Genomic DNA, 187,925 nt, shown 5'->3' on the forward strand with positions numbered 1-187,925 from the left:
CGGCCGGCAGCCGGTCGCGCAGCCCGTTCACCAGCTCGTCGACGTCGAATCCCGGGGGGATGCGGATGCTGAGGTCCGCCGTCGCCGTGGTCAGATCGCCGTTGAGCCGGCACAGGGTCGCGCCGGGCCGGTCGAACACCCCGTGGCCCGCGTCCGGCCCGAGCAGCTCGACCAGCGCGTCCCAGCAGGCGACGGCCAGTTCGGAGGCCTTGGGCACCGGGTTGCTCGGGTGGGTGGCGGGACACCTGACGGTGTAGCGCAGGTCCAGCTTGCCCTTGTAGCCGAGCACCACGCTCGACCAGCCGCTGGGCTCGCCGATGATCAGCGCGTCCGGCCGGGCGTGGGTGGCGCGGATCGCCATCGCGCCGCGCGAGCGCGGGGTCTCCTCCTCGACGACGCCGACCACCACGATCCGGCCGGGGAAGTCCACCGCGCCGGCCGCGGCGCAGATCATCGCCGCGAGCGGTCCCTTCGCGTCCACCGCGCCGCGGCCGTAGAGCCTGCCGTCCTCGGAGCGGACCGGGAACTGGCCCGAGACGGTGTCCATGTGCCCGAGGAGCATCACGGTCGGGCCGGCACCGCGCTCGATCACGCCGATCACATTGCCCACGCCGTCGATGTGCGCCCGGAAGCCCAGGTCCGTCATCGCCTCGGCCAGGTAGTCGGCCAGCTGGTGTTCCTGGTAGGAGGAGGAGGGGATCTCCAGCATCTCGCGCAGCAGTCCGGCGGCGTACGTCTCGGTGACTCTGCCGGAAGAAGTGAACGCCCAGTTCATCGTTGCGCTCGTTCCCGTAGGTGGTCGACGATGTGGTCCGCGACGTCGACCCGGTCGGCGAGCGCGGATTGGAAGCCGGAGAACTCGACCCGGTGGTTGACCTCCAGGACCAGCAGCCGGCCGTCGCGGTCCTCGATCAGATCGACACCGGCGATGTCGGCGCCGACGGCGGTGGCCGCGTCCAGGGAGAGCTTCTCGATCTCGGGTGTCACCTCGCAGGGCCGGGTCCGCCCGCCGAGGGCCACATTGGTGCGCAGGGTCCCGCCGGTCCGGTAGACGGCGCCCAGCACCTGGCCGCCGACCACGATCACCCTGATGTCCCGGTCGGGCTTCTCGATCAGCTCCTGCACGTACACGAGGTGCGACTGCGGGCCGGGCAGGGCGGCGGCGTACTCCAGCACGCCTTCCGCACCGGCGCGGTCGGGCAGCCGCACCACCAGCCGGCCCCACGAGCCGACCAGCGGTTTGATCACTGCCGGGTAGCCGATGGAGTCCAGGGCGGCCAGCGCGGTTTGCGGGGTGAGGGCGAGCGCGGTGCGGGGAGTCGGTATCCCGGCCGCCTCCAGGGCCATGGTGGTGAGCCATTTGTCGCCGCAGACCTCGGTCGCGTGCGCGCTGTTGACCACGTCGACGCCCGCCGCGGCGAGGCAGCGGGCCGCGTACGCGGCGCGGACCTGCCCGATCTCCCGGTTCAGCGCCAGGCTCCAGGGCCGGTCGCGCCGACCGGCCAGGAACCACTGCCGACGCGTGTCGACATGGTCGAAGGGGATTCCTCGCCGGTCGAACGCGTCGAACAGCCTCTTCTCGTCCGCGCCGACCCTGCTGGCGAGCACCGCCATCCTGCGGTCACCTGGGCGCTCCGGTGTCGCTGACACGTGACCTCCGTATGAGAACCAGTGGTTGGGAGGACGGCATGACCGGCCTTCCGTGCAGAAAGGAAACTATGGGTGAACCGGCATCTCGGACGTCCGCGGGAAGTTTATTCGCGGGTGCTCGCCGTGTGGGCCCCTCCTGCTGCGGCTGCGAATTCTGATTACCCGTCCGCGACGGTCGCCGTGCCACTCTTGAATGGATTCGAATACCTGCCGAAATGGTTCACGGCCGTCAGGCACGAGAGTGAAGAGGGGGAATTGTGGGACACGAATCGGAGCGGATCCCGGTGCTCGCCCTGTGGAGCGCGCCGCGCTGCCGCTCCACCGCGTTCGCACGGATGATGACGGAACGGGGCGACCGCGCCGTCGTGCACGAGCCGTTCTCCCGAGTGGTCGACTTCGGCGAGGTGGAGGTCGGCGACCGGACCGCCCGCGACGAGCGGGACGTGCTCGCGGCGCTGCGCGCCATCGCGGCCGGCGAGCCGGTGTTCTTCAAGGACACCACGGACTTCCACTACCCGGAGCTCCTCGCCGACGAGGACTTCCTCGCGGCCGCGACGCACACCTTCATCATCCGCGACCCGGCCGAGGCCATCGCGTCGCACCACGCGCTCAACCCGGACCTCGGCCGCGACGAGATCGGCTTCGCCCGGCTGTACGAGATCTTCACCGCCGTGCAGGCCGCCACCGGCAGCACACCCGTGGTGGTCGACTCCGACGACCTGCTGGACCGGCCGGCCGACACCGTACGGGCGTACTGCGCCGCGGTGGGCATCCCCTTCCTGCCGGACGCGCTGAGCTGGGAGCCGGGCATGCGCTCGGAGTGGCGGTCGACCGGCAGATGGCACAGGTCGACCAGCGAGACCGCCGGCTTCACCCGGAGCGGCGGCGGCGGAGCCGAGGCGGTCGAGGCGGACCCGGTGCTGCGCGCCCACCGCGACCACCACCAGCCGTACTACGAGAAACTGCGCGCCGTCGCGCTCCGGCCGTGACCACTCGGACCGGAATAGTCGCCCTGATTACCCGGCGAGCGCATCTGACCGCGATTCGGGTATTCAGGGTAGTCACGGTGCGGACGAAAAATGTGAACGACCGGGCTACGTTTGGAATGTGAGGCGGTGTTTCAGTGAGCGTCAGAACAGCGAATTATGAACCGGTCGACATTTCCGGCCATCGCAACAACACGGCGATCTCCGCGGCGACGGAGACCAGGACGGGCGCGTTCAACGTGTGGCGGAACTCGTTCGCGGCCGAATACCTGCCCGCGGGCGGGAGCCTCGTCCACGTGGACGGTGTCCCCTTCGAGTTCCCCCCGGTCTGCGACGGACCGGACAACGTCCGCTGCTCCGGACAGTTCATCCGGGTCCCCGAGGGCCGCTACGACTGGATCCATGTCCTGGCGGCGTCCGAACGGCGCTGCGAGGACACCGTCGAACTGAGCTTCGCCGACGGCTCGGTCGACACGGAACCGCTGCGGGTCTCCGACTTCTGGGCGGCACCCGCGTGGTTCGGCGAGGTCAAGGCGTTCGAGAGCCTCGTCATGCACTACCCGCACCACGTGCAACGAGGTGTGCCGGCGGTGATGTGGGCGCAGCGCGTACCGGTCACCCGGCGGGCCGGCCTCACCGGCATCCTGCTGCCGCGCAACGTCGCGGTGCATGTCTTCGCCGTCACCCTCCAGCGGACGGAGACCTGACATGACCGTCGACACGACGACACGGACCTACATGATCACCGGGCCGGAACCGGAGTGGTGGTACCGCGACCTCGTCAGCTGCCTCCAGTCCACGTTCGGTTCGGTCCTGATCCGGGAGGGCGCCGACCCGCTGGCCGTGCTCGGCGCGGGGTGGCGGTTCCTGCACCTGCCGGGCGACGTCAGGTCCGAGGAGTTCTACTACCCGTGCCCCGCCGACGACTCGGGCGGCACCGACCTCGGTGCCGCGCTGGCACCCCACCACGAACTGCACGCGCGCTGGTGGCAGCCCGCCGACGAGAACGACGTCTGGCGGGAGGTGCGCGAGGCGCTGGCCGACGACCGTCTGGTCATCGCGGCCGTGGACAACTACCACCTGCCGTTCCGGCCCGCGTACGGAGACGTCCACGCCGCACACCTGGTCGTGGTCCACGGCCTCGACGAGACCCGCGGGGTGGTCCACGTCTCCGACGCGATGCCGCCCGCGTTCCGCGGCGCCGTACCCATCGAGAAGTTCCTGCTGAGCTGGGGGTCGGCCAACCCGACCGACGTCCAGGACGCGTTCTTCAGCGACTCGAAGATCGGCCGGCGCTGCCTCGACGTCCGCCTCGACACCCCGCCGGCGCCCCTGACGCCCGAACTGCTCGGCGGCTACCTGCGCATCGACAACGACGGCTTCACCACGGTCGGCCCCGCCCGTACCGGACTCGCCGGATACGACGCGTTCGCCGCGGAACTGCTGGAGCGCTGCCGGGCCGGGGACGCCGACGCGCTGCGGGAGCTCTACCCGTTCGGCTGGGCCATGCAGGCGCAGGCCTCGCTCCACGGCGAGCTGCTGCGCCGCTGCGGCCGCGAATGGGACGACCCGGCGCTCGCCGGAGCGGGACGCGCGGTCGAGGCCGTCGCGCACGCGTGGACCGGACTGCGGTTCACCGGTGCGCACGGACTGGAGGACCCGCGCGCGGCCGCGTCCGACATCGCGCACCACGCGACGACGCTGCGCGGCGCGTACGTGCGCGCGGTCGCCGCCGTCGGAGCGGCGGCGGCGCGGCTGTGACCCCGCACATACCGACCACCGTGGCCCTGTGGAGTGGAGAGTGATGAGCAAGCTGGCAGCGTTCGGCGGCACGGCGGCCGTGCCGAGGGACCGGCGCCGAGTGCAGTGGCCGTTGGTCGAGGAGGAGGACCGCAAGGCCGTCCTCGACGCCCTCGACGGCGCACGGCTGGTGTCCGACACCGACGGTGGGAACCCGGTGTCCGACCTGGAGGAGAACTGGGCCCGCCGGTTCGGTTTCGAGCACTGCGTCGCGGTGTCCAACGGCACCGCGGCCCTCGCCCTGGCCCTGGCCGCGCTCGACGTCGGACCGGGGGACGAGGTGATCGTGCCCGCGCTCAGCTTCATCGCGACCGGCCTCGCGCCGGTGCACCAGATGGCCGTCCCGGTCTTCGCCGACATCGACCCGGTCACCTTCAACATCGACCCGGACGACGTGGAGCGCCGGATCACCCCCCGGACCAAGGCGATCATCCCCGTGCACCTGCACGGCGCGCCCGCCGACATGGACCGGATCACCGCGATCGCGCGCAAGTACGGCCTCGCCGTGGTCGAGGACGCCGCCCAGGCGCCCGGGGCCACCCACCGCGGGCGCCCGGTCGGCGGCATCGGCGACGCGGGCGCCTTCAGCCTCCAGGTCAGCAAGAACATACCGACCTGCGGCGAGGGCGGCCTGCTGGTGACCCGCGACGCCGAACTGGCCGAGGCGATGCGCTGCGGCAGGCAGTTCGGCGAGGTGATCGAGGCCGGCCGCGAGCGCGACTACGTGTCCTACGGCCTGGGCTGGAACTACAAGATGAACGCCCTCCAGGCCGCGTTCACCAACGCGCAGCTCGCCCGGTACGACGGCTACGAGCGCGCGCGGCAGCACAACGTCACCGAGTTCCTCGCGCGGCTCGCGCGGCTGCCCGGCCTCCAGGTGCCGACCGCGCTGCCGGACACCACCCACGCCTGGCACATCCTGCGGTTCCGGTTCGACCCGGCCGCGTTCGGCCTGGACGGGGTGCGGCCGGAGGCGCTGCGCTCGGCCCTGCGGCGGCTGCTGCGCGCCGAGGGCGTACCGGTGTCGCAGTACCAGCTCATGCCGCTGCCCGACCAGAAGGTGTTCGTGGACCGCGTCGGCTTCGGTTCGGGCTACCCGTGGTCCGTGACCGGGGCCCGAGGCACGGTCGCCGGCGCCGGCTACCCGGTGACCCGCGCGGTCATCGCCGACTCCCTGACCATCCAGAAGCGTCATCTCCACCCCGGCGCGGGCGAACTGCTCGGCATGTACGCGGACGCCTTCGAGAAGGTGTGGGCGGACAAGGACATGGTGGCCACGCTCGCGAAGGCCGCCTCATGACCGTCACCCCGGTCCTGGAACGGGACGCCCTGGACACGGTCGCCGCCCGGATCCGCGCGCATGTCGTCGACATGTGCGCGGGGCCCGAGGGCGGCCACCTCGGCGGCGCCTTCTCCTGTGCCGACGTGCTCGCCGCGCTGTACTTCTCGGTGATGGACGTGGACCCGCTGCGGCCGGACGACCCCGATCGCGACCGCTTCCTGCTCAGCAAGGGCCACGCCGCCGTCGGTCTCTACGCGACCCTGGCCGAACGGGGCTACTTCCCGGTCGAGGAACTCGCCGGATACGGCCGCCCCGGCAGCAGACTGATGGGCCACCCGGTGCGCGCGGTGCCCGGAGTGGAGCTGCCGACCGGATCGCTCGGCCACGGACTCGCGCTGGGCTGCGGGTTCGCGCTGGCCGCCCGGTACGCCGGGCGCGACGCGCGCACCTTCGTCCTGCTCGGCGACGGCGAACTCCAGGAGGGCTCGGTGTGGGAGGCGGCCATCGCGGCCGCGTCGCTGCGCCTCGACCGGCTGGTCGCCGTGGTGGACCGCAACGGACTCCAGCTCACCGGCTCCACCGACGGCATCGCGCCGATGGAACCGCTGGCCGACCGCTGGCGCAGTTTCGGCTGGGCGGTGCGCGAGGTGGACGGCCACGACCCGGACCGGCTCGCGGAGGAACTGGGCGCCGCGCCGTGGGAACCGGGCAGGCCGAGCGTGCTGATCGCCCGTACGGTCAAGGGCCACGGGCTGCCGTTCCTGGCCGGCCGCAGTGCCAGCCACTACGTCACCCTGTCGCCGCGCAACCACGCGCGGGCGGTCCGCGCCCTGCGGGACGGCGAGGCCGCCCGATGAGCCGCGCGACCCGGGAGGCGTACCGGGACAGACTGCTGCCGCTGCTGCGCCGGCATCCCGAGCTGATGTGTCTGGACTCCGACACCGGTCTCTTCGGCGCCGAGTACGCCGAGGCGGCCGGCGAGCAGTACCTCAACCTCGGCATCGCCGAGCACAACCTGATGGGCATCGCCGCCGGGATGGCGGCCTGCGGGCGGATCCCGTTCGTCAACACGATGGCCGCCTTCGCCACGTCCCGGGCCCTGGAACCGATCAAGATCGACATCGCCTACAACCGGTTGCCGGTCCGCATCATGGCCACCCACGGCGGACTCGCCGCGGGCCACCTCGGCCCCACGCACCAGGCGCTGGAGGACCTCGCCGTGATGCGGGCGCTGCCCGGGATGACCGTGGTGGTGCCCGCCGACGCCGCCGCCACGGAGGCGTTCGTCGAACAGAGCCTGGAGCTGCCCGGACCGCTCTACGTCCGGCTCGGCCGCAAGCCCACGCCGGACCTGCCCGCGGCACCGCCGCCGGTCATCGGGACGGCGCAGACGCTGCGGCAGGGCGGTGACGTGGTGCTCGCGAGCTGCGGCCCGTACCCCGTGCTCGCCTGCCTCGCCGCGGCGGACCTGCTGGCCGGACAGGGCGTCGAGGCGACCGTGCTGAACATGCACACCCTGCGCCCGTTCGACACGCGGACGCTGCTGGCCGCGGCCCGGCCGGCCTCGCTCGTGGTGACGCTGGAGGAGCACTGGCGCGGCGGCGGTCTCGGTGGCGCGGCGGCCGAGGCCCTGGCGGAGTCGCTGCCCAGGAGAGTGCTGAGACTCGGCATGCCGGACCGGTTCGTCGACACGGTCGGCAACCAGGAACACCTCGTCGACCACTACGGCCTCACCGCGGAGCGGGTGGTGCGGACGGTCCGTGCCGCCCTCGACCGCGACCGCACCGACCTGATCACCTCCCACTCGTGACACCTGGGACCCCTCGAAGGAGGCAAGTGCCGTGGACACCACGCGCAGCCATGTAGTCCATATCGGCTTCGCCGAGCAGCACATCGACTCGATCGAGTTCGGCGGACATCGGGCGTCCCTGCTGGTGCACCGGCATGTCGCCGAGCGCATGTCGCACTCCGCGCGACAGCGGTTCGCCCGCATCGGCGTCCTCGACGTGCCCCACACCCTGGAGTTCGACACCTACGACCAGGTCCTCGACCAGATGATCCGCCTGGTCGAGGAGTTCGCCGCGGAACTCGGCCCGCCGACCGCCGTCGTCGCCATGTACGAACACGTCACGCTGCCCGCGGCGCGACTGCGCGACCACTTCGGGGTGCCGGGGGTCGACACCGGGACGGCGCTGCTCTGCCGTGACAAGGTCCGGATGAAGGAGGCCGTGCGCGGCGGCGGCATCCGCGTCCCCGCGTTCTGGGCGGTCGACGCGAGCACCCCGTACGCCGACCTGGAGGAGATCGCGGACGCGGTGCCGGGCCCGCTCGTCCTCAAGCCGCAGCGGCAGGCCGGCAGTTTCGGCATCTCGGTCTTCCGTGACGGAGCGGAGTTCCTCGCCCATGCCCGGGCCCACGGCATCCCCGACGACCACGAGGTCGAGGAGTTCGTCGAGGGCGAGGTGTGCCATGTCGACGGAGTGGTACGGGACGGCGAGATCCGCTTCATCAGCGCCTCCCGGTACATCGGCGACTGCCTCGACTTCCAGAACGAGGGGCAGCATCTGTCGGGCGTCACCTTCGACGACGCCTCGACGCTGGCCCGGATCACCGACTTCACCGCACTCGTGCTGAAGTCGCTGCGGCTGCACACCAGCACCTTCCATCTGGAGCTGTTCCTCACCCCCGACGACGAGCTGGTCTTCCTGGAGGTCGGCAACCGCTTCGGCGGCGCCTACATCAGCGACTCCATCCGTGCGGTCTACGGCGTGGACCTGGTCCGCGAGTCCGTCCTCGCCTGCATGGGCCTGCCCTCCGAGATCGAGGCCGGCACCGGCATCCTCGACCACGAGGGCGTCGGCGCCTCCGGCTGGCTCTACTCCGCGCTGCCGGAGAGCGAGCCCTGCGTGGTCAGGCGGATCCGGGGCCTGGACACCTGCCCGGACTCGGTGGTGCTGTCCGACATCCCCGGCATCGGCCAGACGCTCAACGGCGACATCAGCGTCTTCCCCACCGCCGGCAAGTTCGCGTTCTCCGGCGCGAGCACGGCCGAGGTCGAGCGCGACATACGGCGGTTGGCCGCCTCGTACGCCCTGGAAACGGCTCCCCTGAGGACCTCGCACGTCTGACCCGCACCACACGGAAAGGTGAATCCATGATCACAGGCGACGCCGGTGGCGCAACGTTGCAACTGGAGGATCTGCACGGCTCCCTGTCCGACCCGGTGCTGAGCTCCATGACGCTCCTCAACGAGACCGCGGGGCGGTTCCCGGAGGCGGTGTCCTTCTCGGCCGGACGGCCCTACGAGGAGTTCTACGACCCGTTGCAGATCCACGACTACCTGGAGCGGTTCCGCAAGTACCTCGAAGTGGAGCGCGGCCTCGACCCCGACCAGGTACGGACGGCGCTCTTCCAGTACGGACACACCAAGGGGCTGCTCACGGACCTCCTGGTGCGCCACCTGGCCGTCGACGAAGGGGTGAGCGCCGTCCCCGAGTCCGTCGTGGTGACCACCGGCTGCCAGGAGGCGATGATCCTGCTGCTGCGCGCCCTGCGCACGGGCGGCGAGGACGTGATCCTGGCTCCGGCGCCGACCTACGTGGGCTTCCTCGGGGCGGCCCGCCTGATGGACATGCCGGTCCTGCCCGTCGCGGAGGGCACCGGCGGCATCGACGTCGACGACCTGGTGGTCCGGATAGGCCGGGCCCGGCAGCGCGGACTGAACCCGCGCGCCTGCTACGTGGTGCCCGACTTCGCCAACCCCAGCGGGCTCAGCATGAGCCTCGCCGATCGCCGGCGGCTCCTGGAGGTGGCGGAGCGGGAGAACATCCTCGTCATCGAGGACAACCCCTACTCCCTGTTCAACGCCGACGGCCGACGCCTGCCCTCGCTCAAGTCCCTGGACACCGCACGACGCGTCGTGTACGTGGGCTCCTTCGCCAAGACGGCCTTCCCGGGCGCCCGCGTGGGCTACGTGGTCGCCGACCAGGTGGTCGAGGGCGCCGGTCCCGGTGAGGGTCCGCTGCTGGCCGACCAGCTCGCCAAGCTCAAGAGCATGCTGACGCTGAACACGTCGACCGTCTCCCAGGCCGTGATCGGCGGGAAGCTGCTGGCGAACGAGTGCAGCATGACCAGGGCCACCCAGCGTGAGACGGAGATCTACCGGCGCAACCTGGCCGCGGTCCTGGCCGGCCTGGACAAGCACTTCCCCGCTCCGCAGGACGGCTCGCGTCCCCGGACGACCTGGAACATCCCGGGCGGGGGCATGTTCGCGGTGGTCACCCTGCCCTTCGAGGCCGACGCCGAGATGCTGGAGTACTCGGCGAGCCGGTTCGGGGTGCTGTGGACCCCGATGCGCTACTTCTATCCGGACGGCGGAGGTACGCACCAGATCCGGCTCTCCTTCAGCGTGCTCACCCCCGAACGGATCGAGGAGGGTCTCGCGCGGCTCGCCGCCCTCGTCCGCGACCGTACGGCCTGACCGTGCGAGGGCGGGCTCCGGCGCCCCACCCGGGACAGAAGCCCCGCAGGTCGTCGACCTGCGGGGCTTCTTCGTGCGTGGACCGCGAGCAGGAGCCCTAGCGCTTCGCCGCCTGCCCGGCGAGCTCGCGGGCCATGGCCGAGACGTCCGAGAGCAGGGCGTCGATGTCGTCCTCGGTCGTCGTCGGATTGAGGAAGACCAGCTTCAGCCGGACCCGCGGCGTGCCGTCCGCTCCCGCGACGTTCGTCCGGGCGAGCAGGGCGCGCCCGTCCGCCATCAGCCCGCGGCGCACCGCCGCGTTCAAGGCGCTCTCGTCCGCCGCCGGGGTCCCGTCCTCGGCGGCACAGCCGAAGACGACCGTGGTGAGCAGGGGGTCCGCCACCAGCTCCAGGCCGTCGACGGCCGCGATCCGGCTCGCGGCGTAGCGCGCCTGCCCGTGGCAGGCGTCCACCCAGTCGCCCATGCCGCACGGGGCCGCTGGACAGGCCGCAGACGACGAGGGTGCCGCGCCGGCGCAGCGCCTCGACGCTGGTCCCGAAGGTGGCCGCGCCGACCGAGTCGTAGACCACGTGCGCGCCCTCGCCGCCGGTGAGGTCGCGCACGGCCTCGGCGAACCCCTCGTAGGGGACGGCGTGGTGGGCGCCGGCCGCCAGGGCGGTCTCCCGCTTCTCCTTGCTGGACGCGACGGCGACGACGGTCGCGCCGCGGTGCGCGGCCAGCTGCACGAGGAGCCGGCCCAGACCGCCGGCGGCGGCCAGGACGACGACGGTCTCGCCGGGCGCCACCGGGTGGGTGGTGCGGCTGAGGTAGTGCGCGGCCAGGCCCTGGAGCAGCACGGCGGCCGCGTCGTCGAGGGTCACCGCCTCGGGGACGGGGACCAGCTTGGCCGCGGGGACGGCGGTGTACTCGGCGTAGGCGCCCAGTTGGGTCGCGTAGGCCACGCGGTCGCCCGGGGCGACGTCGTCGACGCCCTCGCCGACGGCGGTGACGACGCCGGCGGCCTCCTGGCCGGGACGAGCGGGTACGGGGCCGGGTAGGTGCCGTTGCGGTGGTGGACGTCGATGAAGTTGAGGCCGACGGCGGCGTTGCGGACGACGACCCGGCCGGGCAGGGCGGCCGGTTCGGGGAGTTCCGTGGGGGTGAGGGCGGCGGGGGCACCGGCCTCGGTGACGTGGACGGCTCGCATCAGATCGGTTCCTCGGTTCGGCGGGTGTGCGGGGCGAAGACGGGCGTGGGGGCGGAGCGGGGCGCGACGACGGGCGGCTCCTGCTCGCGGAACACATGGCGGAAGTGGTTGATGTCGTCGGTCAGGCCCCGCGTCAGCGCGTCCAGGCCGGGATCCGGGCCGTCGACCTCGTGCAGGAGCTCGGTGTTGCGGCGCACATGGGCCGGCGAGAACGGCAGCGCGCCCGTCGACAGATAGCGGATGGCGCCGGAGCGGTCGCGCCGCGGGATGAGGTCGGAGCGGGCGTACCGGCTGGCGCTGAAGGGGATGTCGAGGCGGCCCTGCGCGAACGCCTCGACGATCGCCCCGATCAGGTCGGCCTGCTCAAGGAGCGGCTCGACGAGGTCGGCGACCTCGGCGAGGATCCACTCCGTCTCCCGGCTCACCTGGTCCTCGTCGACGGTGACGAAGTCGAGGAGCGGCGAGTTGGCGCGGTCGGCGAGCCGCAGTCCCGCCACGTTCGCGGCCGTGTCGGGGATCCCGTACGCCTCCTGGTAGGTCTTCGTGATGAGCTTGGAGGCGCCGCCGAGCCGGGCGACCAGCGCACCGTAGAGGATCAGGTCCTCCGCGTTGCCGCGCTCCCGGGGGAAGACGCCCATGAACTCGTGCAGCACCGCGTGGACGGTGATCCCGGCGGGGAGGTAGCGCTCGGCCAGCACGCGGATGCTCCGCAGGGCCGCGACGTCCTGGGCGAGATGGCCGCCCTGCGGGTACGCGACGGAGATGCAGCGGACACCGGAGCGGGCGGCGAGCACCGCCTCCAGGACGCTGACGGCGAGGCTGACGGAGGGCGGCACCAGCACGGCGGTGAGCGTGCCGAACAGCTCACGGTCGATGACCACACCGTGCTCGGCGAGCTCCCCGCACCGCCGGTCCACGTCCCGCCAGGCGCCCAGGGACTCGGCGAGCGGCACCGCCTTCGAGTACGGCAGGTTGTACGAGATCCCGCCGCCCTCGAAGGAGGTGATGCCGGAGGCCACGGACACGTCGAACAGGACACGGGCGTCCGGGGAGCCGTGCCGGATCTCCAGCGGCGCCGCGACCGTCTCGTTGAGCTCGCGGCCGCGCCGCCAGCCGTGGGCCACCATCGGGTAGCCGTTGAGGTCGGCGGGACGGAGGTCGAGGGTGCGCAGCGCCTCCTCGAACCGCAGCAGCCGGGTGTGCGAGTCGATGGTGAGGGTCAGGACGTCGGGCGCGACCTCGGCCTCCAGGGTGGCGAGGAGGGCCTTCATCTCCTCGTGGCCGCCGACGCCGCAGCGCGGCTGGATCGCCACCCTGCCCTGCGCGCGGCACCGGCCGAGCACCTCGGCGGCGGTGGGCTTGCCGAGCGAGGCGATGTACGCGGCGGACTCGGCCGGCGTCGGCAGCGGCCCCGCCGTCGTGCCGGGGCGAGGTGCCGTGCCGCGCCCCGGGAGCGAGGTCGGGCTCATGACGCCGCCAGACCCAGGGTCACCGCCGCGCGCTCGCGCTCGACCCGCAACGCGTCGAGCAGGGCGGGCAGTTCGGACGGGTCGCCCAGGATGTGGTCGACGCCGGCGGCGTAGAGGCGGTCGTGCGCGGAGCCGTCCTTGTGACTGCCGACCGACAGGTTGCCGCCGACGATCACGGGACGGGTGATCAGACCGGACTGCTTGGCCCGGTCGAGCCCGCGCAGGTCCTCGTGGACATGGCCGTTGAGGCTGCCGATGATGACGGCCTCGGCCTCGGGGTGGCGGGCGCACGCCTCGGCGAACTCCTCGACCGGGGTGCAGGTGCCGAGGTTGACGACGTCGAAGCCGAGGCCGCGCAGGAAGAAGGCGATCAGGTGGTTGGCCACGGCGTGGCTGTCGCTGGCCGCCACGCCGAGGATGACCTTGCGGGTGGCCGGCGATTGGCTGAGCTGGTTCGGTACCGAAGGCATCAGGGGTTCCTCATCGTTCGGGTCGCACACGTCGGTCGTCAGTCGTCGAAGGCCGCGAACAGTTCGCGCTTGCTGACCGCCCTCAGCCGGTTCACGTCGAACTCCTCGGCGTCGGCGGCCGACAGCGAGTCGAGGACGTGGGAGATCGCCGGGACCAGCCCCCAGACCTCGTGGTAGGGCGGCCAGCCCTCGTGTCCGGCGTCGATGTCCTGCTGACGGGCGAAGAGGTGGTCCGCCCACTGGGGGCGGCCGGGTGGCGGTGGTGGAAGTCGTGCACGACGGTGTCGCCGGTCAGGACCAGATAGCGCGACGGGGCGTGCAGCAGGACGAGGCGGAGCGTCCAGCGGGTCCAGGCGACGGCGCGGCGGCCGAGGGGCAGTTCCGGGGAGGGCAGCGCGTCACCGATGAAGACGGCGTTGGTCAGGCTGGAGAAGTACGCGCGGCCGTGCCGGGTCTCGACGCCCGGGACGGGAAAGGTGTGCTTGACGCACAGCCGCAGGGTGTTGCTGATCTGGAACAGCGGGAACAGCGGCACGAACCAGACGACGAGCAGGGTCTGCCAGGTGCCGGTGAGGACGGTGGCGGTGACGGCCGTGCCGTACAGCACGAGCGCCGACGTCCGCTCGCTGCGGGCCGACTCGCTCCAGAAGGAGCGGACGCGGGACACCGCGAAGCTGAAGTGGAACCTCGGCGAGACGAGCTTCAGCAGCAGCCTGCGCCACATCTGACGGCGCGTCATGCCAGGGTGCAGCCGGAGACTGACCAGGAACGCCTGGACGGTGGGGTCCTTGAGCGTCATGTGCTGCGCCGCGTGGTGGTCGCGGACGTGCTCGCGGCTGTAGCGCTGGAAGTTCTGGATGACGAGCAGGCTGGATACGGCGTGGCCGACGGCCCGGTCCACTCGGCGTTTGCGGTACATGTTCCGGTGCGAGCACTGGTGGTAGACCATCCCGGCCTTCGTACGCGGCCGCGCAGGGCAGCCTGCGCGGGGTGACCTTGCCCAGACCGGCGGCGACGAGGACGGCCCCGGCGCGGATCTCGGCCCCGCGGTCGGTGCCGAGGATCCAGCGGGGGCCGTCCGCCACCAGGGTGGTGGCCGTCTGGCCGAGCAGGTAGCGGGGCTCGAAGGGCGCCGCCTGGCGCACCAGGTTGTCGACGAGCTCGCGGCCCGTGAGGGCGGGGTGCGCGGCGATGTCGTACAGCAGCTTCTCGGGATACATCGAGGCCACCTGACCGCCCGGTTCGGGCAGCGCGTCGACGACCGCGGTGCTCAACCCGCGGAAACCCGCGTAGTACGCGCCGTACAGGCCGGTGGGGCCGGCGCCGACGATGGCGAGGTCGACGTCGGTCGGGCCGGTTCCGGACGTCACCGGCGTCTCAGGTGCCACTGCTCTCGACTCCCCTTTCGGTCAGCCCCAACCGGCCGCGCAGGAAGCCGACGATCCCGTCCAGCGCCTCCCTGGCGGTGTCGAGCACCGCCGCCATGGACAGGAAGCCGTGCGGCAGATCCGCGTACGCGTGGTGCTCCACCGGCACCTGGGCGAGCGCGAGCGCCTGCGCGTAGGCCGTGCCCTCGTCGCGCAGGGGACAGAACTCGGCCGTGATCATGAGTGCGGGGGGCAGTCCGCTGTGGTCGCCCGCGTTGAGCGGTGAGGCGTAGGGCGAGGCGCCGTCGGCGGGATCGGCGAGGTAGAGGCCCCAGAACCACGGCACCGAGATGCCGTTGAAGAACATCGGATCCACGTTCTCGCGCATGGAGTCCGTCGCCGAGCCGTACTGCATCGCCGGGTAGACGAGCACCTGGGCGCTGATCCGCGGCCCGTCCTCGTCCCTGGCCATCAGGGAGACCGCCGCGGCCAGGGTGCCGCCGTTGCTGTCCCCCGCGACGGCGATGCGGGAACCGTCGACACCGATCCGGGAGCCGTTCTCCGCCACCCATTTCACGGCGGCGTAGCAGTCGTCGCCGGCCGCCGGGAACGGGTGCTCGGGCGCCAGCCGGTAGCTCACGGAGACGACCACGCAGGAGACCATGCTGCACAGCGCGCGGCAGAACGCCTCGGACGTCTCCAGGGAGCCGACGACGAAACCGCCGCCGAAGAAATAGACCAGTACGGGCAGCGGCTCCTCGCTCTCGGTCTGCGGGCGGTAGACCCTGAGCGTCATCGGACCGGCCGGTCCTGCGATATCCATGTCGAATATCTCTTTGGGCGGCTCGATCCAGTCCCAGACCGTGGCCTCCGTGGCGGCATCCGCTTTTCGGGCCTCTTCCACGGACATGGTGTAGAGCGGGGTGAAACCGGTTGCCAGGCGATAGTTCCTGATACCCTCAACGATGGGATGAAGCGGCATTGAAACGCCCCCATTTCTTCGCTGTCGAAGGTGCGCGATGTTGCCGAAAGCGCGCGACAAGGTGCGGGAGTCGCACCGGTGAGAACGCTATGATCGCGTCGGCGGCAGGCGCGTCCGCGACAAGTTCATTCACCGGGCGCATTGCGTTGATCTTTCTTTCCCGTGGCTAAGCGTCCTGCTTACTTCGGCATGACCCCCGGCCGTGCCACGCTTTTCCTCGGCATGCATCCGAAGTGTCGAAGTGTCATACGGAATCGAGGGGAAGTTCGCCGCTCATGACCATCAAAAACCTTGAGGAAAGCCCGGACGCGCACCCCGCACGGGTCTACGACTACTTCATAGGCGGCGCGAACGGTCTCGCGGCCGACCGGGCGGCCGGTGCCTGGATCGGTATGCAGGCCCCCGACCTGCTGACCACGATGCAGGCGAACCGCGCCTTCCTCTCCCGGGCGGTGCGCTGGCTGGTCGGGCAGGGCGTCGACCAGTTCATCGACATCGGCTCCGGCTTCCCCGTGTCGCCCAACACGCATGAGATCGCGCTGGGGGAGTGCCCTTCGGGTTCCGTCGTCTACTGCGACGTCGATCCCGAGGTCGGGCGGCGCACGCGCGAGCTCATCGCAGGCCGGAAGGGGGCGGACTTCGTACTGGGTGACATCCAGAACCCCGACGAGCTGCTGGACCGGCCGGCGATCCGGGCCCTGATCCGGTCCGGCCGTCCGGTGGCCTGTGTGCTGGGCGCGGTCCTGCACTTCGTGCCGGAGAGCGCGGATCCGGAACGGATCACCGCGGCGCTGCGCGAAGCCCTGCCCCGGGGCAGCTATCTCGTGGTCTCCCACATCGCGGGCGATATTCCCTGGAGGGACCGCAACGACGAGGAGACCCTGGAGCGCGCTTTCGAGGACATGCATCCCCGGAGCCGGGAACAGGTCGCTCGTTTCTTCGGTGATTTCGAACCGGTCGAGCCCGGTGTGGTGCCGGCCTCCGAATGGCACCCCACCGAGGAGGTCGCCGGATCCCGTTCCGAATCCGCCCTCTACGGCGGGGTCGCCCGCAAGATCTGAGCTCGGGGGGGACCTGAAGCAGGCACACGACCGCGGGCCGCAGGGAATTCTCCCTGCGGCCCGTGGCGCTTTCGTCCGGTGCTTTCGCCTGGTGCTTTCGTCTGGTGCTTTCGCTTTCGTGGAACCACGCGATGAATTCGCCGGCGGACGGTTATCCGTGGATCCGGCTGTTCGGGAGCGACGACGAGAACGACACCGCCGCGGCTTCGACGAGTTCCGCGCCGCTGCGGACGCGGGGAGCGGAATCGGGTCCGAGCACCGCGAGCGCCCCCACGTAGGGGGCGGGCAGCGGGAGGTCGTGGAGCGTGCAGTCCTGCGGGCGGCCGAGTTCCGCGGGCAGCGCACGCGGCGTGGAGCCGAGAACCTCGATGCGCCCCGGATGGATCTCGAGGCCCTTGCCGGCGGCCTTGAGCACGGCCTCCTTGCGCGTCCACAGCCGCGCGAAGTCGGCGTAGTCCGAGCAGACCGCGCGTTCCCGCTCCGTCAGCGCCGCGTCCAGGGGCCGCACCCCGGCCGTGGCGTCCTCGATGTCGAGGCCGACGGTACGGTCCGAGACGGCGACCACGGCGAGCCCCCCGGCGTGCGAGAGCGAGAAGTCCAGACCCGGGCCGGCGGACTCGACGACCGGTTTCCCGTGTCCCGGGTCACCGCAGTGGGCGCAGGTCCGGTCGAAGCGCAGGGCCGCCGGATCCCGGTCCAGCCGCTCGCCGAGCACGAGTCGCGCCAGCACCCAGGCGGCGAGCGCGCGATCGCGGTCCACCGCGCGCAGGATCCGCCGACGGCGGGCCCGGTCGCGCCCGTCCAGGAGCACGGCGAGCGACCGGGGCACCTGGCCGACGTCGATGTACCGGACGTCGGTCACGCCGAGGAGCGCACCGGCCGGCCCCTGCGGCACACCGTTCACGACGCTCCTCCGTTCCTCTCGTCCGGGCCGGTGGTTCAGGCCACCGGCGCGAAGAAGTTCTCGTTGATCCGGTCGATGGTGCGGAAGTCGGCCACGCTCAACGAGGTGACGTCGATCTGCCTGCCGGTGAGCTCCTCCAGAAGACCGATGAATTCCAGGAACGAGACCGACGCGATGAGCCGGGACTCGATGAGATCGGTGTCGCCGGTGATCTCCGCGTCCAGATCCGGGTTCTTGGACCGGATCCAGCTGATGATTTCCTCCATGTTCACACCTTCCTAGATGGCCGATTCGTTGACTGCGACGAGCGCCCGCCGGGCGTCGCCGTGCATCTGGAGGAGCGCATGGACCCAGCGCTCCACACCGAACGCCAGACACCCGCTGTAGGCGGGTCCGTCCCCGAAGGAGATGCCCAGGCGCTCGCCGAAGAAGTTGCGGTGGCGGTTGACCGACGCGATGGCGGTCCCGTCGTCGGACACGAACTCGAACTTCACCGGGTCCAGCTGGTTGAGGACCGACCGCGCGCCGTCACCGAGGTAGAACGGATCGGTCGCGGGCTCCTTGCGCAACTTGATCCCGAGCCGGTCGGCCAGGCCCAGGACGAGTTCGGTGGCCCGGCCCAGATGGTCCAGCACACCTTCCTGGCTGCCGATGTAGAGCGCCTCGCGCATATGGAAGGCGCGCAACCGGCGCAGACCGTCGTAGTGCTCCTCGTTCCTGAAGCAGCGGCCGATCGCCGTGATGACCTCAGGGGTCTCGATGTCCCGCCGCTGCCGCGACACCAGCAGGCCGTAGCAGGTCGCCGTGGGCAGACAGCAACCGGTCGGGACAGGGGGGTGCTCGGGGGACGGCGTCGTGGCCTCGCCGCGCGCCAGTTCCTCACGGGCCCGCTCCGTGAGCGTGGTCACGGGCAGCGCGAGGTGGGGGAAGTTGCGGAAGAAGTCGAGGCGTGCCAGGTCCTCCTCGGGGAGCAGCGCCGGGCCGGCCACCGGCCGGGCCCCCAGCGCGCGGGCGATGTCCTGGAAGCGGGCCTCGAGAGCGTCGAACAGGGCGGCCTCCTCGGATTCGAGGACCGCGATTCCAGGTGCGACAAACGTCGGCATGAGAACTCCCGTCAGTGGAACAGGCCGATGCGCCGGTAGAAGTTGTTGGTTCGCTCGATGATGCGAGCGTTGATCGGCGCCCTCGCCGGATCGGCCATGACGGCGGCGCGGAATTTCGTGGGATTCGCGATACCGGCGTCCTGGTAGGCGTCGCGGCTGTACAGCATCTGGATGATCAGGTCGATGTAGCCGCGCAGATAATGGCCGACCTCTTCGATCTCCTCGGCGGAGTGGGTCCGGCGGACCTCCTCGAAGAGCGCCTTCACGAGCTTGCCGCCGAAGGCGATGTGCCGGGACTCGTCGCGGTGGTGGATCCGGTTGACCGCCCGCACCGTGTCCGGGAGTTTCTCGTCGGCCGCCATGTGGGCGTTGAAGTAGTCGCCGATCTGCTCGAAGATGAGGATCTGGCTGAAGACGATGAAGTTGTTCATCTCCGGCGCGCGCTCATCCGTCGGGAACACCATCCGCCGGTCCGGATAGATACGGCCGGCATAACGGAGACAGAATTCGGCGAAGAACCACATGTGTTCGTTCTCTTCGCCGATGAAGTGGTGGAAGTAAGGCGTGGGGATCTCGTAACCGGGCGTGTGGATGCGGCGCATCACCTCGATGAGCAGCTCCCTGATCCCGTGGGCGATCAGGCTGTAGAGGTTGACGCTCTCCCAGCGCGAGAGCTCCACGAGCTGTTCGGGGCTGAGCTCCTGCTCCGCGGCGGTGCCGTGGACGGACAACAGCTCCCGGCTCATCCACAGGCCTTCCGGCGTGATGGATTCGGGCCACTCGAAGGTCCGGTACGGGTTGTAGTAGTCGTCGACGGAGACGTCGATGAGTCTGCGTACAGCCCGGGCGAATTCTTCCGTCCATTCGATCGTCGACACCGCTGACACGTGCCCTCCGTAACAGGACCATTGGTTGATGGGCCGACACGACCGGTCTGCCGCGCCGAGAAGGACCGTACGACCGTGTCGGCACCGTGTGCGTCCGCGACGATCTCAGTCGCGGGGACACGTCGGGCTGACTTCGCTCTCCTGCGGCTCAACACCTCGCTTACCGCGACCGGAAAGAGCTCGCTCCTGACACGGCCGGTCGTTCCGCCGGACACCGCGGAGTCGACGTGAGTAATCGGAGCGTGCAGTCGCGGTGCGTTTGTCGCGGACGCGTGCGTGGCGGGAGGGTTCGTAGTTTCCCTATGTGGCACAGATTTTCGACGAATACGGTCCCGTAAGGGAGCCGGCAAAAGGAGTATCGCCATGACTGTGGACGTTCTCTCCGCCCAGGACCACATGGACCTCGCCGCGCGCTGGGGCGCTCATGACTACGTGCCGTTCCCCGTGGTGCTCACCCACGGGGAGGGCGCCTGGGTGAACGATCTGGAAGGCCGGCGCTATCTCGATTTCCACGGGGGGTACTCCGCGGTCAACTTCGGCCACCAGCACCCCGACCTCATCGCCGCGGCGAAGGCGCAGCTCGACCGGCTGACGCTGAGCACCCGGGCGTTCCACCACGATCAGTACGGGCCGTTCTGCCGTGAACTGGCCGAGCTGACGGGCACCGAGATGGTCCTGCCCTCCAACTCCGGCGGTGAGGCCGTCGACACGGCGGTGAAGATCGCCAGGAAGTGGGCCTACCAGGTCAAGGGAGTGCCGGACGGAGCCGCCGAGATCATCGTCGCGGGCGCGAACTTCCACGGCCGGACCACGACCATCGTCTCGTTCTCCACGCACCCGAACCACCAGGCCGGTTTCGGCCCGTTCACGCCCGGCTTCAAGGTGGTGCCGTTCGGCGACATCGAGGCGCTGCGTTCGGCGATCACCGAGAACACGGCGGCGGTCCTGCTGGAGCCGATCCAGGGCGAGGCCGGCGTGGTCGTCCCGCCGAAGGGATATCTCGCCGAGGTCCGTGAACTCTGCGACGAGACCGACACGTTGTTCGTCGCCGACGAGGTCCAGTGCGGCCTGGCCCGGGCCGGCACGACCCTGGCGCTGGACCACGAGGGCGTCCGGGCGGACATGACCACCCTGGGCAAGAGCCTGAGCGGCGGCCTCCTGCCGCTGTCCGCCGTCATCGGCCGCGCCGACGTCCTCGGCGTGATCACGCCCGGGGACCACGGCTCGACCTTCGGCGGCAACCCGCTGGCGTGCGCGGTCGGCCGCGCCACCGTACGGCTGCTGGCCACCGGCGAGTTCCAGGAGCGCTCCCGCGAACTCGGCGCGCACCTGCACTCCCGCCTGCGCGAGCTGGACGGCGTGACCGAGGTCCGTGGGCGTGGTCTGTGGGCCGGTGTGCAGCTCAGCGAGGAGCGGGTGGCCGGACGCCGGGTGACCGAGGCGCTGGCCGAGCGCGGCCTGCTGTGCAAGGAGGCCAAGGGACACCTCCGGGTGGCGCCGCCGCTGGTCGTCACCCATGAGGAGATCGACCTCGGCGTCGACATGATCGCCGACGTGCTGGCCTGAACCGGACCGCCTCGGCGGGCCGACGTGACCTTCGAGTGGACTGGAGAGAATTCATGAGTGATTTCGCGGGACTGGTCGCGATCGTCACCGGCGGTGCGTCGGGAATCGGTCTGGCCACGGCGAATCTGCTCAGCGACAGGGGAGCCCGGGTCGCCGCGCTCGACCTGAAGCCCGAGGGGCTCCCGGACGGCATCATGGGCGTCCAGGTCGACGTCACCGACGACGTCCAGGTCAAGGCCGCCGTCGACGCCGTCGTCGAGCGGTTCGGCAGACTGGACGTCGTGGTGAACAACGCCGGGATCGGCGCCGTCGGGGACGTCACCGCGAACGGCGACGACGAGTGGTCGCGCGTACTGGACGTCAACGTGGTCGGGATGGTCAGGGTCGCCCGGCACGCGATACCGCACCTGCGCCGCTCACCCGCCGCGGCGATCGTCAACACCTGCTCGATCGTGGCGTGGGCCGGGGTGGAGCAGCGGGCGCTGTACTCGACCAGCAAGGGGGCGGTGTACGCGCTGACCCTGGCCATGGCGGCCGACCACGTCCGCGAGGGCATCCGGGTCAACTGCGTCGCGCCCGGCTCCGCGGACACCCCCTGGATCGGCAGGTCCCTGGAGCGGGCGGCGGACCCGGCGGCCGCCCGGGCCGCGCTCGACGCGTTCCAGCCCACGGGACGCCTGGTGACCGCCGACGAGGTGGCGGGCGCGATCGCCTACCTGGCGAGCCCGTCGTCGAGCGCCTCGGTGGGCACCGTGCTCGCCGTGGACAACGGCATGCACGGGCTGCGGCTGCGGCCCAGGGCTCAGGCGTAGGCGTAGGCCGGCGGGCCGGACCGGAACACGCCGCCGCGGGCCGCCGGGGTTCTCCCCGGCGGCCCGCGGCGTTCTCGTGGAACCACGAAACCACGAACCACGAACCACGAACCACGAACCACGGATCCACGGCGGCGGCCGGAAGGCGTGCGGCGCCTGTACCGCGCGCCCCGGTGTTCCGGGCAGGACGGAGCCGGGGTCGGCAGACCGACCCCGGCCGAGGGCGCGGATCCTCCGTCAGGCGATGACTCCGGGTGGTGCGCCGCCGGGCCCGGAAACCGGTTCGCCGGGCCCGGAAACCGGTTCTTTGGCCACGGCGTCCGGGCCGCGCAGCCCCAGACTGAGCTGGGCGCACACCACCCCCAGCACACCGACCACGGCCCACAGCATCCACGGGCCCATCGCGTACACGGCGGCCCCGACGACCGGCCCGGCGCCCGTGCCGAGCGCGTACGCGGCGCCGTACAGCCCCTGGTAACGCCCCACCATCCCCGGCGGGGTCAGACTCGCCAGGTGGGCCTGGACGACGGAGGAGTACGCCATCTCGCCGAACGTCCAGACCACCACCGTCGCCGCCAGCAGGGCCATCCCGGCGGTGAACCCGGACAGCGCGAGACCGCCGCACGTGAGCAGGTTGGCGACGGCTAGGACGTGCTCCGGCCGGTACCGCGAGATCACACTGGTGATGGGCAGCTCCAGCAGCACCACCAGCAGACCGTTGAGCCCCATGAGAAGACCGAAGTCACGCGCGCTCAGCCCCACGTCGGCGACATGCAGGGGCAGGCCGACGGCGGTCTGGATGTAGGCGAACATGGAGAACACGGTCATCAGCAGGAACCGCACCAGGACGCGGTCGGTGAGCACCTGCCGGTAGCCGACCGCCGGGTCCGCCCGTGTCTCCGCGGTACCGGAATCGGACCGCGGCTGCGGCGCGTCGCGCAGCAGCACGGCCACGATCACGCCGAACAGCAGGAGCGCGCCGGCCTCCACCAGGAAGAGCCCCGCATAGGAGATGCTCGCCAGCACGCCGCCGAGCACACCGCCCAGGGTGGAGCCGATGTTCTGGGCGAACCGGAGCACGCCGAAGGCGGCGAGCCGTTGCCGGGCGGACGATACGGAGTCGATCAGCACCGCCGCCATGGCCGGCCGGTAGATCTGCGACACCAGGCCGATGAGTCCGACCACGGTGATGATCGTCGGCAGCGGTCCGAGGAACGGCACGGACGCCGTCAGCCCGGCGGTGGCCACGACGGACAGCAGGATGGCCCAGCGCCGGCCGATGGTGTCGGTGAGATGGCCGCCGATGACGTTGCCGAGGACCCGGCCCAGACCGGACGCGCCCAGCACGAGCCCCGCGGCCCCGGCGGAATGACCGTGCTGGGTCACGTAGAGCACGATGAACACCGGCAGGAAACTGCCGGCCTGGAGGATCAGGTTGCCGAGACCGATGATCCAGACCCGGCGGGGCAGACCGCGCAGAGTGTCACGGAATCGTGGCTCGCCGCCGCGCGCCCGGTCCGCCGTCTGCGTACTCACGACGCCGAGTCGGCGTAGAGGTGGTCGCGTTCGATCTCCCGGAGCCTGCGGTAGTCCGCGTCGAGCTGCTCCGGATCCTCGGAGATGAGGATCACGTACCCCGGCTGGGTCGCGACGTCGACCGTGCGAGGCAGCGGCTCCCCGGCCGCACGCGTCGTGACGGCGTGGACGTAGGACGGGAGCGCGCGGATGGCGGCCATCGCCTCGTCGGACGGGGCCACACCGTGATCGTTGGGGTTGACGAGATGCACGTACCGCAGACGTTCCAGCAACTGGTAGGCGGTGGTGGGCAGTCGGTCGAACGCCTCGGGGTCCACGACGGACAGGCCCACGAGCTCGATCTGGTTGGTGCCCAGACAGCGACTGGCGATCTCCGGAACCTGCCCCCCGCCGAAGCGGGCGGCACACTCGACGAGCACCGGTCCCCGGGCGGTCATCATGACCTCGGTGTGACTGGCCCAGTTGCGCACCTCCAGGGCGTCGAGCACCTGGTGCGCGTAGGCCTCGACCTGCTCGGCCTGCGGATCGTCCGGCGACAGCGGCTCGTTGTAGTCGTAGATGATGTTGCCGCCGGGCAGTCGCGTCTTGTGGTAACGCCAGATCTCGACGGTGTGGTGCCCGCCGTCGCGGCTGACCGCGTTGACGAAGTACTCGTCCCCGTCCAGGAACTCCTGCGCGAGGACGGTCGTGTTGGGCAGGCCGGTCCGGTCCGGAGTGGTCATGATCTTTTCGTGGACGGCCCGGACCTGGTCCGCGGACGAGCACGCCACCACGTTGTCGGTGCCGCAGCTGGCGACCGGCTTCAGGACGACCGGATAACCCGCCGTCTCCTCGGCCCACTCGACGATCTCTTCGGCGTCGGCCGAGACGATCGTGGCCGCGGACTCGACACCCGCGTCGCGCAGGGCCAGGACCATGTCGTACTTGTTGCGGCGGGACGTCGGCCGGTTCATCCCGTTGCCGGGCATGCCGAGTTCGGCGGCGAGCCGGTCGGTCAGCTCGACGCCCGACTCCCCGGAGGAGATCACCCGTTCGACCCCGAGCTCGCGCAACGCGGCGGCGGTGGCCGCGACATCACCGTCGTGCCGCACCCTGGCCACGAAGCCCTCGGGGAAGGGCAGCCGGACCAGATGGACGTCGGGGTGCGGCGACTCGACGTGCACGCACTCTATGCCGAGCCGGTTCATGACCGGCAGAAGGAGGCGTCCCATCGCGTACGCGTCGACGAACGCGACCCGCTTGGTGGGCGCCGAGGAACTGCTAGGCATCGTCAACTACTTTCCCTGGGAGGTGGACACCACGGGCGGAAGGGTTCGGTCGAGCCGTCGACCGGTTCGCGGACTCATGGTCACGGCGGTGCCGGATCCGGCCAGGGCTCGGCCGACCGGGTCCGGCACCCGACCGTCCGCGATGCGGACCGACGGCACTCCGCCGGCCAGCGCCTCCCGCGCCGCGACGAGCTTGAGCGCCATGCCGCCGCCGATGCCCCGGCCGGGCGCGCCGGACGCGGGTACCTCGTAGCTGCTCAGCACGCTCGTCTCGTCGGAAGGGTCGGCGAGCACTCCCGGTGCGCCGGTCAGCAGCACCAGCCGCTCCGCGCCGAGTGCCGCCGCGAGCGCGGCGGCGACCCGGTCGGCGTCGACGTTCACCGGCTGACCGTGCTCGTCGATCGCGGGCGGTGAGACCACCGGCACGAAGCCGGAGCGCAGCAGGGACTCGGCGAGTTCGGTACGCACCTCGCCGAGCCGGCCGCTGAGATTGTCCCGGACCAGGGTCGTGCGGCCGTCCACGACGGAGCGCACGACGGCCTTGCGGCGGGCGCGCAGCATGCCGCCGTCCAGGCCGGTGAGACCGACCGCGGGCACTCCGAGCCCGGTCAGCTCCGCGACGATCTTCGGTTTGACCCCGCCGGCCAGCGCGAGGACGACCACCTCCAGTGTCGCCGGGTCGGTGTACCGGGTGGACACCTGGTCCGGGGCGACGAGGGTGCGCTGCGGGACACCCAGTCTCCCGGCCAGTCGTGCGATCTCCCCGGAGCCGCCGTGCACCAGGAGGATCGAGTTTCCTTCGCCGGCGAGCCTGGCGACGTCGGCGCAGATGCCCGCGGCGTCGACGGACGGATTGCCGCCGCACTTGATGACCATGAGCGGTCTGTCGGTCACAGTGTCTCCAGTTCACCGGGAGTCGGATGGGGCAAGGGGCGGGGCGGGCCGACCGTCGCTACGCGGGCCGTGGTCGGGCCCCGCCGACTCGCGCGTGGCTGCTCGCGACCGCTACTCTCCCCAGTCCTCCTCGACCTCGGGCGCGCGGGCGAGCACCGTCGGAGCGAGCGCCACGATCTCCAGTTCGCTGCGACAGCCCGCGCAGTCGATGATCTCGTTGAGCCGCGCCGACTGGCTGATCTGCACCTCGTCCTCGCATTCGGGACAGGCCTGCATGGTGGGCATACGGTGATTCCTTTCCATCGCTTTTCCGGGGCGGACCGCCGTTCTGTCACGTCGGAGAAGACGGTACGGTCGGGCCGGCGTCAGGTGCGTCCCCGGTGAACGCATTCGCGGGTACGCATCACGGTGACCCTGCCTCCTCGCGGCTGAGCGCATCGCTTACCCCGGCAAACGGGATTCGTAGCCGAAAGGGCGCCGAATCAACGCGGTGCGCCGCCGCCATTGAATTTGCCGCGGACGCGCGCGGGACCGGTCCGCGCGTAGCTTTTTTCCGTACGGCAGGACGGCCGGCGACGGCCGTCCGAGCCGATGACCCCGGCCCTCATCGATCGGAGAACCATGCGTACCGCACGCCTCTTCGGCTACCAGCAGCTCCACGAGGGAGCCGTCCTGATCACCCGCCAGTGCCGCACCGTCAAGGTCGTGCGCGGCCAGGAGCAGGTGTCCGAGCTGCTGTCGGCTCTCCGGGGCGAGGACGCCCAGGTCGTGCTGTCCCGCTACGCGGACGGAGCCCGGGCGGCCGCCTCGACGGCCCGGTGAGCGACGGCCGGCGCCCCGCTCCGCCTCCTGGCCGGTGACCAGGGCCGGGAGGCGGTCGGACGTCGGCCGGGTGCACCCGGCCCAGCGGGTCGTGCCCGTCAGCAGAACTCCAGGAAGAACATGTCGCGGTACCCCTGCGCGGCCGCCGGGGCCACCCGGACCGGGGACACGGAATGCATCCCCGTGCGGTCGTCCAGGAATATGTAGTCCCCGGGGTCGTTCAGGGTGTGGGTCAGTACCGGCGACCCGGCGTTGTCGTAGAGCGTGCTGACACCGCCGGCGACGTCCTCGCGCGCGATCAGCATCATGACGATGTGCTCGACACCGTCCCGGTGGATCCCCTCCGGGGTCGGATTGCCGGCTTCGTTCGCGGTGGCGACGATGCGGTGCTGATGGATGTTGATCCGGCGCACCGCGGGCACCGGTTCACCGGCGGGCGCGCTCTCCGCGATGCGGGCGGTGAAATGGGCCAGCAACCGCCGGAGCACGGAGGTGTCCAGCAGCGCCTGGTCGGTCGGTTCGAAGCGCCGGACGATGCCGCCGTTCAGACGGTTGATCTCCTTGCTCTGGAGGAAACCGTCCTGGTCGACCGAGGCGACGGTGCCGTCGGCCGCGGTGTACGAGATCACGGAGTGCTTACGGCGACGATAAGTGCCGCCGTCTCCCATGTACGGGTCCAGCGGCAGGTCCTCCCAGAACCGGCTGAACTTGTCCCAGTCGTCGGTGTCCCGCAGCAGGTCGTCACGCGCATTGCCGAGCGTGAACCTCAGCCCGTCCATTGTCTCGGTCTCCTCCGTTCGGTCGGGGGCGGAAATGCGAGCTGCCGATAAATTCATACGACGCGCCATTCGCCGACGGCGCTCAGGACGTCCGCCGCGCGAGCGCGCAGTTCGCTCAGGGAATCGGCGGTGAGCGCGAAACGGAGGAAGTAGTTCTCCTGTTCCAGGTCGGTCACCCGGTAGCCGTCGACGACCACCGCCTTGACGACGCCCGGGAGCGCGCACAGGTCGTCCTCCGTGGCGCCGATCTCCACCCGGCCGAGCTCGTCGGCTTCCACGTCGACCCAGCCGATGACCGTCCGGTCGCGAAGCGGGCCCAGCCGATCCAGGGTGAACTCGCCCAGCGCCATGGAGACGATCGCCTCCACCGGGTCGATCCCGCCGACCTCCTGTATCGCCGTCGGATACATGCCGCCACCGAAACGGGGGTTGATCTCCACCAGCTCCGTGCGGCCGTCCTCGTCGACCCGGCCCTCGACGTGCAGCCAGAGCTGGTCGAGGCGGAGGTCGGCGCAGAACGCGTCGATCATCTCGGTCAGGACGGGCACGCCGGCCCGCACGTGGTCCTGCTGCGGGGGATGGACCCGAAGCCCCGCGTCGTGATGTCTGACGTCGTCGTGGTCGGGCTTCTCGACCGCCAGGACCGGATGGAAGCGGCCGTCCACGACGGGTCCGTCCACGGAGAACTCCACACCGGGCAGATACTCCTCGATGATCATTTCCGTGTCGCCGAAGCCGCGCTCCGCCAGATGGCGCTCGTAGGCGAGGAGCTCGGCCGGGCCGTCCACCCGGCGCACCAGCCGCGAGGCCGTCGATTCACGCGAGGGTTTGACGATGGCGGGGAAGAAATCCACCTCCGCCGGGTCCTCGCAGAAGCCGATGGAGGACAGTCCCAGGTCTCGCATGCGCCGCCGGACCAGCGTCTTGCTGGCCAGCACGTCGAGGCCGACGCCGGCGCCCGGAAGGCCGTAGTGCACGGCCAGGCCGCCCTGCCAGGGGAGCAGTGGTTCGAGCAGGTTGACGACCGCCAGGGGGACGATGCCGCGTTCGTCGAGCCGGGCGACGAGCGCGGACAGGTCCTCGCTGTCCCAGTCCACCACGACATGGTCGTCGCAGGAGTCGCGGTGCCGGGTGTCCGGAATCTCGGATATCAGTACCGACCGGATTCCGCGGGATCTCAACTGATCGGCGGCGGGGACCACCGCGCCGGCATTCCATTTGGAGAGGATGAGCACGGATTTCACGTATGGGCCTCCAGATCTCACATCCAGGCCTGGCGGCAAGAAAGCGCGCCAGTAGCAGAAATGGTGGAACCAGGGAAGCTTTGTGGTGATCGAGGGACTCGACGGCGGGAGAGCCGGGTCAATACGCTCGTGAACGCGTCGGTCGCGAACTCACCCGGCGTCGGCGGAACTCACCCGGCGTCGGCGCGGTCGTACCGTTCCGCGGGTTCGTCGGCGGCCGGGGTGCCGGTGGCCGTGGTGGCGACGTCCGCGGGTTCGGCGGCGGTGGTGGCGACGTCCGCGGTGTCGGCCGTCGGGGCCGGCGGCGGAACGTCGCTCGTCCCCACGGTCCGGACGCCGGAGAACAGCGCGCCGAGGAAGGCCAGGGCGCCGACCGACGCCGACACCCACAGGGCCCGGTGCAGGCCGACGTTCGAGGCGAGCGCACCGGCGCACAGCGATCCGACGGGAAGCGTGCCCCACATGACGAACCGGATCGTGGCGGTCATACGGCCCCTGAGCGCGCGCGGGGTGATGCTCTGACGCAGGCTGACCTGGTTCACGTTGAAGAGCACCACGCCGAACGACTGGAGGAACAGGCCGCAGGCGATGACCACTTCGGGGGACGAGGCGGGCGCGGCGGGGGTGAGGAGCGGGCCGACGCCGTTGAGGAGCGCGCCCACCACGATGCTCGGTCCGGTGCCCAGGCGCTGTGACAGCCTGCGGACCACGACGGCCCCCACGACGACGCCCAGCGACCCGATCGCCATCAGGGTGCCCAGCTTGCCGGCGGAGAAGCCCAGTTCACGCACCGCGTAGGTGGTGAAGATGGCCGCGACCATGCCGTAGGAGAAGTTGAGGAGCCCCCCGACCCCGGCCAGCGGGGCCAGCAGGCGGTGGTGACGTACAAAGTCCAGTCCCTCGCCGACCTCCTTCCACAGCACCGTCCAGGTCGTCCGGTCGCCGTCCCTCACCACCGGCTTCTCCCGATCGGCGGGGATGCGCGACACCATGAACGCGGAGAACAGGAAGGACAGGGCGTCGGCGCCCAGCGCGACCGGGGCCTTCAACGCCGAGATCAGCCAGCCGCCCGCGCTGGGGCCGATCAACTGAGACGCCGACCGCGCCAGCTCCAACTGTGCGTTTCCCTCGGTCAGTTGACCGTCCTCGACGACGTCCGGCAGATACGACTGGTAGGCGACGTCGAAGAACACGGTGGCGACGCCCTGTCCGAACGCGACCACATAGAGCTGGCCGAGGGAGAGGACGTCCAGCGCGTAGGCCAGCGGGACGGTGAGCAGCAGCACGCCGCGGAACAGGTCGGTGCTGATCAGGACGGGCCTTCGGCGCATCCGGTCGACCCACACCCCGGCGGGCAGACCGATCAGCAGGAAGGGCACGATCTGCGCGGCCGTGAGCACACTGACCTCGAACACGCTGGCGTGCAGCACCTGGAGCGCGGCGAGCGGCAGGGCCAGGAAGCCGATCTGGCTGCCTATCTGACTGACGCCCTGCGCGGCCCGCAGCCGCCGGAAGTCCGGGTTCTGAGTGACCCTCATCTGGTCCCTCTCTCTCGGTGACGTGAAGGCGGCGCCGGGAACGCCGCGCTGAACTCCTCGACGCATATGGGCCGATCCCAAGATTGGCACGCACGGCGCTCACGTCGGGTAATCGAGATGCTTATTCGTGGGACCGGAATCTAATTCGGACGACTCCTGACGGCTGTGTTCGTCGCGGACGCGGCCGAGGCGCACGGGTTCGTAGTTTTCTTCGCATGGGTCGTCGGTCCCGACCGGAAGGAGTCGTGGTGACGCACAGGCGAATTGCAGCGAGGGGGATACGGTCGTGATAAGGGTGGCGGTGGCCGGCGCGGCCGGTTATATCGGCGGGGAGTTGCTGCGACTGCTGCTGGGCCATCCCGAGGTGGAGGTGGTGGGCGCGGTCTCGTCCCGTTTCCCGGGGAAACGGGTCGACGGTGTGCATCCGAATCTGCGGTCCGCCACCGATCTGACGTTCTGCTCGGCGGACCAGGTCGAGGAGTGCGACGCGGTGTTCCTGACACTGCCGCACCGGGTGGCGATGACCCAGATCGACCACTGGACGCGGCGGTCCAAGTTCGTCTTCGACCTGACCGGGGACTTCCGTCTCGACGACACCGAGGTCTTCAGGCGCTACTACGGCGAGGAGCACCTGGCCCCGCATCTGCTGGGCGACTTCGTGCCCGGCCTTCCCGAACTGCACCGCGACCGGCTGCGCACCGCGGACCTGGTCAGCGTCCCCGGGTGCATGGCCACGGCCGGCGTGCTCGCCCTGTACCCGCTGGTGGCCCGGGGGCTGATCGACCTGGAGCAAGGGGCTCAGTTCGACGCCCGTACCGGCTCCAGCGGCTCGGGGGCCATGGCGGGCCCGGCCAACCTGCACGCCGAACGCAGCGGTTCCATGCGCGTGTTCGCGCCCACCGGGCACCGCCACGAAGCCGAGATCTCGCGGCATCTGGGCCTGTCCGCCGCGATGACCGCCACCGGCGTCGAAGCCGTCCGTGGGGTCCAGACCATCTGCCACGCCACGCTGCGCCCCGGCGTGGACAAGCAGACCGTGCGCCGGGCCTTTCGCGAGCAGTACGCCGAGGAACCCTTCGTCCGGGTCGTCGCGCACCAGCGCGGCACCTTCCGCTACCCCGACCCGAAGATCCTCCTGGGCTCCAACTACTGCGACGTCGGCTACGCGGTCGACGAGGACAGCGGTCGGCTGACCACGATCGCGGCCCTGGACAACCTGGTCAAGGGCGGGGCCGGCAACGCCCTCCAGTGCCTCAACATCCGCATGGGCCGGCCCGAGAGCCTCGGCCTGGCCTTCCCCGGACTGCACCCCCTGTGAACCCCGGCCGACGCGAAAGGGAGATCCGCGCATGAGCGCACCGAACGACACACCAGCCGAGTGGCAGGGCGGCACGGTCTGGCTGACCGGCCTGCCGAGCGCGGGCAAGACCACCATCGCGGTGGGTCTCGCCGAGCGACTGCGCTCCGGTGGACACCGGGTCCAGGTGCTCGACGGCGACGAGGTCCGTGCCGCGCTCTCCGCGGAACTGGGATTCTCGAAGGAGGACAGGGACACCAACGTGCGCCGGATCGGCTACGTGGCCGGGCTGCTCGCCGAGCACGGCGTCACGGTGCTGGTGCCGGTCATCGCCCCCTACGCGCTGTCCCGCGCCGCGGTCCGCGACCTGCACGCGGCGCGCGGCGTCCCCTACGTCGAGGTGCATGTGGCGACCCCGGTGGAGGTCTGCGCCGACCGGGACGTCAAGAGCCTGTACGCCCGGCAGGCGGCGGGCGAACTCAGCGGTCTCACCGGTGCGGACGACCCCTACGAGGTCCCGGTCGACCCCGAGCTGCGGGTTCACACCCAGCACCAGACGGTCGACGAGTCGGTCCGCCGGGTGCGCGCGCTGCTCACGGCCCGAGGTCTGTCATGACCGCCCCGGCGCGACTCGCGCCCGCCGGCCGTCCCGGCCGCCTCGGCCCGCGACCGCGACCGGCGCCGGCGCTGACGCACCTGGAGACGCTGGAGGCCGAGGCGGCCCACATCTTCCGCGAGGTGGCGGGGGAGTTCGACCGGTCGACGCTGCTGTTCTCCGGCGGCAAGGACTCGATCGTCATGCTGCACGTGGCGCTCAAGGCGTTCGCGCCGGCGCCACTGCCGTTCTCCCTGCTGCACGTGGACACCGGCCACAACTTCCCCGAGGTGATCGCCTACCGCGACCGGATCGTCGAGCGGCACGCGCTCCGGCTCGACGTGGCGTCCGTGCAGTCGTACATCGACGAGGGAACGCTCCGGGAGCGGCCGGACGGCACCCGCAATCCGCTCCAGACCCTTCCCCTGCTGGACGCCATCCGCGACGGCCGCTTCGGCGCCGTGTTCGGCGGCGGCCGGCGCGACGAGGAGAAGGCACGCGCCAAGGAACGCGTGTTCAGCCTGCGCGACGAGTTCGGCGCCTGGGAACCGCGCAGGCAGCGGCCCGAACTGTGGCAGCTCTACAACGGCCACCACCGGCCCGGCGAGCACTTCCGCGTCTTCCCCCTGTCCAACTGGACCGAGCTCGACGTCTGGCAGTACATCGAGCACGAGGGCATCGAACTGCCGCAGATCTACTTCGCGCACTGGCGCAAGGTCTTCCGGCGCGACGGCATGTGGCTGGCGCCCGGCGACTGGGGCGGCCCCCGGGACGACGAGTCCCTGTGCGAGCGACGGGTCCGCTACCGCACGGTCGGCGACATGTCCTGCACCGGCGCGATCGACTCGTCCGCCTCGACGGTGGGCGAGGTCATCGCGGAGATCGCCGCGAGCCGGGTGACCGAGCGCGGCGCGAGCAGGGCCGACGACCGGATGTCCGAGGCAGCCATGGAGGACCGCAAGCGAGAAGGGTACTTCTAGACATGTCAACAGGTGTCGCGGCAGCGGCAGATCAGACGTGCGCAGATCGGACGGGCTCCACCGGCCGGCCCCCGGGGAGCCTGCTGCGGCTGGCCACCTGCGGGTCGGTCGACGACGGCAAGTCCACCTTGGTCGGACGGCTCCTCTACGACACCAGGTCCGTCCTCGCCGACCAGGCGACGGCCATCGAGGAGGTGTCCCGCAGACGGGGGCAGGACGGCCCCGACCTGGCTCTGCTCACCGACGGCCTGCGGGCCGAACGGGAACAGGGCATCACCATCGACGTGGCCTACCGCTACTTCGCGACGCCCGCGCGCCGGTTCATCCTCGCTGACACCCCCGGCCATGTGCAGTACACGCGCAACATGGTCACCGGCGCCTCCACCGCCGACCTGGCGGTGATCCTGGTCGACGCGCGCAACGGCGTGGTCGCGCAGACGATGCGGCACGGCGCGATCGCGGCACTGCTGCGGGTGCCGCACGTCGTGCTGGCCGTCAACAAGATGGACACCGTCGATTACCGGGAGTCCGCCTTCACCGCGATCGCCGACGAGTTCACCCGGCGGGCGGGCGAGTTGGGGATCGCGGACGTCACCGCCATCCCGATGTCCGCGCTGACCGGCGACAACGTGGTCGAGCCCTCGACCAGGATGGACTGGTACGACGGCGACACCCTGCTGACCCATCTGGAGAACGTGTCGGTCGGCACGGAACCGGTCCGCAAGCCGATGCGTCTGCCGGTGCAGTACGTGATCCGGCACCCCTCGGAGCACCGGCAGGTGGTGGAGCGCTGGCCGGCCGGACAGCTCGTCTCCGGCGTCCTCCAGGTCGGCGACCGTGTCGTCGTACAGCCGTCCGGACAGAGCAGTACGGTCGTCGGTCTCAGCGTGCTCGGCCAGGAGACCGACAGCGTGCGGGCACCGCAGTCGGTGGCCGTCCGGCTCGCCGACGAGATCGACATCTCCCGGGGCGACCTGCTGAGCGCGGGCCCCACCCCACAGCTGCTGCGGCACATCACCGCCAGCGTGTGCCATCTGCACGACCGCCCGCTGCGGGCGCGACAGCGGGTGCTGCTCAAGCACACCACCCGGACGGTCCAGGCGATGGTGGAGCGGATCGACTACCGCACGGACGTCACCGACGCCCGCCGGCTGCCCTGCGAGGACGGTCTCTCCGTCAACGAGATCGGCGGCGTCCTGATTCGCACCGCCGAGCCGCTCGCCGTCGACGACTACCGGCAGAACAGACGGACCGGATCGTTCCTGCTCGTCGACCCGCAGGACGGGGCGACGCTCGCCGCGGGGATGATCGACGCGGGACCCCGGACCGGACGGGCACCGGCCGGTCACTGAACCGGACGCCGGACGAGGCGAGTTCCCGCCACGGAGAAAAGAGGTGGCCTTTCGGCGAGACACACGGCTAGGGTTTCCTCGTTCCGAGGCGGCCGCCGGCCGTCGTGGTCGGCCGAGCGTGATCCAGGAGGTGTGACTGATGGCTGTCGTTGCGATGGGCGCTGCCCGCATCCACGAGTTCATCCACTCCACCTCCGTGGCCCTCGGCTGACATCTCCGGTTTCCGCGCCCGTGTGCGCGGTCCGGCTCCGGGGCCACCCTTGTGAAGGGTCACCCCTTGTCCTCCTCCGTTCAGCTTCCTTCCGCGCACCCGCTCGCCCGCTACGGCTGGGACGCGGGCCGGGAGACCGAGTTCGCCCCCTACGCCCGGCAGGGCCTGCTGCCCGGCCGGGTCGTACGGGTCGACCGCGGTCAGTGCGACGTCGTCACCCCTGACGGCACCGTGCGGGCCGACACCGAGTTCGTCGTTCCCCGCGATCCCATGAAGGTCGTGTGCACGGGCGACTGGGTCGCCGTCGACCCGGAGGGCGGTGATCCGCGCTATGTGCGGACGCTGCTGTCCCGTCGTACCGCCTTCGTACGCTCCACCTCCTCCAAGCGGTCCGAGGGGCAGATCCTCGCCGCCAACGTCGACCACGCCGTCGTCGCCGTCTCCCTGGGCGGCGAACTCGACCTCGGCCGCGTCGAACGGTTCCTCGCCCTGGCCTGGGAGTCCGGTGCGCAGCCCGTGGTGGTGCTCACCAAGGCCGACCTCGTGCCGGACCCGGTCGGCCTGTCGTACCTCGTCCAGGACGTGGAGACGACGGCGCCCGGCGTGCCGGTGCTGACCGTCAGCGCCCACGACGGAGCCGGTCTGGACGTCCTCGTCGCGCTCGTCGGCGGCGGTACGTCGGTGCTGCTCGGCCAGTCCGGCGCGGGCAAGTCGAGCCTCGCGAACGCGCTGCTCGGCGCCGACGTGATGGGAGTGCAGGCCACCCGTGACGTCGACGGCAAGGGCCGGCACACCACCACCACGCGCAACCTGCTCGTCCTGCCCGGCGGGGGCGTGCTGATCGACACCCCCGGCCTGCGCGGGGTCGGCCTGTGGGACGCAGAGAGCGGCGTCGGACAGGTCTTCGCCGAGATCGAGGAACTGGCGGGGCGGTGCCGCTTCCACGACTGCGCGCACGATTCCGAACCGGGCTGCGCGGTGCTGGCCGCCCTGGAGACGGGGGAGCTGTCCGTGCGACGGCTGGACAGCTACCGCAAGCTCGTCCGGGAGAACCAGTGGATCGTCGCCAAGACCGACGCCCGGCTGCGGGCGGAGATCCGCAAGGACTGGAAGCGCAAGGGCGCGGAAGGCCGGGCCGCCATGGAGGCCAAGCGGGGGCGGGGGCCGCGGTGATCCCCGCGGCCCCCGCCGGGTGACGCGCACCGGCGTCGGCACCGGGCGGGGACCGGCGGGCGGCGGGCCGGCAGCTGAGGGTGATGTCCGATACCCGCCAGCCCGGCCGCCCGCCGATCGCCCACACTGGACCTCGTGAGGGACGAGGACAGCAGGTACGAGGCCGTACGCAGCCGGGACGCCCGGTTCGACGGCGAGTTCTTCTTCGCCGTCGAGACGACCGGCATCTACTGCCGGCCCAGCTGCCCCGCCGTCACCCCACGGCGACGCAACGTGCGGTTCTTCGCGACGGCCGCCGCCGCGCAGGGCTCGGGGTTCCGGGCCTGCCGGCGGTGCCGCCCGGACGCCGTACCGGGGTCGGCCGCGTGGAACGTACGGGCCGACGTCGTGGGCCGGGCCATGCGGCTGATCGGCGACGGCGTGGTCGACCGCGAGGGCGTCGCGGGCCTCGCCGTCCGGCTGGGCTACAGCGCCCGGCAGGTACAGCGCCAGCTCACCTCGGAACTCGGCGCGGGACCGGTCGCCCTCGCCCGCGCCCAGCGGGCGCACACCGCGCGCGTGCTGCTCCAGACGACCGGACTGCCGGTCACGGAGATCGCCTTCGCGTCCGGCTTCGCCAGCGTCCGCCAGTTCAACGACACCATCCGGGCCGTCTACGCCACCACCCCCAGCGAACTGCGCGCCGCCGCACCCCGCGGCGGACCGCGCACCGCCGCCACGCCCATCGCCGGGATCCCGCTGCGGCTCGCCCACCGCGGTCCGTACCAGGCAGGTCCCGTCCTGGACCTGCTCGCCCGCGAGGCGCTGCCCGGCGTCGAGGAGGTCAGCGGCACCCCCGGCGACCGCACCTACCGGCGCACCCTGCGCCTGCCCCACGGCACCGGGATCGCCGCGGTCCACGAGCGGCCGGTCACCCAGCGGGGGACCACCGCCGCCCACGCCGGCGGCTGGCTCGACGCCCGGCTGCGGCTGACCGACCCACGGGACCTCACCACCGCCGTACAGCGACTGCGGCGGCTGTTCGACCTCGACGCCGACCCGTACGCCGTCGACGAGCGGCTCGGCGCCGACCCGCGGCTCGCCCCGCTGGTCGCCGCCCGGCCGGGACTGCGCTCACCGGGCGCCGCCGACCCGGACGAACTGGCGGTGCGGGCCCTGGTCGGCCGGACCGCGGCCGCGGAACTCGTGCGCGGCCGCGGCAAGGCACTCGACGCGCCCTGCGGCACGCTCACCCACCTCTTCCCGGAACCCGCCGCCCTGGCCGGTACCGGGAGCGACGGCCCGCTGGGCGCGCTCGCCACCGCCCTCGCCGACGGAGCCGTACGACTGGACGTGGGCGCCGACCGGGACGACGCCGAGCAGGCCCTGCTCGCCCTGCCCGGCATGGACGCCCGGACGGTGGCGGTGATCCGCACCCGCGCCCTCGGCGACCCGGACGTCGCGCCACCCGGCGCGGACGTCCCCGACACCTGGCGCCCCTGGCGCTCCTACGCACTGCACCACCTGCGCGCCGCCGGCGAGCGGGACGAGGAGGAGAACCGATGACCAGCCCGTCGTACTGGACCAGCCTCGACAGCCCCCTCGGGCCGCTGCTGCTCACCGCGGCCGCCGACGGCACGCTGACCTCGCTGTCCCTGCCCGGCCAGAAGGGCGGACGCACCCTCGCGGACCTGGGCGGCCTGCGCGAGGACCCCGGGCCGTTCCGCGAGTGCGCGCGGCAGCTCGCCGCCTACTTCGCCGGGGAGCTCGAGGAGTTCCGGCTGCCGCTGCGCGCCGAGGGCACGGACTTCCGTACCCGGGTGTGGGATGCCCTCGACGCCGTGCCCTACGGGGCGACCACCACGTACGGCGAGGTCGCCGCACGGATCGGGGCCCCACGGGCCGCCGTGCGGGCGGTCGGCGGCGCGATCGGCGCCAACCCGCTGCTCGTCGTCCGCCCCTGCCACCGGGTGATCGGCGCCGACGGCTCGCTGACGGGCTACGCGGCGGGTCTGGAACGCAAGGTACGGCTGCTGACGCTGGAAGGAGCGCTGACGGCGGCCCACGGGCTCTGACCGGTGCCGGGGGCTGCCGGGGGGTTGTCGTTCCCGCGCCGGGAGACCGCCGGGGGACCTGCCGCCCTCGCGCCGGGAGACCGCGGCCCTTCTCCGAACCCCGCCACCTCACCCCCACACCACCGCGCCCAGCCACGCCCCCGTGACCAGCAGACAGGCGAACAGCTCGGTCAGGACGCTCCAGCCGCCGGCCCGCATCACCGTGTGCACGGACGCCCGCGCCTCGGCCGACCCGCCCAGGCGGAGCCGCTCGCAGAGGTAGATGCCGCCCACGAAACCGGGGATCGCGCCGAGCACGGGCAGCAGGACGAAGCCGGCCAGCGCCCCGGCCCCGGCGTACACCGCCGTCCGGGGGCCGGCCCCGCTCTGCCGCAGCCGCCGGGGCGGCAGCGCCCAGCGCACCGCCTGGGCCAGGAACAGGGTGCAGGTCGCACCGACGAGGACGCCCCAGGCGACCGGCTGCGGATCGTTCAGCGCCCACCACAGGACCCCGGACCACACCAGCCACGCCCCCGGCACCCCGGGCACCAGCACTCCGCACAGGCCGAGCAGCACCACCAGGCCGACCGGCAGGAGTTCCCACACTCCCATCTGCCCAGGGTGCCCGAGCCCGGCAGGAACGGCAGGTCAGTCCCGCGCCGCTCGGTCCCGCCCGTACGCGCGCGCCCCGACCCGGCCGGCTCTTGCGTACCACCGGCCACAGATACGTACTGGTGTTCCTGATGTCACCCGATATGCCGTTCGACGGGGAGGGATCGCACAGGATTTTCCCGATGCCCCGTTTTCATCCGGCCCTCGCGGTGGACAATCAGGGGCATGAGCCAGCAGGGGGGAAGGCCCACCGGTCACGAGGACGACTGGTGGAGGCAGTTGTACGACGACTCCACCGAGGACACCGGCCCGGTGGCCGCGGCCGACTCGCTCGACGACCGGTTCGCCTCGGCCGCGGGGACGCTGGAGGACGGGACGGCGTTACCGGAGGACGGCGCGGCGCGCGGGGCACCGTCCCGGCAGCGCGCCCCCTGGGAACCACTGTCCACCGCGCCCGAACCACCTTTCGGTCCTGACCTCCCCTCCGCCGCGGACTTCCCTTCCGCCGCGGACCCGGCGCTCCTCCGCGGCCCGGCCGCCGGTCCCGACCCGGCGGCCCTCCCGGTCCCGGCGCCCCGTCCCGAACCGCCGTCCGCGGCGCCCGGCGGCGACCTCCCCGCCCGCCCCGCCCGCCCCGAACTCCCGCCGCCCGGCCTCGCCCCCGCCGAGGGCCCCACGGCCCTCCCGCCCGGACCGATGCCGCCGGGGTTCCAGGAGCGCACCCCCAAGGAGCGCACGAACTCGGTGACCGGCCCCGCCGTGACCGGTGCGGGCCCCGCCCGCCGGGACCCCGCGGAACAGCCGCCCGGCCCGCTCGGCCTCCCCGTCGTCGACCGGGCCGGCCGCCGCGACCACGTCGGCTCCGGGCCGCCCACCTACGACGCCGAACCCACCGCGCTCCCGCCCGCCGACCCCGACGCACTCGACGACCTGGTCGCCGACACCGTGCTCGACGGAGCCCACTACGGCGCCTGCACCCTGCGCGCCGTCTCCGCCCGTGGCGACTCGGCCCGCTTCCGCGGCGAACCGCGCCGCGACGCGCTGCTCACCGCACGCTTCGGACAGGGCGACGCGGCCCTGGTGCTGGTGGCCATGGCGACCGGCGCCCGCGCCACGACCGGGGCCCACCGGGCGGCCGCCGAGGCCTGCCAGTGGATGGCCCGGGCCGTGGGCCGCAGCCATGCCCGGCTCGCGGAGGACATCCGGGCCGGACGGCGCGGCGAGCTCAAGTCCGGCCTGCACCGCCTCACCGACCGCAGCCTCGGCAAACTGCGCGCCAGCGCCACGCTCCAGGGCATCGACCCCGACGAGTACACGGCCCACCTGCGCTGTCTGCTGCTGCCGGCCGACCCCGACTGCCGCACCCGGGTCTTCTTCGGAGTCGGCGAGGGCGGGCTGTTCCGGCTGCGGGGCGGCGAATGGCAGGACATCGAGCCGCGGGTCACCGAGAGCAGGGGCGGACCGGTGGTCGGCTTCGGCTCGCCGCCCGCCGAGACCCCCGAGGGCGACCGGCTCACCATGGACCTGGGCATCCCGACCCCGCCGAGCCCCTACGAACCCGCCCCGCAGGCACCCCGCGAACCCTTCCGCTTCCGGGCCTCGGTAGCCCGGCCGGGTGACACCCTGCTGGTGTGCACCGGCGGGCTCGCCGAGCCGCTGCGCGGCGAGCCCGAACTGTGCGGATACCTCGGCGGACGGTGGTCGACGGGGGCGGTGCCCGGCCTCGCCGGGTTCCTCGCCGACACCCTGGTCCGGGTCAAGGGATACGCGGACGACCGTACGGCGGCGGCCGTCTGGGAGGCGTGACGGCGGCTGCTGTGTCTCCATGGAAGCCGGAGGCATCCGCAGCCGACCGGGAGGACAACCGACAGCCATGGCCAAGCAGAACGTCGCCGAACAGTTCGTGGACATCCTCACCCGCGCCGGAGTCACCCGCCTGTACGGCGTCGTCGGCGACAGCCTCAACCCGGTGGTCGACGCGGTCCGCCGCAACTCCGCCATCGACTGGATCCACGTACGCCACGAGGAGACGGCGGCCTTCGCGGCCGGCGCCGAGGCCCAGCTCACCGGGAGACTGGCGGCCTGCGCGGGCTCCTGCGGTCCCGGCAACCTGCACCTGATCAACGGCCTCTACGACGCCCACCGCTCCATGGCCCCGGTCCTCGCCCTCGCCTCGCACATCCCCTCCAGCGAGATCGGCCTCGGCTACTTCCAGGAGACCCATCCCGACCGGCTGTTCGGCGAGTGCAGCCACTACAGCGAACTGATCTCCAGCCCGAAGCAGATGCCCCGCGTGCTCCAGACCGCCGTCCAGCACGCCGTCGGCCTCGGCGGGGTCAGCGTCGTCACGCTCCCCGGCGACATCGCCGACCGGCCCGCCCCCGAGAAGACCTTCGAGACCGCCCTCGTCACCACCCGCCCCACCGTCCGGCCGGGCGACACCGAGATCGACCGACTGGTCGAGATGATCGACCGGGCCGAGAAGGTCACCCTGTTCTGCGGCAGCGGCACGGCGGGCGCGCACGCCGAGGTCATGGAGTTCGCCGGGAAGGTCAAGTCCCCCGTGGGCCACGCCCTGCGCGGCAAGGAATGGATCCAGTACGACAACCCGTACGACGTCGGGATGAGCGGACTGCTCGGCTACGGCGCCGCCTACGAGGCCACCCACGAGTGCGACCTGCTGCTCCTGCTCGGCACCGACTTCCCGTACAACGCCTTCCTCCCCGACGACGTGCGGATCGCCCAGGTCGACGTCCGGCCCGAACACCTGGGCCGGCGTTCCAAGTTGGACCTCGCTGTGTGGGGCGACGTGCGGGAGACCCTGCGCTGTCTCACCCCGAGGGTGCGGGCCAAGGACGACCGGCGCTTCCTGGACCGGATGCTCACCAAGCACGCCGACGCGCTGGAGGGGGTGGTGAAGGCGTACACCCGGAAGGTGGAGAAGCACGTTCCGATCCATCCCGAGTACGTGGCGTCCGTGCTGGACGAACTCGCGGACGACGACGCGGTCTTCACCGTCGACACCGGCATGTGCAACGTCTGGGCCGCCCGCTACGTCTCGCCCAACGGCCGACGCCGCGTCATCGGTTCCTTCTCCCACGGATCGATGGCGAACGCGCTGCCGATGGCGATCGGCGCGCAGTTCACCGACCGCGGCCGGCAGGTCGTGTCGATGTCCGGCGACGGCGGGTTCACGATGCTGATGGGCGACTTCCTGACCCTGGTCCAGTACGACCTGCCGGTGAAGGTCGTGCTCTTCAACAACTCGTCCCTCAGCATGGTGGAGCTGGAGATGCTGGTGGCCGGTCTGCCCGCGTACGGCACCACCAACAAGAACCCCGACTTCGCCGCCGTCGCCCGGGCCTGCGGTGCCTACGGGATGCGGGTGGAGAAGCCCAAACAGCTCGTCGGTGCCCTGAAGGACGCCTTCGCGCACAAGGGGCCGGCCCTGGTGGACGTCGTCACCGACCCCAACGCCCTGTCCATCCCGCCGAAGATCAGAGCGGAGATGGTGACCGGCTTCGCGCTGTCCGCGTCGAAGATGGTCCTGGACGGCGGCGTCGGCCGGATGCTCCAGATGGCCCGCTCCAACCTGCGCAACGTGCCGCGCCCTTGACGCCCCGCCCCGGCGACACGGTGTCCACCGGGGTGAGGGTGCGGGATGCGCCGGGCGGCCCGTTTCAGGAGCGGCGCAGCCGCAGGGTGCGGATCTCGAACGGCCGCAGGGCCGCGGCGGGGTCCGGGCCGTCGGGCAACGGCTGTTCGAGCAGGTCGGTCACCTCCGTACGGGAGACCGGGAAGTCCGCCGACAGCTCGCAGCGGGCCCGGCCGCCCCGGGACTCGTACAGCCGGACCACCACGTCCCCGCTGCGGTCGTCCGCGAGCTTCACCGACTCGACCGTGACCGCCGGGTCCGCCACCCGCACCAGCGGCGCGAGCGACGGCGCGCCGGCCGGCCGCAGCGGCAGATTGAGCGCCAGCCCCTCGGCGACCGCGTCCCCGACCCCCGCGCCCGGCAGCAGCGCGTACGTGAAGCGGTGGGTGCCGAGGTCGGTCTCGGGGTCCGGGCTGTGCGGGGCCCGCAGCAGCGTCAGCCGTACGGTCGTGCCGAGGCCGCCCTCGTGCGGGGTGCGGGTCACGTCGTGGCCGTACGTCGAGTCGTTGAGGACCGCCACGCCGTAGCCCTCCTCCGCCACCCGCAGCCAGCGGTGGGCGCAGATCTCGAAACGGGCCGCGTCCCAGGACGTGTTGGTGTGGGTGGGCCGGTGCACATGCCCGAACTGGATCTCGGCGGCGGAGCGTTCGGCGTGCACGTCGAGCGGGAAGGCGGCCTTGAGAACCTTCTCGGACTCCTGCCAGTCGACGTCCGTGACGATGTCGACGCGACGGCTCGCGGCCGTCAGCCGGATCTCCTGGCTCAGACGCGAGGCGCCGAACGCGCGGGTGACCCGTACGGCCGCCCGCAGCGGACCGTCCGCCACCAGCTCCACCGAGTCGGCCCGCGTCAGATCCGTGTGCCGGCGCCGGTAGTGCCGGTCGATGTCCCAGGCGTCCCACGCGTTGGGGTGGTCGGGGTGGAGCTGAAGGAGGTTGCCGGGCCCGCACAGGACCTCCCGGCCGGCCACCAGATCCCGTACGGACGTCAGCAGTCCGTCGGTGTCGACGCGCACGCGCAGCCACGCGTTCTCCAGCACCAGCGTGTCGCCGTCGCGCCCCGCGCGGACGCCCTGCGCGGGTGCCTCCGTCGGCACCACGGCGCTCCCCAGCCCCGGCACCGTCGCCACCGCGTCCCCGACCACCTCGGTCCGCTCGTACGGCGAGGCGTTGAGCACCACCGGCCCGCCCGGGCCCAGTGCCCGCACCGCCCCGGCCGTGAGCTCCGCCAGCTCCGCCAGCACGCGCGCGTACGTCTCCCGGGCCTCCCGGTGCACCCACGCGATGGACGAGCCGGGCAGGATGTCGTGGAACTGGTGCAGCAGCACCGTCTTCCACAGCCGGTCCAGCGCGTCGTACGGGTAGGCGTACGACGGACTGCGCACGGCCGCTGTCGCGCACCACAACTCGGCCTCGCGCAAAGCGTGTTCGCAGCGCCGGTTGCCCTGTTTGGTCTTCGCCTGGGTGGTGTAGGTGGCCCGGTGCAGCTCCAGGTACAGCTCGCCCGACCACACCGGCGCCTGCGGCCCGTACTCCTGCTCGGCGGCCGCGAAGAAGGCGGACGGCCTCTCGATCTCCACCCGTGGCGAGCCCTCCAGGGAGCGCAGGCGCCGCGCCTTCTCCAGCATCTCCCGGGTGGGACCGCCCCCGCCGTCGCCCCAGCCGAACGGGACCAGGGACCGGCTCGCGCGTCCCTTGTCGGCGAAGTTGCGTTCGGCGTGGGCGAGTTCACGGCCGTGCAGCTGGGAGTTGTAGGTGTCGACGGGCGGGAAGTGGGTGAAGACGCGGGTGCCGTCGATGCCCTCCCACCAGAAGGAGTGGTGGGGCATCCGGTTGGACTGGTTCCAGCTGAGCTTCTGGCTGAGGAACCAGCGGATTCCGGCCAACTTCGCGAGCTGCGGGAAGGCGGCGGTGTAGCCGAAGGAGTCGGGCAGCCAGATCTCCTCCGTCCGCACGCCCAGTTCCTCGGCGAAGAAGCGCCTGCCGTGGGTGAGCTGGCGGGCCAGCGCCTCACCGCCCGGCATGTTGGCGTCGGACTCCACCCACATCGAGCCGACCGGCGCCCAGTTGCCGTCCCGGACCGCCTTCCTGATGCGCTCCCAGATGTGCGGCTGGTGCTCCTTCACCCACGCGTACTGCTGGGCCTGCGAGCAGGAGAAGACCAGTTCGGGATAGTCGGCGGCGAGCGCGGTGACATTGGCGAAGGTGCGGGACGCCTTGCGGACCGTCTCGCGCAGCGGCCACAGCCACGCCGAGTCGATGTGGGCGTGCCCGGTCGCCGAGACGCGGTGGGCGCTCGCCGAGGCCGGGCGGGACAGCACGTCCGCGAGGGCCGCGCGGGCCGCCGGCGCGGTGCCGGGCACGTCGTGCAGATCCAGGGTGTCGAGCATGTCCTCCAGGGCGCGCAGGATCTCGTGCCGGCGCGGCCGGTCCGCGTCCAGCTCGTACATCAGCTCCGACAGCACCTCGACGTCGATGACCAGGTGCCACACGTCCTCGTTCAGCACGGCCAGTTCGGCGGTGCGGAACCGGTAGCGGGGCCGGTCGCCCGCGGTCAGCACGTCTCCCAGGCGGGTCGGCTCGAAGCCGCCGTGCAGCACGGCGGGGTTGGCCGCGGCCTCCAGGAGCAGGGCGACCGGTTCGCCGCCCCGCGCGGGCCGGCCGACGGTCAGGTGCCGGTTGCGGGGGTGGATTCCCTTCAGCGGTACTCCGGAGGTGTCGAAGAGCAGACCCTCCGCCTGGAAGCCGGGGCCGTCGCCGGTGAACCCCGGGTCGATCACCACCTCCACCCGGCGGCCCGCCCACTCCTCGGGCACCCGGCCGGTCAGCCGGAACCAGCTCGTCGACCAGGGCCTTCCCCACTCGGTGCCGGCCGTGAACGGCTCGTAGGCCGCCCGCAGGGCCCGCTCCACCGGCACCGGCTCGCCCGGCACGTGCCACACGGACAGCTCCAGCGGCACCGCGGGGCCGTACTGCGCGGGCCGCAGGAACTGTCGCAGGGCGCGTTCCAGGCGCGCCTCCACCAGGGCTCGGTCGTCGTGCACGGCACTCTCCTCGGCGGCTCGGACGGCGCTGTCGGATGTCCTGTACCCCTCCGGGCGGCCGCGCCGACACGGGTCCGCGCCGCCGGGCCGCCGCCGGAGGTGCCGGGTGCGTGGCCGAAGACCCGGTCGTCGAGGAGCCGGCATGAGTGCGGCGATGCCGGTGGGGCATGTCTCCCCGTGAACGTGTTCGAGCTGGAGGGGAACCGACATCGGCGCGCGGGCGGGGGCCATGACGAGGCAGGCACGAGGGAGCGGTCCCGTGGCGACCGGGACCACCTCGGCGGAGGCGAGAGCGGACGCGAGAACCGTGGGGGCGGAGCCGGAGGGCGCCGGGCCGCGGGCCCGGCCGTCGCAGCTGCGGCACAGACTGGGGCGGGCGGACCTGCGGGCGGTGCCCGAGGCCCGCAGGGCGCTGCGCGAGCTGCTGCGGCACTGGGGGAAACCGGGACGGTCGGAGATCGCGGAGCTGCTCACCAGCGAGCTCGTCACCAACGCGCTCGTGCACACCGACCGCGAGGCCCTGCTGACCGCCACCGTCGGACCGGACGGACTGCGGGTGGAGGTACGCGACTTCGTGGCCGGCCGGCCACGGCCGCGGGTCCCGGCCGCGGAGGACGGTACGCACGGCCGTGGTCTGCTGCTGGTGCAGTCCCTCGCGTCCGCGTGGGGTGTGCGGCCGCACGGCGTGGGCAAGTCGGTGTGGTTCGAACTGGACGCGGAAGCGGCGTGAGGTCCGTGGAACGGGAGGGGGGTGCGGCTCGCCGGAGCCGCACCCCCCTCCCGTCGCCGCCCGGTACCGGGCCCCGGCTCAGCCGAACTGCTGCTCCAGGTCCTTGAGCTTGCGCTCCAGGTGGTCGAGCCGCGGCAGCGCCATGGTGTCGTCCTCGGTGGTCAGGTCGACGGTGATCGGGTCAGAACCAGTCCGTACGGGCTGAAGGGACGGCCGTGAGAGCGCGGGCAGCTCCAACTCCGGTGTCGATATGGCAGGCTCCGCGGCGGCGCGCTCGGGGCCCCGCTCCAGGGCCTGCGCCTCCAGCTGGCGGCCGCCCCGCCCGACGAACCCGCGGTGGCCCCGGCTGATCGCCTTGAGCTGGGCGCGCTCCACCCGCTCCTTGTCGCGCCGCAGCAGCCGGGCGGCCTCCTTCTGGCGCTTGTCCTCGCGTACCTCGTCGACCGCCTCGTCCAGCGAGCGCACGCCCTCCAGCAGCATCAGCGACCAGGCGCTGTACGTCTCGCGCGGCGCCCGCAGCCAGCGGACGATACGGATCTGCGGCAGCGGACGCGGCACCAGACCCTGCTCGCGCAGCGCGGCCCGGCGGGTCTGCTTCAGCGCACGGTCGAACAGCACCGCCGCGGACAGGGACATGCCGGAGAAGAACTGGGGAGCGCCGTCGTGGCCGATGCCACGGGGCGCGTGGACCCAGTTGAACCAGGCGGCCGCACCCGCGAACGTCCACACGAGTATGCGGGAGCCGAGGGCGGCGTCGCCGTGGCTTGCCTCGCGCACGGCGAGCACGGAGCAGAACATCGCCGCGCCGTCCAGGCCGAACGGCACCAGGTACTCCCAACCACCGGAGAGGCCGAGGTTCTGCTCGCCGAAGCCGACCAGGCCGTGGAAGGAGAGTGCCGCGGCCACGGCCGCACAGCAGAACAGAAGTACATAGGAGGCGGTGCCGTATATGGCCTCCTTGCGCCTGCGGCGCTCTTCGCTGCGCTCCCACGAGTCGTCCGCGCTCGTGTCCTTCCCCGAGGAGCGCTTGCCACGCGCCAGCACCGCAACCGCCGCCAGCATGCCCAGGAGCAGTACGGCGCCGGGAAGCAGCCAGTTCAGCGATATGTCGGTCAGTCTCATCTGGGGTCCCTTGCATTGGGATAGGGCGTAACGCCCGCCATAGTGGCCCAATTCCACCGGCCCTCAGGGGGTTTCTGGGCAAGAGGCCGCCAAGGAGGTGCAAGGGGATGCCGAGGGCGACACTCTGCTCGAACTGCCGCATGAGGGGCAGGAGTTGAGTTCGATTAACACTACCCGTAAGGGTGGTTCCACGGATAGTTCCTGCGACAAGTGAGGAAGTTGTGAATCCCCGGTAACCGTGACGGGGTGGCCTCGGGTCGTTCCGGGGCGGCGGCGGCGGTGCGGTCGGCGGTCCGACGCCGGATCAACCGGCGACCGCGGCCGTCAGCTTCGCGACCCGGTCCGTGTCGCAGGTGCGCGGGCAGGTGGCGCAGGTGTCCTGCGGGCGCACCGTGTAGAACATGCAGCAGCTCGCCCGGTCCCGGGTGGGCAGCGGCTCGCCGTCCGGCCCGGTCAGCTCGCGGAAGGCGGCCGAGCCGACGTACGGCCTGGTCGCGCCCGGCAGCAGCGCCTCCAGCTCGCGCATCGCGCGCCGCTCCTCGCCGATCAGGTGGGCGACGTACCAGAGCCCCTCGACGATCTCGTCGGTCACCATGCCCCACAGGGCGCGCCCGCGCCGCCGCATCGGCGGGCCGAACCCGCCGAGCACGGGTTCCATGTGCTCGGCGACCGCCGCGCGCACCTCGGCGCGCAGCGCCTCCTCGTCGGCGACCACCCGGGCGCCGGGCAGCGCCGCGGCGGGATCGCCCGGCAGGCAGGCGAAGGAGGCGGTGCGCACGGCCATGCGGCCGGCGGTGCGGTCGTACGAGACATGCGTCACGGGGAGGCGGGGAACCCTGCGGTGCAGGAACCAGGGCACGGTGATGAGCAGACAGGCGGGCCAGGCGTACCGGTGCAGTCCGAAGCCGGCGACGACGTCCGGGCGGGCGCGCTGTCCGTAGTCCCGCAGCACCTGGGCGTCGTCCCAGGCCAGGAAGGCCTCCAGCCCGGTGCCGCCGTCCGCGAGGGCGGTCGCGCCGACCCAGCCGCCGCCGGTCGGGGCGGCCTCGGGGCCGGTCAGCTCGGTCACGGTGAGCCCGGGGTAGACCTCGGTGAGACGGGCGTACGCGTCCGCGACGGCCGACAGGGGCAGGGGCATACCGGACCACCGATTCACGGTCGACTGCGGACGACTAGAGGTAAGGCTTACCTTACCCTGCCCGGTTGGGATTTGAACGAGGCGGATCTGCGCCTAAGGTGCTTGACGGACGAGTAACAACCCGTCGTAATAGCCCCAAGTACCGACAAGCCCGGAGGAGAGTCCGTGGAGCAGAGCACGCAGGGCTCCACCGGGCCGCAGGTCGCCCCGCAGGCGCGGCTCGGAGAGATGCGGGTCCCGGTCCAGCCGCGGGCCGCGGACCGGGACCGGATCCGTCAGGAGCCGCCGGACGGCGCGGCCCGCGGTGAGCACACGCACGCCGAGCCGCCGATCCCCCGGTCGCACACCGCCGTCGCCCGTCCGGAGCTGTCCCATCCTGCCGTGCAGCGGTCCGCGGTGCCGCACCTCGGCGATCTGGACGCCACCGCCACGCGTCCCGTCGGCGCGCGCCCCGCGGTGCCGCACCCGGCCGTCGAGCGGCCCGCGGTGCAGCGCTCCTCGGTGCGCGGCCAGATCGTCGACGCGCTGCGCACCGCGCTGGTGGTGGGCGAGCTGACGCCGGGCGAGGTGTACTCGGCACCCGCGCTGGGAGAACGCTTCGGGGTCTCCGCGACCCCCGTCCGTGAGGCCATGCAGCAGCTCGCGCTGGAAGGGGCCGTCGAGGTCGTCCCCAACCGGGGGTTCCGGGTGATCGAGCGCGACGCGCGCGAACTGGCCGAGCTCGCCGAGGTCAGGGGGCTGATCGAGGTCCCGGTGATGCTGCGGCTGGCCCGCGCGGTGGCGCCCGAGCGCTGGGCGGAGCTGCGCCCGCTCGCCGAGGCGACGGTACGCGCCGCGTCGACGGGCTGCGCCGCGACGTACGCCGAGGCCGACCGCGCCTTCCACCGTGCGGTGCTGTCCCTCGCGGGCAACGCCCAACTGGTCCGCATCGCCGAGGACCTGCACCGGCGCGCGCAGTGGCCGCTCGTCGGAGGCGCGACCCGCCGGCGGCGCGCCGAGCTGGTGGCCGACGCGTCGGAACACATGAGCCTGCTGGAAGCGCTGATCGACCAGGACCTGGACGTGGTGCGGTCCCTGGTACGGGAACACTTCACCGGCGCAGGCTGACCGGCCCCGCCGCCCGGCGCCCGGCCCCACCGGGGGCCGGCCGGCCACGGCCCCGTGCTCCGGTGCCCACGGCCCGCCCCCGCCGAGGCCCACCGGCCCGCGAGGCGCGACCCCGTGCCCCGGTGCCGCTGCGCCTCCGTGCTTCCGTGCCGTCGGCCCCGCCCCGACCGTGCCGTCGGCCCCGCCCCGACCGTGCCGTCGGCCCCGCCCCGACCGGGGCTTCGGCTCTGTCCCGGCCGGGCCTCGGGTCCCGTCGGGCTACGCCGTCGCCGCCGGGGGGAGGGGGGCCAGGTGGCGGGCCAGCCAGGTCGGGACGCCGCCCAGCAGGCGGTACAGGCGGCGGGCCTCCTCGCGCAGCCGGGAGGCCTCCGGCTCGGACTCCGCGTCCGCCAGGGAGGCCAGCGCGGGCGCCGTACCGACCAGGTAGCCCAGCTCCTCGCGGATCCGGAGGGACTCGGCGAAGCCGTGCCGGGCCTCCGCCAGCTCGCCGTCCCGCAGGGACAGGCCCGCCAGATGGCGCCAGGTGAAGGACAGCAGCAGCGCGTCGGAGTGGGCGACGGCGCCTGCGTGGGCCCGGCGGTAGGCGGCGCGTGCCGCCTGCGGGGAGCGGGACAGGTTCTCGGCGAGCAGCCCGCGCCGGAAGTCCAGCAGGGCCCGCCCCGCCGACCCCGGAGGGATCAGCGCCGCCGCCCGACCCAGCGCGGCCCGCGCCTCGTCCGCCCGGTCGCGCACCCCGTGCAGGGTCGCCGCGTAGGCGAGCTGGCCGCGCTCGCAGGCGGCCGCGCCGCGCTCCTCGTCGCCGTCCGCGAGCGCCTCCGCCGTCCGCAGCGCGTCCTCGGCGTCCTGCCAGCCCTGCTCGGTGTACAGGCACCGCTCGACCAGCAGCCCGGCCCGTTGCAGCGCGGCGGCCGCGCTGTCCGGTGGGAGCAGGGCCGCGGCGTCGGTCCAGCAGGCGCGTGAGCGCAACCGCCATACCGCGGTCTGGAGGGGATCGTCACCAGCGGTCGTTCCGTTACCAGACATGGCGGTATGCGCCACGTTGCCCTCCCCGAGCACGCCATCGAGCTGTGAGTGGTGGCGGCATTCCAGCACCAATCCCGGCGCCCGGCCAAGAGGTTGGTGAAGGTTTTCACAAAGTCGTGGGACCCGGGGGATACTTGATCCCCTTCCGTCCCCCGGCCCGGTGACCTCAACTCATGCGCAGCGCCAGGAAGAAGTCCAGCTTGTCCTCCAGCCGGGACAGGTCACGGCTCGTCAACTGCTCGATCCGCCCGACCCGGTACCGCAGCGTGTTGACGTGCAGATGCAGCCGGGACGCGCACCGCGTCCAGGAGCCGTCGCAGTCGAGGAAGGCCTCCAGGGTGGGGATCAGCTCGGCGCGGTGGCGCCGGTCGTAGTCGCGCAGCGGGTCCAGGAGACGGGCGGTGAAGGCCCGGCGGACGTCGTCCGGCACGAAGGGCAGCAGCAGCACGTGCGAGGCGAGCTCCTGGTGGCCCGCCGCGCACACCCGGCCCGGCCGGGCCGCCGCGACCCGCCGGGCGTGCCGTGCCTCCTCCAGCGCCCCGCGCAGCCCGTCCGCCGAGTGCACGGCCGCGCTGACGCCGAGCGTGAGCCGCCCGTCGTCGTCCAGCCCGGCCGACAGCGGGTCCCGTACGGACTCCAGGAGCGTGTCGGCGACGATGCCCGTCTCCGTACCGTCGCCGCCCGGCACGGCCGGCAGCGGTACGAGCGCGATCGCCTCGTCGCCGGTGTGCGCGACGGCGATGCGGTCGGAGGGCTCGGCGCCGGTGGCGAGCGGGTCGACCAGGATCTCCTCCAGCAGCGACTGGGCGGCCGCACCGCCGTCGACGGTGCCGCCCTCCCACTCCACCCGGGCCACGACCACCTGCCAGTGCGGGGCCGCCCCCAGGCCCGGCAGCAGCACCGGGGCGGCCACCCGCAGCCGCGCCGCCAGCTCGGCGGGCGAGGCGCCCGTCTGCACCAGTTCGAGGATCTCCTGGGCCAGCCGCCGCCGGACCGTGCGCGCCGCCTCCCGCCGGTCCCGCTCGACCGCTATCAGCTGGGTGACGCCCTGGAGCAGGTCGAGCCGCTCCTCGGGCCAGTCCCCGGCGTCCGCCTCCACCGCCAGCAGCCAGTCGGACAGCACGCTCTCGCGCACGTCCCGGGAGCCCTGCGCCGAGCGGCCGCCGCCACGGATCGGGAACAGCGAGTAGGTGGCGGAGCCGAGCGCCACCCGGTGCGGGGTGTGCCGGCCCGCGCGGGCGGCACCCAGGTGTTCCGCCGCGAGCCGGACGCACGCCTCGGCCGGCAGCTCCGGGCCCGCCGCCTTCGGGCCCGCGATCAGCCGGCCGGCGGGGGAGAGGACCCAGGCCCGCAGATCCAGGTCCGAGCGGAGCAGGTCCAGGACCACGTCCGGGCCGCCGCCCGTCGGGCCCGAGGTCATCAGCCGGCGGTGCCGGTCGACCACGACCGCGAGGTCCCCGGCGCGCTCGCCGGACACCTGCCGCACCACATGCTCGGTGATCGTCGCGAACGCCACCGACTCGTGCACCGCGAACAGCGGCATCCGGTGCCGGGCGCAGGCCACGACCAGGTCCTCGGGCACGTACCCGAACTCCGCGGTACCGGCCGCGACGCCCGCCACCCCGGCCCCCGCCAGGGTCCGTACGAACGGTTCGGAGTCCTCGGCGTCCCGGCGCCAGGCCAGCCCCGTCAGCACCAGCTCACCGCCGGCCAGGTAGCGGCTGGGATCCCTGAGGTCGGTGGTCATCACACCCTGCACGGTGCGGTCCAGCTCGTCCTCGCCGCCGAGCAGCCGCAGCCCCAGCGCATCGGTGTCCAGCAGTGCGCGCAGCCGCATTCTCGTCGCCGCCGTTCCTTGTCTCGAAATCTACGATGAATCCTGAAGGCGTTCGTGGTGAGGACCCGGCGAGAGGGTTCTCGGCGCGGGAGCCGGCCGTCCCGGACGGCGGGGCGCGTCTCACGTTTCCACAGGAAAACCCGGAGGTTACCGATGGCCTCCGTTCATACGAATCTACAAGATGCCCGTGCTGGCCAGCCAACTCCTTCATGGTTTCCGTGACTGACCCCACTGGAGTACCGGGCGGTGTACTGAGCCCACTTCGCGTAAACAGCACAGGAACGAGCCCGGCCCGCCGCACCCCGACCGGCTCGGATCCGGACGACTCACGAGACGAGACTCGCGGGACGAAGACTCACGAGGCCGAGACTCACGAGTTCAAGACTCACGAGACCGAGACGAAGACTCACGAGACGAAGAAGAGAGCCGGTCATGGACTTCCTTCGCCCCGCCAGCTGGGAGGAGGCGCTCGCCGCCAAGGCCGAGCACCCCAGCGCCGTGCCGATCGCGGGCGGCACCGACGTGATGGTCGAGATCAACTTCGACCACCGGCGGCCCGAATACCTGCTCGACCTCAACCGCGTCGGAGATCTCTACGAGTGGGAGGTCGGCGAGCGGAGCGTGCGGCTGGGCGCCTCGGTCCCGTACACGAAGATCATGGAGAACCTGCGCGGCGAGCTGCCCGGCCTGGCCCTCGCCTCGCACACGGTCGCCTCCCCGCAGATCCGCAACCGCGGCGGGGTCGGCGGCAACCTCGGCACCGCCTCCCCGGCGGGCGACGCCCACCCCGCCCTGCTGGCCGCGGGCGCGGAGGTCGAGGCCGCGTCGGTACGCGGTACGCGCATGATCCCGATCGACGCGTTCTACACCGGAGTGAAGCGCAACGCGCTCGCCGCGGACGAACTGATCCGCGCCGTCCATGTCGCGAAGGCCGACGGGCCCCAGCAGTTCTCCAAGGTCGGCACCCGCAACGCCATGGTCATCGCGGTCTGCGCCTTCGGTCTGGCCCTGCACCCCGAGACCCGTACGGTGCGCACCGGCATCGGCTCCGCCGCCCCCACCCCGGTCCGGGCCAGGGTGGCGGAGGAGTTCCTGACCGCGGCGCTCGACGAGGGCGGCTTCTGGGACAACGGGAAGATCATCACTCCGTCGGTGGCCAAGCAGTTCGCCGACCTCTGCTCGGCCGCCTGCAACCCGATCGACGACGTCCGGGGCACCGCGAGCTACCGCAGGCACGCGGTCGCCGTGATGGCCCGCCGCACGCTGACCTGGACCTGGGAGTCCTACCGCGGCACCGCCGCCCGCACGGAGGGAGTCGCGTAATGCGCGTCAGTTTCACCGTCAACGGCTGCCCGCAGGAGGCCGACGACGTATGGGAGGGCGAGAGCCTGCTGTACATCCTGCGCGAGCGCATGGGCCTGCCCGGCTCCAAGAACGCCTGCGAGCAGGGCGAGTGCGGCTCCTGCACGGTCCGCCTGGACGGGGTGCCGGTGTGCTCCTGTCTGGTGGCGGCGGGCCAGGTCGAGGGCCGTGACGTCCTCACGGTCGAGGGCCTGGCGGAGTACGCCGGACAGCGCGCGGAGCGCGGCGGCCGCCCCGCCACCGCCGACGCCGCTTCCTCCACCGCGTCCGCCGACGCCACCACCGCTGCCGCCGCGGGGACTCCGGGGCCCTCCGGGACCTCGCTCGACGAGGCCAGGCGCTGGGCCGCCAAGGGCCAGCACGCGCACACCGGCGAGGGCGTCGAACTCGCCCCCGTCCAGCAGGCGTTCATCGACGCCGGTGCCGTCCAGTGCGGCTTCTGCACCCCGGGCCTGCTGGTCGCGGCCGACGAGATGCTGGAGCGCAACCCCGACCCCTCCGACGCGGACATCCGCGAGGCGCTCTCGGGCAACCTGTGCCGCTGCACGGGCTACGAGAAGATCATGGACGCGGTCCGCCTCGCGGCCGCCCGGCAGGCGGAGGCGGTCTGACCATGCCGACCAACGGCATTCCCACCACCCTCACCCAGGGCTCCCGGACCAGGGGCGGCGTCGGCGAGTCCACCCTCCGCCCCGACGGCACCCTCAAGGTCACCGGCGAGTTCGCGTACTCGTCCGACCTGTGGCACGAGGACATGCTCTGGGGCCAGATCCTGCGCTCCCCCCTCGCGCACGCCGAGATCGTCTCGATCGACACGAGCGAGGCCCTCGCCCAGCCCGGCGTCCACGCCGTCATGACGTACGACGACCTGCCGGCCGACGTGAAGCACTACGGCCTGGAGATCCAGGACACCCCGGTCCTCGCCCACGGCAAGGTGCGCCACCACGGCGAACCCGTCGCGATCGTCGCCGCCGACCACCCGGAGACCGCGCGCCGCGCCGCCGCGAAGATCAAGGTCGAGTACCGCGAACTCCCGGTCGTCACCGACGAGGCCTCCGCCACCGCGCCGGACGCGGTCCTGGTCCACGAGGGCCGCACGGACCACCACATCGGTCACGTCCCGCACCCGAACGTCCTGCACCGCCAGCCGATCGTCCGCGGCGACGCCGACGCGGCCGCGGAACGGGCCGACGTGATCGTCCGCGGGGATTACTACTTCGGCATGCAGGACCAGGCCTTCCTCGGCCCCGAGTCCGGGCTCGCCGTGCCCGAGGAGGACGGCGGCGTCCACCTCTACGTCGCCACCCAGTGGCTGCACTCCGACCGGCGCCAGATCGCGCCCGTGCTCGGCCTGCCCGAGGACAAGGTGCGCATGACGCTGGCCGGTGTCGGCGGCGCGTTCGGCGGCCGCGAGGACCTGTCGATGCAGATCCACGCCTGCCTGCTGGCGCTGCGCACCGGCAGACCGGTCAAGATGGTCTACAACCGGTTCGAGTCCTTCTTCGGCCACGTCCACCGCCACCCGGCCCGCCTGCACTACGAGCACGGGGCGACCAAGGACGGCAAGCTGACCCACGTGAGGTGCCGCATCGTCCTCGACGGCGGAGCCTACGCCTCCGCGTCCCCCGCGGTCGTCGGCAACGCCTCCTCCCTGGGCGTCGGCCCGTACGCCGTCGACGACGTCGACATCGAGGCCATCGCCCTCTACACCAACAACCCGCCCTGCGGCGCCATGCGCGGCTTCGGCGCGGTCCAGGCGTGCTTCGCCTACGAGGCGCAGATGGACAAGGTGGCCGCCCGACTCGGCCTGGACCCGGTGGAGTTCCGCCGGCGCAACGCCATGGAGCAGGGCACGCTCCTGCCCACCGGGCAGCGGGTCGACTCCCCGGCGCCGGTCGCCGAACTCCTGCGCCGCGTCAAGGCGATGCCGCTGCCGCCGGAGCGCCAGTGGGAGAGCAGCGAGGGCGCGGACGTACGGCAGTTGCCCGGCGGCCTGTCCAACACCACGCACGGCGAAGGCGTCGTACGCGGCATCGGCTACGCGGTCGGCATCAAGAACGTCGGCTTCTCCGAGGGCTTCGACGACTACTCGACGGCGAAGGTCCGGATCGAGGTTGTCGCCGGCGAGCCCGTCGCCACCGTGCACACCGCGATGGCGGAGGTCGGCCAGGGCGGTGTCACCGTCCACGCGCAGATCGCCCGCACCGAACTGGGCGTCACCCGGGTGACCATCGACCCTGCCGACACCAGGGTGGGTTCGGCCGGTTCGACCTCCGCCTCCCGCCAGACCTACGTCACCGGCGGCGCGATCAGGAACGCCTGCGAGCTGGTCCGCGAGAAGGTCCTGGAACTGGGCCGCCGCAAGTTCGCCACCTACCACCCCGCCTGGGCCACGGCCGAACTGCTGCTGGAGGGCGGCAAGGTCGTCACCGACGGCGGTGAGGTGCTGCGCGACCTGGCGGACGTCCTCGGCGAGGAGAGCGTCGAGGTCGAGGCGGAGTGGCGGCACCGGCCGACCGAGCCCTTCGACCTGCGCACCGGCCAGGGCAACGGCCATGTCCAGTACAGCTTCGCCGCGCACCGCGCCGTCGTCGAGGTCGACACCGAACTCGGCCTGGTCAAGGTGGTCGAGCTGGCCTGCGCCCAGGACGTCGGCAAGGCGCTCAACCCGCTGTCCGTCATCGGCCAGATCCAGGGCGGTACCACCCAGGGCCTGGGCATGGCGGTGATGGAGGAGATCATCGTCGACCCGAGGACGGCGAAGGTCAGGAACCCCTCCTTCACGGACTACCTGATCCCCACCATCCTCGACACGCCGACCATCCCGGTCGACGTGCTCGAACTCGCCGACGAGCACGCCCCGTACGGGCTGCGCGGCGTCGGCGAGGCCCCGACCCTGTCGTCCACCCCGGCGGTCCTCGCGGCCATCCGGGACGCGACGGGTCTGGAGCTCGCCCGGACACCGGTACGCCCCGAGCACCTGACCGGGACGGCACAGGAGCACCTGACCTGATCCGCCCAGGACCTGGACCGCCCGGCGGAGAACCGGCGGAGAACCGGCAGAGAAGGAGACCGAGACATGCTGGACATCGCCGCGGAGCTGTACCGGTGGGTCGAGCAGGGCCGTGACTTCGCCGTCGCCACCGTGGTGGCCGTCGGCGGCAGCGCGCCCCGCCGGCCGGGCGCCGCCCTCGCGGTGGACACCGACGGCACGGCGATCGGCTCGGTCTCCGGCGGGTGCGTGGAGGGCGCGGTGTACGACCTGTGCCGCCAGGCCCTCCAGGACGGCGAAGTGGTCCTGGAACGGTTCGGCTACAGCGACGAGGACGCCTTCGCCGTCGGCCTGACCTGCGGGGGAGTCCTCGACATCCTCGTCACCCCGGTACGGGCGGGCGATCCGGTCCGGCCGGTGGCCGCGGCCGCGCTGGCCGCCGCCGCGCGCGGCGAGGCTGCGGCGGTGGCGCGGATCGTGCGGGGCCCGGCGGAACTGGCCGGGCGCGCCCTGCTCGTCCGGCCCGGGGGCGGATGTGCCGACGGGCACGAGAGCCGGCGCGAGAGCGGGTACGGCGGCGGTTACGAGGGCGGCTTCGGCGCCCACCCCGAACTGGACCGCACGGTCGCCGCCGAGGCACGGGCCCTCCTGGACGCGGGCCGCACCGGCACCGTGGAGATAGGAGAGCAGGGCTCACGCTGCGGAGCACCGCTCACGGTGCTGGTCGAGTCGTCGGTGCCGCCGCCCCGGATGATCGTCTTCGGCGCGATCGACTTCGCCTCGGCCCTGGTCAGGATCGGCAAGTTCCTCGGCTGTCATGTGACGGTGTGCGACGCCCGCCCGGTGTTCGCGACCCGCGCCCGCTTCCCGGAGGCCGACGAGATCGTCGTCGAGTGGCCCCACCGGTACCTGGAGCGTACGGACGTCGACGCCCGTACCGTCCTGTGCGTACTGACCCACGACGCCAAGTTCGACGTACCCCTGCTCCGCCTGGCCCTGCGGCTCCCGGTCGCCTACGTCGGCGCGATGGGTTCGCGCCGCACCCATCTGGACCGCAACCGCCGGCTGCGGGAGGTCGGGGTGACGGAGCCGGAACTGGCGCGGCTCAGATCACCCATCGGCCTCGACCTCGGCGCCCGTACGCCCGAGGAGACCGCGCTGTCGATCGCGGCGGAGATCGTCGCCGCCCGGCGCGGCGGCAGCGGGGTCTCCCTGACCGGCGCGCACACCCCGATCCATCACGACGTCGCGTCGGTCCGCGTCGGCTCGGTGGCCTGAACCACCCGCCCGCGCCCCGCCGTCACCGCGGGCCCGCCGTGTCCACCGCCGCCGTACGCACCGGCGGCTGGTCCGGCCAGGCGAACGCGTAGCGCGGGTCGCCGCCCCGCCGCACCCGCGCGTAGCGCAGCAGTTCGCGGGCGATGCCCGCGTTGCCCATCGCCCACCCGGACTGCGGTTCGAGCTCGCTCGGGGTGGCCCGGTGTTCCACGTTCGACCAGCGAGCCCCCTCGGCGTCCCGGGTCGCCCGCGCGGCGAGGTCCGCGACCAGGAGCCGGGCGAAGTCCGGGGCGTCCCCCTGTTCGGCCAGCCGGTCGCAGGCCAGCGCCAGCACGCCCGAAGTGCCGCAGCAGCGGCCGTTGTTGTCCCAGAAACCGGGGCGTGAGCGACGCGGCAGCCCCGAGTGGGTGACGCTGTGCCAGCAGCGGTCGGCGAGGGCGGACCAGCCGGGCTCGGCGAGGACGTCCCTGAACAGCCGGAAGACCTGGGCGTCACCGGCCGGGCCGTGACACCAGCCGTAGCTGAACCGCTCGATCAGATCGGGGAGGTACTGCGGGTCGGAGTGGGGGACGAGGAAGCCCGCGGGCCCGGCCACGTCCCGGGCCACCACGTCCGCGACCCCGGCCCGCGCCCGCTCGACCAGGTCCGCGCGGCCGGTGTCCGTCCCGACCCTGGCCAGGGCGTAGGCGATGCCGAGGGTGCCGTGCGAGACATGGTGCAGCCGGGCCGCCACGCCGCGCCGGAACTCCCAGGTGACGCCCGCCCCGGTCGGCTCCGCCGTACGTACGTAGGGCTCCAGGGCGAGTACGGCGAGCTCGGCGTCGCCCGCCGCCAGCGCGCCCAGACCGATGCCCGCGTTGCCGCCCATCAGCTCGTACAGATCGCCCCAGCGGCTGCCGTCGAAGCCGGACCGCACCCGCCGCAGGGCCCGGTCCGCCGCGGCCCCCGCCGCGCCGTCGCCCAGGTCGCGTCGGACGGCCCGCAGCACCAGGGCCATCCCGGTGAGGCCGAAGTACAGCGAGCAGTCAGGGTGTTCGTCGACGGCGGCGGCGAGGGAGCGGGCCGCGCGCAATGCGGCATCGGCGTAGGTGTCGTCGCCGAAGTGCCGCCACGCCTCCAGGAGTGCCGGGACGACACCGGCCGTCCCGTTGTAGAGCATCGGGTCGGTGTCGGCGTCCGAGGGCCGCACGGGCCAGCCCAGCCCGCCGTCGCCGGTGTCCCGCGCGGTGCCGAGCAGCCAGCGCAGGGCGTCCGCCGCCAGCGCCTCGGCCTCCTCCGCCTCCCGCGCGTCCGCCGTCGAGCCCGCCCGCCCCGCTTCCCCGGACGTCCCCGTGTGCCCTGCCGTCCCTGCTGTCGCATTTCCCGGTGTCATCCGCTCACCGTCGCACGCGGCCGGGCGCCAGGCCAGGGGGTCGGGCATCCGGCAGGAAGCGGTGCGGTCCGCCTCCCGTCCGAAGGCGGCGGCGGGTGTCACGGCCTGCGCAGCAGGCGGTTGGCCGCCCGTCCGAACACCGTGCGTGCCGCCGAGCGCAGCACGGGGTCGCAGAAGGACGGCAGCAGCCGTACCCGCAACTCCTCGCGCCAGATCACCCGCGCCCGCCCGCCGGGCCCCGGCCGCACCTCGATCTCGGCCCAGCCCAGGACGACCCGGCCCCGTTTCTCCAGTCGGCACAGGCCCGTCGCGTCACCGTCCGGCGGCCGCCAGACGGTGACCTCCATCCGGTCGTCGAAGGCGAGCGGGCCGATCCCGGAACGCGCGACGATCAGGGTGCCCACGCGGGTCGGCGGGGGAGTGACCACGGTGACCCGGGTCAACGGGACCACGTCGCCGTGCCGGGGCCACACCGTGAGCCGGCGCCATGCCTCGTCGAGGGCGAGCGGCACCGTGCGTACGAGCTGGAAGTCGACCACGGGACGATCGTAGGCAAGCGGCCGGGGACACCGGGGCGTTCGCCCTCGCGTCACCCGAATCGCCCAGTGCGCGGTCGTCGACGAGACGTACGAGGGGACGGCCCCGAAGGACCCCGCACGCCCTGAGGGCCCCTCAGGGGCGGTACACCTCCCCGGGTTCCGCCCTGCCCGGTGCCAGCAGTTGCGGCACGGTGACGAACACGTACCCCCGCTCCTTGAGCGCGTCTATGATCCCCGGCACCGCGGGCACGGTTCCGGGGTAGATGTCGTGCAGCAGGATGATCCCGTCGCGGGACGACTGCGCGAGGACCCGCTCGCGTATCAGGTCGGAGTCGTTCGTCGTGTAGTCCTTCGCGGTCACGCTCCACAGGACCTCCGACATGCCGAGCTCGCGGCAGATCCTGTGCACGGTGTCGTCGGTGCGGCCCTGCGGCGGGCGCATCAGGGTCGGCCGGTGTCCGGTGAGGCGCTCTATCTCCTCGTTGGGCCGCTCCAGTTCCGCACGTATCTCGTCCGGTTCGATCTCGGTGAGGATCCGGTGGTCCCAGGTGTGGCTGGCGACTTCGTGGCCCTCGGCCGCCATGCGTCTGACGAGCTCCGGGTACTTCTCGATGTGGCGCTTGCCCAGCAGGAAGAAGGTCGCGTGGACCTGTTTCTCCTTCAGGATGTCCAGCAGCCGGGCGGAGTGCTCGCTCGGCCCGGCGTCGAAGGTGAGCGCGATGCACTTCGCCCTGCGGCAGTCGACGCCTCCGTAGCGGGCCTGGACGGTGGGGTGGGCGCGGGCGGTGCTCGGCGCCGTGGTCTCCAGCCGGGTGCACCCGGTCAGGGCCAGCGCCAGGGAGACGGCCGCCGCCGAGACGGTGACGGCACGCAACCCGGCCCCCGTTTTCCTCGTCTTGTTCTTCGTCGTGCGGCTCAGGATCTTCTTGGTCAGAGAAGGCATGCGGCGACTATACATAGACGGTATACGCGGCGTGTATAGAGGGTCACCCGGTGTGAAACGCGAGGTGCGCGGCCCGGCGCTCAGGACGCGTTCAGGTTCCCGGTGGCGGCGTCGGGCGCATGGCATCCCACACCCCCTCCGGCCGCCGGCCGCTCCGGAACAAGGTCCCGGGGGCGACCGTCTGCTTCTGGATCATCAAGGTGCCGTGCACGACGGTCGGCGAGGCGGCCGCCGACCTCCTCGACGCGAAGCCGGGCCTGGGCACGGTCGTCGCCAGCGCGCTGTTCCTGGCGGTCGTCCTCGGTCCGGTCGTGTGTCCGACGGTGACCCGCAAGGACGTCGCGGAGGCCGATGACGGTGCGGGTGCGGGTCCGGGCGCACAGGGCGGTGCCGGCGGCAGGGCCGGGTCCGGCGGGCTCACCCGGCGGGCAGGGTGACCGTGAACCTAGCCCCCGCGGTGTGCGCGGGGTCGTGGCGCACCTCGCCCCCGGCCGAGCGGGCCAGGCGCCGCGCCAGCGGGAGCCCGAGGCCCGCTCCGCCGTGCCCGTCGTACGGATCGGCCCGCCGGCCCGGCTGGAACAGCTGCCCCAGGAACGCCTCCGGTACGCCCGGCCCGTCGTCGGTGACGTCGATCCGTACGGCGGACACGGCGTGGACGGCGGCGGGTCCGGTGGGTCCGGGAGGTCCGGCGGGCCCGCCGGACCCGGTGTCGGGCAGGGGGTGCCCGGGCCAGGTGTGCCGGACGTGCCGGGCGTGCACGGTGACGCCCGAGCGCGCGTACCGCAGCGCGTTGGCGAGGAGCGGGCCGACGATCCGCTCCAGGAGGGCGGGGGACACGCCGGCCTCCAGACGGTCGTCCGCCGCGGTGACGACGACCCTCGACCGCACCGGGTCCTCCTGGTGCGAGGCGAGTCGGCGCAGCACGGGCAGTACCTCGGCCGTGCCGGGGGCGGTCGCCGCGTCGTCCCTGGCCTCCTCCCGGGCGTCGCCCAGCAGCGTGTCGCAGATGGTCCGCATCGACTCGGCGGCCTCGGCGATCGTCCGGTGCGCGGCCAGCGTCTCGGCCTCCGTGCGCGGCCGGGAGCGCCACCAGTCGAGCTCGGCGATGATCCGGCTCAGCGGGGTGCGCAGTTCGTGCGAGAGCTCCCCGGTCAGCCGTCGCTCGTGCCGCAGGACGGCCCGGATGCGGTTCAGGAGCGAGTCCAGCGAGGCTCCGAGGCGGGCGAGTTCGGCGGGCTGGGCCACGGCGCCGAAGCGCCGCTCGGACTCCACCGTGCTCCACTGTATGGCCTGGTCGCTCATGGCCCGCACGGGCCGCAGCGCGCGTCCCACGGCCAGCCGGGTCAGGGCGTAGGTGCAGGCGAGCATCACCGTGTCGAGGGCGAGCGAGCCGAGCAGCAGCAGGTCCGCCGAGCTGCGGTACGGCGACAGGTCCAGGGCCGTCACCACGGTCGCCGCGAGCCTGCCGCGCGGCACGGGCCGGGCGCACAGCCGGACGGGCCGGTCGCCCTCGACGGTCGTGCACTTCCCGTCGGTCCGCGCCGCGAGCAGCCCGGCCGCACGGTCGAGCTCGGGCGCCGGGGAGGGGGGCTGTTCGACCGTCCTGGGCCCGGCGTAGATCCACACGTTGGTGTCGAGGAGTCCGTCGTCGGAGGTCTCCAGGACGCGTACGGTACGGCCGCCGGTGTCGACGGTCGTGGCGACGGCGGCCGCGCGGGCGCGCAGCTCGTCGTCCGCCTGGGCCTGGAGGTGGTGCCGGACGACGGTGTTGAACACCACGGTCAGGATCGTCATCAGCAGGGCCGCGGTGGTGAGCGCGACCAGGGAGAGCCGGCCGCGCAGGGTGCGTGGCGCGAGGCGGGGGAGCGGGCTCCTCATGACAGGCGGTGGCCGATTCCGCGGGCGGTGGTGACGGTGAGCCGGCTGCCCGCGTCGCGCAGCTTGCGGCGCAGCCGGGTCAGGTACTGGTCGAGCGTGTTGTCGCTGACCCGGGCGCCCTCCGGCCACCCGGCCCGGACCAGCTCGCGTCGGCGCACGATGCCCCCGGCCGCGGACATGAGCGCGGCCAGCAGCCGGAACTCGGTCGGCGTCAGCTCGACACGGCTGCCGTGCACCGTGACCGTGTGCCGTACGGCGTCCAGGAGCAGGTCGCCGGCGGCGGTCGGAGCGGGTCCGGCGCGGCGGACGGCGGCCCGCAGCCGGGCGGCGAGCTCGGCCAGGTGGAACGGCTTCGGCAGATAGTCGTCGCCGCCCGCGGAGAACCCCGACAGCCGGTCGGTGAGCCCGTGGTGCGCGGTCAGGAACAGGACGGGGGCGGCGAAACCGTTGGCCCGCATCGCCTGGCACACGTCCCGTCCGTCCGCGTCGGGCAGCCCGACGTCCAGTACGGCCGCGGCCAGGTCGCCGGAGCCGGCCAGCCGCAGGGCGGTGGCGCCGTCGGCGGCGGGCACGGGCCGGAACTCCTCCTCCCGCAGTCCGCGCACCAGCACGTCACGCAGGGCGTGATCGTCCTCGACGACCAGGACGCGGGGTTTCATGGTCCTCCTGCATGGTGTGGCCGCCGGGGTGTTCCGGAGCGGTCGGGGGCGAACGGGTGAGGAAGTCGGCGGGCAGCCACCGGGACACCGCGCACAGGCACAGCCCGAGCCAGCCCAGGCCGAAGAGCCAGCCGCCGACGACGTCGGTGAACCAGTGGACGCCGAGGTAGACGCGGGTCAGGCCGACCAGGGCGCCCCAGCAGCCGACGGCGACGCGCAGCGCGGTGCCGCCGCGCGGGGCGCTCACGGTCAGCGCGAGTATGAGCAGTCCGGCCGTGAGCGTCGCCGTGGTGGTGTGGCCGGAGGGGAAGGACCAGCCCGAGGCGTGTGTCGCCCAGTCCTGCCGTGGCGGGCGCGGCCGGTGCACCAGGACCATCACGGTGTACCGCAGCAGCTGGCCCGAGACGAGACAGCCGACGGCGAGCGCGACGCCGGTCAGCCGCTGCCGCGGGGTGCGTCCGACCAGTACGCCGGCCAGCGCGGCGAGCAGGTACGCGATCACGCCGGTCCCGGTGGCGGTCAGCGCGCGGGCGACGGCCACGGCCACGTCCGGGTGGTGGGCGAGCGACCAGGCGTGCAGCGTGTCGTCCAGGAACAGCGGGGCGCCGTCGGCGCCGACGACGGCCAGGGTCAGCAGGCCGAACGCGGTCCAGGCGCCGAGCCCCACGCTGCCCGACAGTTCGGTGACGTCCGCGCGCCTCACGAGACGGCCTCCGGCGTACGGGGCGGAGCCGGGCCCATCAGCGCTCCGTCGCCTTCGCGCCGGTCCGCCCGTCCGCCGGACCGTCGGTGCGCGCGGCCCCCGTACCGTCCGTCCGCGCGGCCCGCCGCCCGCGGTGGAGCTCGGCGGCGAGCGGGAGCAGCGACACCGCGACGATCAGCGCGACCAGGGGGAGCAGATAGTGGTCGACGTTCGGGACCGTGGAACCGAGCGCGTACCCCGCGAGGGTCAGGCCCAGCGTCCAGACCAGCCCGCCGGCCACCTGCCACACGGTGAAGACCCGCCCCGGCACGTTCAGCGCGCCGGCGACCGGGTTGAGCACGGTCCGCACCACCGGCACGAATCTGGCCAGCAGGATCGCCTTCGCGTACCCGTACCGCTCCAGCAGTTCCTCCGCGCGCTCGGCGCCCTCGCGCAGCCGCGCCGAGCGGGTACGGGCCAGCAGGGTCCCGCCCGCCTTCCGGCCGAGCAGGTAGCCGACCTGTGAACCGGCCAGCGCGCCCACCGCCGCGACCACCAGCAACGGCCCCAGCGACAGCTTCACCCCGCGGTCGGCGCTGCCGGTGCACAGCAGGCCCGCGGTGAACAGCAGGGAGTCGCCGGGCAGGAAGAAACCGATCAGCAGTCCCGTCTCGGCGAACAGCACCACGCCCACGCCGAGCACCCCGAAGGCGGCCAGCAGCGACCGTGCGTCGAGCACGTTGACGGCGAGCTGCGACGATAGGTGGAGTGAGGTGGTCATCGACGCGAGGCCTTCCGGTGGGTGACAGCGGGAACGACTGCTTGCACAACCGTGTGAACAACTGCTCGATTGACTACAATGATGTAGACGGTCTACGACACTGTAGACGAATGTGGGGGGAGGTTCGTTCCCATGACCGAAGCCAAGGACGAACGCCGGCCGGCGGGTGAGCTGGAGGCCGCCGTCATGGCCGTGCTGTGGGCCGCGGACCTGCCGCTCACGGCGGCGCAGGTGCAACTCGACCTCGACTCCGGCCTGGCCCGTACGACCGTGACGACGATCCTGACCAGACTGCACGAGAAGGGCGTCGTGCAGCGGGAGCGGCAGGGCCGGGGCTTCGCCTACCACCCGGCCCAGGACCCCCAGGGCCTGACCGCCCGCCGGATGCACACCGAGCTCGACCGGGACAGCGACCGTGAGACGGTCCTCGCCCGCTTCGTCGCCCAGCTCGGGCCGGACGACGAGCGGGTGCTGCGGCAGCTCCTGGAGGCGGACGAGGCATGACCGTCACCCTGCTGATCGCCCCCCTGCTGCTGCCCTTCGCGGCGCCGCCGCTGGCCCGGCGCGCCCTGGAGGGGGCACGGCCCGTCGTCGCGCTGTGGACCCTCACCGTCTGCGCCCTGGTGCTCGCGGGCGCCTGCGTGGCCTCGCTGGGCGCCCTGGTCCTGACCGGAGTGCTCCGGGTGCCCGCCTTCGCCGCGCTCGGCGAACTGGTCCACCCGCTGAACGCCCCCTCCGACCTCGTCGTCCTCCCCGCCGCCGCGCTGGCCACCGGCGCGCTGACCCTCGGCGCCGTCACGCTCGTACGCTCCGCGCTGCGCCAGTCCAGGGCGTTCCGCGTCGCCCGCCGACAGGCCGGCCGGCGCCCCGCCGCGGGCGACCTCTGCGTGGTCGACTCCCCGCACCCGGACGCCTACGCCCTGCCCGGCCGCCCGCACCGCATCGTCGTCACCACCGCGATGCTGCGCAGCCTCGGCCCCAGGGAGCGCGACGCCCTGTTCGCCCACGAGCGCGCGCACAACGCCGGCGGACACCACTACTTCCTCGCCGCCGCCGAACTCGCCGCGCACTGCCATCCCGCGCTGCGCCCGGCCCGCGAGGCGATCCGGCTGGCCGCCGAGCGCGCCGCCGACGAGGCCGCCGCGAGCGCGGTCGGCGACCGGCGCCTGACCGCCCACGCCATCGCACGCGCCGCCCTGGCGGGTCGCGCCGCCCCCTCACCCCGCCCGGACTTCGCGTCCGCGGCCACGACCGGCCCCGTCCCGCAGCGGGTCGCCGCCCTCCTCACCCCGCCCGGCCGCCCCTCCCGGGTGGCGCACCGCGTCGTCACCCTGCTGGCCGCCTGCGCGCTGCTGTCCGGCACCGCCGCGTCGGCCGGCGTCCTGGACTTCCACCACGAGATCGAGGTCGCCCAGGGCGAAGCGGCCCGCTGACGGCCGTCCGTCGTCCGTACCGTGGGTTCACCCCGCGCGGTACGGCCGGGCCCGCTCGGCGTTCAGACTCAGCCCGAGCCCCGGCGTGCCGTCCCGGCCCGGGGCGAGGTCACCGCCGGCCGGATCGAGCGTCCCGTCGAAGAGCAGGCGCTCGATGCGGACGTGGTCGTGGAACCACTCCAGGTGCCGCAGATTGGGCACACCGGCCGCCGGGTGCGCGTGGGCGTGCGGGGCACAGTGGCCGGAGATCTCCAGCCCGTGGCTCAGGGCGAGCGCGGCGACGCGCAGCCAGACGGTGATCCCGCCGCAGCGGGTGACGTCCGCCTGGAGACAGTCGACGGTCCCGGCGGCCAGCATCCGCCGGAAGTAGGGCAGCGTGTAGCCGTACTCGCCCGCCGTGACGTCGGCCGTGACCCGGCCGCGGACGAACGCGAGGTCCGCCAGGTGGTCGGAGGAGACCGGCTCCTCGAACCAGGTGACGCCCTGACCGTCCAGTCCGGCCGCCACCCGCACCGCCTGCTTCGCGCCGTACCCCCCGTTGGCGTCCACGTACAGCTCCGCCGCGTCACCGACGCTCTCCCGGGCCCGCGCCACCCGCCGCAGGTCCCGGGCCTCGCGCCGCCCCCAGGACTCACCGATCTTGATCTTGACGCGGGGAATGCCCTCCCCGTCCGCCCAGCCGCGCAGCTGCCGGTCCAGCCGGTCCTCGTCGTACGTCGTGAAGCCGCCGCTGCCGTACACGGGCACCTCGTCGCGGGCCGCGCCCAGGAGGGCGACGAGCGGCAGCTCCAGCAGCCGCGCCTTGGCGTCCCACAGCGCGATGTCCACGGCCGAGACCGCCTGGGCCGCGATCCCCGGCAGACCGGCGTTGCGCACCGCGCGCTGCATGGCCTCGTTGGCGCGCGGCACGTCGAGGGCGGGCAGGCCGGTGACGGCGGGGGCGAGCAGCTCGTCCACGGCCTTCGCGGCGGCCGCCGGGGCGTACGTGTAGCCGAGCCCCGTGACCCCGCCGCAGCGCACGGTGACCAGGACGAGCGTGGTGCTGTCCCAGGACAGGGTGCCGTCCGCCTCGGGGGCGTCCGTCGGGACGGTGTAGACCGCGCCGTCCACCCGCTCGACGACCGGGGCGTCGCTCACCGCTGCCCCGTGGTGTGCCGGTGCGGCAGGAACTCCTGCACCTTGGCCTTGAAGCCCTGCCGGACCATGGCCGCCCGGTCGCTGTCGCCCTTGAGGACGGCGGCCGCGGCCGATTCGATCTGGTCGAGGGTGGCGTGCGGCGGGATCGGCGGCACGGCCGGGTCGGTCACGAAGTCGAGCACGCACGGCCGCTCGGCGGCGAGCGCGGCCTCCCAGGCGCCCCGCACCCCGTCCGGGCTGTCGATCCGCATCCCGGCCAGACCCAGCGAGCCGGCGAAGTCGGCGTACGCGACGTCCGGGATGGACTGCGAGGGCAGGAACTGCGGGGCGCCCTCCATCGCGCGCATCTCCCAGGTCACCTGGTTGAGGTCCCGGTTGTTGAGGACGGCCACGATCAGCCGCGGATCCTCCCACCCCCGCCAGTACTTGGCGATGGTGATCAGCTCGGCCATGCCGTTCATCTGCATCGCCCCGTCACCGACCAGGGCGATCGCCGGCCGGTCGCCGTGCGCGAACTTGGCGCCGATGGCGTACGGCACCCCCGGTCCCATGGTGGCCAGCGTCCCCGACAGCGTCCCGCGCATGCCGTCCCGCAGCTTCAGGTGCCGGGCGTACCAGTTGGCGGCCGAGCCCGAGTCGGAGGAGATCATCACGTCGTCCGGGAGCAGCCCGCTGAGCGTGTGGGCGACCAGCTCCGGGTTGACGGGATCGGCGCCGACGGCGGCCCGCCGCTCCATGACCTCCCACCAGTCCCTGACGTTGGCCTCGATCTTCTGCCGCCAGGAGGGGTCCTCCATCTGCTCCAGCAGCGGCAGCAGCCGGCGCAGGGTCCGGGTGGCGTCGCCCACGAGGTTGACCTCGAAGGGGTAGCGCATCCCGACCATGTGCGGATCGAGGTCGATCTGCACGGCCCGCGCCTTGCCGAACTCGGGCAGGAACTGGGTGTAGGGGAAGGACGACCCGATCACGAGCAGGGTGTCGCACTCCATCATCATCTCGTACGACGGCCTGGTGCCGAGGAGGCCGATCGCGCCGGTGACGTACGGCAGGTCGTCGTCGAGGGCGTCCTTGCCCAGCAGCGCCTTGGCGATTCCGGCGCCGAGCCGGTCGGCGACCTCCTTGACCTCCGTCCGGGCCGCGCGTGCCCCCTGGCCGATCAGGATGGCGGTCTTCCCGCCGGAGTTGAGGACGTCGGCGGCCCGCCGCAGATCGTCGTCGTCCGGCACGGGCGCGTAGTGCGGCATGCCGAGGCTGGAGGGCACCATCTTGAAGGCGTGCCCGGGCGGTTCGTAGTCCAGCTCCTGGACGTCCGCCGGGACGATCACGGCGGTCGGTGAGCGGCGCGCCATGGCGGTGCGCATCGCCCGGTCCAGCACGTTGGGGAGCTGCTCGGGGACGGTGACCATCTCGCAGAAGTCCGAGGCGACGTCCTTGTACAAGGACACCAGGTCCACTTCCTGCTGGTAGGAGCCGCCCATGGCGCTGCGGTTGGTCTGCCCGACGATCGCGACCACGGGGACGTGGTCGAGTTTGGCGTCGTACAGGCCGTTGAGGAGATGGATGGCGCCGGGCCCGGAGGTGGCGGCGCAGACGCCGACCCGGCCGGAGAACTTGGCGTAGCCGACGGCCTCGAAGGCGGACATCTCCTCGTGGCGGGACTGGATGAACCGGGGCTTGTTCTCCGCCCGTCCCCAGGCCGCGAGCAGGCCGTTGATGCCGTCGCCGGGGTAGGCGAAGACATGCTCCACGTCCCACTCGCGCAGTCGCTGGAGGAGGTAGTCGGAGACTTTCGTCGACATGTTCGAAAACCTTTCCTTGAGTCCTGAGTGACGTTCGGCTTACGGGCGGCGCAGACGTCGTACGGCTCCCAGCGCGGCCGTGGCCGTGAGCGACCCGGCGACGGCGGTGGCCGCCCAGCGGGCCGTACCGGAGGGTTCGGACGGCCGCCGGGCCAGCCGTTCGGGATGCTCGCTCGGCAGGGGCCCGTCGAGCGCGAGGGCCAGCGCCTCCGCCAGGTGCAGGGCCCGGCGTCCGGTGCCGCCCTGTTCGATCTGGGTGCGGCAGCTGAAGCCGTCGGCCAGCACGAGGCTGTCCGGGGCGGCCGCGCGCACGGCCGGCAGCACCCCCAACTCGCCGACCGCCATGGAGACTTCGTGGTGCCCGCGCTCGAAGCCGAAGTTCCCGGCGAGGCCGCAGCAGCCCTCGTCCAGGACGTCCGCGTCGAGACTGGCGCGGTCCATGAGTTCGCGGTCGGCGTCGAACTTCATGATCGCGTGCTGGTGGCAGTGGGTCTGCACGACCGCCTGCCGGGCGAGGAAGGGCGGCCGCCAGCCGTCCGGAGCGTGGCCGACGAGCTGCTCGGCGAAGGTGCGGGTCTGTTCCGCCAGCCGTCGTACGTCCTGGTCCTCGGGCAGCAGTTCGGGTGCGTCGGACCGGAAGACGGCGGTGCAGGACGGTTCGAGGCCGATGACCGGGGTGCCGGCGTCGAGAAAGGGGCGCAGCGTGCGCAGGGTACGACGCAACACGCGCTTCGCCATGGTCAGTTGGCCGGTCGAGATCCAGGTCAGACCGCAGCACACGGGTGCCTCGGGGACGGTGACCCGGAAGCCGGCGTCCTCCAGCACCCGCACCGCCGACATCGCGACCGAGGGGTGGAACCGGTTGCTGAAGGTGTCCGGCCACAGGAGCACGGTCGCGGGATCCGCCGGATCCGGCTGTTCGACACCGAGCGAGCGCCACCACCGTACGAAGGAGCGCTCGGCGAACACCGGGGGCCGGCGTGCCCCGTCCACCCCGGCGAGCGCCTTCCCGACCCGGCCCAGCCCCGGCGCGTGCAGCGCGCTGTTCGCCAGCTTCGGCGCCCGCTCGGCCAGTTGGGCCCAGACGGGCAGCCAGCCCATCGAGTAGTGGGCGGCGGGCCGCGGCCGGCCCGCGTAGTGATGGGCGAGGAACTCGGCCTTGTACGTGGCCATGTCCACACCCGTCGGGCAGTCGGACTTGCAGCCCTTGCAGGCCAGGCAGAGGTCCAGGGCGTCGCGGACCTCGGTCGAGCGCCAGCCGTCCTCGACCGCCGAGTCGGGGTGACCGTCGAGCATCTCGAACAGCAGCCGGGCCCGCCCGCGGGTCGAGTGCTCCTCCTCCCGGGTGGCCCGGTACGAGGGGCACATCACGTCGCCGTGCAGCCCCCGGCAGTTGCCGATGCCGACACAGCGCAGCACGGCCCGGGTGAAGGAGTGGTCGTCCTCCGGAAAGCCGAAGTGGGTGTCGTGCGGCTGCGGCCGCCAGCCGGGTCCGAGCCGCAACTGCCCGTCCACCGGCTGCGGGTCGACGACCTTGCCCGGGTTCATCCGGTCGCGCGGATCGAAAAGCGCCTTGAACTCCCCGAAGGCGCGCACCAGTCGGGTCCCGAACATCCGGGTCAGCAACTCGCCGCGGGACTGTCCGTCACCGTGCTCGCCCGACAGCGAACCGCCGTAGGAGGCGACCAGGTCGGCGGCCCGTTCCAGGAAGCGCCGGAAGTCCGCCACGCCCTTCGCGGTCTTCAGCCCGAACGGGATCCGGGTGTGCACGCACCCCTGCCCGAAGTGCCCGTACAGGGACGGATGGTCGTAGTCGAACTCCTCGAACAGGGCTTTCAGGTCCCGGAGATAGCCGCCCAGCCGCTCGGGCGGCACGGCCGAGTCCTCCCAGCCCTCCCAGGTCTCCCGGTCGTCCGGCGGCCGGGCGGTCACCCCGAGCCCGGCCTCCCGCGCCCTGAGCATCTCCTGCTCGCGCTGCGGGTCGTCGGAGAAGGCGACCGAGCCGTCCTTCTCCGACCGGCCGATCGCCTTCAGCAGGGCGTCGGCCTGTCCGTCGACGTCGTCCTGGCTGTCCCCGGTGAACTGCACCAGCAGCCAGCTGCCCGCCTCGGGGAGGGTGCGCAGCGAGTCGAGGTAGGCGTGCTCCTCGCGCATCAGCTGCGCCATCCGCCCGTCCAGGGCCTCCAGCTGGCCGGGGGAGCAGTGCTCCAACAACGCGGGGACGTCGTCGGCGGCCTGGCAGATGTCGTCGTACCCGAGCACCAGCAGCGACTCGCACGGCGGCACGGGCACCAGGTCGAGCTCGGCGTGCAGGACGGTCACCAGGGTGCCCTCGCTGCCCACCAGGGCCCTGGCCACGTCGAAGCCGTTCTCGGGCAGCAGCGAGTCGAGGTTGTAGCCGGAGACCCGGCGCGGGAGCTTCGGGAAGCCGCGCCGGATCTCCGCGAGGTACTCGGTGACCAGGCGGTCGAGACCGTCGTACAGCTCGGCCCGGCGGCCCCCCTCGGCGGCGATCCGCGCCCGCTCCTCCCGCGAGGTCGGGCCCACCCACATCCGCAGACCGTCGTACGTCAGCACCTCCAGCCGGCGCACGTTGTCGACCGTCTTCCCGTACGCCTGCGCCGACGCCCCGCACGAGTTGTTGCCGATCATGCCGCCCAGCGCGCAGTGGCTGTGGGTCGACGGCTTCGGGCCGAACATGAGGTGGTGGTCGGCGAGCCGCCGGTTGAGTTCGTCCAGGACGATGCCGGGTTCCACCACGCAGGTGCGGGCGTCGGGGTCGACGGAGACCAGCGCCTTGCAGTGCTTGCTCCAGTCGATGACCACGGCCACGTTCGTCGTCTGCCCGGCGAGGCTCGTCCCGCCGCCGCGCGACAGCACCGGGACGTCGAAGCGCGCGCACAGCTCCACCGCGTGGGCACCGGCCTCGACGGTCCGGGGGACGACCACGCCCAGCGGGACCTGACGGTAGTTGGAGCCGTCCGTGGAGTAGGCGCCCCGGCTGCCGGCGTCGAAGCGGACCTCGCCGTCCACCCCCGCGCGCAGGGCCGTGACCAGGGCGTCGAGGGACCCGTCGGGAACGTGTGTGCTCATGGTCGGCCTCCGGGCTGATGCGCGGCTTCGTCCGGTACGGGCTACCGGGTACCCCGAAAGTCCACTTCCCGCGCCGCCACGATCCGGGCGCCCATGTTGCGTTCCATCATCTCCAGCGCGGCGTCCCCCAGATGCGGATGGATCGAGGCGACGGCGTCCCTCGGCACCGCGACCTCCAGATGCCGGATGTGCGCGTCCAGGGCGGAGTACAGGACGCACTGCTCGGTGACCTGCCCGGTCAGCACCACCAGGCCGACGTCCAGGCGCCACAGCAGATAGGCCATGGGGGTGTCGTAGAAGATCGAATGCCGGGCCTTCACCACGAAGAGCGAGTCGTCGTCCGGCCGGATCGGCTCCACCAGGCCCCCGTACGGGCGCGACAGCGCGGTCTCGACCAGCTCCCCGTGGTGGGAACGCCAGCGCCCGAAGTTGTCGTTCGCGTAGATCACCGGCACGTCCGCGTCCCGGGCCCGGTCGATCAGGTCCGCCAGGACGGGCACGATCCGCTCGGCGGCGGGTCTCAGCAGTTCGGCGTCCTCGTGGTCGTAGGTGTTGATCATGTCGATCACGACGAGCGCGCTGGCGCCGAAGCCGGGCATCACGCCTCCCAGGGGGACTATCCGGACCGTCCCGTCCGGGTACCCGTTCTGCTCCGAGTGGTGCGAGGTGCGGAGCGGGTTTCGGGGAGAAGGAGCGCCCAGGACGTTTGACGTGGACGCCGAGGGTCACGCGCCTTGTGGGGCCCGGACGGCGAGGGAACCCGACGGACGAAGCCGGCGGAAGAAGGAGTGTCATGACCGAGATCCACACCACGACCGACTCGGGCGCACCGGCGGAGAGCGACGAACATTCACTGACCGTCGGACCCGGCGGACCGATCCTGCTGCACGACGCGTATCTGATCGAGCAGATGGCCCAGTTCAACCGGGAGCGCATCCCCGAGCGCCAGCCGCACGCGAAGGGAAGCGGCGCGTTCGGCCACTTCGAGGTGACCCACGACGTGAGCCGCTACACCAAGGCGGCCGTGTTCCAGCCGGGCACACGCACCGACCTGGTGATCCGGTTCTCGACCGTGGCGGGGGAACGGGGCAGCCCGGACACCTGGCGCGACCCGCGCGGCTTCGCGGTGAAGTTCTACACCAGCGAAGGCAATTACGACATGGTCGGCAACAACACGCCGGTCTTCTTCGTCAAGGATCCGATGAAGTTCCAGCACTTCATCCGGTCCCAGAAGCGTCGCGCGGACAACAACCTGCGCGACCACGACATGCAGTGGGACTTCTGGACGCTCTCGCCGGAATCCGCCCACCAGGTCACCTGGCTGATGGGGGACCGCGGCGTCCCGCGGACCTGGCGGCACATGAACGGCTACTCCTCGCACACGTACATGTGGATCAACGCCGAGGGCGAGCGGTTCTGGGTGAAGTACCACTTCAAGACGGACCAGGGCATCGAGTGCTTCACCCAGCACGAGGCCGACCAGATGGCAGCAGTCGACACGGACTACCACACGCGTGACCTCTTCGAACACATCCGTGACGGGGAATTCCCGAGCTGGACCCTGCACATGCAGGTCATGCCGTACGAGGACGCCGCGGGCTACCGGTTCAACCCCTTCGACCTCACCAAGGTGTGGCCGCACGGCGACTACCCGCTCATCCCGGTCGGCCGGATGACGCTCGACCGCAACCCGACCGACCACCACGCCGAGATCGAGCAGGCGGCCTTCCAGCCGAACAACCTGGTCCCCGGCATCGGGCCGAGCCCGGACCGGATGCTGCTGGCCCGGCTGTTCTCGTACGCGGACGCGCACCGCCACCGGATCGGCGGCAACTACCAGCAGCTTCCCGTCAACGCGCCCGTCGTCGACGTCCACAGCTACTCCAAGGACGGCGCGATGGCCTACCGGAAGACGACCGACCCCGTCTACGCCCCGAACTCCAAGGGCGGCCCGGCCGCCGACACGGCCCGCTACGGCAGCCCGCCCAGCTGGGTGGCGGACGGCGAGATCACCCGCGCCGCCTACGTCTCCCACCCGCAGGACGACGACTGGGGGCAGCCCGGCACCCTGGTACGCGAGGTGATGGACGACGCGGCCCGCGACCGCCTGGTCGACAACGTCGTCGGGCACCTGCTCAACGGGGTGAGCGAGCCGGTCCTCGAACGTGCCTTCACCTACTGGTCGAACATCGACGAGACCATCGGCAAGCGCATCGCCGACGGCGTGCGGGCGAAGTCCGACGAGAAGGACCCGAAGGCGGCGGAACAGGGCAACCCCGCGCGCAGCGCCATGCAGGACAAGGCCTAGCCGTTGCAGTACCAGGACCTCACGGAGACCAGCGGACCAGAGAGGAGAAGCTCATGAAGACCCCCGACAGGCGCGACACCCGCCCCAAGCGCCGGGCCGACGAGGAGACCCGGGAACGGTCCGCGGAACAGCGGACCGTCACCGCGCCGACACCGCGAGACGTGCGGGAGAAGGCCGAGAAGCGCGCCGAGCCCGACGCCCCGGCCGGAGAGACCTCCTGACCGGACCCCGACCGGACCCCGACCGAACGGAGTCCCGGGCCGTCCGCCCACGGCCCGGGACTCCGTTCGGTCGAGGTCCGGCGCCTTTCTTGCAGCGCCGTGGTTTGTTGCAGCGCCGTGGTTTCTTCAGCGCCGTGGCCGGGCCGCCACGGCGACCCCGGCCGCGGCCGCCGCGACCCCGACCCCGGCGGCGAGCGCGAGGTGATGGCGTGAGGCCCAGGTCTGCGGTGCGCGCGACGCGGCCTGCTCGTCGAAGCGGCCGTGCGCGCCGAAGTCCCGTCCGCCGACGTCGTCCAGCGGCTGCCAGAGGTTGCCGCGGGCATCCGACGGCTCCGGCTCGGCGGTCAGCTGGGAGTCGTAGCCGGTCCGGGCCAGGTAGCGGTCCAGGAGGCCGGGCGCCACGGCGTTGGCGAGCAGGGTGCCCACGGTGCTCGCGCCGACCCAGTACTCACGCCGACGCGGGTGACCGGCGGCGTGCACGATCGCGCGGGCGGCCGGTTCCGGTTGGTAGATCGGGGGCACGGGCTGCGGCTTGCGTGACATCCGGGCCGTCGCCCAGTCGAACTGCGGGGTGTTCACCGCCGGCAGCTGGACCATGGTGACCGACACCCCGCTGCCGCGGTGCAGGAGCTCACAGCGCACGGCCTCGTTCCAGCCCTGGATCGCGTGCTTGGCGCCGCAGTAGGCGGACTGCAGGGGGATGCCGCGGTAGGCGAGCGCCGAGCCGACCTGTACGACGACGCCGTGGTCGCGCGGCAGCATCCGGCGCAGCGCGGCCCGGGTGCCGTACACGTAACCGAGGTAGCAGACCTCGGTGACCCGGCGGAACTCGTCCGGCTCGATGTCGACGAACTCCGCGAACACCGCGGTGAGGGCGTCGTTGACCCAGACGTCGATCGGGCCCAGCTCCTGTTCGACCCGGGTCGCCGCGTCCTCCACCGCGCGCGCGTCCGCCACGTCCGCCTCCAGCGGCAGCGCCGTACCGCCCGTGCGGCGTATCTCGTCGGCCGCCGCGGCCAGCCCGCCGCGACCGCGGGCCACGAGTGCCACGCGGTCGCCCCGGGCTGCGAACGCCCGGGCGGTGGCCCGGCCGACGCCCCCGCTCGCTCCGGTGACCACGACGACCCGCGGGCTGTGCGGCTTACGACCGGACTGTCGGAACATGGCTGCCGTCTCCGTTTCCCGCCGGTGTCACCGGGACGACGACCGGTGCGGTCCGCCGCGGCGGTGCGCACTGCCGCGGCGCACTTGCGGAGTAACCGCCGGGGGAGCCGGAAAACCTGGCACACCGGCTCGCGGCCACGCGCGGGACGGGTGCTATACGGACATGGCGACGAGCAGGACCGCCACCCCGACGGCGAGCCAGGCGACATAGTCGCCGAGGTGCCCCGAGTGCAGCCGTCGCAGCGGGACGATCACCCGCCGCCCCACGGCCGCGCAGCCCGCCGCGACCCGGCCCGCCAGCGGCGAACGCAGTGCGGGACCCCAGACGGCCGCCGCGGCCAGCAGCACCGCCACCAGGGCCGAGACCAGTGCGAGCAGCACCCCCTCGGTGTTCCAGGCGACGTCCGGCACCGGCGCGGACGGTCCCGCGGGGTGGCCGAAGACGGCGGTGGTGTAGGCGGTGCGGTCGGTGAACTGCCCGGCCGCGTGCGCGAGGGCGACCCCGGCGCCGGGCAGCAGCCCGACGGCGAGCGCGGCGGTCAGCAGTACGGCGGGCACGACCAGCATCGGAACCGGGATCCGGCGCTGCGGATCGCGGATCTCCGGTTCCTCGCCGCCGCCGGTGGTCTCCGGCCCCGCGTACCGCTCCCGCGGTCTGGGCCCGGCACCGGCGAAGATCCGGGCGCCGGCGCGCAGCACGGCCCCGCCGGTCAGGGCCGACACCAGCACGAACACCGCGGGCAGCCAGGGCAGCCGTTCCTCCCCGGAGTGCTCGACGACGGCCTTGCCCAGCCCTGTGCCGAACGGCGGCAGACCGGCGAGCGCGAGACCGCCGACGGCGAACAGCACCCCCACGAGCGGCAGATCGCGGCCGCGCCGGTACAGCCCGTGCTCGTCGACGGAGCCGTGCCGGTCCAGCAGTACGCCCGTCAGGGCGAACAGGGCCGCCTTCACCCCGGCGTGGGCGGCGACGTACAGGGCCACCCCGGCCGTGCCCGCGGGGGTGAGCAGCGCCAGCCCGGTGAGGAAGAGGCCGACATGGCCGACGGTGGAGAAGGCGAGCAGCCGCTTGAGATGCCGTTGCTGCCAGCACATCACGGCTCCCACCAGGGCCGTCAGCACCCCGGCGGCGACGAACGTGGTGCGCAGGTGGCCGGGTGTGATGCCGTGCGGTCCCGAGAACACGATCCAGTAGACGCGCGCGGTGCCGTAGACACCGAGTTCCACCATGACTCCGGAGAGCAGCATGCACACCGGGGTCGGCGCGACGGAGTGGGCGTCGGGCAGCCAGAAGTGCAGGGGCACCACCGCCGCCTTGACCAGCAGGCCGGTGACGACCAGCACGAAGGCGACGGAGAGCAGGGCGTCGGGGCGGTGCTTCGCCAGTTGCACGCCGATCTGGGCGAAGCCGAGCTCACCGGTGCGGGCGTACACCAGACCGATGCCGAGCAGCGAGCAGTAGGCGCCCAGGGAGTTGACGACGCCGAAGACCAGCGCGCCCTGTACCGGCCGCGGGTCCTCGACGCGATAGCCCGTGAGCGCGTAGGCGACCGCCCCCATCAGCTCGAAGAAGACGAACGCGTCGAACAGGTCGCCGGTCAGCGCGAACCCGACCATGCCCGCCTCGAAGAGGAGGATCAGAGCCGGGAAGACGCCCGCGTGCGCCACCGGCGGCTCGTCGAAGTAGCGCCACGAGTAGACGACGACCGCGAGGACGAGCGCACCGGTCAGCAGCGCGAGGCCGACGCCGATCCGGTCGCCGACGAGCACGATGCCGACGCTCTCGCCCCGCACCGGCGCCCAGCCGCCCACCCACGAGACACTGTGCCCGTCGCCGGTGCGCAGCCACAGCAGGACCAGGACCGCGACCTCCAGCGCCGCCCAGGCGGTGACCAGCGCGTCGATGGCGGGCCGCGGCAGCCGGCGTCCGGCGATCACGAGGACGACGGCGCCCAGCAGCGGCACGGCGACGGCGAGCGGCAGCAGATCGGCGGTACCCGCCATGTCCGCCGCTAGCCCTTCAGCCCGGTGAGGGCGTCCGGGTCGACGGTGCCGTGGCGCTTGCGGATCTGGATGGCGAGCGCGAGCAGCAGCGCCGTGACCGTGGCGCCCACGACGACGTCGGTCAGCGCGAGCGCCTGCACGACCGGGTCGACGGTGCGCGTGCGCAGCGGGGTGTCGGTGAAGTAGGGCGCGATGCCGCCGCGCCGGTATCCGACGGTGAGCAGCAGGACGTACGTCGACGACTGGGCCACGGCGAGACAGCCGACGGCGTGGATGATGTCGCGGCTGGTGACCATGCCGTACACACCGGCGAGCAGGATCCAGCCCGCGACCAGGAAGGGGAGGATCGTCATGAGCCGCCTCCCGGTCCCGGGTCCCGCGCCGGTCCCACCTCGACGGCCTGGTCCAGGAAGGAGGCGAGCAGGACGATGATGCCGGAGCCGACCTCGACGCCGACGGCCGCGTTCAGCAGCGGGACCAGACCACCGGACGAGAGCTCGCCGAAGGTGCCGAGCGGCAGCACGTTCTGGAGGTACGCGGCACCGGCGATCAGCCCCACGAAGCCCAGGGTCACGAACGCGCCCGCGCCGCAGGCGTCGGTCACGTCGAGCACGCCCAGCGGACGGATCCGTTTCAGCACGCCGTAGTCGGCGGCCACGTACGCCATGTGCAGCCCGGTGGCCAGGATGACGCCGCCCTGGAAGCCGCCGCCCGGCGACAACTGGCCGTGGGCCACGATGTACACGCCGGTCAGCAGGGTCAGCGGCACCATCACCAGGCCCAGCAGCCGGGTGCTGGGCAGGACCCGCCCCGGACGCGGCCGTCCGACGTGCTCGTCGCGGGTGCGGCGCAGCAGCACGATGGTCCCGAGGACCGAGGCGAACAGGATCGACTCCTCCCCGAGGGTGTCCAGGGCCCGCTGGTCGAAGTTGACCGACGAGACCACGTTGGCGGTGCGCTGCCGCAGGGACGCGGCCACCGCGCGGGTGCCGTACGGGTGCACGGTCGTCCCGAAGTGCGGCAGTCCGGTGCACGCGAGCGTGTACATCACGGCGAAGACGACGGCCGCGGCCCAGAACAGCCCGATGCGCGCGCTACGGCTCATCGGTGCCCTCCGGCCCGCGGTCGGTCCGGTCGTCCCGCGCCGCCGCGGCGCGGCGCACCTTCCGGACCGTCAGCAGGATCAGCAGCGGGGTGACCGCCGTGCCGACGGCGAGCTGGGACAGTGCCACGTCGGGCGCCTGGAGCAGCGTGAACAGGACGGTGAGACACAGACCGAGGACGGCCAGCAGCACGGCCTGGCGCACCGGGTCGCGGGCCAGCGCCGCCGCGGTGGCGGTGGCCGCCACCAGCAGCAGCGCGACGGCGATCAGATACTCCTGCGCGGTCGCGGCGCTCATTGCGGGGAGTCCTCTCGCAGCAGATGTTCGTGCTGGGCCGTCGCCCTGCCGACGGCCATCGCGGTGACCGAGCCGCCGAACGCGACGATCAACCCGACGAGGACCAGCTTGAGGGCGGCGCGTCCGGGGCCGGTCTCGACCGCCAGCGCGAGCGCGACGAGCGGGCCGCCGACGGCGGAGGCGGGGGTGAGGGCGTGCAGCCGCTGGAACGGTCCGGGCAGCACCACCAGGCCCACGGCCGAGAGCAGCAGCACGACGGTGCCGACGGCGAGCAGGACGAGCGCGCAGCCATGACGGGCCGTCATCTCATTTTCCCCCGTCGGTCTTCCGGGCGCCGGGGGTCTCGATCGACGGGCCGCCGAGGAAGCGCGCGAAGACCAGGGTCCCGGCGGGACCCAGGACCGCCAGGACGAGACCGACGTCGACGAAGGAGCTGCGGCCGAACATCCGGGAGGTCAGCAGCAGGACGGCGGTCACCACGGTGGTCGCCAGGCTGAGCCCCGCCAGCCGCTCGACCGCCGTGCCCCGGCCGGCGGCCCACACGCACGGCGGCACCCCGAGGGTCAGCAGGACCGCCGTCGCGAGCGTCCAGGCGTTCACCGGCGCGGTCCTTCGGTGAGCACGTCCTCCAGGCGCGTGCGGTCGTCGGTGAGGAAGTGGGCGACGGCGGTCCGCGAGGCCTGCCCAGGCTCTCGCGGGCCGTGTACGTCGACGATGTACGCGCCGGGGGTGGAGGACAGCAGGGCGCAGGCCCACGCGGCGCCCGAGCCGGGGGCCAGGGTCATCGTCCGCAGGCTGCCCTCGGGTGAACGGCCGCCCAGGGCGAGCGCGGTGACCCGGCACAGTCTGCCCAGGTCGGCGAGGACCGAGCCGGGCCAGGCGAGCGTGGCCGCCGCCCATCGCCGGGTGCCGCCGAGCCGGGCGCCCGAGGCCGTGCGGACGGCCCGCGCGGCGATCGCCGCGAGCAGCGCGCCACCGGCGGCCACGGCGAGTTCGAGGGGGGTGACGGTGCTGACGAACAGGATGTCGACGACGACCAGTGCCGCCCACCAGGCCAGTACCTCGCCGAGTGCCGCCGGAGCCTTGCGCATCGCCCCTCCTCACCCTCGTGCGCCGTCGCGTGCCAGCAACGTGTACCTCGTACGGCCGCTTCCATGCCCGACGCACGCCGTGGAACGCGACCCGCCCGGCCGATCGTCACCGCGATGGAGCAGCACGCGCGGACGCGGCCCCCGTCGGCCGGCTGCTCAGAGCCAGTGCTTCCGCTTGAAGACGAAGTACAGACTGGTGCACACGACCGCCATCAGGACGATCGCGAAGGGATAGCCGAACACCCAGTGCAGCTCCGGCATGTGACTGAAGTTCATGCCGTAGATCGTGCCGACCAGGGTCGGCGCGAAGAGGATGGCGGCCCAGGAGGAGATCTTCTTGATCTCCTCGTTCTGTTCGAAGCCCGCCTCCGCCAACGCCCGCATCTCCGCGTTCTGTTGCTGGGTGACCAGGGTCGCGTTCACCGTGAGGATGTCCTGGAGGGCCTGGCGGAAGCTGTCGACGCGTTCGCTGGTGTGCGTGACGTGGTCGGCCACGTCGCGCAGGTAGCGCTGGAGTTCCTCGTCCGTGCCGTACTTGGCGAAGCCGGCCATCAGGCCGTGCAGCATGCCGACGAGCGGGCGGGTGGCGCGCTGGAACTCGACCATCTCGCGGGAGAGTTCGTAGATCCGGCGGGAGACCTCGGGGTCGCCGCGGAAGACCTCCGTCTCGATCTCGTCGACGTCGTTCTGGACCCCGGCGACGACCGGGGCGTAGCCGTCGACCACCGCGTCGAGGATGGCGTACAGCACCGCCTCCGGCCCGAGTTTCAGCAGGTCGGGACTGTCCTCCATGCGGCGGCGGACCGCGGAGAGGTTCGGGGCGGCGCCATGGCGGACCGTGATGACGAAGTCGGGGCCGACGAAGACGTGCAGTTCGCCGAAGTCGACCTCCTCGGGGGCGTCGAGGTAGCGCGCGGCGCGCAGGACGACGAACAGCGTGTCGCCGTAGCGCTCCAGCTTCGGCCGCTGGTGGGCCTCCAGGGCGTCCTCGACGGAGAGCGGATGAAGGTCGAACTCCGAGGCGAGGGAGAGGAGTTCGTCCTCGGTCGGGCGGGCCAGGCCGATCCACGCCATGCCGGACGGCTGTTCGCGCAGTTCCCGGAAGGTCTCCGCCAGCGAGCCGGGGGAGGAGACCCGGACGCCGTCGCGGTACAGGGCCGCCTCGACGATGCTGCCCGCTTCGGCGGGGCCCGGACCGGGGCCCGGGGGGACGGCCGGCGGCGCGGGCGTCGGCTGCGGTGGACGCGGCGGCAGGGGGCGGCGCCAGACGGGCTTCCTGGCTCCGTCGGCTGGGTGGCGTCGCTCGGGCATCGTGGCTGCCTCTCGGTCGAGCCTGCGGCTGCGTGATCCACGGGCGCGGTGTGCGCTGCGGGCACGGTTCGCGTCGTGTTCCCGGTCTCTCCTGTCCTCTACGTCTTCCCCACTGTCCTTGTTTGATCACGTAGCAGGATATACGCGGCAAACGGCACGGGCGTGGCGCAGACGTCGTCGAGTGCCGACCGGTGCGCCCACGGCCCGGAGTCGACCGACGGCCGGCTTGCGGACCGTAGGTGTCCGCAAGCGGCGCTAGCGTGCGGGGCATGACGAAGACGACGACGGCCGCGACCGCCCCCCTGCTCGGCGTCCGCGCCCTCAACCGCGCGACCCTCGGCCGACAGCTGCTTCTGCGCCGCTCGCCGTTGTCCGCCGGGGCGGCGATCGAGCACCTGCTCGGTCTCCAGGCGCAGAACGTCAAGCCGCCGTACTACGCGCTCGCCGCCCGCCTCGACCGCTTCGCCCCGCAGGAGCTCTCGGCTGCCATGGCCGATCGCGAGGTCGTCCGGATCGTCACCATGCGCTCGACCATCCACACCCACACCGCCGCCGACTGCCTCACCCTGCGGCCCTTCGTCCAGCCCGCCCGCGACCGGGAGCTGACGAACTTCCGCAAGGGGCTCGTCGGCGTCGATCTCGACCGGCTGTCCGTCCTGGCCCGCGAGCTGGTCGAGGACGCGCCGCGCACCATGAAGGAGCTGCGCGAGGCGCTGCTCCTCCGGTGGCCGGACGCCGATCCGCAGGCCCTGGCGGTCGCCGCGCGCTGCCGGCTGCCGCTCGTCCAGGTCACCCCGCGCGGGCTGTGGGGACACCGCGGCCAGGTCGCGCTCACCACGGCCGAGCGCTGGCTCGGCCGGCCCGCCGAGCCCGCCCCGCCGGCCGAGACCGTCGTCCTGCGCTACCTCGCCGCCTTCGGACCGGCCTCCGTGAAGGACATGCAGACCTGGGCCGGGCTGACCCGGCTGCGGGACGTCTTCGAGCGGCTCAGGCCGCGACTCGTCACCTTCCGGGACGAGAGCGGCGCCGAGCTCTTCGACCTCCCGGACGCGCCCCGCCCCGACCCTGACACCCCGGCCCCGCCGCGTTTCCTGCCCGAGTTCGACAACCTGTTGCTCTCGCACGCCGACCGCACCCGGGTCGTACCGCGGGAGCTGCGGGGGCGAAGCTGGCGGGGCAACCAGGCGTACTGCACCCTGCTCGTCGACGGCTTCCTCGCCGGGGTGTGGAAACTGGCGGACGGTGTCCTGGTCGTCGAGCCCCTCGGCCCGCTCGGCGGGGCCCGGCGGGACGAGGTCGTCGCGGAGGGGGAGCGGCTGCTCGCGCTCATGCACCCGGAGGGCGCAGGCGGTGTGCGGTTCGGGACCGTCGTACCGGGGTGAGGGCGGGGCGCGGTCGGGTCCGGGCATGGATAGGGGGCGCTGCGGGCTGCTCGTGGTAGCCCGCAACGCCCCCGGTCTGCACCTGAGGGGTACTCAGGAAATCTTCCGGGTCACGAGTTGACCTGCGCGGTCACCAGGCTGGAGAAGGCGGTCAGCCGGGTGTAGACACCCGGGTAACCGGCCTCCGCGCAGCCCTCGCCCCAAGAAGTGATCCCTGCCAGGACGCCCCCGATGAGCAGGGGACCGCCGCTGTCGCCCTGGCAGGTGTCTACGCCGCCGGAGGTGTATCCGGCGCAAACCATGTCGGTCTGGACGAAGTCCGAACCGTAGGAGCTCTTGCAGCTGGAGTCGGACACGATCGGCACGGTCGCGGTCCGCAGCTGGTTGGAGGAGCTCCCGCTCTCCGAGGTGGTGCCCCAGCCCAGGATGCGGGCCGTGGTGCCGGCCGCGTACACACCGGTCTGGGAGGAGGAGACGTACGACGCCGTCGTGTACGGCATCGAGGTCGAGAGGGTCAGCACGGCGACGTCGTCGCCGTTGGTGGCGTCCGTGTAGGAGGGGTTGATCCAGATCTTGCTGACCCTGCTGACCGTGCCGTTGGTGCCGTTGAGGTAGGTGCGGCCGCCGACCACCCGGACGCTGCCGGTGCTCTCGCCCACCATGCAGTGCGCGGCCGTGACCACCTTGGTCGCCGACACCAGGGTCCCGCCGCAGAACTGGTTCTGCGAGGCGTCGGTGATCTGCATCATGAACGGGTACGCGGTCGTGGTGGTCGTGGTGCCGCCGACGATGGGCTGGGGCGCGGCGACAGCGGTGGGGGCGCTGAGCAACGCGGTGGTGACGACGGCGGCGGTCGCCGCGACGGCGGCGACGGCGGTCCTTCGTGCGCGGTCGAACCCGAACATGAGTCTCCTCAGTGGGGGATGCCGGTGGGGGCGCGCGGGCGTGGGGGGTGCACGGGGGTCGCGGGACCGACCCCCGTGTGCCTGGGCGTGCGGCACACCCCAAAAACTAGGACCCGGGGCCGCCGCCTCCCAATGAGGGAACCCCCTAAGGGAGTTGGGCAGGGAAAACCCTCGGTGCCCTCTCGGCAAACCCGCCAGTGCAGTAAACCCGCGCGACGTTCACTTCGCGCGGCGCCCCGCCGCCAGCCGGACGATGTCCACCCGCGAACGGATCCCCAGCTTGCGGTAGACCCGGGTCAGCGTCGCCTCGACCGTCTTGACGCTGATGTACAGCCGGGCGGCGATCTCCCGGTTGGTGGCGCCCTCCATGACCAGCGCGGCGACCTGACGCTCCATCGCGGCGAGACCCTCCAGCGCGTCCAGCGCCGGGTCCCGCGGGGCGTCGACGACCGCCGCCTCCTCCGGCTCCGCGGCGGCCGCCGCGTCCACCTGCCGCAGCCACGGCAGCGCGCGGCAGCGCCGGAACAGCCGGGCGGCCTCGTCGTACGACGTCGGCCCCGGCCTGCGGGTGCGCAGCCGGGCCAGCGCGAACGCGGCCCGTGCCTCCTCCAGGCCGTACCCCAGCTTGGCGAGCCGGTCCTGAACGGACGTCAGCTGGGAGAGCGCGGCCTCCTGGTCGCCGCGGGCCGCCCGTACCAGCGCCTCCGAGCGGTCCAGTACGGCCAGCACGCTCTCCCGGCCCAGTCGCAGCGCGTGCGCGCGCGAGACGTCGATCAGGTCCTGCGCCTCGCCCGGCTCCCCGATCCGTACGAGGGCCTCGGCGAGGTCGCTCTGCCAGCGGCCGCGCGCCGGGTCGGTGATGCCGAGCCCGGCCTCCAGCTCGCGCACCCGGCGCAGCGAACGGACCGTGCCCGCCGCGTCCCCGGCCACGAGCTGGGCGTACCCGCACGCGGCCAGGGCCCGGGAGAGGTACATCTGGTCGCCGTCCTCCTCGGCCCGCTCCGCGGCCTCCCGGGCCAGTTCCAGCGCATGGTCCACGTCACCGCCGGAGGCCTCCGCGAGGGAGGCGAGCATCGCCGAGGCGCCGAGCCCGATCCCGGAGTCGCGGGCCAGCCGCAGGCTCTCGCGGGCCAGGTCCAGGGCCCGTCCGCAGTGCCCGGAGCGCAGTTCGGTCTCGGCCAGGAAGCGCTGGAAGTGCACCTCGCTCTCGACCATGCCGCGCCGCTGCACCTCGCGCAGCAGCGCGGTGATGGTGCTGCGGGCCTCGGGCAGCTGGTCGCTCATCAGCAGCCAGCGGAACCGGGCCGCGCCGGCGCCGTTGTGGTGGCAGGCCACATACGGGTCCTGGGGCTCCTTGAGCGCCCGCTTGATGGTCGTGGGGGCGTCCGCGTGGCCCATCAGCGTCTCGGTCGAGGCCTGGAAGGACAGCGCCATGAGCTCGGTGCGCCGGTCGCCGGCGGTCGCGGCGAGCTCCGCCGCGTGCGCGGCCTCGGTGCGGGCCTCGGAGAAGTCGCCCTCGACGACCAGGCCGCGCCAGGCGAGCTGGTAGTGGACCAGGGCGAGCAGCTTGGGGTCCTCGCCCGCGTCGACCAGCACCTGCGGGAAGACCGCGTCGACCTCGCCGAGGGCCTGCCCGGCCGCCTCGATGACGATCATCCAGGCGCGCACCCGTTCGGCGGGCACGGTGGCCCGGGTCAGCACCTCGTGCGCGATGTCCCGGGCGAGCTCCACCTCGCCGGCGGTGATCGCGTCCTCGGCCGCCTGCAACCGCCGGTCGTCGGGGCCGGGGGTGGCGCCCGCCGGGGTGTGGCGGGCGGCGAGCAGCCCGAGGGAGGCGGCGACCGACGGGGCGCCGCGGTCCCGGGCCAGCGCGGCGGCGCCGGCCAGCCGGGCGGCCACGTCCGGGTCGGTGCCGGTGGTCGCCAGGGCCAGGTGCCGGGCCCGTTCGATCGGGTCGGACGCCGCGGTGGACAGCGCCGCGTGCGCGGCCCGGCGGTCGTGCGCGGGCGCCTCCGCGTACAGCGCGGCGGAGATCAGCGGATGCGCGAACCGTACGGCCGGGCCCTCCGGCTCCGTCGCCAGCAGGCCGAGCCGGGCGGCCTGGGCGGTCTCCGCCTCGGCGTTCTCCCGGCCGGCGGCCAGCAGCAGGGACAGGGTGGGGCGGGCGCCGGCGCTGGCCACCAGCAGGGTGCGGCGGACGTCGTCGGAGAGCATGCCGAGCCGGTGCAGGACCAGGGCCCGCAGGGAGGTGGGCACCGGCAGCGGCTCGCCGGGGCGGGGCGGGGTGGGATTCTCGCCGAGGGCCCGGCCCAGTTCGAGCGCGAACAGCGGGTTGCCGCCGCTGGTGCGGTGGATCTCGCGGACCGTGGAGCGGGGCAGGTCGGTGTAGCCGCGGTCGTCGAGCAGCGCGGAGACCTGGGCCCGGGAGAGCGGGTTGAGGCGGATGGCGAGGGTGTCGGGCGGAGACGCGCGTAGATGGCGGTCGTACTCCTGGCCCTCGGTCCGCACCGCGCAGAGCATCTGCACCGGGGTGTCGCCGAGGCGGCGGGCGGCGAAGCCGAGGAGTTCGGCACTGGCCGAATCCAGCCACTGGAGGTCGTCCGCGACGATCAGGACGGGGCCGTCGGCGGCGAGGGCGCGCAGCGCCGAGAGCACGGCGAGGCGCAGCGCGAGGCCGTCACGCTGGAGGGTGGACTCCCCGCGGCCGGTGATCGCCGACTCCAGCGCGGTGCGCTGGGCGGCGGGCAGCTTGTCGGACACCTGGTCGAGAGCCAGCCCGAGGAGATCGGCCAGGGCAAGAAACGGAAGGTGAGATTCTGACTCCGTCGCGGAGCAGCGCAAGACGGTGTGGGCCACCTGCGAGTATTCCGTGGCCAATGCCTGGAGCACGGTCGATTTCCCTATTCCGGCAGGGCCGTGCAGGAGCACGCTGCCGGAGCGACCGAGCTGCTCGCGGGCGGCCGTGAACAGGTCCTCCCTGCCGATGACCAGGTCGGGGCGGCATCGGGCAGGCTCCTGGAAGTCCCGTCGCACGGTTACCGCTCCCCTCCGTGTGTCGTGTCCGTACCAAATTCTAGGCAACATCCCTTTGAAATTCGGACGGACTGAGTGGTGAGGGATATAACAAATGGCGATGCATAGAGAAATTCACAACCCGGACACATGAATGAAACGACGTCATTCTGTCCTAAACCCGACGATTTTGCGATTCCTTGGTGGTGCTGGCAGACCATGATCCCTTAGGGCAGCACCCCCGTCCGGCGCGCCGCCGCCACCGCCTCCCCCCGGGTGTGCGCGCCCAGCTTGCGCATCGCCGACCTGAGGTAACCCTTCACTGTCTCCGAGCGTAGCCCCAGCCGCTCCGCGGCCACCGCGTTCGTCGCCCCGGCCGCCACCCACACCAGCACGTCCACCTCCCGGGGCGCCAGCCGCGCCGAGCCGCCCGTACCGCCCCGGACGTCCCCCGGGGCGCCCGCCGCGGGCGCCGGCGTCAGCAGCCCGCACGCCGCCAGCAGCTCGGCCCGCAGCACCGGATCCGTGATCCGCGGCACCAGCGCGCGCAGCGCCGCGCGCGCCTCCCGCATCTGCTCCCAGGCGGCCACGGCACCCGGGTCCGCGGCCCCGGCCGGCCGGGCCGCCGACAGCAGGCGGTCCGCCTCCTCCCGCACCACCAGCGCCTGTTCCACGTCCCGCGCCGCCTCGACCGCCGCGCTCAGCGTGCGGTCGCCCAGCGGCTGGGCCGTGCGCAGCGCGCCGTACAGCACACCGCGCACCCGGCGCCGCACCACGACCGGCACCGCCAGCACCGAGCGCAGCCCCTCGGCGGCCACCGCGGAGTCGTACTCGTGGCTGATCTGCCGCGAGGAGGAGTAGTCCGTCACCGCGCACGCCCGGGCCAGCGCCACCGCCTTGCCGCCCAGACCGTTGCCCGCGCTCACCGCGAGCGCGCGCAGCGCCGGCGTCGCGTTGCCGCTCAGTTCGCTGATCCGCATCTGCTGCCGCCCGGCGTCGACCAGACCGCCGAAGGCCACCGGCAGCCCGGTCGTACGACGCAGGCGGGCCAGCGCGCCGCGGATCTCCGTCGCTCCGGCCGCGTCCGCCGCCATGTTCCCGCCCCTCATCTCGTGGCCGCTGTGCTGCACACACCCCCGTTCGGGGGTAGTGAGACCTGCATCACGGATTACACGATGGCGGGGAGCCGCCCGGCAATGGTCCGGCACCGAGGAGGACAAATGACGACGGCGACGGAGCTCTTCCGCAGCGCGCGGGACTTCCTGCTGGAACACCGCGAGGACTACGCCACCGCCTACGAGGGCTTCGCCTGGCCGCGCCCGCCCCACTTCAACTGGGCGCTCGACTGGTTCGACGCGATCGCGCACGGCAACGACCGCACCGCGCTGCACATCGTCGAGGAGGACGGCTCCGGGACCCGGCTGTCCTTCGCCGAGCTGTCCCTGCTCTCCGACCAGGCCGCGAACTGGCTGCGCGGACGGGGAGTGCGCGCCGAGGACCGGATCCTCGTCATGCTCGGCAACCAGACCGAGCTGTGGGTGACGGCCCTGGCCGCCATGAAGCTGCGCGCCGTCGTCATCCCGGCCACCCCGCTGCTCGGCCCCGCCGACCTGCGCGACCGCGTCGAGCGCGGCCGGGTCCGGCACGTGGTCGTGCGGGCCGAGGACACCGCCAAGTTCGACGAGGTGCCCGGCCCCTACACCCGCATCGCCGTCGGCGGCGCCCCGGCCGGCTGGCTGTCCTACGAGGACCTGTACGGCGCGAACGCCGGCTTCGCCCCCGACGGCCCGACCCTGGCCGACGACCCGCTGATGCTCTACTTCACCTCGGGCACCACCGCCCGCCCCAAGCTCGTCGAGCACACCCACACCTCGTACCCGATCGGGCACCTGGCCACCATGTACTGGATCGGGCTCAAGCCCGGCGACGTGCACCTGAACATCTCGTCGCCCGGCTGGGCCAAGCACGCCTGGTCCAACCTGTTCGCGCCGTGGAACGCCGAGGCGACCGTCTTCATCCACAACTACACCCGCTTCGACGCGGCCCGGTTGATGGCGGAGATGGACCGGGCCGCCGTGACGACGTTCTGCGCCCCGCCCACCGTCTGGCGGATGCTCATCCAGGCCGACCTGACCCAGCTGCGCACCCCGCCGCGCGAGGTCGTCGCCGCGGGCGAGCCGCTCAACCCCGAGGTCATCGAGCAGATCCGGCGGGCCTGGGGGGTGACCATCCGGGACGGCTTCGGCCAGACCGAGACCGCCGTGCAGGTCGCCAACAGCCCCGGCCAGCCGCTGAAGACCGGCTCCATGGGCCGCCCGTGCCCCGGCTACCGCGTCGAACTGCTCGACCCGGTGTCCGGCGCGCCCGGGGTCGCCGAGGGCGAGATCGCGCTCGACCTGTCGGCGCGCCCGGTCGGCCTGATGACCGGCTACCACGGCGCCCCGGACCGTACCGCGGAGGCGATGGCGGGCGGCTACTACCGGACCGGCGACATCGGCGCCCGGGACGCGGACGGCTACATCACCTACGTGGGACGCGCGGACGACGTGTTCAAGGCCTCCGACTACAAGATCAGCCCCTTCGAGCTGGAGAGCGCCCTGCTGGAGCACGAGGCGGTGGCCGAGGCGGCCGTCGTGCCCGCGCCGGACGAGCTGCGCCTGGCCGTGCCCAAGGCGTACGTCGTCCTCGCCGAGGGCTGGGAGCCGGGCCCGGACACCGCGAAGGTGCTCTTCGAGCACTCGCGCGACGTCCTCGCGCCCTACAAGCGCATCCGCCGCCTCGAGTTCGGCGGCCTGCCCAAGACCGTCTCCGGCAAGATCCGCCGGATCGAGCTGCGCGAGGCCACGGCCGCCGGCTCGGACGCCGAGTACCGCGAGGAGGACTTCCGGTGACCGAACCTTCCTACACCCACGGGACCAGCGAGGTCCCCCTGCTCGGCGCCACGATCGGGGCCGACCTCGACCGGACGATCGCCGCCCACCCCGACCGCGAGGCACTGGTCGACGTGCAGTCCGGACGGCGGTGGACCTACGCCGAGTTCGGCGCGGCCGTCGACGAGGTGGCCCGCGGACTGCTCGCCCACGGCATCGCCAAGGGCGACCGGGTGGGCATCTGGGCGGTCAACTGCCCCGAGTGGGTGTTCGTCCAGTACGCCACCGCCCGCCTCGGCGTGATCATGGTGAACATCAACCCCGCCTACCGCGCGCACGAGTTGGAGTACGTGCTGAAGCAGGCCGGCATCGCGCTGCTAGTCGCCTCCCTCGCCCACAAGGGGAGCGACTACCGGGCGCTGGTCGAGCAGGTCCGGCACAAGTGCCCCGAGCTGCGCGACGTCTTCTACATCGGCGACCCGTCGTGGGACGCCCTCACGGCCTCCGCCGAGCGCGTCGCGCCCGAGCGGGTCGCCGCGGCGCAGGCGGAGCTGAGCTGCGACGACCCGGTCAACATCCAGTACACCTCGGGCACCACCGGCTTCCCGAAGGGCGCCACGCTCTCCCACCACAACATCCTCAACAACGGCTACTGGGTGGGCCGTACGGTCGGCTACACGGAACAGGACCGGATCTGCATCCCCGTCCCGCTGTACCACTGCTTCGGCATGGTGATGGGCAATCTGGCCGCCACCTCGCACGGCGCGTGCATGGTGATCCCCGCCCCGTCGTTCGACCCGGCGGCGACCCTGCGGGCCGTCGAGCAGGAGCGGTGCACCTCGCTCTACGGCGTCCCGACCATGTTCATCGCGGAGCTGAACCTCCCCGACTTCGCGACGTACGACCTGTCGTCGCTGCGCACCGGCATCATGGCGGGCTCGCCCTGCCCGGTCGAGGTGATGAAACGCGTGGTCGCCGAGATGCACATGGCGGAGGTCTCCATCTGCTACGGCATGACCGAGACCTCCCCGGTCTCGCTCCAGACCCGCAGGGACGACGACCTCGAACACCGCACCGGCACCGTCGGCCGGGTCCTGCCGCACATCGAGGTCAAGGTGGTCGACCCGGCGACCGGGGTGACCGTGCCGCGCGGTGCCGCGGGCGAACTGTGCACCCGCGGCTACAGCGTGATGCTCGGCTACTGGGACGAGCCGGAGAAGACCGCCGAGGCCGTCGACGCGGGACGCTGGATGCACACCGGCGACCTGGCCATGATGCGCGAGGACGGGTACGTCGAGATCGTCGGCCGCATCAAGGACATGATCATCCGGGGCGGCGAGAACATCTACCCGCGGGAGATCGAGGAGTTCCTGTACGCCCACCCCAAGATCCGGGACGTCCAGGTGGTCGGCGTGCCGCACGAGCGGTACGGCGAGGAGGTCCTCGCCTGCGTCATCCCGAGCGACCCCGCCGATCCGCTCACCCTGGAGGAACTGCGGGCCTTCTGCGCGGACCGGCTCGCGCACTACAAGGTCCCGAGCAGGCTCCAGATCCTGGCGGGCTTCCCGATGACGGTGTCCGGCAAGGTACGCAAGATCGAACTGCGGGAGAAGTGGACGGAGGGGGCGGTCTCCTAGAGGGACGGAGGGGGCGGTCTCCTGGAGGGAGGGGGCGGGGTCCGGGGCGGCGGGGCGGATTCCCGGGCCGCGCGGGTCGGGATCGGCGAGGCGGGGGTCTTCCGGGCGTCCCGCGGTCGGTGGCGGAGAGTGCCGGGCCGGACGGTCAGGGCGCCCCCGACGCGTGCAGCCGGTCCGCGGGGCCGTTCACCGGCCTCGGTGTGCCCAGCAGGTCGAGGACGAAGAGGGGGACGAGCAGGACGTCGGCCCGGCCGCGGGCGTCCTCGGCGTACCCCGCGAGCGAGAAGTAGGCGCAGGCCGAGGATTCCGCCATGGCGGTCAGCCACAGGCACTCCACGTCCCGCACGCGCGCCGGGCGCGCCGTGGGGTCCACCTGGGCGACGAGACCGTGGCCGGCCAGCGCGATCCCGGCCGGCGGCCGTCGCTCGCCCCGGCGGATGTCCCGGTAGCCGAGCCCGCTCAGATAGCGGGCCGCGGCCGTGACCGCGTCCACCGCGGTGCGGATGGGCGCGGGCCGGAAGACCGGGTGCGGCGCACCGGTGGCGGGGGCGGCCGCGACCGGGAGGCGCAGCACCGTGCCGCACGGGCAGCCCAGTTCCGGCGCTGGCCACTGGCCCCGGCTGCCGCAGGCCGCGCACCGCACGGTGACCCACTGTTCCTCCCAGACCCGGTGGGCCAGCGCCGTGGGCTTGCCGCGCGGGTCCAGCGGCGGGGCCACCGGCGCTCCGCACGCGCACGGGTACGACGGCGAGGCATAGACGTGCTCGCGCCGACAGGCCGGGCAGCGCACCGGCAGGCTCTCGGACATGGCCCGCTCCAGGACGGCATCACGGGGGGACGGCCCCCATCGTCCTCCAGGAGGGCCCCGTCTGTCCGTCCCTTGACCGCCTTCGCCGCACCCGCCTACATTACTTCCAGATAGCAGAAGTTGAATTCCGTGATACGAAATTAAGGGACCCGTGGAATCCACGGAATCCCCGGAAGCGTGAGGGAAGCGCTCGGGGCGCGACGGTCGAGCGGATCCGGCAGTCGAGGCAGGAGTACTCCATGGCCCGTATGACCGCTGCCCGTGCGGCAGTCGAGATCCTCAAGCGCGAGGGCGTCACCGACGCGTTCGGTGTCCCCGGCGCCGCGATCAACCCCTTCTACGCGGCCCTCGAGGCCGCCGGGGGCATCAGCCACACCCTCGCCCGCCACGTGGAGGGCGCCTCGCACATGGCCGAGGGCTACACCCGCACCCGTCCCGGCAACATCGGCGTCTGCGTCGGGACCTCTGGTCCGGCGGGCACGGACATGATCACCGGGCTCTACTCCGCCCTCGGCGACTCGATCCCGATCCTGTGCGTCACCGGCCAGGCCCCCACCTCCGTGATCCACAAGGAGGACTTCCAGGCCGTCGACATCGCCTCCGTCGCCAGGCCGGTGACCAAGATGGCGGTCACCGTACTGGAGGCGGCCCAGGTCCCCGGTGTCTTCCAGCAGGCCTTCCACCTCATGCGGTCCGGCCGCCCCGGCCCGGTCCTCGTCGACCTCCCCGTCGACGTGCAGCTCACCGAGATCGAGTTCGACCCGGAGACCTACGCGCCCCTCCCGGTCTACAAGCCGGCCGCGACCCGTGCCCAGATCGAGAAGGCGATGGGACTGCTCAACGCCTCCGACCGGCCGCTGATCGTGGCGGGCGGCGGTGTCGTCAACGCCGATGCCGCCGAACTCCTCGTCGAGTTCGCCGAGTCGACCGGCACGCCGGTGGTGCCGACGCTGATGGGCTGGGGCGTCCTGCCCGACGACCACGAACTGAACGCCGGCATGGTCGGCCTCCAGACCTCGCACCGCTACGGCAACGCGACCTTCCTGGAATCCGACTTCGTCCTCGGCATCGGCAACCGCTGGGCCAACCGCCACACCGGCAGGCTCGACGTCTACACGGCCGGCCGGACGTTCGTCCACATCGACATCGAGCCCACCCAGATCGGCCGGATCCTCGCCCCCGACCTCGGCATCACCTCCGACGCCGGGGCCGCCCTGCGTCTGCTCGTCGAGGTGGCGCGGGAGCTGAAGGCGGCCGGCCGGCTGCCCGACCGCTCCGGCTGGGCAGCCGCCACCCAGGAGAAGCGGGCACGGCTGCAACGTCGTACCCACTTCGACGACGTCCCGATCAAGCCGCAGCGCGTCTACGAGGAGATGAACAAGGTCTTCGGCCCGGAGACCCGGTACGTCAGCGCCATCGGCCTCGCGCAGATCGCGGGTGCGCAGCTGCTGCACGTCCACCGGCCCCGGCACTGGATCAACTGCGGCCAGGCGGGCCCGCTCGGCTGGACCGTCCCGGCCGCGCTGGGCGTGGCCAGGGCCGACCCGGAGGCGTCCGTCGTCGCCCTGTCCGGGGACTACGACTTCCAGTTCCTGATCGAGGAGCTGGCCGTCGGCGCCCAGCACCGCATCCCGTATGTGCACGTCCTGGTGAACAACGCCTACCTGGGCCTGATCCGGCAGGCGCAGCGGGCCTTCGACATCGACTTCCAGGTCAATCTGGAGTTCGAGAACATCAACGCGCCCGAACTCGGCGGCTACGGCGTCGACCACGTGAGGGTCGCCGAGGGGCTCGGCTGCAAGGCGATCCGGGTCACCGACCCGGGCGGCCTGGGCGCCGCCTTCGAACAGGCCCGCAAGCTCGCCGCGGAGCACCGCGTGCCCGTCGTCGTCGAGGTGATCGTGGAGCGCGTCACGAACATCGCGATGTCGACGACCAACGACATCGGTGACGTCGTGGAGTTCGAGGAGATCGCGACCGAGCCCGGACACGCGCCGACCTCGATCCGGACGCTGAAGGTCTGAGGGAGCGGCGCGGAAGGGCTCACGCCGTTCCGCAGCCGGTGATGTCGCCCCCGCTGCCGCTGCCCCAGGACTGCCGCAGGTCCCGTTCGGTCGTCCCGCCCCGGCCGGTCAGGCCCGCCTCCCGGGTGAACCGCGGCGCGAGCCCGGTCAGCGCCGGGTCGCCGTACAGGGCGACCGCGAGCAGCTGGTCCTCCACCGGCAGCCCCGGATCGTGGGCGGGCATGGGGTGCCGGGCGCGCAGGGCCTTCAGGGTGCGGCGGCCGGCGCGGGTGCGACCGGGCGGGAACGTACGGAGCAGCCCGGCGGTCCTGAGTTCGTCCCGCAGCCCGGTGAGCGCTCGGCGCACCGCCTGCCGGTCCAGCAACTGCCGTAGGCCCGCGGGTCGGTAGAGCGCGGCGTGCACGGCCTTGGTGAGCGGCGGCAGGGAACGGTCCGCGGCCGGGCCGGTGGTGCGCATCGTGCCCACCCGGCCGGGCCCGACGGCACCGCGCAGATGCAGCGAGAGGACGGCCACCGTGACGGCGGCGCAGGGACCGCCGCGCAGCAGGGCGATCGCGTGCGGTTCCAGCCGGCTCGGCGCGGCACTGTCCATGGCAGACCCCCGTCGCGGGGCCCGCCGCCCCCGTGCCGGCAGGCCCCGCGTGAGAAGAATGTGCCCGCTCGCGGGGCCGGTTGAAGCCTAGGTGGCCGTGTTCAGAGGATGATTTGAGGATTGCGTAGCCCGGGTACGCCCTCAGTCGTACGTCCGCAATCGTCGTCCGTACGCGTCGTCACGGCTGCGGCTCGTGCTCCGACAGCCCCGGCCAGTCGTCCGGGCCGCCGCCCTGCCACTCGATGAGATCGCTCTCCTCGACCTCGATCCGGTCCAGGTCGGCCATGCGCAGGATCTCGATGACATCGTCCAGATGGCTGGCGATGCCGAGGGTCTGGTCGCCCGTGGTGACCCGCCGGGAGCCGTCCAGGGCCGGGGCGTGCACCACGATGTGCGGGAACTCCGTCGGTGGATGCGTCATGCCTTCAGGCTGCTGCGGGCGGGGCGGATCCGCACTCCGGGAACCTCCGCCGGACACCGACACGGCCACGGCCACGGACGCGGTACGAGGCCGCGCCGCGGGCCGGCCGGCCGGGACCGTGGTGGCGACGGTGCCGCCGGGAGTCCCGGGGCGCGTCAGACCTGGGTGCCGGAGAGGCGCTCGACGGCGCGCAGCAGGGCCGAGTGGTCCAGGCCGCCGTCGCCCTGGGCGCGCAGGCTGGCGACGAGCTGGGCGACCACGGCGCCGACGGGCAGGGCGGCACCGACGGCGCGGGCCGCGTCCGTGACGATCCCCATGTCCTTGTGGTGCAGGTCGACACGGAAACCCGGCCTGAAGTCGCGGCCGAGGAAGTTGTCCTTCTTGCGGGTCAGCACGGTCGAGCCGGCCAGCCCGCCGCCGAGGACGTCCAGCGCCGCCGCCAGGTCCACGCCGGACTTCTCCAGGAACACCACGGCCTCGGCGCACGCCTGGATGTTCACGGCGACGATCAGTTGGTTGGCGGCCTTCACGGTCTGCCCGGAGCCGTGCGGGCCGCACCGGACGACGGTCCTGCCCAGCGCCTCGAAGACCGGCCGGGCCGCGTCGAAGTCCGCCTGGTCGCCGCCGACCATGATGGACAGCACGGCCTCGACGGCACCCGCCTCGCCGCCGGACACGGGGGCGTCCAGCACCCGGACGCCCTTGGCCGCCGCCGCCCGCGCCAGCTCGACCGAGGTCCCCGGGGTGATCGACGACATGTCGACGAGCAGGGTGCCGGGCCGGGCGTTCTCCAGGATGCCGTCCGGCCCGTACGCGACGGCCTCGACCTGGGGGGACGCGGGCACCATCGTGATGATCACGTCGGCGTCCCGGACGGCCTCGGCGACCGAGCCGGCCGCGGTGCCGCCCGCGGCGGCCAGCCGGTCCAGCTTGTCCTGTTCCAGGGTGAAGCCGGTGACGTCGTAACCCGCCTTGATCAGGTTCTCGGACATCGGGGAGCCCATGATGCCCAGGCCGATCCACGCGATCGAGGGCCGGTCCTGGCGGGCGGGGTCTGCGGGACTGGTCATGGTGTGGGTGCCTCTCTGGCCGCTGCTCTGCTGGGGCGGGCCGGTCGGCGGACCGGCCCGCGGGCCGCCCGGGCCCCGGGCGGCAGCCATCCGAAGGCCTCGGCGCTCGGACGGTCGCCCGGCTTGTACTCCAGGCCGATCCAGCCCTCGTAACCGGCCTTCCGCAGCCGCCGAAGGAGGTCCTCGAGCGGGAGGCCGCCGGTGCCCGGCGCGCCCCTGCCGGGGTTGTCGGCGATCTGCACATGGCCGGTGACCGACGCGTACCGCTCGATCGCCCGCGGGAGGTCCTCGCCGTTCATGGACAGGTGGTAGAGGTCCATCAGGAAGCGTGCGTTGCCGAGGCCGGTGAGCCGGTTGACGCGGTCGACGACCTCGACGCCGGCCCGCGCGCTCACCAGCGGATAGCGGGGCGACTCCGTCCGGTTGAGGGTCTCGACCAGCAGGATCGCCCCGACCCGGTCGGCCGCGGCGGCCGCGAGCGCCAGGTTCTCCAGCGCCAGCGCGTCCTGCTCGGCCGCGGTCACGCCGTCGACCCGGTTGCCGTACAGGGCGTTGAGCGCCCCGCAGCCCAGCGCTCCGGCGAGGTCCGCCGCCACCTCGACGTTGGCGCGGAACCGCTCCGACTCCGCGCCGGGCACCGACAGCGCGCCGCGGTCCGGGCCGGGGAGCCGCCCGGCGTAGAAGTTCAGGCCCGTCAGCCGGACGCCCGCGCCCTCGATCGCCTCGCCCAGCGCGTCGAGCTCGGACCGCCGGGGAGCGGGGGAGTCGGCCCACGGCCACCACAGCTCGACCGCGGTGAAACCGGCCGCGGCGGCGGCCGCGGGACGCTCCAGGAGCGGGAGCTCCGTGAACAGGATCGACAGATTCACGCTGAAGCGCCGCTCTGCGGCCGTGTGCGCGCCATGACCCGGCATGAGGCTCGGCACTCCCTTCCACCAGCCAGAGGTGATTCCGTATCGTGGAATTATCTTTCTGCTTTATGAAAGACTGCCGTCGGTCCTCATTGCATGTCAAGAGGGGGTCGGTCAAAGCCGGTACCGCGCGTTAGGTTGAGCGCGTGCGATTGAGAGTGGAGTTCACGACCGAGCCCTTCGATCTCGAGGAGGCTCCCGCGCACGCGCTGGTGGCCCGCGAGGTCGTCGAGGGCGCCGCGCTGGACACCGTGGACGTCGGCCCGTTCGGCAACACGGCGGAAGGCGGCGCCGACGCGGTGCTCACGGCCGTGGACGCCGTGCTGCGCAGGACCCTGGCGGCCGGTGCCACCCGGATCTCGCTCCAGGTCAACGTGGTCGGGGAGGGCGAAGGATGACCGCGGCCGGGGAGGGGGCCTTCATCGCGGCCGTGAAGCCGCTGGTCGACGCCATCGGCGGCGAGATACTCCCGCCCGACGAGGCCGGCCCCGACGACGTGGTGCTCTCCTGGGAGGGCGCCGACGCCGTCGCCGTGCGCCTGCCCCAGCTCGCCGACTCCCTCGACCACATCCTGGCCGCCATGGAGCGCAGGATGGGCAGGCCGCTGGCCGACCTGGACCGCAAGGCCAAGCAGGAGGTCGTACGGACGCTGGAGGCGCGCGGCGCCTTCTCCGTACGGCACGGCGTGGAGACCGTGGCGGGCGCGCTCGGGGTGAGCCGCTTCACGATTTACAACTACCTCAACCGCGAGAAGCAGGGCTGAAGTCCGCTCCTGGCCGACCGCCGTCGCCGTCGCTCCGTGCCGTCGACCGGCGTTGTCACACAGAATTTTCAACAAAGTGTTGACGCTGTCTCGCGGAGGGCGTTAGCTGACGGCAGTCCGCACCGCACGAAGGCCGCGTCCGGCCCGGCAGACCGCATCCGGCTACGGAGGCTCCCGTGACTTCGACTTCCGCGTCCCCGGGTCTGGCCCGGTTCAACGTCCTCGGGGAACACGAGGCCCTGGCCGCCCTCCACGAGGTGTGCGCCTCCACGGCATGGGCCGGCCGGCTGCTCGCCGCCCGCCCGTACGCCACCGCCGAAGACCTCTACGCCGCCAACGACACCGCCACGGCCGCACTGACCGCGGCCGACCTGGCGCAGGCCATGGCCGGACACCCGCCGATCGGCCGTCCCGCGCCGGGTGATCCGACCTCGGCCCGGGAACAGCGCGGTATGGCCGACGCCGCCGAGGAGCTCAAGGCGGAGATGCTCGCACTCAACCTGGCCTACCAGGACAGGTTCGGCCATGTCTTCCTGATCTGCGCGACCGGACGTACCGGCGAGCAGCTGCGCGACGCGCTCCGGCGGCGGCTCGGCAACCCGCCGGAGCTGGAGCGGGAGATCGTCCGCACCGAACTGGGCAGGATCAACCGCATCCGACTGGCCCGCCTCGCCGAAGGGACCGACCCGGCATGAGCACCGGTACCACCGCCTCGGTGTCCACGCACATCCTGGACACCAGCGTCGGCCGCCCCGCCGAGGGCGTCGCCGTCCTGATCGCCGCCCGCGACGGGCGCGCCGCCGACTGGCGGGCGCTCGGCGGCTCCGCGACCGACGCGGACGGGCGGTGCAAGGACCTGCCGGCCCTGCCGGAGGGGACGACCCACGTACGGCTCGACTTCGCCGTGGAGCCGTACTTCGAGAGGACCGCGGCAGAGCGAGCCGATGCGCGCGAGGACGCCCCCGCGCCTCGGGACGGTGCTGCGTTCTTCCCCGAGGTGACGATCACGTTCGCCGTGCAGCCCGGCGAGCACTACCACGTACCGCTGCTGCTGAACCCGTTCGGCTACTCCGTTTACCGAGGGAGCTAGCGCAAGATGACAGAAGTTTCCCGTCCCGGCCGCCCGGTGATGCTGGGTCAGAACCAGTACGGCAAGGCCGAGACCCGCGTCGTGAAGATCACGCGGGACGGCGCCACCCACCACATCAAGGACCTGAACGTCTCCGTCGCGCTCTCCGGCGACATGGACGAGGTCCACTACTCCGGCTCGAACGCCAACGTCCTGCCGACCGACACCACCAAGAACACGGTGTACGCGTTCGCCAAGGAGCACGGCGTCGAGTCGGCCGAGCAGTTCGGCATCCACCTGGCCCGGCACTTCGTGACCAGCCAGGAGGCGATCAGGACCGCCCGCGTCCGGATCGAGGAGTACGCCTGGGACCGGATCGAGACCTCCGACGACGCCGCCACCGGCAGCGGTGCCGGGAGCGGCGGCGCCGACCGGCCCCGGCACTCCTTCGTACGCCAGGGCCGGGAGACGCGCCTCGCCCAGATCACCTACGACGGCTCGTCGTGGGAGGTCGTCTCGGGACTGAAGGACCTCACCGTCCTGAACTCGACGAACTCGGAGTTCTGGGGGTACGTCAAGGACAAGTACACGACGCTGCCGGAGGCCCACGACCGCATCCTGGCCACCAAGGTCGCCGCCCGCTGGCGGTTCGGCTGGAGCGACGACGCGGACCCCATGCCCTCCTGGGAGACGTCGTACGCGGAGGTCCGCGGGCATCTGCTCCAGGCGTTCGCGGAGACGTACTCGTACTCGCTCCAGCAGACCCTCTACCGGATGGGCGCGCGGATCATCGACAACCGCGCCGAGATCGACGAGGTCCGCTTCTCGCTCCCCAACCAGCACCACTTCCTCGTCGACCTGGCGCCGTTCGGCCTCAAGAACGACAACGAGGTCTACTTCGCGGCCGACCGCCCGTACGGCCTGATCGAGGCCACCGTGCTGCGCGACGGCTGCGAGCCGCGCATACCGGTGGACCTCACCAACCTCTGACCCACCCGGGTGTCCCCGGCGCTTCCCGGCGTCGGTCCCGGTCCGTGGCGCCGGGATCTCCTAGGGTCCTGCCGTGCCCTCCCCAGAGCGAAAAGGACGAACCATGGCAGATGCCCAGCGCATCGTCATCGACAACTGCGCGATCGCGACCGTGGACGCCGACGACACGGAACACGCCTCGGGACACGTGATCATCGCCGGCAACCGCATCGAGGCGGTCGGCGCGGGCCGGGCCCCGGAAGGCCTGGAGGACGTCGTGCGCCGCATCGACGCCACCGGCCACCTGGTCACCCCCGGGCTGATCAACACCCACCACCACTTCTACCAGTGGATCACCCGCGGCCTGGCGACGGACCACAACCTCTTCGACTGGCTCGTCGCGCTGTACCCGACCTGGGCGCGCATCGACGAGCCCATGGTGTACGCGGCCGCCCAGGGCTCGCTCGCGGTGATGGCCCGTGGCGGCGTCACCACCGCCATGGACCACCACTACGTCTACCCCGAGGGCTCCGGCGACCTGTCCGGCGCCGTCATCAGGGCCGCCCGCGAGACGGGCGTCCGCTTCACCCTCGCCCGCGGCTCCATGGACCGCAGCGAGAAGGACGGCGGACTGCCCCCGGACTTCGCCGTCGAGACCCTCGACGACGCGCTCGCCGCCACCGCACGGACCGTCGACGAGCACCACGACGCCTCCTTCGACGCGATGACGCAGGTGGCCGTGGCGCCCTGCTCCCCCTTCTCCGTCTCCACCGAACTCATGCGCCAGGGCGCCGAGCTGGCCCGGGACAAGGGCGTGCGCCTGCACACGCACGGCTCGGAGACGGTCGAGGAGGAGAAGTTCTGCCACGAGCTGTTCGGGATGGGCCCGACCGACTACTTCGAGTCCACCGGCTGGCTCGGCGAGGACGTGTGGATGGCGCACTGCGTCCACATGAACGACTCCGACATCGCCGCCTTCGCCCGTACCGGGACGGGCGTGGCGCACTGCCCGTCCTCCAACGCCCGTCTGGCGGCCGGTATCGCCCGGGTCCCCGACATGCTCGCGGCCGGTGTCCCGGTCGGTCTCGGCGTCGACGGCACCGCGTCGAACGAGTCCGGTGAACTCCACACCGAACTGCGCAACGCGCTGCTCATCAACCGCCTCGGCGCCCGTCGCGAGGCCGCCCTGAACGCCCGTCAGGCACTGCGCCTGGGCACCTACGGGGGCGCCCGGGTCCTGGGCCGGGCGGCCGAGACGGGGTCGCTGGAGCCCGGCAAGCTGGCCGACCTGGTGCTGTGGAAGCTCGACACGATCGCCCACGCCTCCATCGCCGACCCGGTGACCGCGCTGGTGTTCGGAGCCGCGGCCCCGGTCACCGCGTCGTTCGTGAACGGCCGTCAGATCGTGCAGGACGGACGGCTCCTGACCGTCGACGAGGACGCGATCGCCCGTTCCACCCGGACCGAGGCCCAGCGCCTCGCGCGGATCACGGCCCAGGGCTGAGCCCAGCCGCCCGGGGCCGGACGGACGAGGGGTACGGCAGCCGCCGCACCCCTCGTCCGCGCCGGCGACCGACTCAGCCGATCTCGTAACTGTCCCCGTACACCTTCCACTTGAGCGGTGTGGCGAGCCCGAGATTGCCCTCGCGGAGGAACACGCGCTGGGCCGTCTCGACCCGGCTGACATCGCTGTGCGCGGCCTCCTGCTTCATCGCCCGGACCCGGGCGTCGAGAAACGCGTTCAGATACGTCGTCTCGTCGCCGCCGTCCGCGGGGGTGACCGCGTGCTGCCGGGCCCGCTCACGGATGCCGCCGAAGCTGGCGGCGTCCGTGCCGGGGCCGTGCATGACCATGGCGTCGTAGTAGACGAACTGGCCGAGCGTGCCGAGGCAGTCCTGCTTGGCCCGCGCCACCGCCGGGTCGAAGTAGCCGCGGTCGCGTTCGTCGCGCTGGGCCCGGCGGAAGGCGGACGACCTGGCCGCCGTGCGCCAGGCGGCGGGGAAGCCGGGGTCCAGGCCGGTGTGGGAACCGCTGCCGTTCACCGCGCGCAGCGCGGGAAGATACCCGGCCAGGACGTTGTCCGGGACCCGCTCCGTGTACAGCTCCACCAGGGCCAGCATGTCGCTGGTGCCGGAACAGAAACCGATCACGCCACCGGTGTAGCCGCGGCCGTCGCCGATGTCCTCGATGTACCCGTACTGCGCCTCCCAGTCCAGGGACGAGTTCTCCGCGCTGGAGACCAGCCGCATGGCGAGGTCCTTCTTCGCCGGGTCGTCGAGCCCTCTCGGCGAGGCGCCGGCCTCGGCCGAGGCCCATCCGGCGGTCGCCATCGCCGTGCCGAGAGCGGCGAGCAGCGTGCGGCGGGCGGCGATTCTGCGGAAGATCGGCACGTCGTCTCCAAAGGGGGTCGCTGTGAGAGGCGGTCTGGTGCACACCGACTGGGGAACGCGTGGGGACGGCCGTAGGAAATCACCGTAAGCGGAAGAACATATGAACAGTCGGATTCGTGACAGTTCTCGGCGACTGTCCCCGCCCCCACCGGCGTCCGCCCCCCACCGGCGTCCGCCGGACAGCGGGCCGCCGGGGCGGCGACGCGGTGGTCGCCGGTGAGGTGCCCGAACTGCTGGGACGCCCGGCCCGCACCTACCGCCAGTGGGCCGAGGAACACCGGCAGGCGTTCACCGGGCGGCAGGGCCGGGCGGCCCGGTGCGGCTCACAGGCCGAACAGGGCCGGGTCCGCCGCCAGTGCCCGGAAGCGCTCGCGCGGATCCGCGACCAGCCTGCGTTCCTTGAGGTCCATCAGTCCGCCGACCCCCGTGACCTCGGCGGCCACCGTGCCGTCGTCCGTCCGGCGGATCGTCTGCTCGATCCGGAACGTCTTGCCCTCACCCCAGGTGAACGCGCAGGTCACCTCGACCTCGTCGCCCGCCAGCAGCTCTCGCCGGTAACGGATGGTCGTCTCCAGCGCGACCGGGCCCACCCCCTTGGCCACCAGCCCCGACTGGCTGATGCCGGCCGCCTTGAGCAACGACCAGCGGGCGTGCTCCGCGTAGTTGAGGTACACGCTCTGGTTGAGGTGGCCCTGTACGTCCGTCTCGTAACCGCGGACGGTCACCTGGACGGAAAACGGCTCGCTCACTGCTTCTCCCTCACGTCGTCGGGCTCGTCGGTGCCGGGTGAGCCGATCTTGGCACGGGCGTCAGGCCCGGCGCGGGGAGGCCAGCAGATAGCGCTCCCTCGTCCGGGGGTCGGTGTGCTCGCCGGTCTGCCAGCCCGCCTTCTCCAGGGTGAGCGCACACGCCCGCAGGGCCTCGGCGTCCGGCTCGTGCACGGCGACGGCCTCCGGCTGCGGGGTCGCGCGCACCCGGTAGCCGGCCGTGTCCGGGCCCGCCGGCCGGTGGCCCGCCGCTTCCAGGGCGAGCGCGGCCGCCCGCACCAGATGCGCCCGTTCCCAGCCGCAGGGCAGCTCCGTGGCGCCGCCCGGACTGGTCATCCGGCGCAGTTCCAGCAGGCCCTGCCAGGCGCTGTGCACCTCGCGCGCCCGCGCGCGGCCCGCGGCGGTGTCCGGCCCGTCCGGCCCCGTCGGCCGGTCCTCGCCGCCGACCCGCGCGGCGAACACCCCGTCGTCCGCGGGAGCCCCGGACGACGGCCCTTGAGGTGTCCGGTCCGCCGTCCGCCCGGCTCGGTTCCCGGCCGGGTCCGCCGCCTGCGGTGCGGGCTCGGCCGTCTCGCGTATCCGGTGCCCGGCCGGAGTCAGGAAGTGGTCGTGCGGCGGCCGCGGGTGTCGGAAGGCCAGCCCGTGTCGCACCAGCGCCGCGAGCTGCGCCTGCGTGCCCCGCAGCCGTCCGGTCACGGGCTCGGCGGCGTCGATGACCCGCCGCTGGGCGGCGGTCGGCGGTCGTGTCACGGCAGGCTCCCTCCCCGGCCCACGGGCCGCGGGGCGACCCACTCGAAGGCTACGGGTGGGGTCTGACATTCCAGCCGGCGAGCACCGGCCGCCCGTGTTCCGTGCTCAGTCGGCTCAGCGCCCCCGTCGCGAGCTGGAACAGCGCGCCGTCCGCCGGGGGCAGTCCCAGCCGGCGGGCGGTGAGGACCCGCAGGAGGTGACCGTGCGCCACCAGCACGACGCACCCCTCGGTGTTGGCGAGCGCGGCGTCCACCTTGGCCAGCACCCGGTCGGCGCGCTCGCCGACCTCCTCGGGGGTCTCCCCGGGATGCTCGGGCGGGCCCGCCGGCACGCCGTCGGTGAACAGGAACCAGCCCGGCCGGGTGCGGTGGATCTCGACGGTCGTGACCCCTTCGTACGCGCCGTAGTCCCACTCCTGGAGGTCCATGTCGATCCGCACGTCGTGCAGACCGATGAGCTCGGCCGTCTCCCGCGCCCGCTGGAGCGGGCTGACGAACGCGGCGCCGATGCGGTGCGAGCGGATCAGCGGCATCAGGCGGCGCGCCTCCTCCCGGCCGCGCTCGGTCAGCGGGACGTCGGTGCGGCCCGTGTGCCGTCCGGACCGGGACCACTCGGTCTCACCGTGCCGGACGATAAAAAGATCACCCATGCCGCCAGGGTATGAGGCCTACTGCCGGTACCCGCTCAGGAACCGTCCGATCCGTCCGATGGCCGCCTCCAGGTCGTCCGCGTGGGGGAGGGTGAGAATGCGGAAGTGGTCGGGGGCGGGCCAGTTGAACCCGGTGCCCTGGACCACCTGGATCTTCTCCCGCAGCAGCAGGTCCAGGACGAACTTCTCGTCGTCGTGGATCCGGTGCACCTTGGGGTCCAGGCGCGCGAAGGCGTACAGCGCGCCCTTCGGCTTCACGCACGACACCCCCGGGATCTCGTTCAGCTTCTCCCAGGCCACGGTGCGCTGTTCGTACAGCCGTCCGCCGGGGGCGGTCAGCTCGTGGATGGACTGGCGGCCGCCGAGCGCCGCCTGGATGGCGTACTGCGCGGGCGCGTTGGCGCACAGCCGCATGGAGGCCAGCATGGTCAGGCCCTCCAGATAGCTCTTCGCGTGCTGCTTGGGGCCGGTGACGACCAGCCAGCCCGAGCGGAAACCCGCCACCCGGTACGTCTTCGACAGGCCGCAGAAGGTGAGGACCACCAGGTCGGGGGCGAGCGCGGCGGCCGAGTGGTGCACGGCGTCGTCGTACAGGATCTGGTCGTAGATCTCGTCGGCGAGGACCATCAGGCCGTGCCGGCGGGCCAGGTCGAGGATGCCCTCGACGATCTCCTTGGGGTAGACCGCGCCCGTGGGGTTGTTCGGGTTGATGATCACGACCGCCTTGGTGCGGTCGGTGATCTTCGACGCCATGTCGTCCAGGTCCGGGTACCAGTCGGCCTGTTCGTCGCACAGGTAGTGCACCGCCTTGCCGCCGGCCAGGGTGGTGACGGCCGTCCACAGCGGGAAGTCCGGGGCGGGGATGAGGATTTCGTCGCCGTCCTCCACCAGCGCCTGTACGGCCATGGAGACCAGCTCGGAGACGCCGTTGCCGAGGAACACGTCGTCGACGTCGACCTCCAGGCCCCGGTCCTGATAGCGCTGCGCGACCGCGCGGCGGGCGGAGAGGATGCCGCGCGAGTCCGTGTAGCCATGGGCCCGGGGAAGCATCCGGATCATGTCCTGGAGGATCTCCTCCGGCGCCTCGAAGCCGAACAGCGCGGGGTTGCCGGTGTTCAGGCGCAGCACGCTGTGACCCGCCTCCTCCAGGGCGTTGGCGTGCTCGATCACCGGACCGCGGATCTCGTAGCAGACCTCGCTGAGCTTGTTCGACTGCCGGAACTCCATGCGCCGCCGCCTCTCGGGTATCTGGTGTTGCTTGGTTTTACCAAGTGTGAGCTTGGAAAGTCCAACAACATGTCTAGACTGCGTCGCATGCCACCTCGCCGAAGCTACGACCAGTACTGCTCCGCCGCCCGCGCGCTCGACGTCGTCGGCGACCGCTGGACCCTGCTGATCGTCCGCGAGCTGCTCGCCGGCCCGCGCCGCTACACGGACCTGCACGCCGACCTGCCGGGCGTGAGCACGGACGTACTGGCCTCGCGGCTGAAGGACATGGAGCGCGACGGCCTGGCCACCCGCCGTCGGCTGCCCCCGCCGGGCGCCGTGTACGTCTACGAACTCACGCCCCACGGCCGCGGGTTGCGTCCGGTGCTCCAGGCGCTGGGCGCGTGGGGCGAGGGGGAGCTGGGGGAGCGGCGGCCCACCGACGCGGTGCGGGCCCACTGGTTCGCGCTCCCGCTGCTGCGGGCGCTGCGGGAGGTCCCCGCGGCCCGGGGCGTCCTCGAAGTCGGGCTGGAGGAGGGCAGGTTCCACCTGTACGCGGGTGACGGCGACGCGGACGGGCCGGTGTACGGCGACGGACCCGCGCCCGTCGGCCCCGACGCGCTGTTGGTCCTGGACACCGCCACCTGCGAGGCCATGGCCCGGGGGCTGCTCACCCTGTCCGAGGCGGTGCGCGAGGGGCGGGCCGAGGTGGGCGGCGACGGCCCGCTGGCCAAGGAACTGTCCGGACTGGCCGAACCGACTGGAACAGCTGAACCGGCCGAACCGGCTGAAGCAGCTGAACCGGCCGAGCTGACTGAAGCGGCTGAACCGGCCGAACCGGTCTGACCGGTCGACCCGGCGGCGGCTCCCGGGTGAAAGGCGAACGGGCCGGTCCCGGCGCGCGAGGCGGCCGGGACCGGCCCGGAGGGCACGGGCGTCAGACGCCCGGTGGCACGTTGCGCGGGCGGCCGTGGCCGCGGGTCAGCGCGTACCCGCCGATGCCCGCGAGCGCGGCCAGCATGCCGCCCACCGCGGTCCACACCCAGCGGTCGGACCACCAGCCGGAGGACCAGCCGTCGTCCGGCTCGATGCTGGAGAGCACCGCCGACTTCGCCGAGCCGTCGGAGTCGTCCGACTCGTCCTTCTTGGACGTGACCGCGATCCCCGGCACCAGGGCCTCCGACAGCGAGCCGTCCACGGCGGCCGCGCCGCCGATGTCCTTGGACTCCACCGACATCTCGGCGCTCACCGGCAGACCCAGGTCGGCCGTCTTCAGGCCCACGACCGTCAATCGGACGTAGTAGGTGCCGGGCAGCGGGGCGTCGTCCCACGGCTCGGTCCAGGCGCGCACCGTGCGCATCGTGCAGGCCAGTTCGACGGAGGCCGAGCCCGGCTGGGCGGTACGCGTCTGCGCCCCGTACTGGCAGGCCTGGCGGCGGCGCAGACCGTCGTACACGTCGATCTGCCAGGACTGGCCCGCGTGGGTGTCCGGCAGCTTCACCGTCGCCTTGACGGTGGGCCGCTGTCCGGCGTCCGCCGGGAACGACCAGTACAGGTAGTCACCCGCGGAGCCGCTCGCCGTGGCCGTCACGCCCTGCTCGACCTCGGTCGCCGTGCGGAACGAAGTGCCCGCCGTGGTGGGCGCCTTGGCGTCGTCGGTCGGGCTCGCGGAGGGCGAGGAGTCGGCCGCCGCGGGGCCCGCGGCCAGTCCGAGGGTCAGCAGCGCCAGGCTCAGCGCACGTGTGATTCGCATCAGTTGGTCCTCCAGACCGCGACGCGCCAGCGAGACAGCCAGCCCCACAGCACACCGGCGAGGAAGCCGGCCAGGATCAGCGCGCCGAGCAGCCACCAGCCGCGGCCGAGGCCGAAGGAGGCCACGTCGCTCGCCCCGGACGGACCGTCCACGACGTCGATGGTCAGCTCCAGCGGCATACCGGGCGTGGCCTTCACCCCGGCGGCGGCGGAGAAGGAGTTGGTGACCTGGAGACACACCGTCTCGGCGGGCGCGTCGTCCTCGTCGCTCTCGGCCTTCGGGTAACGCAGGCCGGTCGAGACGACGTCCGTACGGCCGTTGCCCGCGGCCTCGCCGCGCACGATCTCCCGGGCGTGCACGGTCACCGCCCGCAGCAGCACCCCGTAGTCGGGGTTCACGGCCCGGTCGGCCGCCACGCTCACCGAAGCCCGCAGCTCCTGGCCGGGGTCGACGTCCACCCGGTACCAGCGCTCCTGGCCGAACTCCTCACGGTCGGTGTACAGACCGGACTTCAGGGTCGGCGCCTGGGAGCACGCCGCCGCGCCCTCCGTGGCGACCGGCGTCACCACCGGATCGGCCGCCCGGTCCACCAACTGGTTGACCTTGTCGGTCAGTTCGTCGGCGTGCTCCACCGAGGTGTAGGTCCCGCCGGTCGCCTCGGCGATGCAGCTCAGCTGCGCGCGCAGCTTGGTGCTCGGCACCAGGCCGAGCGTGTCGATGGTGAGGCCGACGCCCTTGGCCGCGATCTCGCGGGCCACCTCGCACGGGTCGAGCGGGGCGCAGGTGTCCTCGCCGTCGCTGATCAGCACGATGCGCTTGGAACCGGTTCCGCCGTCGAGGTCGTCGGCGGCCTTCAGCAGGGCGGGGCCGATCGGCGTCCAGCCGGTGGGCGACAGGGTCGCCACCGCCGTCTTCGCGTCGGTCCGGTTCAGCGGGCCGACCGGGTAGAGCTGCGCGGTGTCCTTGCAGCCCGTCTTGCGGTCGTCGCCGGGGTAGTTGGCGCCCAGCGTGCGGATGCCGAGCTGGACCTCCTCGGGCGTCGCGTCCAGCACTTCGTTGAACGCCTGCTTCGCCGCGGCCATCCGCGACTTGCCGTCGATGTCGTTGGCCCGCATCGACCCGCTCACATCGAGAACGAGGTCGACCTTCGGTGCGTCGGCGGTGGTCTCGTCGGCGACCGCTCCGGCAGGGAACGCTATCCCGACCGTGAACGCGGCGAGCAGGGCGCAGATCCCTACCGCCAGCCGTTGTGTTCTGATCATCGGCGGATCCTATTGACCGGACGGCTCCCGCCACAAAGCGGGGTCCGTCCCGCGCCGCCCCGGCTCCGGGTCCAGTGGATTGGGCAGCCGCGCCCACTGGTCCCCGGCCACTCCCGGCGACAGCCGCATCAGCGTCAACGCCTTCACCGGCAGTGGCTCTTCGAGCAGCGCCTTCAGATCCGCGGTGCGCGGCAGATCCGGTACGACCCGCTCCAGCGCCCCGCGCAGCGCCGGCGCCGATCCGGCCGTCGCGGCCAGCGAGCCCGCCACCAGCGAGCCGAACAGCTTGCGCCGCAGGGTCGTCACATCGTCCGTGACGGTCCGCCCGGTCAACGCGGGGGCCGGGACGCCGTGTCGGGCCAGCCGCAGCGGGCCGACCCGGATGTCGGCGAGGTCGCGGTAGACCAGGCGCAGCGGCGCGCCCGTCGGCGACAGCACCACCAGCAGGTTCTGGCCGTGCGCCTCCAGGGCGACACCGAGCTCCAGCAGCCGCAGCCCGACGGTCAGCGCGAGCCGGGTGAAGTCCGCCAGCCAGCCCGGCGACCGGGGCAGACCGGTCGTCGCGAGGGCGGCCACCGGCACCACGTGCTCGCCCGGCGCCCCGTACGCGCCCGGTGACTCCCGCAGCACGGCCGCCAGGTCCGGCGAGTGGGCGGTGGCCGCGCCCAGGGTGCGGGTGACGTGCAGCAGGCCGTCCGTGCGCGCCGCGAGCTCCTGCCCGAAGTCCGAGAGGACCGCGGACAACGAGACGGACCGGACGGAGATGTCCCGGACCGAGGACGTCAGCCGGGCGCTGAGCGCCGTCTTGACGTGCGGACCGCCGGGCACGGCCAGGGTGCGCAGCGACATCAGCGGATGCGCGTCGAGCCCGGTGTCGCCCGCCCGCTTGAGCACATGCGCCGCCTGCCAGGGGTGCACCGGCAGCACCGTCCGCCGCCCGTCCCGCAGCCAGTCCGGCCAATCGCCCGTCACCAGGCACTCGTCCGCCTCCACCGGCACCAGGCCCAGCCGCACCAGCGGCCGGTGCTCCGGCCCGTACGCGAGCTGCTCGGTGACCGAGAAACCGGGCCGGGAGCGACAGTTGGGGTGGTAGGGATGCCCGTCGACCACCCGCTGCTCCCACTCCCACTCGTCCGTCGGCCACTCGTCCGCCTGCGGCTCGTCCGCGGGCCGACCGCCGGTCCGCCGCGCGGCGGGGCGGTCCGGCTGCCCGGCCCGGGACAGGGCCAACGACGCGACACTGTCGTCGAGTTCGGCCGCGAAGGCCGCGCCGTTCGGCACACCGAGCGCGGTGATCAGCCGCTCCGGGCGGTCGTGCGCCACCCCCTCCAGCTCCACCGAGGTGACGTACGCGGCGGTGGCGTACGGGTCCGGGGCCGGACCGTGCAGCCGGCGGCCGTCGGACAGCCGCAGGGTGAGACCGTCGCCGCCGGGTTCCCGGCGCACGATCCACGGCAGCGGCTCATGGGCGAGCGCGCGCCACAACCGGGTCAGGACGGCCGCGCGGGCGCCGGGCAGCTCGGCCGTGAACCGCGCCACGAGGCCGGGACGCGCGGCGGCCAGTCCGGCGGCGACCGCGTCCTCGGCGCTGGATGATCGGTACACGCTCGGGCTCCTCGGGTACGAGTGGGGTACGACTGGTCGGTCAAGGCAGGCGGTGGCACCAGGGATACTGATCATCTCCGTCCGGACGGACCGTAGGGAACGAGTGGATCGCGTGGACCTCCTGCCCCCGCACGCCGACGACGACGCCGCCCGGCCCGGTGGCGGCGACACCGCCGTGCCCGCCGATGACGGCGCCGCCCCGCCCGCCGCCCCGCGGTCCGGCGTGTCGCCCGTCGGCGTGTCGCGCGGCGGCCGCACCGACCCGGCCGACGCCTACGCGGCCGCCCCCCTGCTCAACTGCCTCCTGCGCGAGGTGGCCCGCCCGCTGGGCGACCCCGCCGACCCCGCCGATCCCGGCGAGCGCCCGGTGTACCGCCTGCCCGGCGGCGACCGGCTGCTGAGGGTGCGCGGAACCCGGCGGCCCGCCGAACCCGAGGTCTACGCGGCGGGTGCCTGGCACCGCCTCGACCACGCGGAACTGGTCAAACTCGTCGCCGAGGAGCTGTGTCGGCACACCGGGCTGTCCAACCACGAACTGCCCGCCGAGATGATCGACAGTCGGGACGCGGTCGCCGCGCTGCTCACCGCCCGCGCCGCCGCCACCCCGCCCGACGACCCCTACCTCCGCTCCGAGCAGTCCCTGGTCACCGGCCACCCGCACCACCCGGCCCCGAAGGCGCGCGGCGGCGGCCCGGTGGCCGGCTGGCTGCCGTACGCCCCCGAGGCGCACGCCCGCTTCCCGCTCGTCCTGCTCGGGGTGCGCGAGGACCTGGTCGTCGAGGAGGGCGACACCGCGGCCCTGGACACCCTCGGCGAGGCCCCGCCCGGCTACCGGCTGCTGCCCGCGCACCCCTGGCAGTTCGACCTGGTCGGCGACGACCTCGCTCCCGCCTTCGCCGACGGCCGGCTGATCCGGCTGGGCACGACCGCCTCCGAGGTCTGGCCCACGGCCGCGATCCGCACGACGTACAGCCCGGAGCGCGACCTCTTCCTGAAGTTCAGCCTGGACGTCCGCATCACCAACGACATCCGCCGGCTGTGGCGTCACGACCTGCTGAAACTGCGCCGGACCGACACGGTGGCCGGTCACGCACTGGCGGCCGTCGAGGGACCCGCGGCCTGGCTCGGCGACCGCGGCTACCGCACCGCCGCCTTCGCCTTCGAGGAACTGGCCGTCCTGGTCCGCGACGGGCTGCGCGACCACCTGCTCCCCGGCGCCACGCCGCTGCTCGCCGCGGCCCTGGCCGAGGGCTTCGCGGGCAGCCCGCTGGACGGCGCGAAGGACCCCGGGGCCTGGTGGGAGGCCTATCTGGGCGCGGTCGTCCCCCCGGCCCTCGCGGCCTTCGCCGACCACGGCGTCGTACTGGAGGCGCACCTCCAGAACACCCTGGTCGCGGTCGACGCGGACGGCACTCCGGTGCAGGCGCTGTTCCGGGACGCCGAGGGCGTCAAACTGCTGCCGGACGTGTCCCGGGAGGCAGGCTGGGAGCGGCTGGTCTACTGCCTGGTGGTCAACCACCTCACCGAGATCGCCGGCGCGCTGGCCGAGCGCCACCCGGGCTTCGACCCCTGGCCGGCCGCCCGCCGTGAGTTCGCCCGCCACGACCTGGCCGAGATCGGCGCCCTGCTCGCCTCGCCCACCCTGCCCGGCAAGACGAACCTGCTGCTGCGCTGGACCGGTGCGGACGGCGCCGACGCCCGCTATCTGCCGCTGCCCAACCCGCTGGCCGGATGAGCCACGGACACGGCCGGGCGTGGCGTGGATGCTCACCCCCTCATGTTCGAGGGGAAGGGAGGGGTCGGCATCACGGTGTGTGTGACTCAGTTCACTTCGGCGGGGCGATCATTTCTTCTCCTCCCGCCGGTCATCCCTACGACAGCGCACAGGACCGGCGCCCCGGCGCAGCCGGACCGGCCGACGGAGAGGACACGACCGACATGACCGCACCCGTGAAGGGCCCCGCCAGCTACTTCCCCTCGATCGAGAAGAAGTACGGCCGACCGGTCGCCGAGTGGCAGGACCTGATCCGTACCTCGCCGCTGACCAGGCACATGGAGCTCGTCTCCTGGCTCAAGGCCGAGCACGGTCTGGGACACGGTCACGCGAACGCGCTCGTCGCGTACACCCTCGCCGAGAAGACCGGCTGAGACGGCCGCCGCGCCGCACAGGCGAGGGCCGCGGCTTCGGCCGCCGGAGTCCTCCGTCGCGATCAGTGGCAGACTCTCGGAGTGTGCACGCCGGGAGCCGGTCGTGGATCGAGAGGCTGAAAGGTCGGGTGGCCCGAGAACATGCTGAGAGAGGTCACTGCGACCCGCTACGTCACGCCCCTGCGGTCCGGCGGCTCCGTCCCCGGCGTCGTCGAGGCCGACGATCTCGGCACCTACGTCGTGAAGTTCACCGGCGCCGCGCAGGGCCGCAAGGCGCTGGTCGCCGAGGTGATCGTGGGCGAACTGGCCCGCGCCCTCGGGCTGCGCTTCCCCGAACTGGTCCTGGTGCGCTTCGACCCGGGGCTCGGCGCGGACGAACCGCACCAGGAGGTGCGTGACCTGCTGGACGCCAGCGGGGGCGTCAACCTCGGCATGGACTATCTGCCGGGCGCCGAGGACTTCACGCCCGACGTGGCCGGGACGTTCGACGTCGACCCGGTGGAGGCGGGCCGGATCGTCTGGCTCGACGCCCTGACGGTGAACGTCGACCGCACGGTGCACAGCTCCAACCTGATGGTCTGGCCCACGTTCGGCACGGTCCCCCCGCGGCTGTGGCTGATCGACCACGGGGCCGCGCTCGTCTTCCACCACCGCTGGGACTCGGCGGCGCCGCAGAAGGCCTACGACTTCCGCCACCACGCCCTCGGCCGGTACGCGCCGGACACCCGGGCGGCCGACGCCGAGCTGGCCCCCGCGGTGACCGGGGAACTGCTGCGCCGGATCGTCGCCGAGGTCCCCGACGCCTGGCTGGCCGACGACCCGGAGTTCGCCACGCCCGACGAGGCCCGGGAGGCGTACGTGGATCATCTCCACGCCCGGGCGCGGGCCTCCGCGGCCTGGCTGCCCACCGACTTCCCCAGCGGGGAGGAGCTCGCCGGCGAGGAGGCCCGGCGGGCGGAGAGAACACGGCGAGGCCGGCCGGACTGGCTCAAGACGGTCCCCGATCTGCACGGCAAGCCGGCCGCGGAACAGGATTGGTCGGTGCATCTGCAATGACGGACGTCCGGCGGGTGGAGATCGAGTACTGCACCCGGTGCCGCTGGCTGCCACGGGCCGCCTGGCTGGCGCAGGAGCTGCTGACCACCTTCGAGGCCGAGCTGACCGAGCTGGCGCTGAAGCCGGGCACGGGCGGGGTGTTCGTCGTGCGGGTGAACGACGAGGTGGTGTGGGACCGGAGCGAGCAGGGCTTCCCGGAGCCCGCGGAGGTCAAGAAGGCGGTGCGCGACCGAGTGGCCCCGGGCCGGTCCCTGGGCCACTCGGACAGGTGAGGACGGGCGGCGCTCAGCCCTGGAGCTGCTCGTAGGCGGGCAGGGTCAGGAAGTCGGCGTAGTCCTCGTCGAGGGCGACCCGCAGCAGCAGGTCGTGCGCCTGCTGCCAGTGACCGGCGGCGAAGGCCGCCTCGCCGAGCTCCGCACGGACGGCGGACAGTTCCTCCGCCGCGACCTTGCGGGCCAGTTCCGGTGTCGCCTTCTCGCCGTTCTCGAACTCCACGCCCGCGTCGATCCACTGCCAGATCTGCGAGCGGGAGATCTCGGCGGTGGCCGCGTCCTCCATCAGGCCGAAGATGGCGACCGCGCCGAGGCCGCGCAGCCAGGCCTCGATGTAACGGATGCCGACCTGGACGGCGTTGACCAGCCCGGCGTACGTCGGCCTGGCGTCGAGGGAGTCGACGGCGATCAGGTCGGCCGCCTCGACGTGAACGTCCTCGCGCAGCCGGTCCTTCTGGTTCGGGCGGTCGCCGAGCACGGCGTCGAAGGAGGCGAGGGCGATCGGCACCAGGTCCGGGTGGGCCACCCACGACCCGTCGAAACCGTCGCCCGCCTCACGGTCCTTGTCGGCCCTGACCTTTTCGAAGGCGATCCTGTTGGCCTCCTCGTCGCGCCGCGACGGAATGAACGCCGCCATGCCGCCGATCGCGTGCGCCCCGCGCTTGTGGCAGGTGCGGACGAGGAGTTCGGTGTACGCCCGCATGAACGGGGCCGTCATCGTCACGGCGTTGCGGTCCGGCAGCACGAACCGGGGCCCGCCGTCCCGGAAGTTCTTGATGATCGAGAACAGGTAGTCCCAGCGGCCGGCGTTCAACCCGGAGGCGTGGTCACGGAGTTCGTAGAGGATCTCCTCCATCTCGTAGGCCGCCGTGATGGTCTCGATGAGGACGGTGGCGCGGACCGTGCCCTGCGGGATGCCGAGGTGGTCCTGCGCGAAGACGAACACGTCGTTCCAGAGCCGGGCCTCCAGGTGGGACTCCGTCTTCGGGAGGTAGAAGTACGGTCCCCTGCCGAGGTCGAGCAGCCGCCGGGCGTTGTGGAAGAAGTACAGCCCGAAGTCGACGAACGCGCCGGGGACCGGGGTGCCCTCGGCGTCGACGAGGTGACGCTCGTCCAGATGCCAGCCGCGCGGCCGCATCACGACGGTGGCGAGTTCCCCGGCGGCCTTGAGGGCGTACGACTTCCCGGTGTGCTCGTCGGTGAAGTCGATGGTCCGGGCGTAGGCGTCGCTCAGGTTGAGCTGGCCGAGGACGACGTTCTCCCAGGTCGGCGCGGAGGCGTCCTCGAAGTCCGCGAGCCACACCCGGGCACCGGAGTTGAGCGCGTTGACCGTCATCTTGCGGTCGGTCGGGCCGGTGATCTCCACCCGCCGGTCCTCCAGGGCCGCGGGGGCCGGGGCCACCCGCCAGGAGTCGTCCGCGCGGACCGCGGCGGTCTCCGGGAGGAAGTCGAGCGTGGCGGTGCGGGCGATCTCGGCGCGGCGCTCCGCCCGGCGGGCGAGGAGCTCGTCCCGGCGCGGTGTGAAACGCCGGTGCAGCTCGGCCACGAAGGCGAGCGCGGCGTCGGTGAGGACCTCCTCCTGCCGGGGCAGCGGTGCGGCGTCGACGATGGCCAGCGGGGACGGCGCTGGTGCGGACATGAGCTGTCACTTCCTTCAGCGGGCGTGGCACCGGGTGCCGGTCGAGCCGGGTGAGGCGGACGGCGTCGGGGACGCGGCCGGACGCTTTTGATCAGTGGATACTAATTTCCTCATCACGGAAGTTCAATGTTCTGTTGATGTCGCGGCGTTCGGCGTCGAGGCGGGCCGGCGCGCGCGGTGCCGTCCCGCACGCCCCGCTCACTCGAGGTGGACCAGGTCCGCTTCCGTGTCGATGTCGTACGGCCGGCCCACGTCCCCGCACTCGACGAGCGTCACCGCCGCCGCGTGCTCCCGCAGATAGGCGCGCGCCCCCTGGTCCCCGGTCGCGGCGGCGGCGACGCCCGCCCAGTGGCCGGACCCGAACAGGACGGGATGGCCGCGTACGCCCGCGTAGGCGGCCGAGACGAGAGACGCGCCGTCCCGGTGGGCGGCCAGGACCCGCCGTACCGCCTCCGGGCCGATGCCGGGCTGGTCGACGAGCGAGACCAGCGCCGCCTCCGCGTCCGTTCCGGTGAGCGAGGCCAGCCCGGCCCGCAGCGAGGTGCCCATGCCCCGCTCCCACTCCGGGTTGTCCACCAGCACACAGCCGCCGAGCTCCGCCTGCCGCCGTACGGTGTCCGCCTGCGCCCCCAGGACCACGTGGACGCGCCGGCAACCGGCCGACCGCAGCACCTGGACCGCGTGCTCCACCAGCGGCCGACCGTGATGCGTGAGCAGGGCCTTGGGGCGTCCGCCCAGCCGCCGTCCACCGCCCGCGGCGAGCAGCAGACCCGCGACCACCGGCGGGCGGGGCGCCGTCCGAGATGTCGTCATGGACCCTGCATACCGCAGGACGCGGGTGGAGGCCGGGACGGCGTATGGGGTTTCATGGACACCGTAGGAGCACCGGGGGCGAAGTGGGTACTGGGGAGCGCGAGTTGGACTCGGCGGACGGCACGGCGGCGCGCGGGGGAGTCTTCGGCGCGCTGGAGGCGGGGGACCCCGAGACGGTCGCCGGGTACCGGCTCTCCGCGCGGCTCGGCGCGGGCGGCATGGGCAGGGTCTATCTGTCGTACACGCCCGGCGGCAGGGCCGTCGCGGTCAAGGTGATCCGGCCGGAGTTCAGCGAGGACCCCGAGTTCCGGCGCCGTTTCAGGCGCGAGGTCGACGCCGCCCAGCGGGTCCAGGGCCTCTACACCGCGCCCGTGATCGACGCCGACCCGGACGGCCCGCGGCCCTGGCTCGCCACGGCCTACGTGCCCGGCCCCTCGCTGGCCGACGCGGTCGCCGCGCACGGGCCGCTGCCGGTGCCCACGGTGCTGCTGCTCGTCGCCGGGATCGCCGAGGCGCTGCACGTCATCCATCGGGCGGGCATCGTGCACCGCGATCTCAAGCCGTCGAACGTGCTGCTGGCCTCCGACGGTCCCCGGGTGATCGACTTCGGCATCGCGCGGGCCGCGGACGCGACCGCGCTCACCGGCAGCGGCGTCACCGTCGGCACCCCGTCCTTCATGGCCCCCGAGCAGGCCGCGGGGCGCGAGATCACCCCGGCGACCGACGTGTTCGCGCTCGGCCAGGTCGCCGCCTACGCGGCGCTCGGCACCCCCGCGTTCGGTGAGGGCACCGGGCACGGCGTGCTGTACCGGATCGTCCACGAGGAACCCGGACTCTCCGCCCTGCCCGGGGAGATACGGGAGCTCGTCACCCGCTGCCTCGCCAAGGACCCCGTGGTCCGGCCCTCCGTCACGGACGTCGTCGCGCTGTGCCGGGCGGCCGGTGCGGAGACGGTGCTGCGCCGGCCGCAGGAGTGGCTGCCCGGCGCGGTGGCCGCGGACATCCCGGCCCAGGCGGCCGCCCCTGCCCCACCGCTCGCACCACCGGTCCCTGTCACACCACCATCCCCTGTCGCCTCGCAGGCCTCTACTGCACCACCAGTCCCTGTCGTACCGCCGACCCCGGTCGCCCCGCCGGCTCCCGGCGCCGCGCCCGGGGCGCCTCCGCAGGGCTTCGGCCCGGTCGCTGCCGCCCGGTCCGCCGACGTGCACCGGACACCCACCGTGCCGGCCGCCCCGGCGGCGGCTCCGGTGGCGGCTCCGACGGGCGCTCCGACGGCCGCTGCGCCTCCCGGGCGTCGCCGGGCCCGTCTCGTCGCGGCCGCGGCGGCCGGGGTCCTCGTCTTCGCGGCCGCGGGGGCCGGGACGGCGTACGTCCTGACGCAGGACGGCCGGCGGGACGAGGACACCCCGGCGGCCCAGGGGACCGGGCACTCCCGGAGCCCGGCGGCCCAGAGCACGACGCCCGCCGGCGAAGAGGGGCGGACCGACGGGAGCCCGGAGCCGACCGCCTCGCCGAGCCGCACCGTGGACGCGGGCGCGGCGCCGGACCTCGACCGGAAGGGCATCGACGTCACCAGCGGCTATCACCTGACGCTGAGCGACGACACGCTGCGGCCGACCGGTGACGACACCCCCGTCGACATCGAGTACTACGCGGACCTCGACTGGATCCAGACGGACGCCAGGATCATCCTGCTGACCCGGACGCAGAAGGGCACCCTGGAGACCTGCCGCACCGAGACCCGGTACGCCCTGCACCTGTCCACCGACACCCTGGTCAAGGGGCAGCAGTTCTGTGTGCTCGGCGGGGCCGGGGACGTCGGGCTGGTCACCTACCAGGGGATCTCCCCGCGGTCCGACCCGAGCCGGTACGTCACCCTCGATGTGCAGGTCTGGCACAGCGCGCTCTGAACCATTCGATCTCCTTTGCGTACAAAGGAAGTTGACGGTGCATCGGACTGGCGGACGCGGGTCCCGGTGGCGTTAACTGGGCGCCCGCCCCGACCGGGTACCAGGCGCGGGGCGCGCGGCGGGGACGGTGGGGCGCGGGTGTGGGGTGCGGGGCGCGGGTGAGGGGGAGGACTGTGTTGCGGAGTGCGGAGCAGAAGTCTGTGACCGGGAGCGACGAGGATCCGCGGGTGGCGGGGCTGCGCTCCGCGGTGTCCCGGCTGCGTCGCGAACTGGCCGCCCATCCGGTGGAGTTCTCCGACCGGGACATCGCCGAGGACGAACTCGCCGCACTGAACGCCATGACGGCCGGGGGCGCCCCGGAAATTCCGCGTCTGCGCCGCTCGTTACTGCTGATCGCGGGCGCCATCGGTTCGGTCAGCGCGCTGGCGCAGGGCCTGGCGGACGTCCGTACGGCGGTCGAGCTCTTCGGCGAGCCCCCGCGGCGCTGAACTTCGCCGGGCTACCCGCTGGCGGTGCCCGAGCCGGCCAGCGCCTCCGACAGTTCCCGGGCGACCTGCTGGAGGACCGGCACGATCCGCTCCGTGGCCGCCTCGGTGACCCGGCCCGCCGGGCCGGAGATCGAGATCGCGGCGGCGGTGGGGGAGTCCGGCACGCAGACCGCGAGGCAGCGCACGCCGATCTCCTGCTCGTTGTCGTCGACGGCGTACCCGGCCTGCCGTACCTCCTCCAGGGCCGCGAGGAAGCCCTCGGGCGTGACGATCGTCTTCTCCGTCGCCGCGGGCATGCCGGTACGGCCGAGCAGGGCCCGTACCTCGTGGTCGGGGAAGTCGGCCAGCAGTGCCTTGCCCACGCCCGTGGAGTGCGGCAGGACCCGCCGGCCGACCTCGGTGAACATGCGCATCGAGTGCCTCGACGGCACCTGCGCCACGTACACGATCTCGTCCCCGTCGAGCAGCGCCATGTTCGCCGTCTCGCCGGTCTCGTCCACCAGGCGGGCCAGGTAGGGCCGGGCCCAGGTGCCGAGCAGCCGCGAGGCGGACTCGCCGAGCCGGATCAGCCGCGGACCGAGCGCGTACCGGCGGTTGGCCTGCTGGCGTACGTAACCGCAGGCCACCAGGGTGCGCATCAGGCGGTGGATGGTGGGCAGCGGCAGCCCGCTGCTCACCGAGAGCTCGCTCAGTCCGACCTCGCCGCCCGCGTCCGCCATCCGCTCCAGCAGGTCGAAGGCGCGCTCCAGGGACTGGACCCCACCACTGGCGGACTTGGCGGAGTCGGTGGTGCTGGCGCTGGACGTCGGCACGGCGCGTTCCTTTCGGCGTGGCGGAGATCAGCAGCCTACCCGGCGGCAGGCAGGCCGCCCGTGGAGGCGGAACTACGTTCTGCTTGTCAGAAATACGGTTCCGACATATGGAAAATCGCAGGAACGGCGGCATGCGGTCCACTGTGGGCGAGGGTGCTCTTGACGGCGCGGAGGCGGGAGTGAAGACTCCTTCAACAGAAAGTTGAATTCCGTTACGTGGAAGTAAATCCCGTGTCCCGGAAGAACGCGGAACCGAACAGCGACAGAGAGACCGAACAGCAGCAGAGACCGAACGACGGCAGAGAGAGGGGTCAGGTGTCCGACGCCGAACTGGTGCTGCGCTCGAGGCGCGTCGTCGCTCCGGAAGGGACACGCGCCGCCTCGGTCGCGGTCCGCGCCGGGAAGATCACGGCCGTGCTGCCGTACGACGCCGAGGTGCCGTCCGGGGCCCGGCTGGAGGACCTCGGCGACGACGTCCTGCTGCCCGGCCTGGTCGACACCCACGTCCACGTCAACGACCCGGGCCGCACCGAGTGGGAGGGCTTCTGGACCGCCACGCGCGCGGCGGCGGCCGGCGGCATCACCACCCTGGTCGACATGCCGCTCAACTCCCTCCCGCCGACGACGACCGTCGAGCACCTCCGTACGAAACAGCGGGTCGCCGCCGACAAGGCGCACGTCGACGTCGGTTTCTGGGGCGGCGCCCTGCCCGACAACGTCGGGGACCTGCGCCCGCTGCACGACGCCGGAGTCTTCGGTTTCAAGGCGTTCCTGTCCCCGTCGGGCGTGGACGAGTTCCCGCACCTCGACCGGGACCGGCTCGGGCGCTCGCTCGCCGAGATCGCCGGGTTCGGCGGCCTGCTGATCGTGCACGCCGAGGATCCGCACCACCTGGACACCGCCCCGCGGCGCGGCGGCCCCAGGTACGCCGACTTCCTCGCCTCACGCCCGCGCGACGCGGAGGACAGCGCCGTCGCCGCGCTCGTCGCGGAGGCCGAGCGACTGGACGCGCGCGTGCACGTCCTGCACCTGTCCTCCGGCGACGCGCTGCCGCTGATCGCCGCCGCCAAGGCCCAGGGCGTGCGGGTCAGCGTCGAGACCTGCCCGCACTACCTGACCCTGACCGCGGAGGAGGTCCCCGACGGCGCCAGCGCGTTCAAGTGCTGCCCGCCGATCCGCGAGGCGGCCAACCAGGACCTGCTCTGGCGGGCGCTGGCGGACGGCACCGTCGACTGCGTGGTCACCGACCACTCGCCGTCGACGGCCGACCTGAAGACCGACGACTTCGCCACCGCCTGGGGCGGCATCTCCGGCCTTCAGCTCAGCCTGCCGGCCGTCTGGACCGAGGCGCGCAACCGCGGCCACGGCCTGGACGACGTCGTGCGCTGGATGTCCGCCCGCACGGCACGGCTGGTCGGACTGGACGGCCGCAAGGGCGCCGTCGCGCCGGGCCACGACGCCGACTTCGCCGTCCTCGCCCCCGACGAGACGTTCACCGTGGACCCGGCGGCGCTCCAGCACCGCAACCGCGTCACGGCGTACGCGGGCAAGACCCTCCACGGGGTCGTGAAGTCCACCTGGCTGCGCGGAGAACGCATCTTCGCGGACGGCGTGTTCACCGCGCCGAAAGGCCGACTGCTGACCCGCACCCCCTGATCCGTCCCGCCCCCGCGGCGGCCGGCGCCCGAGAGGAACACCTGATCACCGTGACGGCGCAGCACGAACTCCCCCCGGTCCGTTTCACCGGCGACGCGAACCCCTACGGCGGCGGTGACCCGTACGCGGACTACCGCACCGCCGACTTCCCCTTCACCCGCCACACCGACCTCGCCGACCGGCGGCTCGGGGGCGCCGTCGTCGCCGCCAACGACGAGTTCTTCGCCCAGCGGGAGAACCTGCTGCTGCCCGGCCCCGCCGAGTTCGACCCCGAGCGCTTCGGACACAAGGGCAAGATCATGGACGGCTGGGAGACGCGCCGGCGGCGCGGTGTCTCGGCCGAGCACCCCTGGCCGACGGCCGAGGACCACGACTGGGCGCTGGTCCGCCTCGGCGCGCCCGGCGTCGTCCGGGGCGTCGTCGTCGACACCGCCCACTTCCGCGGCAACCACCCCCGGGCGGTGTCGGTCGAGGGCGCGTCCGTGCCGGGCTCCCCGTCCCCGGAGGAGCTGCTCGGCGACGACGTGAAGTGGACGACGCTCGTCCCGCGCACCGAGGTCGGCGGCCACGCGGCGAACGGGTTCGCCGTCTCGGTCGAACAGCGCCTCACCCACCTGCGCGTCAACCAGCATCCCGACGGCGGCATCGCGCGTCTGCGGGTGTACGGGGAGGTCGTGCCCGACCCCGCGTGGCTGGCGGTGCTCGGCACCTTCGACGTGGTCGCCCTGGAGAACGGCGGCCGGGCCGAGGACGCGTCGGACCTGTTCTACTCCCCGGCGGCGAACACCATCAGGCCGGGCCGTGCCCGCCGGATGGACGAGGGCTGGGAGACCCGCCGCCGCCGTGACACCGGCAACGACTGGATCCGCTACCGGCTGGCCGCCCGGTCCGCGATCCGCGCGATCGAGATCGACACGGCGTATCTGAAGGGGAACGCGGCGGGCTGGGCGTCGGTGTCGGTGAAGGACGGCGAGGACGGCGACTGGACCGAGATCCTGCCCCGCACCCGGCTCCAGCCCGACACCGGCCACCGCTTCGTCCTGTCGGACCCCGCCGTCGGCACGCACGCGCGCGTGGACATCTTCCCGGACGGCGGCATCTCCCGGCTGCGGCTGTTCGGCTCCCTGACACGGGAGGGCACGGCCGCGCTCACCGCGCGGTACCAGGAACTCGGCGGCTGAGGCGGCTCGGGCGGCACCCGGGGGGCCGGGGCTCGGGTCGGTCGCCCCGGTCAGGGCTGGGAGTCGAGGGTGTCCAGGTCGTCCAGGGTGTCGCGGGCGCGGCTGACGCGCAGTTGCCGCCAGTGCGTGCGGTACAGCACGTAGTACAGGGCCATGATGACGGCGATCAGCTGAAGCCCCAGGCCGAGCGCCAGGAACGAGTCCTCGCTCTCCATCCTGTTGGTCAGGAAGGCGAAGTTCATCCCGAAGAACCCGGTCAGGAAGGACAGCGGCAGGAAGATCATCGACACGATGGTGAGCCGGTTGATCACGACGTTCTGCTGGTCGGCGATGAGCGACGCGTAGCTGCCGGCGGCCCGTCGGGCGGCGTCCCGCAGCGACTCGATCTCCAGGAGCACCAGCTGCACGGTGTGCTCGTGCAAGCTGTTCAGCGCCCGCCGCTCGTCCGTGAGGCCGTGGTTCGTCATCCGGCGGCGGACCAGGACCTCCTGCGCCAGCGCGGCGTAGGGCAGGAACGCGCGATGCAGCTGCGCCGCGCGCCGACGCACCCGGGCCAGCATCCGGACCTGCTCGGGGCGCCGTTCCACGAACATCGCCTCCTCGAGGTCCTCGACCTCCAGATGGGAGTCCGTGACGGCCCGCCGGAAGGTCTCCAGCACACCCTGGAGAAACAGGAACAGCGCGGTGAACGAGTCGGCGGGCGTGTCCACCGGCAGCCGGCCGACGAAGGTGTCGACCGCGTCGGCGGGCCCCCGGTGGACGATGACGAGGTGCCGGGGACCGACCAGCACCTGCACGTGGGTGATGCGGCGGCCGCCGTGGACCACCGGTACGACGCACGCGGCGAAGTCGCCGTGGTACTCGGCCCGCACCGCGTCCTGCGGTTCGCCGAACCACTCCCAGGCCTCGTCCTCCACGCCGAGCAGCCGGGACAGCGGCGGGTCGTCGCACGGCGGGTCGTCGTCCTCCTGCTCGACGGCCACGATCACGAGACCGGAGGCCTGGAGGCGCTCACGGGCCTGCGCCAGTCCTGTGCGGGTGACGACACCTTCCGGCATCGACACCACCGATACGATCATCGTCCCTCACCGTGGATGGCGGGCCGGCGGTGGCGCTCCCGGCGCGGCACCGGACACCTCGGCAGGTGCAAACTGCAACGTCCCCGGCACCTTACCGTCGAAGCCCGCGAGGACGGCCGAACACCGCGGGCGCCGTGTCCCGGGCGGGCGGGTGCCGTGTCCCGGGCGGGCGAGTGCCGTGTTCCGGGCGGGCGGGCGCCGTGTCCCCGGAAGGCGGCGCGCCCTCGAAGGTCGGTCGGGAGGGCGGCCGGGTGCGGTGAGGGCCGGGTGCGGCGGCGACCGGAACTCTTTCGTCCGCTTCCCGCGTTCTCCTGTCGTGACTCTTCGGCAAGACATCGTCGGTAACGCCATGCAGATGGCGGTCGTCAGCCTGCGCCCCGGCCAGACCGCGTACTGCGAGGCCGGGAAGTTCCTCTTCAAGACCACGAACGTGACCATGGAGACCCGGCTCTCCGGGCCGTCGGGAGGCGGCGGTGCGCAGCAGCCCGGCGGGGGCGGCGGCATGGGCGGCATGCTGCGCCAGGCCATGGGGACGGCCATGCAGGCCGGTCAGCGCGCCCTCGCGGGCGAGTCGCTGGCGTTCCAGTACTTCACCGCCCGGGGCGACGAGGGCACGGTCGGCTTCGCCGGTGTGCTGCCCGGCGAGATGCGCGCCCTGGAGCTCGACGGCAGCCGCGCGTGGTTCGCGGAGAAGGACGCCTTCGTGGCCGCCGAGTCCACCGTCGACTTCGGCATCGCCTTCCGGAGCGGCCGCACCGGCATGAGCGGCGGCGAGGGCTTCGTCCTGGAGAAGTTCACCGGCCGGGGCACGGTGATCATCGCCGGCGCCGGCAACTTCATCGACCTGGACCCCTCCGACTTCGGCGGCCGTATCGAGGTCGACACCGGCTGCGTCGTCGCCTTCGAGGAGGGCATCCGCTACGGCGTCCAGCGAGTCGGCGGCCTCAACCGCCAGGGCCTGATGAACGCGGTCTTCGGCGGCGAGGGCCTGTCCCTGGCGACCCTGGAGGGCCGCGGCCGCGTCATCCTCCAGTCGCTCACCATCGAGGGCCTCGCCAACGCCCTGAAGAAGGCCCAGGGCGGCGACAAGCAGGGCCCGACGGGCGGTCTGTTCTCGACCCACGCCGGGTGAGACGGGTGAGGCGGGTGGGCCGCGGGTACCGACGGGGGACCGCCCCGACGGCGAGGCGCGGCCTTCCGGCCGTACGCCCGGAGGCCGCGCCTCGCCATGGCCTGAACGAGCCCGCGGCGAAGGGCGAACTCAGGTTAACTCCCCGAAAACTCATCGGACTTGACGGCAAAATCCGCAGACTTGTCATTGACATGCCACTCTCTACGCGCGTCATCATGAGGGCATGAGATTCCCCCCACGAATCACCCGCATCGGCGCCTCGGCCGCCGTCCTCTCCGCCCTGCTCGTCGGCGGCACCGTCTCCGCCACGACGGCGAACGCCGCGGTCGGCAGCATCTGCTACTCCAAGCTGCCGTCCCAGGCGTACGACACCCTCGCCCTCATCGAGAAGGGCGGCCCGTTCCCGTACTCGCAGGACGGGGCGGTCTTCCAGAACCGGGAGGGCGTGCTGCCCTCGCAGGCGACCGGCTACTACCACGAGTACACGGTGAAGACCCCCGGGTCGTCCACGCGCGGAGCGCGTCGCATCGTGACCGGTAAGAAGACCGACGAGGACTACTACACCGCGGACCACTACGTCACGTTCAACCTGATCAACTACGGCTGCTGAGAAGGCCGCCCGTCAACGGTTGACGCGCAGGAACGGCGCGACCGGCCGGAGGTCCGAGCCCCCACGCAACCGGACCTCCGGCCGTACGACCTCTCCGGCCGTACGACCTCTCCGGCCGTACGACCTCTCCGGCCGTACGGCCTCCGCGTCTCTCCGCCGCCCCCGCCCTCCGCCGATCCGGCTCCGGTGGGACCCGTCATCCGTCGGATCCGCTCACCGTAACGACGGCATCACTCCGCCCGGGATCTCCGCGAGGCCGACCGACCTGCGCTCGCGCCGGGACACCTCGCAGGCCTCCGCGATCCTGAGGGCCTGAAGGGCCTCGCGGCCGTCGCACGGGTTGGCGAGCTCACCGCGCGCCACCTCGACGAACGCGCACAGTTCGGCCTCGTAGGCGGGCTTGAAGCGCTCCAGGAAGCCCGTCCACGGCCGGTCCGCGGCCGGCGGCCCGGTCGGTTCCGTGGACGCGATCGGCGTACGGTCGTCCAGACCGACCACGATCTGGTCCAGTTCCCCGGCCAGTTCCATGCGGACGTCGTAGCCGGCGCCGTTCAGACGGGTCGCGGTCGCCGTCGCGAGGGTGCCGTCGTCGAGCGTGAGGACCACCGCGGCCGTGTCGATGTCGCCCGCCGCGCGGAACATCGCGGGACCGGCGTCGGACCCGGTGGCGTAGACGTCCACGACCTCGCGACCGGTCAGCCAGCGCAGGACGTCGAAGTCGTGGATCAGCGCGTCCCGGTACAGCCCGCCGGACTGCGGCAGCCAGGCGGCCGGGGGCGGGGACTGGTCGGAGGTCACGGCCCTGATGGTGTGCAGCCGACCGAGCCGGCCCGAGAAGATCGCCTCGCGGGCCCCCTTGTACCCCGCGTCGAAGCGGCGCTGGTAACCCATCTGAAGGATCGTTCCAGCAGCTTCGACCTCGGCGAGGGCGTGCAGCGTGTTGGGCAGGTCGAGGGAGATGGGCTGCTCGCAGAAGACCGGCAGTCCCGAGCGTGCCGCCCGGCCGATCAGTTCGGCGTGGGCCGATGTCGTCGCCGTGATCACCACGGCGTCCACGCCCCAGGTGAAGATCTCGTCCACCCCCGGCGCCGCCGTCTCGCCCAGTCTGTTCGCCAACTCCTGGGCTCTCGCGGGGTTCACGTCCGTGAGGATCAGTGAACCGACCTCGCGATTACGGCTGAGCGTGTTCGCATGGATCGCGCCGATCCGACCTGTACCGATGACACCGATGCGCATGGGAACAACCTGGTGGCTGACCCCGCGCGCTGTCAATGCACTGTCAAGACGCATGTCCGGACAACCGGACTACACAACTTCCCGTCAACCGGCCACGGGGCTACGCTCGCACCGTGCCGAAACCAGAAGTGGACCCCACCGTGCGGCTGGAGCTGGGTGTGGACCGCAGTTCCCCCGTGCCGTTGTACTTCCAGCTGTCCCGGCAGCTGGAGGCCGCGATCGAGCGCGGCACGCTCACCCCCGGCAGTCTGCTCGGCAACGAGATCGAGCTCGCCGCACGGCTCGGCCTGTCCCGTCCGACCGTCCGCCAAGCCATCCAGTCGCTCGTCGACAAGGGCCTGCTGGTACGCCGCCGGGGCGTCGGCACGCAGGTGGTCCACAGCCAGGTCAAGCGCCCGCTGGAGCTCAGCAGCCTCTTCGACGACCTGGAGGCGGCCGGCCGGCGCCCGGCGACCCGGGTGTTCGTCAACACCGTCGTCCCGGCCACCGCCGGGGTCGCCACCGCGCTCGGGGTGCCCGAGGGCAGCGAGGTGCACCGGGTGGAGCGGCTGCGGCTCGCGCACGGGGAGCCGATGGCCTACCTGTGCAACCACCTGCCGCCCGGACTGCTCGACCTGGACACCGCTCGGCTGGAGGCCACCGGCCTGTACCGGATGATGCGCTCCGCCGGGATCACCCTGCACAGCGCCCGCCAGTCCATCGGCGCGCGCGCCGCCACCGCCGCGGAGGCCGAGCGGCTCACCGAGCCCGAGGGCGCCCCCCTGCTCACCATGCAGCGCACGACCTTCGACGACACCGGCCGCGCGGTCGAGTTCGGCGACCACCTCTACCGCCCGAGCCGCTACGCGTTCGAGTTCCAGCTGCTCGTACGCCCCTGATCCCGCGGCCCGCGACCGTCCTCCCCGCGCTTGCGCGCACCCCTTTCGCCGCAATGTCAGGACAATGTGACCGCCGCACGCTCCCCGGTCACCGGGCGGGCAAATGTGCGGGTTCCGTGGCGACGGCACGGGAGGAGCGTCCCGGTGTTGTGTTCATCACCCGCAACCCTCGTCGCACCCGCCCGACGCGCGACCGTCCCGTACCGCTCGAGGCGCGGCACGACGGCCGGCGACCGCGCCCGCCCGGACGCCGCCGTGGCGGAGCCGACCGGCGCCACGGCGGGCGGCGAAGAGCCGGACGACCTGCGGCACGAGCCGCGGCGGGCACCGGCGCACGGGGCGGCGCCGAGGCGCGACCGGGCCGCGGGCGCGCCCCCGCGGGCTCCGCGAGCGGTGGCGGCCGCGCGGGCGGCCGCGCCGCACACCGGCCCCCGTCGCCCGGACCCACCGGCCGGAGCGGTGAGGCACAATCGGGCCTGATGAGCACCTACCGCGACCTCAGCGCCCCCATCGGCTCCCGCCGAGCCCCCGTGCTGCGTACCGTGGGCACCCGCGAGCGCCGCTCGCACCTCACCGCGCCGCGGGTGCCCACGGTCGGCATCGACATCGGCGGTACGAAGGTGATGGCGGGCGTCGTCGACGCAGACGGCAACATCCTGGAGAAGGTCCGCGCGGAGACCCCGGACAAGTCCAAGAGCCCGAAGGTCGTCGAGGACACCATCGTCGAACTGGTCCTGGACCTGTCGGACCGGCACGACGTGCACGCGGTCGGCATCGGCGCGGCCGGCTGGGTCGACGCCGACCGCAACCGCATCCTGTTCGCGCCCCACCTGTCCTGGCGCAACGAGCCGCTGCGCGACCGCCTCTCCGGCCGTCTGTCGGTGCCCGTGCTCGTCGACAACGACGCCAACACGGCAGCCTGGGCCGAGTGGCGCTTCGGCGCGGGACGCGGCGAGGACCACCTCGTCATGATCACCCTCGGCACCGGTATCGGCGGCGCGATCCTGGAGGGCGGGCAGGTCAAGCGCGGCAAGTTCGGGGTCGCCGGCGAGTTCGGCCATATGCAGGTGGTGCCCGGCGGCCACCGCTGCCCGTGCGGCAACCGCGGCTGCTGGGAGCAGTACAGCTCCGGCAACGCGCTGGTCCGGGAGGCCCGGGAGCTGGCCGCGGCCGACTCCCCGGTGGCGTACGGGATCATCGAGCACGTCAAGGGCAACATCGGCGACATCACCGGTCCGATGATCACCGAGCTGGCGCGTGACGGCGACGCCATGTGCATCGAGCTGCTCCAGGAGATCGGCCAGTGGCTCGGCGTCGGCATCGCCAACCTGGCGGCGGCGCTCGACCCGTCCTGCTTCGTGATCGGCGGCGGTGTCTCCGCGGCCGACGACCTGCTGATCGGCCCGGCGCGCGACGCCTTCCGGCGCCAGCTCACCGGCCGCGGCTACCGCCCCGAGGCCCGCATCGCGCGCGCCCAGCTCGGTCCCGAGGCCGGCATGGTCGGCGCCGCCGACCTCGCCCGGCTGGTCGCCCGCCGCTTCCGCCGCGCCAAACGGCGCCGGGTGGAACGGTACGAACGCTACGAGAAGTACTCCGAGGCCCGCCGCACCCAGGACACCGCATGACCACCGCACTGCCCCGCCAGGCCGCACCCCCCGGCGAGCCGCCCCGTCCGGTCGAGGACCGCAGGCACCGCAACCGCCGCAGGGCGCTCACCCTGCTGATCATCGTGCTGCTCATCGGCGTACCGGCCGGCTATCTGGTGATCTCCGCCGACCAGAGCCGCGACAGCGGCAAGGACAAGGAGAAGAAGTACTCGGCGACCGGCCTGACCGCGGGCTGGCCCTCCAAGGTGCAGCGCCGCCTCTACCAGGTGCCGGTCCCGCACCCGTCGAACCAGGTCGCCTACTACGAGACCAACAACTGGAAGACCAGCCGTCTCTACGTGCAGTTCCAGACCACGCAGGCCGGCCTGGACGCCTTCCTCGCGGAGCTCGGCACCGACCGGGACCGGCTGAAGCGGGACGACATCGTCATCGGCGCCCGCGACCGGAAGGTCACCGGCTGGGACTTCAGCGGCCCGGCCGCCCGCCCCGGCCCGTACTGGGGCTTCGTCCACCGGCAGAAGAACCCGCAGCCGACGCAGGACGTGGTGGTGAACACGTCCAACCCCAAGTACCCCATGATCTACGTCGTCTCGCGCGCGGTCCCCTGACCGGTCCGGCCGGCCCGGTCCGGCCACCGGAGCCGATTGTCGGACCCCGCCCGTAGAGTCGAAGACGGTTGATCCGGACCACGGGCGGGAGGTGGACAGTGGGTACGAGCGGGACGGTGGACGCGAGCGGGACGGTGGACGCGAGCGGGACGGTGGGCACGCGCGACACGGTCGGGCGCGCGCAGGAGCGCGAGAGCGTCCCCCTGCGGCTCGCGGCCGTCTTCCTGCCCGCCCCTCTCCCGCGCGACGGCCGCGTCGCGTTCTGGGACCCGGCGGACGCGCCGCTGCCCGCGGACACCGCCGAGCCCGCCGAACGCACCGAACTCACCGTCGTACGACGCCATGGCGCCTCGGTCCGCCGCAGGCAGGCCCCCGCGCTGTCGCTGCCGCTGGACCAGGCCCTGCCCCTGCTCGTACGGGCCCGCCGCGACCCCGCGGCCCACCCCGCCACCGCCTGCTGGGGCGCGGCCGCCCTGCACGCGCTGCGACTCACCGCCCGCGGTCGGCTGCTGCCCGGACTCACCCGCACCGGCCACGACGCCTGGCGGGCCGGCCCCCTGGACCCCGACGACATCGCCCATCTGCGGGCGGTCGCCGCGGCCCTCCCGTACGAGGGACACGCCGTGCCGCTGACCGGCCCCGGGCCGCTGCGGCTGCCGCGGCCCGAGGCGCTGATGCGTTCCTTCCTCGACGCGGTCGCGGACACCCTCCCGCGCACCCCCGCCGCGCCGTACGCCTGCGGCAGACCCTTCGCCGACCGCCGCCCGCAGCGACTGCCCGGCGCCGCCGACTGGGCCGCCGAGGTCGCCGCCGGCATGGACGCGGGCGTACGGATCTCGCTGCGCCTGGACCTGTCGGCGTACGACCTGTTCGACACCGGCGAACGGGTGCGCAGCGCGGGCGCGGCCGTCCTCCAGGTGCACAGCCTCGCCGACCCCACCCTCGTGGCCGACGCGGCGGCCCTGTGGGCGGGCGACGCGGACACCGCGTTCGGCCCCCGCGCCCGGGTGGACGCCGCTCTCGCCGTGCGGCGCGCCGCCCGTGTCTGGCCCCCGCTGGACCGGCTCGCCGAGCAGGACACGCCCGACGTCCTGGCCCTGACCGAGGAGGAGGTGGGCGACCTGCTCGGCGCCGCGGCCGGCCGGCTCGCGGCCGCCGGGGTCGCCGTGCACTGGCCGCGCGACCTGGCCCAGGACCTGACCGCCACGGCGGTCGTGCGGTCCGCGCCCGGCTCGGCGACCGACGGCACCGGCTTCTTCGAGGGCGAGGACCTGCTGCGGTTCAGCTGGCAGCTGGCGCTCGGCGGCGACCCGCTCAGCGAGGCCGAGATGGACACCCTCGCCGAGGCCCACCGCCCGGTCGTACGGCTGCGCGACCGATGGGTCCTGGTCGACCCGGCCCTCGTCCGCAAGGCGCGCCGCCGCGAGCTGGGCCTGCTCGACCCGGTCGACGCCCTGTCCGTCGCGCTCACCGGCAGCGCGGAGGTCGACGGGGAGACGGTCGAGGCCGTCCCGGTCGGCGCCCTGGCCGCCCTGCGCGACCGGCTGACCGCCGGAGTGCGGCCCGCCGAACCGCCCCCGGGCCTGGCCGCCACCCTGCGCGACTACCAGCTGCGCGGCCTGGCCTGGCTCGATCTGATGACCTCCCTCGGCCTCGGCGGCTGTCTCGCCGACGACATGGGACTCGGCAAGACGATCACCCTCATCGCCCTGCATCTCCAGCGCGCCCGCAGCGAACCGACCCTGGTGGTGTGCCCGGCCTCGCTGCTCGGCAACTGGCAGCGGGAGATCACCCGGTTCGCCCCCGGCGTCCCCGTCCGCCGCTACCACGGCCCGGACCGCACCCTGGAGGACCTGACCGACGGATTCGTCCTCACGACGTACGGCACGATGCGCTCGGCCGCGCCGACCCTGGCCGGGCAGCGCTGGGGCCTGGTCGTCGCGGACGAGGCACAGCACGTCAAGAACCCCTACTCGGCCACGGCGAAGGCGTTGCGCACCATCGAGTCCCCCGCGCGCGTGGCGCTCACCGGCACGCCTGTCGAGAACAACCTCTCCGAACTCTGGGCCCTGCTCGACTGGACGACCCCGGGACTCCTCGGCCCCCTGAAGTCCTTCCGGGCCCGGCACGCCCGCGCCGTGGAGAACGGCGAGGACGAGGAGGCGGTGGCCCGGCTGGCCCGGCTGGTGCGCCCCTTCCTGCTCCGCCGCAAGAAGTCCGACCCCGGCATCGTCCCCGAACTGCCGCCCAAGACGGAGACCGACCACCCCGTCCCGCTCACCCGTGAACAGGCCGCGCTCTACGAGGCGGTGGTGCGCGAGTCGCTGCTCGCCATCGAGACCGCCGAGGGGATCGCCCGCCGGGGGCTGGTCCTGAAACTGCTGGGCGCGCTGAAGCAGATCTGCGACCACCCCGCGCTCTATCTCAAGGAGGCGGCCCCGCCCGCCGACCGGCTCGCCGCCCGCTCCGGCAAGCTCGCCCTGCTCGACGAACTGTTGGACACCCTGCTGGCCGAGGACGGCTCGGCGCTCGTCTTCACCCAGTACGTCGGCATGGCCCGGCTGATCGCCGCCCACCTCGCCGCCCGCGCGATCCCCATGGACCTCCTGCACGGAGGGACACCCGTGCCGGAGCGCGAGCGCATGGTGGACCGCTTCCAGAGCGGTGCGACCCCGGTCCTCGTCCTGTCCCTGAAGGCCGCCGGCACCGGCCTCAACCTCACCCGCGCGGGCCATGTCGTGCACTTCGACCGCTGGTGGAACCCGGCCGTCGAGGAACAGGCCACCGACCGCGCCTACCGCATCGGCCAGACCCAGCCGGTCCAGGTCCACCGCCTGATCACCGAGGGCACGGTCGAGGACCGCATCGCCCAGATGCTGGAGTCCAAGCGCGCCCTCGCCGACGCGATCCTCGGCTCCGGCGAGTCGGCCCTCACCGAACTGACGCACCGTGAGCTGACCGACCTGGTGTCGCTGCGCAGGGAGGCGTGATGGGGACGGAGGAGACACCGGTGCGGGCGACGCCGACGGAGGAACCGCCGAACGGGAGGGCAGCCACGGAGCAGGCACCGTCGGCGCCCGTGCCCCACTCCTCGGACGAGGCGGCGCGGCCGGCCGTCGAGGAACGCCCGGCCGACGCGGCACGCCGTGCCCTGCGGGCGGCGCGCGAACGTGCGGACGGGGGTGCCGCGGCGGCCGGCGGGGCGGGAGCCGGGGGAGACCCGGAGGGCGGCCGGGTCCCGCCGGACCGCGCGGTCCGTACGGAACCTGTCGGCACCGGGGATCCGGCCGGGCGACGCCCCGCTGCCGAGGAGCACGAGCACAGCCGACCCGGACCGGCCGACGCGGCCCGCGCGGCACTGCGCCGAGCCATGGCCGCGAGCCGCCCCACGGGCGCGGACTCGGGCGCGAGCGCGGAGACGGACCCTGGCGCCCCCGTGGGGTCCGGCACCGGCCACCGTGCCGGTACCGGCCCTGGCGCGGGCGCCGACTATGACCTCGACACCGACACCGACACCGACACCGACACCGACACCGACCCCGGCACGGGCATGGGCGTGGGTGTGGGCACGAGCACCGATCCCGTCCCCGGCACGGGCATGGGCACTGACCACGGCACCGGCACGGGTACCGGCACCGACCCCGGCACGGGTACCGATACCGGCAGCGACCGGATCGGGGACAGCGGTGCGTCCATGGGTACGGCCGGTGACGGCCCTGGCGTGTCCGGGAGCCGTGGGAAGGGCGGCCCTGGCATGTCCGCCGGTCTCGGGAAGGCCGGGGCCGCCCCCGCCGGGAGCCCCGTGCAGGACGGCACGACCGGCACGCCCACCCCGCCCGCCGCCTCGACGAGCGCTCCTGCCACGGTCGGCGGGCGGGCGCCCGAGCCGTGCCGCGCGCGCCCCGCGGATGTCGCCCGAGAGGCGTTGCGGGCCGCCCGTGCCGAGGCGCGGCAGGCCCGCACGGACACCGGGGAACCGCGCTCCGACGCCGCGCCCCGGCGCGAGCCGGACGCCTCCCGGCACCCAGCCCCCGCACGCGCCGGCACCCCCGGCGCCAGGGCCGGCGCACTGAGGGCGCTGCTCGCCGACGCCTTCCGGATGCCGTCCGACGCGACGACACCGACGGAGTCCGAGCCCTGGACCTCCGCCGCCCCCGAGACCGGTTCCCCGACCTCCGGTCGCGCGCCGGTCGGCCCCGGGCGCGTAGGCCCCGGGAGCGTCGACCCCTCGGACCTCGCTGCCCCGGACGCCACGGCACCTCCCGTACCCTCCCTGCCTCCCGTACCTTTCTCACCTCCAGTACCGCCCGCATCACCCGCACTCCCCACTCCCTCCCCCGCCGCACCCGCCGCCGCTCCTCGCGTCCCCCGGTCCATGGCCTCCCCCCGCCGGGACGGCGACCTGCGCCGCACCTTCCCCGCCTTCCCGCCCCTGACCGGCGAGGGCGAGGGCGGGGACGGCCGGTTCGGCAAGAGCTGGTGGGGGAACGCCTGGGTCGCCGCGCTGGAGGAGGGCGCGCTGGACGCCAAGCGGCTGGCCCGCGGCAGGGCCTACGCGGCACAGGGACACGTGGACGCGATCACGGTGACCCCCGGGCTCGTGCTGGCCTACGTACAGGGCAGCCGCCCCCGCCCGTACCGCGTCCAGGTGCGCCTGCGCACCCTCGACGACACCGACTGGGAGCACTTCCTGGACGCTGCCGCCGACCGCCCGGGGCACATCGCCGCGCTGCTCGACGGCGAGATGCCCCAGTCCCTCGCCGACTGCGGGGTCCCCCTCCTGCCCGGCGCCGGCGACCTGGAACCGCAGTGCAGCTGCCCCGACCACGGCCACCCCTGCAAACACGCGGCGGCCCTCTGCTTCCAGACGGCCCGTCTGCTGGACGCCGACCCCTTCGTGCTCCTCCTGCTGCGCGGCCGCGGCGAGCGCGAGCTGCTCGACGCGCTGTCCCGGCTGAGCGCCGCCCGAGCGGCCCGCGCCGCCCAGGACAGAGAACCCGAGCCGCTCCCCGGAGTGCGGGCCACCGACGTCCTGGCGGAGCGCCGACTCCCGCCCCTGCCGCTCCCCCTGCCCCTGCCGACCCATCCCGGGCAGCCGCCCGTCTACCCCTCCGCGCCGGGCGGTCCCGACCCCTTCGCGCTCGACCAGCTGGCCACCGACGCCGCCGCCCGCGCCCACGCCCTGCTGAGCACCGGACACGACGAGGCCGGAGAGCTGACGCTGTGGCAGGACGCGGTCCGGCTGGCCGCGGCCCGCCCCGGTTCCGGACTCACCGCGGGCACCCGCGCCCTCTACTCCTCGCTCGCCGCCGCCGTCGGCCGCACCCCGGCCGAACTGGCCCGCGCGGTGGCCGCCTGGCGGCAGGGCGGGCTCGAAGGGCTCGCCGTCCTCGAAGATCCCTGGGACCCGCCCGCCGGACGCTTCGACCGCGCCCGCCCCCTGCTGCTCGCCGCCGACCTGCCCGCCTTCCGCCCCGCCCGCAACCGCCTCACCCACCCCCAGGGCCGGGTCCAACTCCGCTTCGGCCGCGACGGCCTGTGGTACGCCTACGAGTCGGACCCCGGCGCCGACGACTGGTGGCCCCGCGGCACCCCCGACCTCGACCCGGTCGGCGCCCTGACCGGCCTGGGCGGCAGCGACGAGCTCTGACCGGCCGGCGCCGTCGTCGCGGGCGGCTCGGGGATCCCCGTGACAGCCGCGTTCAGCCGGCCGCGACCCTCGGCCCGCTGCGGAACGCCGCTCGTACCGAGACCGTTTCCTGCGAGTTCCGGTCTTTGTGGAAGGACACGGCGCGCCTTCCTGTGGGCCCTGGTATAGGTGCTTCTGTGATACATGAGAGGGTCAGAAGGGTGAGCGAGACACCACCGAACAGCCTGCAATACCGCTTCGACGGCCCGGAAGACGCCCCCGTCCTGATCCTGGGTCCCTCGCTGGGGACCACCTGGCACATGTGGGACCGTCAGGTCCCGGAGCTGACCAGGCAGTGGCGGGTCTTCCGGTTCGACCTGCCAGGACACGGCGGCGCGCCCGCGCACCCGGCAGGCGCGGTGTCCGATCTGACCGACCGGCTGCTGGCCACGCTCGACGCGCTCGGCGTGCAGCGCTTCGGATACGCGGGATGCTCCCTCGGCGGCGCGATCGGTGTCGAGCTGGCCCTGCGGTACCCCGAACGGCTCGCCTCGCTCGTGCTGATCGCCGCCTCGCCCCGGTTCGGCACGGCCGACGAGTTCCGCCGGCGCGGGGTGGTCGTCCGTACGAACGGGCTCGACCCCATCGCCCGCTCCTCCCCGGACCGCTGGTTCACCGGCGGGTTCGCGGCCGCCCAGCCCGCGATCACCGAGTGGGCGGTGCAGATGGTGCGCACCACCGACCCCGGCTGCTACATCGCTGCCTGTGAGGCGCTCGCCGTGTTCGACGTGCGGGACGAACTGGCCCGCGTCGGGGTGCCGACCCTCGTCCTGGTCGGCTCGGAGGACCAGGTCACCGGCCCGGCCGAGGCCCGCACCCTGGTGGCCGGTATCCCGGACGCCCGCCTCGCGGTCGTCCCCGGCGCCTCCCACCTGGTCCCGGTGGAGCAGCCGGCCGCCGTCACCGACCTGCTCGTCCACCACTTCTCGACCGCCTGGGATCCCGGCTTCGACTCGGCCACCGGTCAGGTCGCCCTCCCGCCGGTCCCGGCCGGACCGGCCCCCGCCCTGCTCCAGCCGGCGGCGCCCATCGCCGCGATCGCCCCGGCCGTCGTACCGGCGCAGTCCTGGGGCGAGGCGGACCGGTACGAGACCGGGCTGAAGGTGCGCCGGGAAGTGCTCGGCGACGCCCATGTCGACCGGGTGCTGTCGCAGGCCGACGACTTCTCCGGCGACTTCGAGGAGTTCGTCACCCGCTACGCGTGGGGCGAGATCTGGGACCGTCCCGGTCTCGACCGGCGCTCGCGCAGCTGTGTCACCCTCACCGCGCTGGTCGCGGGGGGACACCTGGAGGAGCTCGCCTTCCACACCCGGGCCGCGCTGCGCAACGGCCTCACCCCGGACGAGATCAGGGAAGTGCTGCTCCAGGCGGCCGTCTACTGCGGGGTGCCGGCGGCGAACAGCGCGTTCCGGGTGGCCCAGCAGGTCATCCGCGAGGAGACCACGCTCGCCGAGTGACCACCACGCCGAGTGACCACCACGCCGGGGACACGCTCGGCGGGCACTCCGCGTGCGATCCCCGGACGGGCCTCGCACGGGCCCCGGACGGGCCCCGGGCGCCGTCCTCAGCCCCCGCCGCCGGGCCGGCGGGGGCAGGATGGGACCCATGAAGCTCACGAAGAAGGCGCATTCCTGTGTCCGGCTGGAGAAGGACGGCCGGACGCTCGTCCTCGACCCGGGGATGTTCAGCGAGGAGGACGCCGCGCTCGGCGCGGACGCGATCCTCGTCACCCACGAGCACCCCGACCACTTCGACGAGGCGCGGCTGCGGGCCGCCCTGGAGGCGGACCGGGCCGTCGAGATCTGGACCCTCGCCTCCGTCGCGGACCAGCTCTCGGCCGCCTTCCCCGGCCGGGTGCACACCGTCGGCCACGGCGACACCTTCACCGCGGCCGGCTTCGACGTCCAGGTGCACGGCGAGCTGCACGCGGTGATCCACCCGGACATCCCGCGCATCACGAACGTCGGCTACCTCGTCGACGGCGGCCGGCTCTTCCACCCGGGCGACGCGCTCACCGTCCCCGACCGCCCGGTGGAGACCCTGATGCTGCCGGTGATGGCCCCCTGGAACAAGATCTCCGAGGTCATCGACTACGTCCGCGAGGTCAAGCCGCAGCGCGCCTACGACATCCACGACGCCCTGCTCACCGACCTCGCCCGCCCGATCTACGACCGGCAGATCGGCGCCCTCGGCGGCGCGGAGCACCTGCGGCTGGTTTCGGGGTCGTCGGCGCAGCTGTAGCGGGGGAGCGGGGATCGGGGCCGTTGTCGTACCCGCCCGGTAGGTTGTGGGGCATGCGCATCGCCACCTGGAACGTGAACTCGATCACCGCCCGTCTGCCGAGGCTGCTGGCCTGGCTGGAGAGCAGCGGCACGGACGTGCTGTGCCTCCAGGAGGCCAAGATCGCCGAGGCGCAGTTCCCGTTCGACCAGCTGCGCGAGCTGGGCTACGAGGCCGCGGTGAACGCGACCGGCCGGTGGAACGGCGTGGCGGTGATCTCCCGCGTCGGCCTCGACGACGTGGTCAAGGGCCTGCCCGGCGGGCCCGGCTACGAGGGCGTGGAGGAGCCCCGGGCGGTCTCGGCGACCTGCGGCCCGGTCCGCGTCTGGTCGGTGTACGTGCCCAACGGACGCGAGGTCGGCCACCCGCACTACGCCTACAAGCTCCAGTGGTTCGAGGCCCTGAAGGCGGCCGTCGCGGGCGACGCGGGCGGCAGCCGCCCGTTCGCCGTCCTCGGCGACTACAACGTGGCGCCCACGGACGACGACGTGTACGACGTGGCCGTCTTCGAGGGCCTCACCCATGTCACGCCCGCCGAGCGCGCCGCCCTGGCCGAGCTGCGCGGCACGGGCCTGTCCGACGTGGTGCCGCGGCCGCTGAAGTACGCGCACCCGTACACCTACTGGGACTACCGCCAGCTCGGCTTCCCCAAGAACCGCGGTATGCGCATCGACCTGGTCTACGGCAACGAGCCGTTCTCGAAGGCGGTCAAGGACGCGTACGTGGACCGGGAGGAGCGCAAGGGCAAGGGCGCCTCGGACCACGCGCCGGTGGTCGTGGACCTGGACGTCTAGCCGGACCCGGCCGGAGCGTGCCGGAGCGGCGGACGGCGCGCCCGCAGCCCCGGCACGGTTCACAGCAGGGCCAGGTCCACCGACCCCGCCAGCGCGGCGAGCCCGGCGTCACCGGGATGCAGGTGGTCCCCGCTGTCGTAGCCGGGCAGCATCCGGGTGGGGCGGGCGGGGTCGCGCAGCACGGCGTCGAAGTCGAGGACGCCGTCGAACACCCCGGAGTCCCGGATCCAGGTGTTGACCTCGGCCCGCCGGGCGTCGACGGCCGGTGTGCAGCGGGAGCTTCCCCCGCACGGCAGGACGGTCGCCGCCAGCACCCGCACGCCCCGGTCGTGCGCCCGGTCCGCGATCTCCCGCAGCCCGGCGATGAGCCGGGGTGCCGTGGTGCCCGCCCCCAGGTCGTTCACGCCCTCGAACACGAGCGCGGTGCGCACCGACGTCTGGGCGAACACGTCCCGGTCGAGGCGGTGCAGCGCGCTCACCCCGGCGCCGCCGGTGGAGACGCCGTCGCCCGGGTAGCGGTCGGTGACCACCCGGTTGCCCGCGATGCCCGCGTTCAGGACGCCGTAGCGGGGTGCCGTGCGCTGCCGCAGCAGCCGGGCGGCGAGCACGTCGGGCCAGCGCCGGTCGGCGTCCGGCGTGGAGCGGTCCCCGTCGGTGATCGAGTCGCCCAGCGCGACCAGGGACCCCGGTCCGCCGCGCACGTCCACTCCGGTCAGCAGCGGCCAGGACGTCAGCGCCGGGGCGTACGCGGCCGCCCGGCGGTCGGCCGTGTGGTCGCCCCGCGCGCTCAGGTACGACTGCTGGACCGCGAGCCGGTGCCCGGGAGCCGTCCGCACCGTGCCGGGGAGGTGGAAGCTCACCAGCAGATCGGCGTCGGCGGGCACCCGGAAACCCAGCGGATCGCTGACCGCCTGCGCCCCCGCCGGGACGACGACGCCCCGTGCACCCCGGAAGGCGAGCCGCGCCGGCCCGCCCCGGGCCGCCGCGCCCGCCGCCCGCACCGCCACCGTCGCCGCGCCGATGCGGACCGGGGCGGAGGCGAAGGTGTTGTCGAAGCGGAGCCGCACCCGCCGCCCGCCCACCGAGGTGTGCACCACGAGCCGCAGGGTGCGGTCGGTCCACGGCCCCACGGCCGTCACACCGGAGGTGGCCGTGGCCCAGGTGCCGCTCCAGTCCCTTGCCGCCGGTCGTACCGCCAGGGCGAACACATGCAGCCCGGCCGCGCGTGGCAGCCGTACGGAGGCGACCGCGCGGCCCGGCAGCAGCGGCACCGTCACGACGTACAGCCGGGCCTTCCCGGTGCGCCGGCCGCCGGGTCCGTTGACATGCGGGAGCGCCACCGCCTTGGTGGCGAGCGGGCCCCTGCGCCAGTCCGGGGCGGTGAGCAGGTACGGGGAGCGGCGGCCGTCCGCGTAGGTGACCGTGCCGGAACCGGCGGCCGCGCCGCCGCGGGTGCCGGCCACCAGGAAGGCGAGGGCGTCGCCGCGCCCGCCGAGGCGCACCTCCTGTCCGTCGGCCCGTACGTTGTCCGGCTCGCCCGGCCGGCTGCGCGGCCAGGTCAGCGCGGCCCCCTGCACGGTGAGGGTGCGGCCGGGCAGCCAGCCCGCGGCCCGCAGGTCCCGGGCCGACAGCGAGGCGCCCGAGCCGTCGAAGTCGGCCTCGGCGGGCCGCGCGTCGTCACTGACGGCGACGTTGTCGAAGAACCGCACCAGCGGCAGCGGGGCGGACGACGGCGGGGCGGTGGCCCGGGCGGCGGACGCCGGGACCAGGGCCGTCGTGAACAGGGCGAGTGCCAGCGGGACACCCCGGACACCTCGGTGCACGTACGGACTCCTCCCGATCACCGGTCGCACGCATACGCACGGTGAAGTTAGGGACACCACCGGCGGTGGTCAACGCGCCATGCACACAGGCGCGGTGAAAGCACCGGGACGAGCGGTCGCGCGCGCCTGTGGTGCGCGCGGGGGTGCCGATGACACGCTGGACGTATGAACATCCCTTTCCTGGGCAACCGGCGCAAGAAGCGCGACGGTGCGACGTTCTCCGCCGACCCCGAGGGGGTCGCCGAACTCCTGTCCGAGTGTGAGCTGCTGCGCTCGCAGGCGTCCCAGGAGGGCGTCCAACTCGACGATTCCGCCGCCTCGTTGGAGGCGCTCGACCAACTGGTGCCGCGCTGGCGCGACGACGACGAGGTGCTGCCCTGGCTGGGCAACGACGCGGGACTGTATCTGGGCACCGTCATCGTGCGCACCGTGCCGGGCGCGGTCTGGGAGGTGTGGCCCGGCGGGCAGCCCGTCATACGGCTCGCCTCCGGCCGGGAGTTCGACGTGGTGACCGCCGGCCTCGAATGGGCCGCGAGCGGGGTGCCCGAACTCTCCCAGCTCTACGCCGAGGTGGCCGAGGCGTAGGTCCTGTCGAGCACCGTAAATACGGCTTATGTCGTAAAGGTGCGTGTCGTGCCCGAGCTTGATCGTCGTCTGGATAGTTTGCGGCGACCACGACACGGCTGAGGGTGAGTACCGGTGGGCATGGCTGTCGATCCCTTGATCGAGCTGCACGGCGTCAACAAGCACTTCGGGGAGCTGCACGTTCTGCGGGACATCGACCTCACCGTCGGCAAGGGGGAAGTGGTCGTCGTCATCGGCCCGTCCGGCTCGGGCAAGTCGACCCTGTGCCGGGCGATCAACCGGCTGGAGACGGTCGAGTCCGGGACGATCAGGCTGGACGGCAGGCCGCTGCCCGAGGAGGGCAGGGCACTCGCCCGGCTGCGCGCCGACGTCGGCATGGTCTTCCAGTCCTTCAACCTCTTCGCCCACAAGACCGTCCTGCAGAACGTCTCCCTGGCGCAGATCAAGGTCCGCAAGCACGGCCGGGAGGCGGCCGACCGACGCTCGCTCGAACTCCTCGACCGCGTCGGCCTCGCCGCCCAGGCGCCCAAGTACCCCGCCCAGCTCTCCGGCGGCCAGCAGCAGCGGGTGGCCATCGCCCGCGCCCTGGCCATGGAGCCCAAGGCCCTGCTGTTCGACGAGCCGACCTCGGCCCTGGACCCCGAGATGATCAACGAGGTGCTGGAGGTCATGCGGCAGCTCGCCCGGGACGGCATGACCATGGTCGTCGTCACCCACGAGATGGGCTTCGCACGCTCGGCCGCCAACCGCGTGGTGTTCATGGCCGACGGCCGCATCGTCGAGGACCGCCCCCCGGAGGAGTTCTTCACCGCCCCGCGCACCGAGCGCGCCAAGGACTTCCTGTCCAAGATCCTCAAGCACTGAGCGGGGAGCGCGTCGCATGTTCCGCACCACACGTGTGCCCACCCTCCTGTCCGTGCTCACGGCCCTCCTCCTCGCCGTCGCCTGCGGCAAGGAGGGCAGCCCGCCGGGCAAGGGGCCCGCGCCCGAGAAGCTCCCGCACTACGCGGTGGCGGAGAACTTCGAGCTGCCCGACTCCCCGACCTGGACCAGGGCGAGAAAGCGCGGGTACCTGGTCGTCGGCGTCAAGGAGGACCAGCCGTACCTCGGCGAGAGGGACCCGGCGACCGGCGCCTACTCCGGCTTCGACATCGAGATCGCGAAGATGACGGCCGCGTCCCTCGGCTTCGACCCCGCCGCGATCCGCTTCAGGACGATCGCCTCCGCGAACCGCGAGACCGCCCTGCAGAACGGCCAGATCGACTACTACGTCGGCACCTACACCATCAACGACAACCGCAAGAAGCTCGTCGGCTTCGCCGGGCCCTACTACCTGGCCGGGCAGTCGCTGCTGGTGCGCGCCGACGAGAAGGACATCCACGGCCCGCAGGACCTGGACGGCAGGCGCGTCTGCTCGGCGGCCGGTTCGACCCCGTACCAGCGCATCAAGGAGGACTATCCGAAGGCGGTCCTCGTCGCCTACGACACCTACTCCGTCTGCGTGGACAACCTGCTCACCTACCAGGTCGACGCCGTCACCACCGACGACGCGATCCTCATCGGCTACGCGGCGAAGGCCCCCGACGAACTCAAGGTGGTCGGCAGGCCCTTCTCCGAGGAGCCCTACGGCATCGGCGTCCCGCACGGCGACAACGCCCTGCGCCTCGCCCTCGACGACGCGCTGGAGGCCCGTGAGAGGAACGGTGACTGGAAGAAGGCGTACGAGGCCACGCTCGGCCTGTCCGGAGTGCCCGCGCCGACCCCGCCCCCGATCGACCGCTACCAGGCCGGTACATGAACGTTCTGATCGACAACTTCTCCCTCTACGCCGAGGGTTTCCTCGGCACCCTCGAACTCACCGTCTACTCCTCGGTGCTGGCCCTGCTCCTCGGCTTCCTCATGGCCTCCTTCCGGGTCGCGCCGGTGCGTTCGCTGCGGGTCTTCGGCACCGTGTGGGTGACCGTGCTGCGCAACACCCCGCTGACCCTGCTGTTCTTCGCGGTGCTGCTGGGACTGCCCCGGTTCGGAGTCGTCCTGCCCTTCGAGGTGTTCGCCGTGCTCGCCCTCGGCTGCTACACCTCGGCGTTCATCTGCGAGGCGCTGAGAGCCGGGATCAACACCGTGCCCACGGGCCAGGGCGAGGCGGCCCGCAGCCTCGGGATGACCTTCGGGCAGACCCTGAACCTGGTCGTCCTGCCGCAGGCGTTCCGCTCGGTGATCCCCCCGGTCGGCTCCACCCTCATCGCGCTCGCCAAGAACTCCGCGATCGCGGGCGCGTTCAGCGTCACCGAGCTGCTCGGCACGTACAAGACCCTCAGCGAGCTCGGCTACAACATCGTCTGGACGTTCGTCTGGATCGCCGTCGGCTACCTGATCATCACGTTCGCCATCAGCGCGCTGTTCAACGCGCTGGAGAAGAAGTGGGGAGTCGCCCGTTGACACCTGTCACCGCCACCGCCCTCTACGACGTACCGGGACCCCGGACCCGGCGGCGGCACCGGATCTACTCGGTCGTGGCCGCCGCCGTCATCCTCGGCCTGCTGGCCTGGATACTCCATCTCCTCTTCGACACCGCGCAGTTCACGTACACGAAGTGGATGCCCTTCGCCTACAAGGGGATCCAGGAGCTGCTGCTGCGCGGTCTCGGCAACACCCTCAAGGCCTTCGCCCTGGCGGCCGCCCTGTCGCTGGCGCTCGGCGGGGTGCTGGCGGCCGGGAGGCTGTCGGACCACCGGTCGCTGCGCGTGCTCGCCACGGTCGTCGTGGAGTTCTTCCGGGCGATGCCCGTCCTGGTGATGATCTTCTTCATCTTCGTGGCCCTGCGGGCGCAGCCGCTGACCGCCCTGGTGGCCGGACTGACGCTCTACAACGGCTCGGTGCTCGCCGAGGTGTTCCGTTCGGGCGTCAACGCCGTGGAACGCGGTCAGCGGGAGGCCGCGTTCGCGCTCGGCATACGCAAGACGCAGGTCATGGTCCACGTCCTGGTGCCCCAGGCCGTGCGGGCCATGCTGCCCGCGATCATCAGCCAGTTGGTGGTGGCGCTGAAGGACACCTCCCTCGGCTACCTCATCACCTACGAGGAGTTTCTCCACGCCGGGAAGCTCATCGCCTCGAACCTCGACTACGATTTGCCGTTCATCCCGGTGGTGATGGTGATCTCGCCGATCTACATCGGAATGTGCATGCTGCTCTCCTGGTTCGCCGGCCGGGTGTCCCGGTGGGAGCGGCGCAGTCCCAAGACACGGGCCGTGGAGCTGACCACGGCCGGCCCCGGGACGCTGCTGCCGGGTGGGGAACCCCCCACGGCTCCTCGACCGTAGGGGGCGGCAGCGCGCAGAGCCATACCCGCCCGGCCGCGGCCGGAGATCACTGCTCGCGCAGCGGCACCGACACGTAGGACGGGTCGTCCGCAGGCGAGGAGAAGGTCAGTTGCGCGCCGGACGGGTTGTGCTCGATGTAGAGCGGGTCGACCGTGTCGACGACCAGGGCGAGCCGGTGCCCGGCCGGGACGTCGTAGGCCGTGGAGAACAGGTCCAGGTCGAGACCGAACGGCTCGCCCGGGGTGCGTCCGTGGAAGGTGTACGGCGCGTTGCTGACCAGCCTGCCCACGCCGAGCGGCCCCACGTCGTACAGGTAGGCGACGAGGGTGCCGCTCTCCCTGGTCGGGGTGACCGTGGTGTGCAGTCGGGCGGTGCCGCGCACCCGCTGGGCGGTGGGGTACTTCTCCGACTGCCAGACGGCCGCCCAACGGCGGGGCAGCAGGGGTATCGAGGCCATCGGGGGGATCCGGGCGACCTGGTCGAGCAGGCTCGACAGCAGGACGATCCCGCCGTCCGCCCCGGAGTCGACGTTCGTGTGGATCGTGGTGGTCCCGGACAGGCCGAACTTGCGGGTGGCGGCGCCCACCGACTTCCAGTCCGGATAGCCCTCGTAGCCGCCGGTGGAGCGGGACTTGAGCTCGACCGGCTGTTCGCGGTCGATGCCGTTGTCGACGCCCTTGAGGTAGTGGTCGAACCAGCGCCCGGCGTCGTTCCACACGTCGTTGGGCAGGCCGAACAGTCCGGTGAGTTCGGCGGTGGCGTGGTCGCCCGGGCGGAACTCCAGCCGCTTGGGCCCGGTCAGCTTCTCGTAGAAGTCGGCGTACTGGTTGGCCGGGAAGATGGTGTCGCCCCAGGCGTTGGCGAGCATGACGGCCGGGCCGTTCTTGTTCAGCCGGTCGAGGTAGGTGGCGGCCGAGCGCTTCTTCCCCCAGGCGAGGAGGTCCTGCTCCCGTGACAGGTTCGAGGAGAAGAAGTCCGAGAGGACCTGCTTGAGTTCGGCGCTCCGGCGGCCGGTGACCGCTCCGGCGACGTCCAGCAGGGTGGTGGCCTGGGTGTGCTGGGTGCGGCCGGAGTAGATCGAGTCGATCAGGTCCGCCCAGCCGCTGAGCGCGGTGACGGCCTTGATCCGCGGATCGTGCGCGGCGGCGAGCAGGCTGATGCCGGCGCCGTAGGAGACGCCCGCCATGCCGATGTGCCCGGCGTCGGCGGGGGTGTGGGCGAGGGCCCAGTCGATCACCCGGGACGCGTCGGCGGTGTCGGAGGGCCCGGCCACCTCTATCTCGCCGCCGGACTGCCAGAAGCCGCGCACGTTGTAGGTGAGCACGACGTAGCCGGAGTCGGCGAGCCTGCGGGCCTGGGCGAGGTACTCGACCTGGGGCAGCCCCCAGCTCGTGGGCAGCACGATCAGCGGGTAGCGGCGGGTGCCGTCGGAGCCCGCGGGGGTGACGACGTTCGCCTTCAGGACGGTGCCGCCGTCGCCGGTGATGTCGACGAAGCGGACGCGGCCGTCGGCCGCCTGCGCGGCGGGGGCGAGCCCGAGGACGCCACCGGCGATCAAAGTCGCGGACAGGGCGCCCGCGGCGGCCGTACGCAGAGCCGTGCGGGGGTGCCCGCCCGGCGACCGTCGCCATCTTGTACGAAGGTGCTCCGCGCCCTTCCGGCCCATGGGTCACTCCTCACGCGCGTCGCAGCCAAGTGACCCGACGGTAACCGTCTTGCCTTACCGCAAGTAACCCGTCGGTAAGTTACGCATGAGTAAAGATTTTTGGCGCGGGGTGGACTCGCGGGGTGGACTCAGGAGGCGCGAGGCGTGGTCCGGGGGGACCTCGTCCGCGGCTTGGGCTCCGGCTTGGGCTCGGGGGCGGGGTCCGGGACCGACGGCGGGGTCTGGGCGGCGCGGGTCACGTCGGCGACGAGTTCGACGACGTCGGGGCCGTACGCCTGGGAGTTGACCACCCGCAGCAGCAGGGCGAAGGAGGCGCCGCCGTGCTTGCGGGCCAGCCGCTCGTGGTTGCGCGCCAGGTAGCGGGCCGCGGCCTGGTTGGTGATCGCGCGCTGGCCGCAGAAGAGGAACACCGGGCGCGCCTCCCGGCGTTGGCCCGCGGTGAGCCGCGCGAGCAGCACGTACTCGCTCTTGCCCGATTCCAGCGGGTACTTCTCCTCGCCTATCCGGAAAGCGCCGCGCTCGGGGCCGGGCTCGGCGTCGACGTCGACCCGCACGCCCGGCAGCAGCGAGCTCAGATGGGCGGCCATCCGGCGGTTGGAGGCGGGACCGCCCACGCAGAACTCGGTGCGCTCACCGAACCCCTGCTGGGCCGCGTCGTGCGCGACGATCTGGGCGTTGGCGTTGCAGTCCTTGATGAGCGCGGCCAGTTCGAGCAGTGCGAACACGTCGTGGCGCAGCACGGTCAGCTCGGGGCCGCCCGCCTCGCGGTTGACCACGAGCAACGACTCGGAGTTGTCGGGCAGTCCGAAGAAGGCCTGCTTGCGCCGCAGCCTTCGCTTCCAGAGCTGGGTACGGGTCAGCCACCCGAGGGCGACGCCGAGGCCGGCCGCCGCCACGCCGGGGACGATGAGGAGCAGGTCGTCTGTCATGTGCGCGCATGGTAGCGGGCCCGCCGGCGGCCCGATTGGTTGGTACGTACCGGTGTTCGATGCGTACCGTTCGCGCCGGAGCAGCCGAAATGAGACTGTTGAGGCCGGGACGATTGTGGCTACGCTACGCGAACGGTCACTCGCTGGAGGTGCGGATGCGTCGCCTTGTCGCGCGGAAACTGGCGGTCCTCGCGGTCTCGGCCGCCCTGGTGTCGGTGGGCGCGGCGGCGCCGCCCGCCACCGGGAGCGCCACGACCGCCAAGGTGCCGGTCGCCGTGGGCTACGGCGGCGCCGTGGCCAGCGTCGACGCGGACGCCTCCGCCGCCGGCATCGCGGTGCTGAAGAAGGGCGGCAACGCGGTCGACGCGGCCGTCGCCACCGCGGCCGCGCTGGGCGTCACCGAGCCCTACTCCTCCGGCATCGGCGGAGGCGGCTACTTCGTCTACTACGACGCCAAGTCCCGCACCGTGCACACCATCGACGGCCGCGAGACCGCCCCGCTCAGCGCCGACTCCGGTCTCTTCACGGAGAACGGCAAACCGCTCGCCTTCGCCGACGCCGTCAGCAGCGGGCTGAGCGTCGGCACCCCCGGCACGCCCGCCACCTGGGCGACGGCACTGGACAAGTGGGGCACCAGAAAGCTCGGCACGGTCCTCGAACCCGCCGAACGCATCGCCCGCGACGGCTTCACCGTCGACGACACCTTCCGCACCCAGACCGCGGGCAACGAGACCAGGTTCCGCTACTTCCCCGACACGGCAAGGCTGTTCCTGCCCGGCGGCAAGCTGCCCGTGGTCGGCTCGACGTTCAAGAACCCCGAGCTCGCCCGCACCTACGAGGAACTGGGCCGCAAGGGCGTCGACGCGCTCTACCGCGGCGACCTCGGCAGGGACGTCCTGAACACCGTCAACAAGCCGCCCGTGGACCCCGGTTCCGGCTGGAACGCCCGACCGGGCCGTCTCTCGGCCAAGGACCTCGCCGCCTACCGCGCCAAACTCCAGGCGCCCACCCGGACTTCGTACCGCGGACTCGGCGTCTACTCCATCGCGCCCTCCTCCTCCGGCGGCACCACGGTCGGCGAGGCCCTCAACATCCTGGAGCGCACCGACCTGTCCAGGGCGAGCGAGGTCCAGTACCTGCACCACTTCGTCGAGGCGAGCCGGATCTCGTTCGCCGACCGCGGTCGCTGGGTCGGCGACCCCGCCTTCGAGGACGTACCGACGAAGGAACTGCTCTCGCAGCGGTACGCCGACTCGCGCGCGTGCCTCATCAAGGACAACACCGTCCTCACCAGCCCCCTGGCGCCCGGCGACCCGCGGCACCCGGCGGCCTGCGCCGGCCCCGGCACCGCGGCCCCGACGACGTACGAGGGCGAGAACACCACGCATCTCACGGTCGCCGACAAGTGGGGCAACGTCGTCGCCTACACCCTCACCATCGAGCAGACCGGCGGCAGCGGCATCACCGTCCCCGGCCGGGGCTTCCTGCTCAACAACGAACTGACGGACTTCTCCTTCGCCCCCGCCAACCCGGCCGTGCACGACCCGAACCTGCCGGGTCCGGGCAAGCGACCGCGCTCCTCGATCTCCCCGACGATCGTGCTCGACCGGCACGACAGGCCTGTGGTGGCGCTCGGTTCACCCGGTGGGGCGTCCATCGTCACCACCGTGCTCCAGACCCTCACCGAGTTCCTCGACCGCGGCCTGCCCCTCGTCGACGCGATCGCCGCCCCCCGCGCCAGCCAGCGCAACGCGGCCCAGACCGAGCTCGAACCCGCGCTCTACGACAGTCCGTTGCGGGCCCGGCTGGAAGCCGTCGGGCACAGCTTCAAGGTCAACCCGGAGATCGGCGCGGCGACCGGCGTCCAACGCCTGCCGAACGGCGAGTGGCGGGCCGCCGCCGAGACCGTACGGCGCGGCGGCGGCTCGGCGATGGTGGTGGACCCGGCGAGCTAGGGCCTGTCCGACTCGCCTCCGCGTCCTGGCCGTTCAGGACGTGGGGGCGGGCGGCATGCTGTCGGTGCGGAAGGTGAGCCGACCGTCCGCCTCGTCCACCGTCACCTCGCTGCCCTGCGCGATCTTGCCGTCCAGGAGCAGCCGGGAGAGCTGGTTGTCGACCTCCCGCTGGATGGTGCGGCGCAGCGGCCGCGCGCCGTACTCGGGCTGGTAGCCGCGGCTCGCCAGCCAGTCGACGGCCGCGTCGGTGAACTCGACCTCCACGTCCTGCGCGTGCAGCAGCCGGCGGGTCTTCTCCAGCAGCAGATCGGTGATCTTCCGCAGCTGTTCGGTGGTGAGTTGCTGGAAGACGACGATCTCGTCGATCCGGTTGATGAACTCCGGCCGGAAGTGCTCGCGCAGCGGCCGCAGGATCTGCTCGCGCCGCGCCTCCTCGTCGGCCCCGTCCCCGCCCGGCCCGAACCCGATGCCCGCGCCGCGCCGGACGATGGCCTCCGAACCGAGGTTGCTCGTCATCACGATCACCGTGTTGGTGAAGTCGACCGTGCGGCCCTGGGAATCGGTGAGCCGACCGTCGTCCAGCACCTGGAGCAGGATGTTGAAGACATCCGGGTGCGCCTTCTCTATCTCGTCCAGCAGGAGCAGCGAGTACGGGTGCCGGCGCACCACCTCGGTGAGCTGGCCGGCCTCCTCGTGACCGACGTAGCCGGGCGGGGCGCCGACCAGCCGGCTGACCGTGTGCCGCTCCTGGTACTCGCTCATGTCGAGCCGGACCATCCGTTCCTCGCTGCCGAACAGCGCCTCGGCGAGCGCGCGGGCCAGCTCCGTCTTGCCGACCCCGGTCGGGCCGAGGAACAGGAAGCTGCCGATCGGCCGGTCGGGGCTGGACAGTCCGGCGCGCGAGCGCATGACCGCCTCGGAGACCGCGGCGACCGCCTCCTCCTGGCCGATCACCCGCTGGTGCAGATGCTTCTCCAGCCCGAGGAGGCGTTCCTTCTCCGCCTGGGTGAGCCGGCTGACCGGGATGCCGGTCCGCCGGGACACCACCTCGGCGATGGCCTCGGCCGTCACCTCCAGGTCCTGCCCCTCGTCGGCCGTGTCCTCGCCGCTGGTCTCGGAGATCCGCTGCCGCAGCGCGCCGATCCGGTCCCGGATCTGGGTGGCCTGCTCGTACTGCTCGTCGGCGACCGCCTGGTCCTTGTCCCGGACGAGCTGCTCGAGTTCGCGCTCCATCGCCCGTACGTCCGTGCCCTTCGTGCGGGCGCCGAGCCGCACCCGGGCGCCGGCCTGGTCGATCAGGTCGATGGCCTTGTCGGGCAGTCTGCGGTCGGTGAGATAGCGGTCGGACAGCTCCACGGCCGCCACCAGCGCCTCGTCGGTGTAGCGGACCTGGTGGTGGGCCTCGTAACGGTCACGCAGTCCGCGCAGGATCTCGATCGCGTCCAGGACCGTCGGCTCCGGCACCATGATCGGCTGGAAGCGGCGGGCCAGCGCCGCGTCCTTCTCGATCCGCCGGTACTCCTCCAGCGTGGTGGCGCCGACGATGTGCAGCTCGCCGCGGGCCAGGGCCGGCTTGAGGATGTTGCCCGCGTCCATCGTGCCGCCCTCGGCGCCGCCGCCCGCGCCGACGACCGTGTGCAGCTCGTCGATGAAGACGATCAGTTCGTCGGAGTGCGCGCGGATCTCGTTGACGATGTTGTTCATCCGCTCCTCGAAGTCGCCGCGGAACCGGGTGCCGGCGACCACGCCGGTCAGGTCCAGGGCGACCACCCGACGGCCGGTGAGCCCGTCCGGCACGTCCCCCTCGGCGATCCGCTGCGCGAGCCCCTCCACGACCGCCGTCTTGCCGACGCCCGCGTCACCGATGAGCACCGGATTGTTCTTGCCGCGCCGGGAGAGCACCTCGATGGTCTGCTCGATCTCGTCGTCCCGCCCGATCACCGGGTCGATCCGGCCCTGCCGGGCCAGGTCGGTGAGGTCGCGCCCGTACTTGTCCAGGGTCGGGGTCGCGGTGGGCCGGGGGTGCTCGGGATGCTGCTGCGTCGCTTCGTGCGCCTCGGGCGGCAGGCCGGTGGGGGCGAAGTGGGCCGAGTTCAGGATGTGCCCGGCGGCCGAGTCGGGGTTCGCCGCCAGCGCCCCCAGCACGTGTTCGGGGCCGATGTAACCGGCGCCGCTGGAGCGGGCCAGCTCGTGCGCGTCCAGCAGGGCCCGTTTGACGGCCGGGGTCAGGGACAGCGAGGTCGGCGGCAGGGCCTGGCCCGGCTCCTGCTGCACCGGCCCGGAGCGCTGGTCGATCTCCGTCGCCAGCGAGTCGGGGTCGGCGCCGGAGCGGCTGAGCAGGCTCCGGGTGGGCTCGGCGGACAGCGCGGCCCGCAGCAGATGCTGGGTGTCCAGGTCCCGGCTGCCGTGCTCGGCGGCGTACTGGGCGGCGCCGCGCACCAGCTCCCGGGCCGGCTGACTCAGCAGCCGGCCGATGTCGATCTGCCGGGGACCGGAGCGCGGTCCGGCGAAGAAGCGTGCGAGGAAATCTCCGAAGGGGTCCGGGCCGTTTCCTTCCGGTCCCGTGAAGCCGCTGGTCATGGCGTTCCGTTCCGGCGTCCCGAGGGGATTTCCCGGCCCGCGCGGAAACCGGTGGACCCGGGGAAGCACACGGGACGCGCTCGCTGATCGACGTGCATGTCCGAACGCGGGTGCCCGGACTCGGCCGGCCTACGCCCGCGGCGCGTCCCTCACCTCCGCTGCCGCCGGGCGGCCCACCGCGGCGGCGGGCCAGGGGTACTCGATCCCGTCCGGCACCAGGTCGGAGGCCGGCCGCGTCGCGCTCGGCCGTGCGCACACAAGCCTGGTACTCGTAGAACACGATCGCACGATCGTTGCCCCGCAGCACCTCCAGGACGACGCGCCGGCCGGAGTCCCACCCGCGACCCGCCCGGGGCCGGGACGCGGCGGGAGACGGCGGCACGTCGTCCTGGGGGCGCGGTGTGCGCGGTACGGCGACGCGGCCGGCGTCGGCGGGGGAGCCTCGGGGCCGATGCGCACAGGCTTCCCGCGGGAGACGGCGAGCGGTGGTCAGCGGGCGGTCAGGACGCGCGGGCCGGCCTCGGTGATCGCCACGGTGTGCTCGACGTGGGCCGCGCGGGAGCCGTCGTTGGTGCGCAGGGTCCAGCCGTCGGCGGCCGCGTGGTAGCCGTCCCTGCCGCTCGCCACCAGCATGGGCTCGATCGCCAGGACCATCCCGCGGCGCAGCGGGAGGCCGCGGCCGGGGCGGCCCTCGTTCGGGACGCCCGGGTCCTCGTGCATACGGCGCCCGATGCCATGGCCGCCGAAGCCGTCCGGGACGCCGTATCCGGCGGCGCGGCACACCGAGCCGATCGCGTACGCGATGTCGCCGATGCGGTTGCCGACCACGGCCGCCTCGATGCCCGCGGCCAGCGCCCGCTCCGCGGTCGCGATCAGCCTCGTGTCCGCAGGGCGTGGGGTGCCCACGGTGAAGCTGACCGCGGAGTCGCCCACCCAGCCGCCGAGTTCGGCGCCGAAGTCGACGGAGAGCAGGTCGCCGTCGCGCAGCCGGTAGCCGTCCGGGATGCCGTGCACGATCGCGTCGTTCACCGAGGCGCAGATCACGCCGGGGAACGGGGTGGGCGCGAAGGAGGGCCGGTAGCCGAGGAAGGGCGAGGTCGCGCCCGCCTCGCGCAGCACCTCACGCGCCAGCGCGTCGAGTTCCAGCAGGGAGACCCCCACGTCCGCTGCCTCCCGTACGGCGGTGAGCGCCCTGGCGACGACCTGGCCGGCCAGGTGCATCGCGTCGATCGATGTATCGGTTTTCAACTCCACCATGCCAATTACTATACCGGTATTAGAATGACGGCATGGTGCGTACCCCGCTGACCCCCGAAGAACGAGAACGCGGCGAGCGGCTCGGCAGACTGCTGCGCGAGGCCCGCGGCGACCGCAGCATGACGTCCGTGGCGGCGAGCGCGGGCATCTCCGCCGAGACCCTCCGCAAGATCGAGACCGGCCGCGCGCCGACCCCGGCGTTCTTCACGGTGGCCGCGCTGGCCCGCGCGCTCGGGCTGTCGATGGACGAACTGGTCGGGCGGTGCGCCCCGGCCGGTGCCCTGGGGGCCCTCGACGGGCTCGACGCGGCCGGGGGGCTCGGCGCCCTCGACGCCTCGGGGGTCCTGGGGGTCTCGGGGAAATCGGGGGCCTCGGGGGCTGGGGTCGCCGTCGGGGCGCGGGATCGTTGAGACCGCTGCGGCCACTCCGAAAACTCCCTGTAGCCGTCCTGTAACACAGGTGGTGTTTCCTGCCGGACGGAGTGTTCCGGTCTGGCAGGAGTTGGGCGATGGCGGTGGATCAACTCTCGGTCCGGGTGCGGGAGTTCTCGACGTACCTGGACGGCCTGCTGGGCCGCCTGGACCAGGGCGGCGGCTGGTGCGCGGTCTTCTGGGAGCGTGACCCGGACGGTATGCGGGCCTGTCTCGAAGGGCGTGAAGTGCCGCCCTGGGACGTCGTGGAGGCGCTGCTGCACGACCTGGCGGCCGCGTACGGACCCGAGGCCGCGGCGCCGGAGCACGAGCGGGCCCGTGCCCTGCACGCCGCCGCGCTCGCCGCGCACGACGCCCGGCCCGGCGGCCGGGCCGCCCTCGGGGACCGGCTCGACGAGATGCTCCGCGAGCAGCGGTACACCGCCGAACGGCAGTCCGAGCTCGGCCGGTTGCTGGCCTCCGCCACCACCGGGGAGGAGGCCGACACGGTCCGCCTCGACCTCGCCTGGGCCCGCGACGACCACGAGCGCGCCTCCGCCCGCTGCGCCGAACTGCGCGCCCGCATGGCGGAGTCGGACCGGCGGGGACCGGCCGGCCAGGCGCCCCGCGCGCCCGCCGGTCGGGAGTCCATGAACCCGGGCCGGAGCCCCGGCGGCACCTACGACGGCTTCGCCGCCGGCCGCCCCGGACACGTGCCCTCCGCCCCCGAACCCGCGCCGGTGGACGGCCCCTCGGCCTCCCGACCCGCGCCCGGGTACGGTCGCTCCGCCCCCGAACCCGCGCCGGCGGGCGGCCGTTCCGCCCCGGCCCCCGCGCCTGCGGAGGGCTCCTGGGTCTCCCGACCCGCGCCTGCGGACGGTCCCTTCGCCCACGAGCCCGCGTCTGTGATCGGCTCCTCGTCCTCCCGGCCCGCGCCCGCGTACGGCGCTTCCGCCTCCGAACCCGCGCCCGCGTACGGCGCCCACGCATCCGAGGCCGCAGCGGCTGCGGACCACTTCCACGCCCCCGCGGACGGCACCCCGTCGCCCGGTGCCCAGGAGTCGGCTCCCGTCGCCGGGCGGTCGCGGGCCGCCGTGTCGCCGGACACCCGGGCTCCCGCTCCCGCCGTTCCGGGGACTGCTCCCGCCGCTGCGGCGCCCGCCCCCGCCAAGCAGCGCAAGCGGCGCCGTGGCAGTGCCCGGTTCGCCGGGATGGCCGAGGAGGGGGCCGCCTCCGTCGTCGTACCGCCGGACGCGGCACCGCCCTGGCCGGAGTCCCCGGCGGCCTCCGACCGTACCCCGCGCGGTGCGCGTTTCGCGCGGGTCGCCGAGGCGGTGCGGCGGACGGAGCCGAAGGCGGACGCCGGGTCGCCGGACGTGGTGGCCGGGCGGGAGACCGCCGAGGCGGTGGAGCGGTTGGTACGGCTGCGGGCCGAGGGGCGCAGCGGCGAGGCGCACGCCCTGCTGGTGGAGATCGTGCACTGGCCCGCCGCCCGCTTCCCGCTGCTCGCGGCCGAACTCCAGCGGGCCGCGCTCGGCGCCGACTGGGCGACGCTGCTGTGGGAGGCCGCCTCGCTGCCCGCCGGCCAGGTGGTCGCCGCCGCCGACGCCCTGGCCGAGGCGGGTCGCACCGGCGACGGCGAGCAGATCCTGCGCCAGGGCGTCGCCCGCCCGGCCGCCGAGATAGGCGCGGCCGTGCTCGCGCTGGCCGGCGAGGGCGCCCGCCGTGAGGTCCGCGCGCTGCTGGACGCGTATGTGCGCGTCCGTACCCCCGAGGAGGCGGCCCGGTGCGTCGGGCCGGACCCGCAGACGCTCGTACCGCTGCTGCTGGAGGCGGCCCGGGGCGTCTCGGAGGAACGGCACTGGGACGTGGTGCACGCCCTGCGGGTGGCCGGGTTCACCGTGTGAGGGCGACGGGACCGGCCGTCCGGGGACGACGGGACCGGCCGTCCGAAGGCGGCGGGACCGGGCCGCCCGGGGACGACGGGACCGGCCGTCCGAAGGCGGCGGGACCGGGCCGTCCGGGGGCGACGGGACCGGCCGTCCGAGGGCGACGGGACCGACCGCCCGGGGACAACGGGACCGACCGCCCGGGGGCGACGGGACCGGCCGTCCGAGGGCGGCGGGATCCCTCGTCCGAGCCCGCTGCGATTCCTCGCCCGAGTTCGACCCGGGCCGCCGTCCGAGCCACCCGGACGGCCCAGCGGCTCACCCGCCGGAGTGTGAAACGCGATCGACTCAGCGGGTTAACGACGATGGTCTTGGCAAGGCCGTCCTGGAGGCTTACGTTCGTCCCTCTACGGCCTGCGTCTACGGGCGTAGAGGCTCTGACGTCCCGTCGAAGGAGCAGCTCATGGCCAACGTCGTACGAGCCGCGCTGGTTCAGGCCACCTGGACCGGCGACACCGAGTCCATGGTGGCGAAACACGAGGAACACGCGCGCGCGGCGGCCCGGCAGGGCGCCCAGGTCATCGGGTTCCAGGAAGTCTTCAACGCCCCCTACTTCTGTCAGGTGCAGGAACCGGAGCACTACCGCTGGGCCGAACCGGTCCCGGACGGGCCGACCGTGCGTCGTATGCAGGAACTCGCCCGCGAGACCGGCATGGTGATCGTCGTACCGGTCTTCGAGATCGAGCAGTCCGGCTTCTACTACAACACCGCGGCCGTGATCGACGCCGACGGCACCTTCCTCGGCAAGTACCGCAAGCATCACATCCCGCAGGTCAAGGGCTTCTGGGAGAAGTACTACTTCAAACCGGGCAACGCGGGCTGGCCGGTCTTCGACACGGCGGTCGGCAAGGTCGGCGTCTACATCTGCTACGACCGACACTTCCCGGAGGGCTGGCGCCAACTCGGCCTGAACGGAGCCCAGCTCGTCTACAACCCGTCCGCCACCTCGCGCGGCCTGTCCGCCTACCTCTGGCAGCTCGAGCAGCCCGCCGCCGCCGTCGCCAACGAGTACTTCGTCGCCGCGATCAACCGCGTCGGCCAGGAGGAGTACGGCGACAACGACTTCTACGGCACGAGCTACTTCGTCAGCCCGCGCGGCCAGTTCGTCGGCGACGTCGCCAGCGACACCAAGGAGGAACTGGTGGTGCGCGACCTCGACTTCGACCTGATCGAGGAGGTCCGGCAGCAGTGGGCCTTCTACCGGGACCGCCGGCCCGACGCCTACGAGGGGCTGGTCCAGCCGTGAACGACCTCTACGCACGCCACCGCAACGTCCTGCCCGACTGGCTCGCCCTCTACTACGAGGAGCCACTGGAGATCACCCACGGCGAGGGTCGGCACGTCTGGGACGCCGACGGCAACCGCTACCTCGACTTCTTCGGCGGCATCCTGACCACGATGACCGCGCACGCGCTGCCCGAGGTCACCAAGGCGGTCGGCGAACAGGCCGGCCGGATCGTCCACTCCTCCACGCTCTACCTCAACCGGCCGATGGTGGAACTCGCCGAACGGATCGCCCAGTTGAGTGCGATCCCGAACGCCCGGGTGTTCTTCACCACCTCCGGCACCGAGGCCAACGACACCGCCCTGCTGCTGGCCACCACCTACCGGCGCAGCAACACGGTCCTCGCGATGCGCAACAGCTACCACGGCAGGTCCTTCAGCACGGTCGGCGTCACCGGCAACCGCGGCTGGTCCCCGACCTCCCTGTCCCCGCTCCAGACGCTGTACGTCCACGGCGGCGTGCGCACCCGGGGACCGTTCGCGCACCTCGACGACGACGCCTTCGTCGCCGCCTGCGTGGACGACCTCACGGACCTGCTGGGCCACATCCGGCCGCCCGCCGCCCTGATCGCCGAGCCGATCCAGGGCGTCGGCGGCTTCACCTCGCCGCCCGACGGCCTGTACGCGGCCTTCCGCGAGGTGCTCAGGCAGCGGGGCGTCCTGTGGATCGCCGACGAGGTGCAGACCGGCTGGGGCCGCACCGGCGAGAACTTCTGGGGCTGGCAGGCGCACGCCCGCAGCGGCCCGCCGGACATCGTCACCTTCGCCAAGGGCATCGGCAACGGCGCCTCCATCGGCGGCGTCATCGCCGGCGCCGAGATCATGAACTGTCTGGACGCCAACAGCATCTCGACGTTCGGCGGCACCCAGCTCACCATGGCGGCCGGTCTCGCCAACCTCGGCTACCTCCTCGAACACGACCTCCAGGGCAACGCCCGGCGGGTCGGCGGACTGCTCATCGAACGGCTGCGGGCCGTCGGCGCGCAGCTTCCGTGGGTGCGGGAGGTGCGCGGCCGGGGCCTGATGATCGGCATCGAACTGGTCAAGCCCGGTACGGACGAGGCCGATCCGCAGGCCGCCTCCGCCGTGCTCGAAGCGGCCCGCGAGGGCGGACTGCTCGTCGGCAAGGGCGGTGGCCACGACACCAGCGCCCTGCGGATCGCGCCGCCGCTGTCCCTGACCGTCGCGGAGGCCGAGGAGGGCGCCGCGATCCTGGAGAGCGCGCTGCGCGGCATCGCGTGACGGGCGCCCGGTGACGCACGTCCGGTCACCGCGAGCCGGTCACGGGCACGGGGTGACCGGCTTCCGGTGACCGGCATTCGGTAACGCCACAGCAAGGGAACACCACCATGACCACCGTCCTGGAACCCGTTCTGTCGGTCCGTCAGGTCCTCACCCTGGAGCGGGTGCTCGCCGGGGAGCCCGAGGTGGTGGCCGGCGCGGGCCAGCTCGACCGGCCCGTGCGCTGGGTGCACGTCGCCGAGGCCGCCGACGTCGGCGTGATGCTCAGCGGCGGCGAGATGGTCCTGACCACCGGAGTGCTGCTGGCCGGCGACGACGAGCTCCAGGCGGAGTACATCCGCTCCCTGCACCGCGCCGAGGCCGCCGCCGTCGTCCTCGGACTCGGCCGCGCCTTCCCGGCCCCGCCGGACGTGATGCGCCGCGCGGCCGAACGCTGCGGGCTGCCCATGGTGGTGCTCCACCGGCCGTTCCCCTTCGCCGAGTTGACGGAGGAGGTCCAGTCCCGCCTGGTACGGCGCAAGTTCGCCGCCGTCAGCCTCTCCGAAGCCGTCCGCACGGCCCTGACCGGCCTCATCACCGCGGGCGCCCCGCTGCAACACCTCCTCGACGAGATCGCCCAGCACAGCGGCTGTCCCGTCGTCGTCACCAACCTCGCCCACCGGGTCCTGGCCACCGCGGGCGAGCGGCCGGCCGTGGACGACGTGCTGCGCGACTGGGAGCGCATCTCCCGGCAGGCCGGCCGCGGCGAGGGCGACGGCTGGGTCCGCGCCGAACTCGGCGGCCGCGGAGAACGATGGGGCGGCATCGTGCTGTGCGGCTACCGCGGTGACGCCGCCACCGGGCGGCTGCTCGCCGACCGGGCCGCCGAGGCGCTGGTGCTGCACCGGATGCTCGGCGGCGGTTCCGCCCACAGCTGGGAGGAGCAGTCCGCGCAGAGCCTGCTCACCGACCTGATCAGCGAGGTCGTGCCGGCCAGGCAACTGCTGCCGCGGGCGCGCGCGGCCGGGCTGCCGGTCAACCGGCGCACCTTCGTCCCGCTGGTCGTGCGCGACGGCGACCCCGGCCGGCTCGACCGGATCCTGCGTCTGCTGGGGATGCCGGGCCTGGTCGCCGAGCTGACCGGCGGGTCCACCGCCGTCCTGCTGAGCCTGGCCCGCGACCAGGACGCCGAGGCGCTCGCGGCGCACTTCGCGGCCCGGCTGCGGACGGAGACCGCACCCTGCACGGTGGTCGCCGCGGCCGACGGCCGGACCGCCTGGGACGACGTACCCGCCGGACTGCGCGAGGCCCGGCACGTGGCCGAGGCGGTCGCCGACTCCGCCGCCGTCCTCGACCTGCCGGCCGTGGTACGGCTGCGCGACGTCCATCTGCGCGGCCTGATCCGCCTGTTGCGCGACGACCCGCAGGTGCAGTCCTTCGCCGAGCGGGAGTTGGACGGGCTGCTGCGCGACGCGGACGAGGACCTGCTGTCGGTGCTGCGGACCTATCTCGCCACCGGCCGCAACAAGTCCCGCACCGCTCAGCTCCACCATGTCTCCCGGCCCGCCCTGTACCGCCGGCTGGAGGCGATACGGACGCGGCTCGGCGTGGACCTCGACGACTTCGAGCAGGCGGCCTCGGTGCACATCGCGCTGCTCGCGCATGACGCGCAACAGCGCTGAAACAGGCGACCACCTGGGAAAACGGCGGTGAAACATGGGTCGACGAAGGTGTGACACGGTGGCACGCCACGCGCCCGCAGACGTGACACGGTGCAACTCAAAGCCGGCGCGCGCACTTCCTACGCTCCAGGGGCGGACGACGGCACCCCCGACGGCCGCCCCAGCACACCGAGCGACCGGAGGTCCCGATGAGCAGAGTGATCCGCGCCGCCCTCTTCCAGACCGCCTGGACCGGCGACAAGGAGTCGATGATCCGGGTCCACGAACAGGCGGCCCGGGACGCGGCCGCGCAGGGAGCACAGATCCTCTGCTTCCAGGAGCTGTTCTACGGCCCGTACTTCTGCCAGGTCCAGGACAAGGCGTTCTACGAGTACGCCGAGCGGATCCCCGACGGCCCCATCGTCCAGCGCTTCCAGGCACTCGCCCGCGAACTCGGCATCGTCCTGATCCTGCCGATGTACGAGGAGGAGCAGCCCGGCGTCCTCTACAACACCGCCGCCGTGATCGACGCGGACGGCACCTACCTCGGCAAGTACCGCAAGCACCACATCCCGCAAGTGCCCGGCTTCTGGGAGAAGTTCTACTTCCGGCCGGGCAACAGCGGCTGGCCGGTCTTCGACACCGCCGTGGGCCGGATCGGCGTCTACATCTGCTACGACCGGCACTTCCCGGAGGGTTGGCGCGCCCTCGGCCTGGCGGGTGCCGAGATCGTCTTCAACCCGTCGGCCACCTCGCGCGGCCTGTCCGGCTACCTGTGGCAGCTGGAGCAGCCGGCCGCGGCCGTCGCCAACGAGTACTTCGTCGGCGCCATCAACCGGGTCGGCGTCGAGGAACTCGGCGACAACGACTTCTACGGCACGTCCTACTTCGTCGACCCCGAGGCCCGGTTCGTGGGCGAGCCGGCCGGCGACAAGGAGACCGAACTCGTCGTGCGGGACCTCGACCTGGCGACGCTGCGCGAGGTGCGCGACCGCTGGCAGTTCTACCGCGACCGTCGCCCCGACGCGTACGAGCCGCTGACCGCTCCCTAGGACCGACCGCGGCGGTGCCGCCGGTCCGGCGCGCAGCGGACCGGCGGCACCGACCGACCCGTACGACAGATGAGTTGAACACGGCAGGAGAGGGAGCATGAGCAGCCGTACCGTCATCCGTGGTGGCCTCGTCATCACCGCGTCCGACGAGATCCACGCCGACGTACTGATCGAGGACGGCCGGATCGCCGCCCTCGCCGCCTCCAACACCGCGGCCGCCCAGGCCTGGACGGCCGAGCGGACCATCGACGCCACCGGGAAGTACGTCATCCCGGGTGGGGTCGACGCCCACACCCACATGGAGCTGCCGTTCGGCGGCACCTTCGCCTCGGACACCTTCGAGACCGGCACCCGGGCCGCCGCCTGGGGCGGTACCACGACGATCGTCGACTTCGCGGTGCAGAGCGTCGGGCACTCCCTGCGCGAGGGCCTGGACGCCTGGCACGCGAAGGCCGAGGGCAACTGCGCCATCGACTACGGCTTCCACATGATCGTCTCCGATGTGAACCAGGAGACGCTCAAGGAGATGGACCTGCTGGTCGAGGAGGGCGTCACCTCCTTCAAGCAGTTCATGGCCTACCCCGGCGTCTTCTACAGCGACGACGGCCAGATCCTGCGCGCCATGCAGCGCTCCGCCGAGAACGGCGGACTGATCATGATGCACGCCGAGAACGGCATCGCCATCGACGTCCTGGTCGAACAGGCCCTGGCGCGCGGCGAGACCGACCCCCGCTACCACGGCGAGGTGCGCAAGGCGCTCCTGGAGGCCGAGGCCACCCACCGCGCCATCCGGCTCGCGCAGGTCGCCGGCGCCCCGCTGTACGTCGTGCACGTCTCGGCGCAGGAGGCCGTCGCCGAGCTCGCCCGGGCCCGCGACGAGGGCCTGAACGTGTTCGGCGAGACCTGCCCGCAGTACCTCTTCCTGTCCACGGACAACCTCGCGGAGCCCGACTTCGAGGGCGCCAAGTACGTGTGCAGCACGCCCCTGCGGCCCAAGGACCACCAGGCGGCGCTCTGGAAGGGCCTGCGCACCAACGACCTCCAGGTGGTCTCCACCGACCACTGCCCCTTCTGCTTCGAGGGCCAGAAGGAGCTCGGCCGGGGCGACTTCTCCAAGATCCCCAACGGTCTGCCGGGCGTGGAGAACCGGATGGACCTGCTCCACCAGGCCGTCGTCGACGGGCACATCTCCCGCCGCCGCTGGATCGAGATCGCCTGCGCCACCCCGGCCCGCATGTTCGGCATGTACCCGAAGAAGGGCACCATCGCCCCGGGCGCCGACGCCGACGTGGTCGTCTACGACCCGCACGCCGAGCAGGTCGTCTCCGCCGCGACGCACCACATGAACGTCGACTACTCGGCCTACGAGGGCAGGCGCCTGACCGGCCGGGTCGAGACGGTCCTCTCGCGCGGCCGGGTCGTCATCGACGAGCGGGAGTACACCGGGCACGCCGGGCACGGGGTCTACACCCCCCGCTCCACCTGTCAGTACCTCAACTAGGAGTGGCGCACATGGACTTCGGACTCGTCCTCCAGACGGACCCGCCCGCCTCGCGGGTCATCAGCCTGATGAAGCGCGCCGAGCGCAACGGCTTCGCGTACGGCTGGACCTTCGACTCCGCCGTGCTGTGGCAGGAGCCGTTCGTCATCTACAGCCAGATCCTCGCCGCCACGACGAAGCTGACGGTCGGCCCGATGGTCACCAACCCGGGCACCCGCACCTGGGAGGTCACCGCCTCCACCTTCGCCACCCTCAACGACATGTTCGGCAACCGCACGGTGTGCGGCATCGGCCGCGGCGACTCCGCGATGCGCGTCGCCGGCCGCAAGCCCAACACCCTCGCCCGTATAAGCGAGGCGATGAAGGTGATCCGCGCGCTGGGCCGGGGCGAGGAGGCCGACCTCGGAGGCACGGTCGTGAAGTTCCCGTGGATCAGGCCGGGCGCCGAACTCCCGGTCTGGATGGCCGCGTACGGCCCCAAGGCGCTGAAGATGACCGGCGAGGAGGCCGACGGGTTCATCCTCCAGCTCGCCGACCTCTACCTCACCGAGTACATGGTCAAGGCGGTGCGGGACGCGGCCGTCGCCGTCGGGCGCGACCCGTCCGAGGTGAAGATCTGCGTCGCCGCACCCGCCTACGTCACCGAGGACGACTCGCCCGAGGCGCTCGCCCACGCCCGCGACGAGTGCCGCTGGTTCGGCGGGATGGTCGGCAACCACGTCGCCGACCTGGTCGCCAAGTACGGCGAGCACTCGGCGGCCGTCCCCGACGAACTCACCGACTACATCAAGGCACGCGAGGGCTACGACTACGCGCACCACGGGCGCAGCGGCAACCCCGACACCCGGTTCGTGCCCGACGAGATCGTCGACCGGTTCTGTCTGATCGGCCCGGTCGAGAAGCACATCGAGAAGCTGAACGCGCTGCGCGCCCTGGGCGTCGACCAGTTCGCCGTCTACGACATGCACGACGCGCAGGAGGCCGTGATCGACGCCTACGGATCGAAGGTGATCCCGGCCCTCAACGGCTGACCCCCCTTGTGAGACTCCCCCTTCCCGCCGTCCTGGGAAGGGGGCCCAGGGCACTCCGAGCCATCCGTCTTCGGGGCGCACCCCCCTCGGCTTCACCCGCACGGCCTCTCCCGTCCCGTCTCCCCGATTGGCCTGCCCATGACCGACATCGCCCCCGCGGACATACCGCCGACCTCCCAAGTCGCCCTCCCCGACGGCCGGGTGGAGCTCGCCCCCGGCTCGCCGCCGCCCAGTGGCCCGTACGCCAACGAGGACCTGCTGCCGGTCCCCGTCGAGAAGCGCACCTGGACCACGTACAACTTCTCCGCGCTGTGGGTCGGCATGGCCCACAACACGGCCTCCTGGACGCTCGCCTCCGGTCTCATCGCGGTCGGCATGGACTGGAAGCAGGCGGTGCTCACCATCGCCCTGGCCAATCTGATCGTGCTGGTGCCGATGCTGCTGACCGGGCACGCGGGACCGAAGTACGGCATCCCCTTCCCGGTCTTCGCCCGCGCCTCCTTCGGGGTGCGCGGCGCCAACCTCCCCGCTGTCGTACGGGCGTTGGTGGCCTGCGGCTGGTTCGGCATCCAGACCTGGATCGGCGGCGAGGCGATCTTCTTCCTCGCCGGGAAGCTCATCGGCGACGGCTGGGCCGACGCCTCGCGGTTCGGCGGCCACCCCTGGACCATGTGGCTGTCGTTCGCGATCTTCTGGGCGATCCAAGTGGCCGTCATCTACAGGGGCATGGAGACCATCCGCCGCTTCGAGAACTGGGCGGCGCCCTTCGTGCTCGTCGGCGCGTTCGTGATGCTGTGGTGGATGAGCAGCAAGGCGGGCGGCTTCGGCCCGCTCTTCGACCAGCCGTCGAAGCTGGGCTGGGGCGCCGACTTCTGGAAGCTGTTCGCCCCCTCGCTCATGGGCATGATCGGCTTCTGGTCCACGCTGTCGCTGAACATCCCCGACTTCACCCGCTACGGCAGGAGCCAGAAGGCCCAGACCTGGGGCCAGGCGCTCGGCCTGCCCACGACCATGACCCTGTTCGCGTTCCTGTCGGTGCTGGTCACCTCCGGCTCGCAGGCCGTCTACGGCGAGGCGGTCTGGGACCCGGTACAGCTGGCCGCCAAGACCGACAACGTCGTGGGCCTGCTCTACGCGCTGGTCACCGTGCTGGTGGCGACCCTGTCCGTGAACATCGCGGCCAACCTGGTCTCCCCGGCCTTCGACTTCTCCAACATCGCGCCCCGCAGGATCAGTTTCCGCACCGGCGCCCTCGCCACCTGCGTCCTCGGCGTGCTGATCTTCCCCTGGAAGCTGTACTCCGACCCCCAGGGCTACATCTTCACCTGGCTCGGCCTGGTCGGCGGGCTGCTCGGCACGGTCGCCGGAATCCTCATCGCCGACTACTGGATCCTGCGCCGCGGCCGGCTCGACCTCGCCGACCTGTACACCACGGGCGGCCGCTACTGGTACGACGGCGGCTGGAACTGGCGGGCCGTCGTCGCCTTCGCGATCGGCGGGGTCCTGGCGATCGGCGGCGCGAGCTTCAGACCGCTGATCGACGGGCGGCCCGTCCCGGCGCTGGAACCCCTCGCGGACTACGGCTGGGCGGTCGGCCTCGGCACCTCGATGGTGCTCTACGTGGCCCTGACGCTGCTGAGCGGACGGGAGCGGAACACGGTGTGACACACGGCCGGCGGGCGGCCGGGGCTCAGCTCTTGACGCCGCCCGCCAGCGTCGCCATCGCGTCCTTGGCCGCCTTGATGGCGCCCTTGTTGATCTCGTCCGTGCTCGGCGCCTTCTTCGTCTCGAAGTCGCTGCCGTTGTAGGTGACGACCACCAGCGCGTTGGACGAGCGGACGATCACCTCGCCCTCGCGCGTCTGCTGCTTGTCCTCGGTGGTGAGGTTCACGATCGAGTACGCGCTGTCACCGAGACCCGGCACGGCCCCGCCGCCGCTCTTCTCCGTGATCCGCTCCTTGTAGGTCTTCTCCGCCGCCTGCTCCGAGTCCAGCACCTCGAAGGAGACGTCGAGCCACCGGTAGTCGAACCCCTTCAGCGCGTTCCAGGAGCAGGTCCGGCGCGCCTTGGTGTCCGTCGAAGGGATCTCCTTGCCGTCCGTCTTGGCACCCGGCACCAGCGACTCGATCGTCTTCACTGCCACGCTCGTGCACGGCGTGGGCGCGGCGGCGTACGCCTTCACGGCAGCACCCGATCCCGAGCCCGACCCCGAACCCGAACCCGACCCGGATCCGTCCGACGAGGAGGATCCGGAGGCCGACGAGCCGGGCGTCGTCGAGGCCGACTCCTGTCCGGCCGTCGGTGTCGGCGCGAACGGTCCGGACGTCAGCGACCAGCCGGCGGCGGCGAGCACGACGACCGGCGACAGACGCGCGGTGAGGGCGAGCGGCAGGGGCAGTGAACGCAAGGCGCACTTCTCGTGGGGGTGGGTGCGGAGGGGGGTCCACACTGCGAACGGGACGCCAGTGTCACACGTCTGTCTGTGGGGTGGAAGTGCGAACTCGCTGCGTGCACGACCGGTCACAGCAACCGGTAACTCCTGAGACGTGTGCGGCGATTTGTCCCCCCGGTGGCGCGCCTCGTCGCGGGCCGCGCCGAACCCTTCGGCCGAGCCGCTCCGTTCGCGACGGCGCCGATCGCGGTGCCGCACGACGCCGTGCGCGGGTACGTCGGACGCCCGGGATGCTGACCCGAACGGGCTTTTGGGGCAAGGGCGTTGAAGGTGTCGGATGGGCTGGCACGGTGCGGGTGGCGGCTACCGGGACAGGGCGGCGGCATCGGGACGGCGGGACCGGGGGCGGGTGGCCGGACCGGGCGGCCGGGGGCGTGCCGGGCCGGCGGCGGACGACATGGCCCCGGTGGCGGCGCGGCGCGTCGATAGACTCCCGGGAAGCGGACGGAGCGGCCGTGACGGCCGCGGCACCGGCTCCCCGGCGTCCTCGGGGGAGACGGGGCCACGGCGCGGACCGCCTCGGCCGTCGTGCGCGGACCGTGAGACGAGGGGCCCCATGTTCACCACCCGACCCACCCTTCAGGGCACCTTCGGCATGGTGTCGTCCACCCACTGGCTGGCCTCGCAGTCGGCGATGGCCGTCCTGGAGGACGGCGGCAACGCCTACGACGCCGCCGTGGCCGGCGCCTTCGTGCTGCACGTCGTCGAACCGCACCTGAACGGGCCCGCGGGCGAGGTGCCGATCCTGCTCGCCCCGGCGGGCGGCGAGGTGCGCGTGCTGTGCGGACAGGGCGTCGCACCGGCCGGGGCCACCGTCGCGCACTACCGGGGACTCGGGCTGGATCTCGTCCCCGGCACCGGACCGCTGGCCGCCGCCGTCCCCGGCGCGTTCGACGCCTGGATGCTGCTGCTGCGCGACCACGGCACCAAGCACCTCGCGGACGTCCTGAAGTACGCCGTCGGTTACGCCCGCGACGGGCACGCGCCCGTGGACAAGGTCGGGGGGACCGTCGAGACCGTCCGGGAACTGTTCGAGACCGAGTGGACCTCGTCGGCGGACGTCTATCTGCCGGGCGGCCGGGCCCCGCGGCCGGGCGAACTGTTCCGCAACCCCACCCTGGCCGCGACCTGGGAGCGGCTGCTCACCGAGGTCGCGGGGGCGGGCGACCGGGAGGCGCAGATCGAGGCGGCGCGCGAGGTGTGGCGCACCGGTTTCGTCGCCGAGGCGCTGGTGCGGCAGGCGCGGCGGCCCACCCTGGACACCAGCGGCGGGCACCACACCGGCACCCTCACGGCCGCCGACCTGGCCGGCTGGTCCGCGTCCTACGAGACACCGGTGACCTACGACTGGAACGGCTGGACCCTGTGCAAGGCCGGCCCCTGGAGCCAGGGCCCGGCCTTCCTCCAGCAGCTCGCCCTGCTCCCGCCCGAGCTGCCCCCCTACGGATCCGAGGCGTACGTCCATCTGCTGGTCGAGGGCTGCAAGCTCGCCATGGCCGACCGCGAGGCCTGGTACGGGGACGCGGCCGAGGTGCCGCTCGACGACCTGCTGTCCGCGCCGTACAACGCGGGACGGCGGCAACTCGTCGGCGACAAGGCCTCGTACGAGCTGCGGCCCGGCAGTCCCGGCGGCCGCACCCCGCGGCTGAGCGCGCAGGCGCACCGGGTGGCGGCCGACGGCCCCGGCTTCAACCCGATGGGCGCGGGCGAGCCGACGGTCGCGGCAGGGGCGGAACCGGAGGTGCGTGCGGACGGCGCCACCCGGGGCGACACCTGCCACCTGGACGTGGTCGACCGCTGGGGCAACATGGTCGCCGCCACGCCCAGCGGCGGCTGGCTCCAGTCCAACCCGGTCGTCCCCGAGCTGGGCTTCCCGCTCGGCACCCGGCTCCAGATGACCTGGCTGGAGGAGGGGCTGCCCAACTCCCTCACCCCGGGCCGCCGCCCCCGCACCACGCTCACACCGTCGCTCGCCCTGCGGGACGGGGTCCCGGTCATGGCGTTCGGCACGCCCGGCGGCGACCAGCAGGACCAGTGGCAGCTGCACTTCTTCCTCGCCGTCGCGCTGCGCGGGCGGGTGCGCGGCGGTCTCGACCTCCAGGGCGCGATCGACGCCCCGAACTGGCACAACGACGCCTTCCCCGGCTCCTTCTACCCGCGCGGAATGCGGCCGGGCAGCGTCACCGTGGAGTCCCGGACGCCCGCCGGGGTCGTCGAGGGGCTGCGGCGGCGCGGCCATGACGTGACCGTCGCCGACGCCTGGTCCGAGGGCCGGCTGTGCGCGGTCGCCCGGGACCCGGAGACCGGGATCCTGTCGGCGGCGGCGAACCCGCGGGGGATGCAGGGGTACGCGGTCGGGCGCTGAGACGGTCGGAGCCGAGCCACGGTGGGCCGCGGCGGGGCGCGGGGCGTGTGAGCGGAGTGGGCCGCGGAGGCGACGGCCGGGAAGCGGAACCGGGTATTCATGGTGATTCCACCTGCCGTACACCGGACCGGCGGGGATTGTCAGTGGTACATGGTCTTATGGAGGCATGATTCAAGACACGGAAACCATCGACGAGTTTCTCGCCCGCCGCTCCGTCGACGTCGAACAGGCGATCCGCGAAGCGGCCGCCGCCGAGATCATGCCGCGCTTCCGTCGGCTCGGCGCGAGCGAGATCGGCCAGAAGAGCGGCCCGCACGATCTGGTCACGGACGCCGACCGCAACGCCGAGCGCCACCTGACGAAGGAACTCGCGGCCCTGCTGCCCGGCTCCGTCGTGGTCGGCGAGGAGGCCGTGGACGCCGACCCCGCGATCTACGACGCGATACAGGGTGACGTGCCGGTCTGGATCGTCGACCCGGTCGACGGCACCCGGCAGTTCGTCCACGGCGACGACGGCTTCTGCACCCTGGTCGCGCTCGTGCACCGCGGCACCACGCTCGCCTCCTGGACCTACGCGCCCGCCCGGGGCCAACTGGCCACGGCCGTAAGGGGCGGTGGCGCCTTCCTCGACGGCGAGCGGCTGTTCGCCGGGCCGCCCGCACCCGGTCGGGACCTGGAGATCGCCACCTCGCACCCGGACTACACCACCGAAGAACAGAAGCGCGCCCTGCTGGGCCTGTGGGCGGACGGGGTCGCACCGCGCCCCTGCGGTTCGGCGGGTCTGGAGTATCTCGCCGTGGCCCGCGGCGAGTTGGACGCAACGGCCTTCTCATGGGAATTGGCCTGGGACCACGCGGCCGGTCTGCTCCTGGTCGAGGAGGCGGGCGGCGCCCACCTGACCCTCACCGGCGAGCCGTTCCGGGTCACCGGCGGCAACACCCTGCCGTTCACGGCGGCGCGGGACGCGGCCACGGCCCGGCGGGTGCGCGGCCTCCTGGCGGGCGGAGCCTGACCGGGGCCCGATGACGGGGCACGTGCGGGAGCCCGCACCAGGTGTCCGGTCCCGGTCCCGGCGCCGGTGCGGGCGCCCGTGCCGGTGACCGGTGCACGGCCCGCCGAGCCCGGTCCGGCGCCGGTGCCGCACCCGCCACGTCACCCCGTCGATCCCACCCGCGCCGTGAAGGCTGTCGGACCCCCGGCATATCCTGATGCCCAGTGGCCGTCGGCTGACGAAGGAGTCCGAAGGTGCCGTCGATGCTCGATGCGGTCGTGGTGGGTGCGGGGCCGAACGGGCTGACCGCTGCCGTGGAGCTGGCCCGCCGCGGCTTCTCCGTGGCCCTCTTCGAAGCGCGTGACACCGTGGGCGGCGGAGCCCGCACCGAGGAGCTCACCCTTCCCGGCTTCCGGCACGACCCCTGTTCGGCGGCGCACCCGCTCGGCATCAACTCCCCGGCCTTCCGGGCGATGCCGCTCGAACGCTACGGCCTGGAATGGCTCCACGCCGAGCTGCCCATGGCACACCCCTTCCCCGACGGCACCGCCGCCGTGCTGTCCCGCTCGGTCGCCGAGACCGCCGCCTCCTTCGGGCCGCGCGACGCGGGTGCGTACCGCAGACTCGTCGAGCCGTTCCTGCCCCGGTGGGACGGCCTCGTCCGCGACTTCATGTCCCTGCCGCTGTCCGCGCTGCCCCGCGACCCGGTCACGCTCGCCCGCTTCGGACTCGTCGGCCTGCTTCCGTCCGACTGGCTGACCCGCCGCTTCCACGACGAGCGGGCCAAGACCCTGTTCGCGGGTCTCGTCGCGCATGTCATGGCCCCGCTGGACGGCGTGGCCACCGGGGCCGTCGGCATGGTCTTCGCCCTCGCCGCCCACGCCCGCGGCTGGCCCGTGGCCCGGGGCGGCTCCCAGTCCGTCTCCGACGCCCTCGCCGCCTACCTGCGCGACCTCGGCGGCACCGTGCACACCGACTACGAGGTCAAGCGGCTCGACGACCTGCCGCCCGCCCGCGCGTACGTCTTCGACACCTCGCCCACCGCGCTGGCCCGTATCGCGGGCCTCGGCAATATCTACGAGGGATACCGGTACGGGCCCGGCGTCTTCAAGATCGACTACGCACTGGACGGACCGGTCCCGTGGACCGCACCGCAGGCGCGGGTCGCCGGGACCGTACAGATCGGCGCGGACAGCGCGGAGATCGGCGCGGCGCTGCGCGCGGCGTCCCGGGAGGGCCGCGCACCGGAGAGACCGTTCATGATCACGGTGCAGCCCAGTGTCGTCGACCCCGGCCGGGCCCCGGCGGGCAAGCAGGTCTTCTGGGCCTACGGCCATGTGCCCAACGGCTGGACCGGCGACCTCACGGACGCCATGGAACGCCAACTGGAGCGCTTCGCCCCGGGCTTCCGCGATCGCGTCCTCGCCCGCGCCGTCGCCGGACCGCGCGAACTCGCCGCGCGCAACGCCAACTACGTCGGCGGCGACATCGCCACCGGCGCGGCCTCCGGACTCCAGATCATGCTGCGTCCGAGACTGTCGCTGCGCCCCTACAACACCCCGCACCCGGCCGTGTTCATCTGCTCCCAGGCCACCCCGCCGGGCCCCGGCGTGCACGGCATGTCGGGGCACAACGCGGCGAAGGCCGTCTGGCGCAGGCTGCGGCAACAGCCCTGACGGGCCCGCCTCTCCCGGCACGCCCGTGTGCGCGACCGCGTCCGGCGACCGAGCTGGTATAGAGGCGGGCATGACCACGATCACGCTCGTCAGGGGCGACATCACCCGGCAGTCCGTCGACGCCGTCGTCAACGCCGCGAACTCCTCGCTGCTCGGCGGCGGTGGCGTCGACGGCGCCATCCACCGGCGGGGCGGCCCCGCGATCCTGGAGGACTGCCGACGGCTGCGCGCCTCCCACTACGGCAAGGGCCTGCCCACCGGCCAGGCGGTCGCCACCACCGCGGGCGAACTGGACGCCCGCTGGGTGATCCACACCGTCGGCCCGGTCTGGTCGGCCGGCGAGGACCGCTCGGCGCTGCTGGCCTCCTGCTACCGCGAGTCACTGCGGGTGGCCGACGAGCTCGGGGCCCGTACCGTCGCGTTCCCGGCCGTGTCCACCGGCATCTACGGCTGGCCGATGGACGACGGCGCCCGGATCGCGGTGGAGACCGTGCGCACCACCGACACCTCGGTGGAGGAGGTCCGCTTCGTCCTCTTCGACGAGAGCGCGTACGACGCGTTCGCCGCGGCCGCCGACCTCGGCCAGGGGCCCTGACCTGGAGCGCAGGTCGGGTGACGGCAGGGCCCGGCGCCCGCTCACAGCGGCCGCCGCCCGTGTGTGCGCCGGGATTAACCCCCGGTGATCAGCCCACGAGACGTGCGTGTAATCCGCTCTTCGTACGGTCACGGAAGGTCGAAGCCAGGCCGATCATCGGAGAGGGGGCGCCCGTGACCGCGCCGGACTCGCGGAACGCAAGCACGTCGAAGGTGCGGACGGTCTGCTCGTACTGCGGTGTCGGCTGCGGCATGGTCCTCGACGTCGGCCGCGGCCCGGACGGCCGTCGCACGGTCCTGAAGGCGTCCGGCGACAAGGAGCACCCCGCGAACTTCGGCCGGCTGTGCACCAAGGGCGCCACCACGGCCGACCTGCTGTCCGCCCCCGGGCGGCTGACCACGGCCCTGGTGCGGTCGGACCGCGGGCAGGAGCCGGAGCCCGCGCCCGTCGACGCGGCGATAGCCGAGACCGCGCGGCGGCTGCGGGCGATCGTCGACGAGCACGGGCCCGACGCGGTCGCCCTCTACGTCTCCGGGCAGATGAGCCTGGAGGCGCAGTACCTGGCGAACAAGCTGGCCAAGGGCTACCTGCGGACCAACCAGATCGAGTCCAACTCCCGGCTGTGCATGGCCAGCGCCGGCACCGGCTACAAGCTGTCGCTCGGCGCGGACGGCCCGCCCGGCTCCTACCGGGACCTCGATCTGGCGGACGTCTTCCTCGTCATCGGCTCGAACATGGCCGACTGCCACCCCATCCTCTTCCTGCGCATGATGGACCGGGTGAAGTCGGCGGGCGCCAAGCTCATCGTCGTGGACCCGCGACGCACCGCGACCGCCGCCAAGGCCGACCTGTTCCTCCAGGTCAAGCCGGGTACGGACCTGGCGCTGCTGAACGGTCTGCTGCACCTGCTGCACGCGAACGGCCACACCGACCCCGCGTTCGTCGCCGCGTACACCGAGGGCTGGGAGGCGATGCCCGAGTTCCTCGCCGACTACCCGCCGGCCACCGTCGCCGAACTCACCGGCGTCGCGGAGGACGACCTGCGGGAGGCCGCCCGGCTGATCGGCGAGGCGGGGGAGTGGACCAGTTGCTGGACGATGGGCCTCAACCAGTCCACCCACGGCACCTGGAACACGAACGCCCTGGTCAACCTGCACCTGGCGACCGGCGCGATCTGCCGTCCGGGCAGCGGCCCCTTCTCCCTGACCGGCCAGCCCAACGCCATGGGCGGCCGGGAGATGGGCTACATGGGCCCCGGGCTCCCGGGCCAGCGGTCCGTGCTCGTCGACGCCGACCGCGCCTTCGTCGAGGAACTGTGGGAGCTGCCGCCGGGCACGATCCGGGCGGACGGCGTCGGCAAGGGCACGGTCGAGATGTTCCGGAAGATGGCCGACGGCGAGATCAAGGCCTGCTGGATCATCTGCACCAACCCGGTCGCCTCCGTCGCCAACCGCAGGACGGTCATCGAAGGACTGGAGGCCGCCGAGTTCGTCGTCACCCAGGACGTCTTCACCGACACCGAGACGAACGCGTACGCCGACGTCGTCCTGCCCGGCGCCCTGTGGACCGAGACCGAGGGCGTCCTGATCAACAGCGAGCGCAACCTCACCCTCGCCCAGCCCGCCGCCGACCCGCCGGGCGAGGCCACGGCCGACTGGCGGATCATCGCGGCCGTGGCCCGCGCGATGGGCTACGAGGACGCGTTCGGCTACACCGACGCCGAGCAGATCTTCGAGGAGATCAAGCGGGCCTGGAACCCGCAGACGGGCTACGACCTGCGCGGAGTCAGCTACAAGCGGCTGCGCTCCACCCCCGTGCAGTGGCCGGCCGCCACCGCCGACGGCCCCGACCGCAACCCCGTCCGCTACGTGAACGAGGACGGCACGCTCACCTTCCCCACCGCGAGCGGCCGCGCCGTCTTCCACGCCCGCCCGCACCTCCCGCCCGCCGAGCTGCCGGACGACGACTACCCGTTCCTCCTCAACACCGGCCGGCTCCAGCACCAGTGGCACACGCTGACCAAGACGGCGAAGGTGGCCAAGCTGAACAGGCTCGACCCCGGACCGTTCGTGGAGGTGCATCCCGAGGACGCGGCCGCACTGGGCATCGCCGACGGCGACTCGGTGGAGGTCGCCTCGCGCCGGGGCCGCGCGGTGCTGCCCGCGGTGGTCACCGACCGGGTGCTGCCGGGGGCGTGCTTCGCGCCGTTCCACTGGAACGACCTGTTCGGGGAGTACCTCAGCGTCAACGCCGTGACGAGCGACGCCGTCGACCCGCTCTCCTTCCAGCCCGAGTTCAAGGTGTGCGCGGTGTCCCTCACCAGGGTGTCCACCCCCGTCACCGTGCAGACGCCGACCGCCGTCGCGACCGCCGGAGGTGCGACGGCCACCGTCCCGGCCCCCGACGCCACCACCGAGGGCCCGGCCACCACCGCCCTCGCCGCGTCCGCGTCCCCCTTCGGTCTCGCCCCCGCACCGCCGCCGGTGCTCTCCGAGCGCGAGCGCCTGTACCTCACCGGCTTCCTCGCCGGGATCCCCTCCGGCACGCCCGGCGTCCCGGTGCTTCCGCCGGACGCGCCCTTCACCCCCGAACACGCCCTGTGGGTCAACGGCACCCTCGCCGGCATGTACTCGCGGTCCGCGGCCGCGGCCGCGCCGGAGCTCCCCGCCCCGCCGGCCCCGGCCCGCGAGGTGCTGATCCTGTGGGCCTCGCAGACCGGGAACGCCGAGGACTTCGCCGCCGCCACCGCGGACCGGCTCACCGCGGGCGGTCACACCGCGTCCCTCGTTGCCATGGACGAGACCGACCCCGGCGCACTCCCGTCCGACGCCGACCTCCTGCTGATCACCAGCACGTTCGGCGACGGCGACGCCCCCGACAACGGCACCGGCTTCTGGGACAGCCTCACCGCCCCCGACGCCGGGCGCCTGGAGGGGCGCCGCTACGCCGTGCTCGCCTTCGGGGACTCCTCGTACGACGACTTCTGCGGGCACGGCCGACGGCTCGACCTGCGGATGGACGAGCTGGGCGCGCTGCGCCTCGCCCCGCGCACGGACTGCGAACCGGACTTCGAGAGCAGCGCCGAGGCCTGGCTGGACCAGGTACTCGCCGCCCTCGCCTCCGCGGGTCCGGCCCCCGCCCTCGCGTCCCCGGCCCCCACGACCACGGCACCCGTCCCCACCGCCTCCGTCCCGGCCGCCCCCCGCCCCCGACGGCCCGCCCCGGTCACCGCCCGTCTCACCGGCAACCGCCTGCTCAGCCGCCCGGGTTCGGACAAGGAGGTGCGGCGCTTCACCTTCGACACCCGCGACAGCGAGACCCCGCTCGTCTACGAGACGGGCGACGCCCTCGGCGTCCGCCCGCTCAACTCCCCTGCTCTGGTACGGGAATGGCTGTCCGTCACCGGCCTGGACGGCACCGTCTCCGGCCCGGACGACACGCTCGGCACGCCCGCCGCGGACACGGCCGTGCACCTCGACGGCCTGGGCGAGACGCCCCTCGGCGAAGCCCTGCTGCGGCATCTGGACATCACCCGCATCACCCCGGACCTGCTCCGCTTCGTCGCCGAACGCGCCCGCGACCCGCGGGAGTTGAAGCGACTGCTGCGCCCGGACAACAAGGGCGAGCTGGCGAAGTGGTCCTGGGGCAGGCAAGCCGTCGACGTGGTCGCCGAGTTCGGCGTCCGGGCCGGGGCGCAGGAGTGGGCCGGGGTCCTCGGCCGGCTGCAACCGCGCCTGTACTCCATCTCCTCCAGCCCGCTCACCGACCCGCACCTGGTCTCCCTGACGGTCTCCGTCGTCCGGTACGAGAACCTGCACGGCCGCCCCCGCCACGGCGTCTGCTCCCCGTTCCTCGCCGACGCCGAGCCCGGCACCCCCGTGCCGGTCCACGTCCAGCGCGCACCGCACTTCCGCCCGCCCGCCGATCCCGGCACCCCCGCCGTGATGATCGGCCCCGGCACCGGTGTCGCCCCCTTCATCGGCTTCCTGGAGGAGCGCCGCGCGGTCGGCCACCGGGCCCCCAACTGGCTCTTCTTCGGCGAGCAGCACCGCGCCACCGACTTCTACTACGAGGAGGAACTGGCCGCCTTCCGGGCCGACGGCACCCTCACCCGACTGGACACCGCCTTCTCCCGAGACCAGCGCGCCAAGGTCTACGTACAGGACCGGATGCGCGAGCACGGACCCCAGCTGTGGTCCTGGCTCCAGGACGGCGCCCGCTTCTACGTCTGCGGCGACGCCTCACGCATGGCGAAGGACGTCGACCAGGCCCTGCGGGACATCGCCGCCGTCCACGGCGGACTCGGCGAGGCCGAGTCGGCGGCCTACGTCAAGCAACTCGCCGCCGACAAGCGCTACGTCCGCGACGTCTACTGACCGGCCCCGGCCCCGGCCCCGGCCCCGGCCGCGCTCCGCGCCGACCGCGCCCAGGGCCCGCCCCGGCCCGCACGGCCCCCCCGCGCTCACCCGGTCCGTCGCGCGCGCCACCGTCCGTCCCGCCCGCCGCCGACCGGCTCGAACCGATTCGCTCACGCGGCGCGCCGCCGGACCGTGTGGCGGGAACGAGGCCGGGACGAAACAATCCGTGAGGCGCAGGGGCAGACCTCATCGCCCGCTCCGGCCGACGTGCCGTTCCGGCGACGGTGCGACGGGCAGTACGAAGAGACTCAAGAGACCGAAAAGGAATTCCTCATGGTCGAGCAGGACGATCGCTTCGACGTCGTGGTCCTCGGCGCGGGCCCCGGCGGCTATGTCGCCGCGGTGCGCGCGGCCCAGCTGGGCAAGCGGGTCGCCGTCGTCGAGGAGAAGTACTGGGGCGGCGTCTGCCTCAACGTGGGCTGCATCCCCACCAAGGCCCTCCTGCGCAACGCCGAACTCGCGCACATCGTCACCCGCGAGGCCAAGACCTTCGGCATCAAGGTCGACGGCGAGGTCTCGTTCGACTACGGCGAGGCGTTCCGGCGCAGCCGCCGGGTCGCGGACGGCCGCGTCAAGGGCGTGCACTACCTGATGAAGAAGAACAAGATCACCGAGTTCGACGGCCGCGGCACCTTCCTCGACGCGCACACCCTCCAGGTCGCCGGGTACGACGGAGAGGTCCGTACGCTCGGCTTCGAGCACTGCATCATCGCCACCGGCGCCACGCCCCGGCTGCTCCCCGGCACCCGCCGCACGTCCAGGGTGGTGACGTACGAGGAGCAGATCCTCGCCGAGGAACTGCCGCAGTCGATCGTCATCGCGGGAGCCGGCGCCATCGGCATCGAGTTCGCCTACGTCCTGCACAACTACGGCGTGAAGGTGACGGTCGTCGAGTTCCTGGACCGTGTCGCGCCCCTGGAGGACGTCGAGGTCTCGGCCGAACTCGCCAAGCAGTACCGCAAGCTGGGCATCGGCGTGCTCACCTCGACCCGGGTGGAGTCGATCGACGAGTCGGGCCCGCAGGTCCGGGTCACGGTCACCGGCAGGGACGGCACCCAGCAGGTACTGGAGGCCGACAAGGTCCTCCAGGCGATCGGTTTCGCGCCCAACGTCACCGGCTACGGCCTGGAGAACACCGGGGTGCACGTCACCGAGCGCGGCGCCATCGACGTGGACGGCCGCTGCCGTACCTCCGTGCCGCACATCTACGCCATCGGCGACGTCACCGCCAAGCTGATGCTCGCGCACGCCGCCGAGGCGATGGGCGTGATCGCCGCCGAGACGCTCGCGGACGCGGAGACCATGGAACTGGACTACGTGATGATCCCGCGGGCCACCTACTGCCAGCCGCAGATCGCCAGCTTCGGCTACACCGAGGCCCAGGCCCGTGAACTGGGCTACGACGTGAAGGTGGCGAAGTTCCCGTTCACCGCGAACGGCAAGTCGCACGGCCTCGGCGACACCACCGGCTTCGTGAAGCTGATCAGCGACACGAAGTACGGCGAGCTGCTCGGCGGTCACCTCATCGGTCCCGACGTGACCGAGCTGCTGCCCGAGCTGACCCTGGCCCAGCAGTGGGACCTGACCGTCCACGAGGTCGCCCGCAACGTGCACGCCCACCCGACCCTCGGGGAGGCGGTCAAGGAGGCGGTGCACGGCCTGGCCGGACACATGATCAATATGTGACCCCGGACCCCACGGCCCACTCCACGGCCCGCCCCGCGGCTCACCTCACGACCCACCCCGGGACCCGCTCCACGGCCCGCTCCACGGCCCGGCGGGCCCGTTCACCCGGACGGCCCGCAGCGCTCGCCGCCGCCGCTCGGACGGGATCTCCTTGCATCCATCGGACCCGCAGCACCGATGGATGAGGGAGGCCGCCATGCCGGACAGTCCCGCCTCCGGCCCGGACCCGTCCGACCGGGGTGGACCCGGCGGGGGCGGACCCGACCCCGGTGGACCGGGCAGGGCCGGAGCCGGCCGGGACGGACCCGGTCCGGACGTCTCCCACGCCGAACTGGACAAGCTGCGCTCGCGGATCGCGGCGCTGGAGGCGGGGCGATCCGCCCCGCCTCCGGCGCACCACCGGACGCGCGCGTTCGTCGCCACCGTGCTGATCGTCCTCGGCTGTCTGCTCGCCCCGCTCGGCGTGCTCGCCGCCTGGACCTCCAGCGTCGTCGGCGACACGGACCGCTATGTGCAGACGGTCGCCCCGCTCGCCTCCGACCCCGACATCCAGAACGCCGTGGCCAACCGGGTCACCGACGCCGTGATGCAGCACCTCGACCTGCCCGCGCTGCTGGAAGGGGCGGCTCCGGACCAACGGCCCCTGCTGGAGAAGGCGCTGGGGAAACTGGGCAACTCCCTGGAGGGCGCGGTCAGCAGCTTCGTCCACGACAAGGCGAAGGCGGTCGCCGCCTCCGACGTCTTCGCCCGGATCTGGACCGAGGCCAACCGCAGGATCCACAGCAGTCTGGACAAGGCGCTGACGGGCAGCGGCGGCGGCGCGGTGAAGCTGGAGAACGACGCGGTCACCATCGACCTCGCGCCGGTCGTGGACCAGGTCAAGACCCGCCTCGTCGACTCGGGCATGACGGTCGCGGGGAAGGTCCCCGAGATCCACACCAACATCACCGTCGTCCAGTCCAAGGACATCGGCAAGGTCAAGACCTACTTCCGGCTGCTCCAGATCGCCGGTGACTGGCTGCCCGTCCTCGCGGTGCTGCTGGTCGCGGCGGGCGTCCTGCTCGCCGCCCACCGGCGCCGCGCCCTGATCGTCGCGGCCCTCTGCTTCGCCTTCGCCACGCTCCTGCTGGGCATCGCGCTGAGCGTCTTCCGGGTCGTCTACCTGGACCACCTGCCGAGCGGTGTCTCGCAGCCCGCCGCGTCGTCCGTGTACGACGCGCTCACCCGCTTCCTGCGCACCTCGGTCCGCGCGGTGGTCGCCCTGTGCGTGGTGATCGCCGTCGCCGCCTGGCTGACCGGACCCCAGCGCCACGCCGGTCTCGTACGGCAGCTCTGGCACTCCGGCATCGGCGCGGCCCGCACCACCGCCGACCGCGCGGGGATGCGTACGGGGCCGGTCGGGCCGTTCGTGCACCGCTTTCGTGTCTGGATCACCTGGATCCTGGTCGCCGCGGCGGTCCTGGCGTACGTCCTGTGGTCGTACCCGACCGGCTGGGTCGTCATCGGCCTCGCTCTCGCCCTGCTCTTCGCGCTGTGCGTCGTCGACTTCCTGGACGAGGCCGGCGCGGGCCGGGCACCGGCCGACGGGGGGCCGCCGCCCGAGGAGGGACCGCCGTTCGACGGGGGACCGCATCAGGGGGGACCCGAGAGGACGACCGCATGAGCCAGGACCCCGTCCACCCCACCGGCGACCCGAGCGGCGGTCCCGGCCGCGGCCGGGGCGACGAGATCGGCGCCGCCTGGAACCGGCCGCCGGACGACACCGCCGAGCCGCACGAGCGGGACAGCTGGGTCAGCGGCGGCGTCACCTTCGCCGGTGTCCTGATGCTGTGCAGCGGTGTGCTGTCCGCCCTCCAGGGCATCTCGGCGATCGCCCGGGACGACGTCTTCGTCCGTACCGGCGCCTACGCCTACGCGATGGACCTCACCGGCTGGGGCTGGATCCACCTGATCATCGGAGTGCTGCTGGCCGTCACCGGCGGAGGCCTGCTCAAGGGCATGGCCTGGGCCAGGATCGCGGGCATCTGCTTCGCCGCGCTCAGCCTCGTCGCCCAGTTCCTGTTCCTGCCCTACGCGGCCTTCTGGCCGATCACCATGATCGCGATCGACCTGTTCGTGATCTGGTCACTGCTCTCCCGCCAGGAGGGAGCGGGCTGAGCCGACCGGACGGCCCCCGCCCGCCCGGTGATCCACGGAACTCCTGCACAGCCGACGCTGATGTCGGATTCCCGCCAGCCCCGGCCCGTCCGGTGCCGGATGCTGGACACATGCCGAACAACGGGATGCACACCGACCGGGCACGCTGTGTACGCGCCGTCCAGTCCAAGGACGCGCGCTTCGACGGCTGGTTCTTCACCGCCGTCGTGACCACCCGCATCTACTGCCGGCCCAGCTGCCCGGCCGTGCCGCCCAAGCCCGAGAACATGACCTTCTACCCGAGCGCGGCCGCCTGCCAGCAGGCCGGCTTCCGGGCGTGCAAGCGCTGCCGCCCGGACACCAGCCCCGGGTCCCCGCAGTGGAACGAGCGTGCCGACCTGGTCGCCCGCGCCATGCGGCTCGTCGCCGACGGTGTCGTGGACCGCGAGGGCGTACCCGGCCTGGCCGCCCGGCTCGGCTACAGCCCCCGCCAGATCGAGCGCCAGCTGCTCGCCGAGCTGGGCGCCGGGCCGCTCGCCCTGGCCCGCGCGCAGCGCGCCCAGACCGCCCGGCTGCTGATCGAGACGACCGCGCTGCCCATGGCGGAGATCGCCTTCGCCGCCGGGTTCTCGTCCATCCGCACCTTCAACGACACCGTCCGCGAGGTCTTCGCGCTCGCCCCGAGCGAACTGCGCGCCCGCCACCCGAGGACGCCCGCCGTCCTGACGCCCGGCGTCCTCACCCTGCGTCTGCCGTTCCGCGCCCCGCTGAACCCCGACAACCTCTTCGGCCACCTGGCGGCGACGGCGGTGCCGGGGGTGGAGGAGTGGCGGGACGGTGCCTACCGGCGCACGCTGCGGATGCCGTACGGGCACGGCATCGTGGGGCTGACCCCGCGGCCCGACCACATCGCCTGCCGCCTCACCCTCAGCGATCTGCGCGACCTGCCCGTGGCCATCAGCCGCTGCCGCCGCATGCTCGACCTGGACGCCGACCCGGTCGCGGTCGACGACCATCTGCGCACGGACCCGGTCCTCGCGCCCCTCGTGGACAAGGCGCCGGGGCGGCGGGTCCCCCGTACCGTCGACGAGGCGGAGTTCGCCGTACGTGCCGTGCTCGGCCAGCAGGTCTCCACGGCCGCCGCCCGCACCCACGCGGCCCGGCTGGTCACCGCGCACGGCGAACCGGTCGACGACCCCGAAGGCGGCCTCACCCACCTGTTCCCGTCACCCGAGGCGCTGGCCGGCCTCGACCCCGAGACGCTGGCGATGCCCCGTACCCGCCGTACGACCTTCACCACCCTCGTCACCGGACTCGCGGAGGAGTCGATCCATCTGGGCATGGAGACCGACTGGCAGGAGACCAGGCACCGTCTGCTGGCCCTCCCCGGCTTCGGACCCTGGACGGTCGACGTCATCGCCATGCGCGCCCTGGGAGACCCCGACGCCTTCCTCCCCACCGACCTCGGAATCCGCCGTGCCGCAAAGGAGTTGGGCCTGCCCTCGACCTCGGCGGCGCTGACCGCACGCGCGGCGGCCTGGCGCCCCTGGCGGGCCTACGCGGTCCAGTACCTCTGGGCGACGGACAGCCACCCGATCAACTTCCTGCCCGTTTAAGGACATCCATCATGAGCCCCGTCAGGCACCACACCGTCATCGACAGTCCGTACGGCCCCCTCACGCTCGTCGCCGACAACGGCGTGCTGAGCGGCCTCTACATGACCGAGCAGCGCCACCGCCCGCCCGAGGAGTCCTTCGGCACGCACGACGCCACCGCCTTCGGCGAGCCCGAGGAACAGCTGGAGGCCTACTTCTCGGGCGAGTTGAAGGAGTTCACCCTCGAACTGCGCCTGGCCGGGACGCCGTTCCAGCAGACCGTCTGGGAGCGGCTGCGCGCCATCCCGTACGGCGAGACCCGCACGTACGGCGAACTGGCCGACGCCCTCGGCAACCCCAAGGCCTCCCGCGCGGTGGGCCTGGCCAACGGCAAGAACCCCATCGGCATCATCGTCCCCTGCCACCGCGTCATCGGCGCGAGCGGCGGTCTCACCGGCTACGGCGGCGGCCTGGACCGCAAACAGCGCCTGCTGGACTTCGAACGCGGAACAGCCCTTTTCTAGGCTCGGCTGTCCGCGCCGGCGAGCCCGCGCAACAGCGCGGGCAGCGCCGTCCCGATCGGCTCCCGCACGACCTCGTCCGCGATCTCGTCGTACGGCGTCGGCTCGGCGTTGACGATGATCAGCCGTGCCCCGTGGTCCGCGGCGACCCCCGCGAGCCCGGCGGCGGGCTGCACCTGGAGGCTGGTGCCGACGGCGATGAACACCTGGCAGGCCTTGGTGATGGCGAGCGCGTCACCGAGCACGACCGGGTCGAGACGCTCGCCGAACATCACGGTGGCCGACTTGAGGATCCCACCGCACTCCAGGCACGGCGGATCGTCCTCCCCCGCCTCGACCCGGGCCAGGGCGTCCTCCATGGCCCCCCGCGCATGACACTTCGTGCACACGAACTTCCTCGCGGTGCCGTGCAGTTCGATGACCTTGCGGGCGGACAGCCCGGCGAGCTGGTGCAGCCCGTCCACGTTCTGCGTGATCACCCGCACCGGCACCCCGGCCCGCTCCAGCTCGGCGACGGCGAGATGCGCCGCGTTCGGCTCGGCCGTCAGCGCCCGGTTCTTGCGCCGCATCTGCCACGACCGCCGCCGGATCTCCGGATCACCCATGTAGTACTCGTACGTCACAAGCTTCTCGGCCTCGGGATCCCGCCGCCACAACCCGTTGGGGCCGCGGTAGTCGGGGATCCCGGAATCCGTGGAGACGCCGGCCCCGCTGAGGATGGCGACGAGAGGCTTGTTCATGGGGCCGAGGGTAGGACGCTTCCCCTCTCGGAGCGACTGGATATCAGGAGGCCCGCACCGGCCGGCGACCGCGCGGCCGGCCGGTGACCACCGTCGGCCGCATGCGAGCGATTGATAGGGTCGGCAGATGACCAGTCGCAGCCGCGACCGCGTCGCGGACGTCCGCCGCGTCGTGGCCACGCACCTGCTCGACTACCGGATCGAGTCCGTCGTGCCGCTCGGTGAGGGTCTGGACAACCTGGCGTACGAGATCAACGGCGAACTGATCGTGCGCTTCGGCAAGGAGCCCGACCCGGCAAGGCGGGCCGCCCTGGTGGGCCACGAGGCCCGTGTGCTTGCCGCCGTCGCCGAGATCTCGCCGCTGCCCGTCCCCGAACCGACGTTCACGGACGTGGAGCAGGGATGTCTGGCCTACCGCAAGCTCCCCGGTACGCCACTGTTGGACGTGCCGCGGCACCAGCGGTCGGTCCACGGCACGTCGATCGCCGCCACGCTCGGCGAACTGCTCACCGCGCTGCACGCCGTTCCGGTCGAACGGTTCGCCGACCTGGTGGACGCGGACCACCAGCCGCCGGCCGAGTGGCGGGACGAGGCCGCGGAGAACTACGTGGCGGCAGCCGGTCACGTACCGGCGGCGCACCGCCGGTACGTCGAGGCGTTCCTGGAGGCCGCACCACCGAACGACGCATACACCCCGGCGTTCTCCCACAACGATCTGGGGATCGAACACGTTCTCGTCGACCCCGACACATGGACGGTGACAGGCGTCATCGACTGGAGCGACGCGGCCGTCGCCGATCCGGCCCACGACTTCGGGCTGCTCTACCGCGACCTCGGCCCTGCCGCCGCCCGCGCCGCCATCAACAGCTGTCGAACCGACGCCGACGACCTCGCGGCGCTCGGCGAGCGGGCCGTGTTCTACGCCAGGTGCGGTGTCTTCGAGGACCTCGCGTACGGCATCGAGACGGAGCGGGGCGAGTACGTCGACAAGAGCCTCGCCGCGATGGAATGGCTGTTTCCGCCCTGACCGCCTCCGTTCAGCGTGACAGCGGGACGCAATCACGCACGACCTGGCGCGCCAGCGCCTGTCCGGGAAGGCGGAGTTCCTTCTCGATGCGGTCTCGGTCGGGCTCGTCGAGCGTGACCGTCGCGCTGCGCCTCGGAGCCCGGGCCAGCCGTTCCATGCGCAGGGTTCCGGACGGGAGGCCGCCGGTGCCGGCCACGGTCCCGACGTCCTCGGGATCGGTGGCTTCGCCACGGCCCCGCTGTTCGCGCAGGCTCTCGGCATAGCGGGCGGCTTTGTCCCAGAGTTCCTCATGCGCGGCTGTCGCGGAGCGGTTGCCGGTGAGCGTCCGGGCCTGGATGGCCAGGCGATGCACTTCCATGCCGACCGCGCGCGCCAGCTGCCGGTCCAGCAACGCGGCAATGGCAGCCTCGGTGGAAGCCGTACGGGCGGCCACGTCGTCCGCGTCGAACTCCGCACGGCGTGCGACCGGCAGGGTGAGCCCGCGCAGCAGGCGGGCCGTCGCGGTCGCCGCCGCTCTCGGGATCCCGAGCACCCACTCGCTCGTCCAGGTACGGGCGTTGAAGCGTCCTGCGCCCGTCGCCACTTTGCCCGCTTGCCAGGAATGGGCGGGGGCACTCGAGGTGACGTACGGGTTGCTCCTGGCGCGCATCGTCCGGGCCGCAGCGTCGAGGGACTTGAGCGCGGTGCCGACGAACGCGTCGTCCCGGAGATCGTGACCGGCGAGGTGCCCCAGAGCGTGGGCGATGGCGGCGATCGGCTGCTGGGTGGGCTGGGCGGCCCAGAGCGGGAGGCCGAGGACGAGGCACCGCTTGCGGCGTACACCGTAGCGGGTGACGGACACGGCGAATTCCGGACCGATCTGGATCGCGTCGAAGCGCCGAGCCCCGGTCGTGTCCGCCATCCGGTCCAGCAGATCGAACAGGACCGGGGCGTCCGCGCGCCGCAGTGTGGGCAGTTCGGCATCCAGCCTGCCGGGGCGCGGGCACAGCGGAAGAGCCAGGCCCAGCAGTATCAAGCCCAACATCGGCTGAACCACCGTGCGGAACCCGAGCACGATCAACAACACGCCGCCGATGAACAGTCCCGCCGCCACGAGATGGACCACGGCGGCGACGGCGTACGCGGCGACAGTCGCACACCTGACCAGGGCAGGGCTTTCGGGTGGAGTCTGCCGAACACTGTCCATGGGGCCCCCTTCGGCGATGAGCGCTCGGTGTCGCTCAGGCGTGCGTAGAGCTGACCAGCACGACGGCCGCCGGACAAGCGGTCTGAGCAACATCTGAGCTCTGCCTCGAGCATCGCCGACTCAGCAGCTGTGGTTCCCGGGTGGAGCTACTCGACCTCGATGCCGAAATCCTGAACGAGTTCTTCCAAGCCGCCCGGGTAGCCCTTGCCGCCCAGGACAAAGTCCCAGTCCCCGTTCGCCCTTCGGCGGAAGGAGCCGAGCACCAAGGCGGTTTCGTTCGGCCGGCCGTCGGAAACGTCCAGTCGTCCCAGCTCCGCCAGCCCCGGGTCGAGCAGGCGGATGCAAGCGTCCGTGAAACCCGAGAGGTCGGCCTCCGGGTCGACGGCGGCCACGAGCACGAACCGGTCGGCTTCGTCGGGCAGTCCGTCGAAGGGAACACAGATTGCGGCCTTGTCAGGTGCAGTGGCGAACTCGGACGCCACTTGGCCCGTACGGGCGACTGCCTGCTGCCTGGGTCCGGCGTGCGCTGTTGGATCGAGCGGTCGGTCGAAATTCGGTGGTCACCCGGGCCGACCGCGCCCACGCTGTACGCCATGGAAGAACCGCACCGCAGGATCCGCGCGCTGCACACGGCGTCCACGATCACCGTCTACCAGGCGTACCGCCCGGAGATCGGCGGACCCGCCGCCCGCAAGGGTCGTTTCCCCGCCGCGTGGAAGCCCGGTCGCATGACGTGGATCATCAAGCCGCGTTCACAGACCTCATCCGGCTCGGCGGATCCGGCCCCAGGGAGCTACTCGACCTCGATGCCGAAATCCTGCACAAGTTCCTCCAAGCCGCCTGTGTAGCCCTTGCCGCCCAGGACAAAGTCCCAGTCTCCGTTCGCCCTTCGGCGGAAGGAGCCGAGCACCAAGGCGGTTTCGTTCGGTCGGCCGTCGGAAACTTCCAGTCGTCCCAGCTCAGCCAGCCCCGGGTCGAGCAGGCGGATGCAAGCGTCCGTGAAACCGGAGAGGTCGGCATCCGGGTTGACCTCTGGGTCGATGGCGGCCACGAGTACGAACCGGTCAGCGTCGTCGGGCAGCCCGTCGAAGGAGACACAGATTGCCGCCTTGTCAGGTGCAGTGGCGGGGAGAGCGCGCACTGAGCCGTCCGGTGTCTGCGAGTTGTTGAAGAAGACAAAGTGAGCGTCACTGAGGACCCGGTTGCCACGGCAGACGAGAGCGCACACGTCCAAGGCGACGCTTCCGGTCCACGACATACCCAGAATGTTGTAATCGTCCGGCAGTCGGGTGTCCGGCGCGGAGGGCGTCGGCTGTGCTGCGATCTGCCGGCTGCCTTCGCCGAGCCGCCCACGCAGCCCATGGCGATGCAGCAGGTCTACGAGTTCGGCGCCCGAGATGAGTTCCAGAGGCTTTCCGTTGGCGAAGGTGTGTGAGCCAGGGCCGAACCCTGACGTCGTCACGAGGACACCCTTGTTGGCGCCGGCATCCTGCACGGTTCCGTACAAGTCGCGCACAGCGGTGGGCGGCACCGTGTTGCGGTATCGCTTCACCTGCACGACGATCTTGCCGCCTCGAATCGGTGTCGGATCCAGGGCGTCGACGTCCACACCGCCGTCGTTAGAGCGCTGGGTGGTCACCGCCTGCATCCCCATGGCCCGGAAGAGATCGGCAACGAGATTCTCGAAGGCGATCGGGTCCATGGCGAAGAGGTCCGGTTCCTCGTCACCACCATGGGCGACGACACGGTTCCCGACATCCTCGGGCCGTCTGCCCGGCCGTACCGGCGTGAGTTGGTCCGGCCGGGTCGAGAGCTGCCCGCGCAGGGCGTCAGCCAGGCAACTGCCGGCATCGACCTGCGCCAGGTGCAGATCACGGAATGAAGAGCGCGAGGCCATGACGGTCGCAAGGAAGATCTGGCCCGGTCTGCCCGTGGTGGGGTCGTGCCCGTCGACGAACCCGTTCAAGGCCACCGACTCCAGCGCGCCCAGCTCATCCGCGGTGAACAGGTCGTGCAGAACCAGCAGCATGCACTGGGCGAGAACCTCCCTGTACAGAGCACGGCGCTGGCCTACCGGTCGGGGAGTCTCCTTATCCTGGTCGACCCCGGACATGTATCGAACAGCCTTGACCTCCGGCACGATGCTGTAAGTGGGCAACTCCCAGTCCAGCACCAACTGCCGGGCTGCAGGGTCGTAAGCTGCTGCCACCTGCCGTGGGAAACCTTCCGGCCAAGCCGTCGAGGCGTAGAGAGCGGCGGAGAAGTACTCGATCACGGAATCGGCATCCCGGCGCTCTACGCCTTCGGTTATCGCGACGACGCCAGCGTTGTGGCGCCGGACATCAGCCAGCTGAGTATCGACCCACTGCTGGTACTCACGCTGGTACGCAGCCAGCTGCTGCTGTCGGTGAGCCTCCGCAGCTTGGGCAGCCTGCCAGTCCCGCTCGAAGCGTGCTCGTGCTTCGGCCTGCGCTTGGGCCCGGCGATTCGCAGTCCAGCCACTCTGCGTCTGGTAGTGATCGAGATCAGGCATGGGCACCGGCTGCGCCAATGGTCCTGGAGCGAAGGGCTGGACCTCCTCAGGTCGCATGAGAGAGGAGGCTCTGAAGGCGGGAGCCTGGCAGCCCGAGGCGAGAAGACCTTGCAGCGACACAACCTGAGCGTCCAGCTCTTCTGTGCGCCGTAGAGCCTCTGCCTGCCGGTAGTCGCGGTGGCTCTGGGCAGCTCGCCGTTGGTAGGCCCGCGCTTGCTGTTCTTGCTGTCTCCGCTGTCTGGTTTCGGCTTCCCGTTGACGCTGCTGCTGCCGTTGCATCTCAGCCCAGACGCCGACAAAACCAGTAGAGCGACGACTCATGTGCTGCAGGCCCTCCCCAGGACGTTGGCAGCCGAAAGGCACCTTGGTTGTCCCCACAACCAGCTGTAACAAGATGACTCTATCCAGCAATCATCGTCTCGCATATCCACTCGTCAAAGGAAGCACGGTCGGCCCATCCCCGCAGGTCAACGTGACTGGGGGGTAACCCGGACCGTGCTCGACTGCAGTACCCAAACGGTGGTCGCGTCCTTGGCGCTAGTCTCGCGGCGCACTTCGGGTTCGAAAACGTCTGTGAGCGAGGCTTGACTTGGATCACCACGCCGCGTTCACAGACCTCAGCGGACCGATGCGCAAAAAGACAGAGTTCGCGCCCCATCCTCGCCACCACGAACCTCCCTGACGGCAAGTCATCGACAGTTACCGAAGGCCTCACTGGGCCGCTGTCCCATGTGAAACGACGGGTACTGCGCCGTCAGTCGAACGCCACGACCAGTCGGACCCCGTCGTCACCGAATCGGCCGGCCAGAGCCTTCATCACAGCGAACACGTGCGGCCAGTGAGTCTCCGGACCCAAGACATCGCGCGCGGTCAGCGGTTCGTACACGCAGACCAAGTCGTCGCTGGTCCACTCAATACGCTCTGAGGCCTTGTGCCAGTCCAGAGGCGGAAGGCCCACCAGGTCCAAGAACTCCGACGGCCACTGATGGGACACCATCTGGCGACGCAGGAGCCACGGCCGTGACTTCATGTACCAAGTCACGCGGCCGACGAACTGTCCCGGCGCCGTCTCAGGGTCGAGGGAGGCCAGCTCTCCCCAACTGACCCAACTTGCGCAGTCCATCTCTCCTCGTTCGACCCACGAGCCCAACTGTGTGCGCATTCCGCTCGACAGGTCACTGGGAAGACCACGAGCGGGTGCAAGTGGCGGGAAGCCTGCGTAGTTGCGCACTCCGAAGAGAAGGCCAAAGGCCGTGTAGTCGGTCTCGTCGTACAGCGGCCACAGATCCATGGCAGTCACCCACGGCTCGCCGTCGTAGTCGTCGGTGCCAGCGTAGGTATGGCGAAATTCGATCCCACCGTAGATGTCCGTGCCCATGACCGCGCACCCTAACGACCCTGAGCTGCATCAGCACATCACTATTGAAGATCGGCGACAGAGCCGGCGCGTGTCCTGCTTGATGCGCGGACTGCCGCGCCCCGCCCCTTCGGTCGGTCCCCTCAAAGATCTGTGAACAAGGGTTGCCGTGGATCACCAAGCAGCGTTCACAGACCCTTGCCGCCATGTGACCTGCGGGTGATGCCGCCAGTTGTGCCCGGATTGGCGGTCAGGGACGCAGGTGGGCCAGCAGTT

160 protein-coding genes and 6 pseudogenes (1 of these 166 only partly in view) are annotated in these 187,925 nt (G+C 72.6%); 88 read left to right on the plus strand and 78 right to left on the minus strand.

What is annotated here, in order from left to right:
• On the minus strand, positions 1-775 hold the 5' portion of the coding sequence (locus ACZ60B_RS11570; RefSeq protein ID WP_469385808.1) for a M20/M25/M40 family metallo-hydrolase. The gene continues 350 nt to the left of window position 1, outside the view; the window shows 775 of its 1,125 coding nt (coding positions 1-775); the start codon lies at positions 773-775; its stop codon lies off the left edge, out of view.
• The gene (gene lysX / locus ACZ60B_RS11575; protein ID WP_469385809.1) at positions 772-1,614 is read right to left on the minus strand and encodes a lysine biosynthesis protein LysX; all 843 of its coding nucleotides are present in this window, start codon (positions 1,612-1,614) and stop codon (positions 772-774) included. Before lysX ends, ACZ60B_RS11570 begins: the two co-directional genes overlap by 4 nt.
• 293 nt (positions 1,615-1,907) lie before the next feature.
• Between lysX and ACZ60B_RS11580 the strand changes: the two genes are divergently transcribed.
• The 8 genes from ACZ60B_RS11580 (at position 1,908) to ACZ60B_RS11615 (ending at position 10,198) form a co-directional block, all read left to right on the plus strand.
• Positions 1,908-2,639, plus strand: coding sequence for a sulfotransferase-like domain-containing protein (locus ACZ60B_RS11580; protein ID WP_469385810.1), 732 nt, complete (start codon positions 1,908-1,910; stop codon positions 2,637-2,639).
• 134 nt (positions 2,640-2,773) lie between these two features.
• Entirely contained in the window at positions 2,774-3,343 is a 570-nt protein-coding gene (locus ACZ60B_RS11585) for a hypothetical protein (RefSeq protein WP_469385811.1), read from the plus strand.
• Position 3,344: 1 nt separating this feature from the next.
• Complete coding sequence (locus ACZ60B_RS11590; protein WP_469385812.1) at positions 3,345-4,397, plus strand: BtrH N-terminal domain-containing protein; 1,053 nt, start codon at positions 3,345-3,347, stop codon at positions 4,395-4,397.
• Positions 4,398-4,440: 43 nt separating this feature from the next.
• On the plus strand, positions 4,441-5,736 hold the full coding sequence (locus tag ACZ60B_RS11595) for a DegT/DnrJ/EryC1/StrS family aminotransferase (protein ID WP_469385813.1): 1,296 nt from the start codon (positions 4,441-4,443) through the stop codon (positions 5,734-5,736).
• The gene (locus ACZ60B_RS11600; protein WP_469385814.1) at positions 5,733-6,575 is read left to right on the plus strand and encodes a transketolase; all 843 of its coding nucleotides are present in this window, start codon (positions 5,733-5,735) and stop codon (positions 6,573-6,575) included. Before ACZ60B_RS11595 ends, ACZ60B_RS11600 begins: the two co-directional genes overlap by 4 nt.
• On the plus strand, positions 6,572-7,528 hold the full coding sequence (locus ACZ60B_RS11605) for a transketolase family protein (protein WP_469385815.1): 957 nt from the start codon (positions 6,572-6,574) through the stop codon (positions 7,526-7,528). Before ACZ60B_RS11600 ends, ACZ60B_RS11605 begins: the two co-directional genes overlap by 4 nt.
• 31 nt (positions 7,529-7,559) lie before the next feature.
• Positions 7,560-8,846: an ATP-grasp domain-containing protein gene (locus ACZ60B_RS11610; RefSeq protein ID WP_469385816.1), complete on the plus strand. Its 1,287-nt coding sequence runs from the start codon at positions 7,560-7,562 to the stop codon at positions 8,844-8,846.
• A gap of 26 nt (positions 8,847-8,872) precedes the next feature.
• A complete protein-coding gene (locus tag ACZ60B_RS11615; RefSeq protein ID WP_469385817.1) occupies positions 8,873-10,198 on the plus strand; it encodes an aminotransferase-like domain-containing protein in 1,326 nt (441 codons plus the stop codon).
• 97 nt (positions 10,199-10,295) lie between these two features.
• On the opposite strand, the gene ACZ60B_RS11620 is transcribed toward ACZ60B_RS11615, so the two are convergent.
• The 7 genes and pseudogenes from ACZ60B_RS11620 to ACZ60B_RS11650 form a co-directional block, all read right to left on the minus strand.
• On the minus strand, positions 10,296-10,661 hold the full coding sequence (locus ACZ60B_RS11620; protein ID WP_469385818.1) for a hypothetical protein: 366 nt from the start codon (positions 10,659-10,661) through the stop codon (positions 10,296-10,298).
• Positions 10,662-10,725: 64 nt separating this feature from the next.
• A pseudogene (locus tag ACZ60B_RS11625) lies at positions 10,726-11,481 on the minus strand (zinc-binding dehydrogenase); the annotation flags it as partial.
• A complete protein-coding gene (locus tag ACZ60B_RS11630; protein WP_469385819.1) occupies positions 11,384-12,853 on the minus strand; it encodes a methylaspartate mutase in 1,470 nt (489 codons plus the stop codon). The pseudogene ACZ60B_RS11625 and the gene ACZ60B_RS11630, both read right to left, overlap by 98 nt.
• Positions 12,850-13,323 carry a cobalamin-dependent protein gene (locus ACZ60B_RS11635; protein ID WP_469385820.1) on the minus strand — a complete coding sequence of 158 codons (474 nt, stop codon included), beginning with the start codon at positions 13,321-13,323 and terminating at the stop codon, positions 12,850-12,852. Before ACZ60B_RS11635 ends, ACZ60B_RS11630 begins: the two co-directional genes overlap by 4 nt.
• A 91-nt stretch (positions 13,324-13,414) precedes the next feature.
• Entirely contained in the window at positions 13,415-14,272 is an 858-nt protein-coding gene (locus tag ACZ60B_RS11640) for a fatty acid desaturase (RefSeq protein ID WP_469385821.1), read from the minus strand.
• A 232-nt stretch (positions 14,273-14,504) separates the two neighbouring features.
• A pseudogene (locus ACZ60B_RS11645) lies at positions 14,505-14,711 on the minus strand (NAD(P)-binding protein); the annotation flags it as partial.
• Positions 14,701-15,600: an alpha/beta hydrolase gene (locus ACZ60B_RS11650; protein WP_469385822.1), complete on the minus strand. Its 900-nt coding sequence runs from the start codon at positions 15,598-15,600 to the stop codon at positions 14,701-14,703. The gene ACZ60B_RS11650 and the pseudogene ACZ60B_RS11645, both read right to left, overlap by 11 nt.
• 347 nt (positions 15,601-15,947) lie before the next feature.
• Here ACZ60B_RS11650 and ACZ60B_RS11655 point away from each other — a divergent pair, with 347 nt between their 5' ends.
• Positions 15,948-16,733: an SAM-dependent methyltransferase gene (locus tag ACZ60B_RS11655; protein WP_469385823.1), complete on the plus strand. Its 786-nt coding sequence runs from the start codon at positions 15,948-15,950 to the stop codon at positions 16,731-16,733.
• A gap of 151 nt (positions 16,734-16,884) precedes the next feature.
• Here ACZ60B_RS11655 and ACZ60B_RS11660 read toward each other — a convergent pair whose 3' ends face one another.
• From ACZ60B_RS11660 to ACZ60B_RS11675, 4 genes are read right to left on the minus strand one after another with little or no spacing between them, the layout of a single operon-like run.
• A complete protein-coding gene (locus ACZ60B_RS11660) occupies positions 16,885-17,637 on the minus strand; it encodes a 4'-phosphopantetheinyl transferase family protein (RefSeq protein WP_469385824.1) in 753 nt (250 codons plus the stop codon).
• A 35-nt stretch (positions 17,638-17,672) separates the two neighbouring features.
• Positions 17,673-17,903: an acyl carrier protein gene (locus tag ACZ60B_RS11665; protein WP_469385825.1), complete on the minus strand. Its 231-nt coding sequence runs from the start codon at positions 17,901-17,903 to the stop codon at positions 17,673-17,675.
• Between the two features lie 12 nt (positions 17,904-17,915).
• Positions 17,916-18,740 (minus strand): aminoacyl--tRNA ligase-related protein, encoded by an 825-nt coding sequence (locus tag ACZ60B_RS11670; protein ID WP_469385826.1) that lies wholly within the window; start codon positions 18,738-18,740, stop codon positions 17,916-17,918.
• A gap of 11 nt (positions 18,741-18,751) precedes the next feature.
• Positions 18,752-19,618: a diiron oxygenase gene (locus ACZ60B_RS11675; RefSeq protein WP_469385827.1), complete on the minus strand. Its 867-nt coding sequence runs from the start codon at positions 19,616-19,618 to the stop codon at positions 18,752-18,754.
• A 372-nt stretch (positions 19,619-19,990) separates the two neighbouring features.
• On the opposite strand from ACZ60B_RS11675, the gene rocD reads away from it, so the two are divergent.
• Positions 19,991-21,193, plus strand: coding sequence for an ornithine--oxo-acid transaminase (gene rocD, locus ACZ60B_RS11680; protein ID WP_469385828.1), 1,203 nt, complete (start codon positions 19,991-19,993; stop codon positions 21,191-21,193).
• A gap of 53 nt (positions 21,194-21,246) precedes the next feature.
• Positions 21,247-22,005: an SDR family NAD(P)-dependent oxidoreductase gene (locus tag ACZ60B_RS11685; RefSeq protein ID WP_469385829.1), complete on the plus strand. Its 759-nt coding sequence runs from the start codon at positions 21,247-21,249 to the stop codon at positions 22,003-22,005.
• Between the two features lie 237 nt (positions 22,006-22,242).
• Here ACZ60B_RS11685 and ACZ60B_RS11690 read toward each other — a convergent pair whose 3' ends face one another.
• From ACZ60B_RS11690 to ACZ60B_RS11705, 4 genes are all read right to left on the minus strand, one after another.
• A complete protein-coding gene (locus tag ACZ60B_RS11690) occupies positions 22,243-23,541 on the minus strand; it encodes an MFS transporter (RefSeq protein WP_469385830.1) in 1,299 nt (432 codons plus the stop codon).
• Positions 23,538-24,809: an ATP-grasp domain-containing protein gene (locus tag ACZ60B_RS11695; RefSeq protein ID WP_469385831.1), complete on the minus strand. Its 1,272-nt coding sequence runs from the start codon at positions 24,807-24,809 to the stop codon at positions 23,538-23,540. Before ACZ60B_RS11695 ends, ACZ60B_RS11690 begins: the two co-directional genes overlap by 4 nt.
• Before the next feature lie 6 nt (positions 24,810-24,815).
• Positions 24,816-25,703, minus strand: a complete 888-nt coding sequence (locus tag ACZ60B_RS11700) for a [LysW]-aminoadipate kinase (RefSeq protein ID WP_469385832.1) — start codon at positions 25,701-25,703, stop codon at positions 24,816-24,818.
• 111 nt (positions 25,704-25,814) lie between these two features.
• On the minus strand, positions 25,815-25,988 hold the full coding sequence (locus tag ACZ60B_RS11705) for a lysine biosynthesis protein LysW (RefSeq protein WP_469385833.1): 174 nt from the start codon (positions 25,986-25,988) through the stop codon (positions 25,815-25,817).
• A 336-nt stretch (positions 25,989-26,324) separates the two neighbouring features.
• Between ACZ60B_RS11705 and ACZ60B_RS11710 the strand changes: the two genes are divergently transcribed.
• The gene (locus ACZ60B_RS11710; RefSeq protein ID WP_469385834.1) at positions 26,325-26,525 is read left to right on the plus strand and encodes a hypothetical protein; all 201 of its coding nucleotides are present in this window, start codon (positions 26,325-26,327) and stop codon (positions 26,523-26,525) included.
• A gap of 98 nt (positions 26,526-26,623) precedes the next feature.
• Here the strand turns inward: ACZ60B_RS11710 and ACZ60B_RS11715 are convergent, their stop codons facing one another.
• The 3 genes from ACZ60B_RS11715 to ACZ60B_RS11725 all read right to left on the minus strand — a co-directional run bounded on the left by ACZ60B_RS11715 (position 26,624) and on the right by ACZ60B_RS11725 (position 30,086).
• Positions 26,624-27,304 carry a 2OG-Fe dioxygenase family protein gene (locus ACZ60B_RS11715; protein ID WP_469385835.1) on the minus strand — a complete coding sequence of 227 codons (681 nt, stop codon included), beginning with the start codon at positions 27,302-27,304 and terminating at the stop codon, positions 26,624-26,626.
• A gap of 53 nt (positions 27,305-27,357) precedes the next feature.
• Entirely contained in the window at positions 27,358-28,548 is a 1,191-nt protein-coding gene (locus tag ACZ60B_RS11720; RefSeq protein WP_469385836.1) for an ATP-grasp domain-containing protein, read from the minus strand.
• Between the two features lie 170 nt (positions 28,549-28,718).
• Positions 28,719-30,086: an MFS transporter gene (locus ACZ60B_RS11725; protein WP_469385837.1), complete on the minus strand. Its 1,368-nt coding sequence runs from the start codon at positions 30,084-30,086 to the stop codon at positions 28,719-28,721.
• Positions 30,087-30,372: 286 nt separating this feature from the next.
• Between ACZ60B_RS11725 and argC the strand changes: the two genes are divergently transcribed.
• From argC to ACZ60B_RS11760, 7 genes are all read left to right on the plus strand, one after another.
• Complete coding sequence (gene argC, locus ACZ60B_RS11730) at positions 30,373-31,404, plus strand: N-acetyl-gamma-glutamyl-phosphate reductase (protein ID WP_469385838.1); 1,032 nt, start codon at positions 30,373-30,375, stop codon at positions 31,402-31,404.
• Between the two features lie 31 nt (positions 31,405-31,435).
• A complete protein-coding gene (gene cysC, locus ACZ60B_RS11735) occupies positions 31,436-31,999 on the plus strand; it encodes an adenylyl-sulfate kinase (RefSeq protein ID WP_469385839.1) in 564 nt (187 codons plus the stop codon).
• Entirely contained in the window at positions 31,996-32,958 is a 963-nt protein-coding gene (gene cysD / locus ACZ60B_RS11740; RefSeq protein WP_469385840.1) for a sulfate adenylyltransferase subunit CysD, read from the plus strand. Before cysC ends, cysD begins: the two co-directional genes overlap by 4 nt.
• A 2-nt stretch (positions 32,959-32,960) precedes the next feature.
• Complete coding sequence (locus tag ACZ60B_RS11745) at positions 32,961-34,310, plus strand: sulfate adenylyltransferase subunit 1 (protein WP_469385841.1); 1,350 nt, start codon at positions 32,961-32,963, stop codon at positions 34,308-34,310.
• A gap of 277 nt (positions 34,311-34,587) precedes the next feature.
• Positions 34,588-35,694: a ribosome small subunit-dependent GTPase A gene (gene rsgA / locus ACZ60B_RS11750; RefSeq protein ID WP_469385842.1), complete on the plus strand. Its 1,107-nt coding sequence runs from the start codon at positions 34,588-34,590 to the stop codon at positions 35,692-35,694.
• 135 nt (positions 35,695-35,829) lie between these two features.
• On the plus strand, positions 35,830-37,239 hold the full coding sequence (locus ACZ60B_RS11755) for a bifunctional transcriptional activator/DNA repair enzyme AdaA (RefSeq protein WP_469385843.1): 1,410 nt from the start codon (positions 35,830-35,832) through the stop codon (positions 37,237-37,239).
• The gene (locus tag ACZ60B_RS11760) at positions 37,236-37,748 is read left to right on the plus strand and encodes a methylated-DNA--[protein]-cysteine S-methyltransferase (protein ID WP_469385844.1); all 513 of its coding nucleotides are present in this window, start codon (positions 37,236-37,238) and stop codon (positions 37,746-37,748) included. Before ACZ60B_RS11755 ends, ACZ60B_RS11760 begins: the two co-directional genes overlap by 4 nt.
• Positions 37,749-37,856: 108 nt before the next feature.
• Here the strand turns inward: ACZ60B_RS11760 and ACZ60B_RS11765 are convergent, their stop codons facing one another.
• Entirely contained in the window at positions 37,857-38,339 is a 483-nt protein-coding gene (locus ACZ60B_RS11765; RefSeq protein WP_469385845.1) for a DUF456 domain-containing protein, read from the minus strand.
• Between the two features lie 225 nt (positions 38,340-38,564).
• Here ACZ60B_RS11765 and ACZ60B_RS11770 point away from each other — a divergent pair, with 225 nt between their 5' ends.
• Both ACZ60B_RS11770 and ACZ60B_RS11775 read left to right on the plus strand, forming a co-directional pair.
• Positions 38,565-40,145, plus strand: coding sequence for a protein phosphatase 2C domain-containing protein (locus ACZ60B_RS11770; RefSeq protein WP_469385846.1), 1,581 nt, complete (start codon positions 38,565-38,567; stop codon positions 40,143-40,145).
• Positions 40,146-40,212: 67 nt separating this feature from the next.
• The gene (locus tag ACZ60B_RS11775; RefSeq protein ID WP_469385847.1) at positions 40,213-41,955 is read left to right on the plus strand and encodes a pyruvate dehydrogenase; all 1,743 of its coding nucleotides are present in this window, start codon (positions 40,213-40,215) and stop codon (positions 41,953-41,955) included.
• A 64-nt stretch (positions 41,956-42,019) separates the two neighbouring features.
• Here ACZ60B_RS11775 and ACZ60B_RS11780 read toward each other — a convergent pair whose 3' ends face one another.
• Complete coding sequence (locus ACZ60B_RS11780; protein ID WP_469385848.1) at positions 42,020-45,037, minus strand: alpha-mannosidase; 3,018 nt, start codon at positions 45,035-45,037, stop codon at positions 42,020-42,022.
• A 259-nt stretch (positions 45,038-45,296) separates the two neighbouring features.
• Between ACZ60B_RS11780 and ACZ60B_RS11785 the strand changes: the two genes are divergently transcribed.
• On the plus strand, positions 45,297-45,767 hold the full coding sequence (locus tag ACZ60B_RS11785) for an ATP-binding protein (RefSeq protein ID WP_469385849.1): 471 nt from the start codon (positions 45,297-45,299) through the stop codon (positions 45,765-45,767).
• Positions 45,768-45,845: 78 nt separating this feature from the next.
• Here ACZ60B_RS11785 and ACZ60B_RS11790 read toward each other — a convergent pair whose 3' ends face one another.
• Entirely contained in the window at positions 45,846-46,889 is a 1,044-nt protein-coding gene (locus tag ACZ60B_RS11790) for a DUF2637 domain-containing protein (protein ID WP_469385850.1), read from the minus strand.
• Between the two features lie 304 nt (positions 46,890-47,193).
• A complete protein-coding gene (locus ACZ60B_RS11795; RefSeq protein WP_469385851.1) occupies positions 47,194-48,027 on the minus strand; it encodes a (2Fe-2S)-binding protein in 834 nt (277 codons plus the stop codon).
• A 165-nt stretch (positions 48,028-48,192) separates the two neighbouring features.
• Here ACZ60B_RS11795 and ACZ60B_RS11800 point away from each other — a divergent pair, with 165 nt between their 5' ends.
• Positions 48,193-49,134: a GntR family transcriptional regulator gene (locus ACZ60B_RS11800; protein ID WP_469385852.1), complete on the plus strand. Its 942-nt coding sequence runs from the start codon at positions 48,193-48,195 to the stop codon at positions 49,132-49,134.
• A 258-nt stretch (positions 49,135-49,392) separates the two neighbouring features.
• Here the strand turns inward: ACZ60B_RS11800 and ACZ60B_RS11805 are convergent, their stop codons facing one another.
• Positions 49,393-50,172 (minus strand): hypothetical protein, encoded by a 780-nt coding sequence (locus tag ACZ60B_RS11805; RefSeq protein ID WP_469385853.1) that lies wholly within the window; start codon positions 50,170-50,172, stop codon positions 49,393-49,395.
• A gap of 151 nt (positions 50,173-50,323) precedes the next feature.
• Positions 50,324-51,994, minus strand: coding sequence for a PucR family transcriptional regulator (locus ACZ60B_RS11810; protein WP_469385854.1), 1,671 nt, complete (start codon positions 51,992-51,994; stop codon positions 50,324-50,326).
• A 432-nt stretch (positions 51,995-52,426) separates the two neighbouring features.
• Between ACZ60B_RS11810 and ACZ60B_RS11815 the strand changes: the two genes are divergently transcribed.
• From ACZ60B_RS11815 to ACZ60B_RS11830, 4 genes are all read left to right on the plus strand, one after another.
• Positions 52,427-53,317 (plus strand): FAD binding domain-containing protein, encoded by an 891-nt coding sequence (locus ACZ60B_RS11815; RefSeq protein ID WP_469385855.1) that lies wholly within the window; start codon positions 52,427-52,429, stop codon positions 53,315-53,317.
• Complete coding sequence (locus ACZ60B_RS11820) at positions 53,317-53,967, plus strand: (2Fe-2S)-binding protein (protein ID WP_469385856.1); 651 nt, start codon at positions 53,317-53,319, stop codon at positions 53,965-53,967. Before ACZ60B_RS11815 ends, ACZ60B_RS11820 begins: the two co-directional genes overlap by 1 nt.
• A 2-nt stretch (positions 53,968-53,969) precedes the next feature.
• A complete protein-coding gene (locus tag ACZ60B_RS11825) occupies positions 53,970-56,369 on the plus strand; it encodes a xanthine dehydrogenase family protein molybdopterin-binding subunit (protein ID WP_469385857.1) in 2,400 nt (799 codons plus the stop codon).
• Positions 56,370-56,435: 66 nt separating this feature from the next.
• On the plus strand, positions 56,436-57,626 hold the full coding sequence (locus ACZ60B_RS11830; RefSeq protein WP_469385858.1) for an XdhC family protein: 1,191 nt from the start codon (positions 56,436-56,438) through the stop codon (positions 57,624-57,626).
• Positions 57,627-57,648: 22 nt separating this feature from the next.
• On the opposite strand, the gene ACZ60B_RS11835 is transcribed toward ACZ60B_RS11830, so the two are convergent.
• The 3 genes from ACZ60B_RS11835 to ACZ60B_RS11845 all read right to left on the minus strand — a co-directional run bounded on the left by ACZ60B_RS11835 (position 57,649) and on the right by ACZ60B_RS11845 (position 60,480).
• On the minus strand, positions 57,649-58,998 hold the full coding sequence (locus ACZ60B_RS11835; RefSeq protein WP_469385859.1) for a lanthionine synthetase LanC family protein: 1,350 nt from the start codon (positions 58,996-58,998) through the stop codon (positions 57,649-57,651).
• Between the two features lie 98 nt (positions 58,999-59,096).
• A complete protein-coding gene (locus tag ACZ60B_RS11840; protein ID WP_469385860.1) occupies positions 59,097-59,537 on the minus strand; it encodes an SRPBCC family protein in 441 nt (146 codons plus the stop codon).
• 133 nt (positions 59,538-59,670) lie between these two features.
• Positions 59,671-60,480 (minus strand): polysaccharide deacetylase family protein, encoded by an 810-nt coding sequence (locus tag ACZ60B_RS11845; RefSeq protein WP_469385861.1) that lies wholly within the window; start codon positions 60,478-60,480, stop codon positions 59,671-59,673.
• A gap of 119 nt (positions 60,481-60,599) precedes the next feature.
• On the opposite strand from ACZ60B_RS11845, the gene ACZ60B_RS11850 reads away from it, so the two are divergent.
• Complete coding sequence (locus ACZ60B_RS11850; protein ID WP_469385862.1) at positions 60,600-60,917, plus strand: hypothetical protein; 318 nt, start codon at positions 60,600-60,602, stop codon at positions 60,915-60,917.
• On the opposite strand, the gene ACZ60B_RS11855 is transcribed toward ACZ60B_RS11850, so the two are convergent.
• From ACZ60B_RS11855 to ACZ60B_RS11870, 4 genes are read right to left on the minus strand one after another with little or no spacing between them, the layout of a single operon-like run.
• Positions 60,898-62,358 carry a sensor histidine kinase gene (locus tag ACZ60B_RS11855; protein ID WP_469385863.1) on the minus strand — a complete coding sequence of 487 codons (1,461 nt, stop codon included), beginning with the start codon at positions 62,356-62,358 and terminating at the stop codon, positions 60,898-60,900. The genes ACZ60B_RS11850 and ACZ60B_RS11855 overlap by 20 nt on opposite strands.
• Positions 62,355-63,017, minus strand: coding sequence for a response regulator transcription factor (locus tag ACZ60B_RS11860; protein ID WP_469385864.1), 663 nt, complete (start codon positions 63,015-63,017; stop codon positions 62,355-62,357). Before ACZ60B_RS11860 ends, ACZ60B_RS11855 begins: the two co-directional genes overlap by 4 nt.
• Positions 62,971-63,720 (minus strand): phosphatase PAP2 family protein, encoded by a 750-nt coding sequence (locus tag ACZ60B_RS11865; protein WP_469385865.1) that lies wholly within the window; start codon positions 63,718-63,720, stop codon positions 62,971-62,973. The genes ACZ60B_RS11860 and ACZ60B_RS11865 overlap by 47 nt, the downstream gene beginning before the upstream one ends.
• A 37-nt stretch (positions 63,721-63,757) precedes the next feature.
• Positions 63,758-64,480 (minus strand): DedA family protein, encoded by a 723-nt coding sequence (locus tag ACZ60B_RS11870; protein ID WP_469385866.1) that lies wholly within the window; start codon positions 64,478-64,480, stop codon positions 63,758-63,760.
• 132 nt (positions 64,481-64,612) lie between these two features.
• Here ACZ60B_RS11870 and ACZ60B_RS11875 point away from each other — a divergent pair, with 132 nt between their 5' ends.
• Positions 64,613-64,984, plus strand: a complete 372-nt coding sequence (locus tag ACZ60B_RS11875; protein ID WP_351602903.1) for a BlaI/MecI/CopY family transcriptional regulator — start codon at positions 64,613-64,615, stop codon at positions 64,982-64,984.
• Positions 64,981-65,913, plus strand: coding sequence for a M48 family metalloprotease (locus ACZ60B_RS11880; protein ID WP_469385867.1), 933 nt, complete (start codon positions 64,981-64,983; stop codon positions 65,911-65,913). Before ACZ60B_RS11875 ends, ACZ60B_RS11880 begins: the two co-directional genes overlap by 4 nt.
• Before the next feature lie 27 nt (positions 65,914-65,940).
• On the opposite strand, the gene ACZ60B_RS11885 is transcribed toward ACZ60B_RS11880, so the two are convergent.
• The 4 genes from ACZ60B_RS11885 to ACZ60B_RS11900 are packed head-to-tail and all read right to left on the minus strand — an operon-like array spanning position 65,941 to position 72,541.
• Complete coding sequence (locus tag ACZ60B_RS11885) at positions 65,941-67,050, minus strand: enolase C-terminal domain-like protein (RefSeq protein WP_469385868.1); 1,110 nt, start codon at positions 67,048-67,050, stop codon at positions 65,941-65,943.
• The gene (locus ACZ60B_RS11890; RefSeq protein ID WP_469385869.1) at positions 67,047-68,849 is read right to left on the minus strand and encodes a thiamine pyrophosphate-requiring protein; all 1,803 of its coding nucleotides are present in this window, start codon (positions 68,847-68,849) and stop codon (positions 67,047-67,049) included. Before ACZ60B_RS11890 ends, ACZ60B_RS11885 begins: the two co-directional genes overlap by 4 nt.
• Before the next feature lie 39 nt (positions 68,850-68,888).
• Positions 68,889-71,942 carry an FAD-binding and (Fe-S)-binding domain-containing protein gene (locus ACZ60B_RS11895; protein ID WP_469385870.1) on the minus strand — a complete coding sequence of 1,018 codons (3,054 nt, stop codon included), beginning with the start codon at positions 71,940-71,942 and terminating at the stop codon, positions 68,889-68,891.
• 41 nt (positions 71,943-71,983) lie between these two features.
• Positions 71,984-72,541 carry a cysteine hydrolase family protein gene (locus ACZ60B_RS11900; protein ID WP_469385871.1) on the minus strand — a complete coding sequence of 186 codons (558 nt, stop codon included), beginning with the start codon at positions 72,539-72,541 and terminating at the stop codon, positions 71,984-71,986.
• A 194-nt stretch (positions 72,542-72,735) separates the two neighbouring features.
• On the opposite strand from ACZ60B_RS11900, the gene ACZ60B_RS11905 reads away from it, so the two are divergent.
• Both ACZ60B_RS11905 and ACZ60B_RS11910 read left to right on the plus strand, forming a co-directional pair.
• The gene (locus tag ACZ60B_RS11905; protein ID WP_469385872.1) at positions 72,736-74,250 is read left to right on the plus strand and encodes a catalase; all 1,515 of its coding nucleotides are present in this window, start codon (positions 72,736-72,738) and stop codon (positions 74,248-74,250) included.
• 53 nt (positions 74,251-74,303) lie between these two features.
• Positions 74,304-74,471, plus strand: coding sequence for a hypothetical protein (locus ACZ60B_RS11910; RefSeq protein WP_469385873.1), 168 nt, complete (start codon positions 74,304-74,306; stop codon positions 74,469-74,471).
• Between the two features lie 126 nt (positions 74,472-74,597).
• Here ACZ60B_RS11910 and ACZ60B_RS11915 read toward each other — a convergent pair whose 3' ends face one another.
• From ACZ60B_RS11915 to ACZ60B_RS11955, 9 genes are all read right to left on the minus strand, one after another.
• Positions 74,598-75,635: an SDR family oxidoreductase gene (locus tag ACZ60B_RS11915; RefSeq protein WP_469385874.1), complete on the minus strand. Its 1,038-nt coding sequence runs from the start codon at positions 75,633-75,635 to the stop codon at positions 74,598-74,600.
• Between the two features lie 153 nt (positions 75,636-75,788).
• Positions 75,789-77,639, minus strand: coding sequence for a complex I subunit 5 family protein (locus ACZ60B_RS11920; RefSeq protein ID WP_469385875.1), 1,851 nt, complete (start codon positions 77,637-77,639; stop codon positions 75,789-75,791).
• Positions 77,640-77,647: 8 nt separating this feature from the next.
• Positions 77,648-77,992: a sodium:proton antiporter gene (locus ACZ60B_RS11925; protein ID WP_469385876.1), complete on the minus strand. Its 345-nt coding sequence runs from the start codon at positions 77,990-77,992 to the stop codon at positions 77,648-77,650.
• The gene (locus ACZ60B_RS11930) at positions 77,989-78,744 is read right to left on the minus strand and encodes an MnhB domain-containing protein (RefSeq protein ID WP_469385877.1); all 756 of its coding nucleotides are present in this window, start codon (positions 78,742-78,744) and stop codon (positions 77,989-77,991) included. The genes ACZ60B_RS11925 and ACZ60B_RS11930 overlap by 4 nt, the downstream gene beginning before the upstream one ends.
• The gene (locus tag ACZ60B_RS11935) at positions 78,734-79,039 is read right to left on the minus strand and encodes a Na(+)/H(+) antiporter subunit B (protein ID WP_469385878.1); all 306 of its coding nucleotides are present in this window, start codon (positions 79,037-79,039) and stop codon (positions 78,734-78,736) included. Before ACZ60B_RS11935 ends, ACZ60B_RS11930 begins: the two co-directional genes overlap by 11 nt.
• Positions 79,036-79,344: a cation:proton antiporter gene (locus tag ACZ60B_RS11940; RefSeq protein WP_469385879.1), complete on the minus strand. Its 309-nt coding sequence runs from the start codon at positions 79,342-79,344 to the stop codon at positions 79,036-79,038. Before ACZ60B_RS11940 ends, ACZ60B_RS11935 begins: the two co-directional genes overlap by 4 nt.
• Before the next feature lies 1 nt (position 79,345).
• Positions 79,346-79,639 (minus strand): MrpF/PhaF family protein, encoded by a 294-nt coding sequence (locus tag ACZ60B_RS11945; RefSeq protein WP_469385880.1) that lies wholly within the window; start codon positions 79,637-79,639, stop codon positions 79,346-79,348.
• Positions 79,636-80,130 (minus strand): hypothetical protein, encoded by a 495-nt coding sequence (locus ACZ60B_RS11950; RefSeq protein ID WP_469385881.1) that lies wholly within the window; start codon positions 80,128-80,130, stop codon positions 79,636-79,638. Before ACZ60B_RS11950 ends, ACZ60B_RS11945 begins: the two co-directional genes overlap by 4 nt.
• A 156-nt stretch (positions 80,131-80,286) precedes the next feature.
• Positions 80,287-81,441 carry a magnesium and cobalt transport protein CorA gene (locus ACZ60B_RS11955; RefSeq protein ID WP_469385882.1) on the minus strand — a complete coding sequence of 385 codons (1,155 nt, stop codon included), beginning with the start codon at positions 81,439-81,441 and terminating at the stop codon, positions 80,287-80,289.
• Positions 81,442-81,710: 269 nt separating this feature from the next.
• On the opposite strand from ACZ60B_RS11955, the gene ACZ60B_RS11960 reads away from it, so the two are divergent.
• Positions 81,711-82,823, plus strand: coding sequence for a winged helix DNA-binding domain-containing protein (locus ACZ60B_RS11960; RefSeq protein ID WP_469385883.1), 1,113 nt, complete (start codon positions 81,711-81,713; stop codon positions 82,821-82,823).
• Positions 82,824-82,933: 110 nt separating this feature from the next.
• On the opposite strand, the gene ACZ60B_RS11965 is transcribed toward ACZ60B_RS11960, so the two are convergent.
• From ACZ60B_RS11965 to ACZ60B_RS11975, 3 genes are all read right to left on the minus strand, one after another.
• A complete protein-coding gene (locus tag ACZ60B_RS11965) occupies positions 82,934-83,728 on the minus strand; it encodes a S1 family peptidase (protein ID WP_469385884.1) in 795 nt (264 codons plus the stop codon).
• Between the two features lie 219 nt (positions 83,729-83,947).
• Entirely contained in the window at positions 83,948-86,812 is a 2,865-nt protein-coding gene (locus ACZ60B_RS11970; RefSeq protein WP_469385885.1) for a helix-turn-helix transcriptional regulator, read from the minus strand.
• 155 nt (positions 86,813-86,967) lie between these two features.
• Positions 86,968-87,834: a helix-turn-helix transcriptional regulator gene (locus tag ACZ60B_RS11975; protein WP_469385886.1), complete on the minus strand. Its 867-nt coding sequence runs from the start codon at positions 87,832-87,834 to the stop codon at positions 86,968-86,970.
• A gap of 126 nt (positions 87,835-87,960) precedes the next feature.
• Between ACZ60B_RS11975 and ACZ60B_RS11980 the strand changes: the two genes are divergently transcribed.
• Both ACZ60B_RS11980 and ACZ60B_RS11985 read left to right on the plus strand, forming a co-directional pair.
• Positions 87,961-89,631 carry an AMP-binding protein gene (locus tag ACZ60B_RS11980; RefSeq protein ID WP_469385887.1) on the plus strand — a complete coding sequence of 557 codons (1,671 nt, stop codon included), beginning with the start codon at positions 87,961-87,963 and terminating at the stop codon, positions 89,629-89,631.
• The gene (locus ACZ60B_RS11985) at positions 89,628-91,247 is read left to right on the plus strand and encodes an AMP-binding protein (protein ID WP_469385888.1); all 1,620 of its coding nucleotides are present in this window, start codon (positions 89,628-89,630) and stop codon (positions 91,245-91,247) included. The genes ACZ60B_RS11980 and ACZ60B_RS11985 overlap by 4 nt, the downstream gene beginning before the upstream one ends.
• 145 nt (positions 91,248-91,392) lie before the next feature.
• Here the strand turns inward: ACZ60B_RS11985 and ACZ60B_RS11990 are convergent, their stop codons facing one another.
• The gene (locus ACZ60B_RS11990; protein ID WP_469385889.1) at positions 91,393-92,055 is read right to left on the minus strand and encodes a hypothetical protein; all 663 of its coding nucleotides are present in this window, start codon (positions 92,053-92,055) and stop codon (positions 91,393-91,395) included.
• 239 nt (positions 92,056-92,294) lie between these two features.
• Between ACZ60B_RS11990 and gcl the strand changes: the two genes are divergently transcribed.
• On the plus strand, positions 92,295-94,079 hold the full coding sequence (gcl, locus tag ACZ60B_RS11995) for a glyoxylate carboligase (RefSeq protein ID WP_469385890.1): 1,785 nt from the start codon (positions 92,295-92,297) through the stop codon (positions 94,077-94,079).
• 19 nt (positions 94,080-94,098) lie between these two features.
• Here the strand turns inward: gcl and ACZ60B_RS12000 are convergent, their stop codons facing one another.
• The 4 genes and pseudogenes from ACZ60B_RS12000 to ACZ60B_RS12015 all read right to left on the minus strand — a co-directional run.
• A complete protein-coding gene (locus tag ACZ60B_RS12000; RefSeq protein ID WP_469385957.1) occupies positions 94,099-94,731 on the minus strand; it encodes a TIGR04222 domain-containing membrane protein in 633 nt (210 codons plus the stop codon).
• A 118-nt stretch (positions 94,732-94,849) separates the two neighbouring features.
• Entirely contained in the window at positions 94,850-95,092 is a 243-nt protein-coding gene (locus ACZ60B_RS12005) for a hypothetical protein (RefSeq protein ID WP_469385891.1), read from the minus strand.
• 155 nt (positions 95,093-95,247) lie between these two features.
• Entirely contained in the window at positions 95,248-96,162 is a 915-nt protein-coding gene (locus ACZ60B_RS12010; protein WP_469385892.1) for a 2-hydroxy-3-oxopropionate reductase, read from the minus strand.
• Positions 96,163-96,230: 68 nt separating this feature from the next.
• A pseudogene (locus ACZ60B_RS12015) lies at positions 96,231-97,076 on the minus strand (TIM barrel protein); the annotation flags it as partial.
• 143 nt (positions 97,077-97,219) lie between these two features.
• Here ACZ60B_RS12015 and ACZ60B_RS12020 point away from each other — a divergent pair.
• The 6 genes from ACZ60B_RS12020 to ACZ60B_RS12045 all read left to right on the plus strand — a co-directional run bounded on the left by ACZ60B_RS12020 (position 97,220) and on the right by ACZ60B_RS12045 (position 101,378).
• A complete protein-coding gene (locus ACZ60B_RS12020; protein WP_450664968.1) occupies positions 97,220-97,471 on the plus strand; it encodes a hypothetical protein in 252 nt (83 codons plus the stop codon).
• Positions 97,468-97,836 carry a helix-turn-helix domain-containing protein gene (locus ACZ60B_RS12025; RefSeq protein WP_469385893.1) on the plus strand — a complete coding sequence of 123 codons (369 nt, stop codon included), beginning with the start codon at positions 97,468-97,470 and terminating at the stop codon, positions 97,834-97,836. Before ACZ60B_RS12020 ends, ACZ60B_RS12025 begins: the two co-directional genes overlap by 4 nt.
• 176 nt (positions 97,837-98,012) lie before the next feature.
• Complete coding sequence (uraD, locus tag ACZ60B_RS12030) at positions 98,013-98,531, plus strand: 2-oxo-4-hydroxy-4-carboxy-5-ureidoimidazoline decarboxylase (RefSeq protein ID WP_469385894.1); 519 nt, start codon at positions 98,013-98,015, stop codon at positions 98,529-98,531.
• Positions 98,528-98,926: a hydroxyisourate hydrolase gene (uraH, locus tag ACZ60B_RS12035; RefSeq protein WP_469385895.1), complete on the plus strand. Its 399-nt coding sequence runs from the start codon at positions 98,528-98,530 to the stop codon at positions 98,924-98,926. The genes uraD and uraH overlap by 4 nt, the downstream gene beginning before the upstream one ends.
• 6 nt (positions 98,927-98,932) lie before the next feature.
• Entirely contained in the window at positions 98,933-99,895 is a 963-nt protein-coding gene (gene pucL, locus ACZ60B_RS12040; RefSeq protein WP_469385896.1) for a factor-independent urate hydroxylase, read from the plus strand.
• A 103-nt stretch (positions 99,896-99,998) separates the two neighbouring features.
• Entirely contained in the window at positions 99,999-101,378 is a 1,380-nt protein-coding gene (locus tag ACZ60B_RS12045; protein ID WP_469385897.1) for an 8-oxoguanine deaminase, read from the plus strand.
• A 73-nt stretch (positions 101,379-101,451) separates the two neighbouring features.
• Here the strand turns inward: ACZ60B_RS12045 and ACZ60B_RS12050 are convergent, their stop codons facing one another.
• From ACZ60B_RS12050 to ACZ60B_RS12070, 5 genes are all read right to left on the minus strand, one after another.
• Positions 101,452-102,204, minus strand: a complete 753-nt coding sequence (locus ACZ60B_RS12050; protein WP_469385958.1) for a chitosanase — start codon at positions 102,202-102,204, stop codon at positions 101,452-101,454.
• A gap of 383 nt (positions 102,205-102,587) precedes the next feature.
• Positions 102,588-103,013 carry an acyl-CoA thioesterase gene (locus ACZ60B_RS12055; RefSeq protein ID WP_469385898.1) on the minus strand — a complete coding sequence of 142 codons (426 nt, stop codon included), beginning with the start codon at positions 103,011-103,013 and terminating at the stop codon, positions 102,588-102,590.
• A 60-nt stretch (positions 103,014-103,073) separates the two neighbouring features.
• Entirely contained in the window at positions 103,074-103,781 is a 708-nt protein-coding gene (locus ACZ60B_RS12060; RefSeq protein WP_469385899.1) for a hypothetical protein, read from the minus strand.
• Positions 103,782-103,830: 49 nt separating this feature from the next.
• A complete protein-coding gene (locus ACZ60B_RS12065) occupies positions 103,831-104,430 on the minus strand; it encodes a histidine phosphatase family protein (RefSeq protein WP_392614869.1) in 600 nt (199 codons plus the stop codon).
• Positions 104,431-104,448: 18 nt separating this feature from the next.
• Complete coding sequence (locus ACZ60B_RS12070; protein WP_392614866.1) at positions 104,449-105,657, minus strand: pyridoxal phosphate-dependent aminotransferase; 1,209 nt, start codon at positions 105,655-105,657, stop codon at positions 104,449-104,451.
• 87 nt (positions 105,658-105,744) lie between these two features.
• Between ACZ60B_RS12070 and ACZ60B_RS12075 the strand changes: the two genes are divergently transcribed.
• On the plus strand, positions 105,745-106,482 hold the full coding sequence (locus tag ACZ60B_RS12075; protein ID WP_469385900.1) for a winged helix-turn-helix transcriptional regulator: 738 nt from the start codon (positions 105,745-105,747) through the stop codon (positions 106,480-106,482).
• A 91-nt stretch (positions 106,483-106,573) separates the two neighbouring features.
• On the opposite strand, the gene ACZ60B_RS12080 is transcribed toward ACZ60B_RS12075, so the two are convergent.
• Genes ACZ60B_RS12080 through ACZ60B_RS12090 form a run of 3 tightly spaced genes read right to left on the minus strand, consistent with a single transcriptional unit; the run spans position 106,574 to position 110,256 of the window.
• Entirely contained in the window at positions 106,574-107,389 is an 816-nt protein-coding gene (locus tag ACZ60B_RS12080; protein ID WP_469385901.1) for a hypothetical protein, read from the minus strand.
• A complete protein-coding gene (locus ACZ60B_RS12085; protein ID WP_469385902.1) occupies positions 107,389-108,651 on the minus strand; it encodes a VWA domain-containing protein in 1,263 nt (420 codons plus the stop codon). Before ACZ60B_RS12085 ends, ACZ60B_RS12080 begins: the two co-directional genes overlap by 1 nt.
• A 9-nt stretch (positions 108,652-108,660) precedes the next feature.
• Positions 108,661-110,256, minus strand: coding sequence for an IucA/IucC family protein (locus ACZ60B_RS12090; protein ID WP_469385903.1), 1,596 nt, complete (start codon positions 110,254-110,256; stop codon positions 108,661-108,663).
• Positions 110,257-110,359: 103 nt separating this feature from the next.
• Here ACZ60B_RS12090 and ACZ60B_RS12095 point away from each other — a divergent pair, with 103 nt between their 5' ends.
• From ACZ60B_RS12095 to ACZ60B_RS12110, 4 genes are all read left to right on the plus strand, one after another.
• Positions 110,360-111,991 carry an IucA/IucC family protein gene (locus ACZ60B_RS12095; protein WP_469385904.1) on the plus strand — a complete coding sequence of 544 codons (1,632 nt, stop codon included), beginning with the start codon at positions 110,360-110,362 and terminating at the stop codon, positions 111,989-111,991.
• 203 nt (positions 111,992-112,194) lie between these two features.
• Positions 112,195-112,404 carry a DUF4287 domain-containing protein gene (locus ACZ60B_RS12100; protein ID WP_469385905.1) on the plus strand — a complete coding sequence of 70 codons (210 nt, stop codon included), beginning with the start codon at positions 112,195-112,197 and terminating at the stop codon, positions 112,402-112,404.
• Positions 112,405-112,545: 141 nt separating this feature from the next.
• Positions 112,546-113,460 (plus strand): HipA family kinase, encoded by a 915-nt coding sequence (locus ACZ60B_RS12105; RefSeq protein WP_469385906.1) that lies wholly within the window; start codon positions 112,546-112,548, stop codon positions 113,458-113,460.
• Positions 113,457-113,732 (plus strand): Rdx family protein, encoded by a 276-nt coding sequence (locus ACZ60B_RS12110; RefSeq protein WP_469385907.1) that lies wholly within the window; start codon positions 113,457-113,459, stop codon positions 113,730-113,732. The genes ACZ60B_RS12105 and ACZ60B_RS12110 overlap by 4 nt, the downstream gene beginning before the upstream one ends.
• A 13-nt stretch (positions 113,733-113,745) precedes the next feature.
• Here the strand turns inward: ACZ60B_RS12110 and aceB are convergent, their stop codons facing one another.
• Positions 113,746-115,371, minus strand: a complete 1,626-nt coding sequence (gene aceB / locus ACZ60B_RS12115) for a malate synthase A (protein ID WP_469385908.1) — start codon at positions 115,369-115,371, stop codon at positions 113,746-113,748.
• Between the two features lie 198 nt (positions 115,372-115,569).
• Positions 115,570-116,184, minus strand: a complete 615-nt coding sequence (locus ACZ60B_RS12120; protein ID WP_469385909.1) for a nucleotidyltransferase family protein — start codon at positions 116,182-116,184, stop codon at positions 115,570-115,572.
• An 83-nt stretch (positions 116,185-116,267) separates the two neighbouring features.
• On the opposite strand from ACZ60B_RS12120, the gene ACZ60B_RS12125 reads away from it, so the two are divergent.
• A complete protein-coding gene (locus ACZ60B_RS12125; RefSeq protein ID WP_469385910.1) occupies positions 116,268-118,097 on the plus strand; it encodes a serine/threonine-protein kinase in 1,830 nt (609 codons plus the stop codon).
• Between the two features lie 200 nt (positions 118,098-118,297).
• Positions 118,298-118,585, plus strand: coding sequence for a DUF5955 family protein (locus ACZ60B_RS12130; protein WP_469385911.1), 288 nt, complete (start codon positions 118,298-118,300; stop codon positions 118,583-118,585).
• Positions 118,586-118,596: 11 nt separating this feature from the next.
• On the opposite strand, the gene ACZ60B_RS12135 is transcribed toward ACZ60B_RS12130, so the two are convergent.
• Positions 118,597-119,397, minus strand: a complete 801-nt coding sequence (locus tag ACZ60B_RS12135; protein ID WP_469385912.1) for an IclR family transcriptional regulator — start codon at positions 119,395-119,397, stop codon at positions 118,597-118,599.
• A gap of 315 nt (positions 119,398-119,712) precedes the next feature.
• On the opposite strand from ACZ60B_RS12135, the gene allB reads away from it, so the two are divergent.
• Complete coding sequence (gene allB, locus ACZ60B_RS12140) at positions 119,713-121,053, plus strand: allantoinase AllB (protein ID WP_469385913.1); 1,341 nt, start codon at positions 119,713-119,715, stop codon at positions 121,051-121,053.
• A gap of 41 nt (positions 121,054-121,094) precedes the next feature.
• The gene (gene alc / locus ACZ60B_RS12145; protein WP_469385959.1) at positions 121,095-122,234 is read left to right on the plus strand and encodes an allantoicase; all 1,140 of its coding nucleotides are present in this window, start codon (positions 121,095-121,097) and stop codon (positions 122,232-122,234) included.
• Between the two features lie 50 nt (positions 122,235-122,284).
• On the opposite strand, the gene ACZ60B_RS12150 is transcribed toward alc, so the two are convergent.
• Complete coding sequence (locus tag ACZ60B_RS12150; RefSeq protein ID WP_469385960.1) at positions 122,285-123,292, minus strand: magnesium transporter CorA family protein; 1,008 nt, start codon at positions 123,290-123,292, stop codon at positions 122,285-122,287.
• Positions 123,293-123,629: 337 nt separating this feature from the next.
• Here ACZ60B_RS12150 and ACZ60B_RS12155 point away from each other — a divergent pair, with 337 nt between their 5' ends.
• Together ACZ60B_RS12155 and ACZ60B_RS12160 are read left to right on the plus strand one after the other, a co-directional pair.
• Positions 123,630-124,445 (plus strand): AIM24 family protein, encoded by an 816-nt coding sequence (locus tag ACZ60B_RS12155; protein ID WP_469385914.1) that lies wholly within the window; start codon positions 123,630-123,632, stop codon positions 124,443-124,445.
• A 223-nt stretch (positions 124,446-124,668) separates the two neighbouring features.
• Positions 124,669-125,055 (plus strand): guanyl-specific ribonuclease, encoded by a 387-nt coding sequence (locus ACZ60B_RS12160; protein WP_469385915.1) that lies wholly within the window; start codon positions 124,669-124,671, stop codon positions 125,053-125,055.
• Between the two features lie 213 nt (positions 125,056-125,268).
• Here ACZ60B_RS12160 and ACZ60B_RS12165 read toward each other — a convergent pair whose 3' ends face one another.
• A complete protein-coding gene (locus ACZ60B_RS12165; protein WP_469385916.1) occupies positions 125,269-126,291 on the minus strand; it encodes a Gfo/Idh/MocA family protein in 1,023 nt (340 codons plus the stop codon).
• 140 nt (positions 126,292-126,431) lie between these two features.
• Between ACZ60B_RS12165 and ACZ60B_RS12170 the strand changes: the two genes are divergently transcribed.
• The 8 genes from ACZ60B_RS12170 to ACZ60B_RS12205 all read left to right on the plus strand — a co-directional run bounded on the left by ACZ60B_RS12170 (position 126,432) and on the right by ACZ60B_RS12205 (position 138,147).
• A complete protein-coding gene (locus ACZ60B_RS12170) occupies positions 126,432-127,169 on the plus strand; it encodes a GntR family transcriptional regulator (RefSeq protein ID WP_469385961.1) in 738 nt (245 codons plus the stop codon).
• Positions 127,170-127,648: 479 nt separating this feature from the next.
• On the plus strand, positions 127,649-128,794 hold the full coding sequence (locus ACZ60B_RS12175; RefSeq protein WP_469385917.1) for an ROK family glucokinase: 1,146 nt from the start codon (positions 127,649-127,651) through the stop codon (positions 128,792-128,794).
• Positions 128,791-129,384, plus strand: coding sequence for a sugar kinase (locus ACZ60B_RS12180; RefSeq protein WP_469385918.1), 594 nt, complete (start codon positions 128,791-128,793; stop codon positions 129,382-129,384). The genes ACZ60B_RS12175 and ACZ60B_RS12180 overlap by 4 nt, the downstream gene beginning before the upstream one ends.
• Before the next feature lie 152 nt (positions 129,385-129,536).
• Positions 129,537-132,374, plus strand: coding sequence for a DEAD/DEAH box helicase (locus ACZ60B_RS12185; RefSeq protein WP_469385962.1), 2,838 nt, complete (start codon positions 129,537-129,539; stop codon positions 132,372-132,374).
• A gap of 89 nt (positions 132,375-132,463) precedes the next feature.
• Entirely contained in the window at positions 132,464-135,034 is a 2,571-nt protein-coding gene (locus tag ACZ60B_RS12190) for an SWIM zinc finger family protein (protein ID WP_469385919.1), read from the plus strand.
• Between the two features lie 200 nt (positions 135,035-135,234).
• Positions 135,235-136,530 carry a bifunctional 3-oxoadipate enol-lactonase/4-carboxymuconolactone decarboxylase PcaDC gene (pcaDC, locus tag ACZ60B_RS12195; protein WP_469385920.1) on the plus strand — a complete coding sequence of 432 codons (1,296 nt, stop codon included), beginning with the start codon at positions 135,235-135,237 and terminating at the stop codon, positions 136,528-136,530.
• 148 nt (positions 136,531-136,678) lie between these two features.
• On the plus strand, positions 136,679-137,314 hold the full coding sequence (locus ACZ60B_RS12200) for an MBL fold metallo-hydrolase (protein WP_469385921.1): 636 nt from the start codon (positions 136,679-136,681) through the stop codon (positions 137,312-137,314).
• Between the two features lie 53 nt (positions 137,315-137,367).
• Positions 137,368-138,147, plus strand: coding sequence for an exodeoxyribonuclease III (locus ACZ60B_RS12205; RefSeq protein WP_469385922.1), 780 nt, complete (start codon positions 137,368-137,370; stop codon positions 138,145-138,147).
• A gap of 59 nt (positions 138,148-138,206) precedes the next feature.
• Here ACZ60B_RS12205 and ACZ60B_RS12210 read toward each other — a convergent pair whose 3' ends face one another.
• A complete protein-coding gene (locus ACZ60B_RS12210; RefSeq protein ID WP_469385923.1) occupies positions 138,207-139,970 on the minus strand; it encodes an SGNH/GDSL hydrolase family protein in 1,764 nt (587 codons plus the stop codon).
• A gap of 165 nt (positions 139,971-140,135) precedes the next feature.
• Between ACZ60B_RS12210 and ACZ60B_RS12215 the strand changes: the two genes are divergently transcribed.
• From ACZ60B_RS12215 to ACZ60B_RS12235, 5 genes are all read left to right on the plus strand, one after another.
• Positions 140,136-140,555, plus strand: coding sequence for a DUF6278 family protein (locus ACZ60B_RS12215; protein WP_469385924.1), 420 nt, complete (start codon positions 140,136-140,138; stop codon positions 140,553-140,555).
• Between the two features lie 120 nt (positions 140,556-140,675).
• The gene (locus tag ACZ60B_RS12220; protein WP_469385925.1) at positions 140,676-141,419 is read left to right on the plus strand and encodes an amino acid ABC transporter ATP-binding protein; all 744 of its coding nucleotides are present in this window, start codon (positions 140,676-140,678) and stop codon (positions 141,417-141,419) included.
• Positions 141,420-141,435: 16 nt separating this feature from the next.
• Complete coding sequence (locus ACZ60B_RS12225) at positions 141,436-142,353, plus strand: glutamate ABC transporter substrate-binding protein (RefSeq protein ID WP_469385926.1); 918 nt, start codon at positions 141,436-141,438, stop codon at positions 142,351-142,353.
• Positions 142,350-142,994: an amino acid ABC transporter permease gene (locus ACZ60B_RS12230; RefSeq protein WP_469385927.1), complete on the plus strand. Its 645-nt coding sequence runs from the start codon at positions 142,350-142,352 to the stop codon at positions 142,992-142,994. The genes ACZ60B_RS12225 and ACZ60B_RS12230 overlap by 4 nt, the downstream gene beginning before the upstream one ends.
• On the plus strand, positions 142,991-143,875 hold the full coding sequence (locus tag ACZ60B_RS12235) for an amino acid ABC transporter permease (RefSeq protein WP_469385928.1): 885 nt from the start codon (positions 142,991-142,993) through the stop codon (positions 143,873-143,875). The genes ACZ60B_RS12230 and ACZ60B_RS12235 overlap by 4 nt, the downstream gene beginning before the upstream one ends.
• 46 nt (positions 143,876-143,921) lie before the next feature.
• Here the strand turns inward: ACZ60B_RS12235 and ACZ60B_RS12240 are convergent, their stop codons facing one another.
• Entirely contained in the window at positions 143,922-145,541 is a 1,620-nt protein-coding gene (locus tag ACZ60B_RS12240; RefSeq protein ID WP_469385929.1) for an alpha/beta fold hydrolase, read from the minus strand.
• Positions 145,542-145,669: 128 nt separating this feature from the next.
• The gene (locus ACZ60B_RS12245) at positions 145,670-146,470 is read right to left on the minus strand and encodes a hypothetical protein (RefSeq protein WP_469385930.1); all 801 of its coding nucleotides are present in this window, start codon (positions 146,468-146,470) and stop codon (positions 145,670-145,672) included.
• A 155-nt stretch (positions 146,471-146,625) separates the two neighbouring features.
• On the opposite strand from ACZ60B_RS12245, the gene ggt reads away from it, so the two are divergent.
• The gene (gene ggt / locus ACZ60B_RS12250) at positions 146,626-148,425 is read left to right on the plus strand and encodes a gamma-glutamyltransferase (RefSeq protein WP_469385931.1); all 1,800 of its coding nucleotides are present in this window, start codon (positions 146,626-146,628) and stop codon (positions 148,423-148,425) included.
• Between the two features lie 33 nt (positions 148,426-148,458).
• On the opposite strand, the gene ACZ60B_RS12255 is transcribed toward ggt, so the two are convergent.
• Both ACZ60B_RS12255 and map read right to left on the minus strand, forming a co-directional pair.
• Positions 148,459-151,005 carry an ATP-dependent Clp protease ATP-binding subunit gene (locus tag ACZ60B_RS12255; protein ID WP_469385932.1) on the minus strand — a complete coding sequence of 849 codons (2,547 nt, stop codon included), beginning with the start codon at positions 151,003-151,005 and terminating at the stop codon, positions 148,459-148,461.
• A 489-nt stretch (positions 151,006-151,494) separates the two neighbouring features.
• Positions 151,495-152,262 (minus strand): type I methionyl aminopeptidase, encoded by a 768-nt coding sequence (gene map, locus ACZ60B_RS12260; RefSeq protein WP_469385933.1) that lies wholly within the window; start codon positions 152,260-152,262, stop codon positions 151,495-151,497.
• Between the two features lie 32 nt (positions 152,263-152,294).
• Here map and ACZ60B_RS12265 point away from each other — a divergent pair.
• The 9 genes and pseudogenes from ACZ60B_RS12265 to ACZ60B_RS12305 form a co-directional block, all read left to right on the plus strand.
• Positions 152,295-152,543 (plus strand): annotated as a pseudogene (locus tag ACZ60B_RS12265) (helix-turn-helix domain-containing protein); the annotation flags it as partial.
• A gap of 227 nt (positions 152,544-152,770) precedes the next feature.
• The gene (locus ACZ60B_RS12270) at positions 152,771-154,579 is read left to right on the plus strand and encodes a hypothetical protein (RefSeq protein WP_469385934.1); all 1,809 of its coding nucleotides are present in this window, start codon (positions 152,771-152,773) and stop codon (positions 154,577-154,579) included.
• 445 nt (positions 154,580-155,024) lie between these two features.
• A complete protein-coding gene (locus tag ACZ60B_RS12275; RefSeq protein ID WP_469385935.1) occupies positions 155,025-155,867 on the plus strand; it encodes a nitrilase-related carbon-nitrogen hydrolase in 843 nt (280 codons plus the stop codon).
• On the plus strand, positions 155,864-157,147 hold the full coding sequence (locus tag ACZ60B_RS12280; protein ID WP_469385936.1) for an aspartate aminotransferase family protein: 1,284 nt from the start codon (positions 155,864-155,866) through the stop codon (positions 157,145-157,147). The genes ACZ60B_RS12275 and ACZ60B_RS12280 overlap by 4 nt, the downstream gene beginning before the upstream one ends.
• 107 nt (positions 157,148-157,254) lie before the next feature.
• A complete protein-coding gene (locus ACZ60B_RS12285) occupies positions 157,255-158,808 on the plus strand; it encodes a PucR family transcriptional regulator (protein WP_469385937.1) in 1,554 nt (517 codons plus the stop codon).
• A 188-nt stretch (positions 158,809-158,996) separates the two neighbouring features.
• Positions 158,997-159,839, plus strand: coding sequence for a nitrilase-related carbon-nitrogen hydrolase (locus ACZ60B_RS12290; RefSeq protein WP_351601540.1), 843 nt, complete (start codon positions 158,997-158,999; stop codon positions 159,837-159,839).
• 97 nt (positions 159,840-159,936) lie between these two features.
• Positions 159,937-161,340, plus strand: a complete 1,404-nt coding sequence (gene hydA / locus ACZ60B_RS12295; protein WP_469385938.1) for a dihydropyrimidinase — start codon at positions 159,937-159,939, stop codon at positions 161,338-161,340.
• A gap of 11 nt (positions 161,341-161,351) precedes the next feature.
• Positions 161,352-162,371, plus strand: a complete 1,020-nt coding sequence (locus ACZ60B_RS12300; RefSeq protein WP_469385939.1) for a TIGR03842 family LLM class F420-dependent oxidoreductase — start codon at positions 161,352-161,354, stop codon at positions 162,369-162,371.
• A 138-nt stretch (positions 162,372-162,509) separates the two neighbouring features.
• Complete coding sequence (locus ACZ60B_RS12305) at positions 162,510-164,036, plus strand: NCS1 family nucleobase:cation symporter-1 (RefSeq protein ID WP_469385940.1); 1,527 nt, start codon at positions 162,510-162,512, stop codon at positions 164,034-164,036.
• Between the two features lie 25 nt (positions 164,037-164,061).
• On the opposite strand, the gene ACZ60B_RS12310 is transcribed toward ACZ60B_RS12305, so the two are convergent.
• Positions 164,062-164,778 (minus strand): hypothetical protein, encoded by a 717-nt coding sequence (locus ACZ60B_RS12310; RefSeq protein ID WP_469385941.1) that lies wholly within the window; start codon positions 164,776-164,778, stop codon positions 164,062-164,064.
• Between the two features lie 601 nt (positions 164,779-165,379).
• On the opposite strand from ACZ60B_RS12310, the gene ACZ60B_RS12315 reads away from it, so the two are divergent.
• The 10 genes from ACZ60B_RS12315 to ACZ60B_RS12360 all read left to right on the plus strand — a co-directional run bounded on the left by ACZ60B_RS12315 (position 165,380) and on the right by ACZ60B_RS12360 (position 180,809).
• Complete coding sequence (locus ACZ60B_RS12315; RefSeq protein WP_469385942.1) at positions 165,380-167,188, plus strand: gamma-glutamyltransferase family protein; 1,809 nt, start codon at positions 165,380-165,382, stop codon at positions 167,186-167,188.
• A 166-nt stretch (positions 167,189-167,354) separates the two neighbouring features.
• The gene (locus ACZ60B_RS12320) at positions 167,355-168,200 is read left to right on the plus strand and encodes an inositol monophosphatase family protein (protein WP_469385943.1); all 846 of its coding nucleotides are present in this window, start codon (positions 167,355-167,357) and stop codon (positions 168,198-168,200) included.
• Between the two features lie 242 nt (positions 168,201-168,442).
• A complete protein-coding gene (locus ACZ60B_RS12325; protein ID WP_469385944.1) occupies positions 168,443-169,855 on the plus strand; it encodes a phytoene desaturase family protein in 1,413 nt (470 codons plus the stop codon).
• A 70-nt stretch (positions 169,856-169,925) separates the two neighbouring features.
• Positions 169,926-170,450: an O-acetyl-ADP-ribose deacetylase gene (locus tag ACZ60B_RS12330; RefSeq protein WP_469385945.1), complete on the plus strand. Its 525-nt coding sequence runs from the start codon at positions 169,926-169,928 to the stop codon at positions 170,448-170,450.
• A gap of 251 nt (positions 170,451-170,701) precedes the next feature.
• Positions 170,702-174,826, plus strand: coding sequence for a molybdopterin-dependent oxidoreductase (locus ACZ60B_RS12335; RefSeq protein WP_469385963.1), 4,125 nt, complete (start codon positions 170,702-170,704; stop codon positions 174,824-174,826).
• A 315-nt stretch (positions 174,827-175,141) separates the two neighbouring features.
• A complete protein-coding gene (gene lpdA / locus ACZ60B_RS12340) occupies positions 175,142-176,554 on the plus strand; it encodes a dihydrolipoyl dehydrogenase (RefSeq protein ID WP_469385946.1) in 1,413 nt (470 codons plus the stop codon).
• A gap of 196 nt (positions 176,555-176,750) precedes the next feature.
• Positions 176,751-178,217, plus strand: coding sequence for a hypothetical protein (locus ACZ60B_RS12345; protein WP_469385947.1), 1,467 nt, complete (start codon positions 176,751-176,753; stop codon positions 178,215-178,217).
• Positions 178,214-178,711 carry a DUF7144 family membrane protein gene (locus ACZ60B_RS12350; RefSeq protein ID WP_469385948.1) on the plus strand — a complete coding sequence of 166 codons (498 nt, stop codon included), beginning with the start codon at positions 178,214-178,216 and terminating at the stop codon, positions 178,709-178,711. Before ACZ60B_RS12345 ends, ACZ60B_RS12350 begins: the two co-directional genes overlap by 4 nt.
• Positions 178,712-178,836: 125 nt before the next feature.
• Complete coding sequence (locus tag ACZ60B_RS12355; protein WP_469385964.1) at positions 178,837-180,306, plus strand: AlkA N-terminal domain-containing protein; 1,470 nt, start codon at positions 178,837-178,839, stop codon at positions 180,304-180,306.
• Positions 180,307-180,317: 11 nt separating this feature from the next.
• Complete coding sequence (locus tag ACZ60B_RS12360) at positions 180,318-180,809, plus strand: methylated-DNA--[protein]-cysteine S-methyltransferase (protein ID WP_469385949.1); 492 nt, start codon at positions 180,318-180,320, stop codon at positions 180,807-180,809.
• Here ACZ60B_RS12360 and ACZ60B_RS12365 read toward each other — a convergent pair.
• Positions 180,806-181,546, minus strand: a complete 741-nt coding sequence (locus ACZ60B_RS12365) for an SIR2 family NAD-dependent protein deacylase (protein WP_469385950.1) — start codon at positions 181,544-181,546, stop codon at positions 180,806-180,808. The two genes, ACZ60B_RS12360 and ACZ60B_RS12365, sit on opposite strands and share 4 nt — an antisense overlap.
• Before the next feature lie 127 nt (positions 181,547-181,673).
• Between ACZ60B_RS12365 and ACZ60B_RS12370 the strand changes: the two genes are divergently transcribed.
• On the plus strand, positions 181,674-182,573 hold the full coding sequence (locus ACZ60B_RS12370) for a phosphotransferase family protein (protein ID WP_469385951.1): 900 nt from the start codon (positions 181,674-181,676) through the stop codon (positions 182,571-182,573).
• A gap of 10 nt (positions 182,574-182,583) precedes the next feature.
• Here ACZ60B_RS12370 and ACZ60B_RS12375 read toward each other — a convergent pair whose 3' ends face one another.
• Both ACZ60B_RS12375 and ACZ60B_RS12380 read right to left on the minus strand, forming a co-directional pair.
• The gene (locus ACZ60B_RS12375) at positions 182,584-183,759 is read right to left on the minus strand and encodes a M48 family metallopeptidase (protein ID WP_469385952.1); all 1,176 of its coding nucleotides are present in this window, start codon (positions 183,757-183,759) and stop codon (positions 182,584-182,586) included.
• A gap of 146 nt (positions 183,760-183,905) precedes the next feature.
• A pseudogene (locus tag ACZ60B_RS12380) lies at positions 183,906-184,232 on the minus strand (TerD family protein); the annotation flags it as partial.
• Positions 184,233-184,310: 78 nt separating this feature from the next.
• Between ACZ60B_RS12380 and ACZ60B_RS12385 the strand changes: the two are divergent.
• Positions 184,311-184,499 (plus strand): annotated as a pseudogene (locus tag ACZ60B_RS12385) (DUF4291 family protein); the annotation flags it as partial.
• Between the two features lie 53 nt (positions 184,500-184,552).
• On the opposite strand, the gene ACZ60B_RS12390 reads toward ACZ60B_RS12385, so the two are convergent.
• Together ACZ60B_RS12390 and ACZ60B_RS12395 are read right to left on the minus strand one after the other, a co-directional pair.
• A complete protein-coding gene (locus ACZ60B_RS12390) occupies positions 184,553-186,613 on the minus strand; it encodes a restriction endonuclease (RefSeq protein ID WP_469385953.1) in 2,061 nt (686 codons plus the stop codon).
• Between the two features lie 433 nt (positions 186,614-187,046).
• Positions 187,047-187,670, minus strand: a complete 624-nt coding sequence (locus ACZ60B_RS12395; protein ID WP_469385954.1) for a hypothetical protein — start codon at positions 187,668-187,670, stop codon at positions 187,047-187,049.
• Positions 187,671-187,925: the final 255 nt, after the last annotated feature.

The sequence above is a fragment of the Streptomyces sp. NPDC104096 genome (assembly GCF_055584385.1).

Coding starts and splice junctions, on each gene's coding strand:
- ACZ60B_RS11650 (WP_469385822.1), bottom strand. CDS start 15,600: ATGTCCGTGGAAGAGGCCCGAAAAGCGGATGCCGCCACGGAGGCCACG.
- ACZ60B_RS12220 (WP_469385925.1), top strand. CDS start 140,676: ATGGCTGTCGATCCCTTGATCGAGCTGCACGGCGTCAACAAGCACTTC.
- aceB (WP_469385908.1), bottom strand. CDS start 115,371: ATGTCCGCACCAGCGCCGTCCCCGCTGGCCATCGTCGACGCCGCACCG.
- ACZ60B_RS12070 (WP_392614866.1), bottom strand. CDS start 105,657: ATGGAGTTCCGGCAGTCGAACAAGCTCAGCGAGGTCTGCTACGAGATC.
- ACZ60B_RS12390 (WP_469385953.1), bottom strand. CDS start 186,613: ATGAGTCGTCGCTCTACTGGTTTTGTCGGCGTCTGGGCTGAGATGCAA.
- ACZ60B_RS11990 (WP_469385889.1), bottom strand. CDS start 92,055: ATGTCCGAGAGCCTGCCGGTGCGCTGCCCGGCCTGTCGGCGCGAGCAC.
- ACZ60B_RS12355 (WP_469385964.1), top strand. CDS start 178,837: ATGCACACCGACCGGGCACGCTGTGTACGCGCCGTCCAGTCCAAGGAC.
- ACZ60B_RS11815 (WP_469385855.1), top strand. CDS start 52,427: ATGGACTTCCTTCGCCCCGCCAGCTGGGAGGAGGCGCTCGCCGCCAAG.
- ACZ60B_RS12350 (WP_469385948.1), top strand. CDS start 178,214: ATGAGCCAGGACCCCGTCCACCCCACCGGCGACCCGAGCGGCGGTCCC.
- ACZ60B_RS11890 (WP_469385869.1), bottom strand. CDS start 68,849: ATGTCGACGAAAGTCTCCGACTACCTCCTCCAGCGACTGCGCGAGTGG.
- ACZ60B_RS11875 (WP_351602903.1), top strand. CDS start 64,613: ATGACCGAAGCCAAGGACGAACGCCGGCCGGCGGGTGAGCTGGAGGCC.
- ACZ60B_RS12005 (WP_469385891.1), bottom strand. CDS start 95,092: ATGACGCATCCACCGACGGAGTTCCCGCACATCGTGGTGCACGCCCCG.
- ACZ60B_RS11770 (WP_469385846.1), top strand. CDS start 38,565: ATGAGCCAGCAGGGGGGAAGGCCCACCGGTCACGAGGACGACTGGTGG.
- ACZ60B_RS12085 (WP_469385902.1), bottom strand. CDS start 108,651: ATGATCAGAACACAACGGCTGGCGGTAGGGATCTGCGCCCTGCTCGCC.
- ACZ60B_RS12205 (WP_469385922.1), top strand. CDS start 137,368: ATGCGCATCGCCACCTGGAACGTGAACTCGATCACCGCCCGTCTGCCG.
- ACZ60B_RS11745 (WP_469385841.1), top strand. CDS start 32,961: ATGTCAACAGGTGTCGCGGCAGCGGCAGATCAGACGTGCGCAGATCGG.
- ACZ60B_RS12045 (WP_469385897.1), top strand. CDS start 99,999: ATGGCAGATGCCCAGCGCATCGTCATCGACAACTGCGCGATCGCGACC.
- ACZ60B_RS12255 (WP_469385932.1), bottom strand. CDS start 151,005: ATGACCAGCGGCTTCACGGGACCGGAAGGAAACGGCCCGGACCCCTTC.
- ACZ60B_RS11695 (WP_469385831.1), bottom strand. CDS start 24,809: ATGCCTAGCAGTTCCTCGGCGCCCACCAAGCGGGTCGCGTTCGTCGAC.
- ACZ60B_RS11940 (WP_469385879.1), bottom strand. CDS start 79,344: ATGACGGCCCGTCATGGCTGCGCGCTCGTCCTGCTCGCCGTCGGCACC.
- ACZ60B_RS11685 (WP_469385829.1), top strand. CDS start 21,247: ATGAGTGATTTCGCGGGACTGGTCGCGATCGTCACCGGCGGTGCGTCG.
- ACZ60B_RS12395 (WP_469385954.1), bottom strand. CDS start 187,670: ATGGGCACGGACATCTACGGTGGGATCGAATTTCGCCATACCTACGCT.
- ACZ60B_RS12285 (WP_469385937.1), top strand. CDS start 157,255: ATGACCACCGTCCTGGAACCCGTTCTGTCGGTCCGTCAGGTCCTCACC.
- cysC (WP_469385839.1), top strand. CDS start 31,436: ATGAGCGCACCGAACGACACACCAGCCGAGTGGCAGGGCGGCACGGTC.
- ACZ60B_RS12335 (WP_469385963.1), top strand. CDS start 170,702: ATGGTCCTCGACGTCGGCCGCGGCCCGGACGGCCGTCGCACGGTCCTG.
- hydA (WP_469385938.1), top strand. CDS start 159,937: ATGAGCAGCCGTACCGTCATCCGTGGTGGCCTCGTCATCACCGCGTCC.
- ACZ60B_RS12120 (WP_469385909.1), bottom strand. CDS start 116,184: ATGACGACATCTCGGACGGCGCCCCGCCCGCCGGTGGTCGCGGGTCTG.
- ACZ60B_RS12215 (WP_469385924.1), top strand. CDS start 140,136: ATGAACATCCCTTTCCTGGGCAACCGGCGCAAGAAGCGCGACGGTGCG.
- ACZ60B_RS11820 (WP_469385856.1), top strand. CDS start 53,317: ATGCGCGTCAGTTTCACCGTCAACGGCTGCCCGCAGGAGGCCGACGAC.
- ACZ60B_RS12165 (WP_469385916.1), bottom strand. CDS start 126,291: ATGCGCATCGGTGTCATCGGTACAGGTCGGATCGGCGCGATCCATGCG.
- ACZ60B_RS11905 (WP_469385872.1), top strand. CDS start 72,736: ATGACCGAGATCCACACCACGACCGACTCGGGCGCACCGGCGGAGAGC.
- ACZ60B_RS12365 (WP_469385950.1), bottom strand. CDS start 181,546: ATGAACAAGCCTCTCGTCGCCATCCTCAGCGGGGCCGGCGTCTCCACG.
- ACZ60B_RS12110 (WP_469385907.1), top strand. CDS start 113,457: ATGACGGACGTCCGGCGGGTGGAGATCGAGTACTGCACCCGGTGCCGC.
- ACZ60B_RS12370 (WP_469385951.1), top strand. CDS start 181,674: ATGACCAGTCGCAGCCGCGACCGCGTCGCGGACGTCCGCCGCGTCGTG.
- ACZ60B_RS11600 (WP_469385814.1), top strand. CDS start 5,733: ATGACCGTCACCCCGGTCCTGGAACGGGACGCCCTGGACACGGTCGCC.
- ACZ60B_RS11795 (WP_469385851.1), bottom strand. CDS start 48,027: ATGCCCCTGCCCCTGTCGGCCGTCGCGGACGCGTACGCCCGTCTCACC.
- ACZ60B_RS11615 (WP_469385817.1), top strand. CDS start 8,873: ATGATCACAGGCGACGCCGGTGGCGCAACGTTGCAACTGGAGGATCTG.
- ACZ60B_RS11980 (WP_469385887.1), top strand. CDS start 87,961: ATGACGACGGCGACGGAGCTCTTCCGCAGCGCGCGGGACTTCCTGCTG.
- ACZ60B_RS11900 (WP_469385871.1), bottom strand. CDS start 72,541: ATGCCCGGCTTCGGCGCCAGCGCGCTCGTCGTGATCGACATGATCAAC.
- ACZ60B_RS11960 (WP_469385883.1), top strand. CDS start 81,711: ATGACGAAGACGACGACGGCCGCGACCGCCCCCCTGCTCGGCGTCCGC.
- ACZ60B_RS11595 (WP_469385813.1), top strand. CDS start 4,441: ATGAGCAAGCTGGCAGCGTTCGGCGGCACGGCGGCCGTGCCGAGGGAC.
- ACZ60B_RS12050 (WP_469385958.1), bottom strand. CDS start 102,204: ATGGCGACCGCCGGATGGGCCTCGGCCGAGGCCGGCGCCTCGCCGAGA.
- ACZ60B_RS12240 (WP_469385929.1), bottom strand. CDS start 145,541: ATGGGCCGGAAGGGCGCGGAGCACCTTCGTACAAGATGGCGACGGTCG.
- lysX (WP_469385809.1), bottom strand. CDS start 1,614: ATGGCGGTGCTCGCCAGCAGGGTCGGCGCGGACGAGAAGAGGCTGTTC.
- ACZ60B_RS12275 (WP_469385935.1), top strand. CDS start 155,025: ATGGCCAACGTCGTACGAGCCGCGCTGGTTCAGGCCACCTGGACCGGC.
- ACZ60B_RS11925 (WP_469385876.1), bottom strand. CDS start 77,992: ATGACGATCCTCCCCTTCCTGGTCGCGGGCTGGATCCTGCTCGCCGGT.
- ACZ60B_RS11920 (WP_469385875.1), bottom strand. CDS start 77,639: ATGGCGGGTACCGCCGATCTGCTGCCGCTCGCCGTCGCCGTGCCGCTG.
- ACZ60B_RS11715 (WP_469385835.1), bottom strand. CDS start 27,304: ATGGACGGGCTGAGGTTCACGCTCGGCAATGCGCGTGACGACCTGCTG.
- lpdA (WP_469385946.1), top strand. CDS start 175,142: ATGGTCGAGCAGGACGATCGCTTCGACGTCGTGGTCCTCGGCGCGGGC.
- ACZ60B_RS12375 (WP_469385952.1), bottom strand. CDS start 183,759: ATGGACAGTGTTCGGCAGACTCCACCCGAAAGCCCTGCCCTGGTCAGG.
- ACZ60B_RS12175 (WP_469385917.1), top strand. CDS start 127,649: ATGAGCACCTACCGCGACCTCAGCGCCCCCATCGGCTCCCGCCGAGCC.
- rocD (WP_469385828.1), top strand. CDS start 19,991: ATGACTGTGGACGTTCTCTCCGCCCAGGACCACATGGACCTCGCCGCG.
- ACZ60B_RS12305 (WP_469385940.1), top strand. CDS start 162,510: ATGACCGACATCGCCCCCGCGGACATACCGCCGACCTCCCAAGTCGCC.
- ACZ60B_RS12315 (WP_469385942.1), top strand. CDS start 165,380: ATGTTCACCACCCGACCCACCCTTCAGGGCACCTTCGGCATGGTGTCG.
- ACZ60B_RS12180 (WP_469385918.1), top strand. CDS start 128,791: ATGACCACCGCACTGCCCCGCCAGGCCGCACCCCCCGGCGAGCCGCCC.
- ACZ60B_RS11620 (WP_469385818.1), bottom strand. CDS start 10,661: ATGGGCGACTGGGTGGACGCCTGCCACGGGCAGGCGCGCTACGCCGCG.
- ACZ60B_RS12025 (WP_469385893.1), top strand. CDS start 97,468: ATGACCGCGGCCGGGGAGGGGGCCTTCATCGCGGCCGTGAAGCCGCTG.
- ACZ60B_RS11670 (WP_469385826.1), bottom strand. CDS start 18,740: ATGCCGACGTTTGTCGCACCTGGAATCGCGGTCCTCGAATCCGAGGAG.
- ACZ60B_RS12010 (WP_469385892.1), bottom strand. CDS start 96,162: ATGACCAGTCCCGCAGACCCCGCCCGCCAGGACCGGCCCTCGATCGCG.
- ACZ60B_RS11955 (WP_469385882.1), bottom strand. CDS start 81,441: ATGCCCGAGCGACGCCACCCAGCCGACGGAGCCAGGAAGCCCGTCTGG.
- ACZ60B_RS11665 (WP_469385825.1), bottom strand. CDS start 17,903: ATGGAGGAAATCATCAGCTGGATCCGGTCCAAGAACCCGGATCTGGAC.
- gcl (WP_469385890.1), top strand. CDS start 92,295: ATGGCCCGTATGACCGCTGCCCGTGCGGCAGTCGAGATCCTCAAGCGC.
- ACZ60B_RS11855 (WP_469385863.1), bottom strand. CDS start 62,358: ATGAGGAGCCCGCTCCCCCGCCTCGCGCCACGCACCCTGCGCGGCCGG.
- ACZ60B_RS12245 (WP_469385930.1), bottom strand. CDS start 146,470: ATGACAGACGACCTGCTCCTCATCGTCCCCGGCGTGGCGGCGGCCGGC.
- ACZ60B_RS11590 (WP_469385812.1), top strand. CDS start 3,345: ATGACCGTCGACACGACGACACGGACCTACATGATCACCGGGCCGGAA.
- map (WP_469385933.1), bottom strand. CDS start 152,262: ATGGTGGAGTTGAAAACCGATACATCGATCGACGCGATGCACCTGGCC.
- ACZ60B_RS11825 (WP_469385857.1), top strand. CDS start 53,970: ATGCCGACCAACGGCATTCCCACCACCCTCACCCAGGGCTCCCGGACC.
- ggt (WP_469385931.1), top strand. CDS start 146,626: ATGCGTCGCCTTGTCGCGCGGAAACTGGCGGTCCTCGCGGTCTCGGCC.
- ACZ60B_RS12065 (WP_392614869.1), bottom strand. CDS start 104,430: ATGGGTGATCTTTTTATCGTCCGGCACGGTGAGACCGAGTGGTCCCGG.
- ACZ60B_RS12320 (WP_469385943.1), top strand. CDS start 167,355: ATGATTCAAGACACGGAAACCATCGACGAGTTTCTCGCCCGCCGCTCC.
- ACZ60B_RS11965 (WP_469385884.1), bottom strand. CDS start 83,728: ATGTTCGGGTTCGACCGCGCACGAAGGACCGCCGTCGCCGCCGTCGCG.
- ACZ60B_RS11935 (WP_469385878.1), bottom strand. CDS start 79,039: ATGAGCGCCGCGACCGCGCAGGAGTATCTGATCGCCGTCGCGCTGCTG.
- ACZ60B_RS11880 (WP_469385867.1), top strand. CDS start 64,981: ATGACCGTCACCCTGCTGATCGCCCCCCTGCTGCTGCCCTTCGCGGCG.
- ACZ60B_RS11775 (WP_469385847.1), top strand. CDS start 40,213: ATGGCCAAGCAGAACGTCGCCGAACAGTTCGTGGACATCCTCACCCGC.
- ACZ60B_RS11725 (WP_469385837.1), bottom strand. CDS start 30,086: ATGAGGGTCACTCAGAACCCGGACTTCCGGCGGCTGCGGGCCGCGCAG.
- ACZ60B_RS12075 (WP_469385900.1), top strand. CDS start 105,745: ATGCCACCTCGCCGAAGCTACGACCAGTACTGCTCCGCCGCCCGCGCG.
- ACZ60B_RS12270 (WP_469385934.1), top strand. CDS start 152,771: ATGGCGGTGGATCAACTCTCGGTCCGGGTGCGGGAGTTCTCGACGTAC.
- ACZ60B_RS11630 (WP_469385819.1), bottom strand. CDS start 12,853: ATGAGCCCGACCTCGCTCCCGGGGCGCGGCACGGCACCTCGCCCCGGC.
- ACZ60B_RS11765 (WP_469385845.1), bottom strand. CDS start 38,339: ATGGGAGTGTGGGAACTCCTGCCGGTCGGCCTGGTGGTGCTGCTCGGC.
- ACZ60B_RS11705 (WP_469385833.1), bottom strand. CDS start 25,988: ATGCCCACCATGCAGGCCTGTCCCGAATGCGAGGACGAGGTGCAGATC.
- ACZ60B_RS11845 (WP_469385861.1), bottom strand. CDS start 60,480: ATGCCTTCTCTGACCAAGAAGATCCTGAGCCGCACGACGAAGAACAAG.
- ACZ60B_RS11635 (WP_469385820.1), bottom strand. CDS start 13,323: ATGCCTTCGGTACCGAACCAGCTCAGCCAATCGCCGGCCACCCGCAAG.
- ACZ60B_RS12290 (WP_351601540.1), top strand. CDS start 158,997: ATGAGCAGAGTGATCCGCGCCGCCCTCTTCCAGACCGCCTGGACCGGC.
- ACZ60B_RS11760 (WP_469385844.1), top strand. CDS start 37,236: ATGACCAGCCCGTCGTACTGGACCAGCCTCGACAGCCCCCTCGGGCCG.
- uraH (WP_469385895.1), top strand. CDS start 98,528: ATGAGCACCGGTACCACCGCCTCGGTGTCCACGCACATCCTGGACACC.
- ACZ60B_RS11640 (WP_469385821.1), bottom strand. CDS start 14,272: ATGGTCTACCACCAGTGCTCGCACCGGAACATGTACCGCAAACGCCGA.
- ACZ60B_RS11830 (WP_469385858.1), top strand. CDS start 56,436: ATGCTGGACATCGCCGCGGAGCTGTACCGGTGGGTCGAGCAGGGCCGT.
- ACZ60B_RS11810 (WP_469385854.1), bottom strand. CDS start 51,994: ATGCGGCTGCGCGCACTGCTGGACACCGATGCGCTGGGGCTGCGGCTG.
- ACZ60B_RS11655 (WP_469385823.1), top strand. CDS start 15,948: ATGACCATCAAAAACCTTGAGGAAAGCCCGGACGCGCACCCCGCACGG.
- ACZ60B_RS11860 (WP_469385864.1), bottom strand. CDS start 63,017: ATGAAACCCCGCGTCCTGGTCGTCGAGGACGATCACGCCCTGCGTGAC.
- ACZ60B_RS11950 (WP_469385881.1), bottom strand. CDS start 80,130: ATGCGCAAGGCTCCGGCGGCACTCGGCGAGGTACTGGCCTGGTGGGCG.
- ACZ60B_RS12160 (WP_469385915.1), top strand. CDS start 124,669: ATGAGATTCCCCCCACGAATCACCCGCATCGGCGCCTCGGCCGCCGTC.
- ACZ60B_RS11605 (WP_469385815.1), top strand. CDS start 6,572: ATGAGCCGCGCGACCCGGGAGGCGTACCGGGACAGACTGCTGCCGCTG.
- ACZ60B_RS11870 (WP_469385866.1), bottom strand. CDS start 64,480: ATGACCACCTCACTCCACCTATCGTCGCAGCTCGCCGTCAACGTGCTC.
- ACZ60B_RS11975 (WP_469385886.1), bottom strand. CDS start 87,834: ATGGCGGCGGACGCGGCCGGAGCGACGGAGATCCGCGGCGCGCTGGCC.
- ACZ60B_RS12300 (WP_469385939.1), top strand. CDS start 161,352: ATGGACTTCGGACTCGTCCTCCAGACGGACCCGCCCGCCTCGCGGGTC.
- ACZ60B_RS12360 (WP_469385949.1), top strand. CDS start 180,318: ATGAGCCCCGTCAGGCACCACACCGTCATCGACAGTCCGTACGGCCCC.
- ACZ60B_RS11850 (WP_469385862.1), top strand. CDS start 60,600: ATGGCATCCCACACCCCCTCCGGCCGCCGGCCGCTCCGGAACAAGGTC.
- ACZ60B_RS12200 (WP_469385921.1), top strand. CDS start 136,679: ATGAAGCTCACGAAGAAGGCGCATTCCTGTGTCCGGCTGGAGAAGGAC.
- ACZ60B_RS12105 (WP_469385906.1), top strand. CDS start 112,546: ATGCTGAGAGAGGTCACTGCGACCCGCTACGTCACGCCCCTGCGGTCC.
- ACZ60B_RS11835 (WP_469385859.1), bottom strand. CDS start 58,998: ATGACACCGGGAAATGCGACAGCAGGGACGGCAGGGCACACGGGGACG.
- ACZ60B_RS12230 (WP_469385927.1), top strand. CDS start 142,350: ATGAACGTTCTGATCGACAACTTCTCCCTCTACGCCGAGGGTTTCCTC.
- ACZ60B_RS11710 (WP_469385834.1), top strand. CDS start 26,325: ATGCGTACCGCACGCCTCTTCGGCTACCAGCAGCTCCACGAGGGAGCC.
- ACZ60B_RS11915 (WP_469385874.1), bottom strand. CDS start 75,635: ATGTTCCGACAGTCCGGTCGTAAGCCGCACAGCCCGCGGGTCGTCGTG.
- ACZ60B_RS11970 (WP_469385885.1), bottom strand. CDS start 86,812: ATGTTGCCTAGAATTTGGTACGGACACGACACACGGAGGGGAGCGGTA.
- ACZ60B_RS11910 (WP_469385873.1), top strand. CDS start 74,304: ATGAAGACCCCCGACAGGCGCGACACCCGCCCCAAGCGCCGGGCCGAC.
- ACZ60B_RS11790 (WP_469385850.1), bottom strand. CDS start 46,889: ATGAGACTGACCGACATATCGCTGAACTGGCTGCTTCCCGGCGCCGTA.
- cysD (WP_469385840.1), top strand. CDS start 31,996: ATGACCGCCCCGGCGCGACTCGCGCCCGCCGGCCGTCCCGGCCGCCTC.
- ACZ60B_RS12100 (WP_469385905.1), top strand. CDS start 112,195: ATGACCGCACCCGTGAAGGGCCCCGCCAGCTACTTCCCCTCGATCGAG.
- ACZ60B_RS12345 (WP_469385947.1), top strand. CDS start 176,751: ATGCCGGACAGTCCCGCCTCCGGCCCGGACCCGTCCGACCGGGGTGGA.
- ACZ60B_RS12330 (WP_469385945.1), top strand. CDS start 169,926: ATGACCACGATCACGCTCGTCAGGGGCGACATCACCCGGCAGTCCGTC.
- pucL (WP_469385896.1), top strand. CDS start 98,933: ATGACAGAAGTTTCCCGTCCCGGCCGCCCGGTGATGCTGGGTCAGAAC.
- ACZ60B_RS12225 (WP_469385926.1), top strand. CDS start 141,436: ATGTTCCGCACCACACGTGTGCCCACCCTCCTGTCCGTGCTCACGGCC.
- ACZ60B_RS12080 (WP_469385901.1), bottom strand. CDS start 107,389: ATGCGAATCACACGTGCGCTGAGCCTGGCGCTGCTGACCCTCGGACTG.
- ACZ60B_RS12150 (WP_469385960.1), bottom strand. CDS start 123,292: ATGCCGGAAGGTGTCGTCACCCGCACAGGACTGGCGCAGGCCCGTGAG.
- ACZ60B_RS11930 (WP_469385877.1), bottom strand. CDS start 78,744: ATGAGCCGTAGCGCGCGCATCGGGCTGTTCTGGGCCGCGGCCGTCGTC.
- ACZ60B_RS11895 (WP_469385870.1), bottom strand. CDS start 71,942: ATGAGCACACACGTTCCCGACGGGTCCCTCGACGCCCTGGTCACGGCC.
- ACZ60B_RS12325 (WP_469385944.1), top strand. CDS start 168,443: ATGCTCGATGCGGTCGTGGTGGGTGCGGGGCCGAACGGGCTGACCGCT.